A 228,480-nucleotide genomic window follows, 5' to 3' on the forward strand; every position below is an offset into this window, starting at 1 on the left:
TGCCGGGCCGGGCCGCGCTGCGCGACCGGGTCGCCGACCTGCTGCGGACCGGCAGTGTGGGCACGCCGGTCTGGCGGGGCGGGCGGCGGTTCCACACCCGCCGGCTCCCCGCGCAGGAACGGGCCGTGCTGCTCACCGTGGACCCCGACGGGACGGAACGCGTCCTGCTCGACCCGACACGCCTGGACCCCGCCGGTGACACCACCCTCGACTCCTGGCACCCCGACCCGACCGGCGGCCGGCTCGCCTACAAGGTCTCCCGGGGCGGCACCGAGGAGTCCCTGCTGCACGTGCTCGACGTGGCGTCCGGCGCGGTGCTGGAGGGCCCGATAGCGCGCGTACGCCACGCGGCGATCGCCTGGCTGCCCGACGGCACCGCCTACTACTACGTCCGGCAGCTACCCGGCGACGGCGCGGCCGGGGCCGGCCCGGGGCGGCGGGTCTACCTGCACCGGGTCGGTACCGACCCGGAGGCCGACGACGTGCTGGTCTTCGGGGACGGGCTGCCCGACACCGCCGACTACGGCATCCTGGTCAGCGGGGACGGGCGCTGGCTGAGCCTCGGCGTCTCCCACGGTACGGAGAACCGCAGCGACCTGTGGCTCGGCGACCTGTCGGCGGGTACCCCGCAGCGGCCGGCGTTCCGACCGGTGCAGGTGGGCGTCGACGCCGACACCGGCCTGTACCTGTGGCGCGACGGCCGGGCGTACCTGTTCACCGACCGGGACGCGCCGCGCTCGCGGCTCTGCGTCGCCGACCCGGCCGACCTGTCCTACCGGGCGTGGCGGGACCTGGTCGCCGAGGACCCGGAGGCGGTGCTGTCGGACTTCGCCATCCTCGACGGCCCGGAACTCGACCGGCCCCGGCTCCTGGTCGGCTGGACACGGCACGCCGTCAACGACGTCACCGTTCACGACCTGGCGACCGGGGAGCGGCTCGGCACCGTGCCGCTGCCCGGCGTCGGGGCGATCGGCGGGCTCTTCGAGCGGCCCGAGGGCGGCCACGAGGCGTGGTTCTCCTACACCGACAGCAGCACGCCGGGCACGATCCTGCGGTACGACGCGCGCACCGGGGTCACCGACGTGTGGGCGGCCACCCCCGGCCTGGTGGCGGTGCCGCAGGTCCGCAGCTCGCAGGTCAGCTACCGGTCGGCCGACGGGACGACGGTACGCATGCTGGTCGTCGAGCCGGTCGGCCGCGCCGGGCCCCGGCCGACGGTGCTCTTCGGGTACGGCGGGTTCGGCTCGTCGCTGGTGCCCGCGTACGACCCGGCGATCCTGGCCTGGGTCGGGGCCGGCGGCGTCTACGCGGTGGCGAACCTGCGCGGCGGCGGCGAGGAGGGCGAACAGTGGCACCGCGCCGGGATGAGGGAACACAAGCAGAACGTCTTCGACGACTTCCACGCCGCCGCCGGGGCCCTGATCGACGGCGGCTGGACCACCCGGGACCAGCTCGGCGCGTACGGCGGGTCCAACGGGGGGCTGCTGGTGGGGGCGGCGCTGGTGCAGCGGCCCGACCTGTACCGGGCGGTGGTGTGCGAGGCGCCGCTGCTGGACATGGCACGGTACGAACGGTTCGGGATGGGCCGGCTGTGGGCCGGCGAGTACGGCTCGGCCGACGATCCGGACGAGGTCGGCTGGCTGCTCGGCTACTCCCCGTACCACCACGTCCGTCCCGGGGTGGCGTACCCCGCCGTCCTGTTCGCGGTCGCCGAGAACGACGCCCGGGTCGACCCGATGCACGCCCGGAAGATGTGCGCCGCCCTCCAACACGCGACCACGGCAACGGCACCGATCCTGATCCGCAGCGAATTCGAGGCGGGACACACGAACCGGTCGACGAGCCGGGCGGCGGATCTGGTGACCGATACACTCGCCTTTCTCGCCCGGCACACCGGACTGCGTCTGCCCTGACGCGTCCGGGAGACAGCCGTACCACCGGTCCTGGTCCGACCAACAATGGGGTTCGCATGAGTGACAGACCGGCCGCCGCTCCCGTGGTGGCGATCGTCGACGCCTATTCCAGCGCGCGTTTCCTCGCTCCCCTGTTCCGGGAGCGGGGATTCGACTGCGTACACGTGCGCAGTTCACCCACCGCCAATCCCGCGTACCGGCGCAGTTACCGGCCCGACGACTTCCGCGCCGAGGTGACCTACGACGGTGACGTGGCAGGGACGGCGGCGGCGGTCGCCCGGTACGCGCCGGTGTGCCTGATCCCGGGCATCGAGAGCGGCGTCGAGGCCGCTGACCTGCTCAGCGAGGCCCTCGGCCTGCGGACCAACGGCACCGCCCTGAGCCGCGCCCGCCGGGACAAGCACCGCATGCTGGAGACGGTCCGGGCGGCCGGGGTGCCCACCGCGGAACAGATCCTGGTCACCGATCTCGACACCCTGCTCGACTGGCACACCAAAGTCGACGGTCCGGTGGTCCTGAAACCGGTCAGCAGCGCCGGCAACGACGGAATCCATTTCTGCGACGACGCCGCGCAGGTACGCTCCGCCTTTCAGGCGTTGATCGGCACCGACAGCGCACTGGGCGCCCGGAACCGGGCGGTGCTCGCCCAGGAATACCTGGTCGGGTCCGAATACCTGGTGAACACCGTCAGCCTCGACGGTCGGCACCACGTCACCGACGTCTGGAAGATGCACCACATCAGCGCGAACGGTGTTCGCGACCTGGGTGCCAGCGCACAATTGCTGCCCCGGCGCGGCCCCGAGTCGGATCCCCTGGTGACCTACACCTGCCAGGTGCTCGACGCGCTGGGCCTGCGGCACGGCCCCGCACACACCGAACTCAAACTGACCCCGAACGGACCCCGGCTGATCGAGACCGCCGCCCGCGCCTGCGGCGCCGACCTGCACGTGCCGGTCCGGGGCGCGCTCGGGGAGAGCCAACTGGAGTGGACCGTCGACGCCTACGTCGACCCCGACCGGTTCGCGGCGCGCTGGCAGGACGACTACGACCTGTCCCGGCACGCCGGGCTGGTCAACATGGTCTCGCCGGTCAGTGGCACCCTGCGCGGGTACCCGAAGCTGGCGCAGGTACGGGCGCTGGACAGCTTCCAGGACGTCCTGTTCACCGTCCGCCCCGGCGACCCGATCCACCGCTCGGTGGACGACTGGACGTACCCGATGCGGGTGTACCTGGTGCACGAGACGGAGAGCACCGTGCTGCACGACATCCTGACCGCGCGGTACCTGGACGGCGACGGCTTCTACGACGTGGGGTGAGCCGACGGGTCGGGGTCCCGTCCAGTCCGTCGCCCGGCGGTGGATGGTCCCCCCGCCGGGCGACGGGAGGATCAGAGGTAGATGACCTCACGGAGGCGGTCGGCGGTGACCGCGTCCAGGCCGGGCGCGTCGAGGTCCACGTAGAGCTGGAGCAGTTGCACCACCGGGTCGAGGTTCACCCCCGCCGGGAGCGGAAGGTTGATGGTGTCGTTGTTCGGCCGACTCGGGGAGTTTGAGGAGTCCCACACCGCCCGGACCATGTTGCCGTCCGGGCCGGTCGCCTCGACCTGGGCCCGCAGCGTCTTCGGGGTACCGGTGGCCTCGATGACCGCGGTGAACGATCCGGTCGAGGGGTCCTTGGTGACCGAGACCTTGACGCCACCGACCACCTGCACCACCGCCCCGATGGTCAGGCCGCGCACCGCGAAACTCAGTGTGCGGGCCAGCCCCCCGGTCGACGCGGTGGTAGCCGGGTTGGGCGCCACGAAGACCTGGCCGTCGGTGAACTGCTCAAGGTCGAACTCGCACTTGTACGCGCCGCCCTTCGGCAGCGGCTGGTACACGCTGGTGTTCGACGCCGGCTCCGACTGGGTCAACGTGTAGGAAAGTCCCACGTCGTCACCGGAGACGTTGTGCGCGTAGAGGGACGGCTCACCGTCGATGTTGATCACCTCGAACTGCACCCCACCGGTCTGGTACGGGTCGGACGTCTGCCCCCGCTGCGCCAGCACGAGCATCGGCAGGACGTTCGCCGCCACGCTCGCCACCTGCACCAGGGAGCCCAGCCAGTCGTCGAGCCCGGTCAGCCCGGCCCGTGCCGGCTTCCTCGGTGCGGGGTCGGGAGCCGCCGTCGCGCTGCCCGGTGCGACCAACCCGACCGTGGCGGCGGCACCGCCGAGCACGGCCGCGCCCCGCATCACGTCCCGCCGGCTCACCGACCGACGACGGTGCTGTTCATCCTGCATCTCGACCTCCACGTCCGAGTGTGGTGTGCCATGAGGTCGGTGCCGCACCCGCCGCCACACCAAGGGTGCCGACTACGCTACTCGCCGTATATATCGAAATCCATCCCTGCGTTGGATTTTCGGAGCGCTCAGCGCACCGGGTCGACCGGGGCGGTCAGCACAGTCGACCGGCGAGGTCGGGCAGCGGAAACTCCAGGACTTCGCCGCCGGGGCCACGATCGACGCGTTCCGGCAGGGGAAGCTGTCGTAGCCGAAACTTATGCTCGCGGCGTGAGCATGAACGGCAACTGGTTGCGCGTTTCCCCGGACGAACTGGAGCAGGCCAAAGCCGACCTCGGCTGGGCCTACGGACTCGCCATGACACGACGGGACAACGACTCCGATCGCTGGAGCGCCACCGACAAGGCATGGAACGGACTCGACTTCCTGCTGGACCGGCTTGGTGTCGAGATTTCGCTGGTCCGAGGGGAGGAGGAATTCGTGGAGTGGCCAGACGTCGAACCCGACAGCGACGAGATGTTCGACTTCCTGGACAACCTGGAGGACGACTGGGGCTACGGGCCACCGTCGTACCTGACACCGGCTCAGGTAGCGGCTGCGGCCACGCGACTGGCCGCGCTCACCGAAGACGACCTCATCCGCGACGTCGACCCGCAGGAGTTGACCCGGGCCGAGATCTACCCCCAGACCTGGGACAGACCCGGCGAGCTCGCGTGGGTCGCCCACTACCTGCCAGACGTCCGGAACTTCTTCGCCGCAGCCGCCACAAACGGCGACGCGGTGATCTGCTGGCTTGACTAACTGGACATTTGCTCACCTTTGCGCCAGCAGTTTCGCCGCAGTGGTGAGCGGGTCATCAGCTTCCCGGTCGCGCTGATCGCTCCCTGCAGGAGCGTGGCCTACACGAAGTTGTGGAACTGCTCACTGGTAACGGGCGTTCTGGGTTGCGCGGCCAGAGTTGATAGCGACGAGAACGTTCGCACTCACATCGGCGGATCCGCGCGCCGAGCCGCGCGTCGCGGGTGGCCACCAGCGGGTGGTGCTCTGCTCACCACCGCGACGGGCCGCCGTTGGTCAGGCGGGACGGGGCGACGGAGTCGACTAAGAGGTCCTAACAAAGTCGTGCGACGTGTCGGTACGTGATGATGCAGGTGGCGAGGGCGAGGAAGGCTTCGTGGATGTCGTCACGGCGTTCCCACCGGATGCGTAGGCGTTTCATGCCGTGGTACCAGGCGATGGTGTTGGGTCGGGTCCGGGCGCGGTGCCTGGATTGCTCCAGGTCCGTTTCCCGGACCCGCCCGCCGAACCCGGCGTGCGACTTTCACCGCACCGGGCTCTCCACGAGGTCATGCCGTTGGGGGTGGGCTTGTCGTGGGCTGCCAGGGGTTCGGGATCTTGGTGCCGCGATAGCGGTATCGGGTCACGGGGACCTTCGCCATCTTGAACAACTCGACCCCGTCGAAGGCGATGGGCTGCCACCCTTGCGGGGTGCGCAGCCATCGCCGGATGGCTCTCCAGGTCATGCGGTTGCGGCGCATCACCCAGTTGATCACTCGCCACCAGATGAAGTTCTGCAGGTGGGAGAAGGTGTGCTTGGCGACCGCGTGCTTGAAGTAGTTGGCCCATCCACGCTGGATGTAGTTGATCCTCACCAGCGTTTCCCGGTAGCTCAGATGCGACAACCGGCGGGTCAGTGACTTGATCTTCCGTTTCAGCGCCTGGACCGGCTTGTCTGCGATGAACGTGTAGACATGCCACTTGCTCGTTCCTCGTTTCCGCTGCCAGACGATGCGGAATCCGAGGAAGTCGACCCCGTCGGCAAGGTGGGTGATCCTGGTCTTGGACTCGGATAGGCGCAGGCCCATCGTCGCCAGGACGGTGCTCACCTGGTCTCGCAGGTCCTCGACGTGTTCCTGGTTGCCGTGGACCAGGACGAGGAAGTCGTCGGCGTAGCGGACCAACTGCCACGTCGCCAGCCCTTTGGCGCGTCGTTGCCTGCGCTGCTGGCCGGTGCCCGCTGCCGCCCATTGCTCGGCGAAGAACTCGTCGAGAACCGACAACGCGATGTTGGCCAGCAGTGGTGAGAGGATCCCTCCTTGGGGTGTGCCGGACGTGGTCTCGTTCCGCTCGCCGAGCTCAGTCATGATCCCGGCCTTGAGGAACGCCTTCACCAACGTGAGCACCCGCTTGTCCTTCACCCGCGCCCGCACCCGGTCCATCAGAGCCGGGTGGTCGATACGGTCGAAGCACGCCTCGATGTCCGCGTCCAGCACCCACCGGTAACCGGCGGTGGCCAGATGATGGATCTCGGCGATCGCGTCGTGCGCACGCCGGTTCGGCCGGAACCCATACGAACAAGGCTGAAAATCCGCCTCGAAGATGGGCTCCAGGACCAGCTTCAGCGCCGCCTGGACCACGCGGTCCGTGATGGTCGGTATCCCGAGCCGGCGTAGTTTCCCACCGGTCTTGGGGATCATCTTCTCCCGTACTGGTAGCGGCCGGAACGTGCCGGCCTTCAGCAGGGAACGGACATGGTCCAGGAACACCTCGGGCCCTGCCATGCTCACGTGCACGGCGGTGACGCCATCCACGCCAGCAGTGCGGGCTCCGGCATTCCCGGCGACCCGTTGCAACGCCACGACCAGCGTGGCCGGGTCGCTGACGAAGTTGTAGACATCGTCAAACCGGCGACCGTGGTCGGCCACCGCCCAACGGTGCAGTTTGATCTGCATTCCCCGTACCCGTGTCCATGCCTCTTCCGGGGTCGGCCACGCGACGGTGGCATCCACCACCGTGTCTTCGGGCATTGCAGTACCTCCCTTGCGATCTCGCTGCCGCCCTTCCCCATGTGACCGGCTCTCCCGGCCTCGGAGTACTACGACGGCTCCGCCCTCTCCCGACCCGATCGGCCGACGGTGGACCCAGCCCGACGTGTCGTCTCCGGATGAGACGCAGCCGGGCAGGACCGGGAGAGTTCCCGTGTTCACTGACTGATCGCTCGACGAAGGAGGCACCCGGCTATACCCCCGCGGCATCGCCACGGCTACCCCGCAGCACTTCACCGTGGCCTTCCTGACCGCTGAACAAAGACGCCCAGGAAGTTCCGGTCCCGAGAGAAGAGGACCAGGACGCACCGCACCCAGCCCATATCCGCCAGGTTCGAGCTGGTAGGGATCGTTAGGAGGCTTCAGACACCGGTTCCTCGCGTATACCTCTCCGTCTCGCTTGCCGGACCCGCGCCATCTGGCAGTACTGGTCACGTCCCGGCGTTGTCGGGGCCGCTTGCCACCCTCCCCGGCACCTCCCGGATCAGGCTGCCCCCAGCTTCACCGAACTGCTGCGACAGCCCGGCGGCGAAGGTCTCTCACCTCCACTCGATCAATCAGCGCCTCACGGCGCACTCTCTCGACCACCCACCTGGATACGCCCAGACCGGAGCCGTGGGGTTGACCGCGGCGGGCGATCCGCGGCCGGATGCCCTTGGCGCGTACGGCCCGGCGGTACTTGTCGTGGTCGTACGCACGATCGGCGAAGAGCTGGTTGGGGTGCTGGCGGGGTCGGCCACGGCGGCCCCGGACCGGCGGGATCTTGTCGATCAGCGGGAGCAGTTGGGTGACGTCGTGGCGGTTGCCGCCGGTCAACGCGACGGCCAGGGGGATGCCGGCGCCCTCGGTCAGGACGTGATGCTTCGAGCCCGGGCGGGCGCGGTCGACCGGGCTCGGGCCGCTTTTGGGCCACGCCGGGCGGCCCGCACATGCGAGGAGTCGATCACGGCGCGAGACCAGTCGAGTTTCCCGGCCGCCTGCAGCTCGGCCAGCAGCAGCTCGTGCAGCCGCTGCCACACTCCGGCCCGGTTCCACTCCTCCAGGCGCCGCCAGCAGGTCATTCCCGAGCCGAATCCCAGTTCTTGGGGCAAGAACTCCCACTGGATGCCCGTGTGCAGCACGAACAAGATCCCGCACAGCACCTGCCGATCCGGGATCCGCCTGCGCCCCGGGTGCCGAGGATTGCGCTCAGGCTTGGGCAGCAACGGCTCGATGCGCTGCCACAGCCCGTCCGGCACGATCCACGGCGGCTGCTCACCACGCCTCACGGCCCGACATCGTAGATCGTCCTCTAGAGAGGACGAAAGACCCAGAGATCATTTTGTTAGGACCTCTAAGTCGACAGCCACGATCTCCGTGACCACCCTGAACCGGGCCGGCATCGCCGCCGACGCATCCGTCCGTGGCTGCGCTGCCGTCTGGTGGTCCACGAACCGCCGCAAGCGGCCGAGCGCTCCGCCCGTCTCCAGCACCTCGTCACAGCGGGCCAGGACATCGAGACTGGCCGCCCGCTCCGCCTTTTCGATCTTGCCGAGGAGGTCCGGGCTCACGTACACCAGCGCCGCGAGCCGCGCCAACGACAACCCGCGCTGCTGCCGCCAGCACCGCAACTCCGCACCGAGAAAGTGACGCGCGGACGCATGTGGCCTCAACTCGGCCGGTCGCTGCCCCATCAGACCCGCCCACGCCCGTCAACGAGCGAATACACCCGCGCCCCGCTACCGACGGTCAGCGGCAGCGCCGAAGGCTCGGAACCGTCCCCAGGCACCGTGGTCACGAGGACTCGGACCGGCCCACGACACTCACTGTCAAACGAGATCAAGACCACCGCCCCCACCGAGACGTCGAGATGAACGGTGGGTACCCCGTCCGCGTCGTCGTGCGGGGACGGCGCCGGTGTGGGCGCGGTCGCTACCTCCCGTACCGGCGGCGCCACGGTCTCCGCCGCCTCGACCGACCGGCCCAGACCGTAGATCACGTACAACCCGATCGACGCATCGTTGGTCACGCCGAAGACGCCACGCAGCCCCGCCCGCACGTGGGCCACCGGCCAGCGATGCTCCCCACGCTCCAACTTCCCGATGTACGCGCCGCCCAGATACACGCGTCGCCCCTGGTGCTCCCAGACCCACGCGTTCACCGCCTCGGCAACCTCCTGCCGCGACATCACCCGCCCCGACCCCGTCGGCGACCGCAACCCCAGCCGCGCACGCCGCAACAGGTCATTCGGACAACGGGGAGCCCTCACATGAGCGCCCGGTACGCCGTCCACCTCCGTCGGCGTCATTAGTCGATGGGGGTTCGGGCGGCAAACAGGCCGCCGGTCGGGCCATCCGGTGGCAGCCTCGCCAGCCACCCGGGCGTGTCGGCGCCTTCCTCCGGCGTCCGGTCGGTCTCCCCGTACGCCATCCGGGTGTTCATGCGTCCGGGCGAGCACGCGTCGACGAGAATGCCGGTGCCGGTCAGCTCGGCCACGAGGACCCGGGTCAGCGCGTTCAGCGCGGCCTTGGATACCCGGTACGAGACGTTCGTGTCGGCCATGGTGGCCAGCCCCGCGAGGTCGCTGGTGATGTTGACGACGCGGCCGTAGCTGTTCCTCCTGATCTCCGGTACGGCAGCGGCGCAGCAACGCCAGGCACCCAGCAGGTTGGTGTCCAGAGCGGCGCGGACCCGCTCGAAGTCGGGACTCGCCGCGAGCTGACCCCGGTCGATCGCAACGCCGGCGTTGTTCACCAACACGCCCAACCGGCCATGCCGCTTGGCCGTGTCGACGAAGGCCCACGCCACACTCGCCGAGTCGTTGACGTCGAGCTGGTTTTGACGGCCAGCCCGTCCTTCGTCAGTTCCGCCACCAGGCGCGACCGAGTACTCGTTCCGGCCGGCCAGCACCACATGCAAGCCCTGCTCGGCAAGGCTACAGGCGACAGCGGCACCGAGCCCACGGTTGGCGCCCGTCACCAGAGCAACCTTCGTATCATCGATCATTTTCAGGACCCCAGAGTGGCGAGTTGGTCGTCGAGTGCGCGAGCGCGCAGGTCGGTATTGGCGAGTGGAGGCCGCTGTCGCGCTCGAACGACGCGACGCAGGTTCCGTTCCGAAGGCGCCTCACGGATCAGCGGTACCACTTCCGCGACGAGCGACGCGGCGTGGTCGGCGTCACCGAGCTGCGACTGCGCCAAGAAGCAATCGGCTGCGGTGTCCCGCCGGACGTCACGCCCCCCGGACAGTGAGGCCGAACTCCTCGACTGTCAGGGAAGTGAGGTCGGCGAGTTGGTCCTCGCTGAGGGTGACGCCACGAAGGTTGCTGAGGGTGGTCTTGAGGTCGTGGAGGGAGTTGCCGCGCAGGTCGGCGCCAGCGAGCTGGCAGGACTCCAACTCCAGGCGGTCCAGCCGACACGACCTCAGCACCACGTTGGGCAGGCGGCAGGAGGACCAGGTGGCGTCGGTCAGGATGCAGTCGACGAACCCCACCGCCCCGGCGGCGGCGACCTGGCTGAAGGCGGCGTAGTCGAAGCGACAGCCCTCGAAGAGCACATCCTTGAGGCGGACGTCGGTGAGCCGGCTACCGGTGAACCGGGAGCCGGTGACCGCGCAGCGCTCCACGGACACACCCGACAGGGAGGCCCCGGAGAAGTCGGTACGGACGATCTCGCTACCGAACAGCGAGCCCGCCTCCCAGGCGCTCTCGCTGAGATCCGTACCGATGATCCGGCTGCCCCGCACCCGCACGTCTTCGAGAACGGCGCTCCGCCAGGAGGCGTCCTCGACAAGGGCTTCGCTGAGGTCGTCGTTCAGGTCGGTGGTGGGGTCGAGGTCGGCGGGGTCGAGGTCCGGGAGCAGGATCGTCACGTCACCGACTGCGCTGGTCCGCATGCGTCCTCTCCCTGATCACGGGCAGGGCGGGTAGACCGCCCCGCACACCACCGCTCCTGCCCAAGAAAGCCTGGGGTCACTTCTTCTTGTTCCAGTTGTCCCAGCCGGGCCGACTGTCGAACGAGCCCCGGTTGTCCCACGTGGGCCGATTGTCGAACTTCCCCGCGTCGACCGACGGTACCGCCCGCAACGGTCCGACACGGAGGCAGGCGAGGTGTTCCGGCGCGGCGTCAACGAGAACGGCGAGAGCGTGGGTCATGGTGTTCCTCCCATAGCGGTGAGGTGGTCTGCGGTGGCGCGGACCAACGCTTGACAGGTGGTGCGGCAGTAGTTCGTCTCCCGGACGGTGAAGGTGCGGTGCTCGAAGTAGCGGTTGCCGGCCTGACCGCCACGGCAGAAGTCGTAGAACCCACACCGGTTCGCGCAGTCGTTGAGCGCGGCGACGAACTCGGTGACATAGCGCAGACCGCCAGCACGGGACAGCATGACGGTGATCGGCTCCGCGAGGACGTTGCCCGCGACGAAGTCCCCGTAGCCGGCGTCGGGGATGCCGAGCAGTTCCGGGGAAAGGAGCACGACCTGACCGTCCCAGGACACCGTCGGGATCGGTTCGTACGGCCCGTGCTCGACCTGCCCGGCGCGGGCAGCAGCCAGGTAGTCGGCCAACCGGTCCAGGTCACGGATCCGCAGCCGCTCGCCGGCCGTGCGGCGCTGCACAAGCCGCCGCCAGAACCGGTACGCGGACTCCACGCCCACCGGCAACCGGGCGGCGCCCTCCTGCTCCTCGATGTTGAAACCCACCGACCGGCACCCCGGCAACCCGGCGAAGAAGTCAACGAGATCGTCGACGTGGTCGATAGTCTCCGGCGTGACGACGCAGATCACCGAGTACTCCAACCCGGCGGCGGCGAGCACCTGGACACCGTGCATCGTGCGGGCGTGCGTCGACCTGCCCGCACGATCCAGCCGGTTACGGTTCAACGCGGCGGGCCCGTCGACACTCACCCCGACCGTGAACCCATAGTCGGCGAACACCTCACACCAGCGCCGGTCGACCAGGGTGGCGTTGGTCTGGATCTCGTGACCCATCCGCCCCGCCCGCCGCAACGACTCGAACGGGGCCAGCAGATCCAGGAAGCGACCGAGCGGCGTGGCGGTGGGCTCACCCCCATGCCAGACCACGCTGACGGAATGGCCGCTGCCCTGCACCTCGATCGCACCGGCACAGGCCCTCGCCACCGGCACCGTCATCAGACGCCGGGACCGGCGATCCGGCAGGTAGCAGTACGTGCAGTCCAGGTTGCAGAAACTCGTCGGCTGCACCACCAGGGTGTGGAACGTTCGCGCGATCGCCGGTAGGCCACTCGCGGCGATCACCCCGATACCGCTCACGATTCCGCCTCCTCCGGTAGCAGTGAAGGGCCGATGGTCGGCTGCTGACGGTCGGGATACCGATGCGTCCAGCCGAGGAACCGGTCGAACACTCCCCCACAACCGCCCGTACTCCTCGCGTCGAGAACACGCAGATCGTCGATGGCCTCGTGCAGACACGCCGCCAGGTACAGCGACAACGCAACCCGGTTGCCCGCGTACTCGACAAGGAGCAATTCCCGCGCCGGAGTACAGGGCCAGGCATGGCCGCAGGCGCGGCAGTGCCACTGCGGACGCGACGGCACATGCTCACCCCGCACCAGGCCACCGCTCTCGCCAGATCCGGGCTCGTCGGCGCTCACTGGTGATCCTTTGTTCGGCTCCGCTGCTCGAAGAACCGACGCCAGGCGTAGGTGAACAACGACGGATCCGCCATGGCCGTCGCCGGAGTCGAGGTTTGCGCCCCGAGTCGCTGAGCCGCCCGGCTGGTCGCCACCGAGCGGGAGATGTACAAGGTCACGCCCGGTCCCCCACTCTGGCGGGTTCCGCGAGGCGGTGGGCCCGCGCCCGAAAACGCGAGCCCACCGCAGCGGGACGACAGTCGGGAGCAGACCGCCGCCCACCCGCCCACGCAGCCCTCTGGGCGGTAGGCAGACGGGGACTCCTCATCCCGTACGACTCAGCCCTGCACAGCGACCCGGGCGGACGCATCGGTCCGTACCCCTGCTCGTTGGTCATCGATTCCCCCAATAGGAAGATCATGGCTGCGTCGTTACGGATATCGACTGTCAGCTCACATCGGTGATCTGATGCCATCGAAGGTAGGAGCCACCTGGACGAAGAACCGGGAAAATTTGTACCGGGTCCGGATGGCATCAGCGGGCAAGGTGATGCTGTGCGAGGAATGACAGACGACATGACGATCGGCCAACGCGTTGCCTTCTACCGACGCCGCAGAGGACTCTCACAGGAGGTGCTCGCCGGCCTGGTGGGGAAGACCCACGAATGGCTGCGCAAGGTCGAGACGAACCGTGCCGACCTGGACCGGCTCTCGGTCATCCGCGCGATCGCCAAGGCTCTCGACATCTCCCTCGGAGACCTGATAGGTGCCCCGAGCCTGTTCCAGTGGTCCGACGACTCAGGCCGCGAGACCATCCCCGCCCTGCGTGCGGCGCTCCACGACTATCGGCATCTCGCGCCCGCCCTGGCCAACCCTGCCGCCGTAGACGCGCCTGCCCTGACCGAACTCGAGAACGATGTAGCCACGATCTGGAACGCCTACCAGCACTCGCGATACGGCACCCTCGCCCGCCGGCTTCCGCACCTCATCCACGACTGCCTCACCGCCACTGAGGCCTACGACGGAGACGACGGCCAACGCGCCCACGCGATGACCGCCTACGCCCACCAACTCGCCGCCCTGTTCCTCACCAAGCTCGGCGAAGGCGACCTGGCCTGGACGGCCGCCAGCCGAGGCCTGGCCGCAGCGAACACCAGCGAGGACCACGTGGTCATCGGCTCACTCAGCCGATCGGCCGCGCACTCCCTGATCTCCATCGGCGAGTACGCCCAAGCGCGTAGCCTCGCCGCCACCGCCGCCCGGTTCCTCGAACCACGACTGGCCGCGCCCACACCGCAACTACTCTCCGTCTACGGCAGCCTGCACCTGGTATGCGCACTCGCCGCCGCGCGTGAAGACGACCGATCCTGCGCCAACAGCCACATCACCGAAGCCGACACCGCGGCCACCAGGCTCGGCACCGACGGAAACCACGTGTGGACCGCCTTCGGACCGACCAACGTGTCGATCCACAAAACGACCGTGGCCATGGAACTCGGCGATGTGCAACGCGCCATCACCATCGGCGCGCCGCTCGACACCACAGCACTTCCGGTCGAACGGCAGGTCCGGCACGCCATCGAAACCGCACGCGCGCTCGCCCGCTGGAACCGCATCGACGAAGCGCTGGCCGCCCTCCTCGACGCCGAGGTCATCGGCCCCGATCAGGTGCGCTACCACCGACTCTCCCGTGACCTGGTTCGAGAGATCCTCACCCGCCCTCGGCCACCCCGGCCGGCCGTCGAACTCAGCGAACGAATGGGCATCCGACCAGGCGGGCCCCGCTGGTAACCCGACTCAGCTCAGACGAGCCGGCTCGTGTAACCCGCCGCCACCAGACGGCCGAAGGCCGACCGAACCTCGTCCGGCACCTCCTGTGGAACCGCGAACCCACGTTCGGCGTACACCTCGATCCGCTGCGTGTCACCCACCAGCATGTCCACCACCCGCCGCACATCACCGATGCTGCGGACGTACTCGTCGAGCCCCAACGGGTTCGACGCGCACACCACCTCAACGTCCGGCCACATCAGCTTGCAGGTGGCGAACGCCCGACGCTGCTGGTACGGCCGCGACATGAGCAACACCGAACGCACCGGAATCTGGCGTTCCGCCAGCAGGCGGCGCGAGTAGTCGAGATTCTGCGCCGTGTTCGTCGCCCGCGGCTCCACGAGGATCGAGTCCGCCGGAACGCCATGCTCGACCGCGTACTCCCGGTAGTGCACGGCCTCACCGCGCGGGAACCGCTCGACCGTCGTCGGAGCGTTCGCGCCGGTGAACACGATCCACGGGAACAGGCCCTCGTGGAACAGGCGGATCGCGGCCACCGCCACACCGAGGTCGTGACTGCCCAACCCGATGCCCACGTCACACCGACGTAGCTGGTGGCCCAGATCGTGGTAGCGCCACAGCGTCTCCACGTCGGAGCGAATCTCGTCAGGTATCGCGGCCGGGATCGCCGCGGACCGGTTCATCGACACCGAGCGACCCGTGCCGTCACCGAGTTCCCTCATCGGACCTGCCCAGGGCCGCGAGCCCTGCCCTCGCCACTTCCAGCGGGACAACGGCGGCCACCGGCTCGTCCTGCTCACTGAGGTAGACGACCTGGCCCTCCCGCACGCTCCGCAGCAACTCGGGCAGCACGGCCGAGATCGGGAGGTCGTCTGTCGTGGCATAGGCCCGATCCGCGCTGGGTTCCCTCATGCCGCAAGCGTAGGGGCACCAGGACGGCGACGTGATGCGGACTCCCCGCAGCCCGCCCAGGGTGACATCACCGCCACCACCGGCCCGAGCCGTCCTCCATCACGCCACCCGTCCACCGGAACCCGCGACCGTCCAACGGCTCCCGAGCACCCATCGAGCACCGGACCATCGGCGGGGAAATGAAGAAGGCCCTGACCCAGGGTGAAACCCCAGGTCAGAGCCATTATTGCTGGTGCGCCGCCAGGGACTCGAACCCCGAACCCGCGGATTAAGAGTCCGCTGCTCTGCCAGTTGAGCTAGCGGCGCTCGCTGGCAACGGGGAGAACATTAGCACGGGCCCTGAGAGCCGTTCCAATCCGATACCCCCCTCACCCCTTCGGGCGAGCTTAACGGACAAAAGGCGCGAAGATCTCGACTCTCTCGGATCCCGGGTCCGGGGGGCCGTGCCGATACGGCACGATGTGTGCCAGGACCGTGAGAACTGAGGTGGGAATGGGCAGTTTCACGCGGGCCGGAGCGCTCGTGGGCGCGCTGGCCCTGACGGCGGCGGTGGCCCTGACCGGCTGCGGCAGCAGCGGAGAGCAGGCGGAGTTCGTCGTCGGGGGGACACCGACGCCGGGCAGCTCGGTGGGGGGCGTCTCGGCCGCGCCAGGTGAGTCGTCGTCCCTGCCCAGCCTGAAGGTCACGCCCGCCGACGGGGCGAAGGACCGGCCGGTCAGCACCGAGATCGGCGCGAAGCTGCCCGAGGGCGGCAAGATCACCGAGGTCACCCTGACCACCGCCAACGGTAAGGCGGTCGAGGGTACGGTGCGGGCCGACGGATCGTCCTGGGTGCCGGCGGAGCCGCTGAAGTACGCCACGAAGTACACCGCCGAGGTCACCGGCACCGGCCCGGACGGGCGTGCCCAGCAGGGCAGCAGCACCTTCACCACGATGGCCAAGCCCGGCTCGATGATCACCTCGGGGCTCTACCTCTTCGACGACCGGTCGTACGGGGTGGCCATGCCGGTCGTCGCCGAGTTCCACCCGGGCATCCCCAAGAAGGACCGGGCGGCGGTGCAGAAGCGGATGTTCGTCCAGACCGACCCGCCGCAGCCGGGCGCCTGGCACTGGGTCTCCAACGGCACCCAGGCGTACTACCGTGCCCCCGAGTACTGGAAGCCGGGCACCACGCTCTCGGTCCGGATCGCCCTGGCGGGTATCCCGCTGAGCAACGGCAAGTACGGCAACGTCGACCGGAAGGCCACCGCGAAGATCGGCCGCGCCTTCGAGATGAAGGTCGACAACGCCACCAAGCAGATGACGGTGTACGAGGACGGCCAGGTCATCAAGACGATGCCGGTCAGCCTGGGCAAGAAGAGCACCCCGTCGTCCAGCGGCACCATGGTGGTGATGGAGAAGAAGGAGGCGACCGTCTTCGACACCCGCGACGACCCGAACCCGGAGAACCGGTACGTCACCGACATCGAGTTCGCCCAGCGGATCACCTGGGGCGGCGAGTACATCCACGCCGCGCCCTGGTCGGTGCAGCACCAGGGTCAGCGCAACGTGTCGCACGGCTGCGTCAACGTCTCCACCCAGAACGCCAAGTGGCTCTTCGAGCGGACCCGGGTCGGCGACCCGATCACCATCAAGGGCACCGAGCGCAAGCTGGCCGCCGGCAACGGCTGGACCGCCTGGAACCTGGAGTGGTCCGAGTTCGTCGAGGGCAGCGCCCTGCCGGTGCCGGAGGGTGGCGCCGGGGCCGCTCTCGACCTGTGACGCGGCGGGCGGCGGGACGCCGGTGACCGGTACCGCCGCCCCGCCCGTGTGACGTACCGCGTCGGTGACCTCCGGCACGCGCTCCCGGCGCGCTTGGGGGTCACCGTCGTTTCCGGGCGGCCGGGATCGGGCAACGGGTGGTGGAGCACCGGGCGGACCGGGTCGGGTGCAGCGGACCAGACGGTGACACCGGGTCAGGGGATGCCGGCCCCACGGCGGCGGGGACGCGAGCGCCGATCACAAAAGGTGGATCTCTTGGTGAATCGGTCATACTGCTGAGGTGTTCCGGTTCACGCCCGGCAACCGGCACCGGGTCCCGTGCGTCAGTGAGAGACGACGGCAGTCGGGCCAGGACAGTGAGGTAAGCATGCGAGCCAGCCAGGACCAGTCGATCCGGTACGCCGGCACCCGGCGCGGTGGGCGACGCCGGGTGCTCGCGGCGGGCGCGCTCGTCGCGGTGCTGGCGCTGACCGGGGCCTGCACCACCACCGGCGGTGGCAGCGGGAACGGCACCGGTGGTGCACCCGGCGCACCGGGCGCACCCGCCGAGAACCCGCCGAAGGCGTCGGCCGTCATCACCGAGCCGCAGGCCGACGCGAAGGACGTGCCGGCGTCGACCGCGATCGTCTTCGACACCGAACAGGCGACGGAGACGACGGTCGAGCTGGCCGACTCGTCCGGCACGGCCGTCGAGGGCGCGCTGGCCGCCGACGGGGCGAGCTGGCTGCCCACCGGCGCGCTGGAGTACGGCGAGACGTACACCGCGACCGTGACCGCGACCGGCGACGACGGGCGGCCGGCGACGGTGACCAGCACCTTCACCACCATGGCCAAGCCCGGCAAGCAGGTGCGGATCTCCAGTTTCCTCGGCGACGACCAGGTGGTCGGCGTGGGCATGCCCCTGATCGTGACGTTCGGCCGGGGCATCCCTGAGGACCGGCGGGCCGAGGTGCAGCGCCGGATGACGGTCACCTCGGAGCCCGCCCAGGAGGGCATCTGGCGGTGGGTCAGCCCCACCGAGGTCCGGTACCGGCCGAAGGAGTTCTGGCAGTCGGGGACCAAGATTTCGTACCGGGTACAGGCCGGGGGGCTGCCCCTGGGCGGCGGCTGGTACGGCCGCAACGACCTGACGGTGGACGTCGAGGTCGGCCGGGACCTGCGGATGACGGTGGACAACAAGGCCAAGCGGATGACGGTGACCCGGGACGGTGAGGTGGTCAAGACCATCCCGGTGAGCCTGGGCAAGAAGAGCACCCCGTCGTCCAGCGGCACGATGGTGGTGATGGAGAAGCTGCGCAAGACGGTCTTCGACACCTACGACGAGCTGGGCCCCGAGGACGGGTACCGGACGAAGATCGACTACGCCCAGCGGCTCACCTACGGTGGGGAGTTCATCCACGCCGCCCCCTGGTCGGAGGGGCAGCAGGGGCGCACCAACGTCTCCCACGGCTGCGTGAACGTGTCGATGGCCAACGGCGCCTGGCTGTTCTCGAACACCCGGGTCGGGGACCCGATCACGGTCAAGGGCACCGAGCGCAAGCTCCAGGTCGGCAACGGCTGGACGGAGTGGGCGATGAGCTGGGAGGAGTACGTCAAGGGCAGCGCCCTGCCGTACGAGCCGGCCGCCGACACCACCGAGGGCTGAGCCACCCGCCCGCCGGCCACCACCCCGAAACCGTCGGGCTCAGGCCACCACCCCGAAGCCGCCGGTCCACGGGACCGCGCCGGCCGAGGCGAGGCCGATCTGGAGGAACGCCATCGCCTCCAGCTCCCGGGCCCGGTGCAGCGATCCGGCGTCGACGGCGCGCAGGCCGGCACCGGTGACCAGGTCGACGAGGGTCGCCTTGGCGTCGCCGTCGTCCCCCGGCGACGAGGACGGTGGTCGGCAGCGGGCCGACCGTGCCGGCCGCGAGGGTACCGGCGAAGGTGGTGTTGAACGCCTTGAGCACCACGGAGTCCGGCAACCGGGCGGCGATCTGCGCCGCCGCCGACGAGTCCGGCGGCACGACGAGACGGTCGAAGGTCTCGAAGTCGATCGGGTTGGTGATGTCCACGACGATCCGGCCGCCGAGCTGGTCCCGGCGCTGCTCGATGATCTCCGCCACGGCCGGGTACGGCACGGCGAGGACGACCAGGTCACGGAGACCGTCGTGCCCGTGTCGTCGTGGCCGATCAGCTCGACGGCACGGCCGGCCCTGCTGCCGAGCCCGGCGATCGCCTGCCCCCTGTTGCCGGTACCGAACACGGTGAGGTCGGCCATGACCAGCTCCTTCGGTGGGCGGGGCTCCTAGCCGGACGCTAGCACCGGCGCCGGCCCACGGGGCCGCGTTCCCCCACTCTGCCCCCGGATACACGTCAGGGCCGGTGGGAAACCGGCCCTGAACTGGGGTGTCGCCTGGGGTGACTGATGGGAATTGAACCCACGACAACCGGGACCACAACCCGGTGCTCTGCCAACTGAGCTACAGCCACCATGTCCGCCCAGCCGGGCGGAGCGCACTAATAATAGCCACACCGGGGCCGCCGGCGTCCACCGGGTTCCCCACCGACCGCCGGCACCCGCCGACCACCGACATTCGCCGGCCGGTCGCGGGGGAGGCGACCGCGCTACAGCGTGGCGGCGATGGACTTGGCGGTGTCCACGTCGGGGCCGGGCAGCGGCACGAAGACCGTCCGCCGGTAGTACTCCAGCTCGCGGATGCTCTCCCGGATGTCGGCCAGCGCCCGGTGGGCCAGGCCCTTCTGCGGCTGGCCGAAGTACACCCGGGGGTACCAGCGCCGGCAGAGTTCCTTGATCGAGGAGACGTCGATCATGCGGTAGTGCAGGTGGGCGTCGAGCCGGGGCATGTCCCGGGCGATGAAACCCCGGTCGGTGGCGATCGAGTTGCCGCACAACGGCGCGGTACGCGGATCCTTGACGTGCCGGGTGACGTAGTCGAGCACCATCTCCTCGGCCTCGGCCAGGGTGATGGTGGAGCGGCGGGCCTCCTCGGTGAGCCCGGACTTGGCGTGCATCGTCCGGACGATCTCCGGCATCGCCGCCAGCGCCTCGTCGTCGGCGTGGACGACCACGTCGACCCCCTCACCGAGCACGTTGAGGTCGGGATCGGTGACGAGCGCGGCCACCTCGATCAGCTTGTCCCGGCCGAGGTCGAGCCCGGTCATCTCACAGTCGATCCAGACGAGGAGGTCAGCCACGGCCACAGCCTACGCGGCATCGTCACACCCGCGCCTGCGCACCTTGGCCACCTTGGCCCGCTAGGGTTTCCCCCGTGCCAGCCGAATCAGTCGCGCCACCCGCTCCCACCGGGGAGGATGCCGGCAGCCGTCGGATCCGTCGGGTGGTCGCGGTGGTCGCCCTGGCCGCCGTGGTACCCGCGCTCTACCTGCCCGGCCGGGTGCACGACTTCTTCGACCTGAAGATCTACATGCGGGCGATGGACTGGTGGGCGTCCGGTCAACCGCTCTACGACTACGTCCAGCCGGACCGGGTCCAGGGCGAGCTGTACTTCACCTACCCGCCCTTCACCGCGCTGCTGCTGCGGCCCTTCGCGTTGCTACCGCTCGGCGCGACCGAGCTGATCTTCACGGGGCTGACCCTGCTCGGGGTGGTGGTGACCACCCGCTGGCTGCTCCTGCCGCTGGTCGAGCGGCACGGCCTGCCCAGGGTGTTCACCGTCACGGTGGCGGTGCTGCTGGTGCTCGCCGTGGAGAGCACCCGGGAGACCATCACCTTCGGCCAGATCAACATGCTCCTGGTCGTGCTGATCCTGGCCGACCTGCTCTTCGCCGTACCCCGGGGGTCGCGCTGGGCCGGGGTGGGGGTCGGCCTGGCGACGGCGCTGAAGCTCTTCCCGGGCATCTTCATCGTGTACCTGCTGGCCACCCGGCGGTGGCGGGCGGCGGCGGTGGCCAGCGGGACCGCCGCGCTGGCGACCCTGCTGGCGGCGGCGGTCGCGCCGCGCGACTCGTGGCGGTTCTGGACCCACGAACTGTGGTCCACCGAACGGGTCGGGCGCACCGACTACACCGGCAACCAGTCGCTGTTCGGGCTGCTCAGCCGGTTCACCGCGCCCGAACGGCCGAATCAGCTCCTGTGGCTGCTGCTGGTCGCGGTGGTCGCCGGGTACGGGCTGTGGCGGGCGACGCGGGCGGCCCGCGCCGGGGAGCACCTCACCGGGCTGACCCTGACCGGGCTGGTCGCCGCCCTGGTCAGCCCGATCACCTGGACCCACCACATCTACTGGTTCGTGCCGGCGGTGGTGGTGCTGGTGGACGCGGCGCTGAGCGCCGACCCGGGGACGACGGAAGGCCGACGCCGACGGTGGCGGTACGGCGCCCTGGCCGGCGGGACGACGCTGTTGATCACGTACGGGGTGGTGACCTTCCAGGACTGGGGGGTCTCCCCGGTCCGCACCGACTCGCCGCTCGACTTCGTCGTCCGCAACCCGTACGTGCTGCTCAGCCTGCTCCTGCTGGCGGTCCTGCCGGTCGGGAGGACGGGCCAAAATTTGCATCAAATGGACAGAAGTCCCGAGTAGCCTTCTTTGCCGCTAATCTAGCCTGAAGTACGCATGTCCCCCGCCCTGTGGGCGGCACCGATCCCCCGGTGCAGGTGGCCCTCCGTGTCGGCAGCACGGAGGGCCACCGCCGTCCCGGGGCACCGCCGTCACGGGGCAGCGCCGTCACGGGGCAGCGCCGTCACGGGGCAGCGCCCTGTCACGGGGCAGCGCCCTGTCACGGGGCAGCGCCCTGTCACGGGGCAGCGCGCTGTCACGGTGGCCCCGCCGCCGAGGGCGCTGTCGCCGGCCGGACCGCCCCTGCGGGGGTCACTCGTCAGGTGGGACGGCGGGCCGCAGGTGGCCGGGGAGGCGGACCGGCGGGGGCGTGCCCTCCGGGCCGGGCGGCGGCCAGGACAGGACCGGGCCGGGGTGGGTCGCCGACGCCACCGCGTCCGGCGGCAACTCCAGCGTGCTGTAGTGCCGGTCCGGCTCGGGCGGGGCGCCGAGCCCGCTGAGCGAGGTCACGCCGAGCCGGCCGGCGAGCACCGGCACCTGGTCGGGCTCGACCACGAACACCACCTCACGGGGTCGTACCGGCCGCAGCAGCAGCATCACGGCCAGGGCCACCAGGAGCACGCCGGTGGCCAGCAACCCCCAGGTGACCGCCGGCAGCCACGAGGCGGCCCACCGTGCCCGCAGGTCCAGCGCCAGATCGGGCTGGCCGTCGGGGCGCATCACGACCAGGCTCACCGCGCGGCCGGCGAGGTCCTCGGGCCGCCACTCCAGCGCGCCGACCCCGCCGCGCAGCCAGAAGGCCTGGCCGCCGGGGAGCCCCGGCGCGACGGCGGACGGCGCGGCACCTACCGCGCCCCCACCCGGCGACACCGCCGGCACCGGGCCACCGGCCGAGGGCGCTGAGCCAGGGCCCGGGGACCCGGCCGGCACCGGGCCACCGCCCGGGGACACCGCAGGCACCGGGCCACCGGCCGGCGACACCGCAGGCACCAGGCCACCGGCCGGCGAGGCGGCCGGCACGACACCGGGCACCGGCGTGGCGGCGGAGGCACCGGCACCGGTCGGGGGTGCGGCCGGCACCCGGGCGGCGGGCGGGCCGGTCGGCACGTCGCCGGCCGGCGGCGGCCCGGCCGGGGCCGACGGGGTGGTGGGGCCGCCGGACGCGGGTGGCGGGGCGGGTGGGCCGGCGGGCACGGAGGGCGGGGCAGGCGGGCCACCCGGCGTGGACGGCGGGGTGGCGGCGCCACCCGGGACGGTCGGCGCGGCGGTGGGGCCGGCGGGCGGGCCGGCCGGGTCGAGGCGTACCGGCAGCGGACCCCGGGCCAGCGCCAGCCGGCCGACCGTGGCGTGCGGGACCGGGGCCAGCCAGCGGCGTACCTCGTCGGTCGGGGCGAGGCCGACGAAGGCCGCGCCGTCCGGGGTGGCGGCGTCCAGGCGGACCCGGCTGCCGCCGATCCGGGCCGGCGGCACCTCGGCGCGCAGCAGGGCGTCCAGGTCGGTGACGACCACCGCGTGGCCCTCGGTGCGGACCGGCTCGAAGCGGGCGGTGAACCCGCCGTCGGGGTCGGCGTGCCGGGCGAGGAGGCCGAGCGCGCCCCCGGCGAGCGTGGCCGGGATCCCGACGAGCAGCAGCAGCACTCCGACGATCGCCCGCACGAACCGCATCCGTTCCGTCCCCTCCGTGGCCAGGTACCCGGCCGACCTTACCCAGGCAAAGGGAACAAACAGCGGATATCAGGGCCAAGAAAGGGCGAAACGCCCCCGGCCCGTCGGAGCGCTCCGACGGGCCGGTGAACGGGGGCGATCAGGACGTCGGCGTGGTCTCCCGGCGGGTACGCGCGAACGCCAGCCCGCCCAGGACCAGCCCGGCCAAACCGGCCACCAGGCCGGCGACCCCGAGCCCGGTCGCGGTGCCGGAGCCCTCGGCCCGGTCCTCGTCGGCGTCGTCGGCGGCGTCGTCACCGCTGGCGGCGGTGGGTGCCGCCGAGGGCGCGGCGTCGGCGGCGGTCAGCCGCAGCACCGGGGCGGGGTCCTGCGGCTCCTCGCCGCCGGGGGCCGGCGGCTCGATCCAGCGCTGGACGTTGCCGTCGGAGTAGGTCTGCAACGCCCGGAAGACCATCGTGTCGACCTGCGGCAGCGGCCCCATGGAGACCGGGAACTCCTGGAACTCGCCGGGCTTGACCCCGCCACCCTCGGCGGCCGTCCAGGTCAGCTTCGACACCACCTCGGTGAGCTGGCTGCCGTGCACCTCCACCGGCGGGTCGACCGCGCGCCGCTCCACCGCCACCGTCCAGCCCGTTACCGGCATCGTCGACACCGAGCCGACCGGCGCGTCCTCCGGCAGGGTCACCTCGACCTTCACGGTGTTCGCCGTGTCGCTCTCGTTCGGCACCCGGAACGCGAACCGGCCGTAGCCGCCCTGTGTCGCCTCGTCCGGGTTGATCGTGACGTGCGCGGCGGCGGGCCCGGCGAGGCCGAGCACCAGGGCGGCGGTGGCGCCGAGCGCGAGCACGACGGCGGTGGCGGTACGCCGGGGACGGATCATCGGTGGAACCTTCCTGCTGGACGGACCCGGAGGCCCTACTTGATCGACACGGTGGCGGTCACCGTGGCCTGGTCGATGTCGGACGTACGGACGGTGAAGCGGAACTGCCACTCCCCGGCGGCGGGGAGGCTGATCTCACTGGTCGCGTGGTTGTCGGTCAGCGGCAGCAGCGGGAACTCGATCGGCTCGATGCCGGCCGACGGCAGGGCGGCGGTCACCCGCCACTCCTCGACCGGCTGCGGCCGGTTGTCCGGCGTGTACGCGTACATGTGCAGGGTGTTGTTGCCCCGCTGGGCCGGGGACATCTCCACCTGGAGGGAGTAGATCGAACTGGTCAACGTGGTCCGGAAGAAGTTCTCCGTGGAGCCGACCTCGTCGGCGACCGCCGTGCGGGCCGGCGGGGTCTGCACCAGTGTGGCGGAGACCCCGAGGACCACCGCCGTGATCGCCAGTTCGGCCACGATCAGCCGGCGGACCCGGGTCGGCCGCTGGGCCGCCGTCCGCTGGCGCACCAGGTGCCGGGAGACCGCGGCCACCCCGATCACCAGCGTGAACAGCACGATCTTAGCGATCACCAGTTGCCCGTACGTGGTGTTGAGCAGCCCGTCGACGGTGGCCACCTCGATCAGCGCCTGCACCGTGCCGGCGAGCAGCAGCGCCGCCACGGCCAGCGCCGCCCAGCGGGACCAGATGGGCAGGATCGCTCCCAGCTCCCGCTCGTCGGCCCGGCGCAGCAGGAAGCCGGCGAGCATCACCAGGCCGCCCAGCCAGACCGCCATGCTGCCCAGGTGGACCGCGTCGACGACGACCGAGACGGCCGGGGCGGGCGAGGCCGCCGCGTGCCCGGCCAGCGGCCAGGTGAACAGCGTCGCGGCACCCAGGACGACCAGGATGATCGTGTCGGTCCGGCCCGCCTGGCCGGCGAGCAGGGGCCGCAGCAGGAAGGCCGCCGCCGCGAGCAGGCCCAGCCGGACCAGGTACGCGGTGCCGAAGCCGCTGCCCAGGACGCTGCCCAACCCCTCCCCGGTGACGTCGAGGAGCCCGCCCCCGGCGGTGTACGGCACCTGGAGCCAGATCGCGGCCACCGTGGCGAGGACCACCAGCCCCATCCCGATCCAGGCCACCCGGCTGGGGCCCTGGCGGGACAGCCGGGACGGCCAGAGCGCGACGAGCACCAGCGTCGCCCCGACCAGCAGCAGCAGGCCGGCGTACCCGACGAACTTGCCCACCTTGACAGCGGTCTCCACCACCGGGTCGGCCCGGCTGTCCGCGCCGGCGTCCGTGGGGGGCTCCGACGGCGCGCCGACCGAGTAGGTGAACGCGCCGGAGACCGGGTGGCTGTCGGCGGAGATCACCCGGTAGCTCAGCAGGTAGGTGCCCTGCCCGGCGTCCTGGGCGACCTGGATCGTGACCACGCTCCCGTCGAACCGGGGCTCGCCCCGGTCGGCCCGCGAGCCGTCGGGGGCGATGAGCCTGATCCGGTCGGTGACCTTGCGGACCGGTTCGCTGAAGGTGAGCACCACCTCGGCCGGCGCGGTGGGGACCACGGCGGAGGCGGCGGGACTGCTGCTCTGCAGCACCGCGTGGGCGCTCGCCGGGGTGGCCGGGGCGACCAGCAGGGTGAGCGTGACGACGAGGAGGCCGGCGGTGGTGGCCAGGCGGGCGGCCCAGCCGCGGGCGGCCACCGGGCCGGCGGCGCGCGGGGGGGCGGCCCGGCGGCCGGCGGCGGGAGCCGACGGGGGGCGACGGTGGACGGCAGTCATGTCGGCCATGCTCGCCGACGAAGGCGGCTGCTGGCGAGCCCCGGTCACCGGAGCACCGCCGCAGGCATGTCGTCCCGCTCCATGCGGAGGTGGTCGGACGGGCCGGCGGAAAAGTTCCCGGTGGAGGCGGAACAGATTCAAGGGGCCAAGGCCCCTGTGCCACGCCTTCGGGCCGCGTACGCTGGGCAGTCGTGATCCCCGCACCACGTGACCCCGCCGGCGCCGGCCGCACCGACGGCGCTCCGGCCGACGCCCGCTCCACCGGCGCCGGCCGCGCTGCCGGCGGTCCGGCCGGCCCCAGCGCCACCATCGGCGGTCCGGCCGACGCCGCGTCCGACGGCAGCACGGGTGCCGAGGCCGCGCTCGCCGACGCCCGGGAGGCGGCCACCCGGTGGGCGCTGGCCGCCCGCAGCGGTGACCCGGCGGCCCAGGCCGCCTTCGTCCGCCTCACCCAGGCCGAGGTGTGGCGGTTCGCCGCCGCCCTGGTCGACCCGGACAGCGCGGACGACCTGACCCAGGAGACGTACCTGCGGGCGTTGCGCGCGCTGCCGTCGTTCCAGGGCCGCTCCAGCGCGCGTACCTGGCTGCTCGGCATCGCCCGCCGGGCCTGCGCCGACCACCTCCGGACCGTGGTCCGGCGACGCCGGCTCGACGACCGGCTGGCCGCGCACGCGCACACCGACGACCCGCACCCCGACCCGTCCGGGCACCTGGGCGCGACCGACCTGGTCCGCCGGCTCGCCCCGGAGCGGCGCGGCGCGTTCGTCCTCACCCAGGTGCTCGGCCTGTCGTACGCGGAGGCGGCGGCGGTGGAGGGGGTTCCGGTGGGCACGATCCGCTCCCGGGTGGCGCGGGCCCGCAGCGAGTTGCTCGACGCGGTCGGCGACGCCCTCGCCGGCTGAGGCACGGGAACTTCGGCCGGGAACGGGACGACCTAATGACCATGACCGCTCTGCCCACCCGCAGTGACCGGTGGACCACCCTGCGCCCCTGGCTCGGGCTCGCCGCCCGGCTCGGGCTCGCCGCGGTCTGGCTGCTCGCCGGCGCCAGCAAGGTCGGTGACCTGGCCGCCTCCGGCCGGGCGGTGAACGCCTACCAGATCCTGCCGTACGACGTGGCGGTGGTGGTCGGGGCCGCGCTGCCCTTGGTCGAGCTGGCGCTGGGCGTCCTGCTGCTGCTCGGCCTGGCCACCCGGCTGGTCGCCGGGGTCTCCACGGCGCTGCTGGTGGTCTTCGTCGCCGGCATCGTCTCGGCCTGGAGCCGGGGGCTGGCGATCGACTGCGGCTGCTTCGGCACCGGCGGCGAGCTGGCCGCCGGCCAGTCGCCGAGCTACCTGCCGGAGATCCTCCGGGACCTGGGCTTCCTGGCGCTCGCCGGATTCCTGATCATCTGGCCGCGCACCCCCGTCTCGGTCGACGCCGCGCTGGCCGGCGAACCCACCGTGGAGGACGACGATGAGTAGTCGCAAGGGCCGCAAGGAGGCGGCGCGGGTGGTGCGCGAGCAGATGGCCCGGGAGCGGCGGCGCAAGCGCACGCTCTGGGCCTCGGTGGCCGCCGTCGCCGTGCTGGTCGTCGCCGGCCTGATCGGCTGGAGCCTCTGGTCCGGCGAGCGCTCCGGGGAGGTCACCGTGCCCACCGGGGCCAACAGCAACGGCACCGGGATCGTCGCCGGTTCCGGGCCGGTCACCGTGGACATCTACGAGGACTTCCTCTGCCCGGCCTGCAAGCAGTTCGACGAGAGCGCCGGCCCGACCGTCGACCGGTTGATCAGCGAGGGGAAGGCCCGCGTGGTGTACCACCCGGTGGCGTACCTGAACCGCTACTCCACCACCCAGTACTCCACCCGCTCGTCGGCCGCCTCCGGCTGCGCCGCCGAGAACGGGCGGTTCCGGGAGTACGCGAAGCGGCTCTTCGCCGCGCAGCCGGCGGAGGGCGGGACCGGCCTCAGCGACGACCAGCTCGCCGACCTCGCCGCCGAGGTGGGGATGGACCGGGACGGTTTCGCCGCCTGCCTGCGCGACGGCACCTTCAAGCCGTGGACCGACCGGGTCACCGACGAGGCCAGCCGGGCCGGGATCACCGGCACCCCGACCGTCCTGGTCAACGGCGAGGAGCTGACCGAGCGCACTCCGGAGGGGCTCACCGCGGCCGTCGAGGCGGCGGGCCGGTGACGCACGCCGACACCCGTCGCGGCCCGGCCCGGCCGACGGCCCGCCGGTCGAGGGGCACCGCCGGGTGGCGGGGCCTGGCCCGGACCGTGCTGGTCCTCGCCGGGGTGCTCGCCGGCACCGTCGCCGGTGCGGTACCGGCCGGCGCGCACGGGGCCGATGCCCCCGCCGGCACCGACTACCGCACCGAGGTCACCGGGGTCTTCCCGGCCCGGCCCGGGGTGACCGTCCGGGCCATCGAGGCGGGGGCCCGGCTGGAGCTGACCAACCACGGCGACCGGCCGGTGGAGGTGATGGGCTACTCCGGTGAGCCGTACCTGCGGGTGGGGCCGGACGGGGCGTTCGAGAACGTCCGCTCCCCCGCGACGTACCTGAACCGGACCATCGCCGGGGGCGGTGTGCTGCCGCCCGAGGCCGACCCGGCGGCGCAACCGCAGTGGCGGCTGGTCGACCGCGCGCCGACCGTCCGGTGGCACGACCGGCGGACGCTGTGGCGGGAGGCGGGACCGCCGCCCGAGGTCCGTGCCGCCCCCGACCGGGAGCACCGGGTACGGGACTGGGCGGTCCCGCTGCGCGACGGCGACGGCGCGGGTGGGCCGGCCGCGACGGAGCCGGTGGAGATCCGGGGCACCCTGGACTGGGTGCCGCCGCCGGACCCGTACCCGTGGTGGGTGGGGGTGACGCTGGGCCTGCTCGCGGTGGGCGGCCTGGGCCTGCTCCCGGCCGGTACCCGGGCCGGGGCACGGGCGCTCGCCGGCCTCGGTGGGCTGCTGGCCGCCGGCGGGCTGGCCGCCGGGGTGGTGATCGTCGGCCGGGAGCTGGACGCCGGCGCGGGCGGGGTCGGCGGGGTGCTCGTCGGGCTGCTCAGCGGGCAGGTCTGGCCGTTGCTGACCGGGCTCGGGGCACTCGCCGCCGGTGGGTACGCGCTGGCCCGCCGACCGGCCGCCGACTTCGTCCTGGCGCTGGCCGGGACCTGCCTGGCGCTCTTCGCCGGGGTCGGCAACGTGGCGGCGTTCGCCCGGTCGGTGCTGCCGTCGCCGTGGCCCACCCAGTCCGTGCGGGTGCTGACCGCCGTGGTCCTGGTCGCCGGGGCGGGCGCCGCCGCCGCCGGGATCTTCCGGCTCCGCGCCGCCGCCCGGCCCGGATCGGGCGACGGGGACGCCGGACCCGACCCGGACGACGACGCCGACGACAGGGCCGGCCGGGACGACCCCGGTGCCGGGGCGGGCAGGTCCGTGTCGGCCGGCAGGCGTGCGGTGGGGGCGGCGTGGGCGGCGGTAGGGTCGCAGCATGACCGACCGCCTCTCCCCCGGTGACCCCGCGCCCGAGTTCAGCCTGCCCACCGACACCGGTGAGACGCTCTCCCTGGCCGACCTGCGTGGCCGCCGGGTCGTGCTCTACGCCTACCCGGCGGCGATGACCCCCGGCTGCACCAAGCAGGCCTGCGACTTCCGCGACTCGCTCGCCTCGTTGCAGGCCGCCGGCTACGAGGTGGTCGGCATCTCGCCGGACAAGCCGGCCAAGCTGGCGCAGTTCCGGGACCGGGACGCGATCACCTTCCCGCTCGTCTCCGACCCGGACAAGCAGGTGCTCACCGCCTACGGGGCGTACGGCGAGAAGCAGCTCTACGGCAAGACGGTGACCGGCGTGATCCGGTCCACCTTCGTCATCGATCCCGACGGCACGATCGAGCGGGCCCTCTACAACGTGAAGGCCACCGGTCACGTCGCCAAGCTCCGCCGCGACCTCGGCCTGGACTGACCCCCGGCGCGGGCCCGGACCGGTCCCCGGGCGCGGGCGGGGCGGCTCGGGCGTGGGCGGTGGCCGGGAGCGGTGTGGTCTACGATCGACACGCGGTCACGGCGACCGGTCCTGGCACCGACGGGCGACCACTGCGCCCGCCACCGGCGACCGGCCGGGCGACCGCCCACGTGGTGACGGGGCCGTAGCCCAACTGGCAGGAGGCATACGGTTTAGGTCCGTACCAGTGCGGGTTCGAGTCCCGCCGGCCCTACCACGGGCAGCGGCACGCCGACGGCTGTGCGCGAGCCCTCACCGACCGGGCGTGTCACGATCGTCACGTTCCGGGGCTGCCGGACGGCACCGGCGGCCAGGATTGCGGCGTGACCCTGCGTTTCGTCCTGGACCCCGACCTCACCCCGGAGCTGTACGACCAGCTCGTCACCCTCTGGCTGGACGTGAGCAACGCCGGTGGGGCGGTGGGCTTCGTCGCGCCGGTGACCGAGGCCGAGGTCCGCGCGCTCGCCGCGCCGACCTTCGCCGGGTTCACCGACGGCCCGGACCGGCTGCTGGTCGGGTACGCCGGGGACCGGCCGGTCGCCGCGCTCATCTTCGGCGACAACCGGTTCGGCCTGAAGGCGCACTGGTGCGTCCTGCGCCGGGTGATGGTCCACCCGGACGTGCAGGGTCGCGGGTACGGTGCCGCGCTGATGCGCGAGGCCGAACGACTCGGCCGGGCGCTGGGCTGGGCGGCCCTGCACGTCACGGTCCGCGACGGGCTCGGGCTGGACGCCTTCTACCGGGGGCTCGGGTACCGCGAGGTGGGCCGGCTGCCCGGCGCGCTGCGGGTCGGCCCCGGCGACGACCGGGACGAGGTACTGATGTGGCTCGACCTCGCCCCCACCGACTGAGCCAGCCCCACCGACTGAGCCGCCCCCGGCGCAGCCCGCAGCGGCTGGGCCGCGACGGGCGCAGCGGTGGGCCCGGTCAGCGGGTGCAGGCGACCGGCCGGTTCTCCGGTGTCCCGCCCGCCGGCCCGGCGGCGAGCCCGTCGACGGCCGGCTCGGTGGCGACCGGGCTGGGCCCCACGGACGGCGTGGCCGGGGCGCTGGCCGGGGCGCTGGGCGACGGGCTGGCCGGGGCGCTGGCGCTCGGGCTCGGCGACGGGGACCGGGTGGGGGCGGCCGAGCGGCCGGTCCGTGGGGCGGTGCCGCCGTACATCCGGACGTCGCTGGTCTGCACCTGGCCGGGGGCCATCCGGACACCGGTGGCGACGGCCCGGTCGCCGTACACGTCGGTGACCCGGATGCCGTACGGGCCGGGACCGGCCCCGGAGTCGATCAGCCAGTAGTTGTAGTCGTGCCGGGTCGCCGTGCGCCAGGCTCCCGCGTCGCCCTGCCGGACCTCTACCGCGCAGCGGGTTGCCGTGCGAGCCGACCTGCACGGCGAGCCAGTACCGCGAGGAGCCCTCCTTCATCCGGAAGGTCAGCGGGCCGGGCAGCGGCGGGTTCACCACCGCGCGGTAGGTGACCGGGACGATCCCCTGCACCGGGTCGGCGATCTCGGCGAACGCCTCGGCGGAGAGGTCGATGTGCCCGGCCGGACACTCCGGACACTGGTCCATGACGACCACCCGGACGGAGCCCTTCGGGCCGGTCACGTCCAGGTACCCGCCGCAGGCGGCGGCGTCGGCGTACTCCGACGGGCCGAGCGCGACGTACCGCTTGTTCGCCGGCGGGCTGGGGAACGAGCAGTTCCCGCCGCCGCCCTTGACGTCGTAGAACGTCGCCTTGCCCCGGTGGACGGTGCCGCCGACCGGTGGCGCGGCGGCCGGCACCACCGCCCCGAGCCCCGGCGCGGCCACCGCCGGCACCGGTGCGGCGCAGGCGGGGTCGCCGGAGCGGAGCACGAGCGTCAGGCCGAGCACCGAGGCCACCGCGAGCACGCCGGTCGCCAGCAGCCACCGGTTCGAGCCGGAGCCGGGGGCGCGGCGGCGGCCGGGGCCGGTGGGGCGGTCGAGGGCAGCGGTACCGTCGGTCACGTGGCCCGATGCTGCCGTACCGCCGGCGGCGGGGACAAGCCAGCTAAGCGAAAGCTAAGAGACCGGGGGACGAGGCGGGTGCAGGCGGGCTGGCCGCCGACCGCCGCCGGTCACCAGGCCACGCCGATGCCGTCGCCCGGGTACCAGTGCCGGGCCGGCGTCTCGCGGTAGGCGAGGAACCGGCGTCCGGTGCGTTCGGCGTGCTCGCCGAGCACGTTCGTGTGGGTGACGTTGTCGGTGAGCAGCAGCCCGCCGGGGGCCATCTTCGGCTCGACCGCGTCGAACTCCCGCTTCTCGTGGGCGCGGCTGTGGTCGCTGTCGTGCAGGAAGAGGTCGACCGGCCGGTCGAGGGCGTCGATCGCGGCGATGGAGTCTCCGATGACCAGGTCGACCACCGTGGACCAGGGTTCGCTGCGGGCCAGGTACCCGGCTTCGGGGTTGATGTCCAACGAGGTGAGCCGGCCGGGGTGGCCCTCGGCGGCGTTGCGCAGCAGCGCGGCGGCCAGCACGCAACTGCCCAGCCCCTTGTCCACCCCGGTCTCCACGACGTGCGCGGGGCGGGCGGCGCGCACGATGGCGTACCACCCGATCCGGCGGGCGTACCGGACCTGCCGGTCGGCCAGCCCGCGCCGGGCCGCGCCGGCGGTGGTGTGCTCGATGTGCCGGCGCAGGGCGTCGTCGGACTCGATCTCGCCGAAGTACGTCCGGACCTGGCCGACCGGCACCGCGCAGACGACGCTGACGAACCAGGCGAGGTGCTGCCGGCTGAGCTTGGTCAGGTCGTAGGTGTAGTTGTGGTGCTCGCGCGAGCCGACCAGCCACCGGGCCGAGGTCCGCAGGACCTTGGCGTCGTGCCGGGCGACCGTGGCCAGCCGCTTGGGGAAGGCCGCGACCGGGGCGAGCGGGGTGCGGGCGATGGCCCGCCGGAGCTTGGTGGGATCCACGATGAGCGTTCTACCAGACGCGGGGAAACAATCGGCGGCGAAAGTTCCACTCGGTCGGTGAATCGACCCGGCCCGAAGAGGGTACGCGCGCGAAATCCCTGATTAGTAGCATGCGTCCATGTCCTATCTCCAGCAGAACACGGATCCCCGCCTACCGCCCCTCGACCCCCCGGTCGAGCCGGCTCCGGGCGGTACGAAACGACCGCGTCGGCGGGGACGCCGGATCCTCCTGGTCTGCCTGCTGGTGTTCTCCCTCATCGGTGGCGGCGGCCTGCTCGCCGCCGGGCTCTACTACCGCTCCGTCGAGTCCGACATCGAGCGGGTCGACGCGTTCGACGGCGTGCCGGAGGCGGGCCGCCCCCAGGTGGTGGCCACCGACGCGATGAACCTGCTGATCCTCGGCAGCGACTCCCGGGACCCGGAGGGGACGGGCGGCTCGCGGACCGACACCATCATCCTGGCCCACCTGCCGAAGGGGCGGTCGAGCGCGCAGCTCATCTCGATCCCGCGTGACACCTGGGTCTCCGTGCCGAAGTCCGCCGACGGCCGCAACGGCGGCCGGGACGCGAAGATCAACGCCGCGTACGCCTGGGGTGGTGTGCCGTTGATGGTGCAGACGGTGGAGAAGTTCACCGACGTCCGGGTCGACCACGTAATGATGATCGACTTTGCCGGGTTCAAGGACATCGTCGACGCGCTGGGCGGCATCGAGGTCACCGCGGAGAAGACCTTCACCTCGATCCACCCTCCCTTCCGGACCTTCGAGAAGGGCAAGCAGCAGCTCGACGGGGAGGCGGCGCTGGACTACGCCCGCCAGCGCAAGCAGTTCGCCGACGGCGACTTCGCCCGGATCCGCCACCAGCAGCAGGTGATCAAGGCGATCCTGGACAAGGCCGCCTCCGGCGGCATCCTGTCCAGCCCGACGCGGCTCAACTCCTTCGTCAAGGCCACCTCGAACTCGGTCTCCGTCGACGAGGGGATGTCCCTGCTGGGGATGGCGTCGGACCTGCGCGGGCTGCGCGGCAGCAACCTGAACTTCATGACCAGCCCGACCAAGGGCACCGGCCGCAGGGGCAGCGAGAGCGTGGTGCTGGCCGACCAGGAGAAGGTCGCCACGTTCTACGACGCGGTCCGGCGGGACTCGGTCGACGAGATCCTGGCCGCCGGCAAGAAGGACTGACGCCCGTACGCACGACGCCCACCGGCGGGACGATTCCGCCGGTGGGCGTCCGTTCTCAGTACGCGCCCCGGCGGGCCAGCACCACGCTGACCGTCCGCCAGAGGATGCCGATGTCGTACGTCAGCGACCAGTTGTCGACGTAGTGCAGGTCGAGCCGGACGGCGTCGTCCCAGGTGAGATCCGAGCGGCCGGAGATCTGCCAGAGCCCGGTGATGCCGGGGCGCACCAGCAGCCGGCGGCGTACGTCGCCCTGGTAGTCGTCGTCCTCGGTGGGCAGCGGCCGGGGACCGACCAGGGACATCTGTCCCACCAGGACGTTGATGAGCTGCGGCAGCTCGTCCAGGGAGTACGCCCGCAGGTACTTGCCGATCGGGGTGACCCGGGGGTCGTCCTTCATCTTGAACAGCAGGCCGTCGCTCTCGTTCTGGTCCTGCAGGGCCGCCAGGCGCTCCTCCGCGTCGGTGTACATGGTCCGGAACTTCCAGACCTTGAACGCCTCGCCCTGGTGGCCGATCCGGGTCTGCCGGAACATGACCGGCCCCGGGTCGGTAATCTTGATGGCCGCGGCGATGACCGCCAGCACCGGGCTGAGCAGGAGCAGCCCGAAGAACGCCGTCACCCGGTCCAGCACCTGCTTGGCGAGCAGCGAGACGCCGGAGATGGTCGGCTCCTCCACGTTCAGCAGCGGCAGCCCCTCCACCGGCCGGACGTGGATCCGGGGACCGGTCACGTCGGTGACCTGCGGGACCACCACCAGGCCGAGCCCGGTGCCCTCCAACTGCCAGGCGAGCCGGCGCAGCTCGTACGACTCCAGGCTGGCCGGGCCGCAGACCGCGATGGTGTCCGCGCCGATCTGCTGCACCAGCGGGACCAGGTCCCAGCCCACGTAGACCGGCACCGGCGCGTCGACCTCCTCGCCGCGCTGCGGGTGGCTGGGCAGGTGGATGGCGATCGGTTGCAGCCCCGCCGCCGGGTTCCGGCTGGCGACCTCGTACAGGGCCAGGGCGTCGGAGAGCTTGCCGACCAGCAGCATCCGCTGCGAGGCGTGCCGGCCGGAGTGGCGCAGCCGGCGCAGCACGGTCCGGGCCACGAACCGGCCCGCCAGGGTGTAGACCACCAGGGCGAGGATGACCACCACGACGGTCATCCGGGAGAGGTCCTTCTTGAACCCGAGCGCCAGGAAGGAGACCGCGGCGGCCATCGCGACGGTGGCCCGGACCACCCGCTTCAGCTCCTCGGTGCCGAGGCCGAGCGCCCGCCGGTCGTAGGCGCCCCAGGCGGCCAGCAGCACCAGCCAGCCCACCGGCAGGCCGATGTTCGCCACCAGGGCGAACAACTCGTCGACGCCACCGGGGGCGGTCGGGTCGTGGAAGCCGGCGTCCGCCGTGTCCAGCAGCGCGATGGCCGTCCGGGTGGCGGCGAGCGCGCTGAGGAAGTCCAGCAGGAGCAACCAGGCGATGTACGGTCGGTGCCAGGCGGACCGGCGGACGGCCGGCCGCGCGAAGACCGACCGGGCCATCCCGTTGGACGGCGTGATCACGTCCGCGTGCGTGCTGCGCGTGGCCGCCGGTGGGGCGCTGCCAGCCGGGCGGACCGGGGTGTGCGTGGACACGGTAGTCCTTTCTCCGTCGGCCCAACCGGGCCGGGCGTCGGCGTCAGCCCCGACGGGCGGATCGCGACGTGCAACCTATGTGGCGGCGACCGTGATCGCCATGGGTCCTTCAGCCGCTTCCCGGCGACGGCACGTCGACCCGGCCCCGGCGTTCCCGCAGCGTCTCCACCAGAGCGTCGTACGCGGGTTTCGGTTCGAGGTCGGCGTCGAAAACACACGCGGCGCCATGGTCCGGATACGTGGTGTTGATCCAGCTCGTGGCGTCGCTGAAGCCCCACACGGTGAACGACTCACAGGTCGGGACGGTGAGGCAGGCCCGGAGCATGTGCCGGTAGAGCCGCTCCTGACGCTGGAGCTTCTCGGTGGTCACCTGCAGGGTGATCCGGACGTCCATCTCGGTGATCGCCACCGAGACCCCGAGGTCGGCGAAGCGGCGCAGGTTGCCCGTGGTGTCGTCGGGTGTCCGGTCCCAGCGCAGGTGGGACTGGAACCCCACCCCGTGCACCGGCACGCCGACCGCCCGCAGTTCGCGGACCAACCGGAACAACCCGTCCGCCTTGCGGGTGCGCCCCTCGGTGCCGTACTCGTTGATGAACAGCCGCGCGTTCGGGTCGGCCTCGTGCGCCCAGCGGAACGCGTCGGCGATGTACCCCGGCCCGAGCTTGCGCAGCCAGATGGTGTCCCGCAGCCCGCCCTGCTCGTCGAGCACCTCGTTGACCACGTCCCAGGCCCAGACCTTGCCCCGGTACCGGCCGACCACCGTGCTGACGTGGTTGCGCAGCAGGTCCCGGATCGTCTCGGTGTCCCACGACTCGTCGATCCACGACGGGACGGCGGTGTGCCAGACGAGGGTGTGCCCGTACACCGCCTGCCCGTGGGCCTGGCCGAACTCGACCAGTTGGTCGCTCGGCGCCCAGTTGTACCCGCCCCGGGTCGGCTCCAGGTTGCGCCACTTCATGGCGTTCTCGGCGGTGAGGGCGTTGAAGTTCGTGGTGAAGGTGTCCCGGAACCGGGGGTCGGCGTCGAGCAGCTTCATCTCCACCGCCGAGCCGATCCGCAGGTTCGCCGGGGCCAGCTGACGTCGTCAGAGAGAGAGAGAGAGAGAGAGAGAGAGAGAGACACCATCTGGCTGCGCAGAGAGAGAGAGAGTACATCGCCGACGCGAGAGTCGAGAGAGAGAGAGGAACGAGTCGGCGATGTACCCCGGCCCGAGCTTGCGCAGCCAGAGAGTGTCCCGCAGCCCGCCCTGCTCGTCGAGCACCTCGTTGACCACGTCCCAGGCCCAGACCTTGCCCCGGAGAGCCGACCACCGTGCTGACGTGGTTGCGCAGCAGGTCCCGGATCGTCTCGGTGTCCCACGACTCGTCGATCCACGACGGGACGGCGGTGTGCCAGACGAGGGTGTGCCCGTACACCGCCTGCCCGTGGGCCTGGCCGAACTCGACCAGTTGGTCGCTCGGCGCCCAGAGTACCCGAGAGTCGGCTCCAGGTTGCGCCACTTCATGGCGTTCTCGGCGGTGAGGGCGTTGAAGTTCGTGGTGAAGGTGTCCCGGAACCGGGGGTCGGCGTCGAGCAGCTTCATCTCCACCGCCGAGCCGATCCGCAGGTTCGCCGGGGCCAGCGAGCGCAGCCCGGTGCCCGTCGGGGTCGGCCCGGTGCTCGGGGACGCCGTCGGGGTCCACGGTGGGCCGCTGGGCGGGCCCGCCGCCGGGCTCTGCCGGGCGTGGATGGTCGCCGCGCCGGCCCCCGCCACCACGGCCAGCAGCAGGACGACCAGCAGGGTGACCGAGCCACGGCCGGGGCGACGCCGGGCCGCCGGTGGGGGCGTACCGTCGGCCGGGGCCGCGCCCGCGCTGGCGGGCCCGGCTGCCACGTCGGTACGGACGTTCTCGGCCATGACCCTTTCCCAACCCAGCGACGCCAACGTGCACAGGACCGCCGCAGCGGTCGCACGATCGTACTCGTTACCGGCCCGGCCGGATCGCGGCGAGGTGGCCGGGGCGCGGCGCACCGGCCGACCGACGAGCGCGCCGCGCCCCGGTGCGGGTCACTTGCCGATCGCGGTGACGAACCACTTCCCCAGCTCGCTGGCCGTCCGGAAGGCCACCACCAGCAGGGCGAGGCCCGGCACGCGCGGGCGACTGTACGTGGTGATCAGCTTCGACCAGGCGGCGAGACCGGCGACCCGGCGGCGGCTGATGTTGCCGTCGTGCCGGTGGAAGCGGACCACCGGATGGTCGAGGTGGGCCAGGTGCACGCCCTGGCTGAGCGCCCGCATGACCAACTCGACGTCGACCTTGATGGGCATCTGCTCGTCGTACCCGCCGATCCGGACCAGCAACTCCCGGTCGATGGACATGCCGGAGTGCTTGAACGGCAGGCGGGGCCGGGTCATCACCGCCCAGAGCATCCGCCGCGGGGTGCGGTACGCCGGCAGCCGGATCACCTTGCCGGTGTCGCCGAGCAGCTCCTGGTAGTCGGTGTAGATCCAGCTCGCCCCGGTGCGGGCGAGGTGTTCCTGGATCCGGACCAGCCCGTCGGGGGCGAGTTCGTCGTCCGAGTCGAGGACGGTGACGTACCGCCCCCGGGCGACCCGCAGCGCCGTGTTGCGGGCCGCGCTGATCCCCGACGGGCGCTGCCGGACCAGCCGGATCCGCTCGTCGGCCAGCAGGCCTGCGGCGGCCAGCCCCTCCTGCACGGGCACGGTGGAGCCGTCGTCGACCACGACGATCTCGAAGTCGTCGAAGCCGCCCGCCAGGACGCTGCGGATCGACTTGACCAGGAGCGCGGGGCGGTCCCGTACCGCGATGCAGACCGAGAAGGCCGGCACCGTCCGGTCGGGCTCGCGCGGGCCCGGCAGCGGCGCCGCGTCGACCGTCGCCGGGGGCTGGGCCGGCAGCGGCTGGCCGTGCGGGTTACGCGGCGACGGAGCGAAGGCGAAGAAGGGTTGCTGGGTCATCGCGGCGGGCAGACCCTTCCCGCGTCACCCGCCGGTGTGCCACATCCGCCTGGCGATTCCATTCCTTTCGCACCCCCGTTGACAGCCACTGTTTCAGCGACAATTCGTCGGCGGCGCAATGGTCGGAACCCTGCCCGAAAAGAGCCATAGGCACCGATAGATCCACTGCGCAGCAGGAGGAGTATAGCGAGCCGAGGTTAAATGGCACCACTGTCTAAAGTGGCGAGAATTACTCACTTTCACGGATGTCGGGAATTGCGGAACATTGCCGGATTTGATGTCACTCCCGCCGATCCGACCGGCGGGCCCGCCGGGCCAGCGCGAGGATCTCGTCCGTGGAGAGGATGTGGGTGTCCGGCTCCGCCCGCCGCACCTTCGGCAGCAGCGCGGTCTCCGCGGTGAAGACCGACGCCCGCGCCTCCTCCGACTGCCGCCGGACCCACCAGGCCAGCCCCACCACCGCCCAGAGCAGGGCCGGCAGCACCGGCCCACCGAACGAGGGCGACGGGAAGGCGGTGACGACAGCCAGGGCCACCGCGGCGACCCCCCACACCACCAGCGCCGACAGCCCACCGGCGCCGGCCCCCGGGGCTCCGCCGGCCGGGCGCGCCAGCAGCGGGCGGACCACCATGAGCAACCAGAGCAGGAACGCCACCACGCCCAGAAAACCCGTTTCCATGGCCAACTGGAGCCAGAACGAGTTGACCGTCGTCGTCCGTCCGGCATTCTGCCGGTAATCGTTCGTACCGAACTTCGGGTTGTCCCGCCACTGTGGATTGTCCCGTTCGGCGACAGGTCCACCGAACTGGCCGATACCGAAACCGAGGAGCGGTTGCCGGGACAGGATGCCGACCGTGCGCGCGAGGTCCGGTTCCTCGGCCGTCGCCGACCCGGCAGCCGGGGGCGGGCCGGCCGGCGGCGCCGTCCGGTCCACCACGGAGAGTCCACTGTTGGCGGTCACCTGCCAGCCCGACCGGTGCTCCGGCCGCACCACCAGCAGGGCGGCGGTGCAGCAGACCAGCACCAGGCAGACCCCCAGCACCCGCCCCGCACCGGCACGGACCAGCAGCAGGATCAGCAGCGCGGCGACGACCACCCCGGCCAGGGCACCGGCCGAGCCGGTCGCGGCCAGGGCGACCGCGACCACCGTCGCCGCCGGCCACCAGCCCCGCCGGAGCTTGTCGCTCACCGCCGCGTACGCCAGCAGCCCCAGCAGGGCCAACCCGAGCACCTGGCCGAGCTGGTCCGGGTCGCCGAGCAGGCCCTGCGCCCGCCCCTGCGCGGCCCAGCCGGAGTCCGCCCAGCCCACCGCGCGGTAGGCCGGCTCCCCGGCCACCAGTTGCGCCAGCGCGACGACCACGTTCACCGCCAGCAGGCCGCCGAGCCCCAGCAGCACCCGGCGGACCAGGGCCGGCCCGGGGTCCGCCACGCGCAGCGCGTAGAAGATCACCACCGCGTGCAGGTAGCCGTAGAGCGCCTGGCCGAGCAGCGTCGCCGTGGAGTCGTTGACCAGCCCGGCGAGCACCATGCACAGGGTCAGCACCAGCAGCCCGAGGTCCGCCCCGGTCCGGAACCGGCGCCACTGCCGGTCCACCAGGACCTTGCCGACGGTGAGCACGGCGAGCAGCCCGTAGAGGATCCGCTCCACCGACCCGACCCAGTCGGCGCCGCCACCCGCACGGGTGCCGTCACCCCCGGTGAGCAGGTCCATCGTGGTGCCGAGCAACACGTACCCCAGGAGCACCCCGACCAGCGCCCCGATCAGCCCGGAGAGCCGGCGGGACACCGGCCCGGGGACGGCCGGACGGGCCGCCTCGGTGGCCGCGCTCACCGGGGACGCCTGACGGCCGGCACGAGCAGCACGACCAGCGCCACCAGCAGGGCACCGGCGGCACCGGCGAGCAGGGCCACCGGCCAGGGCGACCGGGATGTCACGGTGCCCACCGCCCGTTGGCCCTCGACGGCGCTGTCCCGGTACGCCGCCGCGAGCAGGTTGGTCGGCGACTCGCCGGCCGCCGCCCCGAGTTCGGTGACGGCCGTGTCGTACCGGCCGGCGAAGTAGGCGTCCAGCCCGGCCCGGTACCGCTGGTCCGCCGCGCCGAGCCGGGGCGACACACCCGCCCGGCCCAGCAGGTCGGTGACCGCGCCGGCCGGCACCACCACCCGGTTGGCCTCGTCCGGGCGGGCCCGGTCCCGGTTCAGCAGCCCGACGACCCGACCCTGCGGGTCGAGGGCGTACCCGCCGTGCGAGGTCCGGCCGACGTCGCCGTTGGTGCGGTACACCGAGGTCTGGCCCAGCCGGGCCACGTCGGTGACGGTCACCAGCTTGCCGCGCGGGGTGTGCAGGGCGGCCCGGAAGTCGGTGTCGCCGGTGTCGTAGCCCACGATCAGGAGCGTCGCGCCGGAGGCGTACTCGGCGGCGGTGTTCAGCTCGACGGCGGGCAGGTTCTCCCGGGCGAGCTTGACCAGCGCCACGTCACCCCCGTCGGCCGGCAGCGCCTCGACCACGACGCCGGGCACGGCCTGCTCGTCGGTGACCCCGCCCCGGGCGTCGTGCAGTTGGGCGTACAACTCGCTGGTGGCCGGCGCGGCGGGTTCGGCGCCGGTGAAACCGGTGGTCGGCAGGTTGCGGCCGATCCAGCCCGCCACCTGCCCGTCGGTGAGCTTCTCCTCCCGCACGAGCCGGCGGGCCACCACGTCGAGGGCGACCTGCCGGGCCGCGTCGTCGGCGGGCCGCACGCAGGAACTGCTGGTCAGCACGTGGCCGTCCGGGTTGACGACGAAGCCGCTGCACCGCCGGACGAAGCTGACCGCCCCGGTGTGCACCAGGACCCCGGTGTCCCGGTTGCGGACGTAGCCGGTGAAGGTGACCTCGATGAAGACCAGCGACGGCCCGGCCACCGCCAACGCCTGCTCCTCCACACTGAGCGGCGTCACCTGCGTCCAGGGCCGCAGCCCGGCGACCGGCCCCTCGGCCGTGGTGGCCGGCGCGGCGAACGTGTCGCGACCCGCGCCCGGTGGTCCGGTCGCCTCGTCGCCCCAGACCACCACGAGGCCGCCGCCGACCGCGACGAGCAGCAGCACGGTCACCGCGACACCGACCCAGCGGCCCACCGGGCGGCGGGCCGGGGCGGAGGGCTGGATCCGGCGGGCGTTCGGCCCGAGCGGGTCGGCCCCGGCCTGGGCGGCCAGCGGCGTCGCGGACCCCACCGCCGACTGGGCGGCGGGCTGCGTCGCCCAGCCCGGCGGACCACCGGAGACGGGGTGGCCCGAGACCGGCTGACCCGACACCGGTTGCCCGGAGACCGGGTTACCGGAGACCGGCTGGGCCGAGACCGGCTGGGCCGAGACCGGCTGTCCGGAGACCGGGTACGCCGAGACGGGCTGGGCCGAGACGGGCTGCCCGGAGACCGGTTGGGCCGAGACGGGCTGGGCCGGGCTGGCGGGATCGGGAGCGTCCGGGGTCGACGTGGCGGTGGGGTCCGGGCCGGAGGCCGCGACGGCGGGCTCCTCCGGGGCCGGACCGAGGTCCATGCCGAGGGTCTGGAAGAGCCGCTGGGCGCCCATCCCCTCCTCCGAGGGGTACGCCGCCCAGGGCTGCGCCGCCGAGAAGTCCGCGGCGACGTACCGGTTTCCGCCGTTGGCGCGGGCCAACGCCTCGGCCGCGTCGCGGAACGCCGTACGCCAGCGCTGGTCCTGCGCGGCGGCGCCCTCCAGCAGGGCCAGGGTGACGAGCCGGTCCTGCCGGTCCAACGCCCACCAGGCACTTCCGACCAGGCAGGCGCCCAACGCCTCGGTGCACCGGTACGGACCAACCGATCGCATGCCGAACTCCTCCTGCTCGCCCCCGCCGTGCGGATAGTACAGAGGAGACCGACCCGGCTCCGGCCCGCCGGTCCCCACCCGGCGCGGAACAGGTCGACACCACGGGTGGTTGCCTTGTGAAAGTTTTCATGCATAGAGTCGCAACGTGAATGACACAGTCGTCACCGGGTCGACCGACCGGGTGTTGGGGCTCTTCGAGGGGGTCCGGCTCACCCCGACGCAGCGGCGCATCGCGCACTGCCTCGTCCAGCACGGCCCCGCCGTCGGGTACCTGTCGGCCGCCGAGGTCGCCGAGCTGGCCGGGGTCAGTCAGCCGTCGGTGACCCGGTTCGCGACGGCGCTCGGCCACGACGGCTACCCGGCGCTGCGCCGCCGGCTCCGCGAGCTGACCGCCGACGCCACCGGCCCCGCCGACGCCGGCAACGAGTTGCAGCAGGCGGTCCGCACCGAGATCGGCAACCTGGACCGGCTCGCCGGCCAGCTCGCCGACCGGGACCGGATCGCCGGGGCCGGCCGGCTGCTCGCCGCCAGCCGCCCGCTGCCGGTGCTCGGCCTGCGGGCCGCCGCGCCGCTGGCCACGTACTTCGCGTACTTCGCCGCGAAGGTCCACCCGGACGTGCGGGTCCTCGACGACGGGGGCAGCCTCCTCGCCGACCGCCTCGACCAGGCCGCCGCCGCCGGGGCGACCGTGCTGCTCGCGTTCGTGCTGCCCCGGTACCCCCGGGAGACGCTGGACGCGCTGCGCGAGGCCCGCGCCGCCGGGCTGACCGTCGTGGCGATCACCGACTCGCCGGTCAGCCCGGCCAGCGAGCACGCCGACCTGCTCCTGCCCGCCGGGGTCGGCACCGACCTCGTCTTCGACCTGCACACCGCACCGATGACCCTGGCCATGGTGCTGCTGCAGGCGCTCTGCGACGCCGCACCGGCCGACACCCAGCGCCGGCTGGAGGCGTTCGAGGTGTCGGCGGCCCGCCGACAGGTCTTCGTGAGCTGATTCGTGAGCTGAGGGGAGTCACCGATGCCAGAAACCGTCCGCGCCGCGCGGGGCACCACCCGTACCGCCCGGGGGTGGCCACAGGAGGCCGCGCTGCGCATGCTGATGAACAACCTCGACCCCGAGGTGGCCGAACGCCCCGACGACCTGGTCGTCTACGGCGGCACCGGGAAGGCGGCGCGGGACTGGCCCTCGTACCACGCGCTGGTGCGCACGCTGACCGACCTGCGCGACGACGAGACGATGCTGGTGCAGTCCGGCCGCCCGGTCGGGGTGCTGCGCACCCACGAGTGGGCACCCCGGGTGCTGCTGGCCAACTCCAACCTGGTCGGTGACTGGGCCACCTGGCCGGAGTTCCGCCGCCTGGAGTCGCTCGGCCTGACCATGTACGGGCAGATGACCGCCGGCTCCTGGATCTACATCGGCACCCAGGGCATCCTCCAGGGCACGTACGAGACCTTCGCCGCCGTCGCCGCCAAGCGCTTCGGCGGCTCGCTGGCCGGCACCCTCACCCTCACCGGCGGCTGCGGCGGGATGGGCGGGGCGCAGCCCCTGGCGGTCACCATGAACGGCGGCGTCTGCCTGGTCGTGGACGTGGACCGCACCCGGCTCGACCGCCGGGTCCGCGACCGCTACCTCGACGAGGTCGCCGACGACCTGGACGACGCGGTACGCCGGGTGCTCGCCGCCAGACGGGAGCGGCGGGCACTCTCCGTCGGCGTGGTGGGCAACGCGGCCACCGTCTTCCCCGAGCTGCTGCGCCGGGGCGTCGAGGTGGACGTGGTCACCGACCAGACCAGCGCCCACGACCCGCTGTCGTACCTGCCGGAGGGGGTGGCGCTGGCCGACGCCCGGGACGCCGCCGAGCGTGACCCGGCCGGGTTCACCGACCGGGCGCGGGCGTCGATGGCGCGGCACGTCGAGGCGATGGTCGGCTTCCTCGACGCCGGGGCCGAGGTCTTCGACTACGGCAACTCGATCCGGGGCGAGGCGGAACTCGGCGGGTACGGGCGGGCCTTCGACTTCCCCGGCTTCGTGCCGGCGTACATCCGGCCGTTGTTCTGCGAGGGGAAGGGGCCGTTCCGGTGGGCGGCGCTCTCCGGCGACCCGGCCGACATCGCCGCCACCGACCGGGCCGTCCTGGAGTTGTTCCCCGAGAACGAGTCCCTGGCCAGGTGGATCCGGCTGGCCGGCGAACGGGTCGCGTTCCAGGGGCTGCCCGCGCGGATCTGCTGGCTGGGCTACGGGGAACGGGACCGGGCGGGGGTGCGGTTCAACGAGATGGTCGCCTCGGGGGAACTCTCCGCGCCGGTGGTCATCGGCCGGGACCACCTGGACTGTGGCAGCGTGGCCAGCCCGTACCGGGAGACCGAGGCGATGGCCGACGGCTCGGACGCGATCGCCGACTGGCCGCTGCTCAACGCCCTGGTCAACACGGCCAGCGGGGCCTCCTGGGTCTCCCTGCACCACGGCGGTGGGGTCGGCATCGGCCGCTCGATCCACGCCGGCCAGGTCTGCGTCGCCGACGGCTCCGCCCTCGCCGGCCAGAAGATCGAACGGGTGCTCACCAACGACCCGGCGATGGGCGTCATCCGGCACGTCGACGCCGGGTACGACGCCGCCCGCACGGTCGCCGAGAACACCGCCCTGCCCATCCCCATGACCAACCGGTAAGGAAGGGCCCCTTGTTAACGCATTCGGTAGTGGAAGGGTCCCTTCCTCACCGGTTCCGCGCGCTGTGGGACCAGCTCGCCCCGATCGGGCGCGACCCGGACACCGGTGGGTACCTGCGGTACGCCTTCACCGCGCCCGAACTGGAGCTGCGCGACTGGTTCCGGGAGCAGGCCGACCGGCGGGACCTGCCGGTGACCTCCGACGGCAACGGCAACCTCTTCGCCCGCTGGGGCGACCCGGAGGCCGGGGACGCGGTGCTCACCGGCAGCCACTTCGACTCGGTGCCGCACGGCGGGGCGTACGACGGGCCGCTCGGCATCGTCAGCGCGTTCCTCGCCGTGGACGAGCTGCGGGCCGCCGGGGTCGCCCCACGACGGCCGCTGGTGGTGGCCGCGTTCGCCGAGGAGGAGGGAGCCCGGTTCGGCGTACCGTGTCTGGGGTCTCGCCTGCTCACCGGCGCGCTGTCGCCGGACCGGGCGGCCGGGCTGCGCGACGCCGACGGGGTGGGCCTGGCCGAGGCGCTGGGCGACCGGCCGGCGGGGGCCCGGCCCGACCTGCTCGGCGGCTTCTCGTCCTTCGTGGAGCTGCACGTCGAGCAGGGGCGCGCGCTGGTCGACCAGGACGCGCCGGTCGCGGTCGCCAGCGCGATCTGGCCGCACGGCCGGTGGCGGCTCGACTTCCACGGCGAGGGCAACCACGCGGGTACCACCCGGATGGCCGACCGCCGCGACCCCATGCTCACCTACGCGTTCGCCGTGCTCGCGGCGAACAAGGAGGCCCGGCTGCGCGGCGCGCACGCCACCGTCGGGCGGGTCCGGGTCGAACCGAACGCCACCAACGCGATCCCGGCCACCGTGACCGGCTGGCTGGACGCCCGCGCGGCCGACCCGGAGACCCTCGCCGGGCTGGTCGAGGCGGTCCGGGCCAAGGCCACCGAGCGGGCCGGCCGGGACGGCACCCGGCTCACCTGCACCGAGGAGTCGGCGACCCCCCTGGTCGCCTTCGACGGCGGGCTCGGCCGACGGCTGGCGACGCTGCTCGACGCCCCGGTACTGCCCACCGGAGCGGGTCACGACGCCGGGGTGCTGGCCGGGCACCTGCCCACCGCGATGCTCTTCGTGCGCAACCCGACCGGGGTGTCGCACTCGCCCGCCGAGGCGGCCACCGACACCGACTGCGCCGCCGGGGTCACCGCCCTGGCCCGGGTCATCGAGGAGCTGACGTGCGGCTGACCTCGACGGTGCCGGGCCGGCCCCGGCCCGGACACGCCACGGCCCGCCTGGGCGGGGGGAACTTTGCGCTCCCTGTCGAGCTGCCCCCACGAACGGGGCACCCGTCGGCGACGCGGGCGGCGCTCCCACGATCAGCGCGGGCGTTCCTCCCGCCACCGGTGTGGGCGGTGGTCCCATCGGTGGGGCAGCTCGACAGGAGGTCGACACGATGACCGCGACCCGCTGGCTGGCCGAGTACGCCTGGTTGCCCGACCGGGCCGAGCCGACCCCGGACGTGCTGATCGAGGCCGAGGCGGGCCGGATCACCGCGGTCACCCCGCTGACCGCCGGCACCCCGCCCCGCACGGGTGTCGAGGTGTACACCGACGCGGTCCGGCTGACCGGGCTGACCCTGCCCGGCCTCGCCAACGCGCACTCGCACGCCTTCCACCGGGCGCTGCGCGGGCGCACCCACGGCGGCCGGGGTGACTTCTGGACCTGGCGCGACCAGATGTACGGCGTCGCCGGACGGCTGGACCCGGACTCGTACCTGGCGCTGGCCCGGGCCGCCTACGCCGAGCTGGCGCTGGCCGGGATCACCTGTGTCGGGGAGTTCCACTACCTGCACCACGGGCCGGACGGCACCCCGTACGCCGACCCGAACGCGATGGGGGCCGCGCTGGTGGCGGCAGCCGCGCAGGCCGGCATCCGGATCACCCTGCTGGACACGTGCTACCTGACCGCCGGGGTGGACGGCACGCCGCTTCACGGGGTGCAACGCCGGTTCGGCGACGGCGACGCGCGGCGCTGGGCCGACCGGGTGAGCGCGTTCACCACCCCGGCGGACGGGCACGCGCGGCTCGGGGCGGCCGTCCACTCGGTCCGCGCGGTCCCGGCCGACCAGCTCGGCACGGTGGCCGGCTGGGCGGCCCGGCACGACGCGCCGCTGCACGTGCACCTCTCCGAGCAGCCCGCCGAGAACGACGCCTGCCGGGCCGTACACGGGGTCACCCCGACCCGGCTGCTCGCCGACCACGGGGTGCTCGGGCCGACCACCACCGCCGTGCACGCCACCCACCCGACCAGCGCCGACCTGAGCCTGCTCGCCGAGTCCGGTACCGGCGTCTGTCTCTGCCCCACCACCGAGCGGGACCTCGCCGACGGGATCGGGCCGGCCCGGCGGATGGCCGACGCGGGCATCCCGCTCAGCCTGGGCAGTGACAGCCACGCGATCGTCGACCCGTTCGAGGAGGCCCGCGCGATGGAACTGGACGAGCGGTTGCGCACCCGTCGACGGGGTCACTTCCCGCCGGCCGCGCTGCTGCACGCGGCGAGCGCCGCCGGGCACGCCGCGCTGGGCTGGGCCGACGCCGGCCGGATCGCCGTGGGGATGCGCGCCGACCTGGTCACGGTCCGGCTGGACAGCGTCCGGACCGCCGGCGTACCCCCGGTCGGGGTGTTCTTCGCGGCGGGCGCGGCGGACGTCACCGACGTGGTGGTCGACGGCCGGCCGGTGGTCGCCGAGGGACGGCACCTGCGGGTGGACGTGCCCGCCGAACTGGCCGCCGCGACCGGGGCGGTGACCGGATGAGCAGCCTGCTGGTCGACGACATCGGCGAGCTGGTCACCAACGTCGCCGGCAGCGGTGCGGGCGGACCGCTCGGCCTCCGGCGCGACGTGGCGCTGCTGGTCGAGGACGGTCGGGTGGCCTGGATCGGGCCGACCCGGGACGCCCCCGCCGCCGACCGCCGGATCGACGCCGGCCGGGCCGCCGTGCTGCCCGGGTTCGTGGACAGCCACGCGCACCTGGTCTTCGCCGGGGACCGGGCCACCGAGTTCGCCGCCCGGATGGCCGGCCGCCCGTACACCGGGGGCGGCATCCGGACCACCGTCGCCGCCACCCGCGCCGCCACCGACGACGACCTGCGCGCCACCGCGCACCGGCTGCGCGCCGAGGCGCTGCGCCAGGGCACCACGACGATGGAGGTCAAGAGCGGGTACGGGCTCACGGTCGCCGACGAGGTCCGGTCGCTGCGGATCGCCGGGGAGGTGACCCGGGAGACCACCTTCCTCGGCGCGCACGTGGTCCCCGCCGAGTACGCCGACCGGCCGGACGACTACGTCGGGCTGGTCTGCGGCCCGATGCTGCACGCCGCCGCCCCGTACGCCCGGTGGGTCGACGTCTTCTGCGAGCGGGGCGCCTTCGACGCCGACCACGCCCGCGCGATCCTCACCTGCGGGCAGGCCGCCGGGCTGGGCGTACGGGTGCACGCCAACCAGCTCGGCCCGGGGCCCGGGGTCCGGCTCGGGGTGGAGCTGGGGGCGGCCAGCGTGGACCACTGCACCCACCTCGACGACGCCGACGTCGACGCGCTCGCCGGCACCGCCCGCCCGGACGGGACGGGCACCGCCACGGTGGCGACGCTGCTGCCCGGCGCCGAATTCTCCACCCGCTCGCCGTACCCGGACGCCCGGCGGCTGCTCGACGCGGGCGTCACCGTCGCCCTGGCCACCGACTGCAACCCCGGATCGTCGTACACCTCGTCGGTGCCGTTCTGCGTGGCGCTTGCCGTCCGCGAGATGGGGATGACCCCGGCGGAGGCGGTGTGGGCGGCGACCGCCGGGGGCGCGCGGGCGCTGCGCCGCGACGACGTCGGGGTGCTGCGCCCCGGTGCCCGCGCCGACCTGGTGATCCTCGACGCCCCCTCCCACCTGCACCTGGCCTACCGGCCCGGGGTGCCCCTGATCCGCAGGGTTCTGCACGACGGAGTGTTGCTGTGACCGAGACCGTGACCGTCCAGTCCACCGGGATCTCCCCCGCCGACGTGCTCGCCGTGGCCCGGCGCGACGCCACCGTGCGCCTCGACCCGGCCGCCCTGGCGGCGATGGCGGCCAGCCGGGCCGTGGTGGACGGCATCGAGGCCGCCGGCCGACCGGTGTACGGGGTCTCCACCGGCTTCGGGGCGCTGGCGAACACCTTCGTCGCGCCGGAGCGTCGGGCCGAGTTGCAGCACGCGCTGATCCGGTCGCACGCCGCCGGTGTCGGTGCGCCGATGCCCCGCGAGGTGGTCCGGGCGATGATGCTGCTGCGGGTGCGCTCGCTGGCGCTGGGCCGCTCCGGGGTCCGGCCGCTGCTCGCCGAGGCCCTGGTCGACCTGCTCAACCACGGGATCACCCCGTGGGTGCCGGAGCACGGCTCGCTGGGCGCCTCCGGGGACCTGGCCCCGCTGGCGCACTGCGCGCTGGTGCTGCTCGGCGAGGGGTGGGTGCTCGGCCCGTCCGGTGAGCGGCTGGACGCCGGCCCGGCGCTGCGCGCCGCCGGGCTGGCCCCGGTGGAGCTGGCCGCCAAGGAGGGGCTGGCGCTGATCAACGGCACCGACGGGATGCTCGGCATGCTGCTGCTCGCCGTGCACGACGCCGCGCACCTGTTCACCATGGCCGACGTGACCGCCGCCCTGGCGATCGAGGCGATGCTCGGCTCGGAGCGGCCGTTCCTGCCCGAGCTGCACGCCATCCGGCCGCACCCCGGGCAGGCCGTGTCGGCGGCGAACATCCACCGGCTGCTCCAGGACTCCCGGGTGATGGACTCGCACCGCGACGACCTGGCGCACGCGGTGCAGGACGCATACTCGATGCGCTGCGCGCCGCAGGTCGCCGGGGCGGCCCGGGACACCCTGGAGTTCGTCCGGACGGTGGCCGGGCGGGAGCTGCGCTCGGTGGTGGACAACCCGGTGGTGCTGCCGGACGGGCGGGTCGAGTCGACCGGGAACTTCCACGGCGCCCCGCTCGGCTTCGCCGCCGACTACCTGGCCATCGCCGCCGCCGAGGTGGGCGCGATCGCCGAGCGCCGGGTGGACCGGCTGCTGGACGTGGCCCGCAACCGGGACCTCCCGGCGTTCCTCTCCCCCGACGCCGGGGTCAACTCCGGGCTGATGATCGCCCAGTACACGGCGGCCGGCATCGTCGCGGAGAACCGGCGGCTGGCCGCCCCCGCCTCGGTGGACTCGCTGCCCACCAGCGGCATGCAGGAGGACCACGTCTCGATGGGCTGGGCGGCCACCAGGAAGCTGCGCACCGTGCTGGAGAACCTGACCAGCCTGCTCGCGGTGGAGCTGCTGGCCGGCGTCCGCGGGTTGCAGTTGCGCGCGCCGCTGGTGCCGTCGCCGGCCGGGCGGGCCGCCGTGGCCGCGCTCGCCCCGGTGGCGGGGGAGCCCGGCCCGGACGTCTTCCTCGCCCCGGTGGTGGCGGCGGCCCGGGACGTGGTCGCCGGCCCGGACCTGCGCGCCGCCGTCGAGCGCGAACTCGGCCCGCTCGGCTGACCGCCGCCGGGCCGGGCCGTCCAGGTCGAGCCGCCGGGTCAGGCCACCGGACGGGCCCAGGGCGCCTGGGTGAAGTTGAGCCGGGCCCGGTGGGCGAACTCGGTGAGGTCGAGCAACGGGCGTTCGGTGCTGGTGAGCAGCCCGGACAGCACCTTGTGCACCTCGTACGGGTCGTCCGGGCGCACCGGCAGCCGACGGCCCATCGGCTGCCCGATCTCGGTGAGGAAGTCCGCGCACTTGCGGTGGTACGGCACCAGGGTGAACGGCACCCCGGTCAGGTACGCGAAGATCCCGCCGTGCATCCGCATGTGCAGGCCGATGTCGCAGGCCCGCATCTCGCTCCACATCGCCCGGACGCCGTCGTCGGCGGTGACGGTACGGATGTCGCAGCGCCCCTGGAGCGCCGCCCGGAGCCGGTCGCTGCACGCGACGTCACCCTTGGTCGGGTGGGTGTTGAACACGAGGATCGTCACGTCCACCGGCTCGGTGTCGACGAACGACCGGATGCCGGCGATCAGCGCCTCCTCGCGCCGCCGCTGCTCCGGCTCGGCCAGGTCGGTGTCCGAGCCGAGCAGGGTCACCCCGAGCCGGGCCCGGCCCGGCGTGCGGGGCACCGGCGCGGGGGCCACGTCGCCGAGCGCCTCGGGCAGCAGCCCGGCCAGGTCCCCGGCCGGCACGGCGATCCCCGGGTACCCGAGGTCGCGCAGCCGGTCCACCGACGCGGCGTCCCGCACCCCGACGTAGTCGATGTGCTGGAACACCTCGGCGAGCCGCTGCTGCGCCCCGGCCGACACGAACGGCCCGACCGAGACCCCGACGGCGGCGATCGGCCGGCGGGACACCCGCGACCAGGCCGCGAAGACCTTCTTCTCGCTGAACGGGCCCATGTCGCGGAACACCGAGCCGCCGCCGAAGAGCAACATCGACGCCCCGCCGAGCAGGCTGGCCTTGTTCAGCAGCTTCCCGGCCCGGCGGACCGGGTCCAGCGACTCGAACAGGCCCTGGCTCATGCCCACCCGGTTCGCCGGCAGGTCCACCATCGGCGGGGCGGCGAAGACCGGCTCCTCGGCCCCCCAGTACCGGGGCAGCGCCCAGTCGAGGATGACGCAGAAGGCGTTGTCCCCGACGTTGCGCATCCCGTAGTACCCGACCACCAACGGCTTGCGGGCCGCGTGCTGATTCCGACTCATGGTGTCATTCCTTTGTGAGACGCCGACGGATCTCCGCCCACGACGGCAGCGGTGCCCCGGCGACGACGTTGCGCCGCACCGAGGTCCAGAACAGGACGAGCAGCATGGCCTCCGCCAGCACCGTCGCCAGGGCCGCGCCGGTCAGCCCGAAGGCGGGGACGGCCAGGGCCAGCGCGGCCAGGTAGACCACCGCGCCGAGCCCCTGGTAGAAGACCTTCCGGCGGAGCAGGCCGCCGCTGGTCAGCAGGGACGCCACGCTGGCCGAGCCGAAGCGCAGCGGGATGGCCAGGGCGAGCAGGCTCATCACCGGCACGGAGTCGCGGTACTCGGCCCCGAAGACCAGCGGGATCGCGTACCGGCCGACGACGGCGACGGCCAGGCCGAGCAGCACCCCCATGCCGATCATGCCGATGGTGCCCGCCTTGTACGCGACCAGCACGGCGTCCCGGTCCGAGCGCGACCACCGGTGCAGCTTCGCCAGGAAGTACTGCTGGTACACCACCCGGGGCAGCACGTAGATGGCGGTCAGCAGGGTCATCGGTACGGCGAGCAGCGCGGCGGCCCGGACGCTGAGGAACTCCCCCGAGACGACCACGCCCAGGTGGATGCCGACCAGGTAGAAGAGGCTGCCCAGCATGAACGGGGTGGCCCCGCCGACCAGGTGCTTGTACCGGGGTGGCCGGCCCGGCCGCACCGGCGCCCCCCGGTGCCCCTCCAGGGTCACCCGGCCGGTCCAGAACGGGGCGATGGCCACCGCGCTCAGCGCCACCGTCGCCACCGCCACCAGGGCGTACCCCGCCCCGGCGGCGAGCGCCGACCAGCCGGCGAGCCCGGTCAGCACCGCCACCAGCACCCGGCCGGCGTGCGGGGCGAGTTGCAGCACGGAGAGCTGGCCGTACCCGCCGCGCAGTTGCAGGGCGGAGACCGACACCGCCATCGCCGCCTGGGCCAGGATCACCGGGGCCAGTGCGACGCGCAGGTCGCCGACGAGCGGGTCACCCCGGTCCAGCAGGCCCCAGGCCGTCATCGCGGCGACCTGCAGGCCGGAGCAGACCAGGATCAGCACCACCGAGGGCTGCACCCAGCGCAGCGCCCGGGGCCCCTCCCGCCCGAACCGCTGCAACCAGAACTCGGCGACGCCGAAGAGCGCCACCGGCCCGGCCAGGGTGACCAGCGACAGCACCGCCATGAAGGCGCCGAAGTGCTCCTGCGGCAGGCTCCGGGCGAGCAGCACCTGGGTCAGGAAGGCCAGCACGGTCAGGCCGACCTGGCTGATCGCCAGCATGCCGAGCTGCCGCAGCCGGCGGGTCAGGCCCCCACCGGGGCGGCGGACCGGGGCCGGCGCGGTGCCCAGCGCGGCACCGGTCATGCCGGGCCGTCCACCGGCCGTCCGGCCCGGCCCTCCCCCGGCCGCACCGGACCGGCCCCGGCCGTCCGGCCCCCGGTCGCGGCCGGTCGCCGGGTCACCGGGCGGCCCCGGTTGTCACGTGCGCCCGCAGCTGCGCCAGCTCCTCCCGGGTACGCCACATCCACTGCTCCCGCGCCGCCGCGATCCGGCCGGGCAGGCTGCGGTCCTCGGTGATCGCCTGGCGGATGCCGGCGGCGAGGGCGGCGCGCTCGTTGGCGACCAGCGTCGCGAAGCTGCCGAACAGTTCCTCGGTGGTGCCGGTGCGGGAGAGCACCAGGGGCCGCAGCGCGCTCAACGCCTCGCACGCGCCGCTGGGCTGGCAGCCGTCCCGGTCGGTGAGCACCACCACCGCCCGGGACGCGGCCACCGCGGCCTCGTAGTCGGGCAGGTCGAGGAAGCCGAGGCCGTGCAGGTTCGGCAGGGCGGCGGCGCGCTCCCGCAGCCCGTCCGGGAGCTTGTGCAGCGGGGCGGTGGTGGCGAAGGTGACGTCCGGCATCGACTCGATCACGTCGACCAGGACGTCCATCGGCTCGTCCGGGGCGGCGGTGGCGACCACGAAGACCCAGCCGCGCGGAGCGGCCGGCGGGATCGGCCGCAGCGGGTCGTGCACCACCAGCGTGCGCAGCCCGGGGAAGGCCGCGCGGGCGATCTCGTCGGCCTGCCGGTTGTGGGTCAGCACCAGCCGGGCGCCGCGCAGCACCCGCTCGGTGCCGGGCACCTTCCGCCACCAGGACTGGAACTGCCCGTTGTGCGCGTCCACCACGTACGGCACCCGGGCCAGCAGCGGGGCCAGGCCGGGCAGGTGCGGCTGGGTCTGGGCGAGCACGTACGAGGGCCGCCGGGACCTGATCAGGGCCAGGTCGTCGCGGCTGTGCGCCAGGTAGTCCGAGGGGCGCAGCACCTTGGACGTGGCCCGGTGCGGGCGCCACACCATCTCCGCGCCCAGCGCCTCGGCGAGCACGTCCGAGCGGCGCTGGTACCGCTTCCAGGAGATGAACATCGGCTGACTCATGGACGACCACCTGTTCCGCCCGCGTCGGGCACCGTCGCGTCGTCGCGTGGATGGACCGCGATGACCAGCACGTGTGAGAAGAGGAACAACCACATGAAGTACGAGTAGGCGGTGGGCTTCTGGGTGACCGCGAAGACCGCCGAGGTGAAGTAGAGGACGGCCAGCGCCCACTGCCCGTCGAAGGTGGTGAGCCGGCTCGTGGTCCGCCACAGGGCGGCGAGGATGACGCCCATGCAGACCAGCCCCAGCACGCCCCACACCACGAAGACCCGGATCGGGTCGCTGTGGGTGTTCCACGGCTCGTAGCCCAGCCCGGTCAGCCAGACGTCGATCGGGGCGCCGCCCCACGCCTGGGCGATCTCGTACCAGATCTCGCCCCGGCCGCGCATGAAGTCCTTGGAGTTCAGGTCGAGCGAACCGATCTGGGTCACCAGGAACCGGGCCCGTTCCCACAGGAAGGAACCCCAGCCGACCAGCAGGACGGCCACCCCGGCGGCGAGCACCAGCCCGGCCGGGACGGCGATCCGCAGCGGCAGCCCCCGGACCCAGCGCAGCAGCGCGGGCAGCCGGCGCAGCTCCATCGCCACCACGACCAGGCCGACACAGAGGATGGTCAGCCGGTGCGTGGAGACCACGGCGGTGGCGACCATCAACGCGATCAGGGCGAACCGCAGCACCGGCCGGATCCGGAGCCGGTCACCGGCGGCGTACAGGATGAAGACCGCGAACAGCAGCAGCCGGCCCAGCGAGGCCGGGTGGAAGTAGCCGCCCGAGGCGCGCCCGATGTTGCCGCCGGGCAGCTTGAAGAAGAACGTGTAGTCGACCAGCCCGGCCACCTGGAGCCAGGCGATCCCCGCGTGCACCACGGCCCCGAACAGCACGAGCAGCAGCACCCAGCGGATCCGGTCGGCGGAGAACCAGTACGGGCGGGCGAGCAGCACCGCCAGCAGCACCACCGGCGCGAACCCGACGGCGAGCTGGGCGGCCTGGGTGAGCGTGCCCCGGGTCGGCTCCACGTACGAGCCGAAGATGTCCCGCAGGCCGGTCGCCGCGAACTGGTCGACGAAGTCGGCACGCGAGGGCAGCAACAGCAGGTCGGCCACCGACAGCAGGCCCAGCACCAGCAGCGCGACCAGCGCCGGGGTCAGCTTCCCGGGGAGCCGGCGGGTCATCACCAGGACGCCGCCGAAGGCCAGCACCATCAGCAGCGCGCCCAGCGTGCTCGCCACGAACCCGGCGTCCATGCTGTCCTGGGCGGTCTTCGGGCCGGGGATGTCGAACAGGGGCTTCAGGCCCAGCAGTGCCAGCGCGGCGACCACCAGGTACCAGGTCGGCGACTCCAGCCGGCGGCCCGCGGTGCGGCCGGGCTCCGGGTCGGCGTGCAGGGTCGACGCCGGCTGGTTCATCGGCGGACGGCCGGTGGCCGGGACCCGCACGGCCGTGTCCGGCCGCGATAGCTGTCCACGTCGTTCCTCCCCGCAACGTCCTGTCCGGGGGGCACTATACGCGAGAGCCGAGCGCGGCCGGTGCGCTCGGCGGGCCACCCGGATCCGCCGGGCGGGGCGGATCCGGGGGGAACCGGGCGGACGTCAGCCGGCGGCCGGCGGCAGCACCTTCGCGACCAGCTTCGCCAGGTCGCGCAGCGCCTTGCCCCGATGGCTGATCGCGTCCTTCTCCGGCGGGGTCAGCTCGGCGTTGGTCCGGTCCTGCCCCTCGCCGAGGAAGATCGGGTCGTACCCGAACCCGCCGTCGCCGCGTGGGGCGCGCAGCAGCCGGCCCGGCTGGCGGCCGTCCACCAGGTGCTCCTTGCCGCCGGGCAGCACCAGGGCGACCGTGCAGACGAACGAGGCGCCCCGGTGCTCGTCGGGCAGGTCGGCGATCTGGTCCAGCACGAGCTGGAGGTTGGCCTGGTCGTCGCCGTGCCGGCCGGCCCACCGGGCGCTGAACACCCCCGGCATCCCGTTGAGCGCGTCGACCGCCAGCCCCGAGTCGTCGGCGATCGTGGGCAGGCCGGTGCGCCGGCAGCCCTCCCGGGCCTTGATCAGCGCGTTCTCGCCGAAGGTCAGGCCGCTCTCCGGCAGCTCCGGGTAGTCCTCCACGTCGTCCAGGCCGAGCAGGGCGACCCGGTGCGCGCCGAGCGCCCCGTCGAGGATCCGCTGCAACTCGATGAGCTTCTTGCGGTTGCGGGTGGCGAGCAGGACCTTGTTCATCAGGAGAGCGCCTTTCGTTGGGCCTCGGCCAGTTCCACACAGCCCGCCACGGCCAGGTCGAGCAGCGCGTCGAGTTGGTCCCGGGCGAAGACCCCGGCCTCACCGGTGCCCTGCACCTCGACGAACTCGCCGGCGCCGGTGCAGACCACGTTCATGTCCACCTCGGCGGCCACGTCCTCGTCGTAGTCGAGGTCCAGCCGGGGCTCGCCGGCGATCACGCCCACGCTGACCGCGGCGACCGACCGGTGCATCACCTTCTCCACCTTGCCGGTCAACGCCTTGCGCGCGGCCAGCCAGCTCACCGCGTCGTGCAGGGCGACGTACGCGCCGGTGATCGCCGCCGTCCGGGTACCCCCGTCGGCCTGGAGCACGTCGCAGTCGAGCACGATCGAGTTCTCGCCCAGCGCCTTCAGGTCGACGGCGGCCCGCAGGCTCCGCCCGATCAGCCGGGAGATCTCGTGGGTCCGCCCCCCGACCCGGCCCTTGACGCTCTCCCGGTCCGACCGGGTGTTGGTGGCCCGGGGCAGCATCGCGTACTCGGCGGTGACCCAGCCGAGCCCGGAGCCCTTGCGCCAGCGCGGCACCCCCTCGGTGACGCTGGCCGTGCAGAGCACCCGGGTCCCGCCGAACTCCACGAGCACGGAGCCCTCCGGATGGGTGCTCCAGCCCCTGGTCAGGGTCACCGGTCGGAGTTGGTCGGGCCGCCGCCCGTCAGGTCGCGCCATCCCTGCACCCTATGTGGTGGCGTGATCGACCCGTGGCCGGGTCCGAGCGCTCGGGGCGTCGCGGGTCCGGGGCTCAGATGTCGTAGGTGGCGCCGGGGCGGACCACCTCGAGCGGGCCGACGTACGCGGCGGCGGCCGACTCGACGGTGTGCGCCTCGCTGCCCCACGCCGCCACCAGGTGGGTCAGCAGCAGCCGCCCCACCCCGGCCTTGGTCGCCGCCTCGCCCGCCTCCCGGCCGGTGAGGTGCAGGTCCGGCGGGTTGTCCACGCCGTCGAGGTAGCTGGCCTCGCAGAGGAAGACGTCGGCCCCCTGCGCCAGTCGCAGCAGCGCGTCGCAGGGCGCGGTGTCGGAGGAGTAGCAGAGCACCCGCTCCTCGTGCTCCAGCCGCACGCCGTACGTCTCGATCGGATGGTTGACCCGGTCCACGGTGACGCTGAACGGGCCGATCGGGAAGGTGCCGGGTTGCAGGCCGTAGAACTGGTACACGTCCTCGACGGTGCTGTCCTCCTGGCCGTACGCGGTGGCGAGCCGGTCCGGCGCGCCGGAGGGGGCGTACACCGGCAGGGCCGGGTACGGCCCGTCGGGCGCGTACCGGCGCACCACGACGTACGACGCGGCGTCGAGCATGTGGTCGCAGTGCAGGTGGGTGAGGAGGATGGCGTCGACCGCGTGCAGCCCCGCGTACCGCTGGAGGGTGGACAGCGCCCCGGAGCCGAAGTCCACCAGGAGACGGAAGCCGTCGGCCTCGACCAGGTACGCCGAACAGGGTGAGTCGGGACCGGGGAAGCTTCCCGCGCAGCCCAGGACGGTCAGACGCATCCGGTCGTCCCATTACCACGCGCCGTAGTCACCGCACCGGCAACGCTCCCACCGATGATCTTTACCGACGCGTACGCCACGCTGCGCAGCCTACGCCCACGTGAGCGGGGCACGAATCATCTCGTGCAAGTTGTCGCGAACGTGACACCATCCCCGACGAACCTCGTCGGTCGGCTCGTACGCGTGTCACTGTGCCACCACGAACCGATCACGGACAGCGATCGGCCCGGCCCGGCTCACCGCCGGACCGGGCCGCGACCGTCAGGCCCAGAGCTGACCCTCCAGGGCCTCCTCGGCGTCGGCGAGGGTGCCGCCGTACGCCCCGGTGGAGAGGTACTTCCAGCCGCCGTCGCAGACCACGAAGGCCACGTCGGCGCGGCGGCCGTCCCGGACCGCCTCGTGCGCCACGGCCAGCGCCGCGTGCAGGATGGCCCCGGTGGAGAAGCCGGCGAAGATCCCCTCCACCTCGACCAGTTGCCGGGTACGCAGCACCGCGTCCCGGGTGCCCACGGAGAACCGGCGGGACAGCACGGTGGCGTCGTACAGCTCGGGGACGTACCCCTCGTCGATGTTGCGCAGGCCGTAGACCAGCTCGCCGTAGCGGGGCTCGGCCGCGACGATCTGGATCGCCTCGACCTTCTCCCGCAGGTACCGGCCGGTGCCCATGAGCGTCCCGGTGGTGCCCAGACCGGCCACGAAGTGGGTGATCGTGGGCAGGTCCCGCAGCAGCTCCGGGCCGGTGGTCTCGTAGTGCGCCCGGGCGTTGGCCTCGTTGCCGTACTGGAAGAGCATCACCCAGTCGGGGTGCTCCGCGGCGATCTGCTTCGCCACCGCGACGGCCTGGTTCGAGCCGCCGGCCGCCGGCGAGAAGATGATCTCCGCGCCGTACATCCGGAGCAGTTGCACCCGCTCGGCGGAGACGTTCTCCGGCATCACGCAGACCAGCCGGTACCCGCGCAGTTTCGCCACCATGGCCAGCGAGATGCCGGTGTTGCCGCTGGTCGGCTCCAGGATGGTGTCACCCGGGCGGAGCCGCCCGGCCGCCTCGGCCGCGCGCACCATGAACATCGCCGTGCGGTCCTTGATGCTGCCGGTCGGGTTGCGGTCCTCCAGCTTCGCCCACAGCCGCACCGGCGGCGCCCCGTCGGGCACCGTCGGGGAGAGCCGGGGCAGCCCGATCAGCGGCGTGCCGCCGCAGGCGTCCAGCAGGCTGTCGTACCTGGCCATGGGGGTCCGCCGTCAGCGACCGGCGGAGCCGGCCACCGCCACCGACGCGGCGTGCGAGGCGATCGCCGCCGCGGCGGCGAAGCCGAACGCGCCCCCGGCCACGGCCGGCAGGATGGTGATGCTGTCGCCGTCGCTGAGCTTGGCGTCCAGCGCGCCGAGGAAGCGGACGTCCTCGTCGTTGACGTAGACGTTGACGAACCGGTGCAGCGCGCCGGTCTCGGTGACCAGCCGGCCCTTCAGCCCGCCGTGCCGCGAGTCGAGGTCGGTGAGCAGGTCAGCCAGGGTCTCCCCGGAGCCCTCGACGACCTTCGCGCCGCCGGTGTAGCTGCGCAGAATGGTGGGGATGCGAACCTCGATGGCCATGATGTCGTAACTCCTTGATCGGGTGTGCCTCGGTGACGGGAACAGGTGGGCCGGCGCTGGGGACTCAGCGGTCGGAACACTCGTAGTCGACCGTCGCCGGGCTCTGCCCGAACATGTAGGACTGCACGGCGTGCGGGTCCACCGCGGCGTCCAGGACCCGCACCGGCTCCTCGGTCACCACGCCGTCCACGATCCGGAAGGAACGGATCTCCTCACGGTCCGGCTCGCGGGTCGAGACGAGCAAGTAGTGCGCGCCCGGCTCACCGGCGAAGGAGATGTCCGTCCGCGACGGGTACGCCTCGGTGGCGGTGTGCGAGTGGTAGATCACGACCGGCTCTTCGTCCCGGTCGTCCATCTCCCGCCAGACCCGCAACTGCTCCATCGAGTCGAACTCGTAGAAGGTCATCGAGCGGGCGGCGTTGTCCATCGGGATGTGCCGGGTCGGGGTGTCGCTGCCGACGGGACCAGCGACCACGCCGCACGCCTCGTCGGGGTGGTCCCGGCGCGCGTGGGCGACGATCGCGTCGACGATCGACCGGTCGATGCTCAGCACGTGCCCCAGCCTAACGCCTGTCGGGCCGCAGGCCGACGTGGCCGCTGTCACCTTCCCACCGGCCGGGCAGGCAATCTGGTTTTTTCGGCCCGGCGTGAACGGGTACGAACGCGGGAGCATCCCGACGAACGACGGAGGAGAACACATGCAGCAACGCCGCATCGGTGCGGTACGGGTCGGCGCGATCGGGCTCGGCGCGATGCCGATGTCGGTCGGCGGTCGCCCCGACACCGACCGCGCCGTCCGGACCATCCACGCGGCCCTGGACGCCGGGGTCACCCTGATCGACACGGCCGACGCGTACTCGCTGGACTCGACGGACTTCGGGCACAACGAGTCGCTGATCGCCCGCGCCCTCGCCGGGTACGGCGGGGACACCTCCGGCGTCCTGGTCGCCACCAAGGGCGGGCACACCCGTCCCGGTGGGTCGGAGTGGGGGCTCGACGGCTCCCCCGGGTACCTGCGGGCCGCCTGCGACGCCTCGCTGACCCGGCTCGGCGTCGACGCGATCGGGCTGTACCAGTTCCACCGGCCGGACCCCCGGGTGCCGTGGGCCGACTCGATCGGCGCCCTGCGCGACCTGGCCGACGCCGGCAAGATCCGGATGGCCGGCATCTCCAACGCCGACCCCGACCAGATCCGCACCGCCCGGGACATCCTCGGTGACCGGCTGGCCTCCGTGCAGAACCAGTTCTCCCCGGAGTTCCGCAGCAGCGAGAAGGAGCTACGGCTCTGCGCGGAACTCGGGATCGCCTTCCTGCCCTGGTCGCCGCTGGGCGGCATCGGCCGGGCCGGGGACCTGGGCGGGCGGTTCCGCCCGTTCGCCGAGATCGCCGAGGCGCGCGGGGTCAGCCCGCAGCAGGTCTGCCTCGCCTGGCAGTTGGCGCTCGCCCCGGTCGTCGTACCGATCCCGGGCGCGAGCCGGCCGGAGACGATCCGGGACTCCGCCGCGGCGGCCGACCTGACCCTCGACGACCAGGAACTCGCCACCCTCGACGCCGCCTGACCCGGCCGCTGGGCCCCGTCGCAGGGCCCGGGTGCGAGGCCCCGGTCGCAGGACCCGGCGCGAGGCCCCGGTGCAAGGAGGGGCCCCTTCTTAACAGCGGCGTGTTAACAGGGGGCCCTTCCTCTACCGAAAGCGTTGAGAGGGGGCCCTTCCTTACTCCGCGATGAGGGCGTTGAGCAACGACTCCTGGAGGTAGCCGAGGTAGGCGTAGACGGAGAGCTGGAAGACCCGCGAGGAGCTCGGGTCGGCGGCCATCGCCACGTCCAGTTCCGCGCCCAGGTCGGTGCCGTCCTTGATCTCCAGCCGGACGCCCATCGCCAGCCGGGCGTCGTTGAGCGCCCGCAGCCACGCCTCGGCCGCCTCGGCGTCGAGCCGCACCTCGCCGCCGGCCTCGTCGGGCAGGGCGGCGAGGATCGCGCCGGCCTGGTCGATCTTCGCGGTCTTGAGGTCGCCCTCGGTGTACCGGCGGAACTCCGCCGTCCCGGCCGCGTCCTCCGGGTACACCTCGGGAAAGAGCCGGCCGACGACCGGGTCGGTGTGGTCGAAGCCGTCGGTGAGCAGGCCGACCACCTCGGAGGCGACCTTGCGCAGCACCCGGACCTCGTCGACGGCGAAGGTCGCCACGTACCGGTCCCCCCGGCGGCGGAACATGCTCACGAGCGCTCCACCGTCGCCCAGAGGCCGTACGCGTGCAGTTGCGACGCGTCGTGCTCCATCCGCTCCCGGGCCCCGCTGGAGACCACCGCCCGCCCCTTGTGGTGCACGTCCAGCATCAACTGCTCGGCCTTCTCCCGGCTGTACCCGAAGAGCTTCTGGAAGACCCAGGTCACATAGCTCATCAGGTTGACCGGGTCGTCCCACACGATCGTCACCCATGGCCGGTCGGCAGCCGGCACCTCATCGGTGTCCGGCGTCTCGACTGGTGCAACCTGAGGAGCCGCCATGCCCCCCATCGTGCCACCGGATCCGGCGAACCGATGAACCGGAACGCCCGCCGCGTCCCCGCCACCCCCGCCCGGCCCGTCCGGACCGGCCCGGCCGGGCGACCCGGCGGCCGGGTGACCGAGCCCACCACAGGCCCCTACCGGACCCCACGACAGGGCACCTGACCAGCGGAACCGGCACCGGTGGCGGAGCCCGCAGCAACGGGCCGGGCCGACACGGTCGCCGGACGAACTCTAGGCTGGCACACGTGAGCACCTTTCGTCCCGCGCTGCTGACCGACCACTACGAGCTGACCATGGTCAGCGCCGCGCTGCGGGACGGCACCGCCGACCGGCGCTGCGTCTTCGAGGTGTTCAGCCGCCGCCTGCCGGCCGGCCGCCGGTACGGGGTGGTCGCCGGCACCGCCCGGCTGGTCGAGCTGATCCGCGACTTCCGGTTCGCCGAGGAGGAGGTCGACTTCCTCCGCCGGACCGGGGTGGTCGACGAGGCGGCCGCCGCCTGGCTGGCCGACTACCGCTTCACCGGCGACATCGACGGGTACGCCGAGGGCGAGCTGTTCTTCCCCGGTTCGCCGATCCTCACCGTCTCCGGCGGCTTCGCCGAGTGCGTGGTGCTGGAGACGCTGGTGCTCTCGGTGCTCAACTACGACTGCGCGGTGGCCGCCGCGGCGGCCCGGATGGTCACCGCCGCCCGGGGGCGGGCCCTGATCGAGATGGGGTCGCGGCGGGCCCACGAGGAGGCGGCCGTGGCCGCCGCGCGGGCCGCGTACCTGGCCGGGTTCCGGTTCACCTCGAACCTGGCCGCCGGGCAGCGGTACGGCATCCCCACCGCCGGCACCGCCGCGCACGCCTTCACCCTGCTGCACGACGACGAGCGGGCCGCCTTCGCCTCGCAGGTCGCCACGCTGGGCAGCGACACCACACTGCTGGTCGACACGTACGACATCAGCCAGGGCATCCGCAACGCGATCGAGGTGGCCGGGCCGAAGCTGCGGGCGGTCCGGATCGACTCCGGCGACCTGGCGGTCATCGCCCACCAGTCCCGGGAACTGCTCGACTCGCTGGGCGCCACCGAGACGAAGATCATCGTCTCCGGCGACCTCGACGAGTACGCCATCGCCGCCCTCGCCGCCGAGCCGGTCGACATGTACGGCGCGGGCACCTCCGTGGTCACCGGCTCCGGCGCGCCCACCGCCGGCCTGGTCTACAAGCTGGTCGAGGTGGAGGGGCGGCCGGTGGTCAAGCGCTCCGAGCACAAGGCCACCATCGGCGGCCGGAAGGTCGCGGTCCGCCGGCACAAGCCGACCGGTACCGCCACCGAGGAGGTCATCGTCCCGCAGGGCGTGCCGGACCGGCAGGCCAACGACCGGCTGCTGCAACGGACGTACGTGGCCGGCGGCGAGCCGGCCGACCTGCCGGCGCTGGACGAGTCCCGCGAGCACCTGCGAGAGTGTCTGATCTCCATCCCCTGGGAGGGGCTGAAGCTCTCCGCCGGCGACCCGGCGGTCCCGGTCACCGTCGTACCCGCCGGCTGACACCCCCGGCGGTGAGGAAAGGAGCCACCCGGTGGGCAACGCGTTGATCATCGTGGACGTGCAGAACGACTTCTGCGAGGGCGGTTCCCTCGCGGTGACCGGCGGGGCCGGGGTGGCGGCCGGGATCTCCCGGCTGCTCGCCGCCGAGCCGGACCGCTGGGACCACGTGGTCGCCACCAAGGACTACCACGTCGACCCGGGCGACCACTTCGGCGATCCGCCGAACTTCATCGACACCTGGCCCCGGCACTGCGTGGTCGGCACCGACGGCTCCGAGTTCCACCCGGAGCTGGACACCGGCCGGGTGGAGGCGATCTTCCACAAGGGCGAGCACGCCGCCGCGTACTCGGGCTTCGAGGGGCACGCGGCCGACGGCGAGTGCCTGGCCGACTGGCTGCGCCGGCACGACGTGGACCGGGTCGACGTGGTGGGCATCGCCACCGACCACTGCATCCGGGCCACCGCCCTGGACGCGGCCCGGGAGGGGTTCGCCACCACCGTGCTGCTGGACCTGACCGCCGCCGTCGCGCCGGCCACCACCGACGTGGCGCTGCGCGCCATGGACGGCGCCGGGGTGACGCTGCGCGGCGCCCCCGTGATCCGGAGCGCATAACCGGAAAATCGGTGGTGCGGGTCGTACCCGGGGGCCAGGATGTCGCCCGGAGGTCGACCACGTGAACCTGAAGCCCTACCGGGAGGCGCTCGCCCTGCCCGGTCTCCGCTCGTTGCTGCTGGTGTCGGTGTTCGCCCGGTTGCCGATCACCGCCGCCGGTATCACGCTGACCTTCTACGTGGTGCTGGACCTCGGGCGCGGGTACGGCGCGGCGGGGCTGGTGGGGGCGGCGCTGACGGTGGGCTCCGCGGTGGGCAACCCCCTGCTGGGCCGCCTGATCGACCGGCACGGCCTGCGCCCGGTGCTGGCGCTGACCACGGTCGCCGAGGCGGTGTTCTGGGCCGCCGCGCCGGCCCTGTCGTACCCGTTGCTGCTGCCGGCCGCGTTCCTCGCCGGCCTGCTGGCGCTGCCGGCCTTCTCGGTGATCCGCCAGTCGATCGCCGCGCTGGTGCCGGCGGAGCGCCGCCGGCCGGCGTACGCGCTGGACTCGATGTCGACCGAGCTGTCCTTCATGATCGGCCCGGCGGTGGCGGTGGCCGCGGCCACCGCGGTCTCGGCCCGCGCCACGCTCTGGGCGGTCGGTGCGGGGATCGTGCTCTCCGGGGCCACCCTCTGGCTGCTGAACCCGCCGACCCGCAGCGCCAGCGAGGCCACCACGCCGGCCCGGCGCCTGCCCCGCCGGACGTGGCTCACCCCCCAACTGCTCGCCGTCCTGGCGGGAGGCGCCGCCGCCACCGTGGTCCTGGCCGGCACCGACGTCGCCGTGGTGGCCGTGCTGCGGGAGAACGGCGCGGTCGGCTGGACCGGCGTCGTCCTCGCCGCCTGGGCGGTCTCCTCGCTGGTCGGCGGCTTCGCGTACGGGGCGGTCAGCCGGCCGCTGTCCCCGCTGGTGCTGCTGGCCGCGCTGAGCGTCTGCACCATTCCGGTCGGCCTCGGCGGCGGCTACTGGTGGCTGCTCTGCCTGGCCCTGATCCCGGCGGGGATGCTCTGCGCACCGACCCTGGCGGCCACCGCCGACCTGGTCAGCACCCTGGCCCCGGCCGAGGTACGCGGGGTGGCGATGGGTCTGCACGGCTCGGCGGTCACCATCGGCATGGCGGTGGGCGCCCCGCTGGCCGGGGCGGTCATGGACCGCAGCGCCCCGGTCTGGGGTTTCGTGGTCACCGGGGCGCTCGGCCTGCTGGTCGCCCTCGTCGTCCTCCCGGTGGAGCTGCGCCGCCGCCGGGCGGCGCCACCGGCGGGGCGCACGGACGTCGAGAAGCTCGCCACCGCCGGCACCGCCCACTGACCGCCGCTCCACCACCACCCACCGGCCGCCGCTCCGCCGCGCCCCCCGCCCGGCGCTGCGCACCGCCGGCCCGGCCCCGGTGGGTCCGGCGGGCGGCGGCCCTTGCAGCAGCGTTCCTGACCTGCTCCGGCGGCGGTTCGGGTTGCCGGCTGCCGGCACGATGTCCCCATGGCATACCGACGCGCGGTGGTGACGGTCCTGGTGGTCGCGGCGGGCGGGCTGGTCGCCTGTTCGACCCCCGCGCAGGAGCGGGGGCCGGTCCGGGTGAACGAGGTGCCGGCCGGGGTCACCGGGCTGGGCCCGGCGGTCCTGCTCGCCGGGGTGCCCGACGAACGACGCTCGGACCGGCGGGGGCTGTACCCGGTCGAGCGGTTCGGCGACGACCCGGCCGCCGTTCCACCGGTGCGTGGGCACGTCCGGGTGGGCCTCGGGGACCCGCTGGCCCCCACCGTGGCACGGGGGCTGGCCGGCGACCCCCGGGACGCGTTCCTCGTCGCCGGCCGGGTGCGGGACACCGTGCTGCCCGAGCACAGCGCGGTCGACTCGGTCACCGCTGTCGCGCCCGGCCTGGCGGTCACCGGCAGCCGGTGCCTGGTGGTCCGCGAGGACGGGCAGGTCCGGCAGCCGGCCGTGGAGGCCCGCTGCCACCCCGGGGACACCGGCGGCCTGCTCTGGTCGGACCACCCGAGCGGACGGTGGGGCGGCGTCGACCTGGCCACCGGGGTACCGAGCCCCGGTGTCACCGTCCCCGGCACGCCGATCGGCGCCACCCCGGACGGCCGGCACCTGTTCGTCGCCGAGGCCGACACCCGCCGGCTGGTGGTGGCCGACACCATGACCGGCACGACGACCCCGGTGGACGCGCAGGTGGCGCGGGGCACCCCGAGCGGGGCGGTCGGCCCGGCCGGCTACGCGCACGTGCGCGTCGTCGACCGGCAGCGCCGGGTGAGCCTGGTGGGTGTCGACGGTACGGTCCGGGACCTGCTCGCCCCGGTCGGCACCGTCGCGTTCACCCCGGACGGCACCCGGGCGGTGGCCGTCGTGCCGAGCCAGGGGTACCGGATCGTGGTGCTGGACCTGGCCGACGGCGACCCGCGCCCGGCGACCGGGGCGGAGGGCCCGCCCGGTACCGGGGCGCAGGGCCCGCGCGGCACGGTGGTCGCCGCCGTCACCGACGAGCACGCGCTGCTGGCCGAGCTGGTCGGCACGGACGAGCGGGAGGCGGCCCGGCAGGTCCGGCCGGTCCGGCTGTGGACCGTCGACCTCGCCACCGGCCGGCTGACGACCGCACCCGGGCCGGCCGGGGCCGCCGCCGCCCGCGTGGCCGACGGGGCGATCACCTTCGCGCCCGGCGGTGAGCTGGTGAGCCTGGACGCGGACGGTCGGGCCGTGACCGCCCCGGCCGGGGCCCGGCCGCACCTGGCGCTGCCCGACGGCCGGCTGCTCTACCGGCTGACCGACGGCGACGACACCCGCGCGGACCGGCTGCTGGTGGGTGCGGCGGACGGCCGGCGTACCGGCCTGTCGACCGGGGCCGGCCCCGACCAGGTGCTCTCCCACCTGCTGCCCACCCCCGACGGGGCACACCTGCTGGTGTCGTTGCGACCGCAGGGACCGGCCACCGCCTTCGGCCCGGACAGCGAGATCGTGCTGGTCCGGCTGGACGGCACCGGCGAACCGCTGGTGCTGTACCGGGGCGCGGCGCTGGTCAGCCTGGGCCTGACCGGCTGAGCCCACCGGTACCCGACCCCTCGACGCCGCGCACCGGGCGAACGGCGACGGGCGCCGTACCCGGTGTGGGTACGGCGCCCGTCGGACGCGCGGGTCGGACCGCTCAGCGGTCGATCGTGGTCTCGGTGTCCTCCTGGTAGCTGGCCCCGCCGTTCGCCTCGCGGGTCAGCGGCTTGGCACCACCCTCGGGCGGGCCGGCCAGGGACTGGCCACCGGCGGCCAGCTCCGGGAACTTGTAGTCGAACGCCGGCCGCTCGGAGCGGATCCGGGGCATCCGGTCGAAGTTGCGCAGCGGCGGCGGCGAGCTGGTCACCCACTCCAGCGAGTTGCCGTGGCCCCACGGGTCCTCGACCTCGACCACCGGGCCGGCCTTGTACGACTTCCAGCAGTTGTAGATGAACGGCAGTGTGGAGACGCCGGTGATGAACGCGCCGACCGTGGAGATCATGTTCAGCGTGGTCCAGCCGTCGATGTCCTGGTAGTCGACGTACCGGCGGGGCATGCCCTCGTTGCCGAGCCAGTGCTGCACCAGGAAGGTGGTGTGGAAACCGACCATGGTGAGCCAGAAGTGCACCTTGCCGAGGCGCTCGTCGAGCATCCGGCCGAACATCTTCGGGAACCAGAAGTAGATACCGGCGAAGACGGCGAACACGATGGTGCCGAAGAGCACGTAGTGGAAGTGCGCGACGACGAAGTACGAGTCCGAGACGTGGAAGTCCAGCGGCGGGCTGGCCAGCAGCACACCGGTCAGACCACCGAAGAGGAAGGTGACCAGGAAGCCGATCGCCCAGAGCATGGGCGTCTCGAAACTGATCTGGCCACGCCACATGGTGCCGATCCAGTTGAAGAACTTCATACCGGTCGGGACCGCGATCAGGAAGCTCAGGAAGCTGAAGAACGGCAGCAGCACCTGGCCGGTGGCGAACATGTGGTGCGCCCAGACGCTCATCGACAGGGCGGCGATGGCGATGGTCGCGGCGACCAGACCCTTGTAGCCGAAGATCGGCTTGCGGGAGAAGACCGGGATGATCTCGCTGATGATGCCGAAGAACGGCAGCGCGACGATGTACACCTCGGGGTGGCCGAAGAACCAGAACAGGTGCTGCCAGAGCAGCGGCCCGCCGGTCTCCGGGGCGTAGATGTGGGCGCCGAGGATGCGGTCGGCGGCGAGCGCGAAGAGCGCGGCGGCCAGCAGCGGGAAGACCAGGATCACCAGGAGGCTGGTGACCAGGATGTTCCAGGTGAAGATCGGCATCCGGAACATCGTCATGCCGGGCGCGCGCAGGGTCAGGATCGTGGTGATCATGTTGACCGCGCCGAGGATCGTGCCCAGACCCGAGATGGCCAGACCGACGATCCACATGTTGGCGCCGACACCCGGCGAGTGCTCGACGCTGCTCAGCGGCGCGTACGCGAACCAGCCGAAGTCGGCGGCGCCGCCGGGGGTGAAGAAGCCACCCATGGCGATCGTGCCGCCGAAGAGGTACAGCCAGTAGGCGAAGCTGTTCAGCCGGGGGAACGACACGTCCGGCGCGCCCACCTGGATCGGCACGATGTAGTTCGCGAAGGCGAACACGATCGGCGTCGCGAAGAACAGCAACATGATCGTGCCGTGCATCGTGAAGAGCTGGTTGTACTGCTCCGGGGAGAGGAACTGCATCCCGGGCACGGCCAGCTCGGCCCGCATGATCAGGGCCATCAGGCCACCGATCATGAAGAACACGAACGCCGTGATCATGTACATGATCCCGATCTGCTTCGCGTCCGTGGTGCGCAGCAACCGCGCGAAGGCCGACCCCTTGACCGGTTCTCGGACCGGCCAGGGCCGGGTCACGACCGGCTTCGGTGCGACGGTGGTCACGAATGGCCTCCGGTTCTCGGTTGTCCCGCTCGGCTCCGCGCTGGTGATCTGCGAGCCGTCATCCGCAAGGAGGATAGTCCCCGGCAGGTCGGAACCCGGTTCGGGGGTGCGCCGGGGTGACACCCCATGCCGACCGGTCGATCACAGCGGGTCCACCAGGAGCCGGTAGTGCTCACCGAAGATGCGTCCACCCCGCCCACGCAGCAGGGGGTCGCGCAGCGCCGGCGGCACGTCGCGGGTCCGGTTGCGGTCCCGGGTCCGGTCCCGCACCCACCGGGTACGCGGCCGGCGTCGGCTCTCGTACGCCGCCAGGGCCGCCTCGACGGTGTCGGCCGCGGTCAGCGCGTCGGCCAGCACCACGGCGTCCTCCAGCGCCATCGCCGCCCCCTGGGCCAGGGTCGGGGCGGTGGCGTGCGCGGCGTCGCCGACCAGCAGCACCCGGCCCCGGTACCAGCGGCCCAGCTCGACCTCGTCGGTGCGTTCGGCGCGCACCTCGACGTCGGTCAGCGCGTCCAGCACCCGGGGCACCGGCCCGCCGTACCCGCCGAAGAGTTCCCGCAGCCGCGCCCGGGGGTCGGCGGGCACGTCGGTGCCGGCCTCGTCGGCGTAGCAGTACAGTCGCCCGCCGCCGATCGGGATGGTCAGGAAGCTGGCCCGCTGGCCGAGCAGGGCGGTCCACTCGGTGACCCGGGGGCCACCCCGGAGCACCGCACGGTAGACGACCTGGCCGGCGGGGCGGGGCGGGCCGCCGAGCGCGGCGAGGGTACGCACCGAGGAGCGCGGCCCGTCGGCACCGATGAGCAGGTCGTACTCCCCGGTGGTGCCGTCGACGAAGGTGACCCCGACCCCACCGGGCAGCAGGTCGACGGTGCGCACCTCGGCACCGTGCCGGACCGCCCCGCCGGCCCCGGTGAGCAGCACCCGGTGCAGTTCGGCGCGGGGCAGGGCGCGGCACTCGCCGACCCCGCCCCAGAGGGCGCCGAGGTCCACCTCGCAGAGCGGGTCCCCGGCCGCGTCGAGGAACCGCTGCCGGTGGATGAGCTGGCCGAGGGGGCGCACCGGCCCGTCGAGGCCGAGACGCCGCAGCGCGCGGGCGGCGTTGCCGGGCAGGTACAGGCCGGTCTCGGCAAGCTCACTCGGGGGCTGCTTCTCGGTGACGTCGGGCCGCAGACCGACCATCCGCAGTGCCCGCGCGACGGCGAGGCCAGCGATGCCCGCGCCGACGACGAGGACACGCAGGGAGGAACCACCCATCGTGCTGTACGCCTCCGAGGGGGTGCGGGACGCGTTGGAGGCAAGACACTACTCGGTGCAATCGTGGCACGCCAGGGTCGTTCGACCCGCGAGTCGACCCCACCCTCACCCGCGTCGATCCACCTCCCCCCAGGTCATGACCATCACGCCAGGTCCGACCCGGTCCGCGTGGGCGGACCTGCGACGATCCAGTTGCGGGAGCGTTTTATACATGTGAATGTATCGGTTGAACCTGGGAGCGCTTCCGCTCGTACCCCACGGCAGTCCGGCGCCCCCAACGCCCTGAGCCGAGGAGCATCATGAGACGAACCCTGCGGGCCGTCCTGGCGGCCGGCCTGCTGGCCGCCGGCACGGTCGTCGCCGTCGCCCTGGGTGGCAGCGCGTCCGCCGACACCCAGATCTGCGAGCAGTACGGCTCGACCGTGATCCAGAACCGGTACGTGGTGCAGAACAACCGTTGGGGCACCACCGCCCAGCAGTGCATCAACGTCACCGGAACGGGCTTCGAGATCACCACCCAGAACGGCAGCAACCCCACCAACGGCGCACCGACCGCGTACCCGTCGATCTTCGTGGGCTGCCACTACACCAACTGCTCCCCCGGCACCAACCTGCCGATCCAGGTCAGCCAGATCAGCAGCGCCACCAGCGCCATCAGTTACCGGTACGTCAGCGGCGCGGTCTACAACGCCTCGTACGACATCTGGCTCGACCCGAGCCCGAAACGGGACGGGGTGAACCAGATGGAGATCATGATCTGGCTCAACCGGCAGGGCCCGATCCAGCCGATCGGCTCCCCGGTGGGCACCGCCACCATCGACGGCCGGAGCTGGGAGGTGTGGCGGGGCAGCAACGGCGCCAACAACGTCATCTCGTACCTGGCCCCGTCGGCGATCAGCAGCGCGAACCTCAACCTGCTGGCCTTCATCAACGACACCCGCAACCGGGGCGCGATCACCAACTCCTGGTACCTGACCAGCATCCAGGCCGGCTTCGAGCCGTGGCAGGGCGGCGCAGGTCTCGCCGTCACCAACTTCTCCGCCGCGGTCAACGGCGGCGGCACCAACCCCACCACGCCGCCCACCACCCCGCCGACCACGCCGCCGGGTGGCAGCGGCGGCTGCGCGGTGAAGCACACCGCCAGCTCGTGGAACACCGGCTTCACCACCGACCTGCAGATCACCAACACCGGGTCGACCACGGTCAACGGCTGGACCCTGGTGCACAGCCTGCCCGCCGGGCAACAGGTCACCAGCGCGTGGAACGCCACGGTGAGCCAGAGCGGCAGCACGCTCACCGCCCGCAACGTCGGCCACAACGCCACGATCGCCCCGGGCGGCACCGCCAGCTTCGGCTACCAGGGGACGCTGTCCGGGGCGTACGCGGCACCGACCAGCTTCACCCTCAACGGCGTCACCTGCACCCGGTCCTGACCCGCCCGAGGTCAGTGGCCCAGGGCGTCGATGTCGCGCATCTCCTCGGTGGTGAGCGAGAACGAGAAGATGTCGGCGTTGGCGCGGATCCGCTCCGGGGTGACCGACTTGGGGATCACCACGATCTCGTGGTCGACGTGCCAGCGGAGCACCACCTGGGCCGGGGAGACGCCGTGCGCGGCGGCGATCCGGGTGAGCACCGGGTCCGCCAGGTCGCTGGTCTTGAACGGGCTGTACCCCTCCAGCACGATCCCCCGGTCCCGGTGCTCCCGGTGCCGCCGCCGGTCGTACAGCGACGGGCTCCACCGGATCTGGTTGACCGCCGGGCGCTCGTCGGTCGCCTCGGTCAGTTCGTCGAGTTGGGGGGTGGCGTAGTTGCTCACCCCGACCGCCCGGGTCAGCCCGGCGTCGCGGGCGGCGAGCATCTCCCGCCAGACCAGGACGCTGTCCGCCGGGTCGGACGGCGGCCAGTGGACCAGCCAGAGGTCGACCTGGTCCAGGCCGAGCGCCCGCAGGCTCTCCTCGATGGTCTCCCGTTCCCGGCCGACCCGTTCCGGCGGCAGCTTGGTGGTGACGAAGACGTCCTCCCGGCGCAGCCCGCTGTCCCGTACCGCCCGGCCGACCTCGGCCTCGTTGCCGTACATGGTGGCGGTGTCGACGTGCCGGTACCCGGCGTCGAGCGCGGCGAGCACGGCCTCGTACCCGGCCTCGCCGGTGGCCTGCCAGGTGCCGAAGCCGAGCAGGGGCATCCGGACGCCGCCCGGGAGCGCGACGGTGGGCTGGTCAAGGGTGGTCATGGCGGGTGTTCTACCCCCTGATCGGACGGCCGAACCCGGCCGGACGCCGTGGACGCGCCGGAGCCCGACGTCGACGCGTGGGTCGTCGACGCCGGGCTCCGGCCGGTGGTGCCGGCGGACCGTGCCGTCCGTGCCGGGCACCGGGTGGTGGTCGACGCCAGGTGATCTCGGGCCGGACCCCCACGGCTCCAGATCGGGAGGTTGCGGGTCAGCCCACCCAGGGAAAGGGCTTTCCTGACAGTCAGGCTAGGACCGCCCGAGCTGCAGCGTCAATGAGTTGCGTTTGCAGGAATGTTGCAGAGTTCACATTGTGCGGACGGCGCCGGCGTCAGTCGGTCGCGGGGTCGGTCAGCCGCCACGCCGCGCTGATCAGACCGATGTGGGACAGCGCCTGCGGGGTGTTGCCCACCTGCGCGCCGGAGACCGGGTCGACCTGCTCGCTGAACAGCCCGACGTCGTTGGCGTGGGTGACGGCCCGCTCGAACAACGCCCGCCCCCGCTCCGGCTCGCCGGCCAGCACCAGGCACTCGACCAGCCAGAACGAGCACATCAGGAACGCCGCCGGGTCGGTGGGCCAGCGCCGTACCAGCCCGTCGCCGGTGCCCAGTTCCCGCTCCACGGCCGCGATGGTGGCCCGCATCCGGGGATCGGTGGCCGGCAGGAACCGCACCAGCGGCAGCAGCAGCGCGGAGGCGTCCAGCTCCGCCGAGCCGAACACCCCGGTGTACGCGCCGACCTGCTCGTTCCAGCCGGCACGCAGGACGGTGGCCCGGATCTCGTCCCGGATCGCCGCCCAGCGGGCCGGATCGGCCCGCTCCCCCAGTCGGGGCGCCAGCTCCACCGCCCGGTCCAGCGCCACCCAGCAGAACACCTTCGACGACAGGTGGTGCCGCTCGGCGTCCCGGGCCTCCCACATCCCCCGGTCCGGCAGCCGCCAGGTCCCCGCCACCTCCTCGGCCAGGTCGACGACCATCTCCCGGATCTCGGTGTCGAAGGTCTCCCCGAGGTACTCGTGCAGCCGCCACACCGCCAGGATCACCTCGCCGGGCACGTCGAGCTGCCGCTGCCGCCACGCCTCGTTGCCCACCCGGACCGGCCGGCTGTCGGCGTACCCGCGCAGGTGGCCGAGCTCGCGCTCGGCCAGGTCCCGCTCCCCCTCCAGCCCGAACAGCACGGGCACCGGGGCGTCCCCGATCCGGCCGACGGAGCGGGCCGCCCAGGCGAAGAGGCGGTCCGCCTCCTCCGGGCAGGCCGCCACCCAGAGCGCCCGCATGGTCATCGCGAAGTCGCGCAGCCAGGAGTAGCGGTAGTCGTAGGTGCGGTCGCCACCGAGCCGTTCCGGCAGCGAGGTGGTCGCCGCCGCGGCCACCGCGCCACTACGGGTGTACGTCAGCCCGGTCAGCACCGTCGCACTGTGCCGCACCAGGTCGGCGTACTCGCCGTCGTACCGGTGCGTCTCCCGGAACGCCTCCCAGGCCCGTACCGTGTCGGCGAGCGTCGGCACCGGGTCCAGCCGGGCGGGCGGGTCGCCGTACGCCGCCCCGTACGCCAGATCGAAGCCGACGGTCTGCCCCGCCGCGACGGTGACGTCGCACCGGACCCGGTCGCCGGCCACCCGCAGCGACCCGCCACCGCGCAGCGCCAGCACCACCGGCCCGGCGGTGGCCAGCACCGACCCGTCCGGCCGCTCGTGCAGGTACGGGGTGAGCCGGCCGTACTCCGGGCGGGGCGCGAAGTCCAGCCGCATCGGTACCCGACCGGTCAGCCCCTCCACCACCCGGACCAGCACGGCCGGCGAGTTCAGGCCCAGTTCGTGCCCCCGCGCACCCGGCCCGGCGGCGAGCGCGTCGGTGACCGCCACGCTGCCGGTGGCGGTGTGGTGCACGGTCCGCAGCACCAGACTGCCCGGCCGGTACGCGCGTTCGACCCGCCCGGGGGTCACCGGGGCGAGCCGCCAGTGCCCGGCCCCGGGGTCGAGCAGCCGGCCGAGGACCGACGGGCCGTCGAACCGGGTGGGGCACCACCAGTCGACGGAGCCGTCCCGACCGACCAGCGCGCCCGACCGGCAGTCGGAGAGGAACGCGTAGTCGGCGATCGGCGGCTGCTGCGGCACCCGCCCCGGATACCCCGACCCGGGGCGGGTTCACCCGGCTCAGGAGGTGGGTGGCTCGTCCTCGCCCGCCGCCTCCGCCCGGTCGGCCTCCTCCTTCGTCCGGTGCACCGCGCCGTCGGCGTGCTCCGGCGGGCCGTACACCGTGTAGAGGACCAGCGGGTTCGGCCCCGTGTTGACGAAGTTGTGCTTCGTCCCGGCCGGCACCGCCACCAGGTCGCCCTGGGCGACGGCCCGGGTCTCCCCGCCGACCCGGGCCTCCCCGGCGCCGCTGACGAAGGTGAGGATCTGGTCGATGCCCTCGTGGACCTCTTCGCCGATCTCGCCACCGGGCGGGATGGTCATGATCACCAACTGGGTCTGCTGGCCGGTCCACAGCACCCGCCGGAAGTCCGGGCTCTTCTCGGCGACGGTCGCGATCGTGAAATGTTCCATGTGACGCTCATACCCGGCCCCGGCCCGATCCACGCCGGGAATCGCAGATGGTGGAAGGCGGCCCGGAAGCGAGGTTTGGATTCCCCCGGGCCGGGGATCGAGGAGCTGTCCGGCGCAGTGCGGTGCCGGTCGAGCCAGGTCCCCGCCGACGTACCGCCGTAGGGCTGCGAGGGTGGGAGACGGCCAGAGCGCGGCGACGTCGGACTTCGGTCGGACGGCGCCGCGCGCTCGTCGTGCGGACCCGGCACGGCTGCTCGCGTCAGGCCGACCGGCCACCGGGCCGGGCCGACCGGTCAGTCGTCGTCATCGTCATCGTCGTCGTCCGGGATGAGCACCGGTTCCCCGCCGACGCACTCCACCTGGAGTTCGTGCTCGCCGCCCGGCCCGGCGAAGGTGACCTCCACGTCGTCGTCCGGCCCCCGCTCGAACTCCACGGTTCGGTACCCCTGGGCCGGGGTCCAGGCCACCAGGTACGCCGCACCGCCGGGGCGGCACTCGGCGACCGCGCTGCCCCCCGTGACCACGAGGACCCGCCGTGACCCGGCCGGGCTCGCCGACGGGGTGACCGGGGGCGTCACCGACGGCGTGGCCGAGGGAGCGACGGTGGGGCTCTGCGGCGTACCGGACGGCCCGGTGGTCGGACCACCCGGACCGGTCGAGGGGCCCGGCACGGCCGGGGCGGACGGCACCGGCGAGGCCAGCGCCCGGGCGACCTCCTCCTGGCTGAGCACCCCGCCGGGGGTACCGGCGATCCCCTCACCCACGAGCCGGATCGCGCCCAGCCCGAGACCGGTGGCGAGAACGGCGGTGGCCAGCCACCCGACGGCGGCGAGCAGTGTACGGCGACCCATGCCACCGACTATCCCCGAAGCGACGTTGGGCGGGGCTCTGCGGGGGGATAAAGGAAGGTTAAGAACAGTGGTGCCCGTCGAGCGGCCGGCTAGCCTGCCTGGTGTGCCCCGCCTGCTGCTCGTCGAGGACGATCTGACCATCCGTACCCCGCTGGTCCGTGCCCTACGGGAACGCGGCCACGCCGTGGCCGCCACCTCCACCGCGATGGACGGCCTCCGGGCCGCGCTGGACGACCGCCCCGACCTGGTCGTGCTCGACCTCGGCCTGCCCGACCTGGACGGCCGGGAACTGCTCCGGATGCTGCGCGCGGTCAGCGCGGTACCGGTGATCGTGGCGACCGCCCGCGACGACGAGCGGGAGATCATCCGGGTCCTCGACGCGGGGGCCGACGACTACGTGGTCAAGCCGTTCACCGCCGCCCAGCTCGACGCGCGGGTCCGGGCGGTGCTGCGCCGGGGCCCCTCCGCCGCCGACGCCGCCGACCCGACGATCACCGTGGGCGGGCTGCGGGTCGACCCCCGCTCCCGGCAGGTCACCCTGGACGGTACGGCGGTGGAGCTGACCCCGCGCGAGTTCGACCTGCTGCACCACCTCGCCGGCCGGCCCGGTCAGGTGGTCACCAAGCGGGAACTGCTCACCGAGGTCTGGCAGATCCCCTACGGCGGGGCGGACAAGACCGTCGACGTGCACCTGTCCTGGCTGCGCCGCAAGCTCGGGGAGAGCGCCCAGCAGCCCCGGTACCTGCACACCGTCCGGGGTGTCGGGGTGCGCCTGGCCGACCCCGGGGCGGACCGGTGAGGGGTCGGCTGGCCCTGCTGGCCGCCGCGGTCGGCGTCCTCGTCCTGACCGCGTTCCTGGTGCCGCTGGCCCTGTTGGTCCGCGACGTCACCGCCGACCGGGCCACCGTCCGGGCCACCGCCGACGCGCAGAGCCTGGTGCCCGTGGTCGGTACCAACGACCCGGAGACCATCCGGCTCACCGTGGAACAGCTCGTCGCCGAGTCCCGCCGACCGGTGAGCGTCTTCCTGCCCGACGGCACGATCCTCGGGGCGGCGACCCCGCGTACCCCGGCGGTCGAGCTGGCCGCGCGGGGGCAGAGCCTCACCGCCGACTTCGCCGACGGCCGGGAGGTGGTCATCGCGGTGCAGGGGCGCACGGACGGCACCGGCGTGATCCGGACCGTGGTGCCCGCCGCCGAGCTGACCCACGGCGTGACCCGGGCCTGGCTGCTGCTGGCCGGGCTCGGCATCGTCCTGGTGCTGGTCGGCCTGGCCGTCGCCGACCGGCTGGCCCGCAGCCTGGTCGGGGCGATCACCGACCTCTCCACCGTCTCGCACCGGCTGGCCAACGCCGAACTCGACGCCCGGGTCACCCCGGCCGGACCGGCCGAGCTGCGCGAGGTCGCCGGGGCCCTGAACCACCTCGCCGGCCGCATCCAGGTGCTGCTGCGCGAGGAACGCGAGCAGGTCGCCGACCTGTCGCACCGGCTGCGTACCCCGTTGACCGCGCTCCGGCTGGAGGCCGAGTCGCTGCGCGACCCGGCGGACGCCGCCCGGGTCACCGCCGCCGTCGACGGGCTGGAACGGGCCGTCACCGGCCTGATCCGGCAGGCCCGCTGGCGTACCCCGACCGCCGGGGCCGCCGTCTCCGACGCGGCGGCGATCGTCGGGGACCGGGTGGCGTTCTGGTCGGTGCTCGCCGAGGACACCGGCCGTACCGTCACCCTCGACCTGGCCGAGGGTCCGCTCCCGGTGGGGGTGCCCGCCGACGAGTTGGAGGCGGCGGTGGACGCCCTGCTGGGCAACGTCTTCGCGCACACCCCCGACGAGACCCCGTTCACCGTGCGCCTCGCCCCGGACGGCGGTCGCGTGCTGCTGACCGTCGCCGACGAGGGGCCGGGCATGCCGCCCGGCACGGTCCGTCGGGGCGCCAGTCACGGCGGCTCCACCGGCCTCGGTCTGGACATCGCCCAGCGGGCCGCCCAGGCCAGCGGCGGCTCGCTGGAGGTCGGCACCGGCCCCGGAGGCGGAGCCCAGGTCCTGCTCCGTCTCGGTCCACCCCGCTCCCCCACCGACTGACCCACCCACGCCACCCGTCGGGCCGCCGAGCTGCCGGAGCGCCGGGGCACAACAACCGTGGTCAGCGGACCGCTGGCGGGCAACCACACACTGGCGTCCTGTCGAGCTGCCCCGCCCACGAGACCAGCCGGGCCACAGCCCCCGCACGCCACAGCCCCCGCCCCGCACGCCACGGCTTCCGCCCCATCGGTGAGGGCAGCTCGACAGGGCGCCGAATCGAACACCCGGCGGGCGGGAAGCGCCGGCCCGCAGCGGCCGGCGGCTTAACCGGGCCTTAGCAATCGGACAGCGCGCCCCTATCCACCCAGGACCGATCCTCGATTGCAGCAACGAGGAGAGGATGGACCCGATGAACCGGATCTCACTGGTACTGGCCGCGATCGGCGGAACCGCCGTGCTGTCGGTCACCGGCGTGGCGCTCGGCAGCGCCGCCGCCGACCGCACCGCGCAGCGCAGCGCCGACACCGCACTGGTAGCGACCACCAGCACACCCGACACGAACACCCCCGCCGCCCCCGCGACCGACGCCAACCCGGCACCCGGCCTGACCGCCACCACCCGCGCCGCCACCGACACGAGCACCCCGCCGGCCAGCCAGGACACCATCAGCCGGGAGCGGGCCGGCGAGATCGCCCTCGCCGCCGCCGGCGGCGGCCGCATCGTCGACGTCGACCGCGAACGCGAGCACAACCGCCCCGTCTGGAGCATCGAGATCATCAACGGCACCACCGAGTACGAGATCGACGTCGACCGCGAGAACGGCAAGATCCTCGACACCGAGAAGGAGCCGGTAGACGACGACGATGACGACGACCGCGACGACGACGATGACGACCGGGATGACAAGGACGACCGGGACGACGACGATGACGACGACCGGGACGACAACTGACGTCCGGGACTAGGCAGAGCAGGTAGCGAGAGAGCAGAGGGAGCCCCGGGTCGGGGCTCCCTCTGTCGTGGTGGGCTGTTCGACGTGCCTGCGGGGGCTGCTCAGCGCTGGAGGTCCCGGGTGAAGCGGGCCCAGGCGGCCGGCGCGAACACCAGGGCTGGGCCGGACGGGTCCTTGCTGTCCCGCACGGCCACCGCGCCCGGGAGGCCGTCGGCGACCTCCACGCACGCGCCGCCGTTCGGGCCGCTCTTGGTCGACTTACGCCAGGTGGCGTTGCTCAGATCCATGCTTGGGCCGCTTCCTTGATCAGGTCGAGGGACTGCCAGGGGCCGCACCGCCCCGGGACCGATCGAGGGTAACAAATATGGCAACGGCGGTCACGATCCGTGATCAGCGGTGCAGCCAGGCGAGCAGGTCCGGCGGGGCCAGGGCGGCCACCCGGGCCTGGTAGCGGGCCAGCACGGCCGGGTCGAGCAACGCCCGGCCCTGCCCCGAGGTGCCCGACCGGAAGAACGCGGCGCGGCTGCGCAGCACCCCGGCCGGGTCGGGGGCGAGCTGGTCCGCCCGCTCCCGCATCCGCCCGAAGGTGGCCGCGTCGACCAGGTCGGGCCAGTCCCGCTCCGGCACGTCGAAGCCGAGCCGGTCGGCCAGCCGGCGCATCTCCCCCGCCAGGTCGGCCAGCAGGTCGGCGTAGTGCACGAGGACGACGTTGGGCTGGCCCCGACGCCGCCAGGCATCGGTGAGGTGCCACAGGACACCGGGCAGCGAGTCCAGTTCACCGCGCGGGTCGGCCTCCCGGTCCACCCAGCGGCCCAGCCACTCGGGCAACGGCCACCGCGGCCCGGTGGGGCCGACGGGCTGGCCGGTCAACTCGTGCATCCGCTCGCGGTCCAGGTTCCGTGCCTGGTGGTACAGCGAGACCGCCATGTCCAACGGGTGCCGGGCGACCACGACGTACGTCGCCCGGGGGTCGAGCGGCACCCCGTCGAGCGGGGTGTGCGTCTTGACGAACCGCCGGTGCTCCTGGGCGGCGAGCCGGGCGACGACCTCGTCGCGGGGCTCGACCAGCCAGTCCAGCCAGGGCGACAGCCGCGACAGCGGGGCCGGCAGGTCGGGGGTACGGAACACCAGCAGCGCGCAGATCATCTGCATCCAGGTGGTGCCGCTCTTGGACCGGGTGCTGATCACGATGTCGCCGGTGCGGAACGGGAACCCGAGCCACCGGGCGCTGTCCTCGTCCGGGGAGCGGTAGCGGAAGGGGTCGGCAGGCACCAGGGCATGGTAGGGACAACCCGGGTCGTCCACACCGGATTTGGCGGGGCAGGTGGGCCGTTCGGGCCTGTGATCGGGGTGTTCTGGCAGGTAGATTGAGGCATGGTGCCCGCCCACGAGGGCTGGGCAGGCCGCCGGGCAGGCCCGCCAGCGTCGGAACCCGTCTACCGTCCCCTTCTCGCCGGCCGGCGAGGTGAGTTCGAGGCCCTCCGCCACCTCGACCCCAGCACCGCCGCGCTGGTCTCCCCGGTCATCGTGCTGTCCACCGTCGACCGGTCCACCCTGGACGCGCTGGGCCGGCTGCCGGCCGGCCTGGTCCCGGCGGTGGACCTCCGCGCCGTACCGCACACCCCGGAGGCCGAGCCGGCCCGCTGGGGCGTACCCGTGGTGCCGGTGGTCGGGCTCGCGGAGGGCGACCACCGGCTGGTCGCGCACGGCGCGGCGGCCCGGTCGTCCGCGCAGCGGGCGGTCGTGCGGCTCCCGGCCGACCGGAGCTGGACCGGCCCGGACGCCGCCACCGCCGGGCTGGAGCGGGTCTGCCGGCTCACCGGCCTGCTGCCGGAGCAGTTCGACCTGCTCGTCGACGCGGGCGACGTCTGCTGCCCGGCCGACGTGCGGCTGGCCGAGTCCCGGGTCCGCAGGTTGCTGGAGTGGGCCCGGCGGCATCCCTGGCGGTCGGCGACCGTGGCGTCCGGCGGGATGCCCCCGGCCCTGTCCGGCCTGCCCACCGACGAGCCGGTCCGGGTGGACCGCTGGGACCGGGTGCTCTGGCGTCGCCTGGCCGACCTGGGCGTCGGGTACGCCGACTACGGGATCAGCCCGGCGGGCCCCGCCGACCGGGAGCCGGGCGACCGGTTGCCGACGGTGCGCTACACGGCCGGCGACGCCTGGTGGGTCTACCGCTGGTCGAGGCGGGGTGGCCGGGGTGACGAGCGGTTCGCCGACCTGTGCCGGACGCTGGTCGCCGCCCCGCACTGGCCCGCCGCCGGGGCCGCCTTCTCCTGGGGTGACCAGGAGTTCCTGCGCCGGGCCCGGCGGGTGACCGGGACGGGGTCGCCGACGAACTGGCTGGCCTGGGGCACCTCCCACCACCTGGCCCAGGTGCTGGCCGAACTGCTCGCCCCGCAGCGGGAGCGACGGGCCGACGACGGGTGGTCGGCCCGGCACCGACCGTCCCGGGGCGCCGGCCGACCGGCCACGCCCCGGTGACCCGACCAGCACTCGGGCAGGGCCGGCCGGTGGGTCAGTCGCGCTCGGTGAAGCCGAACTGGATGATCCCGTCGTCGTCCACGACGGCGTCGACGGAGGTGTCGTGGAGCAGTTCGGCGGCGTCCGGGTCGAGGAAGATCCGGGCTCCGGAGTCGTCCACCACCTGGTCACCCGCCGCCGGTTCGGGCACCAGCTCGATGGTCAACGAGCCGGCCTCGGTGTCGGCGGCGATGCGGACCCCGCCGGCATCGCTGACGTCCTGCTGCGCGGCGAGGTCACGGATCACGAGCACGGCGTTGTCTGTCATGGTCAACATGGCGGAACTCCTCGTGGATTCTCGGCTCGCGGGTACGCCGGAGCGGGCCGGGACCGGACTGCTGGGCGGCCCCGATGCGCGGCGCGGCGACGCGGCGGGCCGACGGCACGGCCCGGGTACGGGCCCCTGGAAACGGGTCTTGCCCGGCACACCGACCCTACCCCGTGAATCGGGTCGGGACGGGCATCCTGCCCGGCCCGGGGGACTCGTCGCTATTCTTGTGATTCGCCCGGATATCAGCCATACGCTGACCCTATGGACGACGCCCGCCGGTACGCCGCCGAGTTCCTCGGCACCCTGCTGCTGGTCTTCTTCGGAGTGGGCAGTGCCGTGGCCGCCCGGGTCCAGGGCGGCGTGGTGGTGGTCGGGCTCGCCTTCGCCTTCATCGTCCTCGCGCTGGTCTACGCGTTCGGTCCGCTCTCCGGCTGTCACATCAACCCGGCGGTCACCATGGGGGTGCTGCTGTCCCGCAAGATCTCACCGGTCGGCGCGGTGGCGTACTGGATCGCCCAGTTCGCCGGTGCCGCCGTGGGCGGTTTCCTGCTCTGGGCGCTGACCCGGTGGGGCGGGGTGGTGGACCAGACCGGGGCCCTGGGCACCACCGGGTACGGGGCGAACATCAGCCGGGGTGGCGCGATGCTGCTGGAGACGATGCTGACCTTCATGTTCGTGCTGGTCGTCCTGGTGGTGACCAGCCGCCCGGAGCACGCCGGCTTCGCCGGGCTGGCGATCGGCATCGCGCTCGGGGCGGCCATCCTGCTCGGCACCACCCTCGACGGGGCCTCGCTGAACCCGGCCCGGTCCTTCGGTCCGGCGATCTTCGAGGGCGGCGTCGCGCTCCGCCAACTCTGGCTGTTCATCGTCTTCCCCCTGCTCGGCGGAGCCCTCGCGGCGCTGGTGGCACCGCTCGTCCTGCAACGCAACCCGCGCTACCGGGGCGGCCCCGAGCAGCAGCCACCCCGTCCCGGACCGGGCCAGAGCCCGGCCTGACCGCCGCCTGGCGGGTCGGGCACGCCCTCGGTCGGGACGGGCGGCGGAAGCGTCGTCAGGCGCCCGGTCGGACGGGCGGCGGGAGCACGGCGGCCGGGTCGCCCTGCTCGACCAGCGCGTCGATGGCGGCCGGCGGCAGGCCCCGCAGCGCCAGTACCCGCCGCCCCCACCGGTGCAGCCGGCACGGGTGCGGGTTCGCGTCGTTGCGGCAGACCGTCCCGCCCGACCAGCGCCGGGGCGCGTGCACCACCACCGCCCGGACGGCGAACTGCGCGTCCTCCCCGGTGACGTACGGCGGCAGCGGGATCTCCCGCAGCACCTCGCCGGTGGACTGGGCGGAACGGAGGGTCGTGCTGCTCATCGGAGGAGCCTCCACAGCGGATGAACGGTTCGGACCAGCCACGACGCTAAGCCCAGGTGCCGATCCCCACGACGGACAAACTGTCCCGCCCCGGCACCCACTGCACCGAGCCCGCCCGTCGCCCCGTCAGCGCAGCGCCACCGCCTGGAGGCTGACGCTGCCGCAGTCGGGGTTGAAGGCGTGCTCGGTGATCCAGGACAGCGACAACCGGGTGCCCCGGGGCGCCTGGAACCGCACGTCGAACCCGGCGGTGTGCTCGGTGTGCGGGTCCTCCAACCGGACCGTGGCGGCCGGGCTGCCGTCGGGCAGTCGGGCCTCCAGCCGGCCCCGGGCCATCCAGACGCCGACGTACAGCCGGGCGGTGCGGACCTCGCCGTCGCCCGCCACGGCCAGCGCGAACCCACTGTCCGTGCCGCAGGTGTGCACGCCGGTCGAGGTGCCCGTCTCCTGGTGCGCCTCGGCGCCGTCCCGCCAGGCGAACACCTCCGGGTTGGTGTCGTGGCCCGCCCGGACACCCGGCCCACCGGCGTCCACGATGGCACCGGAGCCGTCCCGCTTGCGGACCGTCGAGTCCGCGCCGCGCGACCCCCAGTGCAGCCAGTCCCGGGTGCCGACTCGGGTGAGGTCGACCGTGGCCGGCACCTCGACCCGGGTGATGCTGAGGACCGGACGCGCCGGGACCGGCAGGGTGCCGTCCGGCGCCGGTGCCGCCGAGCCGGCCTCGGGGGTGGCCGTGGGCGTGAGGGCCGGCCGGGCCCGGGGGTTCAGTCCCGGCGAGACCACGGCGGGCAGCGCGCTGGCGGTCCGCCCGAAGCTCGGCCGTTCCACCCCGGCCTGCCCGCCGGGCACGATCGCGGGGTCGGTCCCCGGTCCCGGTGCGGACTCCCGGCCGAGGTACGCGACCAACCCGACCAGGCAGACGACCACGGTCAGCCCCTCGACCGCCCACAGCCGGCGCTGCCGGGTCCGGGCCATCCGCCGCTGCGCGCTACGGGTCGGCTGACCACTCCCGGCCGCCCCGGTACCCCCGTCAGCCGCCCCGCTGCCGCCGCTCGGCGTGCCCGCGCCGGCGGCGGTCGGGGCCGTCGCCGGGACACCGGAGCGCCGGCAGGTCCGCTCGCGGTCCGTCTTCCCCACCCGACCTCCACTCCCCAGCCGCCGCACACCGATCCGTCTCGGACCCGGCGCTGGCAACCGCGCCGGTTCACGGTGTCACCGGATCGGCCCGGACACCAGATGGAAACCGAGCGATTTTGTCATCGATCAGTCACCACGGTGTCAATGGGGTCGGCGGTCGGGAATTCGGGCCGGACGTCCGGAACACCCGGACCACACGGCGCCGGACCGCAGGGCCGCCGGACCGGACGGGCTCAGCGGATCTCGAAGCCGAGCGCCTGGGCGATCACCAGCGCCTGCGTCGCGTCGATCAGCGCGCCGGCGCGGCTCACGGTGGTCGGATCCAACCCGGTCAGGTCGCTGCCGCGCAGGTCGGCCCGGGTGAGTCGGCTGCCCGCCAGGTGCGCGGCGGAGAGGTCCACCCGGGTCACCGTCGCGCCGGTCAGGTCCACGCCGGTCAGGTCGGCCTCACGCAGGCGTACGTCGGTGAGGACCACGCCGCGCAGGTCCGCCTTGGGCAGCGCGACGAAGGACCAGTCCCCGCCCTCGACCCGCAGCGGGCGCAGGTCGCACTCGTCGAAGGTGCTGCCGACCAGCTTGCAGCCGACGAACTCGGCGTCGAACAGGTTGCACCGCCGGAAGCCGCACCGGACGAAGGCCGAGTCGACGTGCCGGGAGGCGTTGAACCGGACCCCGCCGAAGGTGCACTCGGTGAAGGTCGCGCCCCGGGTGACCGCCTCGGTCAGGTCGACCCCGTGGAACTCGCACCGGACGAAGTGCCGGTCGACCAGTTCCTCGGCGTACCAGTCGTCGCGGCGGAAGATGGCCTCGGTGACCGGCTCCGGCCGGGTGGTGTCGGGCGGTTGCGGCATCCGGTCAGGGTACGACCGCCCACCGACACCCCGGCCGCCCACCCGTCGGGCGGGGTGGGGCGTTGCGCGCCCCACCCGGGGCGGGCCCTACCGGCCCGCCCCGGCCGTCGCGGCGGGGGCCGGGCGGCGGGATCCGGCCAGCCCCGCGACGAGCAGCAGGTACGCGGTCAGCTCCGCCAGGGCGGTGAGGGCCGGGACGGGCTGCGGCATCGACAGGGTGGGGGTGATGGCGTACCAGGCGAACAGGGCGGTGCGGTCACCCACGGAGAGGGGCAGGGTCACCGCGCCGATGCTCGCGTCCAGGTGCGGCAGCGCGGCCAGGGCGAGCAACGCCGCGCCGGTGCCGGCGAGCCACCGACCGTGCCCGGCCAGGGCCGCGGCGAGCGCCAGCGCGGTCACCCCGAGCGCCAGTGCTGGCAGCACCGCCAGGCCCACGGCGAGCACCGCGTCGGCCACCTCCGTGCCGTGCGCGGACTGCCGGCGATCGGCACCGAGGCCGAGCCAGACGTCGACGATCCGGACGACCGCGTACCCGGTGACCAGCACGGCCGTCACCGTCGCGGCGACCACCGGCCGCCGCCGCCACCCACCGCGACGCCAGACCACGAGCAGCACCGCCACGGCGGTCAACGATGCCCAGGACGCGGCGAGCCCCGCCTCGAAGCCGGAGGGGACGTCGATGCGGGCGCTCGGATCGTACGTCGACCAGCCGTAGCCGGCGTGCCGGTCCGCGGGCAGCGTGCGGACGGCCTCCACGAGCAGCACCGCCAGGGCCGCCGGCATCGCCCAGCGGGGAGCCGGTAGCCCGTTGCTGACGGCGTAGGCGAGGAGCAGAACGATCGCCAGCACCTCGGCGTAGCGCCACACCGGATCGGCCATCAGGACCCCGGCGACATGCGCTGCGGCGCAGGCCCCGGCGGCGGTCAGGAGGAGTGGCCCACGACGCACGGGCGAATCCTGCCACGCCCCGCCGACGACCGTTGCCCCGCCGAGGCGTGACCCGAGGCCGTACCGGCTAGTAGGTTTGCACGGTGAGCGTGACACGGACGACCGACCCGGACCTGATCGGTTTCGACCCCGCCCGGCTGGCGCGGATCGACGAGCACTTCGGCCGGTACGTCGACGACGGGCGGCTCGCCGGCTGGCAGATCGTGGTGACCCGCCGGGGCGAGATCGCCCACTCCCGCACCTACGGGGCGCGGGACGCCGAGACCGGCGCGCCGGTCGGCGAGGACACCCTCTGGCGGATCTACTCGATGACCAAACCGGTCACCTCCGTGGCGGCGATGATGCTCTGGGAGGAGGGCCGGTTCGAGCTGACCGACGAGATCAGCCGCTGGCTGCCCGAGTTCGCCGACATGCGGGTCTACTCGAAGGGCTCGGTGCTCAAGCCGTACACGGTGCCGGCGGCCGAGCCGATCCGGGTCTGGCACCTGCTCACCCACACCGCCGGCCTGACGTACGGGTTCATGCAGACCTCCGTGGTCGACGGCCTGTACCGCGCGGCCGGGTACGAACTGATGCCGCCGCCGGGGGTCGACCTGGCCGGGGCGTGCGCCGTCTTCGGCGAGTTCCCGCTGCTGTTCCAGCCCGGTACGGCCTGGGGCTACTCGGTCGCCACGGACGTGCTCGGCCGGCTCGTGGAGGTGGTCTCCGGGCAGAGCCTGGACGCGTTCTTCACCGACCGGATCTTCCGTCCGCTGGGCATGACCGACACCCGCTGGTGGGTCGAGGAGGCCGACGCCGAGCGGCTGGCCGCGCTGTACGTCCCGGACCCGCGCACCGGCCGGGCGGTCCGCCACGACCGGTTCGGGGCGGTGGCCCGGGAGAAGCCGGGGCTCCACTCCGGCGGCGCCGGCCTGATCTCCAGCGCCGCCGACTACCACCGGTTCACCCAGATGCTGCTGCGCGGCGGTGAACTGGACGGGGCCCGCCTGCTCGGCCCCCGGACGGTCCGGTTCATGACCCGCAACCACCTGCCCGGCGGCCACGACCTGGCCACCCACTCCGTGGGCGGGTTCTCCGAGACCATCTTCGACGGGGTCGGCTTCGGGCTCGGCTTCGCCGTGATCGACGACCCGGTCCCGAGCCGGCTGCCGTCGAGCGTCGGCGAGTACTACTGGGGCGGCATCGCCAGCACCGCGTTCTGGGTCGATCCGGCGCAGGAACTCACCGCGCTGCTCTTCACCCAGCTCATGCCCTCCAGCACCTGGCCGCTGCGGACGCAGTTGCGGCAACTGGTCTACGCGGCCCTCGTCGACTGAGCGCGGCGCGCCGGCACCCCGCCGGACGCCGACCCGGCCGGACGCCGACCGGCCGCGCCCGTGTCCGGCCGGCCGGACGCCGACCGGCCGCAGATCGTCGTTCCGCCGACGGGCGGCGGGGACGCTCCCTAGCCTGGGATGATGAGCAACGTCGTCGTGTTCGGGGCCGGCGGGACCGCCGGGTCGCGGATCGTCGCCGAGGCGGCGCGCCGGGGGCACCGGGTCACCGCCGCGGTCCGACGGCCGGAGGCCGTCTCGTACCTGCCGGCCGGGGTCCAGGTGGTCACCGGGGACGCCACCAGCGAGCGGAGCGTACGGGACCTCGCGCCGGAGGCCGACGTCCTGGTGGTGGCGATCGGTGGGGGTACGCGCGACCTCTGGGTCGACGCGGCCCGGAACCTGGTCGACACGCTGCGTGACCTACCGGACCCGCCCCGGATCATCCACATGGGTGGTGGCTCGACCCTGTGCACCCCGCAGGGCGGCCGGTTCCTCGACGAACCGGACTTTCCCGCCGAGTACCGCGACTCGGCGCTGGGCCAGGCCGACGCCCTGGACTACTACCGGTCCACCGCCGACGGGGTCCCCTGGACGTACGTCTCCCCGCCGCCGTTGGAGTTCCATCCCGGCGAGCGGACCGGGCGGTACCGCACCGGCACGGACGAACCGGTGGTCGACCGTTCGGGCCGGTCGGCCATCAGCTACGAGGATCTCGCCGTGGCGATCGTCGACGAGATCGAGAATCCCCGGTTCACAAACCGTCGTTTTACCGCCGCATACTGATCTGACCTGCGGAAAAACCCTGGTGCACGATCTTGAGAAGGGAGGGGCGGACAGATAGGTTCGGTCGCATGTGACCCGGGCCCACCGCAAGACGGTGCCGGGTCCAGCCCCCGAACCAGGAGGACCCTTTGACCACACAGGACGGTCACGTCACCCCTTCTTCCCCCTCTGCCCTGAACCGCCGCCGGATGTTGGCCGTGGCGCTCGGCGGTGCCGCCACCGTCGCCCTGCCGGCCCCCGCCTGGGCCGCGGACGACCTGCGCCCGGGTGCCGTCCGGCTGCCCCAGCTCACCGCGGACGACAAGAAGATTGTCCGGCAGGCGTCGGCGAAGCGCGCGCTGAACGACCTCTTCACTCTCAGTGAGAAGATCGGCCCCCGGATCGGTGGGACGGCGTCGGAGCGGCAAGCCGCGGACTTCATCGCCCGTACCCTCGACCGGATGGGCTACGACACGACGTTGCAGCCGTTCCCGGTGGCGGACAAGTTCCTCGCCGACCTCAGCTCGCCGACCCGCCTGCCCTGGGACCTCTGCTGGCAGGCCGGCGCCTCGGCGCACGGTGCGCTGGACACCAAGGCCCGGGGCCGGGTGATCGACGTCGGCGCCGGCGCCCCGGAGAACTACCCGGCGAACGCGGCCGGCCGGATCGTCCTCGTCGACTACGTCGCCGCCCAGCGGGAGCAGCTCGTCGCCACCGCCGTGGCGAAGGGCGCGGCGGCCGTGGTCTTCCTCCCGGCGGACGCGGTGGCGCCCCGGATGGCCTCGGCCTTCTCCCCCACCCTGCCCGGCTCGGCCAGCAACCCGGTGCCGATCCCGGTGGTCGGCGTCGCGCAGGCGCAGAAGCACCGGCTCCGTGCGCTGGTCGCCGCGCAGGAGCTCATCCTGGTCATCAAGACCTCGGCGCACCGCAACCTGATCTCGAACAACGTGATCGGCGAGCGGGTCGGCACCCTCGGCGCGAACGCGCCGGTGGTCATGGTCTGCGCCCACTACGACACCGTCATCGGCGCCCCCGGGGCCAACGACGACGGCTCCGGCACGGTGCTCGCCCTGGAGCTGGCCCGGGTGCTGAAGAACACCCCGCTGGAGGCGACCATCCGGTTCGCCCTGTGGGGCTCCGAGGAGCAGGGCCTGATCGGCTCGCGCTACTACGTCCGGCAGCTCCCGCAGACCGAGCGGGACCGGTTCCTCGCGGTCTACAACAACGACATGGTCGCCACGAGCTGGGACCCGGCCACCAAGTACTGGCTGCTCTCCTTCACCGGCCAGGCGAACCGGGCCACCGACGAGGTCGCCGCGGCGGCCGTCCGGCTCGGGTACGAGCCGCAGATCTCCCCGGTGACCCAGCGTGGGTCGAGCGACCACCAGTCGTTCCAGGAGGTCGGCATCGCCAGCGCCAACTTCTCCTGGCGGGGCGAGGAGTCCCCGGCGCTGCTGGAGCCGCCGTACCACAGCCCGGAGGACACCATCGAGAAGAACATCAGCCTGGAGCGGCTCCAGGTCTCGCTGGAGCTGATCGGCGCCGCCACCTTCGCGACGGCCCGGGGCTGACGCCCAGCCGGGCGGCCCATGGGCCGCCCGGCCCGGCAGGACCCCGACCGGGGTGGGACGCCGCGTCCCACCCCGGTCGTGCGCGTGCGGTCAGTCGGCGAGCCGGGCCGGGAAGCCGCCGGTGGCGATCGGCCCCCAGTCGGTCACGGTGACCCGGATCAGCGACTTGCCCTGCCGGACCATCGCCGTGCGGTACTCGTCCCAGTCGGGGTGCTCGCCGGAGATCGACCGGAAGTACTCCACCAGCGGCTCCAGGGCCGCCGGCAGGTCGAGCACCTCGGCGGTGCCGTCGACCTGCACCCAGGGCCCGTTCCAGTCGTCGGAGAGCACGCAGACCGAGACCCGGGGGTCGCGGCGGACGTTGCGCACCTTGGCCCGCTCCGGGTAGGTCGAGATCACCAACCGCCCCTCGGCGTCGACCCCGGCCGAGACCGGCGAGGACTGCGGACGCCCGTCGGCGCGGGTGGTCATCAGCACCACCCGGTGCCGGGGACGGAGGAACTCGGTCAGCGCGGCCCGGTCGACCCGGGTGTTGCTCGCGATGCTGCGTGCCATCGCTCGTTTCTACCAGCGGCGAGGTCAGGGCCGCTGGGCAGGCCGGGCGACGCGCGCCGGCGTGGGCTGGGCGGGCACCCGGGGCCGGGCCGCCGGACGCCAGGCCCGGCCGTTGGCGTAGACCACCCGGAAACCGAGATACGCCGCCAGCGGCCCCCAATGCGCGGAGCCCATCCGCAACTCGGCGGCGTTGTGCCGCTGGCCGTTGGCGAGCGCGTCGAGCAGCACGGTCTCGAACGCGGCCGACTCGGCCCAGTCGACCTCCCGGGTGTACCCGCAGATCAGCGCCGCCCCGGTCACCGCCAGGAACTCCCGGAGGGTGGCGTCGGGGGCGCGCAGCACCGAGCAACTGCCGAAGTAGAGCCGCCGGCCCTCGCCCCGGCCGGCCATCCGCTCGGCCACGTCGGCCAGCTCGACGGAGTCCCAGTCGGTGAGGCAGAGCCGGTTCGGCTCCCCGTGCATGGCGAAGAACCCGACCCGGTAGTCGGCGTACTGCTTGAGCAGCCAACGGTCCAGGAAGTAGAACAGCTCGTCGCGGGTCGCCGCGTCCTTGTGGATGAACCTGATCTTGCCGAGCCGTTCGAGCAGTTCCAGCGTGGGCAGGACCGACGTCCGCTCGTTCAGGTCACGGTGCCACTGCCCCTCGACGCAGAACACGCCGCCGCGCGCCATGCGTCCACCTCCCCCGTTCGCCCGGCCCGGCGCTGACGTTACCCGTCCCGGCGGGTCCGGGGACACCGGCCGGACCATGCCCGTTGGGATGATTTTCGGCAGCTCAGCCGCCCCGGCCGGCGCGGCCCCGGGGCGGTCGGCGGCGGATTCCGGCACCGGGTCGGTGGGCGGTCGGCCGGGAGGAGGCAGGGGGTCCCCCTCCCGGCCGACGCCCGGCCCCGGGCCGTGCCGCTCAGCTCGCCCGGGGCCAGCGTGGCGCGGTGGCGGGGGGTGCCACCGGCCGTCCGGGAACGCGGGCCGGAACGGACCGCCCCGCCTGGCCGCGCAGGTGGGCGGGGACCGGCCGGGCGACCCGGGGCGGCACCACGGCGGTACGCGGCGGCACGACGCCGGAGCGGGGCGGGACCGTGCCGACGCGGGGCGGCACGGCACCGGTGCGCGGCGGGACGGTCCCGGTGCGGGGCGGGACGGTGCCGGTGCGCGGCGGCGCGGCCGTACCGGGTCGGGCCGGCACCCCCGCACCGGGTCGGGCCGGCATCGCCCCGGTCCGTGCCGTCGACGGCCCGTTCACCACGAACGGGAACGGCACGTGCACGAACGGGTTGCCGTGCCGGATCAACGCGTCGATCTGACGTTCGTTGAGCCCGTGCGTCTCCAGCACCCGCCGTCCCCACCGGTGCAGCCGGCACGGGAACGACGCGCCGTCGTTACGGCACAGGGGCCCACTCGGCCACTCCTCGGCGGCGTGCACCACCAACGCCCGGACCGCGAGCCGGACGTCCTCGGGGGTCAGCGGTGCCGGCACCGGCACCTCACCCAACACCTGATCGATGGGATCCGTCGACTGCTGACCAACTCGCACGGTAACCCTCCCGCAGTTCCGCAGCGGTGCGGCTGAGCGCCGCATCCTCGTGCACTGGTACGGGGATCACGCTGCGTCGGTTCAATCCCGCCAGGCCCGGTCAGCGGCGTTCTCGCCCCGGGTCGCGCGTACCCCCGGTGACGGCCGGACAGCGCAGGTCAGACCAGGCCGGCGTCGTGGACCAGCAGGGCCACCTGGACCCGGTTGTTCAGGTCGAGCTTGGTCAACAGCCGGGAGACGTACGCCTTCACCGTGGCGACGCTCATGAACAGCTCGGCGGAGATCTCCGCGTTGGTCCGCCCCTGGCCGAGGGCGACCGCCACCTCCCGCTCCCGCTCGCTCAGCCCGGCCAGCAGCCGCCGCGCCCGGTCCCGCCGCGCCACCGACGCACCTGCCGACGCCGCCCCGCCCGCCGGGGCCGCACCCGGCGAGGTGGCCCCGTGGGCGGCGGTGACGTGCTGGATCAGGGTGCGGGTCACCGTCGGGGAGAGGGTCGCCTCCCCCGCCGCGACCCGCCGGATCGCCCGCACGATCTCGGCCGGTGGGGTGTCCTTGAGCAGGAAACCGCCGGCCCCGGCCCGCAGCGCGCGCAGCACGTGGTCGTCGGCGTCGAACGTCGTCAGGACCAGCACCTCCGGCGGCTCGGGCAACGCCCGCAACGCCTCGGTCGCGGCCAGCCCGTCGACCCGGGGCATCCGGATGTCCATCAGCACCACGTCCGGCCGGTGCGCGGCCACGGCCGCGCCCACCTCGTCCCCGTCGGCGGCCTCACCGACCACGATCAGGTCGGGCACCCCACCGAGGATCATCGACAGGCCGGCCCGGACCAGCGCGTCGTCGTCCACGACCAGCACCCGGACGGGCCGCCCGGCGGCGCCGCCGGGCCCCACAGCGGCATCGCCGGGCCCCACAGCGGCGCCGCCGGGCCCCACAGCGGCGCCGCCGGGCCCCACAGCGGCATCGCCGGCCACCCCGGTCACGCCGCCCACGGCAGCCAGGCGGCCAGGCGGAAGTCGCCCGACCCGTCCCGGCCGTACTCCAGCCGCCCGCCGGCCAGGGCGACCCGCTCGGCCACCCCGACCAGGCCGGTACCCGCGCCGGGGATCTCCGGGGTGGTGGGACCGCCCACCGGCCAGCGGTTGCGGATCCGCACGGTCAGCCCCTCGTCCGGCCCGCCGCTGAGGCGGACGTCGACCGCCGCGCCGGCGGCGTGCTTACGGGCGTTGGTCAGCCCCTCCTGCGCGATCCGGTACCCGGTGCGGCCGATCGCGGTGGGCACCGCCTCCGGCGTGGTCACCCGGTCGGTGAACTCGATCCGCATCCCGGCCGACCGGGACTCCCGGACCAGGGCCGGCACGTCGGTGAGGGTCGGCTGGGGCGGCTCCGGGGCCGCCGGCCCCGTAGCGTCGGTGTCGGCCCGGAGCACCCCGATCACCGCGCGGAGGTCCTCCAGGGCCGCGTGCGCGCTGCCCCGGATCACCCCCGCCGCGCGGGCGATCTCCTCCGGTGCCGCGTCGGGGCGGAACTCCAGCGCCCCGGCGTGCAGGCTGAGCAGGGAGATCCGGTGCGCGAGCACGTCGTGCATCTCCCGGGCGATCCGGGTCCGCTCGACCTGGCGTGCCTGCGCGACCCGTAGCTGCTGCTCGGCCTCGGCCCGCTCGGCGCGGTCCCGCAGCGACACGACCAGTTGCCGGCGGGCCCGGACGAACATTCCCCAGGCCACCACCGCCCCGAGGATGGTGGCGACGAACACCGTGGCCGCCGGCTGGGACATCCCCGGGTCCGGCCGGACCGTCAGCGACAGCGGCACCACCGCCAGGTGGGCCCCGAGCACACCCAACGCCACCGGCAGCGGCCGGTGGACCACCACGGTGAAGAGGACGACCAGCATCGCCCCGGCGGCGGTGACCGAGAAGACCGCGATCGGCAGCAGGGCCAGCGCCAGCCCGACCGGCCACCGGCGGCGCAGCCACAGGGCCGCGACGCAGAGCAGCCCGACCAGGGTGTCGGTGTCGAGCAGCCAGGCCGGGCCGGCGTTCAGCGCGAAGGTGGGCGCGGCCTGCCGGGCGTCGTCGTGGGCCACCGCCAGGAAACTGAGGGCGAACAGGAAGAACGCGCCGTCGACGAGCCAGTCGCGGGGGGTCCGGCGGGAACGCCGGGCCGGCTCGGCCGCGACCAGGGCGTTCGGCACCAGCCAGGGATGATCCGGTACGGCGGCACTGGTCACCAGTCGATGCTAGGCACGTCGCGGCCGGCCCGGACAGCTACCAAAGTCGAGACCTGTCCTCGACCGAGGGCGGTCCACCGGTCGACCCTCGGCCGCTGCGGCCGGCCGGACGGCGCGGGCAGGCTGTCGGCATGATCGAGGTCGAAGGACTGACCAAGCGGTACGGACGGCACACCGTCGTGGCCGACGTGACATTCCGGTGCGAGCCGGGCACCGTGACCGGCTTCCTCGGGCCGAACGGGGCCGGCAAGTCCACCACCATGCGGATGATCTGCGGGCTGACCCCGCCGAGCGCCGGCCGGGCCCGGGTGGCCGGGCGGCCGTACCGGGACCTGCCCAACCCGGGCCGGGAGATCGGGGTGCTCCTCGACGCCTCCGCGCAGCACGCGGGACGCACCGGCCGGGAGGTGCTCGCCGTCGCGGCGCAGACGATGGGCGTCGCGCCGGGGCGGGTGCCCGCCACGCTCGGCCGGGTCGGGTTGGACCCGACCGCCGCCGGGCGGCGGGTGCGGGCGTACTCGTTGGGGATGCGGCAGCGGCTCGGCCTGGCGTACGCGCTGCTCGGCGACCCCCGGGTGCTGGTCCTCGACGAGCCGGCCAACGGCCTGGACCCGGAGGGGATCTTCTGGCTGCGGGGGCTGCTGCGGGACTTCGCCGACCGGGGTGGCACCGTCCTGCTCTCCTCCCACCTGCTGCGCGAGGTGGAGGCGGTGGCCGACCGGCTGGTGGTGATCGGGGGCGGGCGGGTGGTCGCCCAGGGCGACCGGGACGACCTGCTCTCCGGCGCCGGCACCCTGGTCCGTGCCCGGGACCCCGACGCGCTGCGGGCCGCGCTCGGCGCGGCCGGGCTCGACGCGACCGGTGGCACCGACGGGGGGCTGCTGGTCGCGGCGCCGGCCGGGGTGGTCGGGCAGGCCGCCGCCGACGCCGGGGTCGCCCTCACCGAACTACGGCCGGCCGGCAGCGGCGGCCTGGAACAGGTCTTCCTCACCCTGACCGCCGGCACCCCGGTCCAGGAGGCCGTCCGATGACCACCGCCGCGCCGAGGCCACCCGCCGTCGCCACCCGGCCACCCGCCGGGGTACGCCGGCCGTCGCTGCTCCGGCTCACCGGCGTGGAGTCGCGCAAGCTCGTCGACACCCGGGCCGGGTTCTGGCTGCTGGTCACCATCGGCCTGCTGGCCGCCGCGCTGGTCGCGGTGATGCTGATCTGGGCCCCGGTCGCCGACCGGACCCTCGGGAACCTGTTCACCGCCACCCTGCTGCCGGTCGGCGTGCTGCTGCCGGTGCTCGGCATCCTCTCCGTCACCGGTGAGTGGTCGCAGCGCACCGCGCTGGGCACGTTCGCCCTGGTGCCGAGGCGGGAACGGGTGATCGGGGCGAAGCTCGTCGCGGTGGTGCTGGCCGCGCTCGCCTCGGTCCTGGTCAGCCTCGCGCTGGCCGCCGGTGGCGCGCTCGTCGCCGACGCCACCGGTACGGCCGACGCGTGGCGGACGGAGCCGGCGCTGCTCTGGCACGCGGCGGTGCTCCAGGTGGCCGGGGTGCTGATGGGGGCGGCGTTCGGCCTGCTGCTGCTGAACACCCCGCTGGCCATCGTGACCTACCTGGTGCTGCCGATCGTCTGGTCCACGCTGGGCGCGACGATCGGCGCGCTGCGTGGTCCGGCCGGCTGGCTGGACACCGCGCTGACCATGGAGCCGCTCTACACTGCCGGGGTGAGCGGGGAGCAGTGGGCCCGGCTCGGCGTGTCGCTCCTGGTCTGGCTGGTCGCGCCGATGGCCGGCGGGCTGGTCCGGACCCTGCGGCGGGAGGTGTCGTAGTCGTGCGGACCGACGGGTACGGCTCGCCGACGGTGGTCGGCGGCGGGGCCGGGGAGCTGGTCCTGATGTGGGCGGGGTTCCCGGTGCTCGGCGCGGTCGCCGGCTGGGGGCTCGCCGCCGGGGCCGGGTTCGTCGCCGACCTGCCCTGGTTCCCGGTGCAGGGGCTGTTCGCGGGGATCGACCGGCTGCCGGAGCCGCACGCCACGATCGGGGCGGTCGCCCTGGGTGCGCTGGCCGGGCTGGTCGTCGCCCTGATCGGGACGGCGGAACGGCTCACCGTCACCGTCGACGTCGAACGGGTCCGGCTGCGCCGCGACGACACGGAGCAGTCGGTGCCCCGCCGGGGCGTCCGGGCGGTGTTCCGCGACGGCAAGGACCTGGTCGTGCTCGGCGCGGCCGACGAGGAGCTGACCCGGGAACGGTCCGACCTGGACGCCGGGCGGCTGGAGGCGGCGTTCCGGCAGCACGGTTGGCCGTGGGCGGCGCAGGACCCGCACCGGGAGGCGTTCCGGCGCTGGGTGCCGGAGCTGCCCGGCCTGCCGGTCGGCGCGGACGCGCTGCTGCGGGCCCGGCAGCGCGCCGTCGACCGGGACAAGGGGGACGACGCCCGGGAACTGCGGGCCGAGTTGGCCCGGCTCGGCGTGGTGGTCCGCGACGACCGGAAGCGCCAGTACTGGCGGCTCTCCGCCGTCGCGCCCCCACCGGGGCCGAACCCGCTCAGCCCCGGGCCGGGGCCGAACCCGCTCAGCCCCGGGGCGGGCACCGTCGCGCCGCCGGCCGGGCCGGGCCCCGACGGGGGTCCGGCCCGGTCGACGGATCAGGACTGACCCGCCCGGGTACGCTGCGTCAGCTCACCGCAGGGCGGCACCGTGCCCGTGGGCGTCAGCCGTGGGGTGGGCGTGGCCGTGGTGCGCGCCGTGGCCCTGGTGCGCGCCGTGTCCCGTGGCGGCCGGGCGTCCGGGGGCGCGTGCGCCGTTCACCGCCGAGGTGTCGAAGGCGAAGGTGATCACGGCGGTGGCGACCGCGTCGGAGTTGACGTCCAGCGCGTGGGTGTTGACGTTGCCCCACAGCTTGTACTTCTTCCCGAGCTGGCGGTACAGCTCACGGTCCGCCCCGTCGGCGACCGGCGTGGTGCTGTCGCACGTCGCGTGGTAGCACGGGTCGTACGGCACGTCGGCGATCCCGCCGAAGAGCCGTACCTCCTCGGCGGTCTTCAGCCCCTCGGCTCCGGTGAAGAGACCACCGGCGGGGATGTCGATGCCGGGCGCGATGAACGGGCCGTAGTCGGAGCGGCCGGTGAAGTCGGACGGGACGGTGGGCAGCCGCCGGGAGGCGAAGAAGTCCTGGAAGACCTTCTCGATCGCGGCCGAACCCTCCGGACCCGGGCCGGCGCCCTCACCGGCGGAGTCGTCGCCGTCGTAGACGCCGAAGACGTAGTTCGGCGAGCCGATCATGTCGAAGTTCAGGTACAGCGCGATGTCGGCGACCTGCTGCGGCGTCAACTGGTCCACGTAGTACTGGGAGCCGAAGAGGCTGGCCTCCTCCGCGCCCCAGAAGGCGAACCGGACGGCGTTGCGCGGCTTGACCTTCGCCATCTGGAGGGCGACCTCCAGCAGGGCGGCGGTGCCGGTGCCGTTGTCGTTGACGCCCGCGCCCTCCAGCACCGAGTCCAGGTGGGCCCCGGCCATCACCACGTTGTCGGTCCGGCCGTGCCGGGTCTGGGCGACGACGTTCGAGCTGGTACGGATCTCCGAGAAGGTGTCGGCCTCGATGCGCAGGGTCAGGCCGGCAGTCGTGGCGAACGTCGCCCCGGTGTCGTACGAGACGGAGACGGCGGGGATGCCGACCGGGGCACCGAGGGTACCGATCAGCAGGTCGTACCGGTCGGGGTTCTCCGTCGGGGTGCCGTTGCCCTGGTTCATGAGGATGGCGCCGATCGCCCCGGCGGCCTCGGCGTTGGCGACCTTGTCACCGAAGCCGCAGGTGCCGCGCTGGAGCAGGGCGATCTTGCCGGTCACGTCGACGGCGTCGAAGTCGCTGGCCTCGCAGCCGGAGGAGGAGGCACGCGGCGGGGTGAGGTTCACGTCGACGGCGACCACCTCGGCCTGCGCCACGCCGTCACCGGAGTACTCCATCAGGTCGTAGTCGGTGCCCTCGGTGTAGCTGACCGGGTTCGGCGCGACCTGCGCGAACGACGAGCCGAACGCCTGGAAGAACGGGAACTCGAACTCCTGCCGGGTCACCTGGTACCCGGCCTTCGTGAGCAGCCTGGCGACGTAGTCGGCGCTGGCGTCGTAGCCCGGCGTCCCGGAGGCGCGGTTGCCGCCGTTGGCGTCGGCGATGTCCTGGAAGGCGTCGAGGTGCTTGAGGACGCCCTTGAGTGTCACCGCCTTCGTCAGCTTCCTGGCCGAGTTGTTGTTGGGCTGGGCCGACGCCGGGTTGATCAGCGCCACCGTACCCACGAGCGTTCCGGCCGCGATGGCGGCCAGCACCCTCCTGCCTGAGAAAGGCATGACCTGTGTTCACCCTTCCTGTTCGCCGTGCCCGGCCTCCCGACCCCCGTGAGCCGAACATCCGACCATCTTGATGCAGGTCAATGACCCGCGAAAGGGGACCTTTCGGCCCACCAGGACCACCTGTTCGTGCCTCCACAAGGGTCGGTCGACCGGCTATGGCCCACCCGCCGACGGCCCGTCGGGCGACGGCTCCCGGTTTGGCCCCTAACATCCTCTACGGGCGGATCGTCACCCGCCCTGGAACACCCGGGCGTCGCCCGAACCGGACACCCGGGTCACGTGAGGAAACCGCCCCGGCGGGTACGACAGGTCGGTGGTCCGGCCGGTGGCCCTCGCGGCACGCACGCGGTCGGTTCCCGTCGCCGCAGTCCACCGTAAGGAGCCGGCATGACCACCAACCCGATACCCGACATCTCGCTCAACGACGGCAACACCATCCCCCAACTCGGCTTCGGCGTCTTCCAGATCACGCCGCGCGACACCGTCCAGGCCGTCCGGACCGCCCTGGAGACCGGGTACCGGCACATCGACACCGCCCAGATGTACGGCAACGAGGCCGAGGTGGGGCAGGCCGTCCGCACCGCCGGCCTGGCCCGGGACGAGGTCTTCGTGACCAGCAAGCTGAGCAACGCCGCCCATTGGCCCGACGACGCCCGGGCCGCGTTCGAGTCGACGCTGGACGCGCTGAAGTTCGACTACCTGGACCTGTTCCTGATCCACTGGCCCCTACCCACCCGGTACGACGGCGACTTCGTCACCACCTGGCGGACCCTGGAGGAGTTCCGCCGCGACGGCCGGGCCCGCTCCATCGGGGTGTCGAACTTCCAGGTGCCGCACCTGGAACGGCTCCTCGCCGAGGCCCGGGTCGTGCCGGCGGTCAACCAGGTCGAGGTGCACCCGTACTTCGGCAACGAGGAGGTGCGCGCGTACGGGCACCGCCACCAGATCCTCACCCAGGCGTGGTCCCCGATCGCCCAGGGCCGGGTCCTCGACGACCCGACGGTCATCGACGTCGCCGAGCAGGTGGGCCGGACGCCGGCCCAGGTGGTGCTGCGCTGGCACATCCAGCGCGGGGACATCGTCTTCCCGAAGTCGACCACGCCGAAGCGGATCGAGGAGAACCTCCGGATCTTCGACTTCGAGCTGGACGACACGGCGATGGAGCGGATCACCGGCCTGGACAAGGGCGAGCCGGGTCGGCAGGGCGCCCACCCCGACACCTTCGACTACCTGCCCGCCTGACCGGGCGGCCCGGCGATCGGCGGGCGTGGGGCGGCGCGCTGTCGGCGACCGGCGCGTCCGGGTCCCGACGACGGAGCTGTTCCCGCGTCCGCTCCGCCGCCGGGCCCGGGAACCCGACCGCGAGGTTGCCGCCCCCCGACCGGGAGTCTCACCCAACTCGGGTCATGCCCCTCTCACCCTAGGTAAAGATGGCCGTTCATGGGACCCGTCCGGCTGTCCGGATACCGGCAGACCCGAATCGTTCCGGCCGCTGCCACCGCGTGGCGGAGGCCGACGGACCACCCGGGCCACCGGCTCGGGCGGCCAGCCGGACGCCCGGAGCCCGGTGGGTGGGCGGAAGTGTCGGCGGGCGTCGGTATGGTGCCGGGCGTGACGGGACACGACTGGAGCGACGTGCCGGAGCGACTCGCCCGGCTGGCCGCCGCGCCGACCGCGGGGAAGGTGTTCGGCGCCCTCGGGCACGAGTGGCTGGTCGAGCCGCCACTGACCGAGGCGGAGCTGACCGAGCTGGAGAGCCAGGTCCGGGTGGAGCTGCCCGAGGAGTACCGCTCGTTCCTGCGCCAGGTGGGGCGCGGTGGCGCGGGCCCGTTCTACGGCCTGTTCCCGCTGCGCCGGGTCGACGGTCGGTGGGAGTGGGAGGGCGACGGCGCCGAGCTCACCGCCCGGGAGACGCTGAGCCAGCCGTTCCCGTACACCGAGGCGGTCAACCCGGCGCTGCGCCTGCCCGAGCATCCCGACGAGGACGACTTCGCCACCGCCGAGGAGTTCGCCGCGGCCGAGGAGTCCTGGTGGGAGCAGCACGACGCGATCATGTACGACCCGGCGCACTTCATCGGCCTGGTCTACCTCTCCCACCGGGGCTGCGCCCTGCGGGACGCCCTGGTGGTGAGCGGGCCCGCCCGGGGCACCATGTGGACCGACCGGACCGCCGACGAGGGCGGGTTCGAGCCGATGACGGACACCGACGGCACCCCGCTGGGCTTCGCCCGGTGGTACCGCCGCTGGCTGGACCAGGCCACCGAGCAGGCCGCCGCCGCGTGATGGAAGGAAGGGCCCCCTGTTAACGCCTCCGGTAGAGAGGGGCACCCTTCTCACATCCCCCGACCCGGCGGCCCACCGGCTGCTGCTGGCCGGCGCGACAGTCCGACGGCCCGGCAGTCCGACGGCCCGGCAGTCCGACGGCGCGGCGAACGGGCGAGAGGGGTGGCGGGTTGGGGAGCGAGCGGGGCCGACCGGCGCGGTCAGCGGGCGGCCCGGCCGGGTAGCGGCAGGTCCTCGACCGGGCCCCACTCCAGCTCGCTGTCGCGGACCAGGGCCGCCTCACCCCACGAGACGCGCAGCAGACCGGCCTCCGAGGTACAGGCGAAGCCGATGAGGATCACCTGAGGCTCGGCGGCGAGCTGCGCGACCGCCTCGCGCAGCGGCTCACGGTCCCGGCTCTCGCCCGGGGTGGGCGGCATCATCGGCAGCGTCGGCTCCTCGTGCCTCGGCGCGGGACCGAAGAGGATCAGCAGATCGCGGATCAGCCTGCTGAGGTCCCGGCCGGGCCGGACGTCCCGCATGTCCACGTCGCCGCGCTTGGCGTACCGCCAGGGCAACAGGAGATTGTCCCGGCAGATGGTGACCCGCACCTGCGCGCCGGGCGGGTGCACGTCGGTCACGTCGGGCAGCTCGCGCAGGTACTCGTGCAGCACCTCGTACTGCTGTTTCCAGCGGACCGGGCCGAAGGCGTGGTCGGTGTCCAACTCGGACGCCTCACGGGCGCCCCGGGCCAGCTCGACGGCGCGGTGCAGGGCGGCCGGCACCTGCCGGCGCAGCGCACCCGCGAGAGTCGGGCCGAACCTCCGCACCGACCAGTCGGACGGGTCGCCGGCACCCCACACGGCCATCACCTCCCGTGTCGACGTCATCACCCATCGACACGGCCAGTCTGCCACGGATCGACGGCCGCGCATCGCCGGCGACGGTCACTTTCGCGCCGCCCGGGTCACCGCGTCCCGCGGAGCGCCTGCAACATCTGCTGGTGGGCCTCCCAGCCGTCCGGGAACTTGACCGGGACGTCGAGGTGCACCGGCTCGGTCGACGGGTGGGCGTCGAGCAGTTCGCCGATACCCGCCCGCGCCACCACCACGCAGGCGTGCCGGTGCCGGGACGCCAGCACGCAGAGCCGCCCCGACTCCAGGTGGAAGGCGGTGGCGTCCCGCCGCCCGGACAGCGGGTGCAGCACGATCGTGACGTCGTACTCCCGGCCCTGGAGCCGGTTGGCGGTGTCCACCGTGACACCCGCCCCGGCCGGGCCCAGGTGGGCGCGGATCGCCGCGACCTGGTCGCGGTGCGCCGCCCCGACGGCGATCCGGTCCGCGCCCACCGGCGCGCCGGCCGGTGCGTGCTCGCTGACCGCGACCGCGCCCCGCCGCAGCACCCGCAGCGCCAACTCCGCGCAGGCCGAGGCCGCCTCCGCGTCGGTACGCAGGGTGTGCCGGGCCGGCAACTCGTAGAGCGCCCAGCCGGACGCGGCGGCCACCTCCACCGCCGCGTCGACGGCGTCGCCCGGCCCGGCGGCGGTGAAGGCCAACGTCCGGTCGACCGGCCCGGTGCCGGCCCGGAACCCGGTGAACGGGTAGAACGCCGCCGCGACCACCGGCGCGGCCGAGGCGGGCAGCCGCCACGACACCGGCAGCCGGTGCACCGGCAACTCCGGGTTGTGCCGCAGCAGCACCGCCACCGCCGACTGCATCGGATCCCAGGTCAGGCCCGTCCAGCGCGCGGTCTCGACGGTCGAGAACGGGTCGAGCTGGCCCGGGTCCCCCACGAACAGCGCCCGCTCGAAGCGTCCGGCCACGCGCAACAGGGCGTCCGAGCGCATCTGGTACGCCTCGTCGACGATCGCCCACGGCCAGCGTCCCTCGGTGACCAGGGCCCACTTGGCGGCCGTACCGATGATCACGGCCGGGTTGTCCAGGTCGGCGACCTTCGCCCCGACCCGGACCTGCTCGTGCGCCGTGACCCGCTCCGGGGCCCGGTAGTCGGCGGCGGAGAGCCGGCCGATGCGCAGCCCGGGGGCCTTGCGGGCGAGCCGGTCGATGAGATCGTCGACCTGCTCGTTGGTCTGCGCCACGATGATCAGCGGCTCGCCGGCGGTGGCCAGCTCGACGGCGGCCCGCACCACCAGGGTCGACTTGCCGGCCCCGGGCGGCGAGTCGACCACGACGCCCCGGTGGTCGCCGGAGCGCAGGTCGGCCAGGACGGCCGTGACGACCTGTTCCGCCTCGACGGACGGCGGCACCTGGAGTTCCCGCATCGCCCACCTCCCCTCGGCAGCCTCGCACCTTACCCGCCGGTGACCGTCGGACTCAGCTAGCATGACCGGGTTCTCGGGTGGCTGCGGAGACGAGGCGACATGCGGTGGCTCCAGCGTGTACTGGGTAAGGATCAGGTCCAGCCCGATCCGGGCCGGCAGGAGGCCATGCTGCACGAGGTCCGGCACCGGTTCGGCCCCCACGTCCAGATGCGGGCCGCCGACCAGGTCGAGGCGGTCCGGCAGTTGCTCGACGGCGACGACGGCCTGGCGGTGGCCGCCCGGATCGTGCACGAGGCCGCCGACGAGGCCCAGGGCCTCCTCCTCGCCCAGGCAGCCGACCTGCACCGCCGCACCGGGTACCGGCTCCTGGTGGACCGCCGCAACTACCGCCCGCTGTGGCGGGAGGCCGCGGCGCAGCTCCGGTGGCCGCTGTTCGCGCTGCCGGGCGGCCTGCACCCGTACGTGCAGGTGACCGCAGCGGTGACGGTGCTCGGGGAGCGGGCGTCCCGCCTCGACCGGATCACCGATCCGCAGCCGCTGCTGGCCCGCCTGTTCGAGCTGTTCGACCTCACCACCAGCGGGTGGGAGTACGCCCGGGTCCGGGTCGACACCGACGGTGCCACCCTGGCGCTGCGGCTGATCTCCACCGGCCGGCAGGTCATCGACACCATGTCGAACCCGCCGCCGCTCCCCCTGTCGGTGCGGGAGCTGATGCGCCGCAACAACACCGTCGCCGTCCACGACCCGGCCGGCGGCCAGGTGGTCGGCGGGCTGAACCCCGGCGCGGAGCTACGGGTGACCCTGCTGACCTGAGCGCCCCGCGACCACCTCTGGCGCACACCCGCCCCGCGCGACACCACCTCACTCAGCGCCGTTTCTCGTCCAGCCCAGGGTTGCCGAGGTCCAGGTGAGGCCGAGCGCGCCACCGGTCAGAGCAGGGTCGGCAAGCAGAGAGGCGCGCTGCAACACCTCGTCGAAGTCACGCGGCGCACGATCATCAAGGCGATGTTTGCGCCGCCAGGCAGCCCACCGCGACTGCGCCAGCGACGAATAACCTTCGAGGGCCTCAGTGAGCGGAACGAGAGCCACTCCGCGATAGTCGGCCACCCGCCGCATGGCTACGGCCAACTCCTCGCCGTCGACATCGTGCCGCCCAGACAACAGGTAGACGTCGGCGAAGTCGCGCCACCGCGTGTTTGCCACGCCGCGCTGCAGCGCTGTCACGAGCTTCTCGGCGAACACCATGGTGAGCGGGTAGCCGATCATCACGATCTCGCCATCGAGCAGACGAGGCAACCTGATCGGCTGTGGCTCGGGCCAGATCGGATCCCCGACGTTCACGTCGACGTGGAAGGTCAGCCGGGCGGCAGCGAGAGTGCCGTTCAGGCTGACCCGCACGCCAGCGTAGGTATCGTCATCCCGGATGGTCTCCGCCGTCGCGCTCTCCGCGTCGATCACCAGACCATCGTCGACATCCGATGCCGCTATGCGCCGCACGATCCCGCGCACCTCATCGACGTCGTTGGAGATCCATCGTCCCTGGAGATCCACGTCGCGAGTGGGCCTGCGAGCCGCGTAGGCAGCCAGCAGCACGCCTCCTTTGAGCACGAGCCTGTCCCGATACGGGGGTTGGGCCAGTCGGGCCAGAAAGCCCTCCAGGGCGTAGATCTGGTGCATCTCGTCCGTGGGGCGACCGGTACGGCGGGCCAGGTTCTGCAGGTCCAGGTACCGCTGGCCGGCGAGGGTTGCTCGGGTCGGACGTGCGGTCACAGCAGGATCTCCAGCGCCTCTCGAAGCGGGCGTTCCACCCTGGGAAATGCTCGCGCCATCGCCAACAGCCTCGCCGGTACGGCATCTCTTCGTCGCAACCATCGCCGTAAGGCGGTGTAGGCCAATTCCGGCCCTTCCTGATGACGCAGCCGGAGGGCGTCGATGATGCTTCGTTCGGGCCCGTACAGCCCGATCCGATGCCCCCGATCGAGGGGGATCTCGGTACGCCCTGTTCCGAATGTGGTGGGGTCAAACCAATGCCAGGCAACCGGTGCTGAAGTGCTCGGACGATGTCGCCCTCGGGGCAGCGCCACATCGATGCGGGCTGGGATCTCGTCGGTAAGGCCATGACGCGCCAGCGCAGTGGTCAGACAGAGCGTGGCCTCCGGCGCCCGGAAGGCGATCTCGACAAGATCGAAGTCGACGACCTCGGCATCGCTCCGCCGGTACAGGCCCCGGCTCACCGCCCGGATGACACCCTCGTCACGCAACCGGTAGATCCGTCGCCGCGACAGGCCAGCCGCTCGGGCCTGCGAGTAACTGAAGGTCGTCGGAAGGGCGTGCAACAACTCGCGCTCGGCGCTCGTCTCGTCCCCTGACACGGACAAGACCCTACACACGAAGCGGCAATGTGTAGAGCCTTTTGCCCGCCTTGGTAAGCCTGCGGGCCACGGTGACCATCCCCCGGCGACCTGCCGGTCGGTCACATCGGCAACTCTGGCTGGCCGATGACGGCGTCCGGCGAGCGGCTCCGGAAGGCGGTCGGTGTCGTTGTCGGCGAGCTGACGCCGGGCCCCCTCCTGTTCCGCCGGGCCCAGCTTTCGCACTCCGGGACCAGCCGGTCCCGGGCCGGGAAGCGGATCTGGTCGGACATGGTGGTGTAGAGCACGCCGCCGCTGATCGGGCAACCGGCCGCGTCGGCTCACACGGACCCCGTGGTCTGGATCGGACTCGCGTAACGGCAGCGGGCGCGCACGCGCCGACGACGGCCCGTCGCACACTCGGTGCGGGTCGGGCCGTCGTCGGGACGCGCGTCGGATCTGCGGGCGGTGGTCAGCCCGTGAACGGGGTCAGCGTGATCCCCGCCGAGCGGGGGTCGCCGCTGTGCACCAGCGACTCGAAGCCGCCGACGTCGTCGTACGGGAAGCCGTACGCCCGGCCGTCGACCATGTTGGCGTGGATGAGGCGCGAGTAGTGGTTCGGGGCGCTGTTGCGGTAGAAGTTGGCGGCGGTCAGGTTCGGCTCGACGTCGAACCGGCCGAGGGTGCCCCGGACCAGCGCCGTACACAGGGTGCGCTTGATCTCGGGCTCGATGAACGGCGGGACGTTCGGGGCGTTGAAGACCCCGTCGCAGCCCCAGACGTTGCTGGTGGTGGGCTTGCCGACGGTGGCGACCCGGGCACCGGTCGAGTCGGTGAAGACCATGTCGTTGCCGACGGTACGGCCGAAGAACCGCCGGTTGGGCTCGGCGCTGCGCGGCACGACGGTGAGGGTCCGGCTGGTGTACGTCTGCCAGGCGGAGTTGATGTACGCGTCGAGGTAGCGCGGGTCCATCAGGCCGGCCTCCATGGCCTTGCCGGGGGCGAGCACCCGCAGCACCGTACCGTCGGAGCGGGTGACGATCGAGCGGGCGAACGCCGGCTGGGCCCGGAGTCCGTTGATCACGTTCGCCCGGCCGTTGGCGACGAGTTGCCCGGTCCGGCTGGTCCGGCCGGCGGCGTCGGTGACGGAGACCGCGTGCGGGACGGCGAAGTGGTCGACCTGGGTGCTGTTCAACCACAGGCCGGCATCGTTGTAGGTGAACTCCGACCAGTCGAAGAGGATGTCCCGGTTCGGGTCGGCGCCGGCCCAGGGGGCGGGCTGCACCAGGCCGTCGGGGGTGAGCCGGAAGTCGAGCTTGCGGCCGAAGGAGAAGTACATCCGTCCGGAGATGAACCGGGGGATCCGAACCGTGACGCTGCCCCCTCGGGCGGGGCCGGCGATCGACACGTCCGGCGCGGGTGTCGGCGGCAGGCCGCCGGCCGGCCAGCGGGTGAAGGTGCCGGCGGCGTTGACGTAGCCGAGGCCCCCGCCGGGGCGGATGTCGGTGCCGAGGATGTACAGGTAGACGGCCTCGCCACGGCCCGAGTTGTTGGTGACGGTGAGGGGTAGCAGGGCGGGGCCGACGGCCTGCGCCGGCCCCGGCGTCACGGCGAGCGTGACGGGGACGGCCACCAGGAACGCCGCCAGTCCACGCAGGACGATACCGAGCGTCCTACCGAACGAGAGTCTGTTACGCAAGGTGACTCCTTCAGGATGGGGGAAGGGCTGCCCTCCGGCTCACCCCGGCCGTCGACGGCCAGCGCGTTATCGAAAGGCGGCTCACGTACCTGCTGGTGGCCACCCCTCGACAACCCGAGAGAGCGCTCTCTCAGCCTGATACCCGTCGATGCGCCATGTCAACCTCCGAGACAGAGTAACTGTTAATAATCTTTTCTGCTGTCACATCTCGTCACTCAAAGTCAACCCTCAGGAGGCCTTGAAAGACTTCGGCCGTCAGGTGGAGGACCGGCCGAGGACCCGGTCGGCGAGCTGGTAGTTGTGGTGCCGGGCGTTGTTGGTCCTGCCGGTCAGGAGGGAGGTCGCCAGCTCACGGGCAGCGGCGGCGAAGGGCTCCTCGGCCAGGGCGTCGATCAGCTCGTCGTACCGTCCGAAGACCTGCACCTGGTCGTCTCCGGCATCCTGGTACCGGCGGGCCCGGTCGAACGTCAGGTCCGGATACCGCTCCTCGATTCCCTGCCCTGCCCCGGCATACCGGCTCAGCACCGAGTCGCGGACGACCATGAAGCCCCACACGTCCTCGTCGGTGCCTTCCGGCGGCAACAGGACGAAGGTCTCCATCCGGCGCATGTTGATCGTCGACAGCCGACCCCCGTTCGTAGTCGGCTGGCAGGACAGGGCCCAGTGGTCGCGCTCGGTCGCGGCCGGCTCGGGCACGGCAGCCGTCAGGTACGCCCGGTTGGCCGCGACCACCTTGTCGAGGTAGGGCCCCTTGACCAGCTCGCCGAAGCGCTCCTGCTTCCTCGGCTCGGCCCGCATTTTCGCTTCGAGATCATCGAACGACATCCGCCCAGCCTAGGCAGCGGGTGTTCGTCCATAGTGGCCGTGCGGCGCAGACGGTCAGCGGGGCTTTGGGATCTGCCGGTTGTGCTTCGGTCGGAAGGCCAGGACCAGGACGTCCTTCGTACTCTTCGGGTTGTCGATCTCCTGCCAGCGGACGTCGTAGCGGCCCAGCCGCGTGGTGATCTCGGCGGCGGGGGCCTCGTGGTCGGGCCGGTCGAGCTCCTGGCCGACCTGGTCGTGCAGCACCGACGAGCCCCGGTTGCCGGTGAGGTGCTGCCGCAGGCGGTTGCGCAGGTTCTCGGTGTAGCCGACGTACACGACGGTGCCGCCGTCGATGACCACGTGCACGCCGGGTGCTTCGGGCGCGCCGGCAGCGGCCTCCATGGTGTACGGCCGGGCGGGGGTGAAGTCGGCCAGCAGATCGTCGTCCGTCGCGTCGGGCATGGGCGCGACGCTACCCGTGCGGGGTCGGCATCCGGTGTGGCAGGTGGATGCGGTCGGCGGGTACGCCGGCGGCGAGCAGCCGCAGCCGCGAGCCGGCCAGCATCGCGGGCGGGCCGCAGACGTACACCTCCTGGTCCGGGCGGCGACGGTCGAGGGCGACGGTGAGGGCGTCGCCCCGCTCCCCCGGCTCGGCCTGCGGATCGTGCGAGAGCGCCGACACCAGCCGCAGCCAGTCGTACGCACACTGGAGCACGTCGAGGGTGATCGAGTCGTACAGCTCGGGGAAGGTGCGAGCGCCGACGACCAGGGTGACCCGACGACCGTCCGGCGCGGCGGCCACCTGCTCGACCAGGGCGCGCAGCGGGGCCAGCCCGGTGCCGCCGGCCACCAGCAGCAGGTCCCGTCCGCCGCCCAACCGCAGCCCGGTGTCGGTGGGCGGGCCGAGGTGCAGCAGCTCGCCGGGGCGTACCTCGTGGACGAGGCTGCGGGAGACGGTGCCGGCGGGCACGGCGCGCACGTGCAGCTCGACGGTGCCGTCCGGGCGCGCGGCGTTCGCCGGGGAGTACCAGCGCCACCGGTCGGGGTGACGGGGCGTGCGCACCGGCACGGCCTGGCCGGGCCGGTGGTCCAGCGGCCGGGTGGGGCGCAGCGTCAGGATGGCGATGCCCTCGTCGCAGGGCAGCTCGTGGCGCACGACCTCGGCCGGCTGCCACTCACGGTGGCTCATCCGCCGACCGCCGTGCGGACCGTGGCGATCCGCTCCTCGGGCAGGTCGGACGCCCAGAGCACACCGATCAGGTAGTCCAGGATCCGCCGGTGCTGCTCCTCGGAGAGCCCCAGCCCCTGCCACGGGTCGTCGACCGGCTGCCCGGCCAGCGCGGCGGTGACGCTCGCGGCCAGGTGCGCGCCGAGCCGCCGCAGGTCCACCCCGACCAGGTACGGCGCCACCTCCGCGTCCGCGACCACCAGCCGCAGCCACCGACTCGCCGTCTCCTCCGGCTTCATCCCACCTCCGGTGTGTAAGGAGGGGGCCCTTGTTAACGCATTCGGTAGGTAAAGGGCCCCCTGTTAACAGGTGCGGCAGCGCCGGGGCGGGAAGCGGCACGGCCGCAGGGCACCCGACCCCGGCGCCACGGGTTCAGCCTCGCCAACTGAAAGCCCGGTAACCACAGCGCGGATGGAGCTGGCCTGACGCAGAAGTGATGCATCTGCGTACCCGCATCATCGACGGACTGTTACTACAGTGGCGAGTGGATGGAGGGAGGTCGCGTGTGGCCCTGAAGCGACACCGGCTCGGTCAGCGGCGCAAGGCCCTCGGGTTCAGCCAGGAGAAACTGGCACACCTGCTCGGCGTGGAGCGGTCGACCGTGGTGCGCTGGGAGAACGCCGAGACGGACCCGCAGCCGTGGCATCGCGGACGGATCGCCGCAGCGTTGCAGGTTACCCTCGAACAGCTTGACGACATGCTCGCGGACGTATCGGTGGCAGCACGACGAGGACAGGCGACCATGGGACAGGAGCACCCCCAGGCCATTGTCGGTGCCACTCGCCCTGAACTGATCGACGGAGTCCGGGACTTCCTCACCAACTACCTGACGCCTCCCGCCGCACCGACTCAGTCGCTTGTCGACGTTCGGCGCAGTGTCGGCCGCGCCCACAATCTCTATCAGCGGGCAAGCTACAGCTCTGCCGCGCGCCTGCTGCCCGACGTACTCGGGCAGGCGACCGCGCTGTCCACCGGGCCCGGCGGGGCGCACCGAAGCAGTGCGTTCCGGCTGCTCGCCGCTGCGTACATCGCGGCGTCGAAACTCGCGGTGAAGGTGGGCGACGGTGACACCGCGCTGCTGGCCGCCGATCGGGCAGCGAGCGCCGCCCGGTCGGCGGGCGACCAGGCGCTGACAGCCGTCGCGGCCTACCAGGCGGCCTGCGGCCTCAGGCGGCTGCCCGGCAGGTCGGCCGAGGCCGAGCAGATGGCGCGGACCAGCATCGACCGGCTCGCTTCCACGTCAGCAACGAGCGACCCCGACCTGCTGTCCGCGCAGGGGGCCCTCCTCCTGCTGGCGGCGCTCATGTCGGCGGAGCGGGGGCAGGCGAAGGAGTCAGGCCAGCTCCTGACCCGCGCCGAGGGGCTGGCCTCGACGCTGGGCACCGACCGGAACCGGCTGTGGACGGGCTTCGGCCCGACGAACGTCGTCATCCATGCGGTCTCCGCCGCAGTGCATGCGGAGAATGCCGACCGGGCCTTGGCGCTCGGGGCGCAGCTCGACACCACCCGACTACCAACCGTGCTGGTGGGCAGACGGGCCCAGGTGCACGTCGACCTCGCCGCAGCGGCCATGATCGCCTCCGGCGACCGCTCAGAGGCGGTGCTGCACCTGCTTGAGGCCGAGCGCATCGCAGCCGAGACGGTTCACACCAACATCCAGGCCCGCACCCTCCTGCTCGACCTCTTGGCGCGGGAACGGCGTACCGCGACACCGGGCCTGCGACCGCTGGCAGAGCGGGCCGGGCTGCTCGTATGAACACACGCGGAGTCCTGCATCTGGTCGCCTGCGCAGCCCCACCGGTGTTACGGATCGGCGAGTTGATCGGGCTGCTCATTGAGGACGGCTGGACGGTCTGCCTCATCGCCACGCCCACCGCCACCACCTGGATCGACCGGGAGGCACTCGCCCGACAGACGGGGTACCCGGTCAGGGTCGAGTGGCGCAGGCCCGACGAAGCCGAGCCCCACCCGCCGGCCACCGCTGTCGCTGTCCTCCCGGCAACGTTCAACGTCATCAACAAGTGGGCGCAGGGGATCAACGACACCCTCGCCCTCGGCATCCTGAACGAGGCGCTGGGTTCCGAGATCCCGGTGTACGCCTTCCCGCACGTCAAGCCGCAACTCGCCGCGCACCCCGGCTACCAGCGGAGCTTGAGGGTGCTCCAAAGTACAGGCACGGTCGTAACGCCGATGCACTTGAGTCAAGCCTGGCACAACTTCACGGCGTTGATTCTTGGATAATCCGTCTTCGGTCCAGGAGATTGAGCGACGATGGGGATGGATCACTTTGAAAGAGGGATTTCCAGGGTGCCGATGGGGTTATATCCTAAGGTGTTGGGCGACTCAGAAACAGCCATTATATGATCGGGCATTCCGGACACGAAGCACTGTCTTGAGTCGACCCACAAACCCATTCCCTTCGCTTCCTTAGCACATTTCTCAGTCAGCTCGCCGCACGCCATTCGCTCAGGAACCGCACTAATCACCAGCGTGGCGGCATCTACCAGAACCTGCCGCGTAACAGAAACGAGCCGAACAGCAAGCCCCAATGAACGAGCATAGGAGCCTCTCAGCACTAGGTTGCGCTTAGCCGCGAGAACACCCCTGGGTCGGTCTCAAAAATTACAGACACACCCACATCATGCAAGAGAATACAGAGGTCCTCTTCCGGCCGAACTGGCACCAGCACAGCAAGCCGCTTGCAATGAACGAATCTCCTATAATCAAAAAGTTGCCCAATCGCTAAGCGCAAATGATTCCGACTGGCGGAGGATTTCGCCTCCACCAACTCGTAAGTCGAGACGTCGAAGAGATCCGTAAAAAGCAGGCTACTGGAGCCAGGAACTTGTATCCTATGTCGAGGAACCACCCCTCCTTTAACCCCAACTAGCCAATCAACATAACGCCGGACCAACGCCGCCTCCCTCCGAATCTTCGAGAACGAAGATGCCAAACTACGAGCCCCGGAGGCACCTCGGCTACCGTCAACACTATAAGCCTCCGTAACTATATAATCGTAACGTCGATGCTGCCCACCCCTCTGAGACTGGGCCGATGCAAGACCGTCCTTCAGATCAAACTCTCCCTGCATAGCCTTTTCATCTACCTGAACTAGAGCGTTCAAATGATCTTGAAAGAACGAGCTTACGACTTGAATAGAATCCTCTGAAGAACGTCCAGCAGGACCCGAAGTGGTCGAATTTGATTCCGTCGGCATGCCTTCAAGGATCCTGCAAGAAACGAGATGCTTCCCGTCCGCCCAACGCCCACCAAAAGGGGGCCCACCTAGCGAGACCTCTTTCTTCAATACATCACTAAACAAGTCGATTTCTACTTGCTTTTCGGAACCTTTATTCCCTGAACAATTTACGCGCCAATGCCAGCGCATACCAACGCTCTGGAGCGTCTTCTCTAGAACCGTGGTCGGATCAAGCGGAGTCGGCGTACCCGGTGCGAAGAGTTGGAGTGCATCGCTCCATTGAGAGGGCCATTCAAGCTGCAGTAGACGGTTGCCTCCTGTCGCCAAGCACAGAGCAGCCGCCAACGCCTTAAATAGTTTAGACTGCACCTTCCTTCCGTAACCGTCAGATTTAACTGAATTACCTAGAAGAACACCTTCCTCAACGCCACAGACGGCGAACGCGCTAGCATATTGTTCATCTGCAATATTGACAATAGAGAGCTTACTCTGAGGATTCCTCCAGGAATCTTGCACGATCGCGACGACATATTCGTGTTCTAAGATGACATCACCCACCAGCGAAAGCATCCTATTGTCTCGCTGGCGAGCCTTCCACAGGAGCACCCTATCCTCGCTCGCCCAAGAAGAATGAATCAGGGCTTGCCCGATTAGCCCCTCGAACTCGCGGTCAACCTGAAAGAGTTGGCAGATGCGGCGGGCGGTAGAAGCATGTGACCGATTCTCGGATTCTTCAATCATATTCGGCCGATCGCGGCCAGGGCGAACAGTGTCAGATAATGCATCAGGAAAATGTAGCTCAAGGAAATTTTCACATGCATTACGACGTGCTTTCTTCTTGCTAGGCCCCTTACCCGTTGCAGTTAATCCCTCGCTACTACGCAAGGAGATCAAGTAAGTGCGCTGGTGATCCGGCCCAGAAGATTCGGAAGACTCTTCCGGAAAGGGCGAAATCAGGCTCCTCAATACATCTTGCGGATCGGGTCCAGAAATTTCCGAACGCCTAGCAGTTGCAGCCGACAGCCAAGGTTGCAACATCCGATCCGCAATGCCAGCCCGACCATGCACTACCAGTAGGCCTACTAGCTGAAATAGAAGAGCCTCAGACATTCCTGCAGTCAGCCGCGCACGGTCCTCACCCTTTCCAAGAACCGCCGAATCCGCCACCCACTCCAGTTTATGGCCCCACGATGTGAACATCTCCATCGCGTTCGCGAGATACCGAAAGAACGCATGGCTATCATCGCCGCCGAAGCTTTCGAAGGCAGCCAAGGCCGCTTGCTTTCTCGCGAAGGTACGACCGACGAATTGCAACGACTGCAGGATTCCGATGGTCATTCCGGGAAGTCGAGAGCTGTTCTCATGAACAAAGGTCGGCCACATGAGAGCTACGGTTAGATCTTCGCGAATAGCGTATACCTCATCAGAGGGAAGCCCGCACTTGAGAAGTTCAGATATGGCTGCATTCTGACCACCGAAGAACTTGATTAAATCAGGGGCCGCACCGAATACGGCTTCCGTCAAGATATTCTCAGGAGGCGATTTTCTGGCCAAGGAAATACCACTCCCCACGCCGTTCATCAACCGATGCGTGAATCGCGCATCTGGTAGCGCGCTTCGAACACTTTTAGCTCAATCAGATCACTCATATACCGCCAGCCCCACGCATTGACTCAATGAAAAACGGCCTCAACCCTACAAACCATCCCCTTAAGGGTCGAGATCAATATCATGCGAGGCGCGAAGAATATGCACAAAAGAGCAATCTAATGTCAGATACACGACAGAACACTCTTCTCTATTGACGTTTCGTAATTCATCAAGCTCGTAGGGCATCTGGGAGCCTCGTACCTCTTGCTGTTTCTCGCGCAGGTTGCCCCTGCCCGGCCGCGAGTTGCGCGGCAGTCGGATAGCCTCCCTCGGGTGACGGATCTTGGGCAGGGGATTCACGAGCATCTGATCACCCGGCAGCTCGCCGACCGGCTCCAACAGGTCGACCCCGCCCTCGTCCAGCTCGACCGGCTCGACCCGGCCGACGCGCACGAGTTCCTCGCCCAGCACCTCGCCACGCTCGCCCGGCGCGCCCTCCAGGCCGTTCCCGGCGGCGACGACAAACTCAACCGGCAGGTGGCGCTCGCCAACCGGATCGCCGAGCGTATCGCCGACCTCGAACCGGCCGCCGTCGACGCCCGTGACCAGGTCACCGACGCCCGGAACCTGCTGTACGCGATCGCCGCCCCACCAACCCCGCCGGCCGAACCGAGTTTCCCGCCCCGCCCCACCACTCCGCTCTCCACCGGGGCGCTGCTGGTCAACGGGCGGCACCAGCCCCGGATCGGGCACGAGATCAACCACGAGCTGGCCTCCGCCGACAGCGTCGACCTGCTCTGCGCGTTCATCAAGTGGACCGGGCTGCGCACCGTCGAGCCGGCGTTGCGGGAGCTGCGCAGGCGGGGCGGCCGGCTGCGGGTCATCACCACCACCTACCTGGGCGCGACCGACCAGCGGGCCCTGGACCGGCTCGCCGAGCTGGGCGCCGAGGTCAAGGTGTCGTACGAGACGCGGACCACCCGGCTGCACGCCAAGGCGTGGCTGTTCCGCCGCGCCAATGGGCTGACCACCGCGTACGTCGGGTCGAGCAACCTGTCGAAGGCGGCGCTGCACGACGGGCTGGAGTGGAACGTCCGGATCTCCAACGTCGAGCAGCGGCAGGTCATCGACACCTTCGCCGCCACCTTCGAGGATTACTGGCACGACCCGGCGTTCGAGGCGTACGACCCGGAACGGGACGCCGAGCAGCTCCGGCAGGCGCTGAGCGGGGAACGCAGCACCGACACGCCGATCGAGCTGGCCCGCCTGGACGTGCGGCCGTACCCGTACCAGGCGGAGATCCTGGCCGACCTGGACGCGGAGCGACAGGTCCACGGGCGGCACCGGAACCTGGTGGTGATGGCGACCGGCACCGGCAAGACGATTGTGGCCGCACTGGACTACCGGCGGCTGCACCGGGCCGGAACCGTGGACTCGCTGCTCTTCGTCGCCCACCAGGAGCAGATCCTGCGGCAGAGCCGGTCGACGTTCCGGCAGGTGATGGGGGACGGCAGCTTCGGTGAGCTGCTGGTCGGTGGGGAACGGCCGCACCAGGCCCGGCACGTCTTCGCCTCGATCCAGTCGCTGCACCGGCGGGAGGTCGACCCCGAGGCGTACGACATGGTGATCGTGGACGAGTTCCACCACGCGGAGGCGCCGACGTACGCCCGGCTGTTGGAGCGGCTGCGACCGCGCGTACTCCTGGGGTTGACGGCGACGCCGGACCGGGCCGACGGCGGCGACGTGCGGCGGTTCTTCGACGGCCGGGCCGCCGTGGAGCTGCACCTGTGGGACGCGCTCGAACGCCAACTGCTCGCCCCGTTCCAGTACTTCGGCCTGCACGACGACACCGACCTGTCGCGCCTGCGGTGGCGGCGCGGGCAGGGGTACGACCGGGCGGAGCTGGAGGCCCTCTACACCGCCGACCACGCGCGGGCCCGGCTGATCCTGCGGGCCACCCGGGACACCGTCGACGTGCGGCGGATGCGGGCGCTCGGGTTCTGCGTGGGCATCGGGCACGCCGAGTTCATGGCCGACTGGTTCACCCGGCACGGCGTACCGTCGGCGGCGGTGACGTCGACCGTCGACCAGCCGGCGCGGCACGACCTGATCCGCGACTTCAAGGCCGGCAAACTGCGGGTCCTCTTCACGGTGGACCTGTTCAACGAGGGCGTCGACCTGCCGATGGTCGACACGATCCTGATGCTGCGGCCCACCGAGAGCGCCACGATCTTCCTCCAGCAGTTGGGCCGGGGGCTGCGCCTGGACGACGACAAGGCCTGCCTGACGGTGCTCGACTTCATCGGCGGGCAGCACGCCAACTTCCGCTTCGACCTGCGGTGGCGGGCGCTGACCGGGGTGAGCCGGCGGGCCGTCCGGGAGGCGGTCGATCAGGGCTTCCCGGCCCTGCCCAGCGGCTGCCACGTCCAGCTCGACCGGATCGCCAAGGATGTCGTTCTCGCCAACCTGAAGTCGGCGCTGCCGAACTCACCCCGGGGTCTGGTCGCGGAGCTGCGGCAGCTCGGGGACGTCCCGCTCGCCACGTTCCTCACCGAGACCGGGTTGGAGATCGAGGACGTGTACCGGTCGGCGACGCTGGGCGGCTGGACCGGGTTGCGCCGGGCCGCTAATCTACCGGTGCCGCCGTCGGGCACGGCCACCGACGACGCCACGCTGGGGCGGGCCATCGGGCGGATGCTGCACCTCGACGACGTGGACCGGCTCGACCTGCTGGCCCGGGTCGCCGCCGGGGAGCACCCGGCGGTCGGGGATCGGCTCTGGGACCTGCTGCACTTCGACCTGTGGGGGCCGAACGTGCCGCTGAGCGCACGCGACGACCGGCTGGCCCGGCTCTGGGCCGAGCCGGCCCGCTGCGCCGAGCTGCGTGAGGTCGTCGAAGTGCTCCGCGACCGGATCCACCGGGTGACCGTGCCGTTGGGCCCGTTGCGGGTGCACGCCCGGTACAGCCGCAACGAGGCGTGCGCGGCGTTCGGGATGGCGAACCCGGGGTCGCTGCGCGAGGGCGTGAAGTGGCTGCCCGAGGCCCGAGCTGACCTGTTCTTCGTCACCCTGGTCAAGTCGGCGCAGCACTACTCCCCCACCACGATGTACGCCGACCGGGCCATCACGGAGACGCTGTTCCAGTGGGAGTCGCAGAGCACCACCTCGGCCGCCTCGGCGACCGGGCAGCGGTACGCGCACCACGCCGAGCGCGGGTCGAGTGTGCACCTGTTCGTCCGGGAGAGCCGGGTGCCGGACCGGGATCTGGGCGCGCCCGCCTACCGGTACGCCGGGCCGATGACGTACCGGTCGCACACCGGGGACCGGCCGATGCGGATCGTCTGGGAGTTGACGTACCCGCTCCCCGCCGACCTGTACGCCGCAGCGCGCGCCATCGCGGCCTGAGGACCCAGCGCAACCTGGCCCGCAGAAAATTTGAGGTGACGACCCCGGCAGGTCGTCACCTCAGGTTCCGTCTGTCGCCCTGGGGTCAGTGGGGCGCCGCCGCTTTCGCCTCGTTCAGGGCCGCGACGAAGGCCTCGCCACCGTCCTTGTCCACGCCGCTGACCTCGATCTCCCCGCCTGCCCTGATGGTGAGCCGGCCGAGGTTGAGTCCGGACTCCCAACCGACGCTGGCCACGTCGCTGAGGGGCGCCTCGACCAGGGCGTCCCGGATCAGCCCGTCGAAGAGGAAGAAGACCCGCGAGTCGGTGAGGGTCAGCAAACCGTTGCCCGGGCCGTGACGCCCGGCGACCAGGGCGAGGACCCGTTCGTCGGCGGTCAGCTTCGACTCGAGTTCGCGCAGTTCGCTTCTCGCCCCGATCGACGAGCCCATCCGCCCGACCGCCGCAGTGATGTCATCCCGGTACTGCTCGGACATCTGGTCCTCCTCGCTGCTCGATCCGTTGCCAGTGGGATCCCCACCGGCGACAGTCCATAAACGACAGCCAGGTCAGGTGCGTCCGTGCCGCCTGCTGCGGGGCAGCACGACGGCAACGATGAACGCCAGTACCGCGCCTACGACGAGCAGCATCACGCCAGTGGAGTCCCCTCCGACCACCAGGAACAGACCCCAGCCCAGAAGGACGACCGCCATCAACGCGGACGCTGCTGCCAGCGCGCGCATGAGACCAGGCGGTCAGATCCGGCCCTTGCGCACTCCGTACGGGATGGCGACGACCAGCACGAGAACGACCGCCACACCGATCGCCACCGCCTTTCCGCCCCTGGAGTCACCCTGGGCGGCCAGAATCAGACCCCAGACGATGATCACTACTGACAGTACGGCGCTCGTGACGGCCAGCGCCCTCATCTGGAACCGGCTGTAGGGGCCGGCGCTGCGTGTCGGCTCATTCACGGCATGCCTTATATCCACCTCGATCATTGGGCAAACCTCCCACCCACCCCGACCCAGGCGACGATCACGCCGCCGCCCGGGGGCGGGTGCCGGCCCGACCGAGACCGCACCCCACCCGCCGACCGCGTCGAATCGGCAATTGTTTGCGGATAGCCGGCAGCCGCCGTGTCGTCCGACGAGAATCGATACCGAGGAGAATCCACCGAGACCGAACCCTCGAAATATGACGATCGCGTGACGGTTCTCCATCGACACCGTCACCTTTGTCCGGCGCGCCGACAACAGTCGGCGAACCGTCGCGCTCCGTGCGCGCGGACTCGGACAATCCGCGCACCCGTCACGCAAAACGCCTGCTCACAGCCAGTCTCGCTGGCCGGTTCCACTCGAGGGCGTACGTCCCGTATCGGCACCGGTGAGCCTCGAATTTTGTGTCAAGTCCCACGTTCACCCCCGGATCGGCTGGCTTTATCGGGATCACGTCGGTAGGTTCCTCGACCGGCCCGTACGGACCAATGCATATGCCGATGTCGATATAGACGGACGAAACGAAGATGGGCACCACTGGCCATGATCCGCCACCGGTTTCCGTCGGAGAGGAGATCGTGTCAGCGCTCGCAGTGCAGTCGCTCTACAAGGTGTTCGGCAGCCGGGCTGACGAGGCGGTAACGCGCCTGGCGGACGGGCAGCCCCGGGCCGAGGCCCTGGCCGGGCTGTCGGCCACCGCGGCCGTGATCGACGCGACCTTCGAGGTACGCCCCGGCGAGATCTTCGTCGTGATGGGCCTGTCCGGCTCCGGGAAGTCGACCTTGATCCGGATGCTCAACGGCCTGGTGCGCCCGACGCGGGGCAGCGTCCGGGTCGACGGGGTCGAGTTGACCACGCTCAAGCCGGCGGCGCTGCGCAAGCTGCGCCGGGACAAGATCAGCATGGTCTTCCAGCACTTCGCGCTCATGCCACACCGCACGGTGGCGGAGAACGCCGGGTACGCGCTGGAGGTCGCCCGGTTGCCGAAGGCCCAGCGGCGCGAGCGGGCCCTGGAGGCCCTACGCATGGTGGGCCTCGAAGAGTGGGCGGACAACCTGCCGCACCACCTCTCCGGCGGCATGCGGCAGCGGGTCGGGCTGGCCCGCGCGCTCGCGGCCGACACCGACATCCTGCTGATGGACGAGGCGTTCTCGGCGCTGGATCCGTTGATCCGCCGGGAGATCCAGGACCAGCTCCTGGAGCTCCAGGCCGAGCTGGGCAAGACGATCGTCTTCATCACCCACGATCTCAACGAGGCCATGCGGCTCGGTGACCGGATCGCGGTGATGCGCGACGGCCGGATCGTCCAGATCGGCACCGCCGAGGAGATCCTGACCGACCCCGCCAACGGGTACGTGGCGCAGTTCGTCGCCGACGTCGACCGGACCCGGATCCTCACCGCCTCCTCGGTGATGGAGAAGGCGCAGAGCGTCCTGGATCTCAGCGCCGGCCCCCGGGTCGCCGCCAAGGCGCTGCGGGAGAACCAGACCTCGGTGGTGTACGTGACCGGTCCGCAGAAGAAGTTCCTCGGCACCGTCACCGAGGACGAGGTCTCGGCGGCGCTGCGCGAGGGCCGCCCGAACCTCGACGGGTACGTGTCGACCGAACGGGTCCGCAGCGTCGGCGCGGACACCGCGCTGGCGGACCTCTTCGCCGACTCGGCGGCGAGCCAGCATCCGGTGGCAGTGCTGGACGACCGGGGCCGGCTGGCCGGGGTGATCCCCCGGATCACCCTGCTCACCGCGCTGGCCGCCGCCTCGCCCGACCCGGCGGCCACCCCCGCCGAGTCCGCCACCGACGACACCACCGCCGCCCTGACACAGGCTGACGTGAAGCTGGTGGGCACCACCAAGGGAGAACCGGCATGAGCGTGACTCAGTCGCCGCTGGACGGGTGGCTGCCCCGGATCCCGCTGGGCACCTGGACCGAGTCGGTCGTCGACTGGGCCACCAGCACCCTCGGCCCGGTCTTCGACGGGGTGGCCACCCTGGTCGACACCCTGGTCCAGCCCCTCAACGACCTGCTCACCGGCGTACCGGCGGTGGTGGTCGTCGGGGTGTTCGCCGCGCTCGGCTGGTGGTTGCGGGGCTGGAAGTTCGCCCTCGGGGTCACCGTCGGCCTCGGCCTGGTGGCCGGCATGCCCTACTGGGCGGAGACCATGAGCACGCTCGCGCAGGTCCTCGTGGCCAGTACCCTCGCGCTGCTGCTGGCGATCCCGCTGGGCGTCCTCGTCGCCGAGAACCGGCGCGTCGCCGCGGTGGCCCGGCCGGTGCTGGACCTGATGCAGACCATGCCGGCGTTCGTCTACCTCATCCCGGCGATCTTCTTCTTCGGCATCGGCACCGTGCCGGGTGTGCTGGCCACCCTGGTGTTCAGCATGCCGCCCGGTGTGCGCCTGACCGCGCTGGGCCTGCGTCAGGTCGACAAGGAGATCGTCCAGGCCGCCGAGTCGTTCGGCGCGCCACCGTGGATGGTGCTGCTGCGGACCAAGCTGCCGTTGGCGCTTCCCACGATCATGACCGGGGTCAACCAGGTCATCATGCTGGCGCTGTCCATGGTGGTGATCGCCGGCATGGTGGGCGCCGGTGGCCTCGGCGACGTGATCATGTTCGCGCTCTCCCAGGTCGAGGTCGGCAGCGGCTTCGAGGGTGGGATCGCCGTGGTGACCCTCGCCGTGGTGCTCGACCGGCTCACCGACGCCGTGGGCGACCGGTTCCCCTCCGCGCGGGCGCAGCGTCTCGCGCGGCAGGCCCACTGACCGTCGCCCGTCCGCCGACGCCCCACTGCGCGTGCGCGTGCCGCGTCGGCACACCCATACAGGAAGGACAACTGTGTTCACGAGCATGAAGCGGCTCCTCGCGGTGGCGATGACCGCCACCCTGGCGCTGGGCGCCGCCGCCTGCGGCACCGACTCGGACGCCGCCGGCGGTTCCGGCGAGAACAAGAAGATCACCATCGGGTACATGGCCTGGGACGAGGCCATCGCCGTGTCGTACCTGTGGCAGCACATCCTGACCGAGAAGGGCTACGAGGTCGAGCTGAAGAACCTGGAGGCCGGCCTGGTCTACGGTGGTCTCGCCGGCGGTGACATCGACCTGTTCCTGGACAGTTGGCAGCCCCAGACGCACGCCTCCTACCTGGAGCGGTACGGCGACAAGCTGGAGGACCTGGGCACCTGGTACGACGGCGCGAGCCTCAGCGTCGCGGTTCCCTCCTACGTGCAGGGCGTCGACTCGTTGGAGGACCTGGCCGACCAGGCGGGCACCTTCAACGGGGAGATCGTCGGCATCGAGCCGGGCGCCGGCCTGACCAAGGCCACCCAGGAGAAGGTCATCCCCGAGTACGGCCTGGACGGCAAGCTGCGGCTGAAGACCTCCTCCACGCCCGCGATGCTCGCGGCGCTGGACGGGGCGATCAAGGCCGAGAAGCCGATCGTGGTCACCCTCTGGCACCCGCACTGGGCGTACGCCAAGTACGACCTGAAGGACCTCAGCGACCCGAAGGGCACCCTGGGCCAGGCCGAGCAGATCCACAGCCTCGGTCGTACCGGCTTCGGCGCGGACTTCCCCGAGGCGACCTCGATGCTGAACAAGTTCAAGCTGGACGGCGACCAGCTCGCCTCCCTGGAGGACCTGATGTTCAACACCCACAAGGGTGACGAGGAGAAGGCCGTCGAGGAGTGGCTGAAGGCCAACCCGGACTACCTCCAGACGCTCTCCTGAGCGGCAGACCGCAGCTCGTCGAGGGGCCCCGCCGCTGCGGTGGGGCCCCTCGACGTCGTGGTCACCGGACCCGGTCCTGTCGTACCCCCGGTCTAGCGTGGCGCCCGCCACGACCCACGGGGGAGCTTTTCATGATCGATCATCTCGGTATCCAGGTCCGCGACGTCCCGACCAGCCGGGCCTTCTACGACACCGTTCTCGCGCCGCTGGGCGCGCGCCGGATGCTGGAGTACGGCGACGTGCTCGGCTACGGCGTCCGGACGCCGGACTTCTGGCTCAGTCCGGCGGGCTCGGCCGACCCGGTCCCCGAGGCGCACATCGCGTTCACCGCGCCGAGCCGGGCGGCGGTGCAGGCGTTCCACGACGCGGCGGTGGCGGCGGGCGCGGAGGTGCTGCACGCGCCCCGGGTCTGGCCGGAGTACCACCCGACCTACTTCGGGGCCTTCGTCCGCGATCCGGACGGCCACAACGTCGAGGCCGTCTGCCACGCCCCGGAGTAGGCACCCGGCTGGGGCGACCGGCGTCGCCGACCGGGAGGCCGGGCCCACGGCCCGGCTTCCCGGGGGCACCACCGTGGGTCAGGGCATCTCGTTGACCCGGCGGACGTCGACCTCGACGTCGATGCCGGCGGCGACGACCCGGCCACCCTCGATCCGCCAGGCCGTCTCGACGGTGCGGCGTACCTCGGACTCTCCCACCGTGCCATCACACCAGCCGGGTCCGACAACACCCTAGGCTGCGCGACGGTCGGGGCGGGCCATGGTGAGGACGACGAGGAGGGAGAGCCCGGCCGCCGCGCACATCACCACGGTCATCGGTACGGCGCTGCCCTCCCCGCCGAGCCCGACCACCGGCGCGGCGAGCGCGCCGATCACCGACTGGATCGCGCCGAGCAGGGCGGCGGCGGTACCGATGTGCGCGGGGTGCCGGTCCAGCGCGAGGGCGGTGCCGTTGGGCATGACCATGGCGAGCGAGCCGACGAAGACGAAGAGCGCGACGACGACCAGGGCGACCGTCGTGGTGAGCGCCCCGGTCAGGGTCACCAGGGCGGCCACCGTGCTGGCGGCGAGGGTGCCGACGATCAGGGTCCGGGGATTGAACCGGTCGAGCAGCCGGGCGTTGAGCTGCCCCATCATGACCAGCCCGCAGGCGTTGACCCCGAAGATGACGGTGAACGCCGTGACGGAGAGGCCGAAGACGTCCTGGAAGACGAAGGACGAACCGGAGATGTAGGCGAAGAGGCTGGCGAAGGCGAGCCCCTGGGTGACCGCGTACCCGAGGTAGACCCGGTCGGTGAGCAGCGCGCCGACCACCCGGCCGAGGTCGGCCGGGCCGCCGGTGCTGCGCCGGGCCGCGGGCAGGGTCTCCGGCAGCCAGCGGGCGACGGCGAGGGCGAGCAGCAGCCCGATCCCGGCGAGGGTGACGAAGACGGTCCGCCAGGAGCCGACCCGCAGCACCAGGCTGCCGATGGCGGGGGCGGCCACCGGGGCGATGCCGAAGATCAGGGTGAGCCGGGAGAAGTACTTCGCGGCGGCCCGCCCCGCGTAGAGGTCCCGGACGACGGCGCGGGCCACCACCACGCCCATCCCGCCGGCGAAGCCCTGCCCGAACCGGAGGGCGGCGAGCGCGGGCGCGGAGGGGGCGAGCGCGCAGACCAGGGAGAGCAGGACGTACCCGCCGAGCCCGATCAGGGCCGGGGTGCGCCGGCCCCAGCGGTCGCTGAGCGGCCCGGTGACGAGTTGCCCGACGGCCATGCCGACCAGGCAGGTGGTCAGGGAGAGCTGGACCTGCGCCTGGGTGGCGGCGAGGTCCCCGGTCATCAGCGGGAACGCCGGCAGGTACATGTCGAGCGAGAGCGGGCCGACCGCCGTCATGAGGCCGAGCAGCACCAGCAGGGCCACCCCGGCCCGGCCGGTGGGTGGGATGATCCGCGGGGCGCTCGGCGCGGGTGGCGCGACGGTGGACATGCGGGGGCCTCCGGTACGTTCTCGTCCCGGACAAGATATCTCTGTAGTCAGAGTAGTTGTGGTGTGAGATGAGTGACGTGACGGACGAGGACAGCGTCGACCAGCTCGGCGGCGCCCTGGGTGACCTGCACCGGGTGCTACGTCGGCGGGCGGTCCAGCGCTCCGGCCGGGCCGCCCTGCCGGACGCCCAGGTGGAGCTGCTCCGGCTGGTCCAGCGGCGGCCCGGGATCGGGGTGAAGGAGGTCGCCGAGCGGCTCGGCACCGCCGCCAACACGGTCAGCACCCTGGTCGGCGAGCTGACCGCCGCCGGCCTGCTGCACCGCGACCGGGATCCCGCCGACCGGCGGATCGTGCGGCTGACCCTCACCGACGAGGCCCGGCAGCGCACCGCCTGGTACGGACGGTACCGGCGGGACCTGCTCGCCGCCGCGCTCGACGACCTGCCCGAGCCGGACCGGCGGGACCTGCTCGCCGCCGCACCGGCGCTGCGCCGCCTGGCCGACCTGATGCTGGGTCACCCCCGCGCCGACGACTGACCGCCGGACGCGACCGGCCGGCGGGTCAGGACCATACGGTACGGCGCACGCCCCGGTGCCGGGCGCAGGCGTCCGGCTGGCCGCCGGAGAGGCTGACCGAGCCGTCCCGGCACTGCACCAGGTAGCCCTCGCCGAGCCAGAAGTCCTGTCCGCAGGAGAACCACGCGCAGATCGCCTCGTCGGGGTGGTGGACCCGCTCGCCGCCGCAGTAGTCGTACCCGAACGGGTTGCGCGGGGCGCCGCAGAACCGGTCCCGGGCGGACGGGGTCGCCCCGGTGGCGCGGCGGGGTTTCGGCGACCGGGCCACCGGCGTCGCGGTGACCTCCGGGGCGGCGGCGTCCGCAGCGGCGGACCGGTGGGGGCGGGGGCGCTCGGCCGCCGGGTCGGCGGCGGCGGTGTGCGGGGTGGCGGCGACCGCGACCTCGATGCCGGGGCTGACCGGCGGGTCGGAGTCCAGCAGCACGGCGGGGACCAGCAGCGCGCCGGCCGCCGCGACCGCGACGGTCCGGCGGCCACCGGGCACCCGGGCGGTGAACCGGGCCTGCGCCGGGGTGGCGATCTCGGGCCGGAACGGCCGCACCTGGGCGTGCTCGGCGATCAGTTCGTCGAGCTGGGCGACGATCGCCGGGCGCTGCTCGATCGCGTCGGCGAAGGCCAGGGTCAGGGTGAACCGGAACTCCGCCGCCGCGGCCGGCGGCAGCAGCAGCCCGGAGGCGGCCCGCCGGTCGAGGACCTGGATCAGCGTGACGGGCGCCGCCGGGTCGTGGGCCAGCCCGGTCATCCGGCCGTACGCCCAGTCGCGCCGGCCGCGCCCGCCGAGCAGCACCAGCCGGCGGTTGGTGACCACGGCGAGGCCGGTGTCGGCGACCCGGACCCCGTCCGGCCGGCGGGTACGCCGGGGCGTGCCGCCGAGGGTGACGGTGAGTTCGGGGGCGGGCAGCACGACGGCGTGCCGTACCTCGACCAGCCGGGCGGCGGGCACCGCCCAGTGGACCCGCTCGTCGGGGGCGAGGGCCAGCGGCAGTCCGGGGTCCGGGCCGGGGTCGCCGCCGAAGCCGGCCGCCACGGCCCGCAGCCGCCGCAGTTCGCCGTCGCGCTGCCGCCAGGCCGACTCGGCGGCCCGGTACGCCTGCCGCAGCCGCTCGTTGCGCCGGTGTGCCCACCGGTAACGCCAGGTACCCGTCGAATCAGTCTTCGTCATGCCGACTCCTCCGCCGCGTCACCGGGGTGTCGCCCTGATCAACGAGGGGAACCACCGGGAGCTACCGGGCACCGAGCCGTCAATTACCCGAACAGCGACTAAAACCAACACAAAGGTTGATACCGCCAAACCGGACAGTGGGGCCCGGTCGGTGCGGACGGCGACGAGTCGGTAACGTCACCCGCGACCGGCGGAGTCGTCGTCCGGCACGAGGCGGCGTCAGGAGGATGCGGCGTGGGCGACCCCGGCAACGGCCGGCAGGTGGTGATCGGCGTCGACATCGGCACCACCAGCACCAAGGCGGTGGCGTACGACACCGACGGCCGGCAACTCGGCACGCACGCCGTCGGGTACCCGCTCGACGCCCCGCTGCCCGGCCGGGCCGAACAGGACTTCGACCTGATCCACGCCGCCGTGTTGGAGACCGTCCGGACGGTGGCGGCCGGGCTGGCCGGGCCGGTCGCCGGGCTGTCGTTCAGCTCGGCGATGCACAGCCTGATCGGGCTGGACGCCGACGGTGAGCCGCTCACCCCGGTCGTCACCTGGGCCGACGCCCGCGCCAGCGGGCAGGCCGAACGGCTGCGGGTGGCCGCGAACGGGCTGGCCCTGCACCGGCGCACCGGCACCCCCGTGCACCCGATGGCCCCCCTGCCCAAACTGGTCTGGTACGCCGAGCAGAAGCCGCAGGTCTTCGCGCGGGTCGCCCGCTGGGTCGGCATCAAGGACCTGCTCCTGCTCCGGCTCTGCGGAGAGCTGGTCACCGACCACTCGCTGGCCTCCGGCACCGGACTGCTCGACATCCACCGGCTCGACTGGGACCCAGAGGCGCTGGAGATCGCCGGCATCACCGCCGCGAAGCTGCCCCGGTTGGTCCCCACCACCACCGTGCTGCCCGGCCTCACCCCCGGGGCGGCCCGCGCCACCGGGCTGCCGGCGGAGACCCCGGTGGTGGTCGGCGCCGGCGACGGGCCGCTGGCCAACCTCGGTCTCGGCGCGGTCCGCCCCGGCGTCCTGGCCTGCTCCATCGGCACCAGCGGGGCGCTGCGGGTGATGGTCGAGCAGCCCGCCGTCGACCCGCTCGGCGGGGTGTTCTGCTACGCGCTGACCGAGCACCGGTGGGTGGTCGGCGGGGCGGTGAACAACGGCGGCATCGTGCTCGGCTGGGCCGGCGACGCCCTCGCGCCCGAGCTGACCGAGCACACCGAGGAGGAGCTGCTCGCGCTGGCCGCCCGCGCCCCGGTCGGCTCCGGCGGGCTGATCATGCTGCCGTACCTGCTCAGCGAGCGGGCCCCGCACTGGAGTTCGCTGGCGCGCGGGGCGTACGTCGGGCTGACCCACGGCCACCGGCGCGAACACCTCGTCCGGGCGGCGCTGGAGGGGGTGTGCCAGCAGCTCGCCGTCGTGCTGCGCTCGGTGCGGGCCGCCGGCAACGAGGTCCGGGAGGTCCGGGCCAGCGGCGGCTTCGCGCGCAGCCCGCTGTGGCGGCAGATGCTCGCCGACGCGCTCGGCCTGCCGGTCCGGTTCCCGGCCGGGCACGAGGGCTCCGGATTCGGCGCGGCCCTGCTCGGCATGCAGGCGCTGGGGCTGGTCCCCTCCATCGACGTCGCCGCCGACCTGGTCGAGATCGCCGAGACGGTCACCCCCGACCCGGCCGCCGCCGCCACGTACGCGGCCCTGCTGCCGCTGCACGAGGAGCTGTACGACGCGCTGCTGCCGACGTTCACCTCGCTGCGCCGGCTCGCCCCCGGACTGCCGCCGGAACCCCCGCCCGCGGCTCCCCCGGCCTGACCCGCCCGGCCCGGTGCCGTGGTCAGGGCGCCTCGACGGCAGAGATCACGTACCGGCGGACGTCGGCGGCGTGGATCTGCTCCGCCTGCCCGTCGTCGGGCCCGGCGGCGCGGAACGCCAACAGCTCCCGCTCCCCCGCCCAGCGTTCGTACACGTTGATCCGCGCCGGGTCGAGGGGGTCCGCCGACAGGTGGAAGTCGAGGCATCCGGGGGCGGACCGGGCCTGCTCGACCACCTGTCGGCAGCCGGCCAGGTACGCCTCCCGGCCGACCGGGTCGACGTGCAACGTTCCGGCGATGATGAGCACCACGCCCTCCAGCGGGTCGTCGGCAGCGGTCCCGGTCAGGATGCCACCCGGGTCCGACATCCCGCCCGGCGTCCGGCCGGGGACCGTGGTCAGCGGGGGTGCGCCGGGACGTCGGCGTCGAACGGCTCGCGCGGGGCGGGCGGGCCGCCGTGCGTCCACGGGGTCTCCTCGGTGGCGGGGAACGCCGGGGCGGGCAGGAAGGTGTCGCCGAGCGTCGTGTAGCAGAGCCGTTCGCCCACCTCGGGCACGGTGCCGGGCGCCGCCGTCCGGCCCCGCCCCATGCCACCGGAGAGCTCCAGCACCACCTCGGTCTTCGCCCCGGCGGTCGGGGTCACGAAGACCACCCGGGCCTTCTGCCCCGGCCGGGTCGGCGAGGTCAGGGTCGCGCCGACCGGCACCAGCACCGGCTCCGTGGTGACCACCTGGATCCGGGGGCGCAGCACCGGACGTTTCCCGCTGTCGTCGATCCGGTGCGGGTCGGCCAGGGTCACCTCGCCGACGAACGCCTCCCCGGTCAGCCGGTACTCGGCCATCACCAGCGGGTCGTCGTAGGCGCGCTGGACCGCGTACGAGGTCAGCGCCCGTTCCAGCCGGTGCAGGCGCTGCGCGGCGGCGACCGCCCCGTCCCGGCGGGGCTGCGGGCCACCCCCGGCGTCGACGTGCTCGCAGTACCCGGTGAACGCGTCCCGGTCCCCGCTCCACCGGCCGGCCACCCGCTCCCCGGCCGGCATTGCGCGCAGCAGCGACAGGCCGCGCCAGACCAGCTCCCAGGTCGGCGCGAGCTGGCCGCGCAGCAGCCGTTCCAGCTCCGCGTACGCCACCTGGCGGGCGCGCGGGTCGTCCCCGGCGGCGTCGTACGCGGCCATCGCGGGGGCCAGGACCTTGTTGTCGAAGTCCGGGTCGGTGGCCGGCCCGGCCGGCGGGCAGACCGACGGGTCCTCGGCGCGGGCCGCCGCCTGCGCCCCGTCCAGCCCGGCCGGCGGGTCGAGCCAGCCGAGCAGGGCCGGCAGGTGCAGGTCCTCCACCACCGACTGACCGGTGGCCCAGTGCAGGGTCAACGCCTCGGTCAGCGCCACGGTGGCCGCCGAGCCGGGATGCTCGGCGCGCTCGGCGAAGAAGGTCAGCCACTGGCCGAGCAGCGGCACCGACGGGTGCACCGGGTACTCCCCGTCGGTACGCCGGAACCGGGTGGACCGGCCGAAGAGCCGCAGGAAGGTCACCCCGGCCGGGTTGGGGACCACGAGCTGCGGCGCGTCCAGGTACCGGTGCCGGACGTCCCGGCCCCGGTCCACCGGTACCGCCTCGGTGGGGCCCCGGTGCTCGTCGATCCAGGAGAGCACCACCGACGCCAGGTCGGCGGCGAACGCGAAGCGCTGGTCCCGGTTGCGCGGCTGCGGCACGACCAGCAGCCGGGCCTCCTCCGGGGCCGCCCCGACCAGGGCGGCGAGCGGGGCGTTCGCCTCACCGGCCAGGGTCAGCGGCACCAGCACCAGCGGGCGGTCGGCCAGGTGCAGGTGGCGGACGGTCGCCACCGGCTGGGCCCGCCCGGTGGCGAGGGCCTGCGCACGGGCCAGCGCGCGCAGCGTACTCATCCGGGGTGTCCCGACAGGGCGTCGGCGCGCAACCGGGCGGCGGCCCGCAGCAGCGCGGCGGCCTCGGCCTGCTCCGGCTCGGGGGTGCGCTCCCCGGCGGCCAGCGCCAGGGCCTCGGCGGCGGTGGCGACCCCGCCCAGCGCCTCCCGGACCGGGCGGCCGAGCGCGCCGGTCTGCCCGCGCGTCTCGTGCCGACAGAAGTACGCCAGCTCGCAGGTGGCCAGGCAGTCCGGCGCGTACCGGGCGTCCACCGTGGTCAGCCCGGCGGTCAGGGTCGCCGGGTCGGCCTGCGGGTCGGCGGTGAAGTCCTCGGGTACGCCGGCCAGCAGCGTGTCGATCCGGGCCATCCGGTCCAGTTGGCGGCGCAGCACCAGCAGTTGCTTGCGCACGTCGACCAGGCTCGCCACCGGCTGGTTGCCGAAGTCCCGGGGGCAGACCAGGACCACGTCGGTGCCGACCAGCCCGGGATCGTGCCCGGCGGCGGTGAGCAGGTCGCGCAGCGCCAGCACGTAGACGGCCGACTGGATCGCGGCGGCGGCGACCTTGGCCGGGTCGGCCTGCCCGTCGATCACCGGGAAGGACTTGATCTCGACGACGTGCCAGCGGCCGGCGAGCCGGGCGGCGACCAGGTCCGGTTCCAGGTGCACCCGCTGCCCGGCGACGTCCAGCCCGAGCAGCGGATGGTCGAACAGCGCCGCCGTGTCGGCCCCGGACGACGGGACGGCGGCGAGGAGCCGGTCCCGCGACCGCTGCTGGCGGGCGGCCAGGTCGTGCCGGGTGTCGTCCGCGCCGTCGCCGAGGTCGGTCCAGCTCGCCGACTCCGGCACCGGTACGCCGAGCCGCTCGGCGACCAGCCGCAGCAACTCCGTACCGCCGTCGGCCTTGAGCTGGGCCTCGAACGCGTTGCCCCGGGTGATGGCGAACCGGGACTGGCCGAACCGCGCCGGGAAACCGATCCGCTCGGCCAGCCGGGTCTTGTCCACCCCGGCGCTGTCCAGCACGGCCCGGCGGGTGCAGCCCGGGTTGCCGGTCAGCGCGGCGATGGTGCGGGCGTTGTGCCGTCGGGGCGGCACCCCACCCCGGATGCCGGCCAGTCGCTGCTCCGTGCTCCGCATGACCCGCCACGATAGCGGCCGACCCGCGATCCGCCCGCACGCCGGGCCGGCAACCGCCGGGCGGCCTACCGCGGTCGTTCCCCGGGCGGCGCGGCGGCGACCGGCGGGTCGGAGGTCGCGGCGAGCGCGGGCGAGGGCGGCGCGGCAGCGGCGCGGTCGCGGACCAGCAGGGTGATGACGCCGACCGCGAGCAGGGCCACCCCGGCCATGGTCCAGAGGACGGCGTGCAGCCCGCCGGTGAACCCGGGGTCGGCGAGCCGCCCACCGGTCGTGGTCGCCAGCACCGCGCCGACCACCGCGATGGCGACCGTCTCACTGGCCAGCCGGGCCGTGTTGATCATGGCGGCGCCGGTCGCCGCGCGGGCCGGTTCCACGCTGCCGATGGCCAGCCCGTCCAGCAGCCCCATCGACAGGCCGACGCCGACCCCCATGGTGAGCAGCGGCGCCGCCAGCGACAGCGGGGCGCTGTCCGGCCCGATCACCGTCGTCCAGGCCGCGCCGACGGCGACCACCGCCACCGAGGTCACGATCACCACCGGGGCGCCCACCCGCCGGACCAGCGCCGCGCCGAGCAGGGGCAGCACCAGCGTCGGGGCGGTCAGCAGGATCAGCGTGGCACCGGCCGCGCCGGGCCCCAGCCCGACCACCGTGGTCAGGTACGACGGCAGGTACACCAGCAGCGGGACCAGGACCGCGACGATGGTGGCCGCCGCGAGCAGGATGCCGACGAACCGGGGCCGGACCAGCAGCGCCAGGTCGAACATCGGGTCCGGCCGCCGCCGCTCGACCCGGACGAAGGCGGCCAGCAGCAGCACGGAGCCGACGAAGGCGAGCACGATGGCCGGGTCGGTCCAGCCGGTCTCCGGGCCCTGCACGAAACCGACGATGCCCAGCAGCAGGGCCCCGGTGAAGGTGACCGCGCCCAGCCAGTCGATCCGCCCCGGGTGCGGCTGCCGGGACTCGGGCAGCAGCGGCGTCAGGCCGAGCACGACCAGCGCCAACAGCGCCGGGCCGGCGAAGACCGCCCGCCAGCCGAAGCCCTCGATCAGCAGCCCGGCGACGGACGGGCCGAACGCCAGCCCCACCCCGAGCGCCGTACCGAACAGGCCGAACACGCGGGCCCGCGCCCGGCCGGGGAAGGACTCGGCCAGCAGACCACCGGCGCTGGTCGCGGCGGCGGCGGCCCCCACCCCGGCGAGGGCACGGGCCAGGTCGAGCAGCACGATGTCGGTGGCGAACGCCCCGGCCAGGCCGCAGCCGGCGTAGAGCGCGACCCCGACGGCGAACAGCAGGCGCCGGCCGAACAGGTCGGCGAGGGCGCCGGCGGCGAGCATGCAGGCCGCGAAGGTGGCGTTGTAGCCGTTCACCACCCACTGCACGGCGGCCAGGCCGGCGTCGAGGTCACGCCCGATGTCCGGCAGCGCCACCGACGCGCCGGTCAACGAGACCGGCAGCAGGATGGTGGACAGCAGGACGGCGACCAGCACCACGGCCGGATGGTTGCGCACAGCATTCCCCCCGTTGCCGACTGCGCCTCCACCCTAGGTCCAGCGGGGTGACGGCGGGATCGGGCCGGGGTCGGACCGGGCGGTAGATCACACCGGCCGGGTGGCGCGCGACCGGCGGCTACCGCTCGGCGGACCGGTTCCACGGTGCGCGGGGCAGCCGGAAACCGGCGCGGGGACGGCGGGTCCGGCTGCGGTGCCGGCGGCGCGGGGTGCAGGGCGGAGGGACGGAGTGCACCGGGACGGGGGGCGTCTCCGGTCGGCCGATCAGCCAGCACAGGAAACGGGTCATCGGCTCAACCCACCGGGCGGCGTCGGGTGGGGGTGCGTGGTCGGAGGTGGCAGGACATCGACCGCCAGTACCCCGCCGACCCGACGCCTACTCCTGCCGGCGCGGCACTCGTCACGGGGTCCAGTCGGGCCGCAACGGGTAGTCGTGTTCCCCCGCCGGCCCGGTCCGGGTGGCGAGCACCTGGTGCAACTGGATGCCGTTGCGTTCGAAGGCGAGCCGCGAGCCGGCCATGTAGAGCCCCCAGACCCGGGCGGTGCCCGCCCCCACCTCGGCGACGCAGCCGTCCCAGTTGGTCGCCAGGTTGCGGCACCAGGCGGCCAGGGTCAGCGCGTAGTGCCGGCGCAGATTCTCCTCGTGCTGCACCTCCACGCCGACGTCGTGCAGTTCGCCGATCAGCCGGCCGGGGCCGGCCAGTTCGCCGTCCGGGAAGACGTACCGGTCGATGAACGCGCCGGAGCGGTGCGGAGCCCGGTTGTCCACCCGGGTGATGCAGTGGTTGAGCAGCCGGCCCCCCGGGCGCAGCCGGTCGCGCAGCGCGGCGAAGTACGCCGGGTAGTTGCGGACCCCGACGTGCTCGGTCAGCCCGATCGAGGAGATCGCGTCGAACTGCTCGCGCGGGGCGTCCCGGTAGTCCAGGTGCCGGACCTCGGCCAGGTCGGTCAGCCCCTCCCGCTCGATCGCCGCCCGCGCCCACTGCGCCTGCGCCCGGGACAGCGTCACGCCGAGCGCCCGCACGCCGTACTCCCGGGCGGCGTGCCGGACCATGCCGCCCCAGCCGCAGCCCACGTCGAGCAGGCGCATCCCCGGCGTGAGCGCGAGCTTCTGCGCGACCAGGTCGTACTTGGCCGTCTGGGCCTGCTCCAGCGTGTCGTCCGGGCTGCGGTAGACCGCGCAGGTGTACGTCATCGACGGGCCGAGCACCCGCTCGTAGAAGGCGTTCGAGACGTCGTAGTGGTGCGAGATCGCCGTACTGTCCCGGACCCGGGAGTGCCGCAGCCCGCGCAGCACCCGTCGCCAGCGGGGCAGCGCCTCCTGCGGGGGCGGTGGGGGCGGCAGCAGCCGTTCCCAGCCCAGCCGGCGGACCAGTTCCAGCACCTCGGTCACCGCCGGGGTACGCAGCCGCACCTCGTCCTTGAGCAGCCGCAGCGCCTCGTACGGGTCGCCCGGGTGGACCCCCTCCAGGGCCAGGTCACCGCTGACGTACGCCCGCGCCATGCCCAGGTCGCCGGGGGCGGTGAGCAGGTACGACAGCCCCCGCTCGGAGCGCACCGCCAGGGTGATCCCGTGCTGCGCCGAGCCGACCGCGCTGCCGTCGTACCCGCTCACCCGGACCGGCAGGTCCCCGTCGGTCATCGTGCGGATCACGTCCGCGACGGTGGCCCGGGGCCGCCGGCCGGGTACCGGTGGGCTGCCGGGGACACTCGCCGGGCCGGGTTCCCGTTCGGTCACGCTCATCGTCGTGCCACCGCCTTCTCGTACAGTCCGGTGAGCCGGTGGTCCGGGTCGTACCGCTCCCGCACCGCGCGCCAGGTCGCGCCGCCGTAGAGCCGGTCGAAGGACTCCCGGTCGTAGTAGGCGTCGGAGTAGAGCGACTTGTGGCCGCCCAACCGGGCCACGGTCGCCTCGATCGCCCGGTTGACGTCGCCGTCGGCGGCGCCCCGGGCGATCGGCACGCTGCCCCAGAACCCGACGTTGACGTAGGTCCGCCCCGGCTGGAGCGGGTAGAGCGGCCAGGACCGGGCGGACGACGCCCCGGCCGGCTCGCGCAGCCGCAACGGGCAGAGCCAGACCGGGCTCATCCCCACCGTTGCGGCGAACCAGTGCAGGAACTCGGCGGTCCGCGCCACCGGGACCTCCACGTCCTGGACCACCCGTTCCCGGGGTGGCTGGCCGCGCAGCCGGTCGATCCGGGCGGCCACCCGGTGCCGGTGCTCGAAGCGGACCAGCCGGTGGTAGACGTCGCTGCGCCGCCAGCGGGCCGGCCAGAGCCGACGCAGGACCGGGTGCTGCACCCCGAACGCCGCCGAGCACCAGAACCAGTCGGTGTCCCAGCGCCACAGGTAGTCGTGGGTCCGCAGCGCGTCGCGGGTCCGGGTGCGCAGCGACCGGTAGTAGATGGCCTGGCCGGTGTAGTCGCCCACCCGCTCGGCCTCGTCGGTGAAGGTTCCCAGGACCAGGTACGCCTCGCCGGGGCTGAACATCACCCCGTCCAGCGCGTCGACCTCCACCCCCGCCCAGGACCGGGTACGGGTGATCTCGTCGATCGCGTCGGTCAGCTCCGCCAGCCGGCGGAACCGGACGTTGCGCAGCGCCACGTACCGGCGGACCGGCTGGAGTTCGATGCGCAGCCGGGTGGCGTACCCGAGGCTGCCCAGGGAGTTCGGGAAGGCGGCGAAGAGGTCCGCGTGCTCCCCGTCGGGCCGGGCGGTGACCAGCTCGCCGGCGCCGGTGAGCACGTCCATCTCGACGACCGACTCGTGCGGCAGGCCGTTGCGGAACGAGGTGGACTCGATGCCCAGCCCGGTCACCGCCCCGCCCAGCGTGATGGTGCGCAACTGCGGCACCACCAGCGGCATCAGCCCGTGCGCCAGGGTGGCGTCGACCAGGTCCTCGTAGGTGCACATGCCCTGCACGTCGGCGGTCCGGGCGACCGGGTCGACGGCGAGCACCCCGCCCAGGCCGGTGACGTCCAGCCCCGGTGCCCGGGGCGCGGCCCGGGGACGGAACAGGTTCGAGGTGCGCTTCGCCAGGCGGACGGGTTCCCCGGCGGGCACCGTCGCGTACGAGCGCCGCAGCAGGTCCACCGCCCGGTCATGGTCGACCGACCGCCCGGCACGTACCGCACTCATGTGATCACTGTAAGCACCTGGACGCCGGATCCGGGGCATTTGTCGCCGGTGTCGGGTCGCGTCGTCCCCGCCCCGTACCGGTGCGGCGGGAACGACGGTCGCCGCGCGTGCTCGTCCGCAGTCGCGCGCCTGGCCCGGGTGAGCGGGGCGGCATAGGCTGACGTCATGCCGAAAGCCATCTGGAACGACCTGGTGATCGCGGAGAGCGACGACACCGTCGTGGTCGAGGGCAACCACTACTTCCCCCGCGCCGCCCTGCGCGACGAGGTGCTGCGCGACTCCGCCACGCACACCGTCTGCCCGTGGAAGGGCACCGCCTCCTACTACTCGTTGGAGCACGACGGCGCCAGCAGCGCCGACGCGGTCTGGTACTACCCCGACCCGAAGCCGGAGGCCGAGTCGGTCCGCGACCGGGTGGCCTTCTGGAAGGACGTCACGGTCGTCGAGTGACCCGGTCAGCCCCGGTAGCTCCAGGGCCCGGGCGGTGCCGGCACAGCGGGCACGGGCACCGGTACCGGCGCCGGCTCCCGGCGACGCAGCAGCAGGGAGAGCACGGCGGCACCGATCGCCAGGGCCCCGGCCACGTACCAGGCGAGCGCGTAGTCGCCGAGGGAGTCCCGGACCAGCCCCGCCCCGGTCGCGGCGATCGCCGCCCCGACCTGGTGCGCGGCGAAGACCCAGCCGAAGACCACCGCGCCGGCCGCGCCGAAGTACTCCCGGCACAGCGCCACCGTCGGCGGGACGGTGGCCACCCAGTCCAGCCCGTAGAAGACGATGAAGACCAGCATGCTCGGCTCGGCGGTGGCGGCGAAGAGGCTCGGCAGCACCAGCAGGGAGAGCCCGCGCAGCCCGTAGTACGCGCCGAGCAGCAGCCGGCTGTCCACCCGGTCGGTGAGCCAGCCGGAGGCGATCGTGCCGACGATGTCGAAGAGCCCGACCAGGGCGAGCAGCCCGGCGGCGGTGGTCTGCGGCATGCCGTGGTCGTGGGCGGCCGGCACGAAGTGCGTACCCACCAGGCCGTTGGTGGTCGCGCCGCAGATCGCGAAGCCGCCGGCGAGCAGCCAGAACGGCCGGGTCCGGGCGGCGGTGGCGAGCGCGCCGAGCGCCCGGGACGCCGCCCCGCCGGTGACCGGCGCGGGCGGCACGACCTCCGTCGCCCCGTAGGCCGGCAGGCCGAGGTCCGCCGGGTGCTCGCGCAGCAACCAGACCACCAGGGGTACGACGGCCAGCGCGGCCACGGTGACCACCAGCGCCGCCGCCCGCCAGCCGTGGTCGGCGACCAGCACGGCGAGCAGGGGCAGGAAGACGAGTTGCCCGGCGGCCCCACCGGCGGTGAGCACCCCGGTCACCAGGCCGCGCCGCTTGACGAACCAGCGCCCGGTCACCGTGGCGACGAAGGCCAGCGCCATCGAGCCGGTACCGAGCCCGACCAGCACGCCCCAGCAGAGGATCAACTGCCAACTGGAGCCCATGAAGACGGTCAGCCCGCTGCCCAGCGCGACCAGGGTCAGCGCGACGGCCACCACCCGCCGGATGCCGAAGCGGTCCATCAGGGCGGCGGCGAAGGGCGCGGTCACGCCGTACAGCAGGAGGTTGACCGAGACGGCGGCGGAGATGGTGGCCAGCGGCCAGCCGAACTCGGCGTGCAGCGGGTGCATCAGCACCGAGGGCGTGGCCCGGAACCCGGCGGCGCCGACCAGCGCGACGAAGGCGACGGCGGCGACGATCCAGGCCGGGTGCAGGCGACGGGAGCGGTTCACGGACCGAGTCTGATCAGCGCGCCGGCCGCCGACGAGTGGCCGGAAAGACATTGTGCGCAATAATCTGGCCATGACCGCCACCCCGCACCAGGTCGCCGTGCTCGTCGTCGACGAGGTGGTCGCCTTCGACCTCGGCACCGCCACCCAGGTCTTCGGCACCGCCCGTACCGCCGAGGGGGTCGGCCTCTACACGGTCGGGGTCTGCACCGCCGGGGGCCGGCCGGTGCGCAGCAGCGCCGGCTTCCAGGTGCTGCCCGACCACGGCCTGGAACTGGTCGAGTCCGCCGGCACGGTGGTGGTGCCCGGGGTGCACGGCGGGTCGGCGCTGCTCGACGGCACCGTCGAGACGGAGGTGGCGACGGCGCTGCGGGCCGCGTACCACCGCGGCGCGCGGATCGTGTCGGTCTGCACCGGCGCGTTCGTGCTGGCCGCCGCCGGCCTGCTGACCGGCCGTCGGGCCACCACCCACTGGGCGCACGCGGACCGTTTCCGCGCCCTGTACCCGGATGTCGACCTCGACCCCGACGTGCTCTTCCTCGCCGACGACCGGGTGCTCACCTCGGCCGGGGTGGCCGCCGGCATCGACCTGTGCCTGCACGTCGTGCGGACCGACCACGGCAGCGAGGTCGCCAACCGGGCGGCCCGGCGGTGCGTGGTGCCGGCGTGGCGGGACGGCGGGCAGGCGCAGTACATCGAGCGACCGGTCCCCCGGGGGCCGGGCACCGGCGTCGCCGCCACCCGGGAGTGGGCCCGGCAGCGGCTGCACGAGCCACTCTCCCTCCGCGACCTGGCCGGGCACGCCCGGATGAGCGTGCGTACCTTCGTCCGGCACTTCCGCTCCGAGACCGGGCTCAGTCCGGTGCAGTGGCTGTTGCAGCAGCGCACCGACCACGCCCGGCTGCTGCTGGAGACCACCGACCTGCCGGTCGACCAGGTGGCGCACCGGGCCGGCTTCGGCACCGCCGCCGCGTTCCGCCAGCAACTGCACCAGCGCATCGGGGTGAGCCCCTCGGCGTACCGTCGGACCTTCCGCCGCTGAGCCTCAGCCGGCCGGGGCGGCGCCGGCGGGGCGCAACGCCCGCAACTGCTCCAGGTGGGCGGGCAGGTGCACCCGGGCGTGCAGGTCCAGGGTGCGGTCCCAGGGCAGCACCTCGTCGACGACGAGCGCGAACCCCTCCCGCAGGTGGGTCTCCACCGGGGTCTGCGCCGCCGGCCCGAGCCGCTCGACCAACGCGCAGAGCTTCTGGCTGGTCTCGTGGAGCAGAGCCGCCAGCCCGGCCAGCCCACCGTGCTCGGCGACCAGGGCGTCCAGTTGTGGCCGGTGGATGGTCTGCAGGTCGTAGTAGGCGAAGTGCGAGCCCGCCAGCACCGCCTCCGTCGCCTCAATCATCAACTCGTCGTTGGCGACCAGGTGCGCCACGATCTGCTCGGCGGTGAGGTCCCCCTCGGCCGGCGGTCCGAACCCCCCGGTGTCGACCTCCGCGAGCACCTCCTCGTACACCTGCCGCAGCCGGCCGCTCTCCATACCCTGTAGTCAACCGTGCCCGGAGACGACGCCTGGCCCGCTCACCCACCCGATTCACCCGGACGGGACCGGCCTCGCGCTGGCGGCCTCCCGGCCGATCATCGCGTGCGGATCGACGCCGGCAACCTCTCGTCGACGTCCTTTCGAGCTGCCCCGCCCATAGGACCACCCATCCGCCGGTCGCCCAACACCCGGGGCCGCCGCCCCACCCATGGAAGCGGCCCCCGTTCGCGGGACCCCACCCGCCGGGCAGACCGCCTGATCGCCCGGGGAGCCGGGCTCCGCGCAGTCCGCTCGGCCCAGGCACTGGTCCACGCGAGCCCTTCCTGGTCCCATGGACGGGGCAGTTCGAAAGGAGCGGCAACAGCTTCACCCAGCTCGGAGCCCAAGCGACCAACCCGGGCCAGCCCACGGACGACAGAGCAGCCACGGACAGGAGGCGGGGTCAGCGGCGGCCGTGGCGGGCGCGGAGGTAGTCGGAGACGACGTACTCGCCGAGGTCGTCGGGGTCGGGGGTGAACATCCGGCCCCGGGAGCGGCGGGCCACCGCCTCGACGAAACGGCGCAGGCCGGGGTCGTCGCCGAGCATGAACAGGTTGAGCGTGGCGCCGTAGCGGGTGAGGCGGTCCACCTCGCGGATCGTCGCCTCGACGGTCTCCGGCAGCGACGGCCAGTGGAACAGCGCCTCGCCGTCGGTCGGGTCCAGGTGGGCGGTCGGTTCGCCGTCGGTGACCACCAGGACCACCGGCTCGGCGTCCGGGTGCCGGCGCAGGTGCCGGCCGGCGAGCAGCAACGCGTGCTGGAGGTTGGTGCCCTGCACCAGATCGGGTTCCACGGCCGCCAGTTCGAGCTGGGTCAGCGGGGCGGCCCGGCGGCCGAAGCCGACGATCTGCAGCGCGTCCTGCGGAAACCGGGTCGCCATCAGGTGCGACAGGGCCAGCGCGGTCTGCTTCATCGGCCCCCACCGCCCCTGCGAGATCATCGAGTACGACAGGTCGACGCAGAGCGCCACCGCCGCCGACGCCCGCCGTTCGGTCTCCACCACCTCGAAGTCCTCGACGGCGAGCCGTACCGGGACGGTCGGCCCGGCCCGGCGGACCGCCCGGGTGAGGGTGCGGACCACGTCCAGTGGCTGCTCGTCGCCGTACTCCCAGGGGCGGGAGCCCCCGCTGACCTCGCCGGCGGCCCCGGCCGCGCGCAGGTCGTGCTGGCCGCGCGGCCCGGCGGAGAGGTCGGCGAAGACCCGCCGCAGCGCGGTGCCGGCCAGCCGGCGCAGCGCCTTCGGGCTCAGGGTCAACCCGTCGGCGTCCCGGGTCACCCAGCCCTGCCGGCGCAGCTCCCGCTCCAGCTCGCGCAGCCGGCCCACCGCGTCGGCGGCGTCCCGGCCCAGGGTGCGGGCCACCGCGTCGACGTCCACGTCGTCCAGGGTCGCCCCCGGGTGCTCCTGGGCGAGCTGGTCCAGCAGGTCGTCCAGGTCGGCGATCTCGTCGAGCAGCCCGGTCGCCTCGCCGTAGCCCAGGGACCGCTCCCCGCGCGCCCGCTCGCCCCGCCCCCACGGCAGGTCGGGGCGCAGCCCCCGCAGGGTGGCGTCCAACGCGGCCAACTCCTGGGCGAGCCGGTCGCCGAGGGACTGCCGCAGCAGCCCGGACAGCTCCTCGCGCTGCCGGTCGGTGAGCGACCGGAGCAGCCGTTCCCCGGCCGCCGCCCGGCGGGCCAGGACGTCGACCAGCTCGTCGACGTCGCGCGGCCGTTCCGGGAAGAACTCACCGTGCCGTCGCATGAACTCGGCGAACGCGTCGGTGGTGTCCTCCGACCGGGCGTGCCGGGCGAGCAGGGCGTTGAGGTCGCGCATCAGCTCGGCGACCCGCTCCTGCACCGCCGGGTCGGCAACGGCCCGCGCGGCGTCCCGCATCCCGGCGAACCGCTGCCCGAGCGCCTCGTCGCGCAGCCCGTCCAGGATCTGCCGGTACGCCTGCCGGGCCTCGTCGCTGGCCCAGGCGTACCCGGCCAGTTCCTCGACGGCGCGGGCGGTCGAGCGGGGCAGGTTGTCGAGCACCGTCTCGGCGAACCGGGCGCTGTCGTCGTCCCGGCCGCGCAGCTCGTCCCGCTCGGCGGCGAGCGCCTGGTCGAGCAGGGCACGGGCCCGGGTCACCGCACCGTCCAGGTTGCCCCGGCGCAGCGCCTCCCGGCGCAGCCGGCGGGCCCGCGCGGTCAGCTCGTCCAGACCGCCCCGGTCGTTCGGGCCGTGCCGCAGCAGGTCCCGCAGCGCCTCCCGCAGGCTGCCGCCGGCCAGCACCTGCGCGCCGACCGAGTCCACCGCCTCCCGTACGTCGTACGGGGCGGCCAGCGGGTCGGGGCCGCCGCGCCACTGCCCGTACCGGAACCGGTTGCCGGTCACGGGTCAGCCCCGGCTGCCGTAGCGGGCCCGGCCGTCCTCGGTGACGTCCTTGCCCAGCCGGCGGGTCAGGTGCAGCCCCTCCAGCACGAACTCGACCCCGGCGGCGGCCTGGGCCGGAGTCGGCGCGTCGCCCAGCCCGAGCCGGTCCAGCACCTTCGCCAGCCCGGGGACGGTACCCACCTGGCGCAGCAGGTCGGCGGAGGCGACCAGCTCACCGGTCTCGACCACGGCCCCGTCGGCGACCAGCCCGGTGAACCCGGACAGGTCCAGACCGGCCAGCCGGGCCCGGAACGTCTCCGCGGTGGCGGTACGCAGCAGGTGGCCGAGGATCTCGGTCTCCCGCCCCTCCTCGCCGCTCTCGAACTCGACCTTCCCGCGCAGGGTGCTGGTGACCGAGACCGCGTCCCCCACCCGGGCCACCGCCGCCTCGGTCTCCGCGTCCCCGGCGGCGAGCAGTCCGCTGCGGCGCAGGGCGGCGGCGGCCACCGTCTCGGCGGCGGCGATGGCGAACCGGGCGGAGACCCCGGAGCGCGGGTCGACCGACGGGGACTCGCGGACCGCGCGGGCGAACCGGGCGAGCACCTCCAGCACGTGCTCCGGCACCTCGGCGACCAGGTCCGCCTCCTGCCGGATCAGGGCCAGCTCCAGGTCGAGGTCGAGCGGGTAGTGGGTACGGATCTCCGCGCCGAACCGGTCCTTGAGCGGGGTGATGATCCGCCCCCGGTTGGTGTAGTCCTCCGGGTTGGCGCTGGCCACCAGGAGCAGGTCCAACGGGAGCCGGAGCTGGTACCCCCGGACCTGGATGTCCCGTTCCTCCAGCACGTTGAGCAGCGCCACCTGGATCCGCTCGGCGAGGTCGGGCAGCTCGTTGACGGCGAAGATGCCCCGGTTGGTGCGGGGTACCAGGCCGAAGTGGATGGTCTCCGGGTCGCCGAGGCTGCGCCCCTGCGCGACCCGGATCGGGTCGATGTCGCCGATCAGGTCACCGACGCTGGTGTCCGGGGTGGCGAGCTTCTCGCCGTACCGCAGCGAGCGGTGCAGCCAGGCCACCGGCAGGTCGTCCCCGGCCTCGGCGACCAGCACCCGGGAGGCCGGGGTGAGCGGTCGCAGCGGGTCCTCGTTGAGCACCGAGCCGGCGAGCACCGGGGTCCACTCGTCGAGCAGCCCGGCCAGCGCCCGGATCAGCCGGGTCTTGCCCTGGCCGCGCTCGCCGAGCAGCACCAGGTCGTGGCCGGCGAGCAGGGCCCGCTCGACCTCGGGCAGGACCGTGTCGTCGTACCCGACGACGCCGGGGAAGCGCGGTTCGCCGGCCCGCATCCGGGCCAGGAGGTTGTCCCGCAGCTCCTGCTTGACGGTACGGGGGTGGTACCCGGACGCCCGCAGCGCACCGAGCGTGCCGGGCAGGTCGGCCGGGGGCACCGGAGGGGTTCCAGTCACCCGCCCCACGCTAGCTCACCCGCCGCCGGGCGACCGGCGCCGGACGTGACGGCCGCGCGACCCACGGTCACCCGGTCGGCGCGGTCACCGTCCGGCGCGGGCCCGGATCATCTTGGGTACGGCGGCCAGCCCGGTGACCGGGCGGAACTCCCGGGCGGCGGTGGCGAGCGCGGCGTACTCGTCGTCGGCGAGATCGATCTCGGCGGCGGCGGCGTTGCGTTCCATCTGCTCGACGCCGGACGCCCCGGGGATGGCCACCACGTTGGGGTGGTGCAGCAGGTACGCCAGGGCGATCTGACTCGGGGTGGCCTGGTGCGCGTCGGCCACCTCGCGCAGCGTGGTGATCAGCCCGGTGCCCCGTTCCAGGTTCTCCGGCAGGAAGTACGGGTTGGCCCGGCGGACCGCCCCGCTCGGCGGGTTCCGCGCGTCGTACCGGCCGGAGAGGAAGCCCTGTGCCAGCGGGCTGTACGCCAGCACGATCCGGCCGGCCTGCCGGGCGTACGGCAGCAGGTCCTCCTCCGGCCCCCGATCGATCATGCTGTACCGGACCTGGTTGCTGAGCACCCGCCGACCGAGCGCCGCCTCGGCGAACTGCCAGCGGCGCAGGCTGTAGTTGCTCACCCCGACCTCGGCGACCAGTCCGACGTCCTGCAACGCGCGCATACCGCGCATCGTGGTGGTGTCGGCGACCACCGGGTTGGCCTGGTGCACCTGGTACAGGTCGATGGTGCCGACGCCGAGCCGGGCCGCCGAGGCGACCGCCCGCTGCTGCACCACCGGGGCGACCGGCAACAGGGGGAAGATCTTGCTGGCGACGACGACCTTGCCCCGGTCCTCGCCGAGCGCCGCGCCGAGGATCCGCTCGCTGCGGCCGAAGCCGTACAGCTCGGCGGTGTCGAAGAGGGTGACCCCGAGGTCGAGCGCACGCCGGACGATGTCGGCGGCCCGACGTTCGTAGTCGGGGCCGTACCCCCACTCCTTGGACCCGAACTGCCAGGTCCCCAGGCCGATGCGGGAGATGGGCTTCGGGGTGTCGAGTTCCACGTAGCGCATGTCCCCGACGCTACCCGGACCGACGCGGGTCAACCCCGGTGAAGCCGACAAACAGGAAACCGGCGTTCCCTGGTTACGTATCCCGGCCGCCGTGACGTTTCCAGAGCAGGAGGTGGCGGATGGAGAGTTTCGACGAGGTCGTCACGGCCCGGCTGCCGGCGCTGCTGCGGTACGCGGCGGTGCTCGCCGGCGACCGGGACCTCGCCCAGGACATCGTCCAGGACTCGCTGGTACGGGCGCACGCCCGGTGGAAACGGATCGGCCGGATGGACCGGCCCGACCTCTACCTGCGCCGGATGGTCCTCAACGAGTACCTGTCGCTGCGCCGGCGACGGGCCCGGCGGGCGGCGCTGGAGCAGGCCCGGCGGGATCCGGTGGAACACGACCCGGACCACGCCGTCGGGCACGCCGACCGCGCGGACCTGTGGGCCCGGCTCGCCGAGCTGCCGCCCCGGCACCGCGCGGTGCTGGTGCTGCGCTACTACGAGGGGCTCTCCGACGGCGAGATCGCCGAGGTGCTCGGCTGCGCCCTGGGCTCGGTCCGCGTCTGGCGGTCCCGGGCCCTCGCCACGCTACGGCTCGATCTGGAACTGGAGGCAAGCCGATGAACGACCGACTGACCGACGCGTTCGCCGAGGGGGAACGGCACACGCCCGACCCGGTCGAGGTGCTCGCCGGGGTCCACGCCGGCATCCGCCGACGTCGACGCCACCGCCGGTACGCGGCCTCGGGCGCGGCCGGGATCGCGGTGCTCGCCCTCACCGCCGGGATCGCCCTGCTCCCCACCGACCCGGGCGATTCGCTGCCCGGCAGCGGCCCGCCGGCGGTGGCCCAGGAGGTGCCGCCGCAGGAGTGCCGTCTGTACCTCGACTGGCTACCGGAGGGGCTGGCGGAACAACCGGCACGGACCTGCGGCCCGCAGACGCAGATCGTGTTCTACTCGTTGGTCGACGGCCCCTACCTCAGCGCGTCGATCCACCCGCCGCGTTGGCGGGACCGGTCGGTGTCGCCGGGCTGGACCGCGACGGAGGTGAACGGCGGGTTCGGGCAGATCGCCACGCTGCCCACCCGGTCCTTCGTCCAGTTCGTCCTCCCCTCCGGACGGTGGGCGGAGCTGGAGTACGGCCACGGCCGACCGGGGGACACGGCCCAGAGCGGTCTCGACGACACCGTCCTGCGGATCGCGCGCGGCGTCAGCGAGCAGACGACCGAGACGCTGCGCACGCCGTTCGCGCTGAGCTACCTGCCGGCCGGGCAGCACCTCGCGCACATGTGGACCAGGAATGGCGCGACGGGAGTGAGCTACCAGGACGGCTCCGGAGAGATCACCGGGGACCGGATCGAGGGCACGACCGAGGACGGCCTGCACATCGACCGGGCCCGGACCGACGACGGCACCAGCTACGGCATCGGCTGGGCCCCGGGGGCGGGCGACCCGCACGCCGTGCCACTGACCGAGATGACCCGCCTGCCGGACATCCAGGGTCGACCGGCCCACCTCACCAGGCACGGCGACACGCTGGTGATCGACGACTTCCACGGCGGGCGGCTCTCCGTCCAGATGGTGCGGCAGGCTCCCCTGGTCGTGTCGGCGGAGCCGCCCCGCCCCGACCCCGCCGTCATCCGGGAACTGACCCGGATCGCCGAGGGGGTGCGCTGGGCGGGTTGACCGGGCCGGGCGGGTCGGGGCGGACACGGGGCCGCTCCGACCCGCCGGCTCATGCTCGGGCGCGCTGGCGGGTCGCCTCGTAGAGGACGACGGTCGCCGCCGTGGCCGCGTTCAGCGAACTCGCCGAGCCGGTGATCGGGATGCGGACCATCCGGTCACACGCCTCCCGCCAACCCGCGCTGAGCCCGTGCGTCTCGTTGCCGACCACGACGACCGTCGGGCCGGTCAGGTCGTGCCCGAAGACGTCGACGTCACCGTGTTCGTCGGTGCCGACCACGGTGAGGGGTACCCCGGTGTCGCGGACCGAGGCGACCCAGTCCAGGACCTCCCGGTGGCTCGGCGCCCGGACCACCGGGACGGCGAAGAGGGAGCCGGTGCTGGCCCGGACCGCCTTCGGGTCGTACGGGTCGGCGGCGTGCCCGGTGATCACCACGCCGGCGGCCCCGAAGGCGTCCGCCGAGCGGACCAGGGTGCCGACGTTGCCCGGGGTGGTCGGCCGGTCGAAGACCAGCACCAGCCGGTCCGGGCCGGTGGGGATCCGGTCGAGCCGGTCCTCGGGCAGCTCGACCACGGCGAGCAGCTCCGGTGCCTCCTCGTCCTTGCCGCCGAGTTCGCGCAGCAGCTCCGGGGCGACCGCGAACCGCTCGGCGGCCCCGGCGTCGGCCAGGATGCCCCGGGCCCACCGGGACAGCGCCGGCCCGTCGGTGTGCAGCACGGTACGGATCGTCCAGCCGCGCTCCACCGCCAGTGAGACCGGCCGGACTCCCTGCACCAGGAACCCGCCCGCCCGTTGCCGCTTGGTGCGGTTGGTGAGCAGGGCCTGCCACTGCTGGAAGGTGGCGTTCCGGGTGGTGATCCTCAGTGTCCGCGCCACGGTGCCGGCCAGCCTCCTCGTCACGGACGCCGGCCCGGGGCGGGCGTCCCGGCGCGGCGTCTCCGGTCTGGGAAGACCCTACCGACCGGCCCGGTCGCCCCGGCGGTGGTGTGCACGGGTACGCGGGCGGGCGACGTCAGCGCGACACCGACACGGTCACCGGGACCACCTCGTGGATCTCGCGGTCGCGCAGGTGGCGGGCGAGCAGCGGCGCGTCGCCGCCGTGCCGCAGCAGCGGGCACTGCGGATCGACCCGCCCCTGCGAGATCATCGCGGCCGGGACGAAGGCCGCCGAGTCGCGGATCTCGCGGACGTCCAGCCGGTCCACCGGGACGTCGGTGAGCCAGCTCGCCACCAGGTCGCTCGCCGACCGGCCCCCCCGGGGCACCTCGACCACCAGGAACAACCGGGCGTGACAGCCCCGGCCCGCCGGGAGCAGGCCGACGACGCTCTCCAGTGCCCGCCGGGGCGGCATGGCGGCGGAGGGCCGCCCCTCGTCGGCGTACCGGATCGTGGTGGGGGTGTTGAACAGCAGGAGGCTGCCGTCCGGCACGGCGAACCCGCCGGTGGTGACGTCCTCGACCAGCACCCGGGCGGCGACCCCGTTCAGCTCGGCGTTGACCCTCGACAGGTGGGCGGCCCGGGGGTTGACGTCGAGGGCGGTGAGCGAACGGTGCCGGGCCGCGAGACTGACGCCCAGCACGCCGCAGCCGCTGCCCACGTCGATCAGGGGTCCGCCCGGTTCGGCCTCGGCGGCGTACCGCAGCAGCGCCATCGACGAGGCGTGCGGGGGCAGCACCACGTCCACCCCGTCGGTGAGCTCGACGTCCCCCGCGTCGTCGAAGGCGAAGAGCTGGTCGGAGAGGAAGTACCGGGACGCGACCGGGGTCACCGAGAACCGCCCCCGGACGAGGTCGGTGGTGCCGGTGACGATGCCCGAGCAGTACAGCGCCCGGCGCAGCTCCTCCGGCAGGACCGTCCGGTAGTCGTCCGCCGGCACCGGGGCGTTCCGGACGAAGAGCTGGGTCAGCAGCCCGGCCGGGGTGCGGCACAACTGGTCGGACAGGTGGTCGGTGAACAGGGCGTACGTGCCGGTGTTGCTGACCAGGTCGACGGGGTCGGTCGCGCCCAGCGTCGCCACCACCTGCTCGGCGGTGAAGCCGACGGCACGGAACAGGGCGGGCAGCAGCCGCGCCGCCCGCCCCTTGGGCACGGTGAAGGTGCGGTCGGCGGTCACCTCGTCGACGGGATCCACCCCGTTCACCTCCCGTCCGCCACGCCGTGGCCCGGCCGGTCGACGCACGGCGAGGCCCGACTGCCATTGTCGGCCCGAGGAACAGCACCATCCGCCGTCCGACTTCGAAGGTGCCCGAACCCGGAATCCGGATCGGATTACGGATCGGATAAATTGCGGCGTCGAACCCGGAACAGCAATGACGCACACAACGACCGGGCGTACGCGAACTCCGAAACCTGACGTGCATTGGCGAATGGACGATAATCCACAGGGGACTATACCCCCGGAACGGTACACCGTCCACCGTACCGGCAGCGTTCCGGCGGTCCCCTCGGCAGCACGTCGCCGGGGTGTCACGGCAGAAACGGGCCTCGATGAATACGTCGCCAGTTTCCGGTGCGCCGTTCCTTCACGGTGGGAATTCCGTCGGTCGTCGGCTGGAAATTCCATGTCCGGTCGGCGCCGTATCCGACTCACCTGTCGCGGTCGTCCGAACAGGCGCACGCCGGCCGATCCGGGCCCGCCGGAACCGTCGAGCCGAGCTGGAATGGGCGGGCGAAAGAAGCGCGGTTCCGTGACGGCCGGCGACCGGCGACCGGCGCGGACCGGCCCGCGACGGGGCGGGCCGGCCGCGCCTCGGCGGAGGCCGGTCGGTCAGAAGCGGGCGCCGAGGACGCTGCGACCCGCGTAGCTCGCCTGCGCGCCCAGCTCCTCCTCGATCCGGATGAGCTGGTTGTACTTGGCGGTCCGGTCGGAGCGCGACAGCGAGCCGGTCTTGATCTGCCCGCAGCCGGTGGCGACCGCCAGGTCGGCGATGGTGCTGTCCTCGGTCTCGCCGGACCGGTGCGACATGACGGCGGTGTAGCCCGCCTTGTGCGCCGTCTCGGTGGTGGTGAGGGTCTCGGTCAGGGTGCCGATCTGGTTCACCTTGATCAGGATCGAGTTGGTGATGCCCCGCTCGATCCCGTCCCGCAGCCGGCGCACGTCGGTGCAGAACAGGTCGTCGCCGACGAGCTGCACCTCGGCGCCGAGGGTGTCGGTGAGCAGCTTCCAGCCGGCGAAGTCGTCCTCCGCCATGCCGTCCTCGATCGACACGATCGGGAACCGGCGGGCCAGGTCGGCCAGGTAGGCGACGTGCTCCTCGACGGAACGCTTGAGGTTCTCGCCACGGTAGTCGTAGACGCCGTCGGCGTAGAACTCCGACGCCGCCGCGTCCAACGCGATCGCCACGTCCGTACCGGCGCGGTAGCCGGACTTCTCGATCGAGTCCACGATGAACTCCAGCGCCTCGTCGGCCGAGCGCAGGTTCGGCGCGAAGCCGCCCTCGTCGCCGACGTTCACGTTGTGCCCGGCGCTCTTCAGGCCCTTGCGCAGGGTGTGGAACACCTCGGAGCCGATCCGGACCGCGTCGGCGAAGGACTCCGCGCCGATCGGGGCGATCATGAACTCCTGGTAGTCGATCGGGTTGTCGGCGTGCGCGCCCCCGTTGATGATGTTCATCAGCGGCACCGGCATCAGGCTGGCCGAGACGCCACCCACGTACCGGTACAGGGGCAGCGTGTTCGCCGTCGCCGCGGCGCGGACCACCGCCAGCGAGACGCCCAGGATGGCGTTCGCGCCGAGCCGGCCCTTGTTGGGCGTACCGTCCAGCTCGATCAGCTTCGCGTCGACCGCCGCCTGCGCCTCGGCCTCCAGCCCGACCACCGCTGCCGCGATCTCCGAGTTGACCGCCGCCACCGCCTTGCGCACACCCTTGCCGTGGTACCGGGACGAGTCGCCGTCGCGCAGTTCCACCGCCTCGTTGGTCCCGGTCGACGCGCCCGACGGCACCGCCGCACGTCCGAACGAACCATCTTCGAGGATCACGTCGACCTCGACCGTCGGATTGCCCCGACTGTCGAGGATCTCACGGCCGACGACACGGGAGATGGCGGTCATGTCACACCCCTGGGATTTCGGCGCCGGTGCGCAGACAGGACACCGGCGATACCGGTCGAGAACCGGGGTGGCCAGCGCCGCTGCGGACCGCCCACCGATTCGTGCAGGGCCCATCATGCCAGCCGCCCGTCACCACGCCCCGTGCGGCACTCGTCACCGCCGCAGGCCCGGCCCGCGCTGCCGCGCCGCCCCGACCGCCGCCGCCGGCACCCCGCGCCAACTGTTACCGCGAACAACAGTGGTGCACGACTGCCAGCCACCGTACGACGCTCGACGCACCACCCGGAGACCCGGCCCGAACCGCCGGACCAGTGAGGCGTATCAGCACCTCAGAGCCGATGGCATGATCGACCCGGCACACCGGACGGTCGCCCCGGTCGACGGTCGCGACCCGCCACCCCGACGCGATCGCCGTACATCGATGGGTTGATTGTGTTAACGGTAACAGGCTAGGCTCCCGACACGGAGCGAAGGGCACGCTCCGACCCGTACGCCGACACCCCGCCGGGAGCCGGAGGCGTCGAGCGCCACCACGTCGACGGGCGGCACCACCCCGCGCCACGGGCACCCGTACCGCACCCCGCCCGGTCGCCACGGCACCCGGCCGTGGTGGTCGCCCGCCGGGAACCACGCGGACCCGTCACCGCCCGTGCCGCAGGTGCCGGCCGTCCGGGCCGGACGCCGGCGACCCACCACCGCCAGGTCGCGCCACGACCGCCAGGCCGTCCGGCGTGCCCCGAACCCACCGCCGACCGGCGGCCACCACCGGTGGCGGACGCGGCGACGGCCCCGTCCCGGCCGGTGCCGCACCACCCCGTACCGGCCGTCCCGCCACCGGGCCCGGTGCACCGCACCGGCCGTCCCCCGGCGTACCAGGCAGTCCCACCGGGTGGGCACCACACCGGTCCACCCGGCCACCACCACGAAAGGTTCCGTCCATGGACGACACGTCCACCCGCCGTCGTGGCCTGTTCCGGCCACGAAACCTGATCACCCTCGCCGCCGGCGCCGCCCTGGTCGCGACGACCCTGGTCGTCCCCGGCACCGCCAGCGCCAACACCACCCTGCGCGCCGCCGCCGCCGCGAAGGGGCGCTACTTCGGCGCCGCCACCAGCTCGTTCATGTTCTCCGACACGCAGCACGTCACGATCCTGAACCGCGAGTTCAACTCGATCGTGGCCGAGAACGAGATGAAGTGGGACGCCACCGAGCCCAACCAGAACCAGTTCACCTTCACCGGCGGCGACCGGCTCGTCGCCCACGCCCGCGCCAACGGCATGTCCGTCCGGGGGCACGCCCTGGTCTGGCACGCCCAGCAACCCCGCTGGGCGCAGAACCTCTCCGGCACCGCCCTGCGCAACGCGATGACCAACCACATCACCCGGGTCGCCACCCACTACCGGGGCCAGATCCACTCCTGGGACGTCGTCAACGAGGCGTTCGCCGACGGCGGCAGCGGCGGCCGGCGCGACTCCAACCTCCAGCGCACCGGCAACGACTGGATCGAGGTGGCGTTCCGGACCGCCCGCGCCGCCGACCCGACCGCGAAGCTCTGTTACAACGACTACAACACCGACGGCGTCAACGCGAAGTCGACCGGCATCTACAACATGGTCCGCGACTTTAAGGCCCGGGGCGTACCGATCGACTGCGTCGGCTTCCAGTCCCACCTGGGCACCGGGCTCGCCAGCGACTACCAGGCCAACCTGCAACGCTTCGCCGACCTCGGCGTCGACGTGCAGATCACCGAACTGGACGTGGCCCAGGGGTCCAGCCAGGCCGGCATCTACGAGCGGGTGACCCGGGCCTGCCTGGCGGTGGCCCGCTGCACCGGCATCACCGTCTGGGGCGTCCGGGACAGCGACTCCTGGCGGCGCGGTGAGAACCCGCTGCTCTTCGACGGCAACGGCAACAAGAAGCCGGCGTACACCGCCGTGCTCAACGCGCTGAACAGCGGCAGCGGCCCGAACCCGACCACGCCGCCGCCGACCACCACCCCGCCGCCGGCCGGGGGCGGCGCGTGCAGCGCGGCGGTGACGTTGAACTCGTGGAACGGCGGCTTCACCGCCTCGATCCGGGTCACCGCCGGCAGCACCCCGCTCACCGGGTGGACCGTCAGCGTCACCCTGCCCGGGGGCGCGGCGGTCACCAGCGCCTGGAACGCCACCAACACCGGCACCACCGGCACGGTGACCTTCCGCAACGTCAGCTACAACGGTCAACTCGGCGCCGGCGCCAGCACCGAGTTCGGTTTCCAGGGCACCGGGGTGGGCCCCACCGCCACCCCCACCTGCCGGGCCGCGTAGCCCGGGTGCCGCCCCGACCCGGCATGCCCGGGTCGGGGCGGCTCGCCCCCACCGTCGGCACGGACCGTGGACGGAGAGCCGGACGGCCGGACAGTCGGGCCGTTCCATCAGCCAGCGCACCAGGCGCCCGGTCGACCACGAAAAACAGGCACCAGTCGATGACTGATGCCTGTCCACCTACGCTCTGCTAGGTGGAGCCGAGGGGACTCGAACCCCTGACCCCCACACTGCCAGTGTGGTGCGCTACCAGCTGCGCCACGGCCCCTTGCTGCTGTCCCGGTCGCCCGGGCACTGGCGAAACTATACACATGTCGGCCGCCCCGGTCACATCGCGGGGTCCCCGCCCGGCGGCCTCCGGCGGGTGGGTCAGTTCAACGTCACGTCCGGCGGGAAGTGGGCGACGGCGGCCATCATTCCGCCCTGCCGGCGCAGCACCATCGGCCAGAGATCGTCGGGCCGGTCGACGAAGGCGTCCCCGGGCAGGGCGTCCAGCACGAACCAGGAGCCCTCCTCGATCTCCTGTTCGAGCTGGCCGGCGCCCCAGCCGGAGTAGCCGGCGAAGACCCGGATGCCGGTGACGTTCTCCCGCAGTTTCTCCGGGTCCACCGACAGGTCGACCGTGCCGACCGCGCCGGAGACCTGGTGGAAGCCGCGCAGCCGGCGTACCGGGTGGCGCAGGCGGGCCAGGCAGATCGCCGAGTCGGGTTGCACCGGGCCGCCCTCGAAGAGCACCGCCGGATGTCGGGCCAGGTCGCTCCAGTCGCCGAGCACGTCGGCGACCGGCACCTCGGTGGCCCGGTTGAGCACCACGCCGAGCGCCCCGCCCGCCTCGTGCGCGACGAGCAGCACCACCGTACGGTCGAAGTTCGGGTCCTTGAGCGCGGGAGTCGCGACCAGCAGGCGGCCGGTCATCGACTCCATCGAACGACCGCCGATCGCCTGTCCCTCTCCCTGCATGTCAACCATCCGCCAACCGCACCGCGGCGCGACGGCCCCCGCATCGGTGGTCGCGCCCGGCCGTCCCGGGCCGCAACCGTGTCCGCCACGCCGGGGGCACACCGCCCGCCCGGACCGTCCGCGCTGTCACCGCCATGCCTGGCACCATAGCCTGCGCCTGCGGTGCTGGCTAAGGTCTGACCGGCAGGTGATCGACACACATCAGGGGTTACCCGGACGGGTCCGGCGGCGCGAGCAGGGCGGATCGTCGACGCCGCCCACGCCCCGTCCCCGACGACGTCACCCAGCAGGTACCGGAGCCGCCCGTCAGGGTGCCGCCGGCCGGCTCCCGTTCCCCCTCGCCCGAGCAAATCACCCCGTTCACGAGAGTTGTCCGGATAGATTCGGCGAAGGGGGTGTCGCAGACGAGAGGTGGGGTGACGATGGCCACAGTCCGCGACGCCACCTACGACCTGCTCCGCAGCCTCGGCCTGACCACCCTGTTCGGCAACCCCGGCTCCACCGAGGAACCGTTCCTCCAGGACTTCCCCGCCGACTTCCACTACGTCCTCGCCCTCCAGGAGGCCTCCGCGGTGGCGATGGCCGACGGGTACGCCCAGGCCACCGGCCGCCCCGCGCACGTCAACCTGCACACCGCCCCCGGTACCGGCAACGGGATGGGCAACCTGGTCACCGCCTGGCACAACCGCACCCCCCTGATCGTCACCGCCGGCCAGCAGAGCCGGCGGATGCTGCTCCTGGAGCCCCGGCTGGCCAGCCCGAACGCCACCGACCTGGCCCGGCCGTACGTGAAGTGGAGTCACGAGCCGGTCCGCGCCCAGGACATCCCGGCGGCCCTGATGCGGGCGTACGCCACCGCCGTGCAGCCGCCCACCGGACCGGTCTTCCTCTCCCTGCCGATGGACGACTGGGAGCAGCCCGCCGACCCACCCCCGCAGGTCCGTACGGTCGCCACCCGGTACGCCCCCGACCCCCGGCGGCTGCGCGACTTCGCCGACCTCGTGGCGGCCAGCCGTACCCCGGCCCTGGTGCTCGGGGCGGCGGTGGACCGCGCGCGGGCCTGGCCGGCGGCGGTGGCGCTGGCGGAGAAACTGCACGCCCCGGTCTGGTCCGCCCCGGCCCCGGAGCGGGCCAGCTTCCCCGAGGACCACCCGTACTTCCGGGGAGTCCTGCCGTACGCCATCGCACCCCTCGCCGAGACGCTGCGCGGCCACGACACGGTGCTGGTGGTCGGCGCGCCGGTGTTCCGCTACTACCCGCACCTGCCGGGTGACCACCTGCCGGACGGGGCCCGGCTGCTGCACGTCACCGACGACCCGGACGAGGCCGCCCGCGCCCCGGTCGGCGACAGCCTGCTCGGCGACCCGCGGCTGACCCTCGCCGCGCTGGTGGACCTGCTACCGGTCGCGGCCCGCCCGGAGCCGCCGCCCCGGCCGACCCCCGACCCGCCGCAGGCCGGCACCCCGCTCACCGCCGACGCGCTCTTCGCCGCGCTCGCCCGGCACTGGCCGGCCGACGGGGTACTGGTCCAGGAGTCACCGTCCAACCTGGCCGCGCTGCGCCGACGCCTGTGGATCCGGCGACCGGCGTCCTACTTCACCATGGCCAGCGGCGGGCTCGGCTTCGGGCTGCCGGCGGCCGTCGGGATCGCCCTGGCCGAGCGGGACACCGGCCGCCGCCGGCCGGTGGTGGCGGTGATCGGCGACGGCTCGTTCCACTACTCGGTCCAGGCGCTCTGGACCGCCGCCCGGCTCCGGCTCCCGCTGGTCGTCGTGGTCCCGGTCAACCAGCAGTACGCCATCCTGAAGTCGTTCGCCGCACTCAAGGACACCCCGGGGGTACCCGGGCTGGACCTGCCCGGGGTGGACCTCACCGCGCTGGCCCGGGGGTACGGCTGCGCCGCCACCGTGGCCACCACCCCGGACGACCTCGGCGACGCCCTCGCCGCCGGCCTGCTGGCCGACGGCCCGACCGTGCTGCCGGTCCCGATCAGCACCGAGATCCCCCCGATCCTCTGACCGGCCGGCACGGCTCAGGGGGTGTGCAGCCGGACCGGTGCGCCGGTGAGCGCGTCGAGCACCGTCCGGTTGCCGAGCGGGGCCCGGAGGGTGACCGAGACCGGTTCGAGGTGGAGTTGCTCGGTGCAGACGTCCGTGGAGCGGACCACCCCGCCGCCGAGCACCACCAGGTCGTCCCGTTCCCACACCAGCGGGGTGATGTCGGTGTCGCAGGCGCCCAGGCCGAGCCGCAGGTCGATCCGGTCGCCGGCCACCGCGTCGAGCCCGACGGCGCCGACCAGCCCCTCCGGGGCCGGCGACGAGGGCGGGGTCGCATCGGGCACCGCGTCGACCGCCTCCGGGGCGACCGCGAGCCGGGCCACCCGCGCGTCCAGTTCCGCCACGGTGAACAGCCAGGCCGGCACCTGTGCCACCCCCCGGCTGGTGCGCACCGGGGCCGTACCCAGCGCCACCTCGGTCACCGTCAACGACACGCACGCCCTCGGGGCCTGGCTCTGGACCGGGTCGTCCGGACCGGGCGGCACGACCGGCCCGCCCTTACGGGGCTCCGGCACCCCGCCACCGGGCTCCGGCGGGCAGGACGGCGGGTCACCCTGGTCGAGGTGGCGGTACGCGTCCGCCGCGCTGACCAGCGGCACCGAGCGGGTACCGGCCGGGAAGCGGATCACCCCGTCGGGCGGCCGGGCGGTGGGCAGGTCGACCCGCACCCGGTACCACCCCGAGCGGTACGCCTGCTCCGTCTGCGGGGTGAACGCCGGATCGCCGACCAGCACCGTCGGCTCCTGCAACGGGACGTACCCGGAGGTCCAGGTCGGACCGGGCCGCCAGGCGTCGGCGACCTGCGCGGCGCGCTGCTCGAACGCGGCGCGCCGCCCCTCCGTACCGCCGCCCGGTCCACTCTGCGGCGTCCCGACGCTCGCCGCGTCAGGCGGGCCGCCGTGACCCGCGCCCTCCGTACCCGCCGGCCCACAACCCACGACCAGCACCAGCGGCAACCCCAGCAGACCGACGACTCGACGCATACCCCTCCGACGCCCACCCGCCCCCACCGGTTCCCCCACCCCCTGCCCCGCCTCCCTCGGGGCGGGCGGGATGGGGTGGAGACAGCAGTGCGCCCCGGTCCGGGGACCGGGGCGCACTGGGTGGTGGAGGTGCCGGGAATCGAACCCGGGTCCTTCGCCGCCTTGTCAGGGCTTCTCCGAGCGCAGCTCGCTGTGCCTCTACTCGGCCCCTCCGATCACGCGAGCGAGTCGGTGTGACGGGCCCAGTCGCTGATTGATCTCGCCGCACGGACCCCGCGACCGGGTCCGATTGGCCAGCCTTCTAGCTGATGCCGGCTAACTGGGTCGAAGGCGCTCCCAGGCCGACAGACTCACTACTCGCCTCAGGCGGCGAGAGCGAAGTCAGCGCGATTTTGCTTGGCGCTTATTGTTTTCCGACGACCGATTCACGAGACGACGTCGGCTTCCTCGGCTCGCTTCCCCTGCCGCAACGCACGAAGTCGAAACCAGTCACCCCCTCGACGGCTGCCCCTGTGGCAGCACACCAAGCCTAACGCCTCGCGCAACGGCTTTCATCCCCGAGCCCCCCGATCGACGTGGGCACCCGAAACCGGACACCTGGCCGCAGAGAGGGGTAGATCGGGCAAACTACTCGTGCATCCCCTTGCCGCGCCGGCCGGCGGCCCGGGCGATCTCCCGGTCCGCGTCCCGCTTGGCGAGGTCCTGCCGCTTGTCGTACGACTTCTTGCCCTTGGCCAGGGCGATCTCGACCTTGGCCCAGCCGTCGGAGAAGTAGACCTGCAACGGCACCATGGTCAGGCCGCCCTCGCGGGTCTTGCCGATCAGCCGGTCGATCTCCAGCCGCTTGAGCAGCAGCTTGCGGGTCCGCCGGGGCTCGTGGTTGGTCCAGGTGCCCTGGGTGTACTCCGGGATGTGCATCCCGTGCAGGTACAGCTCGCCGTTGCGCTCCTGGGCGAACGCGTCCACCAGCGAGGCGCGGCCGGCCCGCAGCGACTTGACCTCGGTGCCGGTCAACGCCATCCCCGCCTCGTACGTGTCGAGGATGCTGTAGTCGTGCCGTGCCTTCTTGTTGGAGGCGACGACCGTGCGCCCCTTCTCCCGTGGCATCGGCGCCACCCCCTTCCGGCTCCCGCCCACGACCGTCCGGCCGTCGGGCGGAGATCATGCTACCCGAACGGGAACGACCCTCCCGCGCCGTTTTGTTCCCGGCGCGGGAGGGTCGTTCCAGGGGTACGCAGGCTCCGACCGGTAGCTAGACCCGCAGGTAGAAGCGGAGGGTGACCCAGGCGGTGACCGCGCTGACCAGCGCGCCCACGCCCGCCATGATCGGGAAGGTCAGGAAGATCTCGCCCCAGCTCACCGGCGAGAAGAGCCCCTGGAGGGTGCTCAGCGCCCCGTCGAAGAGGAACACCTTCAACCCGACCAGGGCACCGAGGCCGAGGATCGAACCGACCAGCCCGGCGACGACCGCCTCCAGCACGAACGGCGCCTGGATGAACCAGTTCGAGGCACCGACCAGCTTCATGACGGCCACCTCACGCCGCTTGCTGTACGCCGCGACCTGGATGGTGTTCGCGACCAGCAGGAGGGCGGCGATCGCCATAGCGATGGCGGCCACCAGGGCCACGTTCTGCCCGGCGGTGAAGAGGTTGAAGATCTTGTCGAGGACCCGGCTCTGGTCGACGATCTGGTCCACGCCGTCGACGCTCTGGTACTGCTCGTTGATCTGCCGGTACTGCTCCGGGTCGACCAGTCGCAGCCGGAACGACTCCGGGAGCTGCTCCGGCTTGACCGCGCTCACCAGGTCGGGGGCGTCCTGGTACATGTCCTTGAACCGCTCGTACGCCTCGGTCTTGTCGACGTAGATGACCTCGCGGATCAGCGGGTCGGAGCGGAGCTGGCCGTCCAACGCGGTCCGCTGCTCCTCGGCCACCTCCGGCTCCAGGAAGATCGAGACCTCGACGTTCTCGAAGTACAGGTTCTTCATGTCGGCGACCTTGTTGTAGACCAGGCCGCTGACGCCGAGCATGGTCAACGACACCGCCATCGTGATGATCATCGCGATGGTCATGGTCACGTTGCGCCACAGTCCGACCAGCACCTCGGACAGGACGTATTTCACGCGCATCGGGGGTTCCTCCGGGTCTCCGGCATGAGGTGTTCGTCAGGGTGTACGGCAGGGGCGGAGGTCCGGCTCACCCGTAGACGCCGCGGGCCTGGTCGCGCACGATCCGGCCGCTCTCGATCTCGATCACCCGGCGCCGCATCTGGTTCACGATGTTGGAGTCGTGCGTGACCATCACGACGGTCGTGCCGGTGCGGTTGATCCGGTCCAGCAGGCGCATGATCTCGATGGACGTGTCCGGATCGAGGTTACCGGTCGGCTCGTCGGCCAGCAGGATCAACGGGCGGTTGACGAACGCCCGCGCGACGGCGACACGCTGCTGCTCACCACCGGAGAGCTCGTGGGGGTACCGGTGCTCCTTGCCGCCGAGCCCGACCAGTTCCAGCACCTCCGGCACGACCCGGCGGGCGACCGCCTTGGTCTTGCCGATGACCTCCAGGGCGAACGCGACGTTCTCGTACGCCGTGCGGTTCGGCAGCAGCCGGAAGTCCTGGAAGACGCAGCCGATGGAGCGCCGGAAGTGCGGACGCTTCCAGGACCGCAGCGAGGTGACGTCCTTGCTGTTGACGATGACCTTCCCCTTGTTGGGGGTGACCTCGTGCAGCAGCATCTTGATGATCGTGGACTTACCGGAGCCCGAGGGGCCGATGAAGAAGACGAACTCGCCCTTCTCGATCGAGACGGACACGTTGTCGAGCGAAGGCCGGGACGCCTTCGGGTACGTCTTCGTCACTTGCTCAAGCTGAATCACGGGTGGTGAGTCTACGCCGTGTAATCGGAACGCCAAGTGCTACGCCCCGGTGATGCGAGGCGCGTCATCCAAATAGCCCGTCAGCAGGAGATCGACGGAGCGCAGCGCCCGCGCCCGGTCACGCGCTGTCGCCGGCGAGCTGCCGCTGCTTGCGCCACCGGATACCGGCTTCGATGAAGTCGTCCAGCTCCCCGTCGAAGACCGAGCTGGGATTGCCCGTCTCCTGCTCGGTACGCAGATCCTTCACCATCTGATACGGGTGCAGGACGTACGAGCGCATCTGGTCGCCCCAGGAGCCGGCGGCGTCGGTCTTCAGACCCTCCAGCTTGGCCTGTTCCTCCTGGCGCTTGCGCTCCAGCAGCCGGGCCTGGAGCACCCGCAGGGCGGACGCCTTGTTCTGGAGCTGGGACTTCTCGTTCTGGCAGGTGACCACGATGCCGGTCGGGATGTGGGTGATCCGCACCGCCGAGTCGGTGGTGTTGACCGACTGGCCCCCCGGCCCCGAGGAGCGGTACACGTCGACCCGCATCTCGTTCTCGGGGATGTCGACCTGGTCGGTCTGCTCGACGACCGGGAGCACCTCCACCCCGGCGAAGCTGGTCTGCCGCCGCCCCTGGTTGTCGAAGGGGCTGATCCGGACCAGCCGGTGCGTGCCCGACTCGACACTGAGCGTGCCGTAGGCGTACGGCACCTTGACCGTGAAGGTGGCCGACTTCAGGCCCGCCTCCTCCGCGTACGAGGTCTCGTAGACCTCGGTCGGGTAGCCGTGCCGCTCGGCCCAGCGCAGGTACATCCGCAGCAGCATCTCGGCGAAGTCGGCCGCGTCCACGCCGCCGGCACCCGCCCGGATGGCGACCAGCGCCTCCCGCGAGTCGTACTCGCCGGAGAGCAGGGTGCGGACCTCCATCTCCTGGATGGCCTTGGTCAACCCGACGACCTCGGACTCGACCTCACCGAGCGCCCCGGCGTCGCCCTCCGCCTCGGCCAGCTCCAGCAGCACGTGCGCGTCGTCGAGCCGGGAGCGCAGGCTGCCCAGCTTGCTGATCTCACCGTTGACGTACGACAGCTGGGAGGTCACCTGCTGTGCCCGGGCCTGGTCGTCCCAGAGGTCCGGCGCGGAGGCCTCCTGCTCCAGACGGGCCTTGTCCTCCCGCAACCGGTCGAGGTTGAGCACGGCCTCGATGTTGCGCAGGGTCGCGTCGAGTTCCTTGAGCTTTTCGGCGTAATCGGCAGCGGTCACGACAGACAAGCGTACTGCTCGGGCGAGGAGTGAGCGTGCGAGCCCCGCAGTCCCGAGCCAAAATCGGCCCAGCTCGGGCGAGGAGTGAGCGTGCGAGCCCCGCAGTCCCGAGCCAAAATCGGCCCAGCTCGGGCGAGGAGTGAGCGTGCGAGCCCCGCAGGCCGAGCCGAAAAGGCCCCAGCTCGGGGGTCGGTGGCCCGCGCGGCGGCCCGGCCGGGTCAGCTGACCGGGGCGCTCTTCAGCCAGGAGAGGGCGGCCTTGTGGTAGGCGACGGCGAACTCCAGCGCGCTGGCGTCGTACGTCTCGCCTTCCTTCTTGGCGTTCTTCACCTGCTCCCGGACCGCCGCCAGCGCCTCGGTGTGGTACTCGTTGGCGGTGGCGTAGAGGTTGCGGAGCTGGTTGGCCGAGTGCAGGTCGGCGAAGGCGATCCGCAGCGCCACCGGGTTCCGGATGGTGTCCTTCCCGGGGTTCTCCGCCAGCCACCGCGAGAATGTCCGTTTCCCGGCGGCGGTGATCGCGTACGGCTGGCTCATCCGGGGACCGGGCTTGCCCAGGCGTACGAAACCCCGCTCCGCCAGCACCGGCAATTCGCGGTAGACCTGACTGCGCGTCATCGACCAGTACGGCGCCAGTCGGCGCTCGGCGGCGGCCATCAGTTGGCCGCCTGTCATGGGGCCCGCATGGAGCAGCCCGAGCAGAGCTGCCGCCGTGGGGTTGACTCCGGATTCCGCCATGCCCCTTACGCTGCCACTTTGCCGTCCCGGCGTCCAGGATTTCACTATTTCGCCACTCGTGGAGACTTCCTATGTGCACTGTCGGCGGCGGACAGTTCCGCTGTCGGGTGCACCAGATCACACCCGGTGACCCCGGCAGGTCACGTCCGTCCTGGCCGGAACCGGCCGCCGGGTGCCCCGGCGTCACCCGGACCGGTGACGCCGGGGCCCGGTCGACCGGTTCAGCCCATGTGCGGGTACCGGTGGTCGGTCGGCGGGACGAAGGTCTCCTTGATGGTCCGGGGGGACATCCAGCGGACCAGGTTGTGCCAGGAGCCGGCCTTGTCGTTGGTGCCGCTGGCCCGCGCCCCGCCGAACGGCTGCTGCCCGACCACCGCCCCGGTGGGCTTGTCGTTGACGTAGAAGTTGCCGGCCGCGTACCGCATCCGCTCGGCGACGGCGTCGACCACCCGGCGGTCGGTGGCGAAGATCGACCCGGTCAGCGCGTACGGCGCGATCGACTCGGCCTGGGCGACCACCTCGTCGAAGCGGGCGTCGTCGAAGACGTGCACGCCGAGGATGGGACCGAAGTACTCGGTGGTGAACGTCTCGTGCGCGGGGTCGGCGCACTCGAACAGGGTCGGCCGGACGAACCACCCGACCGAGTCGTCGGCGGTCCCGCCGGCCAGCACGGTGCAGGCGTCGTCGCCGTTGATCAGCTCCAGCGCGGCGGTGTGCCGGGAGAACGCCTTGGCGTCGATCACCGCGCCGCCGAAGTTGCCGAAGTCGGTGACGTCGCCGTACGTCAGCGCGTCGGCGCTGGCGGCCAGCCGGTCGCGCAGCCCACCCTCCCACAGGGACCGGGGGACGTACGCCCGGGAGGCCGCCGAGCACTTCTGCCCCTGGTACTCGTAGGCGCCCCGGAGCAGGGCGGTGTGCAGGGCGTCCGGGTCGGCGCTGGCGTGCGCGACCACGAAGTCCTTGCCGCCGGTCTCACCGACCAGCCGGGGGTAGCCCCGGTATCCCGCGATGTTCTCGCCGACCGTCCGCCACAGGTGCTGGAAGACCTTCGTGGACCCGGTGAAGTGGATGCCGGCGAGGTCCGGGTCGGCGAGGGCCACCTCGGAGACCTCCTCACCCCGGCCGGTGACCATGTTGATCACACCGGGCGGGAGGCCGGCCGCCTCGAACAGCCGCATGGTGAAGTGGGCCGCGAACTGCTGGGTCGGCGACGGCTTCCAGACCACGGTGTTGCCGAGCAGGGCCGGAGCCGAGGGGAGGTTGCCGGCGATCGCGGTGAAGTTGAACGGCGTGATCGCGTAGACGAAGCCCTCCAGCGGGCGGTGGTCGAACCGGTTCCACACGCCGGCCGAGGAGAGCGGCTGCTCCTCCAGCAGACGCCGGGCGAAGTGCACGTTGAACCGGAGGAAGTCGATCAGCTCACAGGCCGCGTCGATCTCGGCCTGGACCACGGTCTTCGACTGGCCGAGCATGGTCGCCGCGTTGAGGGTGTCCCGCCAGGGCCCGGCGAGCAGTTCGGCGGCGCGCAGGAAGACCGCCGCCCGCTCCTCGAAGGGCAGCGCCCGCCACGCCGGGGCGGCCTCCTTGGCGGCCCCGACCGCCGCGCGGGCGTCGTCGTGGGTGGCGTGCCCGGTGACCCCGAGCACGTGCGCGTGCCGGTGCGGCTGGACCACGTCGATCGGGTCGCCTCCGGCCATCCGCCGCTCGCCGGCGATCGTCATCGGCAGGTCGATCCGCTCGGCGGCCAACTCGACCAGCCGCTGCTGGAGCCGTTCCCGGTCGGCACTACCCGGCTCGTAGGTGCGGACCGGCTCGTTGTGGGGCTCGGGTACCTGGAAGACGGCGTCCATCACGGCTCCTGATGGTCTCGGCAGCGGTGGCGAAAACGGCCCTGCGGGCGGACCGGCCGGGTGGCCGGACGCCGACGCCGCCCACGGGGTGTACCGGACGCGGCGGCAGGACCTGCGGCGATTCTGTCACGCGTACCGGGGCCGCCGAGTGCTCCGGGACGGGCGCCGGGCCGCCGCCGCGCCCCGGTGCGGCGGCGGCCCGGCGGACCGGCACCGCACCGGGGGTCGGGACGGGGCGCGTATCCTGGGTGGCCGGTGACCCGCCCGGACCCGGAGTCGTGCCCGGGGCCGGGACGCCCGTCGAAGGGGAGACGATGAGCAACGATCCCGGCAGCGCCACCACCGCGGACCAGGCGACCGCCGGCCCGTCGGCGGCGGACGGGAGCGCCCCGCCCCGGACGAGCGCGAAGTCCGTCCCGAGCGCGCAGTCCGCCCCGAGCGACGGGACCGCGACCGGCGACGAGACCGCCACCGGCGCGGACCCGGCGGCGAGCGGGGAGCCCGGCACCGACGCGGACACCGGGGCGGCCGGGGAGAACGACCCGGCCGACGCCGCCGGGGCCGGGCGCGGCCCGGTGCCGGCGCCGGGCGCGGCGGTGCTCGCGGTGCTGGCCGCCGGCTGGCTGGCCGCGATGCTCTGGTCGACCCGGGCCGCGATCACCTCGGCCGAGGCCGGCATCACCGCGATCAGCCTCTCGGCGTTCGCGCTGCCCGGTGTCATCTCGGCGGCGCTGGTCGCCGGGGCCGGGATCGCCCTCGCGGCGGTGAACCTGCTCGCCCGGCGGGGCTTCGACCACGCCACCCCGCGCTTCGTCGCGGCGATCGTGACCGGCCTGCTGGTGGGTGCCGGCACGGCGGTGGCGATCAACCTGACCTACAGCGACACCGCGACGACCAACGTCATCGCCGGTACGGCCGCCGCCGCGGCCACCATCGGCGGTGCGGTGGCCGGGGTCCGCAACACGGCGGCGGCCGGCGCGGTCGTGATGTCGACGCTCGGCGTACTGATCTTCGTGGTCGCGTTCAGTCGGGCCCGGGACCCGCTCTTCTCCGCCTTCGGTGGCGAGGGCGGGCAGGAGGCGCTGGTCAGCGCGGCCAAGTGGGTGTCGCGGACCGAGTCGCTGCTCGCCGGGGTCCTCGCCGGTCTGCTGGCGTTCGGCTACCTGACCTGGTCGCTGCGGCGGGCCCGCCGGCGGAACCCGGCGACCCCGGCACCGCGCTGGCCGGCGTACCTGGTCGCCGGGGCGGGGCCCGGGCTGTCCCTGCTGCTCGCCGAGGTGATCATCCGGATCGGCGGCCGCTCCCTGCTCGACCTGGCCAGTGCGCTGAGCGAGGCGGACGCGGTGGCCCAGACCTCCCTCGGCACCTCCCGCGTCGACAACGGGATCTGGGTGCTCTTCGTCGGCGCGCTGGCCGCGCTGATCGCCTTCGGCCGGGCCCTAGGGCCGGCCCCGGCCGACGAGGACGAGCCGGTGGAGGCCGTCGCCCGGCCCGGGAGGGCGACCCGCCAGGCGTGAACCCCACCGGGCCCACGCCGACCGGCGTGACCGGTGGGTGCGCGGCGGGGCCGGTCAGGTCGCCGCGTGCAGCAGCAGATCCAGCTCGCTGACGGCGTACCACTCCAGTTCGTGGTCCTCGGTGCCGTCGACGGTGAACTGGGCGTCCGGGTCGCCGGCCAGCGCCGCGGTGACCACCTCGGCGGCGGCGGTGACGTCGGTGACCGCCTCGGCCCCGTCCACGTGCAACGCGGCGACCGCGCTCACCGGGACCGGACCGGTGAGCCGGACGAGGCTGGAGCCCAGCTCGGTGTCGCCCCGGCCGACGGCCCCCGCCGGCAGGTCCACCGAGACGACGACCCGGCGGCGGGGCGCGGTCGGGTCGTCGTGCAGCAACGGCAGCGCGTCCTGGGCGGCCCGGGTGAAGGCGACGTACTCCAGTTCCTCCTCGTCGCCCTCGGCGTACCACTCGCGCAGCGCCGGGGTGACCGCGTGCGCCTCGGTCACGGCCAGCCCCTCGCTGCGCAGCGTCGTCAGCATCGGCACGGTCGCCGGCACGTACACCCGGATCAGCTCGTCGCCCACCGGTCGCCTCCCGCTGTCTCCCTGGGGCCGACGGGCCGCCGGTCCCGAGCGCCGATCATGCCGTACGCCCAGACCGTCATACACCCCGGCGGGGCCCCTAGGGCCGTTCCCGGCCACGTGTCCTGCGGATTCCCGGCCGCGCAGCGGACTGCCGGTGTCAGTCGTCGGTGGCAAACTGAACCAAACGTACGCCAACCCCGGGAGTTTCTGGTGGAGCCGAGGTTCCTCCTGCTCTCCGACGTGGCCGCCGAGCTGAACGTGTCGGATTCGCAGGTGTACCACATGGTGCGCAGCGGGGAGCTGCCCGCGATCAAGATCGGTGGCCGTGGTCAGTGGCGGGTCGAGCGGGCCCGCCTGGAGGAGTACATCCAGCTCAAGTACGCCGAGACGGCCGCCTGGGTACGGGACAACCCACTGACCGAGCGTGACGCCGAGTAGCCACCCCGACCCGGACGGCCATTGACGACAAGTGCCGATGTCCTCGACACTGGACATCCATCGGAGGCAAACGAAGGCAAACGAAGGGTTTGAGATGGTCGACATTCGTCGCCCCGGCTCGACGCGCCCCCCGGTCCGGTTACGGCCCGTCCCCCCGCTCGACCCGCCCTTCACCGAGGACCCCACGGATCTGTGGCCCCGCCCGTCGAGCGCCCAACTCGCGCTCGACCTCTTCACGACCCTCCCCCGGGAGCCGGGGCGCCCCGCCGGCCGCCGCCACGAGCCCCGGCCCACCCCGACCCGACCGGGCGGACGCGCGCCGGCCGCGCCGGCCGCCGGGGCCGGCGGCACGACCAGCCCGGAGGCCGGGCGCGCCGCGCACCGCTTCGTCACCATGTGCGTGGAGATCCTCAACGGCTACCGCCCGCCGGGGCAGTTACGGCCCCTGGCCGCCCCGGGCCGGGCCGCCGAACTGGCCGAGCAGTTGGCCCGGGGCGCCGCCCGCTGCGGACCGGTACGCCGCCGGTCGACCCGGCCGGCGGTGCGGCTGCGCCGGATCCGGGTGTGTCAGCCGCAGGAGGCCGCCGTGGAGGTCGCCGCCGTCCTCGGCACCACCGCCGGGCGGAGCTGGGCCATGGCGCTGCGCCTGGAGCAGCAGCGCGGCCGGTGGCTCTGCACCGCGTTGCAGGTGCTCTGACGACGGGCGGACGCCCTGCCCGCGCACGGAGACGCCCCGGGGCACCCACCGAGTCGGTGGGTGCCCCGGGGCGTCAGCGGGTCGCCGGCTCAGGCGCCGCCGTTGGGGGCGCCGTGGCAGCGCTTGTACTTGCGGCCGGAGCCGCACGGGCAGGGCGCGTTGCGGGAGGGGTTGTTGGCCGACTCCGCCTGCCCCGGGTCGGCCCGGCGGGCGACGTTCGAGGCGACGGCGGGACCACGCAGCCCGCTCGCCGGGCGGCGCTGGTTGCCGCCGGCCGGCCCGGCGGGGCTGGCCGACCGGCCGATGCCCAGCGCCGGCGCCTGCTCCTCGGGCCGCTCGACGGCCACCGCGCCCGCGCCGGCCTCACCGTCGATGGTCGGGGCGGAGTACTGCAGGCCCTGCTGGCGGGGAGCCTGCTGGAGACCCTTGGCCTTGATCTCCACCGGCTTGTCCAGGAGCTTGACCTCCTCGGCCGCCGGCTCCGGCTCGTTGACCTGGACCTCCAGGTTGTAGAGGAAGCCGACCGTCTCCTCCTTGATGCCGTCCATCATGGTGGCGAACATGTCGAAGCCCTCGCGCTGGTACTCCACCACCGGGTCACGCTGGGCGTACGCCCGCAGGCTGATGCCCTCCTGGAGGTAGTCCATCTCGTAGAGGTGCTCACGCCACTTACGGTCGATGACCTGGAGCAGCACCATCCGTTCGAGCTGGCGGGTGCCCTCCTCGCCGAGCTGCTCCTCGCGCCGGTCGTACGCGGCGTTCGCGTCCTCCTTGAGCCGGGCCACGAGGAAGTCCTGGTCGAGGCCGGACCGCTCGCCGCCGACCTCCTCCGTCAGCTCGTCGATGGTGACGCCGACCGGGTAGAGCTGCCGGAGGTTGGTCCAGAGCTGCTCCAGGTCCCAGTCCTCGGCGTACCCGTCGGCGGTGGCCCCCACCACGTACGCCTCGACCGTTTCGTTGATCATGTTGCGGACCTGGTCGGAGAGGTCCTCACCGTTGAGCACCCGCAGCCGCTCGGCGTAGACCACCTGGCGCTGCTTGTTCATGACCTCGTCGTACTTGAGGACGTTCTTGCGGATCTCGGCGTTCTGGCCCTCGATCTGGGCCTGGGCGCCCTTGATCTGACGGGTGACCATCTTCGACTCGATGGGCACGTCCTCGGGGATGTTGAAGCGCTCCATCACCGCCTCGACCGCCCCGGCCCGGAACCGCTTCATCAGGTCGTCCTGGAGCGAGAGGTAGAAGCGCGACTCACCCGGGTCGCCCTGCCGGCCGGCCCGACCACGCAGCTGGTTGTCGATCCGGCGGGACTCGTGCCGCTCGGTGCCCAGCACGTACAGGCCACCGGCGGCGGCGACCTCCTCCGCCTCGGTGTCGCAGGCCTGCTTCCAGGTGGGCAGGACCTCCTCCATCGCCTTGGCGTACTCCTCCTCGTGCTCGACCGGGTCCAGGCCGCGCTGGCGCAGGTCGTTGGCGGCGAGGAACTCGGGGTTACCGCCGAGGAGGATGTCCGTACCACGGCCGGCCATGTTGGTGGCGACGGTGACCGCGCCCTTGCGCCCGGCCTGGGCGACGATCTCCGCCTCCCGGGCGTGGAACTTGGCGTTCAGCACCGAGTGCGGGATGCCCCGGCGGCGCAGCAGGGTGGACAGGACCTCGGAGTTCTCCACCGAGACCGTGCCGACCAGCACCGGCTGACCCATCGCGTGCCGCTCGGCGATGTCCTCGATGACCGCGTTGAACTTGGCCTTCTCGGTCTTGTAGATCACGTCGGCCCGGTCCTCGCGGACCATCGGGCGGTGCGTGGGGATGGTCACCACGCCGACCTTGTAGACCTTGTTGAACTCGCCCGCCTCGGTCTGGGCGGTACCGGTCATGCCGGAGAGCTTGTTGTAGAGGCGGAAGTAGTTCTGGAGGGTGATGGTGGCCAGGGTCTGGTTCTCCTGCTTGATCTCCACCCCCTCCTTGGCCTCGATCGCCTGGTGCATGCCCTCGTTGTACCGGCGGCCGTGCAGGATACGACCGGTGAACTCGTCGACGATCAGGACCTCGCCCTCGTTGACGATGTAGTCCTTGTCCCGCTTGTAGAGCTCCTTGGCCTTGATGGCGTTGTTCAGGTAGCCGACCAGCGGGGTGTTCACCGACTCGTAGAGGTTGTCGATGCCGAGCCGGTCCTCGACCTTGGCCACGCCGCGCTCGGTGACCGCGATGGTGCGCTTGGAGAAGTCGACCTCGTAGTCGCCCTCGCCGTCCTTGCCGGGCTGGAGCCGGGCCACCACGGCGGCGAACTCGCCGTACCAGCGGGCGGAGTGCTCCGCCGGGCCGGAGATGATCAGCGGGGTCCGGGCCTCGTCGATCAGGATCGAGTCGACCTCGTCGACCACGGCGAAGTTGTGGCCGCGCTGGACCAGCTCCTCCTTCGACCAGGCCATGTTGTCGCGCAGGTAGTCGAAGCCGAACTCGTTGTTGGTGCCGTACGTGATGTCGCACTCGTACGCGGCCCGGTGCTCGCTGGACGGCCGGTTGGGCAGCACCACGCCGACGGTGAGGCCGAGGAACTGGTGCACCCGGCCCATCCACGCCGCGTCCCGCTGGGCGAGGTAGTCGTTGACGGTGACCACGTGCACGCCGTCGCCGGAGAGCGCGTTGAGGTAGACCGGCATGACCGAGGTCAGGGTCTTGCCCTCACCGGTCTTCATCTCGGCGATGTTGCCGAAGTGCAGCGCCGCGCCGCCCATCACCTGGACGTCGTACGGGCGCTGGCCGAGCACCCGGGCGGCTGCCTCCCGACACACGGCGAACGCCTCGGGTAGCAGGTCGTCGAGGGTCTCCCCGTCGGCGAGCCGTTCCCGGAACTGGTCGGTCATGCCGCGCAGCTCCTCGTCGGAGAGGTCGACGTAGTCGTCCTCGATCGAGTTGACGGCGTTCGCGATCGCCTTGAGCCGGCGGACCATACGGCCCTCCCCGGCGCGGAGGACCTTTTCCAGAATCGACACGGATCAACGCTCCCCTAGACAGTCTCGACCCATCGTAGGCGCTCCGAGGGGGTGATGGTCACTGGTGGCGGCCCTCCGAGTCCCGGAAACCGACATAATTCACGTTGACGCGGGGCGCTGACCCGGTTATCCGGTTACGCCCAGGGCGAACGTCCGGCACGATGGCTCCGATGGAGGCTGCCGAGATCGTCGAGGACGGTCTGCTGCTGCGCCCCTGGCGGGCGACGGACGCGGACGCGGTGCACCGCGCCTGCCAGGACCCGGACGTCCGGCGCTGGACCGGCGTCCCCCGCCCGTACCGGCGGGCGGACGCGGTCCGGTTCGTCACCGCCCTGGCCCCGGCGACCTGGGCCGACGGCAGCGGCGCGCCGTTCGCGGTCTGCGACGCGGCCACCGGCGACCTCCTCGGCTCCTGCGGGGTGGTCTCCGTCGACCGGACCGTGCGCTCCGGCGAGGTGGGCTACTGGACCGCGCCCTGGGCCCGGGGTCGGGGTGTCGCCGTCCGGGCGCTGCGGGCCCTGGCCCGGTGGGCGTTCGGGGCCCTGGAGCTGCGCCGGTTGATCTGGCAGGCCGAGGTGGGCAACCACGCCTCCCGGCTGGTCGCGCTCCGGGCCGGGTTCCGGGTCGAGGGGCAGCTCCGGCTGGCCGCCCCGCGCCCGGAGGGCACCGGCGACGGGTGGATCGGCTCGCTGCTCCCCGACGAGGTGCCCGCCCCCGGCGCACCCGGACCGGCCGGTCCGGGCACCCTGCCGGCCCGGCGGGCCGCCGTCTTCGGCCGGGAGCAACCCACCCTCTTCGCCACCGTCGGCGCCGTCGAGCTGCGGCTGCGCCCGATGGAGGTCCGCGACCTGGACGCCCTGGTCACCACCTGCCAGGACCCGGAGACCATCCGGTGGACCACCGTCCCCGACCCGTACCAGCGCGCCGACGCCGACTCGTTCCTGCGGCTGACCCGGGCCGGGTGGGCGGCCGGGACCAGCGCGCACTTCGTCACCGCCGACCCGGACGACGCGTACGCCGGCTCGATCGACCTGCGGCTGGACCGGGCCGACCCGCTCCTGGCCGACGTGGGGTTCATGACCGCGCCGCACGCCCGGGGCCGGGGGTACCTGCCCGCCGCGCTCACCGCGCTGGCCACCTGGGGGTTCACCACCCTGGGGCTGGCCCGCGTCGAGTGGCGGGCGGTGGTCGGCAACACCGCCTCCCGGCGGGCCGCCGAGAAGGCCGGCTTCGTCGCCGAGGGCACCGCCCGGGGCGGGCTGAACCACCGGGGTCGACGGGTCGACTGCTGGGTGGCCGCCCTGCTCCCCGGCGACCTCGGATGAACCCGCCGCCCGCCGACCGCCCGCCGCCCGCCGCCGCACCGACGCCCGACGCCGCACCGGTGACCCCGTCCGGCGGCGGCCGGCGGGGCGGGGACGGCGGGCCCGCCGCCGTCGAGGGGGCCGGGCTGCGGCTGCGGGATCTCCGGCCGGACGACGTCGCCGACCTGGTCGCGGCCGGCGACGACCCGCTGGCCCGGTGGTTCCTGCCCGACCTGCCCGCCCCGGACAGCGAGGCGCACGCCCGGTGGTGGATCGCCGAGGGCCTGCCAGGGCTGCGGGCCGCCGGCGGGGCCGCGTACGCCGTCGCCGACAGCGGCACCGACCGGCTGCTCGGCGGTGTGGCGCTGGGCAACCCGGTGCCGCGGCGCCGGCAGGCCGAGATCGGGTGCTGGGTGCGGCCCGGGGCCCGCCGCCGGGGTGTCGCCACCACGGCCACCCGGCTGCTGGCCGGGCACGCCTTCGCCACCGGCACGGTCCGCCTGGAACTGCTCACCGCCGCCGACGACCCGGCCAGCCAGCGGGTCGCGCTGGCCGCCGGCTTCCGGCCCGAGGGGGTACGCCGCGACGCCACCGCGACGCCCGACGGCGGGCGGCAGGACCTGCTGGCCTTCGTCCGGCTCGCCGGCGACCCGGACGGGCCGGTCCGGCGGCTCCTGCCCGACCTGCCCGCCGGCCGGCTCACCGACGGCGTGGTCACCCTGCGCCGGCTCGCCCCCGGCGACGCCGACGAGATGTACGCCCTGCACAGCCGGCCGGAGGTGGTGGCGAACCAGGCGCCACCGGTACCACCGGAACGGGACGTGATCGCCCTGCGCTGCCGGCTGGCGGAGAGCCAGTGGCTGACCGGGCCGGCGGCCCGGCTGGCGATCCTCGACGCCGCGACCGACCGGTTCGCCGGTAGTTGCGGGCTGGTCTACGCCGAGCCCGGCACCGGCCAGGCCAGCATCGGGTACGCGCTGGTGCCCGAGTTCCGGGGCCGGGGCCTGGCCACCCGGGCGGTCCGGCTCCTCGCCGGCTGGGCGTTCGGCCCGGTCGGGGTGGCCCGGCTGGCCGCCGGGACGGTCCCCGACAACACCGCGTCGCACCGGGTGCTGCAACGGGTCGGCTTCCACCGGGAGGCGCTGCTGCGCGGACGGCTGCCCGGCCTGGCCGGCGCCCGCCTCGACGATCTCACCTTCGCCCTGCTCCCGACGGACCTGACCGACGACCCGCCGGGCTGATCGGCGCTCGGCCGCAGGTGACCGGCCTCCGGCCGGCCGGGACGTCGCGGCGAGTGCTGCGTCGCGCCACCCGCGACGTCCCGGGCCGGGCCGGTCAGGTGTCGAGCGAGATGATGCCGTAGTCGTAGGCGTGCCGCCGGTAGACGACGCTCGGGCGGCCGGACTCCTTGTCCTGGAAGAGATAGAAGTCGTGCCCGACCAGTTCCATCTGGAACAGGGCGTCGTCGATGGTCATCGGTTCGGCCGGGTGCACCTTCTCCCGGGCGATGTGCCAGGGCTGGTCGTCGTACTCGTACTCCGGCTCGTCGTCGCGCTCGGCGACCGCGGTGGCCGAGCCGTTGCGGGCGGCGACCGCGGCGCTCAGCGGCGTGTCGGAGTCCGCCACCGGCAGACCCGCGGTGGCGGCGGCGACGGAGAGCGGGGCGTGCCGGCCCCGGTGGACCCGCCGCCGGTCGGCCGCCCGGCGCAGCCGGGTGTCCAACTTGGCGATGGCGGCGTCCAGCGCGCTGTAGAAGTCGTTGGTGCAGGCCTCGGCGCGGATCACCGGCCCCCGGGAGACGCAGGTGATCTCGATCCGCTGGCAGTGGTCGGCCTGCCGGGGATTGCGCTCGTGGAACAGCTCGACATCGACGCGGATCAGCTTGTGATCGTACCGTTCGATCTTGGCGAGCTTCTCGGCGACGTGCACCCGGTAGTGGTCCGGCACTTCGACGTTACGGCCCTTGACAACGATGTCCATGTGACCTCCTCGTACGGACGGTCGTTCGATCCGGAATCCGGTCGCCCCGCCCACGGGAGTCGCTCCGCTCGGGCGCCAACCGGTTGAATACGGGCTACGCCTCCTTTCACCGCCAGGGGCGGTGTGGACACCTCTACCCTGGACCACCAAACGCTAACTCCGATTCCCGCGGCAGTCACCCCCAGTTGTCGGTGTCGCCCCATGCTTTTCACACCTCGTACACCTTCGGGTGAAACAGGAAACACGGACGGTCACGAGCCCTGTCGTTTCCGGGTCGCCGCGAGCACCGCCACCGTGGCCGGGGCGAGACCGGCGGCGTCGAGGGTGCGGCTGACCGCCGCCAGGGTGGCCCCGGTGGTGACGATGTCGTCGAGCAGCACCACCGTCCGCCCCGCCGCGCCGCCGGTGGCCGCGAACGGGCCCGAGCGCAGGCGGAACGCCGCCTCGGCCGCGCGGGCCCGGCCCGCGCTGTCCAGCGTCACCGAGTCCGGCCGGGGCAGCGCCCGCACCGGCCGCAGCACCCGGACCGGCCAGCCCGCCGCCCGGAGCCGGGCCGCCGCGTGCCGGGTCAACCGGCCCAGGTGGTCGCCGTACCGGGCGCGGGCCGCCGCGGCGGTGTCCGGCACCCCGACCAGCAGCACCGGCCGGACCGGGCCCACCGCCACCGCCACCACCTCGGCGAGCAGCGCCCCCAACGGCCGGGCCAGCCCGTGCCGGCCCCGTTCCTTGTACGCCAGCAACGCCTCCCGCAGCACCCCGTCGTACGGGCCCAGGGCGACGCAGGGCGGCAGACCGGGCGGGGCCGGGGTGGGCCGTACCGGGCGGGGCCGCAACGCCCGCAGCACGCCGGCACAGTCGACGCAGACGCCCTGCCGCAGCGTCGCTCCCCGCCGTCGGCACCCGGCGCACTCGGCCGGCAGCACCAGATCGCCGAGATCCGCCCAGAGCCGCCCGAGATCCGGCACGACGGTCAGTGGAAGAAGAACGGCGCGGTCGGGTTGCCCTGCCGCCCGGTGCCCGGCTGCGGGGTGAGCAGCACCTGCTCCTGCTTGATCCGCTCGTACGGGTTGCTGCGGTAGGCCACCCCGTTCGCCTCGTACATCAGGGTGCCGATGGAGATGGAGACGACCGGGTTGACCGGGTACGCCGCGAGGTGGGTCACCCGGGCGCCGACGTCGCTGTTGAGCGGCGTCTCCAGGGCCCCGTCGACGCTGGTCTGGTGCACCGCCGGCCGACCACCCGACCCCGCCACGACCAGCGTGTTCTCCCCCGACCAGTCGACCGCCGACAGGTCGGTCAACGAGACCGCCACCCGCCGGGCCGGGCCCAGCCCGACCTGCCCGCCGTCCAGGTTGACCGCGGCCACGTAGAGCGCGCCACCGGCGATCACCGCGACCCGGTGCCCGTCCAGGGCGGCGGCCACCGCCGTCACCGGCCCCTCGGCGTTGAGCAGCGGCACCGGCTCCATCTGCGCGTCGGCCCCGAAGCGGTACAGCCCGCCGTCCGCCACCACCAGCCCGTACGGCCGGTGCGGCTCGGCCGAGCGCAGCCAGGCCGGCCGCCCGACGGTGTCGAACGGGACGCCGGTGGCGGCGATCCGGACCGGGTCGGGGCCGCTGCCGACGCCGAGCCGCTGGCGGCCGTCGCTGCCGGCGAGCGCCACGGCGGCGAGGACCCGGTTCCCGGCGCGGGCCAGCGCCGCCGACAGCACCTGCTGGCTGGCGGTGGTCACCACCGGCACCGTGCCGCTGGGTTCACCGGCGAAGGCGAGCGGCTGGATCGTCCCCTCGTAGACGCAGAACCGCTGCGGGCTGTCGCTGATCGGGTAGGCCGGGTTGGCGATGCGGTGCTCGCGGAGGCTGTCGATCACCCGGCGGCTCTGGTTGCGGCTCTTCAGCTCCAGCGAGCCCTGCAACTCCGGCAACGACCAGGCCAACTGGGTGGCGAGCTGGTCCAGGCGCTGGTCGTTCTCGCCCGGCATCTCCAGGTTGACCTCCCACCGGCCGTCCGACTCGGTGGCGTTGTTGATCAGGTTGGTGCCGTCGGGCAGCCGGCTCACCCCGGGGCCGAGCCAGTCCGACGGGCCGGCGGTCAGCCACCGCACCACGTCGGTCACCCGTCGCTCGGCGGGCACGGAGAGCGGAAGGTACCGCTGGTCGGGCACCAGCCGGGTCCGCGCCGAGTTCCAGAAGTAGATCGCCTCGGCCTGGTAGAACTCGCGCAGCGCGGAGTCGCTGAGCAGCAGCACGTTCGGCGGGTTCCGGACGTACAGCCCGTTGCTCTCCTCCCGCTCCCCGGTGTTCAGTTCGAAGCGGTACTCGGTCTCGGTCGCCACCGGCGGCACCAGCGTGCCGTTGGCGCGCAGCAGGCCGATCTGCTGGACCACGAGCCGGACCTTGGTGCTCTCCACGTCCGCGGTGATCACCGGCTCGTCCCGCAGGCGCACCACGGTCAGGCCGATCTCACTGCCCTGCTTCTCCTGGAGGCGGTCCCGCTCCATCGGGTCGATGAACTGCTTGACCCGCTGGTACGCCCGGTCCGGCTCGCCGGCCGCGGCGGAGAGGAAGTTCCGGACGAAGGCGTCCGGGTCGGTGCCGGCGGCGGTCCGGTTCGGTGGCTCCGCGCTGCGCAGGCTCGACGAGCCGGCCACCACCGACGGACCGCGCTCGTCCACCTGGACCTCGGACTCGTTCGGGATACCGCAGCCGGACGGCCCGGTCACCAGCAGCGTCCCGACGAGCAGCACGGCCACCGCCCGCCCGACCCGCGCGATCACGACGACACCTCGGCGCGGTCGACGGGCGCCGGGCCGATCGCCAGCGCGCCGTCCGGACCCGGGCCGATCGCCAGGGGGCCGCCGCCGTCGCGGGACCCACCGAACGGGAGCGTGGCGTCGGCGGGCACCAGCCGCAGCGGCGAGGTGGTGAGCCGGTCGCCGGCCCGCGCCGGCAGGGTGAGCCGGAACTGGGCGCCCTGGCCGGGAGCGCCCCACGCCTCCAGCCAGCCGCCGTGCAGCCGGGCGTCCTCCACGCTGATCGACAGCCCCAGGCCCGTCCCGCCGGTCTGCCGGGCCCGGGAGGGGTCGGCCCGCCAGAACCGGTTGAAGACCAGCTTCTCCTCACCCGGCTTGAGCCCCACGCCGTGGTCCCGGACGGTGATCGCCACCGTGGTCTGGTCGATGCCCAGGGTGATCAGCACCGGCCGGCCCTCCCCGTGCTCGACGGCGTTGCCGACCAGGTTGCGCAGCACCCGGTCGACCCGGCGCGGGTCGACCTCGGCGATGACCGGGGTGCTCGGCAGGTCCAGCTCGATGGTCACCCCGGCCCTCTCGGCCAGGCCGGCCAGCCGGTCGGCCACCCGGTGCACCATCGGGACCAGGTCGGTCGGCTCGGCGTCCAGCATCGCGAAGCCGGCGTCGAAGCGGCTGATCTCCAGCAGGTCGGTGAGCAACTCCTCGAACCGGTCCAGCTCGGCCTGGAGCAGTTCGGCGCTGCGGGCCACCGCCGGGTCGAACTCGTCGCGCTCGGCGAAGATCAGGTCGGCGGCCATCCGGACCGTGGTCAGCGGGGTCCGCAGCTCGTGGGAGACGTCCGAGGTGAACCGCCGTTGCAACCGGGACATCTCCTCCAGGCGCAGGATCTGCCGCTGGAGGTTGGTCGCCATCTGGTTGAACGAGGCGGCGAGCAGCGCCAGGTCGTCCTCGCCGTTGACCACCATCCGCTGGTCGAGCAGGCCGGCGGAGAGCCGTTGGGCGGTCCGGGCGGCCACCCGGACCGGACTCACCACCAGCCGGGTGACCAGGGCGGCGAGCAGGCCGAGCAGGAGCACCAGGGCGACCCCGGTGGCGACCACGGTCGCCCGGGCGTCGGCGGCGGTGGCGTCCTGCCGGTCCAGCGGGACGAGGTAGTAGAGCTCCAGCTGACCGAACTTGGTCGGCACCGGCGAGCCGTAGACCAGGTACTTGCTGCGCTGGTCGGTGAGCCGGCCGGTGCGGATCTGGTGGGCGACGTTGCCGTCGGCGACCGCGTCGCGCAGCTCCTTGCTGATCAGCGGCCGGTACGCCACGTCGGAGGAGCTGCGCGGCTCGATGATGCCGGTGTAGCGGTCGGCGGTGAGCGCGACCACCACCCCGTTGGTCTGCTGCGGGTCCCCGCCGGCCAGGTAGTTGACCGTGCCCTCGATGGTCTCCTGGAGCTGCGCCTCCTGCGGGGTGCTGTAGAAGCTGAGCTGCTTGGCGGAGTACTCCCGGCCGTTCTGCAACCGGAGCAGGACGTCGGTCTTGGCGTTCTCCAGCAGGATGCTGGTGATCTTGTCGGCGATCAGGTACGCGAACCCGCCGACGAGCAGGCTGGAGACCACGAGCGTGATGGTGACCACCCGGACCTGCAACGACCGCCGCCAGGTCCGGTGCACCCGGCCGGCCAGGTGGGCGAAGCGCCCGCTGAGGCCGTGCCACAACTCCCGCACGGCGCCACGCCGGCGGGGGGAGGACGGGGAGGGCCCGGTGACGGCCGGGGAGGTGGTCACAGTGCGACCAAGGTTATCCCGTACCCGCCTTGTAGCCCACGCCCCGCACGGTGAGGATGATTTCCGGGCGCTCCGGATCCGGCTCGATCTTGGCCCGGAGCCGCTGCACGTGCACGTTGACCAGCCGGGTGTCGGCGGCGTGCCGGTAGCCCCAGACCTGCTCCAGCAGCACCTCCCGGGTGAACACCTGACGCGGCTTGCGGGCGAGCGCGACCAGCAGGTCGAACTCCAGCGGCGTCAGTTTCACCTCCTCGCCGTTGCGGCTGACCGTGTGCGCCGGCACGTCGATGGTGATCTGGTTGCCGGACGGGCCGATGGTCAGCAGTTCCGGGGCGACGTCCTCGCCCCGGCGCAGCCGGGCCCGCATCCGGGCGACCAGCTCCTTCGGCTTGAACGGCTTGACCACGTAGTCGTCGGCGCCGGACTCCAGGCCGAGGACCACGTCGACGGTGTCGCTCTTGGCCGTCAGCATGACGATGGGCACGCCCGACTCGCCCCGGATCGCGCGGGCCACGTCGATACCGCTCATTCCGGGCAACATCAGGTCCAGCAGGACGATGTCCGGCCGGTTGTCCCGGAACGCGGCCAGTGCCCGTTCCCCGTCGGCGACGAAGGAGGGCAGGAACCCCTCGCTGCGCAACACGATGCCGAGCATCTCGGCGAGCGCGGGGTCGTCGTCAACCACCAGTACCCGGGCTCTCATGGGGTTTATGGTCCCATCCCTGTTCACGTCGAAGTGATTGCGTCACCCGGCACGGTACTGCGCTCGGCCGTCCGGCGACACCCGACCCGCGCCGCCACGCCCCGGGTGAGGCGTGTTGGGCGGATACGGTACGCGCTCCGGGCGCGGCGCACCGCCCCCACCCCGGCCGCGCGGCCTCCCGGCGGGCGGCCGACTGTGGCAGGATCCGGCACGCCCCATCGGCAGAGAGGCGGGACAATGGCGAATCTGAAGGCGTTCCTGCCCTGGCTGACGGTGCTCGCGGTGGTGCTGCTGCTCAGCGCGTTGCGGCTGCGGGTGCTGGCCACCGTGGTCTCGCTGGGGTGGCTGGCCTGGTGCGTCTGGACCTGGGTGCGCCCCGGTCGACGCCGCCCCGGGGCCTGACCCGCCCGACGGCGCAGGGGCCCGGCCGCGGCGCGGCCGGGCCCCTGCGGGCGTGGTCGGTACGGTCGCGGGCGGGCCCGCGACCGGCGGTCAGTAGCGGTAGTGCTCGGGCTTGAACGGCCCCTCGGGCGCGATGCCCAGGTACGCCGCCTGCTCCGGGCTCAGCGTGCTGAGCTTGGCGCCGAGGGCGTCCAGGTGCAGCCGGGCGACCTTCTCGTCGAGCTGCTTGGGCAGCACGTAGACGCCGATCGGGTACTGGTCGGTCTTGGTGAACAGCTCGATCTGGGCGATCGTCTGGTTGGCGAACGAGTTCGACATGACGAAGCTCGGGTGGCCGGTGGCGTTGCCCAGGTTCAGCAGGCGTCCCTCGGAGAGCACGATGATGGCGTGCCCGTCGTCGAACCGCCAGAGGTCGACCTGCGGCTTGATGTTCTCCCGCCGCACGTCGGAGCGCTTCGCCAGGCCGGCCATGTCGATCTCGTTGTCGAAGTGGCCGATGTTGCCGACGATGGCCTGGTGCTTCATCCGGGCCATGTGCTCGTTGGTGATGACGTCGAAGCAGCCGGTCGCGGTGATGAAGATGTCGGCCTGCTCGACCACGTCGTCCAGGGTGGCGACCTGGTAGCCGTCCATCGCCGCCTGGAGGGCGCAGATCGGGTCGACCTCGGTCACCACGACCCGGGCGCCCTGGCCGCGCAGCGACTCGGCGCAGCCCTTGCCCACGTCGCCGTAGCCGAGCACGACGGCCATCTTGCCGCCGATCAGGGTGTCGGTGGCCCGGTTGATGCCGTCGATGAGCGAGTGCCGGCAGCCGTACTTGTTGTCGAACTTGCTCTTGGTCACCGAGTCGTTGACGTTGATGGCCGGGAAGAGCAGCGTGCCGTTGCGGTGCATCTCGTAGAGCCGGTGCACGCCGGTGGTGGTCTCCTCGGTCACGCCCTTGATGCCGGCGGCGATCCGGGTCCACCGCTGGCCGTCCTCGGCGATCGTGCGGTGCAGCAGTTCGAGGACGACCGCGTACTCCTCGGAGTCGGCGGACTCGACCGGCGGGACGGCCCCGGCCTGCTCGAACTCGGCACCCTTGTGGACGAGCAGGGTGGCGTCGCCGCCGTCGTCGAGGATCATGTTCGGGCCCTGCCCGTCCGGCCAGGAGAGCACCTGCTCGGTGCACCACCAGTACTCCTGGAGGCTCTCGCCCTTCCAGGCGTACACCGGGACGCCGGCCGGCGCCTCCACGGTGCCGGTCGGGCCGACCACGATCGCGGCGGCGGCGTGGTCCTGGGTGGAGAAGATGTTGCACGACGCCCAGCGCACCTGCGCACCGAGCGCGACCAGCGTCTCGATCAGCACGGCGGTCTGGATGGTCATGTGCAGCGAACCGGTGACCCGGGCACCCGCCAGCGGCTGGGCGTCGGCGAACTCCCGCCGGATCGCCATCAGACCGGGCATCTCGTGCTCGGCGAGCTGAATCTCCTTGCGTCCGAACTCGGCGAGCGACAGATCCGCCACCCGGTAGTCGCCCTCGGCGAGGGTCTTCGGCCGTACCTCGGTCGGCGCGCCAGGGGTGGCGGCCGGGAGGGTGCTGGTCATGAAAGCTCCTGTCGAACGATGTCCTGCCCGACCCTCCACCTTACGCGGGCGGCGGACAGCGCACGGGGCGGTCGGCCCCGGACGGGTCGTCCCCGTCCACCAGCCGGCCGCCCCGTGCATCCCCCCGGTTTGGTTCCCGCGCGCTCTCGGACCATCGTCGCGACAACGCTGCGCATTCACAGCGTCACACCAGGCGGTCACCGCGTCAACCTATTCCGGGAATTTCGGAAAGGCGTGTTGTGCCGGAAGTGCCGGATTTACCCCACCCCGACCGTGGCGACGTACGCCTCGCCGTCGCCGGTGAGCACCACCGGGCCACCCGCCGCCGGCCCCACCGCCGCCTGCCCGGAGCGCAGCGTCACCGGCCCGGTCCCGTCGTCGACGGTCACCTCCCCGGTGGCGCAGAGCACCACCCGGGGGCCGGCCACGGTCAGCCGGACCGGCGTCACCCCGGCGGTCACCGCGACCCGGTGCAGCACGAAGTCCGGCACCGGCACCGGCCAGGTCACCACGCCCGGCCCGGCCTCCCGGGCGACCACCAGCGGGTCGTCGAGCACCTCGAAGCGCAGCACCCGCAGCAGTTCGTCGACGTCCACCCGCTTCGGGGTCAACCCGCCCCGGAGCACGTTGTCGCTGGCCGCCATGATCTCCACCCCGCAGCCGCGCAGGTAGGCGTGCAGGTTGCCGGCCGGCATCCAGATCGCCTCACCGGGCGCCAGCCGGACGTGGTTGAGCAGCAGCGCCACCAGCACCCCCGGATCGCCCGGATAGCCGGCGGCCAGCTCCCGGGCCAGGTCGGCGTCCGGCCCGCCCGCCCCGGCCGCCAGCACCGTCGCCACCAGGTCGGCCCGCTCCCCCGCCGGCCAGGTCAGCAGCGTGTGCACCGCCGTGCGCAGCCCGTCCGGCCCGGCGGCGAGCGCGGCGACGACCGGCTCCAGCGCCGGCACGCCGAACGCGGCCAGCGCCTCGGCCGACACCTTCGGGTCCCGGAAGCCGCAGAGCGCCTCGAACGGCGAGAGCGCGACCAGCAGCTCCGGCTTGTGGTACGGGTCGACGTAGTTGCGCTGCCCGGCGGGCCGCCCGGCGTCGGCGGCGTACCCGGCCCGCGCCTGCTCCGCGTCCGGGTGCGCCTGCAGGCTCAGCGGCGCCTCCGCGGCCAGCACCTTGAGCAGGAACGGCAGCCGGGGGCCGAAGCGGTCGACCACCGCCGCGCCCAGCCACCGCCCCGGCTCGGCCGCGAGCAGGTCGGCCAGGCTGACCCGGCCCCCGTCCCGGGCCACCTCCGCCGGGGCGCCCGGGTGCGCGCCTAGCCACCACTCCGCCTCCGGCCCGGGGCTGGGCACGCACCGCCCCTGCAACCGGGCGATCGCGGCCCGGGAGCCCCACGCGTAGTCCCGGATCGGCCCGTACAACAACTCCATGCTCAGCGCTCCGCATCCTCCACCGGACCCCGCCCCGGGGTGCCGGGGGCGCCCCGCGTCCCCGCCGGGGAGTAGATGTCCGGCTCCAGGTAGATCACCCGGGCGATCGGCACGGCGGCCCTGATCCGCGCCTCCACGGCGTCGATCCCCCGGGCCACGTCCGCGGCGGTCTCGCAGGCCGACACCCCGACCTTCGCCGCCACCATCAGCTCGTCCGGGCCGAGGTAGAGCGTCTTCATGTGGATGATCCGCTCCACCTCCGGGCCGGCGGTGACCGCCTGCTCGATGGCGGCCACGTCCTGCGCCTCGGCACCCTCGCCGAGCAGCAGGCTCTTGGTCTCCACGGCGAGCACCACCGCGATCACCACGAGCAGCACGCCGATCATCGCGGTGCCGGCCGCGTCCCACCGGCCGTCGCCGGTGGCCAGCGTCATCCCGACCCCGAACAGGGCGAAGACCAGCCCAACCAGGGCGCCGAAGTCCTCCAGCAGCACCACCGGCAGCTCCGGGGCCTTGGCCCGGCGGACGAACCGCGCCCAGGACTGGCCGCCCCGGATCAGGTTCGACTCGTGGACGGCGGTCCGGAACGACCCCGACTCCATCGCGATCGCCACCACCAGGACGGCGACCGGCACCCAGTGCCAGGCGGTGATCGCCTCCGGGTGCGACCACTTGTGGTACGCCTCGTAGAGGGCGAAGAGCCCGCCGAGGCTGAACAGCACGATCGACACGAGGAACGCGTAGACGTACCGCTCCCGGCCGTACCCGAAGGGGTGTCGCGGGGTCGCCGCGCGCCGCGCGCGGCGACCCCCGAGCAGCAGCAGGCCCTGGTTGCCGGAGTCGGCCACCGAGTGGATCGACTCGGCGAGCATCGACGAGGAGCCGGTCAGCAGGAACGCGACGAACTTCGTGACCGCGATGCCGACGTTCGCCAGCAGCGCCGCCACGACCGCCCGGGTGCCGCCGGACGCGCTCACGCCCGCCCTGGCCCGGTGCCGCCGGTGCTCACGGGTTGGCCAACTCCTTCATCTCGCTGACGGCGGGCACCGCCATCGGATCCAGCCCGTGCGCCAGCGCGAGGTAGACCGAGGCGAAGTCCGGCACCGCGACCAGCGAGGCGAGCCGCTCCAGCGCGGACCCGCCCTCGGCGGTCACCACGTCGCAGCGCACCCCCCGCCGCTCGGCCAGGGTCTGCACCGCGTCGGCCCGGCGCTCCTCGACGGCCAGCGGCTCGTCGGCGTCGTCCTCCGGGTTCAGGCCGCCGTCGCGCAGCAGCACCAGCCGCAGCCGGGTACCCCGGTCGTCGGTGTCGTCCGGGTCGGCGAAGATGTCCCGCGCCGACTCGACCAGCCCGCCGAAGACCCCGTCCAGCAGGCCCACCCGGCCCCGGCCGGCCTCGCCGAGGGCCCCGGTGACCACCGGGTACCGGGCGTTGGCCGACAGCGTGTCGCCGAACCGGCGGGCCGCCACGGTGGCCAGCGGCGACGAGCCCCAGACGATCGGCACCGAGCCGGCCAGCCCCAGCGCGAGGGACTTGGCCGGGTTGACGAAGGACTCGGCGGTGGGGCGGCTGCGGTCGGCGTCCGCGTCCAGCCGGGCCGCGGTCTCCGCCAGGTCCGCCTCGTTGACCTTGACCAACCCGAGGGTACGGGCGGCGAGCAGCACCGGGACGGTGAGCGCCCAGAGGCTGGCCCGCGCCGGGGCCCGCCGGGGCACCGGGATGAACGGGGCACGCGCCCGCTCGGCGACCGACTGCAACTGCGAGTCGGGGGCGCCGACGGCCACCAGCCGCGCACCCCGCCGGTGGGCCGCCTCGGCCGCCGCGAGCGCCTCGGGGCTGCGGCCGGAGGCGCTGACCGCGATCACCACGTCCGCCGCGCCGACCCAGCCGGGCACCCCGGAGCTGCGGTGCGGGATCACCGGGACCGGGCAGCGGGGCCCGGCCACCGTGGCCAGCACGTCACCGGTACGCCCGGCGGTGCCGATCCCGGCGATGACCACCGCCCGGGGCCGCCCCTCCTCGGCGAGGACCGAGAGGTTCGCCTCGGCGGTGAGCGCCGCCGACTCGCGCACCTGCGCGCCCGCCGAGGCGGTGTGCCGCAGCATCCCGCCCGGGTCGTGCTCGGCCAGGACGTCCGGGTTGTCGAGCAGTGCCTCGTCGGGGTCGCGGTGCCCGCTGACCCCCGCCGTACCCTCGATCACGACCGCGGCCCGCCCCGCGCCTCGTCCAGCAGCAGCACCGGCACGTCGTCGCGGACCTCGAAGATCCGGCCGCACTCGGTGCAGGTCAACGTCTGTGCCTGGGCGTCGTAGTCCAACGGCGCGTGGTGTGTGTCCGGACAGGCGAGGATCTCGAGCAACTGCGGGTCCAGGGCCACGGCGCGGCTCCTTCCACGGGAGTGGTCTACCGGCCGGCGGTGCCGACCGGCGCAGGGATCTTATCGACGTACCCGGTCGAGCACCTCGTCCCGGAGCGAGATCATCCGCTCCCGCGAGGGGGCCTCGACGTTGAGCCGCAGCAACGGCTCGGTGTTCGACGCGCGCAGGTTGAACCAGGCCCCGTCGGGGAAGCGCAGGGTGAGCCCGTCGAGCTCGTCGACGCTCGCCTCCGGGTACGCCGCGCGCACCTCGGCGACCTTCGCGGCCTGGTCGCGTACCGTCGAGTTGATCTCGCCCGAGGCGACGTACCGCTCGTACTCCGCGGCCAGGTCGGAGAGCGGCAGCGCCTGCCCACCGAGGACGGCGAGGGTGTGCATCGCGGCCAGCATGCCGGTGTCGGCGAACCAGAAGTCGCGGAAGTAGTAGTGCGCGGAGTGCTCGCCGCCGAAGACCGCGTTGGTCCGGGCCATCTCCGCCTTGATGAAGGAGTGCCCGACCCGGGCCACCAGCGGCTCGCCGCCGTGCTCCCGGATGATCTCCGGCACCGCGCCGGAGCAGATCAGGTTGTGGATCACCGTGGAGCCGGGGTGCTTGGCCAGCTCCCGGGTCGCGACCAGGGCGGTGATCGCCGACGGCGAGACCGGCTCCCCGTGCTCGTCCACCACGAAGCAGCGGTCCGCGTCCCCGTCGAAGGCCAGCCCCAGGTCGGCGCCGTGCGCGCGGACCGCCTCCTGCAGGTCGACCAGGTTCGCCGGGTCCAGCGGGTTGGCCTCGTGGTTGGGGAAGGTGCCGTCCAACTCGAAGTAGAGCGGGACGATCTCCAGCGGCAGGGCCGGCAGCGCGGCGTCGCCGAGCACGCTCGGCACCGTGTACCCGCCCATGCCGTTGCCCGCGTCGACGACCACCTTGAGCGGCCGGACGGTGCTCAGGTCGACCAGTTTGCGCAGGTGCGCGGCGTACTCGGGGAGGACGTCGCGGCGCTGCGCCGGCCGGGGCGGCTGGCCGGTCGGGCGGGCGACCGTGCCGTCCAGCAGGGCCTGGGCGCGGTCGCGGATCTCGGCCAGGCCGCTGTCCTGCCCGATCGGGCGCGCGCCGGAGCGGCACATCTTGATGCCGTTGTACTGCGCCGGATTGTGACTCGCGGTGAACATCGCGCCGGGCAGGCCGAGCGAGCCGGAGGCGTAGTAGAGCATGTCGGTGGAGGCCAGACCGATCTCGATGACCGAACGCCCGGCCGCCTGCACCCCCCGGGCGAAGGCCGCCGCCAGCCCGGGGCCGGTGGCCCGCATGTCGTGCGCGACCAGCACCGCCTCACCGGGCTCACCGGTGGTGTCGAGCAGGTGGGCGAGGGCTGCGCCGAGCGCCTCGGCGGCCCGCTCGTCCCACTGGTCCGGCACCGTCCCACGGACGTCGTACGCCTTCACGATCTGGGACAGATCACTCACCGGTACCGCTCCTCGTCTGCAGGTCGTCAACGAAGCTGAGCGTATCGGAGCGATCCCACGTCACCCGGGTCAGTCGGGCAGCCGGGGCATGATCCTGGTCGAATCGCCGCCCTCCGGGGGTTCTGGGTACCGGGTAGCCGGGTCGGCACGCGGCGTCGGAGGCCCCTCCGGGCGGGGCGCACCCGACGTCCCCGCCGCCGCGTCGTGCGCCCCACCGGGCTGGCCCGGCGGCACCGGCGTACCCGTGCCCGGGGCGCCACCGGCCGGGCCGGCGGGGCGCGCGTCACCGGTGGGGGCCGACGGGCCGGCGGCACCGGGGGAAGCCCCGTACACGTTGCCGGCGGGCCGGGGGGCCGGCGAGCCGTACAGGCCACCGGGCGGCGGCGCGGGCGGACGGGCGTACCCCCCGGCGGGGGCCACCGGGCCGCTGCCCGCCGGCGGCTGCCCGCCGGAGCGGTAGGTGGTGCCGCCCGGGTTCCGGGGCTGCGGGATCGCCGCCCCGTCCGGCGGCAGCACCGGATGGTCCCCGGCGGCCCCAGTCGACTTCCGGTCGGCGCGGGAGCGGCGGATGAGCAGCAGAATCAGCCCGAGCCCGAGCACCACCATGGCGACGCCGAAGTACAAAATCGGCGACCCGAGCCCGGACGGGGCCGCGGCGGCCCGCTGCTCGGCGGCGACGGCGGCCATGGTGGGCTGCGCCGGGACGACCGGCGCGGCCTCGGTCGTGGCGGCCTCGGTCGGGCTGGGCGTCACGCTCGGACTCGGGCTCGGGCTGCGCGACGGCGTCCGCGCCGGCGTGGGTGAACCGGCGAGCCGCCCGCCCACCCGCGCGACGGTCGCCTCCTGCCCGAACGACCCGCCCTGCCCGGTGGTCACCTGGGCGATCACCGCCAGCCGGCCGGCCGGCGTCCCGGCCTCGAACGAGAGCCGGTACCGCACCCGGACGCCCTTGCCCTCGCAGAGCAGGGGACGGGCCGGATCGACCGCCGGGGTGCCGACCGCGCCACCGCCGCCGGAGACCCCCACCGGGGCCCAGCGTCCGCCCGCGTCGACCTCCACCCGCACCTGGTCGGCACGCAGGCCGTCGAGGCGCAACCCCAGCACGGTCCGCACCCGCACGCAGCCCTCGCTCCGCTTGCGGACCTCAACCGTCACCGCACCCGGCGAGCCACCGGCGGAAAAACTGTTGGTCGACCGGACCCGGACCGAGTCCTCGTCGGCGACCGCCGGTGCGGCGCCGACGGTCAGCAGGCCGCCCAGCACCGCGCTGGTCGTCACGAGTCGCGCCACGTGCCGACGTACCGACATGATCACCTCACCGTGTCCGCCCGGGGTGGGCCGCCGGTCAGGCTACTACCGGGGCCGAGAACCCGCTGTTCGCGCAGCGCTGCGCATGTGGGCGGCGTTACCTCCGACGACCACCGGGAAAGGGACGTACCGGTCAGGCGGGTGGGCACCCCCACCGCCCCGCGTCCTCCCGGGTCTCCTCATCGTCGAGTCGCGGGTTTCACGGCTGCCGCGCCAGGGTGGGATCAGCCCCGGGATGACCGGCCCGCTGCAGCTCCTCCTCGAACATGACGAACGTCTTACGACGAATGCCGTGCACCATGGCCCGCTCGGTCGGGGTCAGCCGTCGCCGTTCCCGCTCCTCGGCGGCGACGATCGCATCCACCGTCTCGTAGAGCGCGAAAATCGGCCCGTCACCCGAGAGATAACGCGCACGGTAGCGCTCGACCTCCTGAACGAATCGGTCGACGTCGAGTGAAAACACTTCGCCGCCAACGGCGAAGACGACGTCCACCATAAGGTCGTTCTCCTCCCGCCACGCCCCGTCGTTCGCCGACAGCCGCCACAACCGAGCTCCACCGTCGGGAGTGGCCACGATCTTGATCGGACAGCCGTAGTAGAGGTAATAGGACGGCACGAATCCGTTGGCCGGATGAGACACTACGGACCCCCTTCGCACGCGGACCGCAGGGCATCCTCGAAGCACTTACGCTGGTATCGGCGGACGCCGTCCATGATCAGATTCTCTCTGTGCGTCAACTGCCGACCATCTCGCCGAGCCAACGCCTCCAGGTCTCTCCGCACCTCGAAGAGAGCATGCTCCCAGACGGCCACCTCGTCAATCTGCGCCAAGTGTAGTCGAAATTCGCCTAGATGACCATTTGGCATTCTCAGCACCAATTGCAGATCGCGATATCCGCTCTTCTGCGGGGAAAGAAAGCGATCCTCGAAGCTGACGATCTCGATCTGAGGATGGTCGCGTAGCCGCCCGAGCGCCTGATAAAGATGGTCGAGTCGACGGAACTCCACCTTAGCTGCCGCCAGATCCCAAAGGCGGGAAGCGTCGCCCTCATAGCGGACCACCTTGTCCTCGGCCCTGGTTCGCAGCTTCGGCACCGACCGCCACCCCGGTACGCCGACTCGGTCACCTTTCAGGTCCGCGAGCTCGACAGCGAGCCGGTTCAGGTCATGTTGGGCCTCGGCCGCAGCTACATAGAGCCCGCTGAGATAGTCCGCCACGTAGTCGGAATCCTCGCGCCGGCGGAAGTCGAAGCCTGGCTGGTAGATGAATTCGGCAGATCCGACGCTGGCACTGATCGCACGCTGACTCGCCGTCAGTGGGGGCGGCGAAAAACCCTCACCGTCGTCTGCCGCCAGTTCCTCGTGCCGCCCGGTCTCGATGTCGTCGAGCACTTCGGTGAGGGCGTCGATCGCCTGCTGATGCTTGGCAAGGTTGTGCAGCGTGACCGGTCTTGCGGTCAGGGAGACCGCCAGTTCGGGGGTGCCGAGAATGATGCGTACCAGATCGGGCTGGCGCGCCAGTTGCGCCACCAGCGTCGCGGCCAACTGCGGATGCTCCTTCGGCGGCGACTGCGTGACGTCGGCCAGCATCTGTCGGACTCGTGCATCCGCGAACAGCCGTGCCGCGTTCTGCGCGTCCTGCTCGTCGAGGTGCGGTACGAGTCGACGCAACGTCGGTGCGTCCAGTTCGGCTGCCAGGTGGGCCGGGTTCACCGTCGGGACGCGAAGGGCATCGAGGTCGGCAGCAGCGAGAACCAGGTCGCGCAGGGATGACCGGCCCGGATCGGGTTTCCCGCCGGTGGGTTGCGACTCTGAAGCGCCACGCGCGGGCGAGTCGCCGGGACGGGGGGCAGGTATCGCCGAGCCCGGCCCGTCGAGCAGGTGCAACCGGTTGATATACGGCTCGCCGTACCCCCGGTGGTCCGGGGCCGGCGGGTATTCCGGCAGGTCCGGCCGGTCGCTGTAACGGCCCCGCTGCAACCCGCCCATCGGCATGGGACGACCGTCCGGACCGAGCACCAGGACGTCCAGCCCGGTGACGTTCTGCGCGTGCGGGAAGCCGGCATGCCCGTACAGCGGACGGTCGGCGACCAGGTTGGTCTGCGGGTCCAGATAGAGGATGGTGCCGTTCTGGTTGACCGCGACCCAGATGTGCGAGCCGCCGCCCTCCCACTCGTGGACGACGAAAGCCAGGCTGCCGTGCCCGCCGAGCCGCAACTGGTCGTGCAGGTTGCGGTAGGAAAGATCGACGGTGTACGCCACCGCCGCCGGGCCGGCGTCCGGCGGCGTGCACAACCGCTGGAAACGGCCGCCGGTGACGTCTTCGATCCGCCCCGTACCGCCTTCCTCTCCGCCGAGCGGGGCCCTGATGTCCCCCTCGGCGTACGCGTCGAAGGTGCGGGGCGCCGCCACCCGTGGACGACCGTGGACCCACGTCTCGAAAAACGACAGGGTGCAGTCGATGCAGTTGATGCCCCGCGTCGGGTCGGCCCGGGGACCGCCGTCGTTGGCGAGTCGGAACCAGCCGCCCTGACGGGGATCGGCGGTCCGGACCACCTGCCCCTCGGCGTCCCGGGGCATCTGCCGTTCCAGGTCCGTCTGGTGCAACGCCAGCGGCGGACGCAGCCCGCCCCGCACCCCGTACCGGCGGGACCGGTCGATGGTCGGCGGATGTCCGTCCCCGGTCAGCGCTGACCGGTCGCCGGTATCCACCGCGCCCGGAGCGAGGTCGGCCACATCGTCGTTGATCCGCCGGAAGTCCGCCTCGTCATCAATGCTGACCATGTCGGGTACGACCGTCCCGGCTGACACAGCCTGTGCCAGGTCCAGACAACGCAGACTGTCCCGAAACTCGTCCTCCGCAGCCTCATCCCAGGCTCTGGCCTGACGGGCCTGCCCGGCGCGGCGCAAGGTCAATGCGTGCGCGGAGTACTCACGGGCACGCCGATCGTGGTCCTCCGCCAGGCTCCGAAGCCGCGTTGCCTCGTCCGTTCGCTGGTTCTCCTCGAACCAGGCGCGTTGGGCTTCGAAATAGCCCTGGTAGCGACGGCGGTCGAGACCTTCCCGCTCGGCTGCCCACTTTGCGGCGTACCACTCGGGTGTACGGGGCCTCAGGTGCTCCCAGTCACCCGGCTCTGGCTGGCGAGTTGGGTCCGTCGGCGGGGTCAGGGGCATCCCGGGGTTCAACGCCTGCATCACCGAGCGGTACGTGGCGGGCGACGGCGGTTCCGGTCGCTGGGCACCAGCACCCGCCAACCGGCCCGCGTCGGCGCCACCGGGGGCGGGCCCGGTGCTCGTCGGGGCGGTGATCGTGCTGCTCACCGGCGACGTCACACCGGAGGTGGGGCCCGACGTCGGGTTGGGGTTGCTCGTCGAGCCACCCGTGGTGCCGGTGCCGGCGTCGACCGGGCCGGTAGCCGGTGTGAACGCGGCCGGGGCGGCCGAGGGTTCCGTCACCACCGCCGACAGTGTCGGATCGACGGAGGGTGGTGCCGTCTCCCCCTGCCTAGGGGCGGCAACCGTCGGGTCGGTGCCGGGCAGTGCGGGCCTGGGCTGGTCCGTCTGCGGCTGGGTACCGCCAGGGCTGCCCGGCCCGTCGTCGGACGGCGAGAGGATGGTGGTCGGTTCGACAGCCGACAGGGCGACCGTGGGTAACGGATCGACCGGCGGGCGGGCGACCGGATCCGCCAGCGGAGGTACGACGGTGGCCTCCACGGCCGCGAGGGGCGGGGCGGTCGGCGCGGGTACCCGGTCCGGCGCGGACACCACGCTCGTCTGGGCGACGCCGTCCCGAATGCTGGAGATCGGGGCGACCGGAGCAGAACTGTCCGCTGGGGCGGCGCCTCGGTCACCGGGCTGGTGGACCTCGGCCAGTGCGTGGGGCGTCTCGGGCCGAGCCACAGCGGCGGGAGAGTGCGACCCGGTCTCCGGCACCGGAGGACCGGCATCAGCGGCGGGGCCGGCGACCTCCGGCGGGAGAGGCGGTGGGGTGCCGGGCTGCACGGGGGCGTAGGAGGCACCAGCGAGGGCGCTCAGTCTGCCGTCGAGGCGGGCCTGAAGAGCGGCGTCGGTCTGCGCGGTCGCTGACCCTCGGGCCCCGGACACCGCAGCCCGCGCCGCATCCTCAAGGGAGGTCGGGCCCTGGCCGGTGGCCAGGCTGGCCGCGTTCTCCGCGATCACCTCGCCGGTCATCGACCGGCCGACGTGCTCGCCGATCCGTGCGACACGGCCGGTCGCGTTCCTGCCCAGGAAGGCCAGCGGGGCGGCAGCGCCCCCGGCCAACCCGTCGACTGCGGACGCGCCGAGATCAGCCGCGTCCAGGCCCTGCCGGCGGCCGGTGGAGTTCTGGTACGCCTGGGTGGCGAGCGTGATGCCGCTCTCCTCGGCAGCTTCGACCGCCCCGCCGATCGCGGCCTTACGGGTCAGGCTCCGGGCCGTGCCCTGGACGGTCTCCTTGGCCGCCCGCTCACCGGCCTCCTTCAGCCCGTGCTTGAGCGTCTTGCGGGCAAGTTGGGCGACGAGTCGCCGGAAGATCTGCTGGACGATCACCCGGGTCGCCGCGATCACCGGTGCGGCGGCGGGCGAGGCGGCACCCGCCGTCAACACCGTGACGGTGGCGAGAATCGCCAACTCGGTCACCAGGATGGCCAGCTCGATCCAGACCTCGATCTTGGCGCCCTCGATGTCGCAGCCGCACTCCTCCACCAGCCGGCCCAGATCCTGGCTGATGGCCAGCAGTACCGGCAGCGGCGCCTCGTCGCCGTCGGCGACCCGTCGCCAGGCGGCGTCGAACGCCTGCGCGACCGCCCCCGTCCCGCCGTAACCGGCACGTACCTCGGTGACGGCGGCGACCGCGTCGGCGCGCGGGCCGGCCAGGGCGGCGGCCACCCCGTACCACTGGTCGGCGAGGTCCCAGACCGCGCGTTCGTCGCCCTCCGGCCACTCCACCCCCACCACCCAGTTGAGGGCCTCGTAGACCCAACCGGGCAGCTCCCACGGGGAGAACTCCAGAGGGTGCGGGATCGGACTCGGCAGCAGAGTCACGCGCGCAACCTCCGAGGGTCAGCGATCGAGGTGACGTCGGTCGGCGATGCGGTCGAGCCGTCCGGCGTTCCCGGCGTCTGTCTGGAGGTTCGCGTCGACCGACCGGACCACGTCGGCGCCGAGCCCTTCCACCCGCTGGCCGACGCCCTCCCAGGCCCGGAGCACGACCTCCTCGATGCTGCGGTACCGCTGCTCGAAGGCGGCACCGATGTCGTCGCGGCCCCAGGGGCGCTGGGCGCTCGACGCGGCGATCTGCCCGCCCATCTGCCGCCGACGGGCGGCCATCGCCTCACCGGCGAGGGAAAGATCTTTTCCGCCCCGCCGGGCCCGGCCCGGATCGAGCCACAACTGCCCGTCAGCCATGCTGGTCCAACCCGCGTTCGACGGCGGTGTCGGCCCGCCGCAGCAGGGCCCCGAACTCACCGGTACGCAGGAAGTCCATCGAGCCCGAGGCGGGCGGCAGGTAGCCCGCCACCAGATCCTGGGTGGCGGTCGCGGCCTTCGCGGCGGCCCGCTGCACCGTCCTGGTGATCTTCCGGCCGAGGGCGGCGGCGTCCCGGTCCCGGTAGACGCCCTGGTCGAGCTCGATGGTGATCACCTCACCCCGGGCACCGACGGTGGCGGTGACCTGCCCGTCCTCGGAGCGTTCCGTCACCCGCAGCTCCGCGAGCTTGGCCTGGAGGTCGTCCAGACCGGACCGGAGCTGTCGATACTCCCCGTACACCTCGTCGAACCGGGCTCGGAGTGCTCGATTGGCGTCCCGGTCCACGCTCTCGGCCAACGCCACCCTCCCGTCACCTTCTGTAGGGCAGACCATACCGGGTGCCACGAAATCTGTGGGGTCCGGTAACTTCAGCACGTGATCGACCGTCAACAGGCCGAACAGTTGGCCGAGGTGTGGGCCCGTCGGGACTCCCGACGCCTCGGGCACGAGTGCACGCCGATGGTCAGCGAGTTCGACCTGGGATACGTCATCTTCACCGCCGTGGGGGCCGAGGCCAGGGCGGTCCCCGGCGACCTGCCGACGGTCGTCGTGGACAAGGAGTCGGGTCAGGTGTCGACCTGGCCCCGGGTGCCGACGCAGGTCGTCGAAGAGATGTACCGCAGCAGCCGACCACCCGGGCCGCAGCCACCGCGCACCGTGGACCCGGCCAGCCAACTCCTGCGCGAGATCCGGCGGCTACCCACCCCGGGCACGGCCGCGCACCTGACCGTGGACGGCCACCTGCACATGGCGTTCGGTGCGAAGGGCGACGTCGACCTCCACCACCACCCGCTGGTCCGCGCCTACCTGGCCGAGCTTCCGTCGGGACACCTCGCCCGGGGCGGCGACCGGCACGCGGAACTGATCGTCGTCTCCGACGTCCTGCATTACTACGACCACCAGCGTGCCGCCAACGGGCAGCCGCCCCTGACCATGGACCAGGCCCGCGCACTGTTCGAGGCGGCCCGCTTCGAGTGCCACCGAATCCGCGAACCGGGCGACCCGGCCGGCGGCCTCGCTGACCGCGCCTGCGACTCGTGCGTCAACTTCCTGGTCCACTTCAACGTCCTGCCCTGGTCCGACCTGGCCTTCACCCGCGAATGGCGTCCGGAGCCGCAGAGCGTTCCGGAGCCGGGCCGCTTCCCAGCGTCCGTCGCGGACTCATTGGTGGCGGCAGGATGGCGTCCACACTTTGGTGACGAGGTCATGGCAGCGGCTGCGGTCCGAGACGTGATGGCGGTGCAGGGTTCGGCCCATTCCCACAACGTCTTCCCGGCGGCCATGACGGCGCTCAAGGCTTTTCCAGCCCTGGTCGGAGCCCGACGCGGGGCGGGCGCGGACGTGTGGATCTCTCGATTCGACATCCGCCCACATGCGATCGCGCACACTGCGGACACGCTGGCTGACTTCGCTGGGGTGCTCGGGGTACGGCTGTTCCCGATCGGCTCGGAGCGTCAGGAGAGCATCCTCGCCGTCGACGAGTACGGTCGGATCTTCGCCCTCGACCAGGCCGGGGAGTGGTTCCTCGGGCCGGACGTCGACACCGCGCTCACCACTCTCCTGCTCGGCCGGGCCCCGGCCCGGGTACGCGACGACGGCACCTGGTGACCCGCCGAGGCAGCCGGTCGGCCCGTCACAGGGCGAGGACGAGGACGCGGGGTTCGGTGTAGTCGTCCATCGCGCTGCGGACGCCCTCCCGGCCCGCGCCGCTGCCCTTGACCCCGCCGTACGGCATCTGGTCGGCGCGGTACGAGGGCACGTCGCCGACGATCACGCCGCCAACCTGGAGGGTCCGGGCGGCGGTGAAGGCCACGTCGGTCCGGTGGGTGAAGACACCGGCCTGCAACCCGTACGCGGAGTCGTTGACGGCGGCGAACGCGGCCCCGTCGTCGACGACCCGGGCGACCACCAGGACCGGCCCGAAGACCTCCTCCGCGCTGACCTTCGCGTCGGCGGGCACTCCGGTGAGGACGGTCGGCGGGTAGTTGGCGCCGGAGCGCCGGCCGCCCACCTCGATGGTGGCCCCGGCGACGACGGCCTCGTCGACCCAGGACTCGACCCGTTGCGCGGCGGCGACGGAGATCAGCGGCCCGACGTCGGTGCGCTCGTCGCGCGGGTCGCCGGTACGGAGTTCCTGCACGGCGGCGACCAGCCGGGGCAGGAACCCGTCGTAGAGCCATTCGTGCACGTAGACCCGTTGCACCGCGATGCAGGACTGCCCGGCCTGGTACGTACCGAAGGTGGCAATCCGGTGGGCGGCGTGGGTGAGGTCCTCGTCGGCGGCCCAGTCGGCGCAGATCACGGCGGCGGCGTTGCCGCCGAGTTCCAGGGTGACGTGCTTCTCGACGGCGGCCCGGCGGACGGCCGCGCCGACCGGCCCGGAGCCGGTGAACGACACGACCGGCAGCCGTGGGTCGGTGACCAGGTCGGCGGCGCGCTCGTTCGGCAGCGGCAGCACCGAGAACATCCCCACCGGCAGGTCGGTCTCGGCGAGCAACTCGCCGAGGAGCAGCGCGGTGAGCGGGGTGGCGGGGGCCGGTTTGACCACGATCGGCGCGCCGACGGCGAGGGCCGGGGCGACCTTGTGCGCGACCAGGTTGAGCGGGAAGTTGAACGGCGTGATCCCCAGGACGGGGCCGCGCGGTACCCGTCGGACCAACGCCACCCGGCCGTCGCCGGTCGGGTCGGTGTCGAGGCGTTGCAGCTCTCCGGAGTACCGGCGGGCCTCCTCGGCTCCCCAGCGGAAGGTGGCGACCGCCCGGCCGACCTCGGCGCGGGCCCACCGGACGGGCTTGCCGTTCTCGGCGGTGATCAGGTCCGCGACCTCGTCGGCCCGCTCGGCGAGCCGGCGCGAGACGTGGTCCAGTGCGGCGGCCCGGACGTGCGCGGGGAGGGCGGCGGCCTCCGTGGCCACCCCGGCCGCCGCCGCGACGGCGGCCTCGACCTGGTCGGGCGTGGCGACCGTGGTACGCCCGACCGGGCGCCCGTCGTACGGGTGGTGGACGGTCAGCTCCGCCTCGCCGTGGACCGGACGGCCGGCGACGAAGAACGCGCGTGGCTCCACGTCGGCAGCCTAGTGCCCGGCAGAGGTGTGGAGTGCCCGGCGGAGGTGTGGAGTGCCCGCAGAGGTGTTAACAGGGGCCCCTTCCTCTACCGGAGGCGTTAACAGGGGGCCCTTCCTTTCCCGGGGTGAGGTGGGTCACGATGGGGCGGGAGGAGGTCGCCGGTGGCTGACCCGTGGCTCGCCCTGGAGTTCGGTGCCGACCCGGCGGAGCGGATCGCCCGGGTCGGTGCCGCCCACGAGGCGTTCGTCGGCACCGGCGGCGACCCGGGCCGGCGCGGCAGCCGCCCGCGCGCGGCGCGGGACGTGCCCGGGGTCCGGGAGGTGGTCGCCGAGTCGTGGCGGCGGTCCGCCGACGCGCGGCTCGACCCGGAGGTCACCGCCCCGGTCGACCTCACCGACGACGCGCTGGCCGGGTACCGGGCCGGGCACCCGCTCGCCCGGGTCCTGCCAATCTTCCGGGACCTGCTCGGCGGGATCGCCGAGGACGGCGCGCACCTGATGGCGGTCTGCGACGCGGCCGGGCGGCTGCTCTGGGTGGAGGGGCATCCGGGGGTGCTCCGGCAGGCGGAGCGGATGAACTTCGTGCCCGGTGCCCGGTGGGACGAGACGCACGCCGGCACCAACGCCCCCGGTACCGCGTTGGCGGTGGACCACAGCGTGCAGATCTTCGCCACCGAGCACTTCAGCCGGCCGGTGCAGCGCTGGACCTGTGCCGCCGCCCCGATCCACGACCCGGCCACCGGCCGGTTGCTCGGCGCGGTGGACATCACCGGCGGGGACCATCTCGCCGCGCCGCAGAGCCTGGCCCTGGTCCGGGCGACGGCCCGCGCGGCGGAGGCGTTCCTGGCCGGCGTCGACCCGGTCGCCCCGGACATCGTGCACCTGGCGGCGTTGGGCCGCGACGAGGCGGAGCTGCGGGTGGGCGGGCGGCGGCTGCGGCTGGGCCGCCGGCACAGCGAGGTACTGGTCCTGCTCGCCGCGCACCCCGACGGGCGCACCGGCGAGCAGCTCGGCATCGACCTGTACGGCGACGACCGGCTGCACCCGGTGACCCTGCGGGCCGAGCTCTCCCGGTTGCGCCGGGTGCTGGGCGCGGAGCTGCTCGACTCGCGGCCGTACCGGTTGCGCGGGCGGCTGCGGGCGGACTTCCGTACCGTCACGGGCCTGCTGGAACGGGGCGACGTGGCGGGGGCGCTGGCCGCGTACCCGGGATCGGTGCTGCCCGCCTCGGACGCGCCGGGAGTGGCACGGCTGCGCCGGCTGGTCGACGGGCAGGTGCGGGCGGCGGTGCTGGCCGCCGCCGACCCGGCGCCGCTCGCGGCCTGGACGGCGACGCCCGCCGGCGCCGACGACCTGGCCGCCTGGCAGGCCCTGGCCCGGTCGTTGCCGCCGGGCGCGCCCCGCCGGCCCCTCGCGGTCGCCCGCGCCCACCAGCTCTCCCGGGAGTACGCGCTGCCGGACGCAACGTTCCTGCAACGTCCACGTCACTAGCCTCGCCCCCGTCAGCCCGACGGACGGCGGAGGTACCCGTGACGCGCTACGACGCCCCCACCCACTGGCAGTCCCGCTACGACCACTTCATCGGTGGCGAGTACGTCCGGCCGCACGGCGGTCGCTACTTCGAGAACCCGACCCCGGTGACCGGTCAAACCTTCTGCGAGGTGGCCCGGGGCACCGCCGAGGACGTCGAACGGGCGCTCGACGCGGCCCACGGTGCCGCCGACGCCTGGGGGCGGACCCCGGTGGCCGAGCGGGCGCTGCTGCTCAACCGGATCGCCGACCGGATGCAGGAGCACCTGGAGGACCTGGCCGTCGCCGAGACCTGGGAGAACGGCAAGCCGGTACGGGAGACGCTGGCCGCCGACATCCCGCTGGCGATCGACCACTTCCGGTACTTCGCCGGGGCGATCCGGGCCCAGGAGGGTTCGCTGGGCGAGCTCGACGACGACACCGTGGCGTACCACTTCCACGAGCCGCTCGGGGTGGTCGGGCAGATCATCCCGTGGAACTTCCCGCTGCTCATGGCGACCTGGAAGCTGGCACCGGCGCTGGCGGCCGGGAACACGGTGGTGCTCAAGCCGGCCGAGCAGACTCCGGCGTCGATCCACTACTGGCTCTCCCTGGTGGCCGACCTGCTGCCGCCCGGGGTGGTCAACGTGGTCAACGGCTTCGGTGTCGAGGCGGGCAAGCCGCTGGCCTCCTCGCCCCGGGTGGCGAAGGTGGCGTTCACCGGGGAGACCACCACCGGCCGCCTGATCATGCAGTACGCCAGCGAGCACATCCGGCCGGTCACCCTGGAGTTGGGCGGCAAGAGCCCGAACCTCTTCTTCGACGACGTCAGCGCGGCCTCCGACGACTTCCTGGACAAGGCGCTGGAGGGCTTCACCATGTTCGCCCTCAACCAGGGTGAGGTCTGCACCTGCCCGTCCCGGGCGCTGATCCAGCGCGGCCACTACGCGGACTTCCTGCCCGCCGCCGTGGAGCGGACGCGGGCGGTCCGGCAGGGCCACCCGCTGGACACCGAGACGATGATCGGCGCGCAGGCCTCCAACGACCAGTTGGAGAAGATCCTCTCCTACCTGGACATCGGCCGGCAGGAGGGTGCCCGGGTGCTCACCGGTGGCGCCCGCGCCGACCTGGGCGGGGAACTCTCCGGCGGGTACTACGTCGAGCCGACCGTCTTCGAGGGCGACAACTCGATGCGGATCTTCCAGGAGGAGATCTTCGGCCCGGTGGTCTCGGTGACCTCCTTCGCCGACCTCGACGAGGCCGTCAAGATCGCAAACGACACCCTGTACGGCCTCGGCGCCGGCGTCTGGACCCGGGACCTGAACACCGCGTACCGGGCCGGGCGGGCGATCCAGGCCGGGCGGGTCTGGACGAACTGCTACCACGCGTACCCGGCGCACGCCGCGTTCGGCGGGTACAAGCAGTCCGGCATCGGCCGGGAGAACCACAAGATGATGCTGGAGCACTACCAGCAGACCAAGAACCTGCTGGTCAGCTACTCCCCCAAGAAGCTGGGCTTCTTCTGATGGACGGCACCCCCGACGCCGTTCCCGGTGCCCCCGCCCCGCCCCCGGCACCGCCGCCGGAGTCACCACTGGTGTCGCTGACCCCGGCGGCGGAGGGTCTGCTCCGGTCGCTGCGCCGGCAGCACGGGCCGCTGATGTTCCACCAGTCCGGTGGCTGCTGCGACGGCAGCGCTCCGATGTGCTACCCGGCCGGCGAGTTCCGCACCGGCGCCGCCGACGTCCGGCTCGCGGAACTCGTCGTGCCCGGCGTACCCGAGCCGATCGAGTTCTGGATCTCCCGGTCGCAGTGGGACCTGTGGCGGCACACCCGCCTCACCGTCGACGTCGTCCCGGGCCGGGGCAGCGGTTTCTCCCTGGAGTCCCCCGAGGGCGTCCGCTTCCTCACCCGCTCCCACCTGGTTCCCTGACCCCGCTGCCCTCCCCACCCCGCCCCACCCCCGTCCCTCCCTAACCCCGCGATCTTGCACTTGGCGCCCCGGCGAAAGGGGTGAATACCTCATTCTTGAGGCCCAAAGTGCAAGATCGCGAGTGGGTCAGGAGAGGGCCGCGCGGATGGTGGTGACGATGTGGGCGGGACGCCGGTACAGGTCACGGTCGGTGAAGTAGCGGACGGTCCAGCCGTTGGCGTCCAGCCAGTTGGCCCGGTCACGGTCGGCTCGCAGGCGGTCCCGATCGAGATGGGAGAGACCGTCGTACTCGATGCCGACGCGACGCTCCCGGTACCCGAGGTCGAGCCGGAAGCGCGCGATCCCGTCCCCGTCCACCACCCGGATCTGCGGCTCCGGCACCGGCAGGCGGCCATCGATCAACACCAGTCTCAACTGACTCTCCTGACGGCACTCGGCCCGCCCGTCCGCCAGCGGCACCAGGTCACGTGCCTGCCGTACGCCCGGCAAACCCTGGTGGGCCGAGACCTCCCCGGCCAGCTCGTCCAGGCTCGTTGTACCGGACCGGATCGCGGCGTCGAGCACCGGAAGGGCGTCCAGCCGGCGCACCGTACGCGCCAGGTCGACAGCGCACCGTGCCGGTGACACGCACGGCAGGCCGTCCACCAGTACCGGATCGACCGGCAGCACCGAGTGGTGCACCACCAGACCCGGCAGCCGCGGCTTCGGCACCCCGGGCGGCAACTGCACGTGCACGGCCGTCGCGTTCAGCACACCGAACCCGTGCAGCCACGCCGCGCTCTGCCGGGTCAGCACGGCCTCGGCCGGCAGGCGTGCCAGCACGGCGCGCACCGCGTCCCGCCCGGTCACCGGCTGGTCCGCGTAGACCCCGCGCCGTACCCGGACGAGCCGGCCCCGGGCGACGTCGGTGCGCATCCGCTTCGGCGTGGTCAGCCGAAGCAGGCTGGTGGTCCGCCAGATCCGTGCCGTCATCCCGCCAGCATCGCCAACCCCACCCCGCCACCGCTGCACCCCTGTGGACAACCACCCCCTGTGGAAACTCCCCCACCCACCCCCCACCCGTGCTAAGCCCGCCCTTCCCTCCCCTGGCCCACTCGCGATCTTGCATTTTGGGCCTCAAGACTGAGGCATTCAGCCCTTTTGTCGGGGCGTCAAGTGCAAGATCGCGGGGGAAGGGAGGGGTGGGGGAAGGAGGGGTGGGTTAGCGGCGGGAAGGGGAGGGGCGGCGGGGGAGAGAGGTGAGGGCGACGAGGAGGAGGGCGAGGGCGAACATGGCCGTGCCGACGACGTTGACCTGGGGTGGGATGCCCCGCTGGGCGGCGCCCCAGACGTACATGGGGAACGTGACGGTGGTGCCGGCGTTGAAGTTCGTCACGATGAAGTCGTCGAAGCTCAGCGAGAAGGCGAGCAGCGCGGCGGCGGCGATGCCGGGGAGCAGCAACGGCAGGGTGACCCGCCGGAACGCCTGCCACTCGGTGGCGTACAGGTCCATCGCGGCCTCCTCCAGCCGGCGGTCCATGCCGGCCAGCCGGCCCCGTACCGTGACCACCACGAACGACAGGCAGAACATGACGTGCGCGACGACCACGGTCCAGAAGCCCTGCGGCGCCCCGGCGGCGACGAAGAGGGCGAGCAGGGAGGTGCCGAGCACCAGTTCCGGGGTGGCCATCGGCAGCAGGACCAGCAGGCCGATCCCGGACCGGCCACGGAACCGGTGCCGGGTCAGCGCGTACGCCATCATGGTGCCCAGCACGGTGGCGACCAGGGTGGCGAGGAAGCCGACCTGCACGCTGCGCACCACCGCGTCGCACATGTCCCGGGTGGCACAGGGGCTGGCCCAGTTGTCCAGGGTGAACCGGTGGAAGTCGTACGAGAGCCGGTTGGTGGGCTGGTTGAACGACAGCGCCGCGACCACGGCGATCGGTAGGAGCAGGTACCCGAGCACCAGCAGCGCCACCCCGACCACCCACCGGTCGACGAGCCAGCGCGCGACCCGGCCCGACAGCGGCGCGCTCCGGGGTGCCGGCGTCGCCGGCCCGGCTGCCGGACGCATCAGCGGGCTCCCCCGTCCAGGACCGGGGAGCCCTCGCCCCGGGTGTGCCGCAGCAGGGTGACCACCAGCCCGAGGACCGCCGCCATCAGCAGGAACGACAGCGCCGCACCCTGCGGATGGTCCAGCCGGACCAGGAAGGCCGAGTCGATGACGTTGCCGACCATGTACTCGTTCGGGCTGCCGAGCAGTTCCGCGTTGATGTAGTCCCCGCTGGCCGGGATGAAGAACAGCAGCACCCCGGCGACCAGGCCGGGTTTCGCCAGCGGCAGGGTGACGGTCACGAAGGTCCGCAGCGGGTCGGCGTACAGGTCGGTCGCCGCCTCCAGCACCCGGCGGTCCAGCCGCTCCAGGCTCGCGTACAGCGGCAGCACCAGCAGCGGCAGGAAGTTGTACGTCAGGCCGAGCACCACCGCGAACGGGGTGGCCAGCAGCCGCCCGTCCGGGGCGAGCAGGTGCACGTCGCGCAGCAGCCCGACCAGCCAACCCTGGTCGGACAGGATGGTCTTCCAGGCCAGGGTGCGGACCAGGAAACTGGTGAACATCGGGGCCACCACGCAGACCAGCAGCAGGTTGCGCCACCGGCCGGCGCGCAGCGCGATGGCGTACGCCAGGGGGCAGCCGAGCGCCAGCGCCAGGAGCAGCGCCAGCCCGGCGTACCCGAAGGAGCGGGCGAGGTGCGGCCAGTACGCCGCCAGCGCGTCCGGGTAGTTGCCGAACGCCCAGGCGAAGACGTACCCGGTGGAGAGCGACCCGGTGGGGTCGTAGAGGCTGGCGGCGGCGAGTTGGACCAGCGGCAGCCCGAAGAAGAGCACCAGCCAGGCCACCCCGGGCAGCACCAGCAGGTACGGCAGGACCCGGCGTCGCCCCGGGCCGCCGCCGGGCACCGAGAGGGCAGGGCGGTCGGTCGGCGGGCGGTGGGGCGCCGGGGGCGGGGCGGGCCGGTCGGTCACCCGGGGGCTCCGACCGGCTCGCCGGCCGGGGCGGCGACCCGCTCGACCGGGTCGCGGGGCAGCAGGAAGGCGTGCCGGGGGACCCAGTGGGCCAGCACCGCCGCGCCGACCGGCAGCCGCGCGCCGGTGCCGTCGTTGACCGTGTACGCCGACAGCTCGCCGCCCCAGCCCGTGCGGAGCAGGTACCGGGTGCCGGAGCCGAGGTACGTGACGTCGGTGACCACCGCCGGGATCTGCTGGTGGCCGGCGGGTACCTCGTCGGCGGTGCCGGCCAGGCGCAGCTTCTCGGGGCGCACCCCGAGGTGGACCGCGCCCCGGTCGACGCGGGCCCGGTCGGCGGGCACGGCGAGCCGCAGGCCGTACGCGGTGACCGCGACCTCGTCCCCCGCGGTGCCGGCGGCCTCGGCGGCGAGCAGGTTGCACTGGCCGAGGAAGGTCGCCACGAAGGCGCTGGCGGGATGGTCGTACAGGTCGGCCGGGGCGCCGAGTTGCTCGACCCGGCCGGCGTGCAGCACCGCGACCGTGTCGGCCAGGGTCATGGCCTCCTCCTGGTCGTGGGTGACGTGCACGAAGGTGGTGCCGAGGTCGGTCTGGAGCCGTTTCAGCTCGCCCTGCATCTGCCGGCGCAGGGTGAGGTCGAGCGCGGCCAGCGGCTCGTCGAGCAGCAGCACCCGGGGGCGGTTGACCAGGGCGCGGGCCAGGGCGACCCGCTGCTGCTGCCCACCGGAGAGCTGGCCGGGGCGACGCCGTTCGTACCCGTCGAGCTGGACCAGCGCGAGCATCCGCCGGACCTGCCCGGGCACCTCCCGCACGCCCCGGCGGCGCAGCCCGAAGGCGACGTTGTCGAAGACGTCCAGGTGCGGAAAGAGCGCGTAGCTCTGGAAGACGGTGTTCACCGGCCGCCGGTACGGGCGCAGCCCGGTGAGGTCCCGGTCGCCGAGCAGGACCCGCCCGCCGGTGGGCCGTTCCAGCCCGGCGACCATCCGCAGGGTGGTGGTCTTGCCGCAGCCCGAGGCGCCGAGCAGGGCGAAGTAGCTGCCCTGCGGCACGGTCAGGCTGACCGAGTCGACGGCGGTGACCCGGCCGAACCGCTTGCTGAGTTCGACCAGGTGCAGATCCCCGCCGGGCGGGTCGTCGTCGGGCATCCCGGTCACGCCCCGATGACCCGCTGGAAGGCCGTCTCGTACCGGCGTTCCCGCTCCTCGTCCAGGGTCATGAAGACGCGGGCCCGGTTGAGCAGGGCGTCGTCGGGGAAGATCAGCGGGTTGGCGGCCAGTTCGGGGTCGATCCGCTCCATCTCCTCCCGGGCGCCCCGCACCGGGCAGATGTAGTTGACGTACGCGGCGAGCCGGGCGGCGACCGCCGGGTCGTAGTAGTGGTCGATGAGCCGTTCGGCGTTGGCCCGGTGGGTGGCCGTCTTCGGCACCAGCAGGTTGTCGCTGAACAGCAGCACGCCCTCCTCGGGCGCGACGAAGCGGACCCGGTCGTCGCCGGCGGCGAGCTGGATGGCGTCACCGGACCAGGCGAGGCAGGCGGCGATGTCGCCCCGGGCCAGCTCGGGGGCGTAGTCGTTGCCGGTGAAGCGGCGGATCTGCCCGGCGGCCACCGCCCGTTCGAGGGTGGCCAGCGCCGCGTCGAACTGGTCGTCGGTGAAGTTCGCCGGGTCGTGCCCGGCGGACTGCAACAGCAGCCCCATGGTGTCGCGCATCTCGCTGAGCAGGGTCACCCGGCCCTTCAGGTCGGGTCGGGTGAGCAGCTCGTCGACCGTGCGGACCTCCCGGGTGACCCGGCCGTTGTAGGCCAGGCCGGCCAGCCCGGACTGCCAGGGTACGGCGATCCGGCCGTCCGGGTCGAAGGAGCGGTTCGCCAACTGGGGCAGGAGGTTGGCCCGGACGTTGGGCAGCCGTGCCGGGTCGAGCTGCTGGATCCAGCCGAACCCGATCATCCGGGCGGCCAGCCAGTCGGTGAGCACGATCAGGTCCCGGTCGATGCCCCGGCAGGCGGCGAGCTGCTGGCGGACCTTGCCGAAGAACTCGTTGTTGTCGTTGATGTCCTCGGTGTACGTCACCCGGATGCCGGTCCGCGCGACGAAGTCGTCGAGGGTGGGCCGCTTCGTCGGATCGTCCTCGTCGACGTCCAGGTACTGCGGCCAGTTCGAGAAGGCGAGCGTCGGCTCGCTGGCGGACCGGTCCTCGGTGACGCAGTCCTGCGGATCCTGCCGGGCTCCCTCGACGCCGCAACCGGCGGCGACCAGCGCCGAGCCCAGGACCCCTGTGATCAACCCACGCCGGGTCAGCGTGACCGGCCCACGCCGGGACAGTGGAGTACGCAACCACAACTCCCAAACCGTCGCCTCACCCGCCGGGCGGCGGGCCCCCGGAATCCTGGCACGCCCGGGAGAGGCGGGTGGCGGAGGGGGTTCAGTGGTGCGGCGGGATCACCCGGAGGTGTCCCCGGCGGCCGGTCTGCGGGTTGGCCGGCAGGGCCTGGTCGTCCTCGGGGGGACGGGGAGCCGGACGGGCGGCCTCCCGGACCGCCTCGGCGAGGGCCACCAGGTCGTCGGTGGTGGGCGGCGGGGGCTCGAACTCCCCCTCGTGCCGGACGACGTCCCAGCCCCGGGGGGCGGTCAGGCTCCGGGCGTGCGGCTCGCACAGGTCGTACGTGTGCGGCTCGGCGAACGCGGCCAACGGCCCGACGACGGCGGTCGACTCGTTGTAGACATAGGTCAGGGTGGCGACTGCTTGCCGGGGGCAGCCGTTACGGGAGCAGCGCCGTGGTGACCTCACGGCGGCAGGGTATCTCCATTACCGGGTCCGGCGCACTGGTTCGCGTTGCGACACGCCCGTCATGGTGATCACAATTCGTACTCGGTCCGGCCGCGATGCGCATCGGGCTGGTCGCCGGGCCGGCCGACGCCCCGCCGGGACCGGTGCCGGCGCGCCATCGGCACGCCGCAGCAGCAGGCCAGCCCGGTACGGGAGCTACCCTGTGCCTCATGACGAGCCCGGAACACCGCCGCCCCGGCTCCCGCCGGCGCGCCCACCGGGACCGGCACGGTCGCGGGCTGCGCGGGCGGCTGGTTCCGGCGACCGTGCCGCTGGCGCGGACCAAGGCGGAGGTCTTCGACGACCTGGTGCTGGACACCGTGGAGACCCTGGAACGCCGGTTCGCCAAGGAGCTGGCGGGGGTCGAGTTCGCGGTGGAGGACGTCCCGCCGGATCTCAACGTGTACGACTCCGACGTGCTGGAGGACGGCGAGGTTCCGCTCGCCCGGCTGCTGCCGGGGCGCCCCGGCCGGCAGGAGGTGCCGCCGCGCATCGTGCTCTACCGGCGACCGTTGGAGTTCCGGGCCATGGACCGCGAGGATCTCGCGGATCTCGTCCATGACGTGATCATCGAGCAGGTGGCGAACCTGCTGGGCGTCGACCCCGACGAGTTGGCCTGAGCCGGGCGGCCCCCACCGCCCTGGCCCGGCTCGCTCAGGCGGCCCGCCGCTTGAGCTTGCGCCGCTCCCGTTCCGAGAGCCCGCCCCAGATTCCGAACCGCTCGTCGTGGCCGAGCGCGTACTCCAGGCATTCCGTCTTGACCTCGCAACGCGAGCAGATCCGCTTCGCCTCGCGGGTCGAACCGCCCTTCTCGGGAAAGAACGCCTCCGGGTCGGTCTGCGAGCAGAGCGCTCGCTCCTGCCACTCCGGCGCGTTCCCGAGCAGGTCGGCCACCTCCAACTGGCCGTCCATCAGTTGCCTCCTTGTCGCGCACCGGCGTCATCGCCGCTGCAACCCCCCACGCGAAAGGCGTGCTTGTCCGTCCGATCCCGATTTGCTGCGATCGGTGTGAACAACCCCATTCAAATTACACGCGTGTAATGCGTGCGCCGTCAAGCCGAACTTGATAATGGGAGTCGCCCTCCTGACACCACGCCGGGCGGCCATCCGAGCCGTCCCGGCCTCGCAACCTGCCCTATCGATTCAGACCCCGCACGAGTAACGCCCTCCCCGGCGAGTTGCCCGAGTTTTCTCCTGTGGCGCGACCTCCCCCAACCCGCCGAAACCATCGACATCCACCCATCGGATGGTGTTCCGCGCGGCACCGGAGGGGCACCCTGGAACGTGCCGACGACCGGCCCGCCAAGATCACCAGCCTTGGTGGCAAAGGGTAACGCGAGCGGCCCCGTAGCGCTCGTCCAGCCGCAAACGCCGATCGCGCTCCGTCCACATGGTGGACGGAGCGCGGTGGTCGGGACGGGGTGCCGCAGCTCAGCGCGGCCCGGCCGGCCCGCTGGCGGGCCGGCCGAATTCGGCGACGACACCACCGAGGACCGGGACCGTGCCGGCCGGCGTGTCGTCGTCCCACCAGACGGTATGGACACCGGCCGGCAGGTCCGGGTAGGCAGCGCTGTGGAAGGTGCGGTCACGGACCTTCCGCTCCCGCACCGCCGAGTGGGCACGCGGCTCGCCCGGCCGGTCCAGCCGACTGATTTCGATCTCCCGACCGAGCCGGTGCCGTCCGGTGCGGACGATCAACGGGCCGGCAGCGAAACCCCCAGGTCGGGGACGACACTTCCGCGCTCGACCCCGGCGTCACCGCCGCCGCCCCGCGACGCGACGATCCCTGCGGGACACCCGGCGGCGGCCCTCGCCCCGGCCGCCGCCGGCATCCGGTGGTACGGCCGGCGGCGGGAAAAGGTTCGACGTCTCCTAGCGGGCGTGGCCGTACGCGGTCGTCCGCTGACGGGCCGGCCGTCCGGCGGCCGTGGCGATGGCGGCCAACTGCTCCTCGGTCCGCGCCGACCCGTTGTCGGAACCGGCCATCCGGGAGATCGTCTCCTCCATCAGGGTGCCGCCGAGGTCGTTGCAGCCGCCCTGGAGCATCGCCACCGTGCCGGCGTCGCCCAGCTTGACCCAGGAACACTGGATGTTGTCGATCCGGCCGTGCAGCAGCAGCCGGGACATCGCGTGCACCGCCCGGTTCTCCCGCCAGGTCGGCCCGGGGCGGGCGATGCCGGCGAGGTAGATCGGCGCGTTGGTGTGCACGAACGGCAGCGCCACGAACTCGGTGAACCCGCCGGTGCGGTCCTGCACCCCGGCCAGCACCCGGAAGTGCGCCAGCCACTGCCCGGGGTGGTCGACGTGGCCGTACATCATCGTGGAGCTGGACCGGATGCCCAGCTCGTGCGCGGTGCTCACCACCTCGACCCAGGCGGCGGCCGGCAGTTTGCCCTTGGTCAGCACCCAGCGGACCTCGTCGTCGAGGATCTCGGCGGCGGTGCCCGGGATGGTGTCCAGCCCGGCCGCGCGCAACTGCGTCAGCCACTCCCGCACCGGCACGCCGGCCTTCGCCGCCGCGGTGACGATCTCCATCGGGGAGAAGGCGTGCACGTGCATCCCCGGCACCCGGGCCTTGATCGCCCGGACCAGCTCGGGATAGATGGTGACCGGCAGCTTCGGGTCGATCCCGCCCTGGAGGCAGACCTCGCTCGCGCCGGCCGCCCAGGCCTGCTCGGCCCGCTCGGCCACCTGCTCGACGGAGAGCCGGTACGCGTCGGCGTCCCGCTCCCGCTGGGCGAAGGCGCAGAACCGGCAGCCCACGTAGCAGACGTTGCTGAAGTTGATGTTCCGGTTGACCACGTACGTCACGTCGTCGCCGACGGTGTCCCGCCGCACGTCGTCGGCGATCCGGCAGAGCTGGTCGAGGGCCGGCCCGTCGGCGGCGAAGAGCGCCAGCGCCGCCTCGGCGTGCCGGGGCTCCAGCAACGCCGCCGGATCGTCGGCGGCCAGCCGGAGCCCGGCCCGCAGGTCGTGGTCACCGGCCCCGACCGGCGTGCCGGTCGGCCCGGCGGGGTCGCTCGCCCGGGCCTGGCCGGCGACGGTGGACCAGTCGCCGTAGACGTGGTCGAAGTCGCCGCGCCGGTCGCCGGTGCGGCCGGTGCTGTCGATGGTGACGTGCAGGTCGGTCCGGCCGCCGTAGCTCTCGTCCGGCTCCTGCCAGGGCCGCCCCACCGGTCGCGCGGACTCCACCGCCAGCCCCGTCTCCGGGTCGGCCAGGGCGCTCACGTGCGGCAGCAGCCGGGGATCCAGCCACGGGTCGCCGGCCCGGACGTACTCCGGGTAGATGGTCAGCCGCTCCCGCAGGGTGAAGCCGGCGCGGGCGGTCTGCCGGGCCAGCTCGTCCAGGTGCGGCCAGGGGCGTTCCGGGTTGACGTGGTCCGGGGTCAGCGGGGACACCCCGCCCCAGTCGTCGATCCCGGCCCGCAGCAGCAGGTCGTACTCGCCCTCGATGAGGTTCGGCGGGGCCTGGATGCGGGCCTTCGGGCCGAGCAGCACCCGGGCCACCGCCACCGTGGCGGCCAGGTCGTGCAGTTCGGCGTCGGGCATCCCGCGCATCGCGGTGTCCGGCTTGGCCCGGAAGTTCTGCACGATCACCTCCTGGAGGTGGCCGTACCCGCGCTGCGCCCGCCGGATCGCGAAGAGGGCGTCGACCCGCTCGGCGAGGGTCTCGCCGATGCCGATCAGGATGCCGGTGGTGAACGGCACCCCGACCCGGCCGGCGTCGTCGAGCACCCGCAGCCGGACCGCCGGCTCCTTGTCCGGCGAGCCGAAGTGCGGGCCGCCGGGCTCCGACCAGAGCCGGGTGGCGGTGGTCTCCAGCATCATCCCCATGCTCGGCGCCACCGGCTTGAGCCGTTGCAGCTCCGACCAGGAGAGCACCCCCGGGTTGAGGTGCGGCAAGAGGCCGGTCTCCTCCAGCACCGCCACCGCGCAGGCGCGCAGGTAGTCCAGGGTGGAGTCGTAGCCGCGCTCGTCCAGCCAGCGCCGGGCCGCCGGCCAGCGCTCCTCCGGCCGGTCGCCGAGGGTGAACAGGGCCTCCTTGCAGCCCTGGGCGGCCCCGGCGCGGGCGATGTCGAGCACCTCGTCCCGGTCGAGGTAGGGCGCCGGCAGCCGGTGCGGCACCGTGGCGAAGGTGCAGTAGTGGCAGCGGTCCCGGCAGAGCCGGGTCAACGGGATGAAGACCTTCTTCGAGTACGTGACGACGCCGGGGCGGCCGGCCGCCAGCAGGCCGGCGTCGCGGACCCCGGAGGCGATCCGGAGGAGTTCCACCAGTTCCTCGCCCCGGGCGCAGAGCAGGGCCGTCGCCTCGGCCACGTCCAGCGCCCGGCCGGTCTCGGCACGGTGCAGGGCGCGGCGGATGCTCCCCGCCGTCGGGCCGGGCTCGGTGCGGTCAGCCATTCCGACAGCCTATTCCGAGCCTCCCCCGGTGGCCGGCACCCGCCCACCCACCGGCACCGGGGCCGGTGGGTGGGCGCGGAGATCAGCCGGAGTCGCGGGGATGCGCGACGGCCGCGCCCGGGGTCACTCCGGGTCGGGGCGGGAGGTGAACGGCTGGGTCCGGTCGTCGTCACCGTCCCGGCGCGGGAGCGCCTCGGTGGCGTCGGCCGGTCGCGGCGTCGCCGTCCCGGTGGCGTCGGTGGACTGCCGGGGGATCGCCTGGGTCGGGTCCGCCGAGGGCGGCTGCCCGAACGGCGGGGCCGGCGGGGAGGACGGCGCCGGGGCCGGCGGCCACTGGCCGGACGGCGGGGCCGAGGGGATCTCCGAGCCGGTGGGCTGCCCGGGGAAGGGCGGGCCCGACGGGGGCGGGCCACCGAACGGCGAGGCCGGCTGCGGGGCGGAAGACGCCGTACCGAACGGCGGGGCGGACTGCGGGGCCGACTGCCCGGCGGCCGGCGGGGCCCCGAACGGCGGGGCGGACTGCGGCGGGGCCCCGAACGGCGGGGCCGAGGCGGGCGACGGGTTCGGGCCCGGGTACCCGTACTGGCCGGCGGGCGGGTAGCCGCCCGGCTGGCCGGCGGCGGGGTAGCCGCCGGGCTGCTGCCCCGGGGCGCCGTACCCGCCCGGCTGCTGCGGCCAGCCGGGCTGGGGCTGGCCGTACACGCCGGGCTGCGGCTTGGGCTTCGGCACGTGGTAGAGGGCGCGCCAGACCTGGTACACCACGAACGCCCCGACCGCGAAGAGGGCCAGCCAGGCGACCCGGGTGAGCACGCCCAGCAGGACGTCGAGGACCGCACCGGCGGCCAGCCGGCCGACCGACCAGATCAGGAAGGTCAACGCGCCGAGCACCCCGGCGAACGCGTACTCGGCCAGCGCCACCTGGGTGATCAGCTTGGCCTTCGGCACCACCGGCTGGATGTGGGTGGCCAGCAGCACCGCGAGCACCGGCAGCACGCTCGACTCGAGCCCGACGAAGGTGAAGTAGGTCTGGCCGGCGCGATTGGTGAGATCGCCGTAGTTGACCGGTGCCAGCAGCCGGATCAGGCCGACGAAGAGCAACACGGCGTTCGCGCCGAGGAACACGAGCGCGCCGAGTTCGCGTAGTGGCTTGGTCACCTGGCTGGCCTGCGTCGCGCCGCTGGGCGCGGACTCGGCGGGGCTGGTCACGGACTCCCCCTCGAAGGGCTTGGATGGACAGGTGCGGAGTGAGCCTAGTCTCTCCGGACGGCACCAGCCCGGCGGCGTCGCGTACGCGAGGATGGACCCCATGCGCATCGTGGTTCTGGCCGGCGGCATCGGCGGGGCGCGGTTCCTGCTCGGTGTCCGGGCGTACGCCCGCGAGGTCGGCGCCGAGGTGACCGCCGTGGTCAACGTCGGCGACGACCTGTTCCTGCACGGCCTGAAGGTCTGCCCCGACCTGGACAGCGTCATGTACACCCTGGGCGGCGGCGCCGACCCCGAGCGGGGCTGGGGCCGGGTCGACGAGACCTGGACGGTCCGCGCCGAGCTGGCCGCGTACGGCGCGGAGCCGACCTGGTTCGGTCTCGGCGACCGGGACCTCGCCACCCACCTGGTCCGCACCACCATGCTCACCGCCGGGTACCCGCTGCACGCGGTGACCGAGGCGCTGGCCGCCCGCTGGCAGCCCGGCGTCCGGGTGCTGCCGGCCACCGACGACCGGCTGGAGACGCACGCGGTGGTCAGCGGCACCGGCGACGGGGCCGACGCGGCTGCCGGCGGGGCCGACCCGGGCCAGCGGGCGATCCACTTCCAGGAGTGGTGGGTACGGTACCGGGCCCGGATCGACACCCACCGGTTCGTCTTCGTCGGCGCGGACGCGGCGAAGCCGGCCCCCGGCGTGCTGGACGCGCTCGGCGCCGCCGACGTGGTGCTGGTGGCCCCGAGCAACCCGGTGGTGAGCATCGCCCCGGTGCTGGCCGTGCCGGAGCTGCGCACGGCGGTCGCCGACGGGCCGGGGCGGGTCGTCGGGGTCTCCCCGATCATCGGCGGGGCGCCGGTGCGGGGCATGGCCGACCGCTGCCTGGCGGTGCTCGGGGTCGAGTGCAGCGCCGCCGGGGTGGGCCGGCTCTACGGCGCCCGCGGCGCCGGTGGGCTGCTCGACGGGTGGCTGGTCGCCGAGGAGGACGCGCAGACGGTGGTACCGGGGGTGACGGTCGGCGCGGCACCGTTGCGGATGACCGACGAGGCCGCGACAGCGCGGATGGTGCGGGCCGCATTGGAGTTGACGTGAGGCTGGAGATCCTGCCGGTGCTGGGCATCGGCGACGTGACCGAGGGCGACGACCTGGCCGAGCTGGTCGGCAACGCCGCGCCCTGGCTGCGCGACGGGGACGTGCTGGTGGTCACCAGCAAGATCGTGTCGAAGGCGGAGGGCCGGCTGGTCGACGTGCCGGCCGACGGCCCGGAACGGGTCGCCGCCCGGGACGAGGTGCTGGCCGCCGAGACCGCCCGGGTGGTGGCGGCCCGGGGCGCGACCCGGATCGTGCAGACCCACCACGGGTTCGTGATGGCCGCCGCCGGGATCGACGCCTCGAACGTCGCCAAGACCCAGTTGGTGCTGCTGCCCCGGGACCCCGACGCCTCGGCCCGCGCGCTGCGGGCCGCCCTGCGCGAGCGGTACGACGTGGACGTCGCGGTGATCGTCAGCGACACCATGGGCCGGCCGTGGCGCAACGGGCTGACCGACGTGGCGCTCGGGGTGGCCGGGATGGCGGCGCTGCGCGACCACCGGGGTGAGGTCGACCCGTACGGCAACGAACTGAGCCTGACCCAGATGGCCGTGGTGGACGAGTTGGCCGGCGCGGCCGAACTGGTCAAGGGCAAGTGCGACCAGGTGCCGGTGGCGGTGGTCCGGGGGTACCTCGGCGCGCAGCGCGACGGGGACGGCGCGGGTGCGGCGACCCTGGTCCGGGACGCCGCGCTGGACCTCTTCTCGCTCGGCACCGCCGAGGCGACGACGGCCGGGCTGCGCGCGGCGGCCACCCTGGCGGACCGCCCCGGCACGACGCCGCCCGACCCGGCGGCGGTGTCCCGGGCGATCACCGCCGTGGCCGGGGCGGTCGCGCCCGGGACGACCTTCACCCTGGTCACCGACGAGGAGGTACGCGCCCGGCTGGTGGCCACGCTGCCCGACTGGCCGGCCGGCGCGACGGCGCTGGTCCTGGGCGCCCCGGCCGGCCCGGCGCACCCGGCCGGCCTGATCCGGTTCGGGGCCGACCTGCACCGCCTTCGGGCCGCCCTGGCCGCCGAGTCGGTGCCCTCGGTCCTGCTGCCCCCGCCCGCCGGCAGCACCGCCGGCGCCGTCCTCGCCCTCTGACGAGGCTTCTCCGACGGCCGAGCCGGCGAGGGCTCCCCCGGCGAGGGCCCGGCGGGTTGTCCTGCGTGCGCCGGCCGGGATGGCGTCCGGGTGGTCAGGCGTCCAGGACGGCCCGGCCGAGCGGGGTCAGCGTGTGCAGGACGGTGTTGCGCTCCCGGTGGCTGATCAGCAGGCCGGCGTTGCGCAGCACGGTGGTGTGCTGGCTGGCCGCCGCCGGGGAGATGTGCAGGCGGCGGGCGAGTTCACCGGTGGTGCAGCCGGCGTCGGTGACCTCCAGCACCGCCGCCCGGGTCCGGCCGAGCATCGCCGCGAGCGCGCTCCGGCCCGTGCCCGCCCCGGCGGGGGTGCCCTTGCCCGGTCGCTGGACCAGCGCGCCGAGCCGGTCCACCGGGTAGACGAGCACCGGTGGGAGGGCCGGGTCGAGCAGGGCGACGGGGGTGCCCGCGCAGAAGAACGAGGGCACCAGCAGCAGGCCCCGCCCGGCCAGGTGCAGCTCCCGGTGGCTCGGGTAGTCGGGGACCTCCAGCACCCCGGACTCCCATCGCATGACCGGCCGCAGGCTGGTCAGCAGTCCCTCGACCCCGCCGTCGAGCAGGGCGCGGGCCCGCCGGGCCCGGTCGGCCTCCACCACCGCCTGGATCGAGGCCCAGTACGGGTTGATCGCCAGCGACCCGTACCGGCGCATCGAGTCGGTCAGCTCCCGGACCGCCGCCGGCTCGCCCCGGGCCAGCGGCCCGGCCGCGTCGGGCAGGTCGGTGCCGGCGGCGAGCAGGGCCAGGTCCCGGCCGAGGACGCTGCCGGGGGTACGCCGGACGGCCGCCAGCCCCGCCTCGAACCCCTCGATGCTCTGGTACGGGGTGAGGAAGTCCGGGAAGTAGCCCCGGGGCGGGGCCAGCGCGAAGAGCAGCCGTAGCCGTTCGGCCTCGCCGCTGCGGCGCAGCCGGTCGACCACCGTCCGGCGCCAGCCGGCGGTCAGCGGGTCGGGGGTGCGCTCCTGGAGGGCGTGCAGGCTGAGGACCAGCTCCCAGACCGGGTCCGCGCCGGGTGCCACCCGGGTCCGGAGGATGTCCTCGCCGGAAAAGACGATCTTCAGCATGGAGGGGCTCCCGTGGGCGTCCGATCCGGGCAGGGATCCGCGACCGTGTGCACTGTACCGCCCGGCACTAATCTCCATCTTTAAGCGTGGACTGAAAAACCTCGACGCCCCTCGGGCGGGTTCGGCATGCTCAGACTGCCCGCCACGGCCGGCGCGTCGCTGCGCGTACGGTCGCCGGGTTCGCCGGGGGTCGGGGAGGCGCGGCGGTCGGGTGGCACACGAGGGTCTGCGGCCCTTACTCCGCAGGGGTGTCACCCGACGCCCGCCAGCCGCCCCGCCAGATCCCGGCCGTGCGGCGCGCCGCCGGCACCACGCTCAGGCCACCCAGAGCGCGATCCGGTGGTCCTCGTCGGTGACGTAGTAGCACCGGCCCGCCACCTCGGCGACCCCCTCCACGTGGTGGAACGGCGCGAGATCGGCGACCACCTTCCCGGGGAGCAGGTGCCCCGCCCCCGCGCCCGGGTCGGCGACCCCGTCGTCGAGCCGGAACCGGACGTGCCGGGAGGTGACGTACCCGCCCTGCGGATGGTCGTCGAGCAGCACCGAGCCCTTGCCCAGCGCGTCGATCGAGCCGATCACCGCCGCGTACGCCCCGTCGTCGCTGGGGGTGATCGCGCGGAAGCCGGTGAGCGCGCCGGGCGGGGTCACCCCGGTCAGCACGTACGTGCGCAGTACCCGGGGCCAGGCGGGCGCGGGGCCGAACATCTCCGGCAGGCCGGCCACCTCGACCAGCACCGGCTCACCGTCGCAGGTGACCGGGAAGCGCAGCCCGAGCAGGACCGTGCCGGCCGGGGTGAAGGCCGCCGCCTCGATGTTGATCGGCAGGTCGTCGGGGGCGAGCCGGGTCGCCCAGCGCTTCGCCCGCGCGGTACCCCGGGCCACCGTCTCCACGATGAACCGGTCCCGTACCCGGTCACCGGGCGGCAGGGTGGCCAGGTCGGCGGCGGCCAGCGCGTCGTTGACCAGCCGGTGCAGCCGGAACCGGTTGCGGACCACGTGCACCGGCAGCACCCCGCCGGCCGCGTCGTCCTCCCGGAACCGGGCCACGAAGGCCCGCCGGGGCCGCAGCGGGCCGGCCTTGGAGCCGAAGTGCGAGCCGAGGACGTACACCCAGCCGTCGTGGTGGGCCAGCGCCTCGCCGTCCTCGGTACGGCCGTTCTCCCCGCCCGCGTCGGCGACGACGTGCCGGGCCACCCACTCGCCGTCGGCGAGTTCCAGCAGCAGGGCCAGGCTCTGCTCCACCGGGCCCTCGTCCAGCACGACCCAGAAACCCTGCCGGGCCCCGTGCGCGCGGAGCAGGGCCGCCGAGCGGACCGGCAGCAGGTCACTGGCCTCGTTACCGGCCACCACGAACTCCACCAGGTGCAGGCTCATCGCGCCAGGGTACGAAGGCGGGGCGAATAGGGTGTCCGGGTGCCCGACACCGCTGCCGCCCGGCCCGGCCACCCGACGCCCCGGCCCGCCCCCGCCACCGACCCGTACGCCCCGTTGCACGCCGACGCCGTCGCGCTGCTGAGCGGCTGGACGCCGACCAGCCCGGCCGCCGCCGAGGCCCGCGACCGTACGCTGGACCTGCTCGCCGCCGGGCCGGTGGTGATGACCCGGGAGCACCCGGCCGGCCACCTCACCGCCAGCGCGCTGGTCCTGGACGCGACCGGGACCCGGGTGCTGCTCTGCCTGCACGGGAAGATCCACCGCTGGGTGCAGCTCGGTGGGCACTGCGAGGCCGGCGACCGTACCCTGGCCGGCGCCGCGCTGCGGGAGGCCACCGAGGAGTCCGGGATCGCGGGGCTGCGGGTCGACCCGGTCCCGATCGACGTGGACGTGCACCGGGTCCGGTGCGGCGGCGACTCGGCGCACCACGACGTCCGCTTCGCGGTCCTCGCCCCGCCGGACGCGGTCGAACGGGTCAGCGCGGAGTCGTCGGCGCTCGGCTGGTTCCCCCCGGGTGAGCTGCCGCAGCCGCTGGCCGACGCCACCGCCCGACTGGTCGGTCCGGCCCTGGCCGCGCTGGACCGGGCCGCCTTCGAGCCGCCCCGACCGACGGGCTGACCGCCACGGGTGCCGGCGACCGCCCCGGCCGACAGGCGGGCGGTCGCCGGGCGGCTCAGACCAGGCCCTCCTCGCCGCGCTCCTTCAACTCGTCGACCAGCGCCTTGACCTCCTGGGCCCGGTCACGGGGGCAGACCAGCAGCGCGTCCGGGGTGTCCACCACGATCACGTCGTGCAGCCCGAGGACGCTCACCAGGCGACCGGACTGCGGCACCACCACCAGACCGGTGCTGTCCCGCAGCAGCACACCGGGCTTGGCGTCCGGGCCGAGGACGACGTTGCCGTCCGCGTCGGCCGGGATCACCTCGCCGAGGGTGTGGAAGTCGCCCACGTCGTTCCAGCCGAAGTCACCGGGGACGGTGGCGACCCGGCCGGCCGTCGCCGCGCCCTCCATCACCGCGTAGTCGACGGAGATCTTCGGCAGGGTGGGCCAGACGGTGCCCAGCACCTCGTCCTGCTCGGGGGTGCCCCAGGCCGCCGCGATCGCGGTGACGCCCGCGTACAGGGCGGGCTGCTGACGGGCCAGTTCGGCCAGGAAGACGTCCACCCGCCAGACGAACATGCTGGCGTTCCAGAGGTGCCGCCCGGAGCGCAGGTACGCCTCGGCCACCTCGGCGGCCGGCTTCTCCTTGAACTCGGCGACCGGACGCAGTGGACCGTCCCCCGTCGGGGCACCGGTCTCCAGGTAGCCGTACCCGGTCTCGGGGCGGGTCGGGGTGATCCCGACGGTCATCAGCAGCCCCTGCTCGGCGCCGCGCACCGCCTCCCGGACCGTCTCCGCCCAGCGCCCCGGGTCGCCGATCAGGTGGTCGGCGGCGAAGGAACCCATCACCGCCGTCGGCTCGCGCAGGGCGATCACTGCGGCGGCCAGCGCGATCGCCGCGCAGGAGTCCCGGGGTGAGGGCTCCACGAGGATGTTCTCCTCGGGCACGCCGGTCAGTTGGCGGGCCACCGCTGCGGCGTGCGCCGCCCCGGTCACCACCAGCGTGCACTCGGGCGTGGTCAGCGGAGCCAACCGGTCGACGGTCGCCTGGAGCAGCGAGGCCGAGGTACCGGTGAGCGGGTGGAGGAACTTGGGGTGGCCGGCACGGGACAGCGGCCACAGACGTGTGCCGCTCCCCCCCGCCGGAATGACGGCGTAGAGCATCACCACATCATGCCCGAACCACCACGGTACGGACCGTCTCTCGCGTACCGGCCCGGCGGCGTCGCGGCTCAGGACCGCGCCCGGCTCCACGCCGCGATGTGCACCTCGGCGCTGGAGGTCCAGGTGAACTCCTTGGCCCGGTCGAAGCCGGCCTTGGCCAGCGTGAGCCGCCGAGACTCGTCGTCGAGCAGGTCGACCAGGTCGCGGGCGATCTGGTCCGGGTTCTCGCTGGTGTACGCGACCGCGTCGCCGCCCACCTCGGGCAGCGACAGCCGGGGCGTGGTGAGCACCGGCGTGGCGCAGGCCATCGCCTCCAGGATCGGCAGCCCGAAACCCTCCCCGTAGGACGGGTAGGCGGCGAGCAGCGCGCCGCCGAGGAAGCCGGGCAGGTCGGCGTAGCGCAGGTAGCCCGGCCGCAGCAGCCGCAGGTGGGACGGGACCTCCGCCACCGCCCGGTCGATCTCGTCGTCGTGCCCCTGGCCACCGGCGACCACCAGGGCCGGCGGGTCGGGCCGGTCGGCCACCGCGCGGGCCCAGCCCCGGATCAGATTGGGTACGTTCTTGCGCGGCTCCTTGGCGCCGAGGAAGGCGACGTAGCTGCTGCCACCGAGCCCGAGCCGGGCGCGGACCCGGGCCTTCTCCTCCTCGCTGGGGGCGTGGAAGGCGGAGTGGTCCACCCCGTGGTAGGCCACGTCGATCCGGGTCGGGTCGGCGTCGAGCAGCCGGATCAGCTCGTCCCGGGTGGCCTTGCTCGGCACGATCACCCGGTCGGCGCGGCGCAGCGAGGTCTTGATGGCGCTGCGGAAGAAGGTCCGGCGGGACTTGTCGTAGTGCTCCGGCTCGGTGAAGAAGGTCGCGTCGTGCACGGTGACCGTCACCGGACAACCAGCGCGCAACGGGCAGGTGTAGAAGGGCGAGTGCAGCACCTGCGCGCCGACCTGCTGGGCCAGCAACGGCAGGCCGGTCTGCTCCCAGGCCAGCCGGGCGGGTCGGTGGGCGACGGCGGCGGGGGCCGGGATGATCTCCGCGCCGGGCAGCATCCTGGTGTACCGCTCCAGGTCGGTGCGGAGGCTGACCACGGCCAGATCCACACCCGACCCGCAGACCTTGCCCAGGGCGCCGAGCAGGCCGTCGACGTAGCGACCGACACCGCCACGGTCGGCGGGGACGCTCGTGGCGTCGATGAGCACGCGGGGCGGGCGGCCGGCGGTCACGGGGCGACTCCTAGCAACTTCGCGGATGTGGGGAACAACACTTCGGGCAAGCCTACGCCGCTGCCGGGTACGGGTGCTGACTGCGACCCGACCGTACGCCGACTTGTCGTTGTCAACAGATACGCACCCTGGCCGCGTATCGTTCGCGGCGATGGTCGACAACATTGCCCGGGTGTTCGCCGACGCGATCGCGCCCGACCCCGCCCGCCCCCTGCTGACCTGGTACGACGACGCCACCGGCGAGCGCACCGAGATCTCCGGCGCCACCTGCGCGAACTGGGTGGCCAAGACGGGCAACCTGCTCGTGGACGAGGTCGGCGTGGCGCCCGGCGATCCGGTCGGGGTGCTGCTGCCGCCGCACTGGCAGACCGCTGCGGTGCTGCTGGGCTGCTGGTCGGCCGGGCTCACCGTGACCCGGGAACCGGGGCCCGTCGAGGCGCTCTTCGCCGCCGCCGACCGGGTCGCCGAGGCCGGGGCATGGTCGGCCGGCGAGCGGTACGCCCTGGCGCTCGCCCCGTTCGCGCTGCCGCTGCGCGAGGTGCCGGCCGGCTTCGCCGACTACGTGATCGAGGTACGCGGCCACGGCGACCACTTCACCCCGTACCCCTCCGGTGGCCCGGACGACGCGGACCTGCTGGGCCGGGCGGCGTCCCGGGCGGCGGAGCTGGGCCTCAGCCCCGGGGCCCGGGTGCTGGTCGACGCGGCCCGCTACCCGGACCCGGTCGACTGGCTGCTGGCCCCCCTGCTCTGCGGCGCCAGCATCGTCCTCTGCGCCAACCTCGACCCCGCCACCCTCCCCACCCGCACCCACACCGAGAAAACCACCCACACCCTCCCCTGACCCCTGCCCCGCCCTCCTCCGCCGCCACCACCGGACGCGGCGATCTTGCAGTTCCGGCCCCTGATTCAGGTCTTTTGCACCTTCTGCCCGGCACGCAAGTGCAAGATCGCCGGAGCGGGGGCGGGGGTAGGGGGCGGGGCGGGTTGGGGGGGGTCAGGCGGGGGTGGGGGTCGGGGGGCGGCGTTGGGCGAAGGCGGCGAAGGCGGTGAGGGAGTCGGGGTTGGCCAGGGCACCGGTGGCGGCGGCCGAGTCGACCGGGGTACCGGTGAGGATCCTCTTGACCGGGACCTCCAGCTTCTTCGCCGAGAGGGTACGCGGCACGGCACGGACCTGGTGGATCTCGTCGGGCACGTGCCGGGGTGACAGGGCGGTACGCAGTTCGCGGCCGATCGTGCGGCGCAGGTCGTCGTCGAGGGTCAGCCCCTCGGCGAGCACCACGAAGAGCAGCAGCTCCCCCGCGCCGCCCTGGTCGTCCTCCAGGTGCACGACGACCGAGTCGACGACCTCGTCCAGGCCCTCGACGACGGAGTAGAACTCGGCGGTGCCGAGCCGGACGCCGCCCCGGTTGAGGGTGGCGTCGGAGCGGCCGGTGATCACGCAGCCGCCCCGCTCGTTGATGGTGATCCAGTCGCCGTGCCGCCAGACGCCCGGGTACACGTCGAAGTACGCCTCCCGGTAGCGGGCGCCGTCGGCGTCGTTCCAGAAGCCCACCGGCATGCTCGGCATCGGCGCGGTGATGACGAGTTCGCCCAGCTCGCCGACGACCGGGGTACCGTCGGCGGAGCGGGCCTCCACCTTCGCGCCGAGCGCCCGGCAGGCGATCTCCCCGGCGTGCACCGGCAGCAGCGGCACCCCACCCACGAAGCCGGTGCAGACGTCCGTGCCGCCGGAGAGGGACTGGAGCTGGAGGCGGTCGCCGACGGCGGAGTACACCCAGGTGAAGCCCTCGGCGGGCAGCGGCGCGCCGGTCGAGCCGACCCCGCGCAGCGCGGACAGGTCGGCGATCTCCCTCGGCACCAGGCCGGCCTTGCGGCAGGCCAGCAGGAACGGGGCCGAGGTGCCGAAGTACGTGGTGCCGGTGCGCTCGGCCAGCCGCCACAGCTCCCCCAGGTCGGGGTGGCCGGGGTTACCGTCGAAGAGCACGATCGCGGACCCCACGGCCGGCCCGGAGACGAGGAAGTTCCACATCATCCAGCCGGTGGTGGTGAACCAGAGGAACCGGTCGCCCGGACCGAGGTCGTGGTGCAGGGCGAGCATCTTCAGGTGTTCCAGCAGGATGCCGCCGTGCCCGTGCACGATCGGCTTGGGCAGCCCGGTGGTGCCGGAGGAGTAGAGCACGTACAACGGATGGTCGAACGGAACCGGCGTGAAGGTCAACGGCTCGTCGGTCGCCGCCGCCAGGTCGGCCCAGCCGATCGCCCCCTCGGGCGGGGCGCCGGCCGGATCGAGGTACGCGATCGAGACGGTGTGCGCCAGCGACGGCAGCGCGGCCCGCACCGCGGCCACCTCGGCGCGCCGGTCGACGGGCTTGTCGCCGTACCGGTACCCGTCCACCGCCACCAGCACCGTCGGCTCGATCTGCCGCCACCGGTCGGTGACGCTGCGGGTGCCGAACTCGGGCGCGCAGGAGGAGAAGACCGCGCCGAGGCTGGCGGTCGCCAGCAGCAGCACGTACGTCTCGGGGATGTTCGGCGCGTACGCGGCCACCCGGTCGCCGGGGCCGACGCCGAGCCGCCGCAGCCCGGCCGCCACCCGGCGGACCTGCTCGCGCAGGTCGGCGGCGGTCAGCGTCTCCGGCGCCCGGGTCTGCCCGTGGGCGACCACCACCGGGTCGTCGTCGGCCAGCCCCGGCATGCGCAGCACGTTCTCGGCGTAGTTGAGGGTGGCCCCGGGGAACCAGCGGGTGCCCGGCATCGCCGGGTCGGTCAGGGTCGCCGTGGGCGGGGTGTGCGCGACGACGGCGAAGTGGTCCCAGACCGAGCGCCAGAAGGCGTCCAGGTCGGTGACCGACCAGCGCCACAGCTCGGCGTAGTCGGCGAACTCCAGCCCGTGCCGCTCCCGAAGGAAGCGCAGGTACTCCCCGATGCGGGACCGGTCGCGTACGTCCGCCGGCGGCGTCCAGAGCACGTCACCCACAGTGTCACCCTCCTCCAGGCCCCGTTGCCTGCGCCCCATTCTCCGCACCCACCCGGGGGCGGGGAAGGAAGGGCCCCTTCTTAACGCATACGGTCGAGAAGGGTCCCCTTCTCACCCGACCCTCCGGCGGGCGGGTCAGCCGGCGCGGTGGGCCTGGATGGCGCGGCGACGGGCCAGGCGGTGGGCGCGGCGGATCTCCGCCTCCCGGAAGCGGCGCTGGTCCTCCAGGGTCTCCGGCAGCACCGGCCGGACCGTCCGGGGCGCGCCACCGACGTCCACGCCGACGAAGACCAGGTACGCGGTGGCGACCCGGACCGGCTCGTCCTCGGCCGAGTCCCAGCGCTCGGCGACCACCTTCACGCCGACCTCCATCGAGGTCTGCCCGGTCCAGTTGACCTGGGCGTGCGCGTGCACCAGGTCGCCCACCCGGACCGGCTCGGAGAAGACGATCTCGTCGATCGCGGCGGTGACGGCGGTGCCGCCGCTGTGCCGGGCCGCGGCGGCACCGGCCACGTCGTCGACGAACTTCATGAGCACGCCGCCGTGCACCGTCCCGTACAGGTTGACATCGACAGCAGTCATGATGCGACTCAGCGTGACCCGGGAGTACGACGTCGGCTTACCCGAGGTGGCGGAGGAGTGCTCGGTCATGCCGGAAACGGTACGGTGCGCGGATGCGACATCTGTGGAGCTTTCTCGCCGGGCTCGTGGTGGCGCCGGTCACCTGGGTCCTGGTCACGCTCGGTCAGGACGGGTCGACGCGCACCGTCGACCGCTGGGTGGAGGTCGGCACCTTCAACACCGCCAACCTGATCGAGCCGGCCGTGTACCTCGCCGTCGGCGGCATCCTGCTCGGCCTGCTCGGTACGTTGCGCGTCTCCCCGCTCGGCCCGCTCGTCGCCGGGCTGCTGCTCGTCACCCCGTACGTCGGAATGTTCGTCGCCCCGTTCGAGGTCCGCGACCGGATCCCGGACGGGTGGGGGGTCTTCGGTGACCCGTTGCCGCTGGAACTGCCGGTCGAGAACGGCACCCTGTTCCTGATCGGCGTCCTGCTGATGATGGCGGTCGTCAGCCGGCAGCGGTGGCGGCGCTGGCCCCGGCCGGCGGCGCTGGCGCTGCCCCCGGTGGCCACGTCCGAGCCGGTGGCGGAGGAGGCGTCGCCCACCGACTGGCCCCCGCCCGCCCCGGCGGCGGTGGACCGGGACACCGCCCCGCTGAGCCTCGGGTACCCCGACCAGCCGCCGCCCGAGCCGCTGCCCCGGCGCAGCCCCGGGGCGTCGCCGTGGTCGGCCCCACCCCGGGGGGCGTACCGCAGCGGCGACACCCGCGACGACCTCTGAGGTTCCGGGTGGGCCGGGTCACCGGCCCACCCCTGGCCCACGGCCCCCACCCGGACCACCACCGAAACCCCCACCACCGAAACCCCCACCACGGAGGCACCACCGCCGAGGACACCGGCACCGCGTGGATCGACTGCCCGGGGCGGGTGCCGCCGCGCCGCTCACCCGTCCCGCCAGCGGCCGGTCGGCCGCCCGCGCCGCATCTCCGACCGGCCGGCGGTATCCACGCATGGTGAACTGTCACTACAGTCAGCGGTTATGCGAACGCCATCCGTCAGGGCGCGACGAGTCGTCGCGGCGGTGGCGGTCACGGTGGTGGTCGTTCTCCTGGCGGGTGGGGCGTGGCGGGCGGCGACCCGTCGGCCGACCACCGACGACGGGGCGCGGGTCCACTGCCTGTCGACGGCCCAGCGGGCCGCCCTCGTCGAGGCGGCCACCGCGCTCGGTCTCGCCACCCCCGCCCCGGTGGCGGGGCAGATGCGCTGGTCCGACCGGCAGGGCACCCCGGAGCAGTGGCGGGCGGACCGCCCGGCCGACTTCGACCGGGCCTGCCTCGCCCTGATCGCCGCCGCCCAGCGGGGGCAGGGCGGCGGTGGGGGCGGTTCGCCCTGGGCGACGGTGCTCCCGTCGCTGCTGCTGGCCGTGGTGAGCGCCGCGCTGGCCGCGTGGTTCAGCCGGCGGCTGGCCACCGCCGGGGCCCGCCGGGCGCAGGCCGACGCCCTGCGGGCCGCCGCCCGGGAGTACCGGCTCGCCGTCGAGCCGCTGTTGCGGCACGTCGAGGAGGCCCTGCCCGGTCGGTACGGGCAGGAGGACGAGATCCACCGGCGGCAGCGTGACCTGGCGAGCCGGCTCGACGCCGTGGCCACCGCCCACCGGGGGTGGGGGCTGCCCCGCCGGCTCGGGACCGAACTCGCCGGACAGCTTCCCGGCCCGCTGCACGACGTGCCCCGTGGCAGCGCCGGGTCCAGCGACCGGCCCGGGTGGGTGCGACGCCAGCGGACGGAGTTGACCCGGTTGGAGGCGGAGGTGGAGCAGGTGGCCCACGCGGTGGAGAGCCCGGGTGTGGTTCCGGGGCGCGTCCCGGCGGCCGTCCGGTGACCGGGGAGCAGCCCGCCCCGACGGCGCCGGACGCGACGCCGGAGCCGCCACCGCACCCGCCGGCACCGGGCGCGACGCCGGCCGGCCCGACGGCGACGGGCCCGACGGCACCGCATCCCAGGGCGGCAGCAGGGCCGACGGCACCCGAGCCGCCGCCGAACCCGTTCGCGGTGCCTCAGCTCTTCGACGCGACCGATCCGCTCAACCCGCTCTGGCACGAGGAGCACCTCGACTTCTACGTCCCGGTGGACAACACCGAGGAGTCCTTCACGACCTGCCAGAAGCGCTTCGAGGACCTCGCCGACCTGCACCGTCAGGGGCGGCTGGTGCTGGTCAGCGGCGAGCGGGGCTGCGGCAAGACCGCGCTGATCAACCGCTGCGCGTACTGGCTGCACGGCCGGCTGCGGGCGGACGGGCTGGGCGTCGAGGTGGTCGACCTGACCCAGGAGGCGTCGGACAGCGCGACCGTCCGGGAACGGCTGAGCAAGGTCAGCGAGGCGCTGGTGGACAAGCTCGACCTGCTCGCCCTGCTGCGTGGCGACCGGATCTACGACAAGCGCACCGACCCCGACGGCACGTACCGCAACCTGCCCGGCTACCTGGAGCCGGACCAGTGGTTGATCGTGTTGCTGCCGACCGTCGAGCTGGTGGAGGAGCTGCGCTACTACGACGCCCGCGCTCCGCAGCGGACGGTGTTCTTCGCCGAGGCGCCGTCGGCCGTGGGTGTCCAGCACGTCTCGGGCCGGACGCTGCACCTGCGGGTCGACGCCTTCGAACACGAGCACGCCAGCCTCTTCGCCGCCGACCGGCTGGGCCGGATGCCGGCGGGCGCGGTACCCCCGCTCGCCCCCGAGGCGCTCGACGAGTTCATCCAGGGCGATCGAAAGACGACTATTCGTGAGATGCAGTGGTTACTGTTCGGGGTGTACGAGACACTCCGGGTGCAAAATAGCCGACCGGATGAGGTGACCTGGGAACACCTCGGCCGACACTTCGTCAGAGAAGCCCGCCGCCTCAGGGGGGAGCGACCGTGATGGACGCGCACGACCCGGACCCGAACGGCGCGGTCAACCCCTACCCGTCGAGCGCGGTGGCCCAGATCGCGGACGCCGGGTCGACCGTCATGACCATCCCGACGGCGGCGATCCGCCGGGCGACCGCCGTGATGGACGGCTACCTCACCGCGCTCCGGGCCGTCCCGCAGGAGCCCGCCGGCCGGGTCCTGGCCGTGGTGGGCGACTACGGCACCGGCAAGACCCACCTCGCGGCCCACCTGATCCGGCACGCCGCCGAACGCCTCGACGGTGATCTCCAGTGGATGCACCTGAACGCCCCGCCGGACACCTTCGTCTCGCTGTACCGTGCCTTCGCCGACAAGCTCGCCGACCGCCGGGACGTGGTGGACCGCCAGGTCCGCCGGCTGTACGCCGACATCCTCGCCGTCGAGGTACGCCGCTCGCGGGTCACCGAGCCGCTGGCCGAGTCACTGCTGGACGGCAGCCTGGACCCGGTCGCCGTGGTGGACACCTTCGGCATGATGGAGCACCGCCTGCTCGAACAGCTCCGCCAGCGGCTGCGGGAGGTCACCGACAACACCGAGTTCGCGCGGGCGCTCACCCTGCTGCTGCGGGGCGGTTTCGAGGACGCGGTCTGGGAGTGGATCGCCGGGCGGCCCCCGGCGGAGGTGCTCCGGGAGCGCGGCATCACCGGCACCCTCACCGCGACGGAGGCGACCGCGTTACAGGCGATGGGCGTCTTCGCCATGCTGATCGGGTACGGCCCGAACCCGTTCGTGCTGGTGATCGACGAGTTGGACCAGGTGCTCACCGCCGCCGGCCGGCGCGGCACCGAGGCGCTCGACAAGTTCAAGGAGATGCTGCACGTCTTCGCCGCGTCGCACACCTTCCTGATCATCGCCGGGCTGCCCGACCTGCTCGACAGCCTACCCCGCGACGTCCGGGCGCGCAGCGGCGAACAGGTCCGGATGACGCCCCTGACCACCGCGGAGACCCGCGGGTACATCCGGTACCGGCAGGGCGACCGGCTGGCGCCGTTCACCGAGGAGAGCATCGTCCAGCTCGTGGAGCTGGCCCACGGCGTCCCCCGCCGGGTGATCTCGCTCTGTCACCGGCTGTGGCGCCAGGCCCGGGACCGGGGCACGCCGGTGACCCCGGCGATGGTCCGCGCGGCGGTCCGCGAGCTGTACGGCGGCGCGGGGACGCAGCACGTGCTCGCCGAGATCCGGCAGGTGCTGGTCGGCACCGGGCACGACGCCTACGTACCCGACTACTTCCTCACCGACCGGCCGGACAGCCGCGTCGACTACTGGCTGCCGGTCGGGCGGGACGACGCGGGCTGCGGCATCCTGCTGGCCGGGCCGATGCTGGAGGAGAGCGACGTGGTCACGGTCGAGAACCGGGCCCGCGCCGCCCACGCGCACCGGGACTGCGAGTTGCTGCTCGTCGTGCTGGAGCCGGTGCCGGAGCAGTTCCTGCCCCGGATCCGCGAGGCCGTCGGCCGGGAGCCGCTGCTGTACCGGCCGAGGTCCTTCGCCGACCAGCTCACCGCCGAGGTCAAGGCGATGACCGGGCGGATGGAGGAGCGGTACCCGCAGGACGGCCTGTTGGTGCCGGTGGCCCCGCACCTGGCCCGGCTGGACCGCCGCCAGTCGGCGACCCAGCACATGCTCAGCCTGCTGACCGGCGCGCTGGACGACCTGCGGGTCCGCAACGACCAGCAACTGGCCGCCATCCACCGGGACCTGAGCCAGCTCCGGCCGCCGCTCGGGGCGGTCACCGAGCACGGCGCGGACGACCTGCTCGCCGGCCTGCCCGCGCCGGTGGTCGAGGTGTTCGAGCGCGCCCTCGCCGCCGGTCACCTGCACACCCGGGTCGGCACGCTGCTCACCCGGGCGTTCGAGGAGGGTGAGGCCGGCCGGGGGGCCCGCCAGGCGGTCCGGGCCCGGATCCGGGACGGCCGGGTGCACGCGGCCACCGGGGTCGCCGCCCTGCTCACCGAGCTGGTCGAGGCGTTCGCGCAGGCCGTCGCCGAGTGGTACGCCCTGGCCCGGCAGCAGCCGGGCGGGCCGACCGTCGCGCAGCGGGAACGGCTGGAGGAGATCTGCCAGATCTTCGACGTCGTCCACGAGTACCTGCCGGTGTTCCGGCTGCGGGCGTTACGGGACCTCGTCGACGGCCCGGGAGACGGGACGGGGCCGGAGGACCTGTTCGGGGACCTCAGCTCGCGGGTCCGCCAGGAACTGCTGGCCGCCCTGCCCGGCGGGGCCACCTGACGACAGGGGGCCACCTGCGGGCACGGGGCCACCCGTGGACGCCGGGACGGCTGGCGGGCCGGGGTCGGGCCGGTACGCCTCACGCAGGCCGTTGGTCAGCGCGTGCAGCAGGTTGACCGTGAGGATCGCCGGTGCCACCACCGCCACCGTGCCGGGGAACTGCCGTTCCAGCACCAGCGCCAGGATCACCGCGGTGATCCCGTTCTGCTGGCCGAGGACCACGTCGAGGCGGTCGGCGGCGGGCAGCCGGGCACAGACGATCAGGGCGACCACCACGTGGGCGGCGACCGCGGCCAGCCCGAGCACCACACCGGGCACCGGCCGTACCCCACCGACCAGGACCAGGCCGAGGGCGAAGGTGGCGGCCAGGAACGCCCACCGGGTGAGCCGGTCGAGCAGCGCCCCGATCGGCGGCCGGTAGAACAGACCGGCCACGGCCAGCCCGAGCATCAGGAACTGCCACACCGCGACCCCGGCGACGCCGAGCAGCAGCACCACCTGGAGCACCGTCCACGCCGTCGGGGGCCCGCCGAAGCGGCGGCGCAGCGCCTGCGTACCCCACCAGAGCAGGGCGGCGACCAGCACCAGCGCCGCGTTCTCGGCCAACGAGACGCCGAAGTCGCGCAGCGCCGTGTGCGACAGCACGTCCACCGTGGCCGGCCCGTCGGGCAGCAACGGCAGCGCCCAGGCGGCGGCGTACACGGTCAGCAGGACGGTGATCGGGTCGTCGAACGACGCCCAGGCGGAGAGGATCGTCTTGGCCTGCGGCGACATCCGGGACTGCAACCGGGCCGCCGCGAACGACAACGGGTCGATCTGCGCGACCGCCACCCCGAGCACCAGGTACGCGGGGTTCCGGAAGGCCAGCAGCATCACCCCGGTGATCAGGGCGGCCTTGACCAGCACCCCGACCGTGATCGCCAGGCCGACCAGCCGGGCGTTGCGCCGGGCCGCCGCCAGGTCGATGCCGGAGGTGCTGGCGAACAGGCCGACGGCCAGCAACGCCCCGGCCACCGCCAGGTAACCGTCCGAACGGTACGGCTCGGTCCAGTCCAGGCCGGCGGCCAGCGCCCAGCCGGCGGCGGCCACCAGCACGAACAGCCCGCTGCGTCGCAGCGACGGCAGGACCGCCTCGGCCACCCGCGTCGGCCGGCCGGAACCGGACCCGGCCGGTACCGTGCTCATCCGTTCAGCTCGCCGCTGAGCAGGGCGGCCCGGTCGTCGGCCGCCGCCACCCGGCTCTGGTCGAGGGTGACCGCGAGCAGGTAGCGGTCCAGCCCGATGGGGTAGCAGTAGAGGGCGCCCTCCTCGACGTCGAGGACCAGCCGGCGCACCCGGGACCCGATCGCCGGGTACGCCGCCCGGACCACCGTGCGCAGCAGCACGTCGATCCGCTGCCCGACGAGCCCGTAGAAGGCCCGCCGCCGCCCCGAGCCGGTGCCGTCGGCGAAGCGTTCCAGCCGGTCGTCGTCGAGCAGGTCGGCGCTGGCCTCGACCCGGCCGGGCCGGCAGACCGCCGCGTAGTGCAGGTCGTCCGGGTCGAGGTGGTCGCGGCAGATGGCGGCGAGCCCGGCGTACGTCGGGTCGGCCGTCCAGGTGCGGGGCCGGACCGGACCCGCCGCCGCCTCGTCCGGCCCCGCCGCGCCGCCCTCGGCCTCGGGCACGGGCACGGGCACGGTCAGCCAGCCGCCGTAGTTGGTGGGCTGCTGGCTGACCGCCTCGCGCAGCCGGTTGGCCAGCTCGGAGAGGCCGACGTCGGCGGCCCGGACGTCCGGCTGACCCGGCGGCGGACCGCTCTCCGGCGCGGCCGGCCGGGTCATCGCCACCAGGTACTGCTCCCGGCGCACCTGGAGCGCGAAGATCACGCCCCGGGCGGTGTGCAGCACGGTCCGGATCAGGTCCCCGCTGCGCGCCGGCCGCAACTGGACGTCCAGGTCGGTCATCACGTGCACCACGTCCCGGCCGACGAGCTGCCGTTCCTCGGACGGCAGCGGGTCCGGCCCGCCGGGCGCGGCGTCGGCGTCCAGGGCGAAGTCGCACACGCCGGTGCTGTAGCGGGCCAGGTGGACGATGCCGGGCACCTCCCGCATCAGCTCCTCGCAGGCGGGCAGCACACCGGGAGGCCGCCCCTCCAGGTGGCTGCCGAGGGTGACGACGATCCGCCGGTCGCCGCGCTCCGGCCGGACCGTCCCGTCGGCGGGGGCCTCCGTGCTCATGTCTCCGGCACCTCCAGGTCGACGAAGTCGAGCGCCACCGACCCGGGACGGCGACCACCGCTGATCTCACCGTCGGTCAGCACCACGGCGAGCAGCCGGCGGGCGGCCCGCAGGTAGGGATGGTCCACGCCGAGCAGGTGACGACCCTCGTCGAGGACACCACGCAACAGTTCCTCGGCCGCTCCGACGCGCCCGACCGCCGCCAGGTTGCCGGCCTGGTTCACCTGGCCGGCGAGCGCCCACGGATGGGACTCGCCGAGCGCGGACACCAGCCCGGTGGCGGCCTTGCCGCCCTCGGTCACCGTCTCGTCCGCCTCGTCCGTGCCCCGCCGCAGCACGGCCCGCAGGCTGCGGGACAGGTGGACGAAGGGGTGCCCGGCGACCAGGTCCCGCTCGTAGCCGGCGAGGCTGTCGTCGGCCAGCCGGACCGCCTTGTCGCTCTCGCCGGCCAGGTGGTAGTCGACGGCGAGGCTCAGCCGGCAGGAGCGGGTGGCCGGGCTGTCCTCCCCCAGCAGCCGCCGCAACGCCAGGTAGGCCCGGCTGTTGAGGTCCTTGGCCCGGTCGCGGTACCCCCGCCGCCGTTCGGTCACCGCCTGGTGGCGGATGGTCCGCAGCAGCAGCATGTCCTCCTCGCCGTGCCCGGCGACGCGCCGCTGGTACACGTCCTGCAACAGCCGGTACGACTCGGCCAGGTCCGCCGGGCCGCCCAGCTCGGCGAGGTACCGGCCGAGGTCCCCGGCGAGCCGCAGGGTCGCCGGGTGGTTCTCGTCGAACAGCCGCAGCCGCCGGTGCAGCGTGTCCCGGGCGACCCGGACCGCCTCGTCGGTCCACCCCGCCAGGTGGTACGAGTTGGCCAGGTTGTACGCCGCGACCAGGGTCTCCGGGTGGGAGTTGCCGAACTGGTCGCGAAACCCGCGCCAGGTCGCCTGGTCCTCGATCAGCGCGGGCCGGAACCGGCCCACCCCGCGCAGGTCCCCGGCGAGGCCCCGGCGGCTGACCAGGACCCGGGGATGGTCGTGACCGAGCAGCGTGGCCCCGTGCTCCACCACCACCCGGCTCAGCTCCAGGGCCTCGTCGCCGTACCCCAGCATCCGGGTCACGTCCGCGAGCCGGGTGGCCAGGCGCAGGGTGAGCCGGTCGCCCCAGCCGTGCCGGGCCAGCCAGCGGTCCAGCAGGGGCCGCCACAACCGGCGGGCCTCGGCCGACTCCCCCTCGCCCCGGGCGATGAGGTGTTCGAGCTGCTCCACGAGGAACCGGCGGACGTCGTGCGGGTCGTCCACCTCCAGCGCGCCGGCGG

204 protein-coding genes, 4 tRNA genes, 1 other RNA gene and 3 pseudogenes (2 of these 212 running past the window's edge) are annotated in these 228,480 nt (G+C 73.2%); 77 read left to right on the top strand and 135 right to left on the bottom strand.

Annotated elements, in window-relative coordinates; translation table 11 throughout:
- Positions 1-1,913 carry the 3' portion of a prolyl oligopeptidase family serine peptidase gene (locus ACQUFX_RS18620; protein WP_428961619.1) on the top strand. Its footprint begins 163 nt before the window's first position, so 1,913 of the gene's 2,076 nt are visible here — the last part of the coding sequence; its start codon lies off the left edge, out of view; the stop codon is at positions 1,911-1,913.
- Positions 1,914-1,969: 56 nt separating this feature from the next.
- Positions 1,970-3,229, top strand: a complete 1,260-nt coding sequence (locus tag ACQUFX_RS18625; RefSeq protein ID WP_428961620.1) for an ATP-grasp domain-containing protein — start codon at positions 1,970-1,972, stop codon at positions 3,227-3,229.
- 71 nt (positions 3,230-3,300) lie between these two features.
- Here ACQUFX_RS18625 and ACQUFX_RS18630 read toward each other — a convergent pair whose 3' ends face one another.
- Positions 3,301-4,194: a hypothetical protein gene (locus tag ACQUFX_RS18630; protein ID WP_428961621.1), complete on the bottom strand. Its 894-nt coding sequence runs from the start codon at positions 4,192-4,194 to the stop codon at positions 3,301-3,303.
- 276 nt (positions 4,195-4,470) lie between these two features.
- Between ACQUFX_RS18630 and ACQUFX_RS18635 the strand changes: the two genes are divergently transcribed.
- On the top strand, positions 4,471-4,995 hold the full coding sequence (locus ACQUFX_RS18635; RefSeq protein ID WP_428966999.1) for a DUF1877 family protein: 525 nt from the start codon (positions 4,471-4,473) through the stop codon (positions 4,993-4,995).
- A gap of 545 nt (positions 4,996-5,540) precedes the next feature.
- On the opposite strand, the gene ltrA is transcribed toward ACQUFX_RS18635, so the two are convergent.
- The 10 genes and pseudogenes from ltrA to amcA (ACQUFX_RS18685) form a co-directional block, all read right to left on the bottom strand.
- Positions 5,541-7,001, bottom strand: coding sequence for a group II intron reverse transcriptase/maturase (ltrA, locus tag ACQUFX_RS18640; RefSeq protein ID WP_428961622.1), 1,461 nt, complete (start codon positions 6,999-7,001; stop codon positions 5,541-5,543).
- 594 nt (positions 7,002-7,595) lie between these two features.
- Positions 7,596-8,260: pseudogene (locus ACQUFX_RS18645) on the bottom strand (IS5 family transposase); the annotation flags it as partial.
- A 75-nt stretch (positions 8,261-8,335) separates the two neighbouring features.
- Positions 8,336-8,692, bottom strand: coding sequence for a helix-turn-helix domain-containing protein (locus ACQUFX_RS18650; RefSeq protein ID WP_428961623.1), 357 nt, complete (start codon positions 8,690-8,692; stop codon positions 8,336-8,338).
- Positions 8,692-9,189 carry a hypothetical protein gene (locus ACQUFX_RS18655; protein WP_428961624.1) on the bottom strand — a complete coding sequence of 166 codons (498 nt, stop codon included), beginning with the start codon at positions 9,187-9,189 and terminating at the stop codon, positions 8,692-8,694. The genes ACQUFX_RS18650 and ACQUFX_RS18655 overlap by 1 nt, the downstream gene beginning before the upstream one ends.
- 116 nt (positions 9,190-9,305) lie before the next feature.
- Positions 9,306-10,004 carry an SDR family NAD(P)-dependent oxidoreductase gene (locus tag ACQUFX_RS18660; RefSeq protein WP_428961625.1) on the bottom strand — a complete coding sequence of 233 codons (699 nt, stop codon included), beginning with the start codon at positions 10,002-10,004 and terminating at the stop codon, positions 9,306-9,308.
- A 225-nt stretch (positions 10,005-10,229) separates the two neighbouring features.
- Positions 10,230-10,892, bottom strand: coding sequence for a pentapeptide repeat-containing protein (locus ACQUFX_RS18665; protein WP_428961626.1), 663 nt, complete (start codon positions 10,890-10,892; stop codon positions 10,230-10,232).
- 76 nt (positions 10,893-10,968) lie between these two features.
- Complete coding sequence (amcA, locus tag ACQUFX_RS18670) at positions 10,969-11,151, bottom strand: multiple cyclophane-containing RiPP AmcA (RefSeq protein ID WP_428961627.1); 183 nt, start codon at positions 11,149-11,151, stop codon at positions 10,969-10,971.
- Positions 11,148-12,284, bottom strand: a complete 1,137-nt coding sequence (gene amcB / locus ACQUFX_RS18675) for a cyclophane-forming radical SAM peptide maturase AmcB (RefSeq protein WP_428961628.1) — start codon at positions 12,282-12,284, stop codon at positions 11,148-11,150. The genes amcA (ACQUFX_RS18670) and amcB overlap by 4 nt, the downstream gene beginning before the upstream one ends.
- Entirely contained in the window at positions 12,281-12,625 is a 345-nt protein-coding gene (locus tag ACQUFX_RS18680; protein WP_428961629.1) for a hypothetical protein, read from the bottom strand. The genes amcB and ACQUFX_RS18680 overlap by 4 nt, the downstream gene beginning before the upstream one ends.
- Positions 12,622-12,894 carry a multiple cyclophane-containing RiPP AmcA gene (gene amcA / locus ACQUFX_RS18685; protein ID WP_428961630.1) on the bottom strand — a complete coding sequence of 91 codons (273 nt, stop codon included), beginning with the start codon at positions 12,892-12,894 and terminating at the stop codon, positions 12,622-12,624. Before amcA (ACQUFX_RS18685) ends, ACQUFX_RS18680 begins: the two co-directional genes overlap by 4 nt.
- Before the next feature lie 273 nt (positions 12,895-13,167).
- On the opposite strand from amcA (ACQUFX_RS18685), the gene ACQUFX_RS18690 reads away from it, so the two are divergent.
- Positions 13,168-14,394, top strand: coding sequence for a helix-turn-helix domain-containing protein (locus ACQUFX_RS18690; protein WP_428961631.1), 1,227 nt, complete (start codon positions 13,168-13,170; stop codon positions 14,392-14,394).
- Between the two features lie 11 nt (positions 14,395-14,405).
- Here the strand turns inward: ACQUFX_RS18690 and ACQUFX_RS18695 are convergent, their stop codons facing one another.
- The 3 genes from ACQUFX_RS18695 to ACQUFX_RS18705 form a co-directional block, all read right to left on the bottom strand.
- The gene (locus tag ACQUFX_RS18695; protein ID WP_428967000.1) at positions 14,406-15,083 is read right to left on the bottom strand and encodes a YdcF family protein; all 678 of its coding nucleotides are present in this window, start codon (positions 15,081-15,083) and stop codon (positions 14,406-14,408) included.
- A 16-nt stretch (positions 15,084-15,099) separates the two neighbouring features.
- Entirely contained in the window at positions 15,100-15,306 is a 207-nt protein-coding gene (locus ACQUFX_RS18700; RefSeq protein ID WP_428961632.1) for a hypothetical protein, read from the bottom strand.
- 230 nt (positions 15,307-15,536) lie between these two features.
- Positions 15,537-15,612: transfer RNA gene (locus tag ACQUFX_RS18705), tRNA-Lys, on the bottom strand.
- A gap of 186 nt (positions 15,613-15,798) precedes the next feature.
- Here ACQUFX_RS18705 and ACQUFX_RS18710 point away from each other — a divergent pair.
- The 3 genes from ACQUFX_RS18710 to ACQUFX_RS18720 all read left to right on the top strand — a co-directional run bounded on the left by ACQUFX_RS18710 (position 15,799) and on the right by ACQUFX_RS18720 (position 19,358).
- Positions 15,799-17,067, top strand: a complete 1,269-nt coding sequence (locus tag ACQUFX_RS18710) for a L,D-transpeptidase (RefSeq protein ID WP_428961633.1) — start codon at positions 15,799-15,801, stop codon at positions 17,065-17,067.
- 367 nt (positions 17,068-17,434) lie between these two features.
- Positions 17,435-18,712 carry a L,D-transpeptidase gene (locus tag ACQUFX_RS18715; protein WP_428961634.1) on the top strand — a complete coding sequence of 426 codons (1,278 nt, stop codon included), beginning with the start codon at positions 17,435-17,437 and terminating at the stop codon, positions 18,710-18,712.
- A gap of 199 nt (positions 18,713-18,911) precedes the next feature.
- Positions 18,912-19,358: a hypothetical protein gene (locus tag ACQUFX_RS18720; RefSeq protein ID WP_428961635.1), complete on the top strand. Its 447-nt coding sequence runs from the start codon at positions 18,912-18,914 to the stop codon at positions 19,356-19,358.
- A 105-nt stretch (positions 19,359-19,463) separates the two neighbouring features.
- On the opposite strand, the gene ACQUFX_RS18725 is transcribed toward ACQUFX_RS18720, so the two are convergent.
- Both ACQUFX_RS18725 and orn read right to left on the bottom strand, forming a co-directional pair.
- Positions 19,464-19,539: transfer RNA gene (locus ACQUFX_RS18725), tRNA-His, on the bottom strand.
- A 135-nt stretch (positions 19,540-19,674) separates the two neighbouring features.
- Entirely contained in the window at positions 19,675-20,271 is a 597-nt protein-coding gene (gene orn / locus ACQUFX_RS18730; protein ID WP_083978277.1) for an oligoribonuclease, read from the bottom strand.
- 68 nt (positions 20,272-20,339) lie between these two features.
- On the opposite strand from orn, the gene ACQUFX_RS18735 reads away from it, so the two are divergent.
- The gene (locus ACQUFX_RS18735; RefSeq protein ID WP_428961636.1) at positions 20,340-21,608 is read left to right on the top strand and encodes a glycosyltransferase family 87 protein; all 1,269 of its coding nucleotides are present in this window, start codon (positions 20,340-20,342) and stop codon (positions 21,606-21,608) included.
- 288 nt (positions 21,609-21,896) lie between these two features.
- Here ACQUFX_RS18735 and ACQUFX_RS18740 read toward each other — a convergent pair whose 3' ends face one another.
- The 3 genes from ACQUFX_RS18740 to ACQUFX_RS18750 form a co-directional block, all read right to left on the bottom strand.
- Entirely contained in the window at positions 21,897-23,249 is a 1,353-nt protein-coding gene (locus ACQUFX_RS18740) for a hypothetical protein (RefSeq protein ID WP_428961637.1), read from the bottom strand.
- A gap of 139 nt (positions 23,250-23,388) precedes the next feature.
- Positions 23,389-24,129, bottom strand: coding sequence for a YcnI family copper-binding membrane protein (locus ACQUFX_RS18745; protein ID WP_428961638.1), 741 nt, complete (start codon positions 24,127-24,129; stop codon positions 23,389-23,391).
- Between the two features lie 35 nt (positions 24,130-24,164).
- Entirely contained in the window at positions 24,165-25,892 is a 1,728-nt protein-coding gene (locus tag ACQUFX_RS18750; protein WP_428961639.1) for a copper resistance CopC/CopD family protein, read from the bottom strand.
- Between the two features lie 398 nt (positions 25,893-26,290).
- Here ACQUFX_RS18750 and ACQUFX_RS18755 point away from each other — a divergent pair, with 398 nt between their 5' ends.
- The 8 genes from ACQUFX_RS18755 to ACQUFX_RS18790 all read left to right on the top strand — a co-directional run bounded on the left by ACQUFX_RS18755 (position 26,291) and on the right by ACQUFX_RS18790 (position 31,151).
- Positions 26,291-26,794: a sigma-70 family RNA polymerase sigma factor gene (locus ACQUFX_RS18755; RefSeq protein WP_211271856.1), complete on the top strand. Its 504-nt coding sequence runs from the start codon at positions 26,291-26,293 to the stop codon at positions 26,792-26,794.
- Positions 26,795-26,829: 35 nt separating this feature from the next.
- Entirely contained in the window at positions 26,830-27,354 is a 525-nt protein-coding gene (locus ACQUFX_RS18760) for a MauE/DoxX family redox-associated membrane protein (RefSeq protein ID WP_428961640.1), read from the top strand.
- Positions 27,347-28,063 (top strand): DsbA family protein, encoded by a 717-nt coding sequence (locus tag ACQUFX_RS18765; protein WP_428961641.1) that lies wholly within the window; start codon positions 27,347-27,349, stop codon positions 28,061-28,063. Before ACQUFX_RS18760 ends, ACQUFX_RS18765 begins: the two co-directional genes overlap by 8 nt.
- Positions 28,060-29,376 (top strand): hypothetical protein, encoded by a 1,317-nt coding sequence (locus ACQUFX_RS18770; RefSeq protein ID WP_428961643.1) that lies wholly within the window; start codon positions 28,060-28,062, stop codon positions 29,374-29,376. Before ACQUFX_RS18765 ends, ACQUFX_RS18770 begins: the two co-directional genes overlap by 4 nt.
- Positions 29,351-29,821 carry a thioredoxin-dependent thiol peroxidase gene (gene bcp, locus ACQUFX_RS18775; protein WP_428961644.1) on the top strand — a complete coding sequence of 157 codons (471 nt, stop codon included), beginning with the start codon at positions 29,351-29,353 and terminating at the stop codon, positions 29,819-29,821. The genes ACQUFX_RS18770 and bcp overlap by 26 nt, the downstream gene beginning before the upstream one ends.
- 178 nt (positions 29,822-29,999) lie before the next feature.
- Positions 30,000-30,077, top strand: a tRNA-Leu gene (locus tag ACQUFX_RS18780).
- A gap of 106 nt (positions 30,078-30,183) precedes the next feature.
- A complete protein-coding gene (locus ACQUFX_RS18785) occupies positions 30,184-30,711 on the top strand; it encodes a GNAT family N-acetyltransferase (protein ID WP_428961645.1) in 528 nt (175 codons plus the stop codon).
- Positions 30,684-31,151 (top strand): hypothetical protein, encoded by a 468-nt coding sequence (locus tag ACQUFX_RS18790; protein WP_428967153.1) that lies wholly within the window; start codon positions 30,684-30,686, stop codon positions 31,149-31,151. The genes ACQUFX_RS18785 and ACQUFX_RS18790 overlap by 28 nt, the downstream gene beginning before the upstream one ends.
- A 123-nt stretch (positions 31,152-31,274) precedes the next feature.
- Here the strand turns inward: ACQUFX_RS18790 and ACQUFX_RS18795 are convergent.
- Together ACQUFX_RS18795 and ACQUFX_RS18800 are read right to left on the bottom strand one after the other, a co-directional pair.
- Positions 31,275-31,841 (bottom strand): annotated as a pseudogene (locus ACQUFX_RS18795) (expansin EXLX1 family cellulose-binding protein); the annotation flags it as partial.
- A 110-nt stretch (positions 31,842-31,951) separates the two neighbouring features.
- The gene (locus ACQUFX_RS18800) at positions 31,952-32,785 is read right to left on the bottom strand and encodes a class I SAM-dependent methyltransferase (protein WP_428961646.1); all 834 of its coding nucleotides are present in this window, start codon (positions 32,783-32,785) and stop codon (positions 31,952-31,954) included.
- A 118-nt stretch (positions 32,786-32,903) separates the two neighbouring features.
- On the opposite strand from ACQUFX_RS18800, the gene ACQUFX_RS18805 reads away from it, so the two are divergent.
- On the top strand, positions 32,904-33,965 hold the full coding sequence (locus tag ACQUFX_RS18805) for an LCP family protein (RefSeq protein WP_428961647.1): 1,062 nt from the start codon (positions 32,904-32,906) through the stop codon (positions 33,963-33,965).
- A gap of 55 nt (positions 33,966-34,020) precedes the next feature.
- Here ACQUFX_RS18805 and ACQUFX_RS18810 read toward each other — a convergent pair whose 3' ends face one another.
- The 6 genes and pseudogenes from ACQUFX_RS18810 to ACQUFX_RS18835 form a co-directional block, all read right to left on the bottom strand.
- A complete protein-coding gene (locus tag ACQUFX_RS18810; RefSeq protein ID WP_428967001.1) occupies positions 34,021-35,484 on the bottom strand; it encodes a sugar transferase in 1,464 nt (487 codons plus the stop codon).
- Between the two features lie 202 nt (positions 35,485-35,686).
- A complete protein-coding gene (locus ACQUFX_RS18815; protein WP_428967002.1) occupies positions 35,687-36,613 on the bottom strand; it encodes an endo-1,4-beta-xylanase in 927 nt (308 codons plus the stop codon).
- A gap of 48 nt (positions 36,614-36,661) precedes the next feature.
- Positions 36,662-37,474: pseudogene (locus tag ACQUFX_RS18820) on the bottom strand (endo-1,4-beta-xylanase).
- 150 nt (positions 37,475-37,624) lie between these two features.
- Positions 37,625-38,536: a glycosyltransferase family 2 protein gene (locus tag ACQUFX_RS18825; RefSeq protein ID WP_428961648.1), complete on the bottom strand. Its 912-nt coding sequence runs from the start codon at positions 38,534-38,536 to the stop codon at positions 37,625-37,627.
- 280 nt (positions 38,537-38,816) lie between these two features.
- On the bottom strand, positions 38,817-40,367 hold the full coding sequence (locus tag ACQUFX_RS18830; protein WP_428961649.1) for a hypothetical protein: 1,551 nt from the start codon (positions 40,365-40,367) through the stop codon (positions 38,817-38,819).
- Positions 40,364-42,361 carry a S1 family peptidase gene (locus ACQUFX_RS18835; RefSeq protein WP_428961650.1) on the bottom strand — a complete coding sequence of 666 codons (1,998 nt, stop codon included), beginning with the start codon at positions 42,359-42,361 and terminating at the stop codon, positions 40,364-40,366. The genes ACQUFX_RS18830 and ACQUFX_RS18835 overlap by 4 nt, the downstream gene beginning before the upstream one ends.
- Before the next feature lie 145 nt (positions 42,362-42,506).
- Between ACQUFX_RS18835 and ACQUFX_RS18840 the strand changes: the two genes are divergently transcribed.
- The 6 genes from ACQUFX_RS18840 (at position 42,507) to hutH (ending at position 50,559) form a co-directional block, all read left to right on the top strand.
- Positions 42,507-43,355, top strand: coding sequence for a MurR/RpiR family transcriptional regulator (locus tag ACQUFX_RS18840; RefSeq protein ID WP_428961651.1), 849 nt, complete (start codon positions 42,507-42,509; stop codon positions 43,353-43,355).
- Between the two features lie 24 nt (positions 43,356-43,379).
- Positions 43,380-45,029, top strand: a complete 1,650-nt coding sequence (gene hutU / locus ACQUFX_RS18845; protein WP_428961652.1) for a urocanate hydratase — start codon at positions 43,380-43,382, stop codon at positions 45,027-45,029.
- Positions 45,030-45,040: 11 nt separating this feature from the next.
- On the top strand, positions 45,041-46,261 hold the full coding sequence (locus ACQUFX_RS18850; RefSeq protein WP_428961654.1) for an allantoate amidohydrolase: 1,221 nt from the start codon (positions 45,041-45,043) through the stop codon (positions 46,259-46,261).
- A gap of 208 nt (positions 46,262-46,469) precedes the next feature.
- Entirely contained in the window at positions 46,470-47,831 is a 1,362-nt protein-coding gene (locus ACQUFX_RS18855) for a formimidoylglutamate deiminase (RefSeq protein WP_428961655.1), read from the top strand.
- A complete protein-coding gene (hutI, locus tag ACQUFX_RS18860; RefSeq protein ID WP_428961656.1) occupies positions 47,828-49,021 on the top strand; it encodes an imidazolonepropionase in 1,194 nt (397 codons plus the stop codon). Before ACQUFX_RS18855 ends, hutI begins: the two co-directional genes overlap by 4 nt.
- Entirely contained in the window at positions 49,018-50,559 is a 1,542-nt protein-coding gene (gene hutH, locus ACQUFX_RS18865) for a histidine ammonia-lyase (RefSeq protein WP_428961657.1), read from the top strand. Before hutI ends, hutH begins: the two co-directional genes overlap by 4 nt.
- A gap of 38 nt (positions 50,560-50,597) precedes the next feature.
- Here the strand turns inward: hutH and ACQUFX_RS18870 are convergent, their stop codons facing one another.
- The 10 genes from ACQUFX_RS18870 to ACQUFX_RS18915 all read right to left on the bottom strand — a co-directional run bounded on the left by ACQUFX_RS18870 (position 50,598) and on the right by ACQUFX_RS18915 (position 60,067).
- Positions 50,598-51,749, bottom strand: a complete 1,152-nt coding sequence (locus ACQUFX_RS18870; protein ID WP_067361307.1) for a polysaccharide pyruvyl transferase family protein — start codon at positions 51,747-51,749, stop codon at positions 50,598-50,600.
- A gap of 4 nt (positions 51,750-51,753) precedes the next feature.
- The gene (locus tag ACQUFX_RS18875; protein WP_428961658.1) at positions 51,754-53,118 is read right to left on the bottom strand and encodes a lipopolysaccharide biosynthesis protein; all 1,365 of its coding nucleotides are present in this window, start codon (positions 53,116-53,118) and stop codon (positions 51,754-51,756) included.
- Positions 53,119-53,212: 94 nt separating this feature from the next.
- Positions 53,213-54,169 carry a glycosyltransferase family protein gene (locus ACQUFX_RS18880; RefSeq protein ID WP_428961659.1) on the bottom strand — a complete coding sequence of 319 codons (957 nt, stop codon included), beginning with the start codon at positions 54,167-54,169 and terminating at the stop codon, positions 53,213-53,215.
- Positions 54,166-55,575: a hypothetical protein gene (locus ACQUFX_RS18885; RefSeq protein WP_428961660.1), complete on the bottom strand. Its 1,410-nt coding sequence runs from the start codon at positions 55,573-55,575 to the stop codon at positions 54,166-54,168. The genes ACQUFX_RS18880 and ACQUFX_RS18885 overlap by 4 nt, the downstream gene beginning before the upstream one ends.
- A gap of 183 nt (positions 55,576-55,758) precedes the next feature.
- Positions 55,759-56,379, bottom strand: coding sequence for an RdgB/HAM1 family non-canonical purine NTP pyrophosphatase (gene rdgB, locus ACQUFX_RS18890; RefSeq protein WP_428961661.1), 621 nt, complete (start codon positions 56,377-56,379; stop codon positions 55,759-55,761).
- Positions 56,379-57,104 carry a ribonuclease PH gene (gene rph / locus ACQUFX_RS18895; RefSeq protein WP_428961662.1) on the bottom strand — a complete coding sequence of 242 codons (726 nt, stop codon included), beginning with the start codon at positions 57,102-57,104 and terminating at the stop codon, positions 56,379-56,381. The genes rdgB and rph overlap by 1 nt, the downstream gene beginning before the upstream one ends.
- Before the next feature lie 73 nt (positions 57,105-57,177).
- Entirely contained in the window at positions 57,178-57,924 is a 747-nt protein-coding gene (locus ACQUFX_RS18900; RefSeq protein WP_428961663.1) for an MBL fold metallo-hydrolase, read from the bottom strand.
- Between the two features lie 261 nt (positions 57,925-58,185).
- Positions 58,186-59,151, bottom strand: coding sequence for a PLP-dependent cysteine synthase family protein (locus tag ACQUFX_RS18905; protein ID WP_067361325.1), 966 nt, complete (start codon positions 59,149-59,151; stop codon positions 58,186-58,188).
- A gap of 12 nt (positions 59,152-59,163) precedes the next feature.
- Positions 59,164-59,514, bottom strand: coding sequence for a MoaD family protein (locus ACQUFX_RS18910; protein WP_067361329.1), 351 nt, complete (start codon positions 59,512-59,514; stop codon positions 59,164-59,166).
- 64 nt (positions 59,515-59,578) lie between these two features.
- On the bottom strand, positions 59,579-60,067 hold the full coding sequence (locus tag ACQUFX_RS18915) for a M67 family metallopeptidase (protein ID WP_067361332.1): 489 nt from the start codon (positions 60,065-60,067) through the stop codon (positions 59,579-59,581).
- 145 nt (positions 60,068-60,212) lie between these two features.
- Between ACQUFX_RS18915 and ACQUFX_RS18920 the strand changes: the two genes are divergently transcribed.
- Entirely contained in the window at positions 60,213-61,073 is an 861-nt protein-coding gene (locus ACQUFX_RS18920) for an aldo/keto reductase (RefSeq protein ID WP_428961665.1), read from the top strand.
- A gap of 153 nt (positions 61,074-61,226) precedes the next feature.
- On the opposite strand, the gene ACQUFX_RS18925 is transcribed toward ACQUFX_RS18920, so the two are convergent.
- Positions 61,227-61,724 (bottom strand): DUF2017 domain-containing protein, encoded by a 498-nt coding sequence (locus ACQUFX_RS18925; RefSeq protein WP_211271857.1) that lies wholly within the window; start codon positions 61,722-61,724, stop codon positions 61,227-61,229.
- Between the two features lie 2 nt (positions 61,725-61,726).
- Positions 61,727-62,017 carry an ATP-dependent Clp protease adapter ClpS gene (gene clpS, locus ACQUFX_RS18930; protein WP_067361443.1) on the bottom strand — a complete coding sequence of 97 codons (291 nt, stop codon included), beginning with the start codon at positions 62,015-62,017 and terminating at the stop codon, positions 61,727-61,729.
- Between the two features lie 248 nt (positions 62,018-62,265).
- Here clpS and ACQUFX_RS18935 point away from each other — a divergent pair, with 248 nt between their 5' ends.
- The 4 genes from ACQUFX_RS18935 (at position 62,266) to ACQUFX_RS18950 (ending at position 67,184) form a co-directional block, all read left to right on the top strand.
- Complete coding sequence (locus tag ACQUFX_RS18935) at positions 62,266-63,552, top strand: nicotinate phosphoribosyltransferase (protein WP_428961666.1); 1,287 nt, start codon at positions 62,266-62,268, stop codon at positions 63,550-63,552.
- Between the two features lie 31 nt (positions 63,553-63,583).
- Positions 63,584-64,165, top strand: a complete 582-nt coding sequence (locus ACQUFX_RS18940; protein WP_428961667.1) for an isochorismatase family protein — start codon at positions 63,584-63,586, stop codon at positions 64,163-64,165.
- Positions 64,166-64,226: 61 nt separating this feature from the next.
- Positions 64,227-65,453, top strand: a complete 1,227-nt coding sequence (locus tag ACQUFX_RS18945) for an MFS transporter (RefSeq protein ID WP_428961668.1) — start codon at positions 64,227-64,229, stop codon at positions 65,451-65,453.
- 168 nt (positions 65,454-65,621) lie between these two features.
- Positions 65,622-67,184 (top strand): hypothetical protein, encoded by a 1,563-nt coding sequence (locus ACQUFX_RS18950; RefSeq protein ID WP_428961669.1) that lies wholly within the window; start codon positions 65,622-65,624, stop codon positions 67,182-67,184.
- Positions 67,185-67,287: 103 nt separating this feature from the next.
- Here ACQUFX_RS18950 and ctaD read toward each other — a convergent pair whose 3' ends face one another.
- Both ctaD and ACQUFX_RS18960 read right to left on the bottom strand, forming a co-directional pair.
- Positions 67,288-69,045: an aa3-type cytochrome oxidase subunit I gene (gene ctaD, locus ACQUFX_RS18955; RefSeq protein WP_428961670.1), complete on the bottom strand. Its 1,758-nt coding sequence runs from the start codon at positions 69,043-69,045 to the stop codon at positions 67,288-67,290.
- A gap of 141 nt (positions 69,046-69,186) precedes the next feature.
- On the bottom strand, positions 69,187-70,299 hold the full coding sequence (locus tag ACQUFX_RS18960; RefSeq protein ID WP_428961672.1) for an FAD-dependent monooxygenase: 1,113 nt from the start codon (positions 70,297-70,299) through the stop codon (positions 69,187-69,189).
- 299 nt (positions 70,300-70,598) lie between these two features.
- On the opposite strand from ACQUFX_RS18960, the gene ACQUFX_RS18965 reads away from it, so the two are divergent.
- Complete coding sequence (locus ACQUFX_RS18965; RefSeq protein WP_428961673.1) at positions 70,599-71,732, top strand: GH12 family glycosyl hydrolase domain-containing protein; 1,134 nt, start codon at positions 70,599-70,601, stop codon at positions 71,730-71,732.
- An 11-nt stretch (positions 71,733-71,743) separates the two neighbouring features.
- On the opposite strand, the gene ACQUFX_RS18970 is transcribed toward ACQUFX_RS18965, so the two are convergent.
- The 4 genes from ACQUFX_RS18970 to ACQUFX_RS18985 all read right to left on the bottom strand — a co-directional run bounded on the left by ACQUFX_RS18970 (position 71,744) and on the right by ACQUFX_RS18985 (position 75,925).
- Positions 71,744-72,529: an aldo/keto reductase gene (locus ACQUFX_RS18970; protein WP_428961675.1), complete on the bottom strand. Its 786-nt coding sequence runs from the start codon at positions 72,527-72,529 to the stop codon at positions 71,744-71,746.
- Between the two features lie 328 nt (positions 72,530-72,857).
- Positions 72,858-74,642, bottom strand: a complete 1,785-nt coding sequence (locus ACQUFX_RS18975) for a glycoside hydrolase family 15 protein (protein WP_428961676.1) — start codon at positions 74,640-74,642, stop codon at positions 72,858-72,860.
- Between the two features lie 39 nt (positions 74,643-74,681).
- Entirely contained in the window at positions 74,682-75,074 is a 393-nt protein-coding gene (locus ACQUFX_RS18980; RefSeq protein WP_428961677.1) for a cupin domain-containing protein, read from the bottom strand.
- Positions 75,075-75,367: 293 nt separating this feature from the next.
- Positions 75,368-75,925: a septum formation initiator gene (locus tag ACQUFX_RS18985; RefSeq protein WP_428961678.1), complete on the bottom strand. Its 558-nt coding sequence runs from the start codon at positions 75,923-75,925 to the stop codon at positions 75,368-75,370.
- Positions 75,926-76,028: 103 nt separating this feature from the next.
- Between ACQUFX_RS18985 and ACQUFX_RS18990 the strand changes: the two genes are divergently transcribed.
- The 3 genes from ACQUFX_RS18990 (at position 76,029) to ACQUFX_RS19000 (ending at position 78,896) form a co-directional block, all read left to right on the top strand.
- Complete coding sequence (locus tag ACQUFX_RS18990; RefSeq protein WP_428961680.1) at positions 76,029-76,724, top strand: response regulator transcription factor; 696 nt, start codon at positions 76,029-76,031, stop codon at positions 76,722-76,724.
- Positions 76,721-78,004, top strand: coding sequence for a sensor histidine kinase (locus ACQUFX_RS18995; protein WP_428961681.1), 1,284 nt, complete (start codon positions 76,721-76,723; stop codon positions 78,002-78,004). The genes ACQUFX_RS18990 and ACQUFX_RS18995 overlap by 4 nt, the downstream gene beginning before the upstream one ends.
- A 349-nt stretch (positions 78,005-78,353) precedes the next feature.
- Positions 78,354-78,896, top strand: coding sequence for a PepSY domain-containing protein (locus ACQUFX_RS19000; protein ID WP_428961682.1), 543 nt, complete (start codon positions 78,354-78,356; stop codon positions 78,894-78,896).
- 101 nt (positions 78,897-78,997) lie between these two features.
- Here the strand turns inward: ACQUFX_RS19000 and ACQUFX_RS19005 are convergent, their stop codons facing one another.
- Complete coding sequence (locus tag ACQUFX_RS19005; RefSeq protein WP_428961683.1) at positions 78,998-79,183, bottom strand: DUF397 domain-containing protein; 186 nt, start codon at positions 79,181-79,183, stop codon at positions 78,998-79,000.
- 103 nt (positions 79,184-79,286) lie between these two features.
- Positions 79,287-80,168, bottom strand: a complete 882-nt coding sequence (locus ACQUFX_RS19010; RefSeq protein WP_428961684.1) for a sulfotransferase domain-containing protein — start codon at positions 80,166-80,168, stop codon at positions 79,287-79,289.
- A 102-nt stretch (positions 80,169-80,270) separates the two neighbouring features.
- Here ACQUFX_RS19010 and ACQUFX_RS19015 point away from each other — a divergent pair, with 102 nt between their 5' ends.
- On the top strand, positions 80,271-81,377 hold the full coding sequence (locus ACQUFX_RS19015) for a beta family protein (RefSeq protein ID WP_428961685.1): 1,107 nt from the start codon (positions 80,271-80,273) through the stop codon (positions 81,375-81,377).
- A 34-nt stretch (positions 81,378-81,411) separates the two neighbouring features.
- On the opposite strand, the gene ACQUFX_RS19020 is transcribed toward ACQUFX_RS19015, so the two are convergent.
- A complete protein-coding gene (locus tag ACQUFX_RS19020) occupies positions 81,412-81,693 on the bottom strand; it encodes a HesB/IscA family protein (protein WP_428961686.1) in 282 nt (93 codons plus the stop codon).
- A gap of 255 nt (positions 81,694-81,948) precedes the next feature.
- On the opposite strand from ACQUFX_RS19020, the gene ACQUFX_RS19025 reads away from it, so the two are divergent.
- Positions 81,949-82,683 (top strand): MIP/aquaporin family protein, encoded by a 735-nt coding sequence (locus ACQUFX_RS19025; protein ID WP_428961687.1) that lies wholly within the window; start codon positions 81,949-81,951, stop codon positions 82,681-82,683.
- 55 nt (positions 82,684-82,738) lie between these two features.
- On the opposite strand, the gene ACQUFX_RS19030 is transcribed toward ACQUFX_RS19025, so the two are convergent.
- The 4 genes from ACQUFX_RS19030 to ACQUFX_RS19045 form a co-directional block, all read right to left on the bottom strand.
- The gene (locus tag ACQUFX_RS19030; protein ID WP_428961688.1) at positions 82,739-83,044 is read right to left on the bottom strand and encodes a hypothetical protein; all 306 of its coding nucleotides are present in this window, start codon (positions 83,042-83,044) and stop codon (positions 82,739-82,741) included.
- 126 nt (positions 83,045-83,170) lie between these two features.
- Positions 83,171-84,181, bottom strand: coding sequence for a hypothetical protein (locus ACQUFX_RS19035; protein WP_428961689.1), 1,011 nt, complete (start codon positions 84,179-84,181; stop codon positions 83,171-83,173).
- A 233-nt stretch (positions 84,182-84,414) separates the two neighbouring features.
- Positions 84,415-85,032, bottom strand: a complete 618-nt coding sequence (locus tag ACQUFX_RS19040; RefSeq protein WP_428961690.1) for a pentapeptide repeat-containing protein — start codon at positions 85,030-85,032, stop codon at positions 84,415-84,417.
- Positions 85,033-85,119: 87 nt separating this feature from the next.
- Positions 85,120-85,980: a hypothetical protein gene (locus tag ACQUFX_RS19045; RefSeq protein WP_428961691.1), complete on the bottom strand. Its 861-nt coding sequence runs from the start codon at positions 85,978-85,980 to the stop codon at positions 85,120-85,122.
- A gap of 83 nt (positions 85,981-86,063) precedes the next feature.
- On the opposite strand from ACQUFX_RS19045, the gene ACQUFX_RS19050 reads away from it, so the two are divergent.
- From ACQUFX_RS19050 to ACQUFX_RS19060, 3 genes are all read left to right on the top strand, one after another.
- Entirely contained in the window at positions 86,064-87,296 is a 1,233-nt protein-coding gene (locus ACQUFX_RS19050; RefSeq protein ID WP_428961693.1) for a serine hydrolase domain-containing protein, read from the top strand.
- A gap of 141 nt (positions 87,297-87,437) precedes the next feature.
- Positions 87,438-88,079 carry an NAD(P)-dependent oxidoreductase gene (locus tag ACQUFX_RS19055; RefSeq protein WP_428961694.1) on the top strand — a complete coding sequence of 214 codons (642 nt, stop codon included), beginning with the start codon at positions 87,438-87,440 and terminating at the stop codon, positions 88,077-88,079.
- Between the two features lie 128 nt (positions 88,080-88,207).
- Positions 88,208-89,629, top strand: a complete 1,422-nt coding sequence (locus ACQUFX_RS19060) for a M20/M25/M40 family metallo-hydrolase (RefSeq protein WP_428961695.1) — start codon at positions 88,208-88,210, stop codon at positions 89,627-89,629.
- 90 nt (positions 89,630-89,719) lie between these two features.
- On the opposite strand, the gene ACQUFX_RS19065 is transcribed toward ACQUFX_RS19060, so the two are convergent.
- From ACQUFX_RS19065 to ACQUFX_RS19085, 5 genes are all read right to left on the bottom strand, one after another.
- On the bottom strand, positions 89,720-90,184 hold the full coding sequence (locus tag ACQUFX_RS19065) for a PPOX class F420-dependent oxidoreductase (RefSeq protein ID WP_428961696.1): 465 nt from the start codon (positions 90,182-90,184) through the stop codon (positions 89,720-89,722).
- Positions 90,185-90,208: 24 nt separating this feature from the next.
- Positions 90,209-90,856, bottom strand: a complete 648-nt coding sequence (locus ACQUFX_RS19070; RefSeq protein WP_428961698.1) for a DUF6642 family protein — start codon at positions 90,854-90,856, stop codon at positions 90,209-90,211.
- Positions 90,857-91,088: 232 nt separating this feature from the next.
- Positions 91,089-91,679: a ribosomal eL19 family protein gene (locus ACQUFX_RS19075; RefSeq protein ID WP_428961700.1), complete on the bottom strand. Its 591-nt coding sequence runs from the start codon at positions 91,677-91,679 to the stop codon at positions 91,089-91,091.
- A 197-nt stretch (positions 91,680-91,876) separates the two neighbouring features.
- Positions 91,877-92,716, bottom strand: a complete 840-nt coding sequence (locus tag ACQUFX_RS19080) for a response regulator transcription factor (protein ID WP_428967003.1) — start codon at positions 92,714-92,716, stop codon at positions 91,877-91,879.
- The gene (locus ACQUFX_RS19085) at positions 92,695-93,945 is read right to left on the bottom strand and encodes a sensor histidine kinase (protein WP_428961701.1); all 1,251 of its coding nucleotides are present in this window, start codon (positions 93,943-93,945) and stop codon (positions 92,695-92,697) included. Before ACQUFX_RS19085 ends, ACQUFX_RS19080 begins: the two co-directional genes overlap by 22 nt.
- 131 nt (positions 93,946-94,076) lie before the next feature.
- On the opposite strand from ACQUFX_RS19085, the gene ACQUFX_RS19090 reads away from it, so the two are divergent.
- The 3 genes from ACQUFX_RS19090 to ACQUFX_RS19100 are packed head-to-tail and all read left to right on the top strand — an operon-like array spanning position 94,077 to position 96,591.
- Complete coding sequence (locus ACQUFX_RS19090) at positions 94,077-94,976, top strand: ABC transporter ATP-binding protein (RefSeq protein WP_428961702.1); 900 nt, start codon at positions 94,077-94,079, stop codon at positions 94,974-94,976.
- On the top strand, positions 94,973-95,764 hold the full coding sequence (locus ACQUFX_RS19095) for an ABC transporter permease (RefSeq protein WP_428961703.1): 792 nt from the start codon (positions 94,973-94,975) through the stop codon (positions 95,762-95,764). Before ACQUFX_RS19090 ends, ACQUFX_RS19095 begins: the two co-directional genes overlap by 4 nt.
- A 2-nt stretch (positions 95,765-95,766) precedes the next feature.
- The gene (locus ACQUFX_RS19100) at positions 95,767-96,591 is read left to right on the top strand and encodes a YqeB family protein (RefSeq protein WP_428961704.1); all 825 of its coding nucleotides are present in this window, start codon (positions 95,767-95,769) and stop codon (positions 96,589-96,591) included.
- A 24-nt stretch (positions 96,592-96,615) separates the two neighbouring features.
- Here ACQUFX_RS19100 and ACQUFX_RS19105 read toward each other — a convergent pair whose 3' ends face one another.
- Positions 96,616-98,277, bottom strand: a complete 1,662-nt coding sequence (locus ACQUFX_RS19105; RefSeq protein WP_428961705.1) for a M20/M25/M40 family metallo-hydrolase — start codon at positions 98,275-98,277, stop codon at positions 96,616-96,618.
- A 390-nt stretch (positions 98,278-98,667) separates the two neighbouring features.
- Between ACQUFX_RS19105 and ACQUFX_RS19110 the strand changes: the two genes are divergently transcribed.
- Both ACQUFX_RS19110 and ACQUFX_RS19115 read left to right on the top strand, forming a co-directional pair.
- On the top strand, positions 98,668-99,522 hold the full coding sequence (locus tag ACQUFX_RS19110; protein ID WP_428961707.1) for an aldo/keto reductase: 855 nt from the start codon (positions 98,668-98,670) through the stop codon (positions 99,520-99,522).
- A 369-nt stretch (positions 99,523-99,891) separates the two neighbouring features.
- Positions 99,892-100,563: an SMI1/KNR4 family protein gene (locus ACQUFX_RS19115; RefSeq protein ID WP_428961708.1), complete on the top strand. Its 672-nt coding sequence runs from the start codon at positions 99,892-99,894 to the stop codon at positions 100,561-100,563.
- 200 nt (positions 100,564-100,763) lie between these two features.
- Here the strand turns inward: ACQUFX_RS19115 and ACQUFX_RS19120 are convergent, their stop codons facing one another.
- Together ACQUFX_RS19120 and ACQUFX_RS19125 are read right to left on the bottom strand one after the other, a co-directional pair.
- Positions 100,764-101,432 (bottom strand): hypothetical protein, encoded by a 669-nt coding sequence (locus ACQUFX_RS19120; protein WP_428961709.1) that lies wholly within the window; start codon positions 101,430-101,432, stop codon positions 100,764-100,766.
- A gap of 77 nt (positions 101,433-101,509) precedes the next feature.
- The gene (locus ACQUFX_RS19125) at positions 101,510-102,823 is read right to left on the bottom strand and encodes an AAA family ATPase (protein ID WP_428961710.1); all 1,314 of its coding nucleotides are present in this window, start codon (positions 102,821-102,823) and stop codon (positions 101,510-101,512) included.
- A gap of 99 nt (positions 102,824-102,922) precedes the next feature.
- Here ACQUFX_RS19125 and ACQUFX_RS19130 point away from each other — a divergent pair, with 99 nt between their 5' ends.
- The gene (locus ACQUFX_RS19130) at positions 102,923-103,636 is read left to right on the top strand and encodes a hypothetical protein (RefSeq protein WP_428961712.1); all 714 of its coding nucleotides are present in this window, start codon (positions 102,923-102,925) and stop codon (positions 103,634-103,636) included.
- A 48-nt stretch (positions 103,637-103,684) separates the two neighbouring features.
- Here the strand turns inward: ACQUFX_RS19130 and ACQUFX_RS19135 are convergent, their stop codons facing one another.
- The 7 genes from ACQUFX_RS19135 to ACQUFX_RS19165 all read right to left on the bottom strand — a co-directional run bounded on the left by ACQUFX_RS19135 (position 103,685) and on the right by ACQUFX_RS19165 (position 109,144).
- Entirely contained in the window at positions 103,685-104,593 is a 909-nt protein-coding gene (locus ACQUFX_RS19135) for a nucleotidyl transferase AbiEii/AbiGii toxin family protein (RefSeq protein ID WP_428961713.1), read from the bottom strand.
- On the bottom strand, positions 104,590-105,195 hold the full coding sequence (locus ACQUFX_RS19140) for a type IV toxin-antitoxin system AbiEi family antitoxin domain-containing protein (protein WP_428961715.1): 606 nt from the start codon (positions 105,193-105,195) through the stop codon (positions 104,590-104,592). Before ACQUFX_RS19140 ends, ACQUFX_RS19135 begins: the two co-directional genes overlap by 4 nt.
- Before the next feature lie 451 nt (positions 105,196-105,646).
- Positions 105,647-106,873, bottom strand: a complete 1,227-nt coding sequence (locus ACQUFX_RS19145) for a beta-1,3-glucanase family protein (protein WP_428961716.1) — start codon at positions 106,871-106,873, stop codon at positions 105,647-105,649.
- Between the two features lie 255 nt (positions 106,874-107,128).
- A complete protein-coding gene (locus ACQUFX_RS19150; protein WP_428961718.1) occupies positions 107,129-107,698 on the bottom strand; it encodes a hypothetical protein in 570 nt (189 codons plus the stop codon).
- Positions 107,699-107,752: 54 nt separating this feature from the next.
- Positions 107,753-108,139 carry a GIY-YIG nuclease family protein gene (locus ACQUFX_RS19155; RefSeq protein WP_428961719.1) on the bottom strand — a complete coding sequence of 129 codons (387 nt, stop codon included), beginning with the start codon at positions 108,137-108,139 and terminating at the stop codon, positions 107,753-107,755.
- Between the two features lie 10 nt (positions 108,140-108,149).
- On the bottom strand, positions 108,150-108,866 hold the full coding sequence (locus ACQUFX_RS19160) for an FAD-binding oxidoreductase (protein ID WP_428961721.1): 717 nt from the start codon (positions 108,864-108,866) through the stop codon (positions 108,150-108,152).
- Positions 108,863-109,144 carry a globin family protein gene (locus ACQUFX_RS19165; protein WP_428961723.1) on the bottom strand — a complete coding sequence of 94 codons (282 nt, stop codon included), beginning with the start codon at positions 109,142-109,144 and terminating at the stop codon, positions 108,863-108,865. The genes ACQUFX_RS19160 and ACQUFX_RS19165 overlap by 4 nt, the downstream gene beginning before the upstream one ends.
- Positions 109,145-109,410: 266 nt before the next feature.
- On the opposite strand from ACQUFX_RS19165, the gene ACQUFX_RS19170 reads away from it, so the two are divergent.
- Positions 109,411-110,661 carry a helix-turn-helix transcriptional regulator gene (locus ACQUFX_RS19170; RefSeq protein ID WP_428961724.1) on the top strand — a complete coding sequence of 417 codons (1,251 nt, stop codon included), beginning with the start codon at positions 109,411-109,413 and terminating at the stop codon, positions 110,659-110,661.
- Entirely contained in the window at positions 110,658-111,146 is a 489-nt protein-coding gene (locus tag ACQUFX_RS19175) for a flavoprotein (protein ID WP_428961725.1), read from the top strand. Before ACQUFX_RS19170 ends, ACQUFX_RS19175 begins: the two co-directional genes overlap by 4 nt.
- Before the next feature lie 334 nt (positions 111,147-111,480).
- Here ACQUFX_RS19175 and ACQUFX_RS19180 read toward each other — a convergent pair whose 3' ends face one another.
- Positions 111,481-113,685 (bottom strand): double-stranded RNA binding motif domain-containing protein, encoded by a 2,205-nt coding sequence (locus ACQUFX_RS19180; RefSeq protein WP_428961726.1) that lies wholly within the window; start codon positions 113,683-113,685, stop codon positions 111,481-111,483.
- A gap of 342 nt (positions 113,686-114,027) precedes the next feature.
- On the opposite strand from ACQUFX_RS19180, the gene ACQUFX_RS19185 reads away from it, so the two are divergent.
- Positions 114,028-117,099 (top strand): DUF3427 domain-containing protein, encoded by a 3,072-nt coding sequence (locus ACQUFX_RS19185; RefSeq protein ID WP_428961727.1) that lies wholly within the window; start codon positions 114,028-114,030, stop codon positions 117,097-117,099.
- Between the two features lie 85 nt (positions 117,100-117,184).
- Here ACQUFX_RS19185 and ACQUFX_RS19190 read toward each other — a convergent pair whose 3' ends face one another.
- The 3 genes from ACQUFX_RS19190 to ACQUFX_RS19200 all read right to left on the bottom strand — a co-directional run bounded on the left by ACQUFX_RS19190 (position 117,185) and on the right by ACQUFX_RS19200 (position 118,078).
- Complete coding sequence (locus ACQUFX_RS19190) at positions 117,185-117,574, bottom strand: hypothetical protein (RefSeq protein ID WP_428961729.1); 390 nt, start codon at positions 117,572-117,574, stop codon at positions 117,185-117,187.
- A gap of 72 nt (positions 117,575-117,646) precedes the next feature.
- Positions 117,647-117,820 carry a hypothetical protein gene (locus tag ACQUFX_RS19195; protein ID WP_428961730.1) on the bottom strand — a complete coding sequence of 58 codons (174 nt, stop codon included), beginning with the start codon at positions 117,818-117,820 and terminating at the stop codon, positions 117,647-117,649.
- A 12-nt stretch (positions 117,821-117,832) separates the two neighbouring features.
- Entirely contained in the window at positions 117,833-118,078 is a 246-nt protein-coding gene (locus ACQUFX_RS19200; RefSeq protein ID WP_428961732.1) for a hypothetical protein, read from the bottom strand.
- Between the two features lie 575 nt (positions 118,079-118,653).
- On the opposite strand from ACQUFX_RS19200, the gene ACQUFX_RS19205 reads away from it, so the two are divergent.
- The 4 genes from ACQUFX_RS19205 to ACQUFX_RS19220 all read left to right on the top strand — a co-directional run bounded on the left by ACQUFX_RS19205 (position 118,654) and on the right by ACQUFX_RS19220 (position 122,297).
- Entirely contained in the window at positions 118,654-119,943 is a 1,290-nt protein-coding gene (locus ACQUFX_RS19205; protein WP_428961733.1) for a quaternary amine ABC transporter ATP-binding protein, read from the top strand.
- Positions 119,940-120,833: an ABC transporter permease gene (locus ACQUFX_RS19210; RefSeq protein ID WP_428961735.1), complete on the top strand. Its 894-nt coding sequence runs from the start codon at positions 119,940-119,942 to the stop codon at positions 120,831-120,833. The genes ACQUFX_RS19205 and ACQUFX_RS19210 overlap by 4 nt, the downstream gene beginning before the upstream one ends.
- Before the next feature lie 85 nt (positions 120,834-120,918).
- The gene (locus tag ACQUFX_RS19215) at positions 120,919-121,797 is read left to right on the top strand and encodes a glycine betaine ABC transporter substrate-binding protein (protein WP_428967004.1); all 879 of its coding nucleotides are present in this window, start codon (positions 120,919-120,921) and stop codon (positions 121,795-121,797) included.
- A 131-nt stretch (positions 121,798-121,928) separates the two neighbouring features.
- Complete coding sequence (locus ACQUFX_RS19220) at positions 121,929-122,297, top strand: VOC family protein (RefSeq protein ID WP_428961736.1); 369 nt, start codon at positions 121,929-121,931, stop codon at positions 122,295-122,297.
- Between the two features lie 231 nt (positions 122,298-122,528).
- Here ACQUFX_RS19220 and ACQUFX_RS19225 read toward each other — a convergent pair whose 3' ends face one another.
- The gene (locus ACQUFX_RS19225; protein WP_428961738.1) at positions 122,529-123,764 is read right to left on the bottom strand and encodes a multidrug effflux MFS transporter; all 1,236 of its coding nucleotides are present in this window, start codon (positions 123,762-123,764) and stop codon (positions 122,529-122,531) included.
- Positions 123,765-123,832: 68 nt separating this feature from the next.
- On the opposite strand from ACQUFX_RS19225, the gene ACQUFX_RS19230 reads away from it, so the two are divergent.
- Positions 123,833-124,300, top strand: a complete 468-nt coding sequence (locus ACQUFX_RS19230; protein ID WP_428961739.1) for a MarR family winged helix-turn-helix transcriptional regulator — start codon at positions 123,833-123,835, stop codon at positions 124,298-124,300.
- Between the two features lie 25 nt (positions 124,301-124,325).
- Here ACQUFX_RS19230 and ACQUFX_RS19235 read toward each other — a convergent pair whose 3' ends face one another.
- Positions 124,326-125,501, bottom strand: coding sequence for a hypothetical protein (locus ACQUFX_RS19235; protein ID WP_428961740.1), 1,176 nt, complete (start codon positions 125,499-125,501; stop codon positions 124,326-124,328).
- 234 nt (positions 125,502-125,735) lie between these two features.
- Here ACQUFX_RS19235 and ACQUFX_RS19240 point away from each other — a divergent pair, with 234 nt between their 5' ends.
- On the top strand, positions 125,736-127,289 hold the full coding sequence (locus tag ACQUFX_RS19240; RefSeq protein ID WP_428961742.1) for a gluconokinase: 1,554 nt from the start codon (positions 125,736-125,738) through the stop codon (positions 127,287-127,289).
- Positions 127,290-127,311: 22 nt separating this feature from the next.
- Here ACQUFX_RS19240 and ACQUFX_RS19245 read toward each other — a convergent pair whose 3' ends face one another.
- From ACQUFX_RS19245 to ACQUFX_RS19270, 6 genes are all read right to left on the bottom strand, one after another.
- The gene (locus tag ACQUFX_RS19245; protein WP_428961743.1) at positions 127,312-127,656 is read right to left on the bottom strand and encodes a putative quinol monooxygenase; all 345 of its coding nucleotides are present in this window, start codon (positions 127,654-127,656) and stop codon (positions 127,312-127,314) included.
- Between the two features lie 29 nt (positions 127,657-127,685).
- Positions 127,686-129,188 (bottom strand): hypothetical protein, encoded by a 1,503-nt coding sequence (locus ACQUFX_RS19250; RefSeq protein WP_428961745.1) that lies wholly within the window; start codon positions 129,186-129,188, stop codon positions 127,686-127,688.
- On the bottom strand, positions 129,185-130,303 hold the full coding sequence (locus ACQUFX_RS19255; protein WP_428961747.1) for a hypothetical protein: 1,119 nt from the start codon (positions 130,301-130,303) through the stop codon (positions 129,185-129,187). The genes ACQUFX_RS19250 and ACQUFX_RS19255 overlap by 4 nt, the downstream gene beginning before the upstream one ends.
- Before the next feature lie 65 nt (positions 130,304-130,368).
- Positions 130,369-131,811, bottom strand: a complete 1,443-nt coding sequence (locus tag ACQUFX_RS19260; protein ID WP_428961749.1) for an MFS transporter — start codon at positions 131,809-131,811, stop codon at positions 130,369-130,371.
- 400 nt (positions 131,812-132,211) lie between these two features.
- Positions 132,212-133,555 carry a class I SAM-dependent methyltransferase gene (locus ACQUFX_RS19265; RefSeq protein WP_428961751.1) on the bottom strand — a complete coding sequence of 448 codons (1,344 nt, stop codon included), beginning with the start codon at positions 133,553-133,555 and terminating at the stop codon, positions 132,212-132,214.
- Complete coding sequence (locus ACQUFX_RS19270) at positions 133,552-134,949, bottom strand: FAD-binding oxidoreductase (RefSeq protein WP_428961752.1); 1,398 nt, start codon at positions 134,947-134,949, stop codon at positions 133,552-133,554. The genes ACQUFX_RS19265 and ACQUFX_RS19270 overlap by 4 nt, the downstream gene beginning before the upstream one ends.
- A 165-nt stretch (positions 134,950-135,114) precedes the next feature.
- Here ACQUFX_RS19270 and ACQUFX_RS19275 point away from each other — a divergent pair, with 165 nt between their 5' ends.
- Positions 135,115-135,399: a DUF427 domain-containing protein gene (locus tag ACQUFX_RS19275; protein ID WP_067363003.1), complete on the top strand. Its 285-nt coding sequence runs from the start codon at positions 135,115-135,117 to the stop codon at positions 135,397-135,399.
- Between the two features lie 5 nt (positions 135,400-135,404).
- Here the strand turns inward: ACQUFX_RS19275 and ACQUFX_RS19280 are convergent, their stop codons facing one another.
- Entirely contained in the window at positions 135,405-136,709 is a 1,305-nt protein-coding gene (locus ACQUFX_RS19280; RefSeq protein WP_428961754.1) for an MFS transporter, read from the bottom strand.
- 70 nt (positions 136,710-136,779) lie between these two features.
- Here ACQUFX_RS19280 and ACQUFX_RS19285 point away from each other — a divergent pair, with 70 nt between their 5' ends.
- Positions 136,780-137,748 (top strand): GlxA family transcriptional regulator, encoded by a 969-nt coding sequence (locus ACQUFX_RS19285; RefSeq protein ID WP_428961755.1) that lies wholly within the window; start codon positions 136,780-136,782, stop codon positions 137,746-137,748.
- A 3-nt stretch (positions 137,749-137,751) separates the two neighbouring features.
- On the opposite strand, the gene ACQUFX_RS19290 is transcribed toward ACQUFX_RS19285, so the two are convergent.
- The 4 genes from ACQUFX_RS19290 to ACQUFX_RS19305 all read right to left on the bottom strand — a co-directional run bounded on the left by ACQUFX_RS19290 (position 137,752) and on the right by ACQUFX_RS19305 (position 143,122).
- Complete coding sequence (locus tag ACQUFX_RS19290; protein ID WP_428961757.1) at positions 137,752-138,234, bottom strand: hypothetical protein; 483 nt, start codon at positions 138,232-138,234, stop codon at positions 137,752-137,754.
- A gap of 445 nt (positions 138,235-138,679) precedes the next feature.
- Positions 138,680-140,632, bottom strand: a complete 1,953-nt coding sequence (locus ACQUFX_RS19295; RefSeq protein ID WP_428961758.1) for a hypothetical protein — start codon at positions 140,630-140,632, stop codon at positions 138,680-138,682.
- A gap of 3 nt (positions 140,633-140,635) precedes the next feature.
- Positions 140,636-142,069, bottom strand: a complete 1,434-nt coding sequence (locus ACQUFX_RS19300) for a sigma 54-interacting transcriptional regulator (protein ID WP_428961759.1) — start codon at positions 142,067-142,069, stop codon at positions 140,636-140,638.
- An 84-nt stretch (positions 142,070-142,153) separates the two neighbouring features.
- A complete protein-coding gene (locus ACQUFX_RS19305; RefSeq protein ID WP_428961760.1) occupies positions 142,154-143,122 on the bottom strand; it encodes an aldo/keto reductase in 969 nt (322 codons plus the stop codon).
- 119 nt (positions 143,123-143,241) lie between these two features.
- On the opposite strand from ACQUFX_RS19305, the gene ACQUFX_RS19310 reads away from it, so the two are divergent.
- A complete protein-coding gene (locus tag ACQUFX_RS19310) occupies positions 143,242-143,730 on the top strand; it encodes a SigE family RNA polymerase sigma factor (protein ID WP_428961762.1) in 489 nt (162 codons plus the stop codon).
- On the top strand, positions 143,727-144,791 hold the full coding sequence (locus ACQUFX_RS19315) for a hypothetical protein (protein WP_428961764.1): 1,065 nt from the start codon (positions 143,727-143,729) through the stop codon (positions 144,789-144,791). Before ACQUFX_RS19310 ends, ACQUFX_RS19315 begins: the two co-directional genes overlap by 4 nt.
- Positions 144,792-144,840: 49 nt before the next feature.
- Here the strand turns inward: ACQUFX_RS19315 and ACQUFX_RS19320 are convergent, their stop codons facing one another.
- The 3 genes from ACQUFX_RS19320 to eno form a co-directional block, all read right to left on the bottom strand.
- Positions 144,841-145,665: an RNA methyltransferase gene (locus ACQUFX_RS19320; protein WP_428961765.1), complete on the bottom strand. Its 825-nt coding sequence runs from the start codon at positions 145,663-145,665 to the stop codon at positions 144,841-144,843.
- Positions 145,666-145,801: 136 nt separating this feature from the next.
- Entirely contained in the window at positions 145,802-146,920 is a 1,119-nt protein-coding gene (locus ACQUFX_RS19325) for a methyltransferase (RefSeq protein ID WP_428961767.1), read from the bottom strand.
- 636 nt (positions 146,921-147,556) lie between these two features.
- Entirely contained in the window at positions 147,557-148,840 is a 1,284-nt protein-coding gene (gene eno, locus ACQUFX_RS19330) for a phosphopyruvate hydratase (RefSeq protein ID WP_428961769.1), read from the bottom strand.
- Positions 148,841-149,778: 938 nt separating this feature from the next.
- On the opposite strand from eno, the gene ACQUFX_RS19335 reads away from it, so the two are divergent.
- Positions 149,779-151,146 carry an endo-1,4-beta-xylanase gene (locus ACQUFX_RS19335; RefSeq protein WP_428961771.1) on the top strand — a complete coding sequence of 456 codons (1,368 nt, stop codon included), beginning with the start codon at positions 149,779-149,781 and terminating at the stop codon, positions 151,144-151,146.
- Between the two features lie 192 nt (positions 151,147-151,338).
- On the opposite strand, the gene ACQUFX_RS19340 is transcribed toward ACQUFX_RS19335, so the two are convergent.
- Both ACQUFX_RS19340 and ACQUFX_RS19345 read right to left on the bottom strand, forming a co-directional pair.
- Positions 151,339-151,411 (bottom strand) — tRNA-Ala (locus tag ACQUFX_RS19340).
- A gap of 101 nt (positions 151,412-151,512) precedes the next feature.
- A complete protein-coding gene (locus ACQUFX_RS19345; protein ID WP_067362953.1) occupies positions 151,513-152,103 on the bottom strand; it encodes a YqgE/AlgH family protein in 591 nt (196 codons plus the stop codon).
- Between the two features lie 422 nt (positions 152,104-152,525).
- Here ACQUFX_RS19345 and mdlC point away from each other — a divergent pair, with 422 nt between their 5' ends.
- Positions 152,526-154,121 (top strand): benzoylformate decarboxylase, encoded by a 1,596-nt coding sequence (mdlC, locus tag ACQUFX_RS19350; RefSeq protein ID WP_428961772.1) that lies wholly within the window; start codon positions 152,526-152,528, stop codon positions 154,119-154,121.
- 14 nt (positions 154,122-154,135) lie between these two features.
- Here the strand turns inward: mdlC and ACQUFX_RS19355 are convergent, their stop codons facing one another.
- The 8 genes from ACQUFX_RS19355 to pruA form a co-directional block, all read right to left on the bottom strand.
- The gene (locus ACQUFX_RS19355; protein WP_428961773.1) at positions 154,136-155,143 is read right to left on the bottom strand and encodes a hypothetical protein; all 1,008 of its coding nucleotides are present in this window, start codon (positions 155,141-155,143) and stop codon (positions 154,136-154,138) included.
- Positions 155,144-155,264: 121 nt separating this feature from the next.
- Positions 155,265-155,640: a transfer-messenger RNA gene (gene ssrA, locus ACQUFX_RS19360) on the bottom strand.
- A gap of 130 nt (positions 155,641-155,770) precedes the next feature.
- The gene (gene smpB, locus ACQUFX_RS19365; RefSeq protein WP_067363053.1) at positions 155,771-156,250 is read right to left on the bottom strand and encodes an SsrA-binding protein SmpB; all 480 of its coding nucleotides are present in this window, start codon (positions 156,248-156,250) and stop codon (positions 155,771-155,773) included.
- A gap of 145 nt (positions 156,251-156,395) precedes the next feature.
- Positions 156,396-157,271, bottom strand: coding sequence for a permease-like cell division protein FtsX (ftsX, locus tag ACQUFX_RS19370; RefSeq protein ID WP_428961774.1), 876 nt, complete (start codon positions 157,269-157,271; stop codon positions 156,396-156,398).
- A gap of 67 nt (positions 157,272-157,338) precedes the next feature.
- Positions 157,339-158,019, bottom strand: a complete 681-nt coding sequence (ftsE, locus tag ACQUFX_RS19375) for a cell division ATP-binding protein FtsE (RefSeq protein ID WP_067362944.1) — start codon at positions 158,017-158,019, stop codon at positions 157,339-157,341.
- Between the two features lie 118 nt (positions 158,020-158,137).
- Complete coding sequence (gene prfB, locus ACQUFX_RS19380) at positions 158,138-159,259, bottom strand: peptide chain release factor 2 (protein ID WP_428961775.1); 1,122 nt, start codon at positions 159,257-159,259, stop codon at positions 158,138-158,140.
- Positions 159,260-159,477: 218 nt separating this feature from the next.
- On the bottom strand, positions 159,478-159,993 hold the full coding sequence (locus ACQUFX_RS19385) for a PadR family transcriptional regulator (protein ID WP_428961776.1): 516 nt from the start codon (positions 159,991-159,993) through the stop codon (positions 159,478-159,480).
- 221 nt (positions 159,994-160,214) lie between these two features.
- Positions 160,215-161,843: an L-glutamate gamma-semialdehyde dehydrogenase gene (gene pruA, locus ACQUFX_RS19390; protein ID WP_428961777.1), complete on the bottom strand. Its 1,629-nt coding sequence runs from the start codon at positions 161,841-161,843 to the stop codon at positions 160,215-160,217.
- Positions 161,844-162,157: 314 nt separating this feature from the next.
- Here pruA and ACQUFX_RS19395 point away from each other — a divergent pair, with 314 nt between their 5' ends.
- Complete coding sequence (locus tag ACQUFX_RS19395) at positions 162,158-163,360, top strand: hypothetical protein (RefSeq protein WP_428961778.1); 1,203 nt, start codon at positions 162,158-162,160, stop codon at positions 163,358-163,360.
- Between the two features lie 54 nt (positions 163,361-163,414).
- On the opposite strand, the gene ACQUFX_RS19400 is transcribed toward ACQUFX_RS19395, so the two are convergent.
- The gene (locus ACQUFX_RS19400) at positions 163,415-163,879 is read right to left on the bottom strand and encodes a DUF6912 family protein (RefSeq protein WP_428967005.1); all 465 of its coding nucleotides are present in this window, start codon (positions 163,877-163,879) and stop codon (positions 163,415-163,417) included.
- 252 nt (positions 163,880-164,131) lie between these two features.
- Between ACQUFX_RS19400 and ACQUFX_RS19405 the strand changes: the two genes are divergently transcribed.
- Together ACQUFX_RS19405 and ACQUFX_RS19410 are read left to right on the top strand one after the other, a co-directional pair.
- The gene (locus tag ACQUFX_RS19405; protein WP_211271896.1) at positions 164,132-164,362 is read left to right on the top strand and encodes a helix-turn-helix domain-containing protein; all 231 of its coding nucleotides are present in this window, start codon (positions 164,132-164,134) and stop codon (positions 164,360-164,362) included.
- Positions 164,363-164,456: 94 nt separating this feature from the next.
- Positions 164,457-165,059, top strand: a complete 603-nt coding sequence (locus ACQUFX_RS19410) for an Rv3235 family protein (RefSeq protein ID WP_428961779.1) — start codon at positions 164,457-164,459, stop codon at positions 165,057-165,059.
- Between the two features lie 89 nt (positions 165,060-165,148).
- Here ACQUFX_RS19410 and secA read toward each other — a convergent pair whose 3' ends face one another.
- Positions 165,149-168,055: a preprotein translocase subunit SecA gene (secA, locus tag ACQUFX_RS19415; protein ID WP_428961780.1), complete on the bottom strand. Its 2,907-nt coding sequence runs from the start codon at positions 168,053-168,055 to the stop codon at positions 165,149-165,151.
- A 170-nt stretch (positions 168,056-168,225) separates the two neighbouring features.
- On the opposite strand from secA, the gene ACQUFX_RS19420 reads away from it, so the two are divergent.
- Both ACQUFX_RS19420 and ACQUFX_RS19425 read left to right on the top strand, forming a co-directional pair.
- Positions 168,226-169,380: a GNAT family N-acetyltransferase gene (locus ACQUFX_RS19420; protein WP_428961781.1), complete on the top strand. Its 1,155-nt coding sequence runs from the start codon at positions 168,226-168,228 to the stop codon at positions 169,378-169,380.
- Complete coding sequence (locus ACQUFX_RS19425) at positions 169,377-170,600, top strand: GNAT family N-acetyltransferase (RefSeq protein ID WP_428961782.1); 1,224 nt, start codon at positions 169,377-169,379, stop codon at positions 170,598-170,600. Before ACQUFX_RS19420 ends, ACQUFX_RS19425 begins: the two co-directional genes overlap by 4 nt.
- 94 nt (positions 170,601-170,694) lie before the next feature.
- Here ACQUFX_RS19425 and hpf read toward each other — a convergent pair whose 3' ends face one another.
- The 5 genes from hpf to mtrA form a co-directional block, all read right to left on the bottom strand.
- Entirely contained in the window at positions 170,695-171,339 is a 645-nt protein-coding gene (hpf, locus tag ACQUFX_RS19430) for a ribosome hibernation-promoting factor, HPF/YfiA family (protein ID WP_428961783.1), read from the bottom strand.
- Positions 171,340-171,590: 251 nt separating this feature from the next.
- Positions 171,591-172,304 carry a ComF family protein gene (locus tag ACQUFX_RS19435; RefSeq protein ID WP_428961784.1) on the bottom strand — a complete coding sequence of 238 codons (714 nt, stop codon included), beginning with the start codon at positions 172,302-172,304 and terminating at the stop codon, positions 171,591-171,593.
- A gap of 5 nt (positions 172,305-172,309) precedes the next feature.
- The gene (locus ACQUFX_RS19440) at positions 172,310-174,115 is read right to left on the bottom strand and encodes an LpqB family beta-propeller domain-containing protein (protein ID WP_428961785.1); all 1,806 of its coding nucleotides are present in this window, start codon (positions 174,113-174,115) and stop codon (positions 172,310-172,312) included.
- On the bottom strand, positions 174,112-175,866 hold the full coding sequence (gene mtrB / locus ACQUFX_RS19445) for an MtrAB system histidine kinase MtrB (protein WP_428961786.1): 1,755 nt from the start codon (positions 175,864-175,866) through the stop codon (positions 174,112-174,114). The genes ACQUFX_RS19440 and mtrB overlap by 4 nt, the downstream gene beginning before the upstream one ends.
- A 13-nt stretch (positions 175,867-175,879) precedes the next feature.
- Positions 175,880-176,569 carry an MtrAB system response regulator MtrA gene (gene mtrA / locus ACQUFX_RS19450; RefSeq protein ID WP_067370760.1) on the bottom strand — a complete coding sequence of 230 codons (690 nt, stop codon included), beginning with the start codon at positions 176,567-176,569 and terminating at the stop codon, positions 175,880-175,882.
- Between the two features lie 237 nt (positions 176,570-176,806).
- Here mtrA and ACQUFX_RS19455 point away from each other — a divergent pair, with 237 nt between their 5' ends.
- Positions 176,807-176,971: a hypothetical protein gene (locus ACQUFX_RS19455; RefSeq protein WP_428961787.1), complete on the top strand. Its 165-nt coding sequence runs from the start codon at positions 176,807-176,809 to the stop codon at positions 176,969-176,971.
- Positions 176,972-177,061: 90 nt separating this feature from the next.
- Here ACQUFX_RS19455 and ahcY read toward each other — a convergent pair whose 3' ends face one another.
- The 11 genes from ahcY to ACQUFX_RS19510 all read right to left on the bottom strand — a co-directional run bounded on the left by ahcY (position 177,062) and on the right by ACQUFX_RS19510 (position 190,944).
- Positions 177,062-178,561: an adenosylhomocysteinase gene (ahcY, locus tag ACQUFX_RS19460; protein ID WP_067370759.1), complete on the bottom strand. Its 1,500-nt coding sequence runs from the start codon at positions 178,559-178,561 to the stop codon at positions 177,062-177,064.
- 257 nt (positions 178,562-178,818) lie between these two features.
- Positions 178,819-179,982: a mannose-6-phosphate isomerase, class I gene (gene manA, locus ACQUFX_RS19465; RefSeq protein WP_428961788.1), complete on the bottom strand. Its 1,164-nt coding sequence runs from the start codon at positions 179,980-179,982 to the stop codon at positions 178,819-178,821.
- 2 nt (positions 179,983-179,984) lie between these two features.
- The gene (locus ACQUFX_RS19470) at positions 179,985-180,959 is read right to left on the bottom strand and encodes a cation diffusion facilitator family transporter (protein ID WP_428961789.1); all 975 of its coding nucleotides are present in this window, start codon (positions 180,957-180,959) and stop codon (positions 179,985-179,987) included.
- A 28-nt stretch (positions 180,960-180,987) separates the two neighbouring features.
- Positions 180,988-182,184 (bottom strand): SIS domain-containing protein, encoded by a 1,197-nt coding sequence (locus ACQUFX_RS19475; RefSeq protein WP_428961790.1) that lies wholly within the window; start codon positions 182,182-182,184, stop codon positions 180,988-180,990.
- A complete protein-coding gene (locus ACQUFX_RS19480; RefSeq protein ID WP_067370753.1) occupies positions 182,181-182,360 on the bottom strand; it encodes a Trm112 family protein in 180 nt (59 codons plus the stop codon). The genes ACQUFX_RS19475 and ACQUFX_RS19480 overlap by 4 nt, the downstream gene beginning before the upstream one ends.
- Before the next feature lie 60 nt (positions 182,361-182,420).
- The gene (locus ACQUFX_RS19485; RefSeq protein WP_428961791.1) at positions 182,421-183,806 is read right to left on the bottom strand and encodes a phosphomannomutase/phosphoglucomutase; all 1,386 of its coding nucleotides are present in this window, start codon (positions 183,804-183,806) and stop codon (positions 182,421-182,423) included.
- Positions 183,807-183,875: 69 nt separating this feature from the next.
- On the bottom strand, positions 183,876-185,114 hold the full coding sequence (locus tag ACQUFX_RS19490; RefSeq protein WP_428961792.1) for a hypothetical protein: 1,239 nt from the start codon (positions 185,112-185,114) through the stop codon (positions 183,876-183,878).
- Positions 185,115-185,313: 199 nt separating this feature from the next.
- Entirely contained in the window at positions 185,314-185,754 is a 441-nt protein-coding gene (locus ACQUFX_RS19495; protein WP_428961793.1) for a hypothetical protein, read from the bottom strand.
- Entirely contained in the window at positions 185,754-190,157 is a 4,404-nt protein-coding gene (locus ACQUFX_RS19500) for a toxin glutamine deamidase domain-containing protein (RefSeq protein ID WP_428961794.1), read from the bottom strand. Before ACQUFX_RS19500 ends, ACQUFX_RS19495 begins: the two co-directional genes overlap by 1 nt.
- Before the next feature lie 18 nt (positions 190,158-190,175).
- Positions 190,176-190,520, bottom strand: coding sequence for a hypothetical protein (locus tag ACQUFX_RS19505; protein WP_428961795.1), 345 nt, complete (start codon positions 190,518-190,520; stop codon positions 190,176-190,178).
- Positions 190,513-190,944 (bottom strand): YbaB/EbfC family nucleoid-associated protein, encoded by a 432-nt coding sequence (locus ACQUFX_RS19510; protein WP_428961796.1) that lies wholly within the window; start codon positions 190,942-190,944, stop codon positions 190,513-190,515. The genes ACQUFX_RS19505 and ACQUFX_RS19510 overlap by 8 nt, the downstream gene beginning before the upstream one ends.
- Before the next feature lie 72 nt (positions 190,945-191,016).
- Here ACQUFX_RS19510 and ACQUFX_RS19515 point away from each other — a divergent pair, with 72 nt between their 5' ends.
- Positions 191,017-192,249, top strand: coding sequence for an SUKH-3 domain-containing protein (locus tag ACQUFX_RS19515; RefSeq protein ID WP_428961797.1), 1,233 nt, complete (start codon positions 191,017-191,019; stop codon positions 192,247-192,249).
- Positions 192,250-192,274: 25 nt separating this feature from the next.
- On the opposite strand, the gene ACQUFX_RS19520 is transcribed toward ACQUFX_RS19515, so the two are convergent.
- On the bottom strand, positions 192,275-193,705 hold the full coding sequence (locus ACQUFX_RS19520) for an aldehyde dehydrogenase family protein (RefSeq protein WP_428961798.1): 1,431 nt from the start codon (positions 193,703-193,705) through the stop codon (positions 192,275-192,277).
- 162 nt (positions 193,706-193,867) lie between these two features.
- Between ACQUFX_RS19520 and ACQUFX_RS19525 the strand changes: the two genes are divergently transcribed.
- From ACQUFX_RS19525 to ACQUFX_RS19535, 3 genes are read left to right on the top strand one after another with little or no spacing between them, the layout of a single operon-like run.
- Entirely contained in the window at positions 193,868-195,196 is a 1,329-nt protein-coding gene (locus tag ACQUFX_RS19525) for a sigma-54-dependent transcriptional regulator family protein (protein WP_428961799.1), read from the top strand.
- 38 nt (positions 195,197-195,234) lie between these two features.
- Complete coding sequence (gene adh, locus ACQUFX_RS19530; protein ID WP_428961800.1) at positions 195,235-196,740, top strand: aldehyde dehydrogenase; 1,506 nt, start codon at positions 195,235-195,237, stop codon at positions 196,738-196,740.
- Complete coding sequence (locus tag ACQUFX_RS19535; RefSeq protein WP_428961801.1) at positions 196,740-197,147, top strand: DUF779 domain-containing protein; 408 nt, start codon at positions 196,740-196,742, stop codon at positions 197,145-197,147. The genes adh and ACQUFX_RS19535 overlap by 1 nt, the downstream gene beginning before the upstream one ends.
- Before the next feature lie 126 nt (positions 197,148-197,273).
- Here ACQUFX_RS19535 and ACQUFX_RS19540 read toward each other — a convergent pair whose 3' ends face one another.
- The 6 genes from ACQUFX_RS19540 to ACQUFX_RS19565 form a co-directional block, all read right to left on the bottom strand.
- Positions 197,274-198,119: a DUF559 domain-containing protein gene (locus tag ACQUFX_RS19540; RefSeq protein ID WP_428961802.1), complete on the bottom strand. Its 846-nt coding sequence runs from the start codon at positions 198,117-198,119 to the stop codon at positions 197,274-197,276.
- A 229-nt stretch (positions 198,120-198,348) separates the two neighbouring features.
- On the bottom strand, positions 198,349-199,200 hold the full coding sequence (locus ACQUFX_RS19545; RefSeq protein WP_428961803.1) for an ABC transporter permease: 852 nt from the start codon (positions 199,198-199,200) through the stop codon (positions 198,349-198,351).
- Complete coding sequence (locus ACQUFX_RS19550; protein WP_428961804.1) at positions 199,200-200,150, bottom strand: ABC transporter permease; 951 nt, start codon at positions 200,148-200,150, stop codon at positions 199,200-199,202. The genes ACQUFX_RS19545 and ACQUFX_RS19550 overlap by 1 nt, the downstream gene beginning before the upstream one ends.
- The gene (locus ACQUFX_RS19555; RefSeq protein WP_428967006.1) at positions 200,147-201,295 is read right to left on the bottom strand and encodes an ABC transporter ATP-binding protein; all 1,149 of its coding nucleotides are present in this window, start codon (positions 201,293-201,295) and stop codon (positions 200,147-200,149) included. The genes ACQUFX_RS19550 and ACQUFX_RS19555 overlap by 4 nt, the downstream gene beginning before the upstream one ends.
- A gap of 5 nt (positions 201,296-201,300) precedes the next feature.
- Entirely contained in the window at positions 201,301-202,431 is a 1,131-nt protein-coding gene (locus tag ACQUFX_RS19560; protein WP_428961805.1) for a polyamine ABC transporter substrate-binding protein, read from the bottom strand.
- A 139-nt stretch (positions 202,432-202,570) separates the two neighbouring features.
- Positions 202,571-202,936, bottom strand: coding sequence for a DUF3499 domain-containing protein (locus ACQUFX_RS19565; protein WP_428961806.1), 366 nt, complete (start codon positions 202,934-202,936; stop codon positions 202,571-202,573).
- Positions 202,937-203,145: 209 nt separating this feature from the next.
- Here ACQUFX_RS19565 and ACQUFX_RS19570 point away from each other — a divergent pair, with 209 nt between their 5' ends.
- A complete protein-coding gene (locus ACQUFX_RS19570) occupies positions 203,146-203,595 on the top strand; it encodes a metallopeptidase family protein (protein ID WP_067372917.1) in 450 nt (149 codons plus the stop codon).
- Positions 203,596-203,629: 34 nt separating this feature from the next.
- Here ACQUFX_RS19570 and ACQUFX_RS19575 read toward each other — a convergent pair whose 3' ends face one another.
- The 4 genes from ACQUFX_RS19575 to ACQUFX_RS19590 all read right to left on the bottom strand — a co-directional run bounded on the left by ACQUFX_RS19575 (position 203,630) and on the right by ACQUFX_RS19590 (position 208,582).
- Positions 203,630-203,887: a WhiB family transcriptional regulator gene (locus ACQUFX_RS19575; RefSeq protein WP_007455784.1), complete on the bottom strand. Its 258-nt coding sequence runs from the start codon at positions 203,885-203,887 to the stop codon at positions 203,630-203,632.
- A 519-nt stretch (positions 203,888-204,406) separates the two neighbouring features.
- Complete coding sequence (locus ACQUFX_RS19580) at positions 204,407-204,673, bottom strand: phospholipase (protein WP_428961807.1); 267 nt, start codon at positions 204,671-204,673, stop codon at positions 204,407-204,409.
- A gap of 174 nt (positions 204,674-204,847) precedes the next feature.
- Entirely contained in the window at positions 204,848-207,376 is a 2,529-nt protein-coding gene (locus ACQUFX_RS19585; RefSeq protein WP_428961808.1) for a bifunctional FO biosynthesis protein CofGH, read from the bottom strand.
- A gap of 123 nt (positions 207,377-207,499) precedes the next feature.
- Positions 207,500-208,582 (bottom strand): hypothetical protein, encoded by a 1,083-nt coding sequence (locus ACQUFX_RS19590; protein WP_428961809.1) that lies wholly within the window; start codon positions 208,580-208,582, stop codon positions 207,500-207,502.
- Positions 208,583-208,682: 100 nt separating this feature from the next.
- Here ACQUFX_RS19590 and cofD point away from each other — a divergent pair, with 100 nt between their 5' ends.
- Together cofD and ACQUFX_RS19600 are read left to right on the top strand one after the other, a co-directional pair.
- Positions 208,683-209,666 carry a 2-phospho-L-lactate transferase gene (gene cofD, locus ACQUFX_RS19595; protein WP_428961810.1) on the top strand — a complete coding sequence of 328 codons (984 nt, stop codon included), beginning with the start codon at positions 208,683-208,685 and terminating at the stop codon, positions 209,664-209,666.
- Positions 209,663-210,751, top strand: coding sequence for a coenzyme F420-0:L-glutamate ligase (locus ACQUFX_RS19600; RefSeq protein ID WP_428961811.1), 1,089 nt, complete (start codon positions 209,663-209,665; stop codon positions 210,749-210,751). The genes cofD and ACQUFX_RS19600 overlap by 4 nt, the downstream gene beginning before the upstream one ends.
- Positions 210,752-210,845: 94 nt before the next feature.
- Here ACQUFX_RS19600 and ACQUFX_RS19605 read toward each other — a convergent pair whose 3' ends face one another.
- On the bottom strand, positions 210,846-211,847 hold the full coding sequence (locus ACQUFX_RS19605; RefSeq protein ID WP_428961812.1) for an ArsR/SmtB family transcription factor: 1,002 nt from the start codon (positions 211,845-211,847) through the stop codon (positions 210,846-210,848).
- 315 nt (positions 211,848-212,162) lie between these two features.
- Positions 212,163-213,221: a hypothetical protein gene (locus ACQUFX_RS19610; RefSeq protein WP_428961813.1), complete on the bottom strand. Its 1,059-nt coding sequence runs from the start codon at positions 213,219-213,221 to the stop codon at positions 212,163-212,165.
- 114 nt (positions 213,222-213,335) lie between these two features.
- Here ACQUFX_RS19610 and ACQUFX_RS19615 point away from each other — a divergent pair, with 114 nt between their 5' ends.
- Positions 213,336-213,899 (top strand): NUDIX hydrolase, encoded by a 564-nt coding sequence (locus ACQUFX_RS19615; RefSeq protein ID WP_428967007.1) that lies wholly within the window; start codon positions 213,336-213,338, stop codon positions 213,897-213,899.
- A gap of 55 nt (positions 213,900-213,954) precedes the next feature.
- On the opposite strand, the gene ACQUFX_RS19620 is transcribed toward ACQUFX_RS19615, so the two are convergent.
- Positions 213,955-215,046 carry a mannose-1-phosphate guanylyltransferase gene (locus ACQUFX_RS19620; RefSeq protein ID WP_428961814.1) on the bottom strand — a complete coding sequence of 364 codons (1,092 nt, stop codon included), beginning with the start codon at positions 215,044-215,046 and terminating at the stop codon, positions 213,955-213,957.
- A 68-nt stretch (positions 215,047-215,114) separates the two neighbouring features.
- Entirely contained in the window at positions 215,115-216,260 is a 1,146-nt protein-coding gene (locus ACQUFX_RS19625) for a glycosyltransferase family 4 protein (protein ID WP_428961815.1), read from the bottom strand.
- 151 nt (positions 216,261-216,411) lie between these two features.
- Between ACQUFX_RS19625 and ACQUFX_RS19630 the strand changes: the two genes are divergently transcribed.
- Positions 216,412-217,101, top strand: coding sequence for a TIGR03089 family protein (locus ACQUFX_RS19630; protein WP_428961816.1), 690 nt, complete (start codon positions 216,412-216,414; stop codon positions 217,099-217,101).
- A gap of 153 nt (positions 217,102-217,254) precedes the next feature.
- Here the strand turns inward: ACQUFX_RS19630 and ACQUFX_RS19635 are convergent, their stop codons facing one another.
- Both ACQUFX_RS19635 and ACQUFX_RS19640 read right to left on the bottom strand, forming a co-directional pair.
- Complete coding sequence (locus tag ACQUFX_RS19635; RefSeq protein ID WP_428961817.1) at positions 217,255-219,237, bottom strand: acetoacetate--CoA ligase; 1,983 nt, start codon at positions 219,235-219,237, stop codon at positions 217,255-217,257.
- Between the two features lie 135 nt (positions 219,238-219,372).
- On the bottom strand, positions 219,373-219,888 hold the full coding sequence (locus ACQUFX_RS19640) for an acyl-CoA thioesterase (RefSeq protein WP_067369428.1): 516 nt from the start codon (positions 219,886-219,888) through the stop codon (positions 219,373-219,375).
- A gap of 23 nt (positions 219,889-219,911) precedes the next feature.
- Between ACQUFX_RS19640 and ACQUFX_RS19645 the strand changes: the two genes are divergently transcribed.
- From ACQUFX_RS19645 to ACQUFX_RS19660, 4 genes are all read left to right on the top strand, one after another.
- Complete coding sequence (locus tag ACQUFX_RS19645; RefSeq protein ID WP_428961818.1) at positions 219,912-220,577, top strand: hypothetical protein; 666 nt, start codon at positions 219,912-219,914, stop codon at positions 220,575-220,577.
- A 258-nt stretch (positions 220,578-220,835) separates the two neighbouring features.
- A complete protein-coding gene (locus tag ACQUFX_RS19650) occupies positions 220,836-221,675 on the top strand; it encodes a hypothetical protein (RefSeq protein WP_428961819.1) in 840 nt (279 codons plus the stop codon).
- A gap of 170 nt (positions 221,676-221,845) precedes the next feature.
- Complete coding sequence (locus tag ACQUFX_RS19655; RefSeq protein WP_428961820.1) at positions 221,846-222,709, top strand: hypothetical protein; 864 nt, start codon at positions 221,846-221,848, stop codon at positions 222,707-222,709.
- Positions 222,709-224,967, top strand: a complete 2,259-nt coding sequence (locus tag ACQUFX_RS19660; protein ID WP_428961821.1) for a BREX system ATP-binding domain-containing protein — start codon at positions 222,709-222,711, stop codon at positions 224,965-224,967. The genes ACQUFX_RS19655 and ACQUFX_RS19660 overlap by 1 nt, the downstream gene beginning before the upstream one ends.
- Here the strand turns inward: ACQUFX_RS19660 and ACQUFX_RS19665 are convergent.
- The 3 genes in view from ACQUFX_RS19665 to fxsT are tightly spaced (each overlapping or abutting the next) and all read right to left on the bottom strand, a layout consistent with a single transcriptional unit that may run on beyond the window.
- On the bottom strand, positions 224,851-226,152 hold the full coding sequence (locus ACQUFX_RS19665) for a cation:proton antiporter (RefSeq protein WP_428961822.1): 1,302 nt from the start codon (positions 226,150-226,152) through the stop codon (positions 224,851-224,853). The two genes, ACQUFX_RS19660 and ACQUFX_RS19665, sit on opposite strands and share 117 nt — an antisense overlap.
- The gene (locus tag ACQUFX_RS19670) at positions 226,149-227,183 is read right to left on the bottom strand and encodes a hypothetical protein (RefSeq protein ID WP_428961823.1); all 1,035 of its coding nucleotides are present in this window, start codon (positions 227,181-227,183) and stop codon (positions 226,149-226,151) included. Before ACQUFX_RS19670 ends, ACQUFX_RS19665 begins: the two co-directional genes overlap by 4 nt.
- Positions 227,180-228,480 carry the final stretch of an FxSxx-COOH system tetratricopeptide repeat protein gene (gene fxsT, locus ACQUFX_RS19675; RefSeq protein ID WP_428961824.1) on the bottom strand. 2,521 nt of this gene lie beyond the right edge of the window, so 1,301 of the gene's 3,822 nt are visible here — the last part of the coding sequence; the start codon falls outside the window, past its right edge; its stop codon occupies positions 227,180-227,182. Before fxsT ends, ACQUFX_RS19670 begins: the two co-directional genes overlap by 4 nt.

Origin of the sequence: Micromonospora fluostatini (assembly GCF_050410825.1) — a bacterium.
GTDB lineage: Bacteria > Actinomycetota > Actinomycetes > Mycobacteriales > Micromonosporaceae > Micromonospora > Micromonospora rosaria.

Bases quoted from the DNA above. Each gene is read 5' to 3' on its own strand.
- ACQUFX_RS18625 (WP_428961620.1), top strand. From the start codon at position 1,970: ATGAGTGACAGACCGGCCGCCGCTCCCGTGGTGGCGATCGTCGACGCC.
- ACQUFX_RS18630 (WP_428961621.1), bottom strand. From the start codon at position 4,194: ATGCAGGATGAACAGCACCGTCGTCGGTCGGTGAGCCGGCGGGACGTG.
- ACQUFX_RS18635 (WP_428966999.1), top strand. From the start codon at position 4,471: ATGAACGGCAACTGGTTGCGCGTTTCCCCGGACGAACTGGAGCAGGCC.
- ltrA (WP_428961622.1), bottom strand. From the start codon at position 7,001: ATGCCCGAAGACACGGTGGTGGATGCCACCGTCGCGTGGCCGACCCCG.
- ACQUFX_RS18650 (WP_428961623.1), bottom strand. From the start codon at position 8,692: ATGGGGCAGCGACCGGCCGAGTTGAGGCCACATGCGTCCGCGCGTCAC.
- ACQUFX_RS18660 (WP_428961625.1), bottom strand. From the start codon at position 10,004: ATGATCGATGATACGAAGGTTGCTCTGGTGACGGGCGCCAACCGTGGG.
- ACQUFX_RS18665 (WP_428961626.1), bottom strand. From the start codon at position 10,892: ATGCGGACCAGCGCAGTCGGTGACGTGACGATCCTGCTCCCGGACCTC.
- amcA (WP_428961627.1), bottom strand. From the start codon at position 11,151: ATGACCCACGCTCTCGCCGTTCTCGTTGACGCCGCGCCGGAACACCTC.
- ACQUFX_RS18690 (WP_428961631.1), top strand. From the start codon at position 13,168: ATGACAGACGACATGACGATCGGCCAACGCGTTGCCTTCTACCGACGC.
- ACQUFX_RS18700 (WP_428961632.1), bottom strand. From the start codon at position 15,306: ATGAGGGAACCCAGCGCGGATCGGGCCTATGCCACGACAGACGACCTC.
- ACQUFX_RS18710 (WP_428961633.1), top strand. From the start codon at position 15,799: ATGGGCAGTTTCACGCGGGCCGGAGCGCTCGTGGGCGCGCTGGCCCTG.
- ACQUFX_RS18715 (WP_428961634.1), top strand. From the start codon at position 17,435: ATGCGAGCCAGCCAGGACCAGTCGATCCGGTACGCCGGCACCCGGCGC.
- ACQUFX_RS18740 (WP_428961637.1), bottom strand. From the start codon at position 23,249: ATGCGGTTCGTGCGGGCGATCGTCGGAGTGCTGCTGCTGCTCGTCGGG.
- ACQUFX_RS18745 (WP_428961638.1), bottom strand. From the start codon at position 24,129: ATGATCCGTCCCCGGCGTACCGCCACCGCCGTCGTGCTCGCGCTCGGC.
- ACQUFX_RS18750 (WP_428961639.1), bottom strand. From the start codon at position 25,892: ATGACTGCCGTCCACCGTCGCCCCCCGTCGGCTCCCGCCGCCGGCCGC.
- ACQUFX_RS18760 (WP_428961640.1), top strand. From the start codon at position 26,830: ATGACCATGACCGCTCTGCCCACCCGCAGTGACCGGTGGACCACCCTG.
- ACQUFX_RS18765 (WP_428961641.1), top strand. From the start codon at position 27,347: ATGAGTAGTCGCAAGGGCCGCAAGGAGGCGGCGCGGGTGGTGCGCGAG.
- bcp (WP_428961644.1), top strand. From the start codon at position 29,351: ATGACCGACCGCCTCTCCCCCGGTGACCCCGCGCCCGAGTTCAGCCTG.
- ACQUFX_RS18805 (WP_428961647.1), top strand. From the start codon at position 32,904: ATGTCCTATCTCCAGCAGAACACGGATCCCCGCCTACCGCCCCTCGAC.
- ACQUFX_RS18810 (WP_428967001.1), bottom strand. From the start codon at position 35,484: ATGGCCCGGTCGGTCTTCGCGCGGCCGGCCGTCCGCCGGTCCGCCTGG.
- ACQUFX_RS18815 (WP_428967002.1), bottom strand. From the start codon at position 36,613: ATGAAGCTGCTCGACGCCGACCCCCGGTTCCGGGACACCTTCACCACG.
- ACQUFX_RS18825 (WP_428961648.1), bottom strand. From the start codon at position 38,536: ATGACCCAGCAACCCTTCTTCGCCTTCGCTCCGTCGCCGCGTAACCCG.
- ACQUFX_RS18835 (WP_428961650.1), bottom strand. From the start codon at position 42,361: ATGCGATCGGTTGGTCCGTACCGGTGCACCGAGGCGTTGGGCGCCTGC.
- hutU (WP_428961652.1), top strand. From the start codon at position 43,380: ATGCCAGAAACCGTCCGCGCCGCGCGGGGCACCACCCGTACCGCCCGG.
- ACQUFX_RS18855 (WP_428961655.1), top strand. From the start codon at position 46,470: ATGACCGCGACCCGCTGGCTGGCCGAGTACGCCTGGTTGCCCGACCGG.
- hutI (WP_428961656.1), top strand. From the start codon at position 47,828: ATGAGCAGCCTGCTGGTCGACGACATCGGCGAGCTGGTCACCAACGTC.
- ACQUFX_RS18870 (WP_067361307.1), bottom strand. From the start codon at position 51,749: ATGAGTCGGAATCAGCACGCGGCCCGCAAGCCGTTGGTGGTCGGGTAC.
- ACQUFX_RS18875 (WP_428961658.1), bottom strand. From the start codon at position 53,118: ATGACCGGTGCCGCGCTGGGCACCGCGCCGGCCCCGGTCCGCCGCCCC.
- ACQUFX_RS18880 (WP_428961659.1), bottom strand. From the start codon at position 54,169: ATGAGTCAGCCGATGTTCATCTCCTGGAAGCGGTACCAGCGCCGCTCG.
- ACQUFX_RS18885 (WP_428961660.1), bottom strand. From the start codon at position 55,575: ATGAACCAGCCGGCGTCGACCCTGCACGCCGACCCGGAGCCCGGCCGC.
- rdgB (WP_428961661.1), bottom strand. From the start codon at position 56,379: ATGAACAAGGTCCTGCTCGCCACCCGCAACCGCAAGAAGCTCATCGAG.
- rph (WP_428961662.1), bottom strand. From the start codon at position 57,104: ATGGCGCGACCTGACGGGCGGCGGCCCGACCAACTCCGACCGGTGACC.
- ACQUFX_RS18900 (WP_428961663.1), bottom strand. From the start codon at position 57,924: ATGCGTCTGACCGTCCTGGGCTGCGCGGGAAGCTTCCCCGGTCCCGAC.
- ACQUFX_RS18905 (WP_067361325.1), bottom strand. From the start codon at position 59,151: ATGGCCAGGTACGACAGCCTGCTGGACGCCTGCGGCGGCACGCCGCTG.
- ACQUFX_RS18910 (WP_067361329.1), bottom strand. From the start codon at position 59,514: ATGGCCATCGAGGTTCGCATCCCCACCATTCTGCGCAGCTACACCGGC.
- ACQUFX_RS18920 (WP_428961665.1), top strand. From the start codon at position 60,213: ATGCAGCAACGCCGCATCGGTGCGGTACGGGTCGGCGCGATCGGGCTC.
- ACQUFX_RS18925 (WP_211271857.1), bottom strand. From the start codon at position 61,724: ATGTTCCGCCGCCGGGGGGACCGGTACGTGGCGACCTTCGCCGTCGAC.
- clpS (WP_067361443.1), bottom strand. From the start codon at position 62,017: ATGGCGGCTCCTCAGGTTGCACCAGTCGAGACGCCGGACACCGATGAG.
- ACQUFX_RS18950 (WP_428961669.1), top strand. From the start codon at position 65,622: ATGGCATACCGACGCGCGGTGGTGACGGTCCTGGTGGTCGCGGCGGGC.
- ACQUFX_RS18960 (WP_428961672.1), bottom strand. From the start codon at position 70,299: ATGGGTGGTTCCTCCCTGCGTGTCCTCGTCGTCGGCGCGGGCATCGCT.
- ACQUFX_RS18965 (WP_428961673.1), top strand. From the start codon at position 70,599: ATGAGACGAACCCTGCGGGCCGTCCTGGCGGCCGGCCTGCTGGCCGCC.
- ACQUFX_RS18970 (WP_428961675.1), bottom strand. From the start codon at position 72,529: ATGACCACCCTTGACCAGCCCACCGTCGCGCTCCCGGGCGGCGTCCGG.
- ACQUFX_RS18980 (WP_428961677.1), bottom strand. From the start codon at position 75,074: ATGGAACATTTCACGATCGCGACCGTCGCCGAGAAGAGCCCGGACTTC.
- ACQUFX_RS18985 (WP_428961678.1), bottom strand. From the start codon at position 75,925: ATGGGTCGCCGTACACTGCTCGCCGCCGTCGGGTGGCTGGCCACCGCC.
- ACQUFX_RS19000 (WP_428961682.1), top strand. From the start codon at position 78,354: ATGAACCGGATCTCACTGGTACTGGCCGCGATCGGCGGAACCGCCGTG.
- ACQUFX_RS19005 (WP_428961683.1), bottom strand. From the start codon at position 79,183: ATGGATCTGAGCAACGCCACCTGGCGTAAGTCGACCAAGAGCGGCCCG.
- ACQUFX_RS19015 (WP_428961685.1), top strand. From the start codon at position 80,271: ATGGTGCCCGCCCACGAGGGCTGGGCAGGCCGCCGGGCAGGCCCGCCA.
- ACQUFX_RS19020 (WP_428961686.1), bottom strand. From the start codon at position 81,693: ATGTTGACCATGACAGACAACGCCGTGCTCGTGATCCGTGACCTCGCC.
- ACQUFX_RS19025 (WP_428961687.1), top strand. From the start codon at position 81,949: ATGGACGACGCCCGCCGGTACGCCGCCGAGTTCCTCGGCACCCTGCTG.
- ACQUFX_RS19030 (WP_428961688.1), bottom strand. From the start codon at position 83,044: ATGAGCAGCACGACCCTCCGTTCCGCCCAGTCCACCGGCGAGGTGCTG.
- ACQUFX_RS19040 (WP_428961690.1), bottom strand. From the start codon at position 85,032: ATGCCGCAACCGCCCGACACCACCCGGCCGGAGCCGGTCACCGAGGCC.
- ACQUFX_RS19055 (WP_428961694.1), top strand. From the start codon at position 87,438: ATGAGCAACGTCGTCGTGTTCGGGGCCGGCGGGACCGCCGGGTCGCGG.
- ACQUFX_RS19065 (WP_428961696.1), bottom strand. From the start codon at position 90,184: ATGGCACGCAGCATCGCGAGCAACACCCGGGTCGACCGGGCCGCGCTG.
- ACQUFX_RS19070 (WP_428961698.1), bottom strand. From the start codon at position 90,856: ATGGCGCGCGGCGGCGTGTTCTGCGTCGAGGGGCAGTGGCACCGTGAC.
- ACQUFX_RS19090 (WP_428961702.1), top strand. From the start codon at position 94,077: ATGATCGAGGTCGAAGGACTGACCAAGCGGTACGGACGGCACACCGTC.
- ACQUFX_RS19095 (WP_428961703.1), top strand. From the start codon at position 94,973: ATGACCACCGCCGCGCCGAGGCCACCCGCCGTCGCCACCCGGCCACCC.
- ACQUFX_RS19105 (WP_428961705.1), bottom strand. From the start codon at position 98,277: ATGCCTTTCTCAGGCAGGAGGGTGCTGGCCGCCATCGCGGCCGGAACG.
- ACQUFX_RS19110 (WP_428961707.1), top strand. From the start codon at position 98,668: ATGACCACCAACCCGATACCCGACATCTCGCTCAACGACGGCAACACC.
- ACQUFX_RS19120 (WP_428961709.1), bottom strand. From the start codon at position 101,432: ATGACGTCGACACGGGAGGTGATGGCCGTGTGGGGTGCCGGCGACCCG.
- ACQUFX_RS19125 (WP_428961710.1), bottom strand. From the start codon at position 102,823: ATGCGGGAACTCCAGGTGCCGCCGTCCGTCGAGGCGGAACAGGTCGTC.
- ACQUFX_RS19130 (WP_428961712.1), top strand. From the start codon at position 102,923: ATGCGGTGGCTCCAGCGTGTACTGGGTAAGGATCAGGTCCAGCCCGAT.
- ACQUFX_RS19150 (WP_428961718.1), bottom strand. From the start codon at position 107,698: ATGTCGTTCGATGATCTCGAAGCGAAAATGCGGGCCGAGCCGAGGAAG.
- ACQUFX_RS19155 (WP_428961719.1), bottom strand. From the start codon at position 108,139: ATGCCCGACGCGACGGACGACGATCTGCTGGCCGACTTCACCCCCGCC.
- ACQUFX_RS19160 (WP_428961721.1), bottom strand. From the start codon at position 108,866: ATGAGCCACCGTGAGTGGCAGCCGGCCGAGGTCGTGCGCCACGAGCTG.
- ACQUFX_RS19165 (WP_428961723.1), bottom strand. From the start codon at position 109,144: ATGAAGCCGGAGGAGACGGCGAGTCGGTGGCTGCGGCTGGTGGTCGCG.
- ACQUFX_RS19175 (WP_428961725.1), top strand. From the start codon at position 110,658: ATGAACACACGCGGAGTCCTGCATCTGGTCGCCTGCGCAGCCCCACCG.
- ACQUFX_RS19180 (WP_428961726.1), bottom strand. From the start codon at position 113,685: ATGAACGGCGTGGGGAGTGGTATTTCCTTGGCCAGAAAATCGCCTCCT.
- ACQUFX_RS19190 (WP_428961729.1), bottom strand. From the start codon at position 117,574: ATGTCCGAGCAGTACCGGGATGACATCACTGCGGCGGTCGGGCGGATG.
- ACQUFX_RS19195 (WP_428961730.1), bottom strand. From the start codon at position 117,820: ATGCGCGCGCTGGCAGCAGCGTCCGCGTTGATGGCGGTCGTCCTTCTG.
- ACQUFX_RS19200 (WP_428961732.1), bottom strand. From the start codon at position 118,078: ATGATCGAGGTGGATATAAGGCATGCCGTGAATGAGCCGACACGCAGC.
- ACQUFX_RS19210 (WP_428961735.1), top strand. From the start codon at position 119,940: ATGAGCGTGACTCAGTCGCCGCTGGACGGGTGGCTGCCCCGGATCCCG.
- ACQUFX_RS19215 (WP_428967004.1), top strand. From the start codon at position 120,919: ATGAAGCGGCTCCTCGCGGTGGCGATGACCGCCACCCTGGCGCTGGGC.
- ACQUFX_RS19220 (WP_428961736.1), top strand. From the start codon at position 121,929: ATGATCGATCATCTCGGTATCCAGGTCCGCGACGTCCCGACCAGCCGG.
- ACQUFX_RS19225 (WP_428961738.1), bottom strand. From the start codon at position 123,764: ATGTCCACCGTCGCGCCACCCGCGCCGAGCGCCCCGCGGATCATCCCA.
- ACQUFX_RS19230 (WP_428961739.1), top strand. From the start codon at position 123,833: ATGAGTGACGTGACGGACGAGGACAGCGTCGACCAGCTCGGCGGCGCC.
- ACQUFX_RS19235 (WP_428961740.1), bottom strand. From the start codon at position 125,501: ATGACGAAGACTGATTCGACGGGTACCTGGCGTTACCGGTGGGCACAC.
- ACQUFX_RS19245 (WP_428961743.1), bottom strand. From the start codon at position 127,656: ATGTCGGACCCGGGTGGCATCCTGACCGGGACCGCTGCCGACGACCCG.
- ACQUFX_RS19250 (WP_428961745.1), bottom strand. From the start codon at position 129,188: ATGAGTACGCTGCGCGCGCTGGCCCGTGCGCAGGCCCTCGCCACCGGG.
- ACQUFX_RS19255 (WP_428961747.1), bottom strand. From the start codon at position 130,303: ATGCGGAGCACGGAGCAGCGACTGGCCGGCATCCGGGGTGGGGTGCCG.
- ACQUFX_RS19265 (WP_428961751.1), bottom strand. From the start codon at position 133,555: ATGAGCGTGACCGAACGGGAACCCGGCCCGGCGAGTGTCCCCGGCAGC.
- ACQUFX_RS19270 (WP_428961752.1), bottom strand. From the start codon at position 134,949: ATGAGTGCGGTACGTGCCGGGCGGTCGGTCGACCATGACCGGGCGGTG.
- ACQUFX_RS19275 (WP_067363003.1), top strand. From the start codon at position 135,115: ATGCCGAAAGCCATCTGGAACGACCTGGTGATCGCGGAGAGCGACGAC.
- ACQUFX_RS19285 (WP_428961755.1), top strand. From the start codon at position 136,780: ATGACCGCCACCCCGCACCAGGTCGCCGTGCTCGTCGTCGACGAGGTG.
- ACQUFX_RS19290 (WP_428961757.1), bottom strand. From the start codon at position 138,234: ATGGAGAGCGGCCGGCTGCGGCAGGTGTACGAGGAGGTGCTCGCGGAG.
- ACQUFX_RS19305 (WP_428961760.1), bottom strand. From the start codon at position 143,122: ATGCGCTACGTGGAACTCGACACCCCGAAGCCCATCTCCCGCATCGGC.
- ACQUFX_RS19310 (WP_428961762.1), top strand. From the start codon at position 143,242: ATGGAGAGTTTCGACGAGGTCGTCACGGCCCGGCTGCCGGCGCTGCTG.
- ACQUFX_RS19315 (WP_428961764.1), top strand. From the start codon at position 143,727: ATGAACGACCGACTGACCGACGCGTTCGCCGAGGGGGAACGGCACACG.
- eno (WP_428961769.1), bottom strand. From the start codon at position 148,840: ATGACCGCCATCTCCCGTGTCGTCGGCCGTGAGATCCTCGACAGTCGG.
- ACQUFX_RS19335 (WP_428961771.1), top strand. From the start codon at position 149,779: ATGGACGACACGTCCACCCGCCGTCGTGGCCTGTTCCGGCCACGAAAC.
- ACQUFX_RS19345 (WP_067362953.1), bottom strand. From the start codon at position 152,103: ATGCAGGGAGAGGGACAGGCGATCGGCGGTCGTTCGATGGAGTCGATG.
- mdlC (WP_428961772.1), top strand. From the start codon at position 152,526: ATGGCCACAGTCCGCGACGCCACCTACGACCTGCTCCGCAGCCTCGGC.
- ACQUFX_RS19355 (WP_428961773.1), bottom strand. From the start codon at position 155,143: ATGCGTCGAGTCGTCGGTCTGCTGGGGTTGCCGCTGGTGCTGGTCGTG.
- smpB (WP_067363053.1), bottom strand. From the start codon at position 156,250: ATGCCACGGGAGAAGGGGCGCACGGTCGTCGCCTCCAACAAGAAGGCA.
- ftsX (WP_428961774.1), bottom strand. From the start codon at position 157,271: ATGCGCGTGAAATACGTCCTGTCCGAGGTGCTGGTCGGACTGTGGCGC.
- ACQUFX_RS19385 (WP_428961776.1), bottom strand. From the start codon at position 159,993: ATGGCGGAATCCGGAGTCAACCCCACGGCGGCAGCTCTGCTCGGGCTG.
- pruA (WP_428961777.1), bottom strand. From the start codon at position 161,843: ATGGACGCCGTCTTCCAGGTACCCGAGCCCCACAACGAGCCGGTCCGC.
- ACQUFX_RS19395 (WP_428961778.1), top strand. From the start codon at position 162,158: ATGAGCAACGATCCCGGCAGCGCCACCACCGCGGACCAGGCGACCGCC.
- ACQUFX_RS19400 (WP_428967005.1), bottom strand. From the start codon at position 163,879: ATGCTGACGACGCTGCGCAGCGAGGGGCTGGCCGTGACCGAGGCGCAC.
- ACQUFX_RS19410 (WP_428961779.1), top strand. From the start codon at position 164,457: ATGGTCGACATTCGTCGCCCCGGCTCGACGCGCCCCCCGGTCCGGTTA.
- ACQUFX_RS19420 (WP_428961781.1), top strand. From the start codon at position 168,226: ATGGAGGCTGCCGAGATCGTCGAGGACGGTCTGCTGCTGCGCCCCTGG.
- ACQUFX_RS19425 (WP_428961782.1), top strand. From the start codon at position 169,377: ATGAACCCGCCGCCCGCCGACCGCCCGCCGCCCGCCGCCGCACCGACG.
- hpf (WP_428961783.1), bottom strand. From the start codon at position 171,339: ATGGACATCGTTGTCAAGGGCCGTAACGTCGAAGTGCCGGACCACTAC.
- mtrA (WP_067370760.1), bottom strand. From the start codon at position 176,569: ATGAGAGCCCGGGTACTGGTGGTTGACGACGACCCCGCGCTCGCCGAG.
- ACQUFX_RS19455 (WP_428961787.1), top strand. From the start codon at position 176,807: ATGGCGAATCTGAAGGCGTTCCTGCCCTGGCTGACGGTGCTCGCGGTG.
- ahcY (WP_067370759.1), bottom strand. From the start codon at position 178,561: ATGACCAGCACCCTCCCGGCCGCCACCCCTGGCGCGCCGACCGAGGTA.
- manA (WP_428961788.1), bottom strand. From the start codon at position 179,982: ATGGAGTTGTTGTACGGGCCGATCCGGGACTACGCGTGGGGCTCCCGG.
- ACQUFX_RS19490 (WP_428961792.1), bottom strand. From the start codon at position 185,114: ATGTCGGTACGTCGGCACGTGGCGCGACTCGTGACGACCAGCGCGGTG.
- ACQUFX_RS19505 (WP_428961795.1), bottom strand. From the start codon at position 190,520: ATGGCTGACGGGCAGTTGTGGCTCGATCCGGGCCGGGCCCGGCGGGGC.
- ACQUFX_RS19535 (WP_428961801.1), top strand. From the start codon at position 196,740: ATGGACGGCACCCCCGACGCCGTTCCCGGTGCCCCCGCCCCGCCCCCG.
- ACQUFX_RS19540 (WP_428961802.1), bottom strand. From the start codon at position 198,119: ATGACGGCACGGATCTGGCGGACCACCAGCCTGCTTCGGCTGACCACG.
- ACQUFX_RS19545 (WP_428961803.1), bottom strand. From the start codon at position 199,200: ATGCGTCCGGCAGCCGGGCCGGCGACGCCGGCACCCCGGAGCGCGCCG.
- ACQUFX_RS19555 (WP_428967006.1), bottom strand. From the start codon at position 201,295: ATGCCCGACGACGACCCGCCCGGCGGGGATCTGCACCTGGTCGAACTC.
- ACQUFX_RS19570 (WP_067372917.1), top strand. From the start codon at position 203,146: ATGACGAGCCCGGAACACCGCCGCCCCGGCTCCCGCCGGCGCGCCCAC.
- ACQUFX_RS19575 (WP_007455784.1), bottom strand. From the start codon at position 203,887: ATGGACGGCCAGTTGGAGGTGGCCGACCTGCTCGGGAACGCGCCGGAG.
- ACQUFX_RS19585 (WP_428961808.1), bottom strand. From the start codon at position 207,376: ATGGCTGACCGCACCGAGCCCGGCCCGACGGCGGGGAGCATCCGCCGC.
- cofD (WP_428961810.1), top strand. From the start codon at position 208,683: ATGCGCATCGTGGTTCTGGCCGGCGGCATCGGCGGGGCGCGGTTCCTG.
- ACQUFX_RS19605 (WP_428961812.1), bottom strand. From the start codon at position 211,847: ATGCTGAAGATCGTCTTTTCCGGCGAGGACATCCTCCGGACCCGGGTG.
- ACQUFX_RS19610 (WP_428961813.1), bottom strand. From the start codon at position 213,221: ATGAGCCTGCACCTGGTGGAGTTCGTGGTGGCCGGTAACGAGGCCAGT.
- ACQUFX_RS19620 (WP_428961814.1), bottom strand. From the start codon at position 215,046: ATGCTCTACGCCGTCATTCCGGCGGGGGGGAGCGGCACACGTCTGTGG.
- ACQUFX_RS19630 (WP_428961816.1), top strand. From the start codon at position 216,412: ATGGTCGACAACATTGCCCGGGTGTTCGCCGACGCGATCGCGCCCGAC.
- ACQUFX_RS19640 (WP_067369428.1), bottom strand. From the start codon at position 219,888: ATGACCGAGCACTCCTCCGCCACCTCGGGTAAGCCGACGTCGTACTCC.
- ACQUFX_RS19645 (WP_428961818.1), top strand. From the start codon at position 219,912: ATGCGACATCTGTGGAGCTTTCTCGCCGGGCTCGTGGTGGCGCCGGTC.
- ACQUFX_RS19650 (WP_428961819.1), top strand. From the start codon at position 220,836: ATGCGAACGCCATCCGTCAGGGCGCGACGAGTCGTCGCGGCGGTGGCG.
- ACQUFX_RS19660 (WP_428961821.1), top strand. From the start codon at position 222,709: ATGGACGCGCACGACCCGGACCCGAACGGCGCGGTCAACCCCTACCCG.
- ACQUFX_RS19665 (WP_428961822.1), bottom strand. From the start codon at position 226,152: ATGAGCACGGTACCGGCCGGGTCCGGTTCCGGCCGGCCGACGCGGGTG.
- ACQUFX_RS19670 (WP_428961823.1), bottom strand. From the start codon at position 227,183: ATGAGCACGGAGGCCCCCGCCGACGGGACGGTCCGGCCGGAGCGCGGC.